Annotated in this window: 155 protein-coding genes, 4 tRNA genes and 1 pseudogene (1 of these 160 cut by a window edge); 53 read left to right on the top strand and 107 right to left on the bottom strand. The window is 71.9% G+C overall.

The window, feature by feature from the left end:
• Positions 1 to 91: 91 nt before the first annotated feature.
• Entirely contained in the window at positions 92 to 538 is a 447-nt protein-coding gene (locus tag ACZ5GP_RS20270; protein ID WP_468752143.1) for a VOC family protein, read from the bottom strand.
• Between the two features lie 78 nt (positions 539 to 616).
• On the opposite strand from ACZ5GP_RS20270, the gene ACZ5GP_RS20265 reads away from it, so the two are divergent.
• Positions 617 to 1,447: a helix-turn-helix domain-containing protein gene (locus ACZ5GP_RS20265; protein WP_468752142.1), complete on the top strand. Its 831-nt coding sequence runs from the start codon at positions 617 to 619 to the stop codon at positions 1,445 to 1,447.
• A 73-nt stretch (positions 1,448 to 1,520) separates the two neighbouring features.
• Here ACZ5GP_RS20265 and ACZ5GP_RS20260 read toward each other — a convergent pair whose 3' ends face one another.
• Positions 1,521 to 2,903: a glycine--tRNA ligase gene (locus tag ACZ5GP_RS20260; protein ID WP_358589038.1), complete on the bottom strand. Its 1,383-nt coding sequence runs from the start codon at positions 2,901 to 2,903 to the stop codon at positions 1,521 to 1,523.
• A 200-nt stretch (positions 2,904 to 3,103) separates the two neighbouring features.
• Between ACZ5GP_RS20260 and ACZ5GP_RS20255 the strand changes: the two genes are divergently transcribed.
• From ACZ5GP_RS20255 to ACZ5GP_RS20240, 4 genes are all read left to right on the top strand, one after another.
• Entirely contained in the window at positions 3,104 to 4,075 is a 972-nt protein-coding gene (locus tag ACZ5GP_RS20255) for a metal ABC transporter substrate-binding protein (protein ID WP_468752141.1), read from the top strand.
• A 32-nt stretch (positions 4,076 to 4,107) separates the two neighbouring features.
• Complete coding sequence (locus tag ACZ5GP_RS20250) at positions 4,108 to 4,896, top strand: metal ABC transporter ATP-binding protein (protein ID WP_468752140.1); 789 nt, start codon at positions 4,108 to 4,110, stop codon at positions 4,894 to 4,896.
• An 11-nt stretch (positions 4,897 to 4,907) separates the two neighbouring features.
• Positions 4,908 to 5,798, top strand: coding sequence for a metal ABC transporter permease (locus ACZ5GP_RS20245; protein ID WP_468752139.1), 891 nt, complete (start codon positions 4,908 to 4,910; stop codon positions 5,796 to 5,798).
• A gap of 71 nt (positions 5,799 to 5,869) precedes the next feature.
• Positions 5,870 to 6,271 carry a Fur family transcriptional regulator gene (locus ACZ5GP_RS20240; protein WP_358589046.1) on the top strand — a complete coding sequence of 134 codons (402 nt, stop codon included), beginning with the start codon at positions 5,870 to 5,872 and terminating at the stop codon, positions 6,269 to 6,271.
• Between the two features lie 69 nt (positions 6,272 to 6,340).
• Here the strand turns inward: ACZ5GP_RS20240 and ACZ5GP_RS20235 are convergent, their stop codons facing one another.
• The 3 genes from ACZ5GP_RS20235 to ACZ5GP_RS20225 are packed head-to-tail and all read right to left on the bottom strand — an operon-like array spanning position 6,341 to position 8,231.
• Complete coding sequence (locus ACZ5GP_RS20235; protein WP_468752138.1) at positions 6,341 to 7,162, bottom strand: isoprenyl transferase; 822 nt, start codon at positions 7,160 to 7,162, stop codon at positions 6,341 to 6,343.
• Positions 7,163 to 7,199: 37 nt separating this feature from the next.
• Complete coding sequence (gene recO / locus ACZ5GP_RS20230; protein ID WP_358586422.1) at positions 7,200 to 7,949, bottom strand: DNA repair protein RecO; 750 nt, start codon at positions 7,947 to 7,949, stop codon at positions 7,200 to 7,202.
• A 54-nt stretch (positions 7,950 to 8,003) separates the two neighbouring features.
• Positions 8,004 to 8,231: a hypothetical protein gene (locus tag ACZ5GP_RS20225; RefSeq protein WP_468752169.1), complete on the bottom strand. Its 228-nt coding sequence runs from the start codon at positions 8,229 to 8,231 to the stop codon at positions 8,004 to 8,006.
• 336 nt (positions 8,232 to 8,567) lie between these two features.
• Here ACZ5GP_RS20225 and ACZ5GP_RS20220 point away from each other — a divergent pair.
• Both ACZ5GP_RS20220 and ACZ5GP_RS20215 read left to right on the top strand, forming a co-directional pair.
• Positions 8,568 to 9,400, top strand: a pseudogene (locus ACZ5GP_RS20220) (helix-turn-helix domain-containing protein).
• Positions 9,382 to 9,666, top strand: a complete 285-nt coding sequence (locus ACZ5GP_RS20215; protein WP_468752137.1) for a DUF397 domain-containing protein — start codon at positions 9,382 to 9,384, stop codon at positions 9,664 to 9,666. The pseudogene ACZ5GP_RS20220 and the gene ACZ5GP_RS20215 overlap by 19 nt, the downstream one beginning before the upstream one ends.
• Here the strand turns inward: ACZ5GP_RS20215 and ACZ5GP_RS20210 are convergent.
• The gene (locus tag ACZ5GP_RS20210) at positions 9,653 to 10,474 is read right to left on the bottom strand and encodes an isocitrate lyase/PEP mutase family protein (RefSeq protein WP_468752136.1); all 822 of its coding nucleotides are present in this window, start codon (positions 10,472 to 10,474) and stop codon (positions 9,653 to 9,655) included. The genes ACZ5GP_RS20215 and ACZ5GP_RS20210 overlap by 14 nt on opposite strands.
• A gap of 162 nt (positions 10,475 to 10,636) precedes the next feature.
• Here ACZ5GP_RS20210 and ACZ5GP_RS20205 point away from each other — a divergent pair, with 162 nt between their 5' ends.
• Entirely contained in the window at positions 10,637 to 11,314 is a 678-nt protein-coding gene (locus tag ACZ5GP_RS20205; protein ID WP_468752135.1) for an AIM24 family protein, read from the top strand.
• A 37-nt stretch (positions 11,315 to 11,351) separates the two neighbouring features.
• Here the strand turns inward: ACZ5GP_RS20205 and ACZ5GP_RS20200 are convergent, their stop codons facing one another.
• Positions 11,352 to 12,635, bottom strand: a complete 1,284-nt coding sequence (locus ACZ5GP_RS20200) for an aspartate aminotransferase type Ic (RefSeq protein ID WP_468752134.1) — start codon at positions 12,633 to 12,635, stop codon at positions 11,352 to 11,354.
• Positions 12,636 to 13,005: 370 nt separating this feature from the next.
• Here ACZ5GP_RS20200 and ACZ5GP_RS20195 point away from each other — a divergent pair, with 370 nt between their 5' ends.
• The 5 genes from ACZ5GP_RS20195 to ACZ5GP_RS20175 are packed head-to-tail and all read left to right on the top strand — an operon-like array spanning position 13,006 to position 19,645.
• A complete protein-coding gene (locus ACZ5GP_RS20195) occupies positions 13,006 to 14,640 on the top strand; it encodes an ABC transporter substrate-binding protein (RefSeq protein WP_468752133.1) in 1,635 nt (544 codons plus the stop codon).
• A 40-nt stretch (positions 14,641 to 14,680) separates the two neighbouring features.
• Positions 14,681 to 15,640, top strand: coding sequence for an ABC transporter permease (locus tag ACZ5GP_RS20190; protein ID WP_468752132.1), 960 nt, complete (start codon positions 14,681 to 14,683; stop codon positions 15,638 to 15,640).
• On the top strand, positions 15,637 to 17,664 hold the full coding sequence (locus ACZ5GP_RS20185; protein ID WP_468752131.1) for a dipeptide/oligopeptide/nickel ABC transporter permease/ATP-binding protein: 2,028 nt from the start codon (positions 15,637 to 15,639) through the stop codon (positions 17,662 to 17,664). Before ACZ5GP_RS20190 ends, ACZ5GP_RS20185 begins: the two co-directional genes overlap by 4 nt.
• Positions 17,661 to 18,719 (top strand): oligopeptide/dipeptide ABC transporter ATP-binding protein, encoded by a 1,059-nt coding sequence (locus ACZ5GP_RS20180; protein ID WP_468752130.1) that lies wholly within the window; start codon positions 17,661 to 17,663, stop codon positions 18,717 to 18,719. Before ACZ5GP_RS20185 ends, ACZ5GP_RS20180 begins: the two co-directional genes overlap by 4 nt.
• Positions 18,716 to 19,645, top strand: coding sequence for a dihydrodipicolinate synthase family protein (locus ACZ5GP_RS20175; RefSeq protein WP_468752129.1), 930 nt, complete (start codon positions 18,716 to 18,718; stop codon positions 19,643 to 19,645). Before ACZ5GP_RS20180 ends, ACZ5GP_RS20175 begins: the two co-directional genes overlap by 4 nt.
• Before the next feature lie 36 nt (positions 19,646 to 19,681).
• On the opposite strand, the gene ACZ5GP_RS20170 is transcribed toward ACZ5GP_RS20175, so the two are convergent.
• From ACZ5GP_RS20170 to leuA, 3 genes are all read right to left on the bottom strand, one after another.
• Complete coding sequence (locus ACZ5GP_RS20170) at positions 19,682 to 20,131, bottom strand: SRPBCC family protein (protein WP_468752128.1); 450 nt, start codon at positions 20,129 to 20,131, stop codon at positions 19,682 to 19,684.
• Between the two features lie 6 nt (positions 20,132 to 20,137).
• Positions 20,138 to 20,869 carry a TerB family tellurite resistance protein gene (locus ACZ5GP_RS20165; RefSeq protein ID WP_468752127.1) on the bottom strand — a complete coding sequence of 244 codons (732 nt, stop codon included), beginning with the start codon at positions 20,867 to 20,869 and terminating at the stop codon, positions 20,138 to 20,140.
• A 170-nt stretch (positions 20,870 to 21,039) separates the two neighbouring features.
• Entirely contained in the window at positions 21,040 to 22,761 is a 1,722-nt protein-coding gene (gene leuA / locus ACZ5GP_RS20160; RefSeq protein WP_468752126.1) for a 2-isopropylmalate synthase, read from the bottom strand.
• A gap of 291 nt (positions 22,762 to 23,052) precedes the next feature.
• On the opposite strand from leuA, the gene ACZ5GP_RS20155 reads away from it, so the two are divergent.
• The 3 genes from ACZ5GP_RS20155 to ACZ5GP_RS20145 all read left to right on the top strand — a co-directional run bounded on the left by ACZ5GP_RS20155 (position 23,053) and on the right by ACZ5GP_RS20145 (position 25,911).
• Positions 23,053 to 24,174 carry a M4 family metallopeptidase gene (locus tag ACZ5GP_RS20155; RefSeq protein ID WP_468752125.1) on the top strand — a complete coding sequence of 374 codons (1,122 nt, stop codon included), beginning with the start codon at positions 23,053 to 23,055 and terminating at the stop codon, positions 24,172 to 24,174.
• A gap of 43 nt (positions 24,175 to 24,217) precedes the next feature.
• Positions 24,218 to 24,484, top strand: a complete 267-nt coding sequence (locus ACZ5GP_RS20150; RefSeq protein ID WP_468752124.1) for a protealysin inhibitor emfourin — start codon at positions 24,218 to 24,220, stop codon at positions 24,482 to 24,484.
• Between the two features lie 74 nt (positions 24,485 to 24,558).
• Positions 24,559 to 25,911, top strand: coding sequence for a GH1 family beta-glucosidase (locus ACZ5GP_RS20145; RefSeq protein ID WP_468752123.1), 1,353 nt, complete (start codon positions 24,559 to 24,561; stop codon positions 25,909 to 25,911).
• A 16-nt stretch (positions 25,912 to 25,927) separates the two neighbouring features.
• On the opposite strand, the gene ACZ5GP_RS20140 is transcribed toward ACZ5GP_RS20145, so the two are convergent.
• The 4 genes from ACZ5GP_RS20140 to ACZ5GP_RS20125 all read right to left on the bottom strand — a co-directional run bounded on the left by ACZ5GP_RS20140 (position 25,928) and on the right by ACZ5GP_RS20125 (position 29,122).
• A complete protein-coding gene (locus ACZ5GP_RS20140) occupies positions 25,928 to 26,608 on the bottom strand; it encodes a TetR/AcrR family transcriptional regulator (protein WP_468752122.1) in 681 nt (226 codons plus the stop codon).
• Positions 26,609 to 26,821: 213 nt separating this feature from the next.
• A complete protein-coding gene (era, locus tag ACZ5GP_RS20135; protein WP_467464725.1) occupies positions 26,822 to 27,784 on the bottom strand; it encodes a GTPase Era in 963 nt (320 codons plus the stop codon).
• A gap of 106 nt (positions 27,785 to 27,890) precedes the next feature.
• The gene (locus ACZ5GP_RS20130; protein WP_468752121.1) at positions 27,891 to 28,247 is read right to left on the bottom strand and encodes a cytidine deaminase; all 357 of its coding nucleotides are present in this window, start codon (positions 28,245 to 28,247) and stop codon (positions 27,891 to 27,893) included.
• A gap of 47 nt (positions 28,248 to 28,294) precedes the next feature.
• Positions 28,295 to 29,122 (bottom strand): helix-turn-helix transcriptional regulator, encoded by an 828-nt coding sequence (locus tag ACZ5GP_RS20125; protein WP_468752166.1) that lies wholly within the window; start codon positions 29,120 to 29,122, stop codon positions 28,295 to 28,297.
• 202 nt (positions 29,123 to 29,324) lie between these two features.
• Here ACZ5GP_RS20125 and ACZ5GP_RS20120 point away from each other — a divergent pair, with 202 nt between their 5' ends.
• Entirely contained in the window at positions 29,325 to 30,755 is a 1,431-nt protein-coding gene (locus tag ACZ5GP_RS20120) for an MFS transporter (RefSeq protein ID WP_468752120.1), read from the top strand.
• Between the two features lie 23 nt (positions 30,756 to 30,778).
• Here the strand turns inward: ACZ5GP_RS20120 and ACZ5GP_RS20115 are convergent, their stop codons facing one another.
• Complete coding sequence (locus ACZ5GP_RS20115; protein WP_468752119.1) at positions 30,779 to 31,012, bottom strand: DUF397 domain-containing protein; 234 nt, start codon at positions 31,010 to 31,012, stop codon at positions 30,779 to 30,781.
• Positions 31,013 to 31,128: 116 nt separating this feature from the next.
• Positions 31,129 to 32,043 (bottom strand): helix-turn-helix domain-containing protein, encoded by a 915-nt coding sequence (locus ACZ5GP_RS20110; protein WP_468752118.1) that lies wholly within the window; start codon positions 32,041 to 32,043, stop codon positions 31,129 to 31,131.
• Between the two features lie 443 nt (positions 32,044 to 32,486).
• On the opposite strand from ACZ5GP_RS20110, the gene ACZ5GP_RS20105 reads away from it, so the two are divergent.
• Entirely contained in the window at positions 32,487 to 32,618 is a 132-nt protein-coding gene (locus ACZ5GP_RS20105; RefSeq protein ID WP_468752117.1) for a hypothetical protein, read from the top strand.
• 204 nt (positions 32,619 to 32,822) lie between these two features.
• On the opposite strand, the gene ACZ5GP_RS20100 is transcribed toward ACZ5GP_RS20105, so the two are convergent.
• From ACZ5GP_RS20100 to hrcA, 15 genes are all read right to left on the bottom strand, one after another.
• Entirely contained in the window at positions 32,823 to 33,179 is a 357-nt protein-coding gene (locus ACZ5GP_RS20100; protein ID WP_468752116.1) for an MmcQ/YjbR family DNA-binding protein, read from the bottom strand.
• Positions 33,176 to 34,480 carry a hemolysin family protein gene (locus tag ACZ5GP_RS20095; RefSeq protein ID WP_468752115.1) on the bottom strand — a complete coding sequence of 435 codons (1,305 nt, stop codon included), beginning with the start codon at positions 34,478 to 34,480 and terminating at the stop codon, positions 33,176 to 33,178. Before ACZ5GP_RS20095 ends, ACZ5GP_RS20100 begins: the two co-directional genes overlap by 4 nt.
• A 4-nt stretch (positions 34,481 to 34,484) precedes the next feature.
• Positions 34,485 to 34,982, bottom strand: a complete 498-nt coding sequence (gene ybeY, locus ACZ5GP_RS20090) for an rRNA maturation RNase YbeY (RefSeq protein WP_468752114.1) — start codon at positions 34,980 to 34,982, stop codon at positions 34,485 to 34,487.
• Positions 34,983 to 34,994: 12 nt separating this feature from the next.
• A complete protein-coding gene (locus tag ACZ5GP_RS20085) occupies positions 34,995 to 36,011 on the bottom strand; it encodes a PhoH family protein (protein ID WP_468752113.1) in 1,017 nt (338 codons plus the stop codon).
• Between the two features lie 183 nt (positions 36,012 to 36,194).
• On the bottom strand, positions 36,195 to 37,298 hold the full coding sequence (locus ACZ5GP_RS20080; RefSeq protein WP_468752112.1) for a carbohydrate kinase family protein: 1,104 nt from the start codon (positions 37,296 to 37,298) through the stop codon (positions 36,195 to 36,197).
• A 64-nt stretch (positions 37,299 to 37,362) separates the two neighbouring features.
• The gene (locus tag ACZ5GP_RS20075; RefSeq protein WP_468752111.1) at positions 37,363 to 38,667 is read right to left on the bottom strand and encodes a glucarate dehydratase family protein; all 1,305 of its coding nucleotides are present in this window, start codon (positions 38,665 to 38,667) and stop codon (positions 37,363 to 37,365) included.
• A gap of 11 nt (positions 38,668 to 38,678) precedes the next feature.
• Complete coding sequence (locus tag ACZ5GP_RS20070; RefSeq protein WP_468752110.1) at positions 38,679 to 38,912, bottom strand: hypothetical protein; 234 nt, start codon at positions 38,910 to 38,912, stop codon at positions 38,679 to 38,681.
• A gap of 305 nt (positions 38,913 to 39,217) precedes the next feature.
• Positions 39,218 to 40,219 (bottom strand): adenosine deaminase, encoded by a 1,002-nt coding sequence (locus ACZ5GP_RS20065; RefSeq protein ID WP_468752109.1) that lies wholly within the window; start codon positions 40,217 to 40,219, stop codon positions 39,218 to 39,220.
• A gap of 42 nt (positions 40,220 to 40,261) precedes the next feature.
• Positions 40,262 to 41,167, bottom strand: a complete 906-nt coding sequence (locus ACZ5GP_RS20060) for a ribonuclease Z (RefSeq protein WP_468752108.1) — start codon at positions 41,165 to 41,167, stop codon at positions 40,262 to 40,264.
• A 15-nt stretch (positions 41,168 to 41,182) separates the two neighbouring features.
• Positions 41,183 to 41,536 (bottom strand): histidine triad nucleotide-binding protein, encoded by a 354-nt coding sequence (locus ACZ5GP_RS20055; protein ID WP_468752107.1) that lies wholly within the window; start codon positions 41,534 to 41,536, stop codon positions 41,183 to 41,185.
• 269 nt (positions 41,537 to 41,805) lie between these two features.
• Positions 41,806 to 42,357: a hypothetical protein gene (locus ACZ5GP_RS20050; RefSeq protein WP_468752106.1), complete on the bottom strand. Its 552-nt coding sequence runs from the start codon at positions 42,355 to 42,357 to the stop codon at positions 41,806 to 41,808.
• A 115-nt stretch (positions 42,358 to 42,472) separates the two neighbouring features.
• Positions 42,473 to 43,213, bottom strand: coding sequence for a 16S rRNA (uracil(1498)-N(3))-methyltransferase (locus tag ACZ5GP_RS20045; RefSeq protein ID WP_468752105.1), 741 nt, complete (start codon positions 43,211 to 43,213; stop codon positions 42,473 to 42,475).
• A complete protein-coding gene (locus ACZ5GP_RS20040) occupies positions 43,210 to 44,292 on the bottom strand; it encodes a nitronate monooxygenase (RefSeq protein ID WP_468752104.1) in 1,083 nt (360 codons plus the stop codon). The genes ACZ5GP_RS20045 and ACZ5GP_RS20040 overlap by 4 nt, the downstream gene beginning before the upstream one ends.
• A 278-nt stretch (positions 44,293 to 44,570) precedes the next feature.
• A complete protein-coding gene (dnaJ, locus tag ACZ5GP_RS20035; RefSeq protein WP_468752103.1) occupies positions 44,571 to 45,707 on the bottom strand; it encodes a molecular chaperone DnaJ in 1,137 nt (378 codons plus the stop codon).
• Positions 45,708 to 46,724: a heat-inducible transcriptional repressor HrcA gene (hrcA, locus tag ACZ5GP_RS20030; protein ID WP_468752102.1), complete on the bottom strand. Its 1,017-nt coding sequence runs from the start codon at positions 46,722 to 46,724 to the stop codon at positions 45,708 to 45,710.
• 190 nt (positions 46,725 to 46,914) lie between these two features.
• Between hrcA and ACZ5GP_RS20025 the strand changes: the two genes are divergently transcribed.
• Both ACZ5GP_RS20025 and ACZ5GP_RS20020 read left to right on the top strand, forming a co-directional pair.
• Positions 46,915 to 47,658 (top strand): MBL fold metallo-hydrolase, encoded by a 744-nt coding sequence (locus tag ACZ5GP_RS20025; protein ID WP_468752101.1) that lies wholly within the window; start codon positions 46,915 to 46,917, stop codon positions 47,656 to 47,658.
• 35 nt (positions 47,659 to 47,693) lie between these two features.
• Entirely contained in the window at positions 47,694 to 48,572 is an 879-nt protein-coding gene (locus ACZ5GP_RS20020; protein WP_468752100.1) for a DUF3097 domain-containing protein, read from the top strand.
• A gap of 71 nt (positions 48,573 to 48,643) precedes the next feature.
• Here ACZ5GP_RS20020 and hemW read toward each other — a convergent pair whose 3' ends face one another.
• Together hemW and ACZ5GP_RS20010 are read right to left on the bottom strand one after the other, a co-directional pair.
• Entirely contained in the window at positions 48,644 to 49,876 is a 1,233-nt protein-coding gene (hemW, locus tag ACZ5GP_RS20015) for a radical SAM family heme chaperone HemW (protein WP_468752099.1), read from the bottom strand.
• Between the two features lie 287 nt (positions 49,877 to 50,163).
• Positions 50,164 to 52,119 carry a SpoIIE family protein phosphatase gene (locus ACZ5GP_RS20010; RefSeq protein ID WP_468752098.1) on the bottom strand — a complete coding sequence of 652 codons (1,956 nt, stop codon included), beginning with the start codon at positions 52,117 to 52,119 and terminating at the stop codon, positions 50,164 to 50,166.
• A gap of 348 nt (positions 52,120 to 52,467) precedes the next feature.
• Between ACZ5GP_RS20010 and ACZ5GP_RS20005 the strand changes: the two genes are divergently transcribed.
• Complete coding sequence (locus ACZ5GP_RS20005; RefSeq protein ID WP_468752165.1) at positions 52,468 to 56,589, top strand: HAMP domain-containing protein; 4,122 nt, start codon at positions 52,468 to 52,470, stop codon at positions 56,587 to 56,589.
• 61 nt (positions 56,590 to 56,650) lie between these two features.
• Here the strand turns inward: ACZ5GP_RS20005 and ACZ5GP_RS20000 are convergent, their stop codons facing one another.
• The gene (locus ACZ5GP_RS20000; RefSeq protein WP_468752097.1) at positions 56,651 to 58,540 is read right to left on the bottom strand and encodes an AMP-dependent synthetase/ligase; all 1,890 of its coding nucleotides are present in this window, start codon (positions 58,538 to 58,540) and stop codon (positions 56,651 to 56,653) included.
• 322 nt (positions 58,541 to 58,862) lie between these two features.
• A complete protein-coding gene (lepA, locus tag ACZ5GP_RS19995) occupies positions 58,863 to 60,734 on the bottom strand; it encodes a translation elongation factor 4 (protein WP_468752096.1) in 1,872 nt (623 codons plus the stop codon).
• A gap of 217 nt (positions 60,735 to 60,951) precedes the next feature.
• On the opposite strand from lepA, the gene rpsT reads away from it, so the two are divergent.
• Positions 60,952 to 61,218 carry a 30S ribosomal protein S20 gene (rpsT, locus tag ACZ5GP_RS19990; RefSeq protein WP_055564969.1) on the top strand — a complete coding sequence of 89 codons (267 nt, stop codon included), beginning with the start codon at positions 60,952 to 60,954 and terminating at the stop codon, positions 61,216 to 61,218.
• A 502-nt stretch (positions 61,219 to 61,720) separates the two neighbouring features.
• On the opposite strand, the gene holA is transcribed toward rpsT, so the two are convergent.
• Positions 61,721 to 62,707, bottom strand: a complete 987-nt coding sequence (gene holA / locus ACZ5GP_RS19985) for a DNA polymerase III subunit delta (RefSeq protein WP_468752095.1) — start codon at positions 62,705 to 62,707, stop codon at positions 61,721 to 61,723.
• 193 nt (positions 62,708 to 62,900) lie between these two features.
• Here holA and ACZ5GP_RS19980 point away from each other — a divergent pair, with 193 nt between their 5' ends.
• On the top strand, positions 62,901 to 63,146 hold the full coding sequence (locus ACZ5GP_RS19980; RefSeq protein WP_358590142.1) for a hypothetical protein: 246 nt from the start codon (positions 62,901 to 62,903) through the stop codon (positions 63,144 to 63,146).
• A 34-nt stretch (positions 63,147 to 63,180) separates the two neighbouring features.
• Here the strand turns inward: ACZ5GP_RS19980 and ACZ5GP_RS19975 are convergent, their stop codons facing one another.
• From ACZ5GP_RS19975 to leuS, 6 genes are all read right to left on the bottom strand, one after another.
• Positions 63,181 to 64,065, bottom strand: a complete 885-nt coding sequence (locus ACZ5GP_RS19975; protein WP_468752164.1) for a YceI family protein — start codon at positions 64,063 to 64,065, stop codon at positions 63,181 to 63,183.
• Positions 64,066 to 64,259: 194 nt separating this feature from the next.
• Positions 64,260 to 66,893, bottom strand: a complete 2,634-nt coding sequence (locus tag ACZ5GP_RS19970) for a ComEC/Rec2 family competence protein (protein ID WP_468752094.1) — start codon at positions 66,891 to 66,893, stop codon at positions 64,260 to 64,262.
• A complete protein-coding gene (locus tag ACZ5GP_RS19965; protein ID WP_468752093.1) occupies positions 66,890 to 67,645 on the bottom strand; it encodes a ComEA family DNA-binding protein in 756 nt (251 codons plus the stop codon). Before ACZ5GP_RS19965 ends, ACZ5GP_RS19970 begins: the two co-directional genes overlap by 4 nt.
• Before the next feature lie 587 nt (positions 67,646 to 68,232).
• A complete protein-coding gene (locus ACZ5GP_RS19960) occupies positions 68,233 to 69,078 on the bottom strand; it encodes a DegV family protein (protein ID WP_468752092.1) in 846 nt (281 codons plus the stop codon).
• 108 nt (positions 69,079 to 69,186) lie between these two features.
• Positions 69,187 to 69,915 (bottom strand): hypothetical protein, encoded by a 729-nt coding sequence (locus ACZ5GP_RS19955; protein WP_468752091.1) that lies wholly within the window; start codon positions 69,913 to 69,915, stop codon positions 69,187 to 69,189.
• Positions 69,916 to 70,040: 125 nt separating this feature from the next.
• Positions 70,041 to 72,941, bottom strand: a complete 2,901-nt coding sequence (gene leuS / locus ACZ5GP_RS19950; RefSeq protein ID WP_468752090.1) for a leucine--tRNA ligase — start codon at positions 72,939 to 72,941, stop codon at positions 70,041 to 70,043.
• A gap of 418 nt (positions 72,942 to 73,359) precedes the next feature.
• Between leuS and ACZ5GP_RS19945 the strand changes: the two genes are divergently transcribed.
• Both ACZ5GP_RS19945 and ACZ5GP_RS19940 read left to right on the top strand, forming a co-directional pair.
• Positions 73,360 to 74,406 carry a hypothetical protein gene (locus tag ACZ5GP_RS19945; RefSeq protein ID WP_468752089.1) on the top strand — a complete coding sequence of 349 codons (1,047 nt, stop codon included), beginning with the start codon at positions 73,360 to 73,362 and terminating at the stop codon, positions 74,404 to 74,406.
• A complete protein-coding gene (locus ACZ5GP_RS19940; RefSeq protein WP_468752088.1) occupies positions 74,403 to 75,992 on the top strand; it encodes an NADH-ubiquinone oxidoreductase-F iron-sulfur binding region domain-containing protein in 1,590 nt (529 codons plus the stop codon). Before ACZ5GP_RS19945 ends, ACZ5GP_RS19940 begins: the two co-directional genes overlap by 4 nt.
• Before the next feature lie 67 nt (positions 75,993 to 76,059).
• Here ACZ5GP_RS19940 and ACZ5GP_RS19935 read toward each other — a convergent pair.
• Positions 76,060 to 76,132 (bottom strand) — tRNA-Ala (locus ACZ5GP_RS19935).
• 122 nt (positions 76,133 to 76,254) lie between these two features.
• Between ACZ5GP_RS19935 and ACZ5GP_RS19930 the strand changes: the two genes are divergently transcribed.
• Positions 76,255 to 77,484: a glycosyltransferase 87 family protein gene (locus ACZ5GP_RS19930; RefSeq protein ID WP_468752087.1), complete on the top strand. Its 1,230-nt coding sequence runs from the start codon at positions 76,255 to 76,257 to the stop codon at positions 77,482 to 77,484.
• On the opposite strand, the gene ACZ5GP_RS19925 is transcribed toward ACZ5GP_RS19930, so the two are convergent.
• From ACZ5GP_RS19925 to ACZ5GP_RS19885, 9 genes are all read right to left on the bottom strand, one after another.
• A complete protein-coding gene (locus ACZ5GP_RS19925; RefSeq protein WP_358586772.1) occupies positions 77,453 to 77,686 on the bottom strand; it encodes a hypothetical protein in 234 nt (77 codons plus the stop codon). The two genes, ACZ5GP_RS19930 and ACZ5GP_RS19925, sit on opposite strands and share 32 nt — an antisense overlap.
• Positions 77,687 to 77,689: 3 nt before the next feature.
• On the bottom strand, positions 77,690 to 77,872 hold the full coding sequence (locus tag ACZ5GP_RS19920; RefSeq protein ID WP_358586770.1) for a hypothetical protein: 183 nt from the start codon (positions 77,870 to 77,872) through the stop codon (positions 77,690 to 77,692).
• A gap of 182 nt (positions 77,873 to 78,054) precedes the next feature.
• Positions 78,055 to 78,127 (bottom strand) — tRNA-Ala (locus ACZ5GP_RS19915).
• Between the two features lie 141 nt (positions 78,128 to 78,268).
• The gene (locus ACZ5GP_RS19910) at positions 78,269 to 78,910 is read right to left on the bottom strand and encodes a histidine phosphatase family protein (protein WP_468752086.1); all 642 of its coding nucleotides are present in this window, start codon (positions 78,908 to 78,910) and stop codon (positions 78,269 to 78,271) included.
• On the bottom strand, positions 78,907 to 79,350 hold the full coding sequence (gene rsfS, locus ACZ5GP_RS19905; RefSeq protein ID WP_468752085.1) for a ribosome silencing factor: 444 nt from the start codon (positions 79,348 to 79,350) through the stop codon (positions 78,907 to 78,909). Before rsfS ends, ACZ5GP_RS19910 begins: the two co-directional genes overlap by 4 nt.
• Before the next feature lie 99 nt (positions 79,351 to 79,449).
• Positions 79,450 to 81,183 (bottom strand): LCP family protein, encoded by a 1,734-nt coding sequence (locus ACZ5GP_RS19900; protein WP_468752084.1) that lies wholly within the window; start codon positions 81,181 to 81,183, stop codon positions 79,450 to 79,452.
• Positions 81,184 to 81,202: 19 nt separating this feature from the next.
• Positions 81,203 to 81,853: a nicotinate-nucleotide adenylyltransferase gene (gene nadD / locus ACZ5GP_RS19895; RefSeq protein ID WP_468752083.1), complete on the bottom strand. Its 651-nt coding sequence runs from the start codon at positions 81,851 to 81,853 to the stop codon at positions 81,203 to 81,205.
• Positions 81,854 to 81,926: 73 nt separating this feature from the next.
• Positions 81,927 to 82,091, bottom strand: a complete 165-nt coding sequence (locus ACZ5GP_RS19890; protein ID WP_358586761.1) for a hypothetical protein — start codon at positions 82,089 to 82,091, stop codon at positions 81,927 to 81,929.
• Between the two features lie 86 nt (positions 82,092 to 82,177).
• Positions 82,178 to 82,405 carry a hypothetical protein gene (locus tag ACZ5GP_RS19885; protein WP_468752168.1) on the bottom strand — a complete coding sequence of 76 codons (228 nt, stop codon included), beginning with the start codon at positions 82,403 to 82,405 and terminating at the stop codon, positions 82,178 to 82,180.
• 100 nt (positions 82,406 to 82,505) lie between these two features.
• Between ACZ5GP_RS19885 and ACZ5GP_RS19880 the strand changes: the two genes are divergently transcribed.
• A complete protein-coding gene (locus tag ACZ5GP_RS19880; RefSeq protein ID WP_468752082.1) occupies positions 82,506 to 83,594 on the top strand; it encodes a M48 family metallopeptidase in 1,089 nt (362 codons plus the stop codon).
• A gap of 20 nt (positions 83,595 to 83,614) precedes the next feature.
• Here the strand turns inward: ACZ5GP_RS19880 and ACZ5GP_RS19875 are convergent, their stop codons facing one another.
• The 5 genes from ACZ5GP_RS19875 to proB all read right to left on the bottom strand — a co-directional run bounded on the left by ACZ5GP_RS19875 (position 83,615) and on the right by proB (position 88,630).
• Positions 83,615 to 84,679, bottom strand: coding sequence for an SCO2583 family membrane protein (locus ACZ5GP_RS19875; RefSeq protein ID WP_468752081.1), 1,065 nt, complete (start codon positions 84,677 to 84,679; stop codon positions 83,615 to 83,617).
• A 66-nt stretch (positions 84,680 to 84,745) separates the two neighbouring features.
• Complete coding sequence (locus tag ACZ5GP_RS19870) at positions 84,746 to 85,357, bottom strand: SCO2584 family spore wall biosynthesis protein (RefSeq protein WP_468752080.1); 612 nt, start codon at positions 85,355 to 85,357, stop codon at positions 84,746 to 84,748.
• Between the two features lie 66 nt (positions 85,358 to 85,423).
• Positions 85,424 to 86,716, bottom strand: coding sequence for a glutamate-5-semialdehyde dehydrogenase (locus ACZ5GP_RS19865; protein ID WP_358910427.1), 1,293 nt, complete (start codon positions 86,714 to 86,716; stop codon positions 85,424 to 85,426).
• Positions 86,717 to 86,798: 82 nt separating this feature from the next.
• Positions 86,799 to 87,287, bottom strand: a complete 489-nt coding sequence (locus tag ACZ5GP_RS19860; RefSeq protein ID WP_468752079.1) for a hypothetical protein — start codon at positions 87,285 to 87,287, stop codon at positions 86,799 to 86,801.
• A gap of 215 nt (positions 87,288 to 87,502) precedes the next feature.
• On the bottom strand, positions 87,503 to 88,630 hold the full coding sequence (gene proB / locus ACZ5GP_RS19855; protein ID WP_468752078.1) for a glutamate 5-kinase: 1,128 nt from the start codon (positions 88,628 to 88,630) through the stop codon (positions 87,503 to 87,505).
• Between the two features lie 312 nt (positions 88,631 to 88,942).
• Between proB and ACZ5GP_RS19850 the strand changes: the two genes are divergently transcribed.
• The gene (locus ACZ5GP_RS19850) at positions 88,943 to 91,033 is read left to right on the top strand and encodes a hypothetical protein (protein ID WP_468752077.1); all 2,091 of its coding nucleotides are present in this window, start codon (positions 88,943 to 88,945) and stop codon (positions 91,031 to 91,033) included.
• A gap of 95 nt (positions 91,034 to 91,128) precedes the next feature.
• Here ACZ5GP_RS19850 and obgE read toward each other — a convergent pair whose 3' ends face one another.
• From obgE to folC, 18 genes are all read right to left on the bottom strand, one after another.
• Complete coding sequence (gene obgE / locus ACZ5GP_RS19845; protein ID WP_468752076.1) at positions 91,129 to 92,568, bottom strand: GTPase ObgE; 1,440 nt, start codon at positions 92,566 to 92,568, stop codon at positions 91,129 to 91,131.
• Positions 92,569 to 92,679: 111 nt separating this feature from the next.
• Positions 92,680 to 92,934 carry a 50S ribosomal protein L27 gene (gene rpmA, locus ACZ5GP_RS19840; protein WP_010986870.1) on the bottom strand — a complete coding sequence of 85 codons (255 nt, stop codon included), beginning with the start codon at positions 92,932 to 92,934 and terminating at the stop codon, positions 92,680 to 92,682.
• A 14-nt stretch (positions 92,935 to 92,948) separates the two neighbouring features.
• Positions 92,949 to 93,269 carry a 50S ribosomal protein L21 gene (gene rplU / locus ACZ5GP_RS19835; RefSeq protein WP_055566950.1) on the bottom strand — a complete coding sequence of 107 codons (321 nt, stop codon included), beginning with the start codon at positions 93,267 to 93,269 and terminating at the stop codon, positions 92,949 to 92,951.
• 196 nt (positions 93,270 to 93,465) lie between these two features.
• Entirely contained in the window at positions 93,466 to 94,818 is a 1,353-nt protein-coding gene (locus ACZ5GP_RS19830; protein WP_468752075.1) for a phospholipase D-like domain-containing protein, read from the bottom strand.
• A gap of 223 nt (positions 94,819 to 95,041) precedes the next feature.
• Entirely contained in the window at positions 95,042 to 99,361 is a 4,320-nt protein-coding gene (locus ACZ5GP_RS19825; protein ID WP_468752074.1) for an Rne/Rng family ribonuclease, read from the bottom strand.
• A gap of 236 nt (positions 99,362 to 99,597) precedes the next feature.
• On the bottom strand, positions 99,598 to 100,398 hold the full coding sequence (locus ACZ5GP_RS19820; protein ID WP_468752073.1) for a TIGR03936 family radical SAM-associated protein: 801 nt from the start codon (positions 100,396 to 100,398) through the stop codon (positions 99,598 to 99,600).
• Between the two features lie 131 nt (positions 100,399 to 100,529).
• Positions 100,530 to 101,837 (bottom strand): hypothetical protein, encoded by a 1,308-nt coding sequence (locus ACZ5GP_RS19815; RefSeq protein ID WP_468752072.1) that lies wholly within the window; start codon positions 101,835 to 101,837, stop codon positions 100,530 to 100,532.
• A 6-nt stretch (positions 101,838 to 101,843) separates the two neighbouring features.
• Positions 101,844 to 102,389: a GNAT family N-acetyltransferase gene (locus ACZ5GP_RS19810; RefSeq protein ID WP_468752071.1), complete on the bottom strand. Its 546-nt coding sequence runs from the start codon at positions 102,387 to 102,389 to the stop codon at positions 101,844 to 101,846.
• A 6-nt stretch (positions 102,390 to 102,395) separates the two neighbouring features.
• The gene (locus ACZ5GP_RS19805; RefSeq protein ID WP_468752070.1) at positions 102,396 to 104,321 is read right to left on the bottom strand and encodes a TIGR03960 family B12-binding radical SAM protein; all 1,926 of its coding nucleotides are present in this window, start codon (positions 104,319 to 104,321) and stop codon (positions 102,396 to 102,398) included.
• Between the two features lie 50 nt (positions 104,322 to 104,371).
• Positions 104,372 to 106,030 carry a CYTH and CHAD domain-containing protein gene (locus tag ACZ5GP_RS19800; RefSeq protein WP_468752069.1) on the bottom strand — a complete coding sequence of 553 codons (1,659 nt, stop codon included), beginning with the start codon at positions 106,028 to 106,030 and terminating at the stop codon, positions 104,372 to 104,374.
• A gap of 48 nt (positions 106,031 to 106,078) precedes the next feature.
• Positions 106,079 to 107,275 (bottom strand): rod shape-determining protein RodA, encoded by a 1,197-nt coding sequence (gene rodA / locus ACZ5GP_RS19795; RefSeq protein ID WP_358582217.1) that lies wholly within the window; start codon positions 107,273 to 107,275, stop codon positions 106,079 to 106,081.
• Complete coding sequence (gene mrdA / locus ACZ5GP_RS19790; RefSeq protein ID WP_468752068.1) at positions 107,275 to 109,503, bottom strand: penicillin-binding protein 2; 2,229 nt, start codon at positions 109,501 to 109,503, stop codon at positions 107,275 to 107,277. The genes rodA and mrdA overlap by 1 nt, the downstream gene beginning before the upstream one ends.
• A 112-nt stretch (positions 109,504 to 109,615) precedes the next feature.
• On the bottom strand, positions 109,616 to 110,287 hold the full coding sequence (gene mreD, locus ACZ5GP_RS19785; protein ID WP_468752067.1) for a rod shape-determining protein MreD: 672 nt from the start codon (positions 110,285 to 110,287) through the stop codon (positions 109,616 to 109,618).
• 12 nt (positions 110,288 to 110,299) lie between these two features.
• Entirely contained in the window at positions 110,300 to 111,280 is a 981-nt protein-coding gene (mreC, locus tag ACZ5GP_RS19780) for a rod shape-determining protein MreC (protein WP_468752066.1), read from the bottom strand.
• Positions 111,281 to 111,441: 161 nt separating this feature from the next.
• A complete protein-coding gene (locus tag ACZ5GP_RS19775; protein ID WP_030564059.1) occupies positions 111,442 to 112,461 on the bottom strand; it encodes a rod shape-determining protein in 1,020 nt (339 codons plus the stop codon).
• A 342-nt stretch (positions 112,462 to 112,803) separates the two neighbouring features.
• Positions 112,804 to 113,217, bottom strand: a complete 414-nt coding sequence (ndk, locus tag ACZ5GP_RS19770) for a nucleoside-diphosphate kinase (RefSeq protein ID WP_468752065.1) — start codon at positions 113,215 to 113,217, stop codon at positions 112,804 to 112,806.
• A 79-nt stretch (positions 113,218 to 113,296) separates the two neighbouring features.
• Positions 113,297 to 113,662: a DUF4233 domain-containing protein gene (locus ACZ5GP_RS19765; RefSeq protein ID WP_468752064.1), complete on the bottom strand. Its 366-nt coding sequence runs from the start codon at positions 113,660 to 113,662 to the stop codon at positions 113,297 to 113,299.
• Positions 113,663 to 113,668: 6 nt separating this feature from the next.
• Positions 113,669 to 115,195 (bottom strand): bifunctional tetrahydrofolate synthase/dihydrofolate synthase, encoded by a 1,527-nt coding sequence (gene folC / locus ACZ5GP_RS19760; RefSeq protein ID WP_468752063.1) that lies wholly within the window; start codon positions 115,193 to 115,195, stop codon positions 113,669 to 113,671.
• Between the two features lie 144 nt (positions 115,196 to 115,339).
• On the opposite strand from folC, the gene ACZ5GP_RS19755 reads away from it, so the two are divergent.
• Positions 115,340 to 116,356 carry a rod shape-determining protein gene (locus ACZ5GP_RS19755; protein WP_468752062.1) on the top strand — a complete coding sequence of 339 codons (1,017 nt, stop codon included), beginning with the start codon at positions 115,340 to 115,342 and terminating at the stop codon, positions 116,354 to 116,356.
• A gap of 279 nt (positions 116,357 to 116,635) precedes the next feature.
• Here ACZ5GP_RS19755 and ACZ5GP_RS19750 read toward each other — a convergent pair whose 3' ends face one another.
• Positions 116,636 to 117,796: a sensor histidine kinase gene (locus tag ACZ5GP_RS19750; protein WP_468752061.1), complete on the bottom strand. Its 1,161-nt coding sequence runs from the start codon at positions 117,794 to 117,796 to the stop codon at positions 116,636 to 116,638.
• Positions 117,797 to 117,931: 135 nt separating this feature from the next.
• Here ACZ5GP_RS19750 and ACZ5GP_RS19745 point away from each other — a divergent pair, with 135 nt between their 5' ends.
• Positions 117,932 to 118,612, top strand: coding sequence for a hypothetical protein (locus tag ACZ5GP_RS19745; protein WP_468752060.1), 681 nt, complete (start codon positions 117,932 to 117,934; stop codon positions 118,610 to 118,612).
• Between the two features lie 65 nt (positions 118,613 to 118,677).
• Here ACZ5GP_RS19745 and ACZ5GP_RS19740 read toward each other — a convergent pair whose 3' ends face one another.
• Positions 118,678 to 121,302, bottom strand: coding sequence for a valine--tRNA ligase (locus ACZ5GP_RS19740; RefSeq protein WP_468752059.1), 2,625 nt, complete (start codon positions 121,300 to 121,302; stop codon positions 118,678 to 118,680).
• 136 nt (positions 121,303 to 121,438) lie between these two features.
• On the opposite strand from ACZ5GP_RS19740, the gene ACZ5GP_RS19735 reads away from it, so the two are divergent.
• The 4 genes from ACZ5GP_RS19735 to ACZ5GP_RS19720 all read left to right on the top strand — a co-directional run bounded on the left by ACZ5GP_RS19735 (position 121,439) and on the right by ACZ5GP_RS19720 (position 125,417).
• Positions 121,439 to 122,242, top strand: a complete 804-nt coding sequence (locus ACZ5GP_RS19735) for a hypothetical protein (RefSeq protein ID WP_468752058.1) — start codon at positions 121,439 to 121,441, stop codon at positions 122,240 to 122,242.
• A gap of 138 nt (positions 122,243 to 122,380) precedes the next feature.
• Positions 122,381 to 123,421 (top strand): hypothetical protein, encoded by a 1,041-nt coding sequence (locus tag ACZ5GP_RS19730; RefSeq protein WP_468752057.1) that lies wholly within the window; start codon positions 122,381 to 122,383, stop codon positions 123,419 to 123,421.
• 120 nt (positions 123,422 to 123,541) lie between these two features.
• Entirely contained in the window at positions 123,542 to 124,573 is a 1,032-nt protein-coding gene (locus ACZ5GP_RS19725) for a hypothetical protein (protein WP_468752056.1), read from the top strand.
• Positions 124,574 to 124,610: 37 nt separating this feature from the next.
• A complete protein-coding gene (locus ACZ5GP_RS19720; protein ID WP_468752055.1) occupies positions 124,611 to 125,417 on the top strand; it encodes a hypothetical protein in 807 nt (268 codons plus the stop codon).
• Between the two features lie 76 nt (positions 125,418 to 125,493).
• Here the strand turns inward: ACZ5GP_RS19720 and clpX are convergent, their stop codons facing one another.
• From clpX to ACZ5GP_RS19695, 5 genes are all read right to left on the bottom strand, one after another.
• Positions 125,494 to 126,780, bottom strand: a complete 1,287-nt coding sequence (gene clpX, locus ACZ5GP_RS19715) for an ATP-dependent Clp protease ATP-binding subunit ClpX (RefSeq protein ID WP_361075679.1) — start codon at positions 126,778 to 126,780, stop codon at positions 125,494 to 125,496.
• Positions 126,781 to 126,946: 166 nt separating this feature from the next.
• A complete protein-coding gene (locus ACZ5GP_RS19710; protein ID WP_468752054.1) occupies positions 126,947 to 127,648 on the bottom strand; it encodes an ATP-dependent Clp protease proteolytic subunit in 702 nt (233 codons plus the stop codon).
• 62 nt (positions 127,649 to 127,710) lie between these two features.
• Positions 127,711 to 128,316, bottom strand: a complete 606-nt coding sequence (locus ACZ5GP_RS19705) for an ATP-dependent Clp protease proteolytic subunit (RefSeq protein ID WP_358582228.1) — start codon at positions 128,314 to 128,316, stop codon at positions 127,711 to 127,713.
• Positions 128,317 to 128,709: 393 nt separating this feature from the next.
• Positions 128,710 to 130,113, bottom strand: a complete 1,404-nt coding sequence (gene tig / locus ACZ5GP_RS19700) for a trigger factor (RefSeq protein WP_468752053.1) — start codon at positions 130,111 to 130,113, stop codon at positions 128,710 to 128,712.
• Positions 130,114 to 130,239: 126 nt separating this feature from the next.
• Positions 130,240 to 130,316: transfer RNA gene (locus ACZ5GP_RS19695), tRNA-Pro, on the bottom strand.
• A 168-nt stretch (positions 130,317 to 130,484) separates the two neighbouring features.
• Here ACZ5GP_RS19695 and ACZ5GP_RS19690 point away from each other — a divergent pair.
• Positions 130,485 to 130,555, top strand: a tRNA-Gly gene (locus tag ACZ5GP_RS19690).
• Positions 130,556 to 130,670: 115 nt separating this feature from the next.
• Here the strand turns inward: ACZ5GP_RS19690 and ACZ5GP_RS19685 are convergent.
• Complete coding sequence (locus tag ACZ5GP_RS19685; protein ID WP_358582176.1) at positions 130,671 to 130,865, bottom strand: hypothetical protein; 195 nt, start codon at positions 130,863 to 130,865, stop codon at positions 130,671 to 130,673.
• Between the two features lie 621 nt (positions 130,866 to 131,486).
• Here ACZ5GP_RS19685 and ACZ5GP_RS19680 point away from each other — a divergent pair.
• Positions 131,487 to 132,689, top strand: coding sequence for an acyltransferase family protein (locus tag ACZ5GP_RS19680; RefSeq protein WP_468752052.1), 1,203 nt, complete (start codon positions 131,487 to 131,489; stop codon positions 132,687 to 132,689).
• A 316-nt stretch (positions 132,690 to 133,005) separates the two neighbouring features.
• On the opposite strand, the gene ACZ5GP_RS19675 is transcribed toward ACZ5GP_RS19680, so the two are convergent.
• The 3 genes from ACZ5GP_RS19675 to ACZ5GP_RS19665 form a co-directional block, all read right to left on the bottom strand.
• Positions 133,006 to 135,462: an ABC transporter permease gene (locus ACZ5GP_RS19675; RefSeq protein ID WP_468752051.1), complete on the bottom strand. Its 2,457-nt coding sequence runs from the start codon at positions 135,460 to 135,462 to the stop codon at positions 133,006 to 133,008.
• Positions 135,462 to 136,289: an ABC transporter ATP-binding protein gene (locus tag ACZ5GP_RS19670; protein WP_468752050.1), complete on the bottom strand. Its 828-nt coding sequence runs from the start codon at positions 136,287 to 136,289 to the stop codon at positions 135,462 to 135,464. Before ACZ5GP_RS19670 ends, ACZ5GP_RS19675 begins: the two co-directional genes overlap by 1 nt.
• A 143-nt stretch (positions 136,290 to 136,432) precedes the next feature.
• On the bottom strand, positions 136,433 to 137,401 hold the full coding sequence (locus ACZ5GP_RS19665) for a hypothetical protein (RefSeq protein ID WP_468752049.1): 969 nt from the start codon (positions 137,399 to 137,401) through the stop codon (positions 136,433 to 136,435).
• Between the two features lie 347 nt (positions 137,402 to 137,748).
• Between ACZ5GP_RS19665 and ACZ5GP_RS19660 the strand changes: the two genes are divergently transcribed.
• The gene (locus ACZ5GP_RS19660) at positions 137,749 to 138,597 is read left to right on the top strand and encodes a helix-turn-helix domain-containing protein (protein ID WP_468752163.1); all 849 of its coding nucleotides are present in this window, start codon (positions 137,749 to 137,751) and stop codon (positions 138,595 to 138,597) included.
• A complete protein-coding gene (locus ACZ5GP_RS19655; protein WP_468752048.1) occupies positions 138,557 to 138,904 on the top strand; it encodes a DUF397 domain-containing protein in 348 nt (115 codons plus the stop codon). Before ACZ5GP_RS19660 ends, ACZ5GP_RS19655 begins: the two co-directional genes overlap by 41 nt.
• A 122-nt stretch (positions 138,905 to 139,026) precedes the next feature.
• Here ACZ5GP_RS19655 and ACZ5GP_RS19650 read toward each other — a convergent pair whose 3' ends face one another.
• Positions 139,027 to 139,773: an SDR family oxidoreductase gene (locus tag ACZ5GP_RS19650; RefSeq protein WP_468752047.1), complete on the bottom strand. Its 747-nt coding sequence runs from the start codon at positions 139,771 to 139,773 to the stop codon at positions 139,027 to 139,029.
• A gap of 74 nt (positions 139,774 to 139,847) precedes the next feature.
• Entirely contained in the window at positions 139,848 to 140,918 is a 1,071-nt protein-coding gene (locus ACZ5GP_RS19645) for an aldo/keto reductase (RefSeq protein WP_468752046.1), read from the bottom strand.
• 189 nt (positions 140,919 to 141,107) lie between these two features.
• On the opposite strand from ACZ5GP_RS19645, the gene ACZ5GP_RS19640 reads away from it, so the two are divergent.
• Positions 141,108 to 141,698 (top strand): TetR/AcrR family transcriptional regulator, encoded by a 591-nt coding sequence (locus ACZ5GP_RS19640; RefSeq protein ID WP_468752045.1) that lies wholly within the window; start codon positions 141,108 to 141,110, stop codon positions 141,696 to 141,698.
• Between the two features lie 83 nt (positions 141,699 to 141,781).
• On the opposite strand, the gene ACZ5GP_RS19635 is transcribed toward ACZ5GP_RS19640, so the two are convergent.
• Complete coding sequence (locus tag ACZ5GP_RS19635; RefSeq protein WP_468752162.1) at positions 141,782 to 142,519, bottom strand: response regulator; 738 nt, start codon at positions 142,517 to 142,519, stop codon at positions 141,782 to 141,784.
• A gap of 2 nt (positions 142,520 to 142,521) precedes the next feature.
• Complete coding sequence (locus ACZ5GP_RS19630; protein ID WP_468752161.1) at positions 142,522 to 143,340, bottom strand: sensor histidine kinase; 819 nt, start codon at positions 143,338 to 143,340, stop codon at positions 142,522 to 142,524.
• Between the two features lie 160 nt (positions 143,341 to 143,500).
• Between ACZ5GP_RS19630 and ACZ5GP_RS19625 the strand changes: the two genes are divergently transcribed.
• Both ACZ5GP_RS19625 and ACZ5GP_RS19620 read left to right on the top strand, forming a co-directional pair.
• Positions 143,501 to 144,211: an ABC transporter ATP-binding protein gene (locus tag ACZ5GP_RS19625; RefSeq protein WP_467680153.1), complete on the top strand. Its 711-nt coding sequence runs from the start codon at positions 143,501 to 143,503 to the stop codon at positions 144,209 to 144,211.
• On the top strand, positions 144,208 to 146,517 hold the full coding sequence (locus ACZ5GP_RS19620) for an FtsX-like permease family protein (RefSeq protein ID WP_468752044.1): 2,310 nt from the start codon (positions 144,208 to 144,210) through the stop codon (positions 146,515 to 146,517). The genes ACZ5GP_RS19625 and ACZ5GP_RS19620 overlap by 4 nt, the downstream gene beginning before the upstream one ends.
• A gap of 56 nt (positions 146,518 to 146,573) precedes the next feature.
• Here ACZ5GP_RS19620 and ACZ5GP_RS19615 read toward each other — a convergent pair whose 3' ends face one another.
• Together ACZ5GP_RS19615 and ACZ5GP_RS19610 are read right to left on the bottom strand one after the other, a co-directional pair.
• Complete coding sequence (locus tag ACZ5GP_RS19615; protein ID WP_468752043.1) at positions 146,574 to 146,795, bottom strand: hypothetical protein; 222 nt, start codon at positions 146,793 to 146,795, stop codon at positions 146,574 to 146,576.
• A gap of 238 nt (positions 146,796 to 147,033) precedes the next feature.
• Positions 147,034 to 148,209 (bottom strand): SpoIIE family protein phosphatase, encoded by a 1,176-nt coding sequence (locus tag ACZ5GP_RS19610; RefSeq protein WP_468752042.1) that lies wholly within the window; start codon positions 148,207 to 148,209, stop codon positions 147,034 to 147,036.
• Between the two features lie 152 nt (positions 148,210 to 148,361).
• Here ACZ5GP_RS19610 and ACZ5GP_RS19605 point away from each other — a divergent pair, with 152 nt between their 5' ends.
• Positions 148,362 to 149,591: a GNAT family N-acetyltransferase gene (locus tag ACZ5GP_RS19605; protein WP_468752041.1), complete on the top strand. Its 1,230-nt coding sequence runs from the start codon at positions 148,362 to 148,364 to the stop codon at positions 149,589 to 149,591.
• A gap of 42 nt (positions 149,592 to 149,633) precedes the next feature.
• On the opposite strand, the gene ACZ5GP_RS19600 is transcribed toward ACZ5GP_RS19605, so the two are convergent.
• The 3 genes from ACZ5GP_RS19600 to ACZ5GP_RS19590 all read right to left on the bottom strand — a co-directional run bounded on the left by ACZ5GP_RS19600 (position 149,634) and on the right by ACZ5GP_RS19590 (position 151,454).
• Positions 149,634 to 149,882: a superinfection immunity protein gene (locus ACZ5GP_RS19600; RefSeq protein WP_468752040.1), complete on the bottom strand. Its 249-nt coding sequence runs from the start codon at positions 149,880 to 149,882 to the stop codon at positions 149,634 to 149,636.
• A gap of 90 nt (positions 149,883 to 149,972) precedes the next feature.
• The gene (locus ACZ5GP_RS19595; protein ID WP_468752039.1) at positions 149,973 to 150,794 is read right to left on the bottom strand and encodes an Fpg/Nei family DNA glycosylase; all 822 of its coding nucleotides are present in this window, start codon (positions 150,792 to 150,794) and stop codon (positions 149,973 to 149,975) included.
• A gap of 174 nt (positions 150,795 to 150,968) precedes the next feature.
• Positions 150,969 to 151,454, bottom strand: coding sequence for a ribose-5-phosphate isomerase (locus ACZ5GP_RS19590; RefSeq protein ID WP_468752038.1), 486 nt, complete (start codon positions 151,452 to 151,454; stop codon positions 150,969 to 150,971).
• 205 nt (positions 151,455 to 151,659) lie between these two features.
• On the opposite strand from ACZ5GP_RS19590, the gene ACZ5GP_RS19585 reads away from it, so the two are divergent.
• Together ACZ5GP_RS19585 and ACZ5GP_RS19580 are read left to right on the top strand one after the other, a co-directional pair.
• Positions 151,660 to 153,117 (top strand): amino acid permease, encoded by a 1,458-nt coding sequence (locus ACZ5GP_RS19585; RefSeq protein ID WP_468752037.1) that lies wholly within the window; start codon positions 151,660 to 151,662, stop codon positions 153,115 to 153,117.
• A 172-nt stretch (positions 153,118 to 153,289) separates the two neighbouring features.
• Positions 153,290 to 154,633, top strand: a complete 1,344-nt coding sequence (locus tag ACZ5GP_RS19580) for an FAD-binding oxidoreductase (protein ID WP_468752036.1) — start codon at positions 153,290 to 153,292, stop codon at positions 154,631 to 154,633.
• Positions 154,634 to 154,694: 61 nt separating this feature from the next.
• On the opposite strand, the gene ACZ5GP_RS19575 is transcribed toward ACZ5GP_RS19580, so the two are convergent.
• Positions 154,695 to 155,273 carry a biotin transporter BioY gene (locus ACZ5GP_RS19575; RefSeq protein WP_358582148.1) on the bottom strand — a complete coding sequence of 193 codons (579 nt, stop codon included), beginning with the start codon at positions 155,271 to 155,273 and terminating at the stop codon, positions 154,695 to 154,697.
• A 352-nt stretch (positions 155,274 to 155,625) separates the two neighbouring features.
• Between ACZ5GP_RS19575 and ACZ5GP_RS19570 the strand changes: the two genes are divergently transcribed.
• The 3 genes from ACZ5GP_RS19570 to ACZ5GP_RS19560 all read left to right on the top strand — a co-directional run bounded on the left by ACZ5GP_RS19570 (position 155,626) and on the right by ACZ5GP_RS19560 (position 159,590).
• Entirely contained in the window at positions 155,626 to 157,011 is a 1,386-nt protein-coding gene (locus ACZ5GP_RS19570) for an amino acid permease (protein WP_468752035.1), read from the top strand.
• Between the two features lie 277 nt (positions 157,012 to 157,288).
• On the top strand, positions 157,289 to 158,740 hold the full coding sequence (locus ACZ5GP_RS19565) for an amino acid permease (RefSeq protein ID WP_468752034.1): 1,452 nt from the start codon (positions 157,289 to 157,291) through the stop codon (positions 158,738 to 158,740).
• A 199-nt stretch (positions 158,741 to 158,939) separates the two neighbouring features.
• Positions 158,940 to 159,590, top strand: coding sequence for a superoxide dismutase (locus tag ACZ5GP_RS19560; protein WP_468752033.1), 651 nt, complete (start codon positions 158,940 to 158,942; stop codon positions 159,588 to 159,590).
• A gap of 237 nt (positions 159,591 to 159,827) precedes the next feature.
• Here the strand turns inward: ACZ5GP_RS19560 and ACZ5GP_RS19555 are convergent, their stop codons facing one another.
• Positions 159,828 to 160,469 carry a mycothiol-dependent nitroreductase Rv2466c family protein gene (locus ACZ5GP_RS19555; protein ID WP_358582144.1) on the bottom strand — a complete coding sequence of 214 codons (642 nt, stop codon included), beginning with the start codon at positions 160,467 to 160,469 and terminating at the stop codon, positions 159,828 to 159,830.
• 145 nt (positions 160,470 to 160,614) lie between these two features.
• Between ACZ5GP_RS19555 and pepN (ACZ5GP_RS19550) the strand changes: the two genes are divergently transcribed.
• Both pepN (ACZ5GP_RS19550) and ACZ5GP_RS19545 read left to right on the top strand, forming a co-directional pair.
• Positions 160,615 to 163,182, top strand: coding sequence for an aminopeptidase N (pepN, locus tag ACZ5GP_RS19550; protein WP_468752032.1), 2,568 nt, complete (start codon positions 160,615 to 160,617; stop codon positions 163,180 to 163,182).
• Between the two features lie 358 nt (positions 163,183 to 163,540).
• Positions 163,541 to 164,602, top strand: coding sequence for a hypothetical protein (locus ACZ5GP_RS19545; protein WP_468752031.1), 1,062 nt, complete (start codon positions 163,541 to 163,543; stop codon positions 164,600 to 164,602).
• Between the two features lie 37 nt (positions 164,603 to 164,639).
• On the opposite strand, the gene ACZ5GP_RS19540 is transcribed toward ACZ5GP_RS19545, so the two are convergent.
• Both ACZ5GP_RS19540 and ACZ5GP_RS19535 read right to left on the bottom strand, forming a co-directional pair.
• Positions 164,640 to 166,448 carry a TIGR03767 family metallophosphoesterase gene (locus ACZ5GP_RS19540; protein WP_468752030.1) on the bottom strand — a complete coding sequence of 603 codons (1,809 nt, stop codon included), beginning with the start codon at positions 166,446 to 166,448 and terminating at the stop codon, positions 164,640 to 164,642.
• Between the two features lie 246 nt (positions 166,449 to 166,694).
• Entirely contained in the window at positions 166,695 to 167,171 is a 477-nt protein-coding gene (locus ACZ5GP_RS19535; protein ID WP_468752029.1) for an NUDIX hydrolase, read from the bottom strand.
• Between the two features lie 353 nt (positions 167,172 to 167,524).
• Between ACZ5GP_RS19535 and ACZ5GP_RS19530 the strand changes: the two genes are divergently transcribed.
• Together ACZ5GP_RS19530 and ACZ5GP_RS19525 are read left to right on the top strand one after the other, a co-directional pair.
• Entirely contained in the window at positions 167,525 to 170,833 is a 3,309-nt protein-coding gene (locus ACZ5GP_RS19530) for a S8 family serine peptidase (protein ID WP_468752028.1), read from the top strand.
• Positions 170,834 to 171,117: 284 nt separating this feature from the next.
• Positions 171,118 to 172,134, top strand: a complete 1,017-nt coding sequence (locus ACZ5GP_RS19525) for an aspartate-semialdehyde dehydrogenase (protein WP_468752027.1) — start codon at positions 171,118 to 171,120, stop codon at positions 172,132 to 172,134.
• Between the two features lie 26 nt (positions 172,135 to 172,160).
• Here the strand turns inward: ACZ5GP_RS19525 and ACZ5GP_RS19520 are convergent, their stop codons facing one another.
• A complete protein-coding gene (locus tag ACZ5GP_RS19520; protein WP_468752026.1) occupies positions 172,161 to 173,363 on the bottom strand; it encodes an MFS transporter in 1,203 nt (400 codons plus the stop codon).
• A gap of 112 nt (positions 173,364 to 173,475) precedes the next feature.
• Here ACZ5GP_RS19520 and ACZ5GP_RS19515 point away from each other — a divergent pair, with 112 nt between their 5' ends.
• Positions 173,476 to 174,354, top strand: coding sequence for a LysR family transcriptional regulator (locus ACZ5GP_RS19515; protein WP_468752025.1), 879 nt, complete (start codon positions 173,476 to 173,478; stop codon positions 174,352 to 174,354).
• 26 nt (positions 174,355 to 174,380) lie between these two features.
• Here the strand turns inward: ACZ5GP_RS19515 and ACZ5GP_RS19510 are convergent, their stop codons facing one another.
• Together ACZ5GP_RS19510 and ACZ5GP_RS19505 are read right to left on the bottom strand one after the other, a co-directional pair.
• On the bottom strand, positions 174,381 to 174,923 hold the full coding sequence (locus tag ACZ5GP_RS19510; RefSeq protein ID WP_468752024.1) for a DUF1203 domain-containing protein: 543 nt from the start codon (positions 174,921 to 174,923) through the stop codon (positions 174,381 to 174,383).
• A 169-nt stretch (positions 174,924 to 175,092) separates the two neighbouring features.
• Complete coding sequence (locus ACZ5GP_RS19505; RefSeq protein ID WP_468752023.1) at positions 175,093 to 176,340, bottom strand: flavin-dependent oxidoreductase; 1,248 nt, start codon at positions 176,338 to 176,340, stop codon at positions 175,093 to 175,095.
• A gap of 283 nt (positions 176,341 to 176,623) precedes the next feature.
• On the opposite strand from ACZ5GP_RS19505, the gene pepN (ACZ5GP_RS19500) reads away from it, so the two are divergent.
• On the top strand, positions 176,624 to 179,197 hold the full coding sequence (gene pepN / locus ACZ5GP_RS19500) for an aminopeptidase N (protein ID WP_468752022.1): 2,574 nt from the start codon (positions 176,624 to 176,626) through the stop codon (positions 179,195 to 179,197).
• Positions 179,198 to 179,815: 618 nt separating this feature from the next.
• Here the strand turns inward: pepN (ACZ5GP_RS19500) and ACZ5GP_RS19495 are convergent.
• The 5 genes from ACZ5GP_RS19495 to ACZ5GP_RS19475 form a co-directional block, all read right to left on the bottom strand.
• Positions 179,816 to 180,733, bottom strand: a complete 918-nt coding sequence (locus tag ACZ5GP_RS19495) for a LysR family transcriptional regulator (protein ID WP_468752021.1) — start codon at positions 180,731 to 180,733, stop codon at positions 179,816 to 179,818.
• A 50-nt stretch (positions 180,734 to 180,783) separates the two neighbouring features.
• A complete protein-coding gene (locus tag ACZ5GP_RS19490) occupies positions 180,784 to 181,755 on the bottom strand; it encodes a DMT family transporter (protein ID WP_468752020.1) in 972 nt (323 codons plus the stop codon).
• A 273-nt stretch (positions 181,756 to 182,028) separates the two neighbouring features.
• Positions 182,029 to 182,268, bottom strand: coding sequence for a hypothetical protein (locus tag ACZ5GP_RS19485; RefSeq protein ID WP_468752019.1), 240 nt, complete (start codon positions 182,266 to 182,268; stop codon positions 182,029 to 182,031).
• A gap of 20 nt (positions 182,269 to 182,288) precedes the next feature.
• Positions 182,289 to 184,472 (bottom strand): 4-alpha-glucanotransferase, encoded by a 2,184-nt coding sequence (gene malQ / locus ACZ5GP_RS19480; protein ID WP_468752018.1) that lies wholly within the window; start codon positions 184,470 to 184,472, stop codon positions 182,289 to 182,291.
• Positions 184,472 to 184,660: the 3' portion of a hypothetical protein gene (locus ACZ5GP_RS19475; protein ID WP_468752017.1), read on the bottom strand. The gene runs 111 nt beyond the window's last position; the window shows 189 of its 300 coding nt (coding positions 112-300); its start codon lies beyond the right edge, outside the window; it ends in the stop codon at positions 184,472 to 184,474. Before ACZ5GP_RS19475 ends, malQ begins: the two co-directional genes overlap by 1 nt.

Genomic DNA, 184,660 nt, shown 5'->3' with positions numbered 1-184,660 from the left:
ACAAACGCGACTACATCTTCAACGGCACCCTCACCGTCGCAGCGATCGCCATCTGGCTCCGCGACACCGTCCAAGAGCCATCAGAAACGACCTAGCGCCCGTCCCGGTCGGGCCGGTGCTCCACGTACTCGATCACCGTGCCGTCGGCATGGCGTGCCGTGAAGCCGGAGCCCGTGGGGACGGCGATCAGCGGCTCCGTGATCTCGGCGCCCTCGGCCTCCAGGCGCTCCAGGTAGGCCCGCGCCGAGTCGACGAGCAGGGTGCCGTCCGTCGCCCGGAAGGGCGCCAGTATCTCCTCGGTGCCCTCGATCAGGAGGAACGGGCCGACGGCGGCCAGGGCGAGTCGCTTCTCCGGGTACGTGAACCACATGTCCCGTTCCGTGCCGAGCAGGCGCTCGTACGAGGCGGCCAGGGCGTCCAGGGTGCCGGGGCCGGTGTAGACGCGGATGAAGGGGCGGGGCTGCGCCAGGTCGGAGGAGTCGTTGCGGCGGCGCCACATGGTGGGCGTGGCGGGTGCGTGTTCGGTCGTGTCGGTCATGGAGGCAGCCTCCGCCGTGCCGGGCGCCGCGGCCAGACAGGTGTTCATGGGGGTGGGTCCAGGTCATAGGCTGGGCGCATGGGGACAGTGGCTGCGGCGCACGAGGCGGCTCTACGGCGGGAGTTGGGCGGCTTCCTGCGGGCCCACCGCGAACGGTTGGCGCCCGCCGACGTGGGGTTGCCGGCCACGCGGCGCAGGCGTACGTCGGGGCTGCGCCGGGAGGAGGTCGCCGCGCTGTCGGGGGTCTCCGTGGCGTGGTACACGTGGCTGGAGCAGGGGCGGGTGGACGCCTCGCGGCAGGTCCTCGACGCCGTGGCCCGCGCCCTGCGGCTCGGTCGGGAGGCGCACCGGCACGCCCTGGCCCTCGCCGGCTTCACCGCCCGGCAGCAGGACGGCGACGACGCCGGCGACCCCGGTCTGCGGGCGGTGCTCGACAGTTGGCCGGACAGCCCGGCCCTGCTGCTCGGCCTCGCGCTGGACATCCTCGCCTGGAACCGCGCGTACGCGGCGCTGTGGCCCGACCCCGCAGGCTTCCCCGAGGAGCGGCGCAATCTGCTGCTCCTGCTGGTCCGCGACCCGGACCACCAGCGGTTGCTGCCCGCCTGGGAGCCCGTCGCGATGGACCTGTACCGGCACGTGCGCACCCGCGCCGACCGGCGCCCGCACTCCCCCGCCCTCCAGGGCGTCACCGCCCGACTGCGCGCCGAGCGGCCGGACTTGGACCACTGGTGGGCCTGCCGCTCGGTGGGCGACTTCGCCTCGCGGACGGTGGAGATCACCCCGCCGGACGGCTCGGGTGCGCCGCCCCGCGCGTACGGCATGACGCTGCTCCGCGCGCCCCGGCCGAGCGGCGCCGTTCTCCTCGTACAGACCCCGGAAACACAGACCCCGGAGACAGCGGCCCCATAGACAGAGGCCCCGGAACGCGCCGGACCCCCGGCTCCATGAGCGGAACCGGGGGCCCGACGTCACGCGGCGTGGGTCAGCAGCCCACGAGGCGCGTCGCGAGGTAGCCCTCGATCTGGTCGAGGGAGACCCGCTCCTGCTTCATCGAGTCACGCTCGCGCACCGTCACGGCGTTGTCGTCGAGGGTGTCGAAGTCGACGGTCACGCAGTACGGGGTGCCGATCTCGTCCTGGCGGCGGTAGCGGCGGCCGATGGCGCCCGCGTCGTCGAACTCGATGTTCCAGTTCTGGCGCAGCGCGGTGGCCAGGCCCTTGGCCTTGGGCGACAGCTCCGGGTTCCGGGACAGGGGGAGCACCGCGACCTTCACCGGGGCGATGCGGTGGTCGAAGCGCATGACCGTGCGCTTCTCCAGCTTGCCCTTGGCGTTGGGCGCCTCGTCCTCGAAGTAGGAGTCGAGCAGGAAGGCGAGCATGGTGCGGCCGACACCGGCGGCGGGCTCGATGACGTACGGCGTGTAGCGCTCGCCCGCCTCCTGGTCGAAGTAGGAGAGGTCCTGGCCGGACGCCTTGGAGTGCGCGGTCAGGTCGTAGTCGGTGCGGTTGGCGACGCCCTCCAGCTCGCCCCACTCGTTGCCGCCGAACTGGAAGCGGTACTCGATGTCAGCGGTGCGCTTGGAGTAGTGGGAGAGCTTCTCCTTCGGGTGCTCGAACCACCGCATGTTCTCCTCGCGCAGGCCCAGGCCGGTGTACCAGTTCCAGCGCTGCTCCATCCAGTACTCCTGCCACTGCTCGTCCTCGCCCGGCTTGACGAAGAACTCCATCTCCATCTGCTCGAACTCGCGGGTGCGGAAGATGAAGTTGCCGGGCGTGATCTCGTTGCGGAAGGACTTGCCCATCTGCGCGATGCCGAACGGCGGCTTGCGGCGGGAGGTCTGCTGGACCTGGGCGAAGTTGGTGAAGATGCCCTGGGCGGTCTCGGGGCGCAGGTAGGCGACGGAGCCGGTGTCCTGCGTCGGGCCCAGGTGCGTGGCGAGCATGCCGGAGAACTGCTTGGGCTCGGTGAACTGGCCCTTGGTACCGCAGTTGGGGCAGTTGACGTCCGCGAGGCCGTTGGCCGGCGGGCGGTTGTGCTTGGCCTCGTAGGCCTCTTCCAGGTGGTCGGCGCGGTGGCGCTTGTGACAGGAGAGGCACTCGGTGAGCGGGTCGGAGAAGGTCGCGACATGGCCGGAGGCCTGCCAGACCTCGCTCGCCAGGATCACCGACGAGTCGATGCCCACGACATCCTCGCGCGAGGTGACCATGTAGCGCCACCACTGGCGCTTGAGGTTCTCCTTCAGCTCGACGCCCAGCGGTCCGTAGTCCCAGGCGGCGCGCTGGCCGCCGTAGATCTCGCTACAGGGGAAAACGAAGCCACGGCGCTTGCTCAGGCTGACGATGGTGTCGATCTTGTCGGCGGCCACGGTGCTCTCTTCATAAGACGGTGGGCGAGGCGAATGCCTCAGGTTACCGGCGGCCCGGCCCCCCTAATCAAATCGGTTCCCCACGAGCCGCTTCGGGGCCCTGCCGCCGAGCCTCCGCCGGGCCCCCGCCGGGAGCGTTGCCGGGCCCCCGCCGGGAGCATTATTGACAATCGTTTCCACATTTGTTGAAAATGAGTGTCATGAACGTACGACGACGCCTCATACCCACCGCCGCCCTCGCCTCCGCGACGGTCCTCGGCCTCACGGCGCTGACCGCCTGCTCCTCCACCGCGGACGACAAGGACGGCAAGCTCGACGTGGTGGCGTCGTTCTACCCCATGCAGTACCTCGCCGAGCGCATCGGCGGCGACCACGTCTCGGTCACCACCCTCACCGAGCCCGGCCAGGAGCCGCACGACCTCGACGTCTCCGCCAAGCAGCGCGGACAGCTGGAGGAATCCGACGTCGCGCTGTACCTCAAGGGCCTGCAGCCCGCCGTGGACAAGGCGATCGACCAGTCCGGGATCGACACCAAGGTCGACGCCGGCTCCCTGACCGGCATGGAGAAGCACGGCACCGAGGTCGGCGGGCACGCCGAGGGGCACGAGGAAGAGGGCCACGAGGGCCACGGCCACGACCACTCCCACGAGGGCGCCGACCCCCACATCTGGCTCGACCCGGTGAAGTACGCCGAGGTCGCCGAGGGCGTCGGCAAGGCCCTGGCGAAGGCCGATCCCGACCACGCGGCGACGTACAAGAAGAACACCGCGAAGCTGGTGAAGGACCTCGACGGCCTGAACAAGAGCTACCAGGACGGCCTGAAGAACACCAGGAACAAGGTCTTCATCACGACCCACGCCGCCTTCGGCTACCTCGCCGAGCGCTACGGCCTCACCGAGGAGGCCATCAGCGGCCTGGACCCCGAGGCCGAGCCGAGCGCCAAGCGCGTCAAGGACCTCCAGAAGATGGCCGAGGAGGACGGCGTCACCACCGTCTTCTACGAGACGCTCGTCAGCGACGAGACCGCCAGGACCCTGGCGAAGGACGCGGGCCTGCGGACTGATGTACTCGACCCGGTCGAGGGCATCACCGGCAAGTCCAAGGGCGAGGACTACATCCAGGTCATGGAGTCCAACCTGAAGGCGCTGCGCAAGGCCCTGGGCGCCAAATGACCCCACCCCCTGTGGCTACGGAGGCACGAGCCATGAGCAAGCACGCCACATCCGCGGACGGGGACGCCGTCATATCCCTGCGCAAGGTGACGGCCGAGCTGGGCTCGCGCCCCGTGCTGCGCGGCATCGATCTCACCGTGGGGCGCGGCGAGGTCGTCGCCCTGCTCGGCGCCAACGGCTCGGGCAAGTCCACCGCCGTGCGTTCGATCATCGGCCAGGTGCCGGTGACCGGCGGCGACGTAGAGATCTTCGGCACCCCGCGCCGCCGCTTCCGCGACTGGGCCCGCGTCGGGTACGTCCCGCAGCGCACCACCGCCGCCGGCGGCGTCCCGGCCACGATCAGCGAGGTCGTCGCCTCCGGGCGGCTGTCCCGCGCCCGCTTCGGCGTGCTCCGCAAGGCCGACCGCGAGGCCGTCGCCCGCGCCATCGACCTGGTGGGCCTCGGCGAGCGCGCCAAGGACTCCGTGAACGCCCTCTCCGGCGGCCAGCACCAGCGGGTCCTGATCGCCCGCGCGCTGGCCTCCGAGCCCGAGCTGCTGATCATGGACGAGCCGATGGCGGGCGTCGACCTGGCCAGTCAGGAGGTGCTCGCGGCCACCTTGCGCGAGCAGGTCGCCAAGGGCACCTCGCTCCTGCTCGTCCTGCACGAACTGGGCCCCCTGGAGCCGCTGATCGACCGCGCCGTGGTCCTGCGCGACGGCTGCGTCCTGCACGACGGGCCGCCCCCGCACGCGGTCGGCCAGCACGCCCTGCCGGGCCACGACCACGTCCACCCGCACGCCGCCGACGCCGAGCCGGTCCGCACCGGCCTGCTCACCTGAGGACCCTGGCGATGGAAATCCTTGAGTACGCCTTCATGCAGCGGGCCCTGCTCGCCGCCGTCCTGGTCGGCATCACCGCGCCCGCTGTCGGCATCTACCTCGTCCAGCGCCGCCAGGCCCTGATGGGCGACGGCATCGGGCACGTCGCGATGACCGGCGTCGGCCTCGGCTTCCTGCTCTCCGCGTCCCCGGTGTGGATGGCGACGGCCGTCGCGATCGTCGGCGCCGTGGTGATGGAGCTGATCCGCTGGTACGGCAAGACGCGCGGCGACATCGCCCTCGCCATGCTGTTCTACGGCGGCATGGCGGGCGGCGTGATGTTCATCAACCTCGCCCCCGGCGGATCGAACGCGAACCTCCAGTCGTACCTCTTCGGCTCGCTCTCGACGGTCTCCGAGGAGGACGTCAGCGCGATCTGCCTGCTCGCCGCCTTCGTGGTGCTGGTCACGGTCGGTCTGCGCCGCCAGCTCTTCGCGGTCAGCCAGGACGAGGAGTTCGCGCGCGTGACCGGGCTCCCGGTGCGCGCCCTGAACCTGCTCACCGCCGTCACCGCCGCGGTCACGGTGACCGTCGCCATGCGCGTGGTGGGCCTGCTCCTGGTCTCCGCGCTGATGGTGGTGCCGGTGGCGGCCGCCCAGCAGCTCACCCGGAGCTTCGCGGCGACCTTCGCGATCTCGGTGGCGATCGGCGTCGCGGTGACGATCGGCGGCACGGCCACCTCGTACTACCAGGACGTGCCGCCGGGCGCGACGATCGTGCTGCTGACCATCGGGGTGTTCATCGCCCTCACGGTCCTCGCGACGCCGCTGGCCAGGCGCAGGGCGCGGGCCTCGGCCGCCGCGCGGGCGGCCGGGGATCCGGCGGAGTGCTCGGTGCCGGCCCAGCCGATGGCCAGGACCTGACCCCGGTCCGGGCCGACCTGGCACAATGGCCCGGCAGGCCCAGACCAGAGCGCAGACGCGAGGAGACAACCGTGGGAGCCCCGGTTCGAGGCAGATCCACCCGCCAGCGCGCGGCGGTGGCCGCGGCACTCGACGACGTGGACGAGTTCCGCAGTGCGCAGGAGCTGCACGACATGCTCAAGCACAAGGGCGACTCGGTCGGTCTGACCACGGTCTACCGCACGCTCCAGTCGCTGGCCGACGCCGGCGAGGTGGACGCGCTGCGCACCAGCGAGGGTGAGACGGTCTACCGCCGCTGCTCGACCGGTGAGCACCACCACCACCTGGTGTGCCGCCTCTGCGGCAAGGCCGTCGAGGTGGAGGGTCCCGCCGTCGAGAAGTGGGCGGAGGCCATCGCCGCCGAGCACGGCTTCGTGAACGTGGCGCACACGGTCGAGATCTTCGGCACCTGCGCGGAGTGCGCGAGCAAGTAGCCATACCTACGAAGGGGCCCGCACCGTCACTGTGACGGTGCGGGCCCCTTCGTACGCGCACGGGCGCGGTCAGCTCTCGGCGATCTGCTGCTCGTTCGGGACGGCCCCGCCGAAGCGGCGGTCGCGCGAAGCGTATTCGAGGCAGGCGCGCCACAGGTCGCGGCGGTCGAAGTCCGGCCACAGCACGTCCTGGAAGACCATCTCGGCGTACGCGCTCTGCCACAGCAGGTAGTTGGAGGTCCGCTGCTCGCCGCTGGGCCGCAGGAACAGGTCCACGTCCGGCATGTCCGGGTAGTACAGGTACTTCGCGAAGGTCTTCTCGCTGACCTTGGACGGGTCCAGCCGGCCCGCCCGCACGTCTTCCGCGAGGGCCTGGGCGGCGTCGGCGATCTCGGCGCGGCCGCCGTAGTTCATGCAGAAGTACAGGGTCAGCTTGTCGTTGCCCTTGGTCTGCTCCTGGGAGATCTCCAGCTCCTTGGCGACCGACTTCCACAGCTTCGGCATCCGGCCGACCCAGCGCACGCGGATGCCGAGATCGTCGAGCTGGTCGCGGGTCTTGCGGATGAAGTCACGGTTGAAGTTCATCAGGAACTTCACCTCGTCCGGGGAACGCTTCCAGTTCTCCGTGGAGAAGGCGTACAGCGAGATCGCGCCGACGCCCATCTCGATGCCGCCCTGGAGGACGTCCAGGACGCGCTCGGCGCCCACCTTGTGCCCCTCGGTGCGCGGCAGCCCGCGCTCCTTGGCCCACCGGCCGTTGCCGTCCATGACGATGGCGACGTGCTTGGGCACCAGCTCGGCGGGGATCTTCGGCGGCCGCACGCCCGTGGGGTGCGGCTCCGGGGTGGTGTACTCACGGCGGGACCGTCCGAGGATTCCGCGTCGTGCCATGGGGCTCTCTCTCCTACGTGACTTCAAGGGGTGCTGCTCAGCTTTTCTCTACGTACCGCAGCGAGCGCAGGCCGCGCTCCAGGTGCCAGTGCAGATAGGCCGAGACCAGCCCGCTGCCCTCGCGCGCGTGCCGCGCCTCGCACGCGTCCGCCGTCGCCCAGTCGCCGGTGAGCAGCGCGCCGAGCAGGGTGAGGGCCTCCTGCGACGGTACGACGCTGCCGGGCACCCGGCAGTCGACGCAGACGGAGCCGCCCGCCGCGACCGAGAAGAAGCGGTTCGGTCCCGGCAGGCCGCACTTGGCGCAGTCGCCGAAGCTCGGCGCGTAGCCGTTCACCGCCAGGGAGCGCAGGAGGAACGCGTCGAGGACGAGGTGCGGCGCGTGCTCCCCGCGCGCGAGGACGCGCAGCCCGCCCACCAGCAGCAGGTACTGCTGCACGGCGGGCTCGCCCTCGTGGTCGGTGAACCGTTCCGCCGTCTCCAGCATGGCCGTGCCGGCGGTGTAGCGGGCGTAGTCGGCCGCGATCCCGCTGCCGTACGGCGCGATGGTCTCACTCTGCGTGCACAAGGGCAGCCCGCGTCCGACCAGCTCACTCCCGCGCGCGAAGAACTGCACGTCGACGTGGGAGAAGGGTTCGAGCCGGGCCCCGAACTTGGACTTGGTGCGCCGCACCCCCCGCGCCACGGCGCGTACCCGCCCGTGACCGCGCGTGAGCAACGTGATGATCCGGTCCGCCTCGCCCAGCTTCTGGGTGCGCAGCACGATGCCGTCGTCGCGGAACAGACTCATGGGGCCATTCTCGCGTACGGCGGGGGGTGCGAGGTACGCCGTACGGCTGAGCGGTCACACCACCTCGCCCCTGCTGCGGGCGTTCGCGTACGCCGTCGCCGCGCGCAGCCGCTCCGCCATGGTCGCGGTGCGGACCTCCTCCGGGGCGCAGTCCCACTCGCGGCCGCCGCCGTAGGGGCGCAGCTGGACGTAGGGGCCCTCGTGTCCCATCACCCGGCCGACGCGTCCACTGCTGGTGTCCACGACGTACGAGCCGACGGGGAGGTGCGCGGGAAGGCTCACGGCGCACTCCTCAGGGCGGCGGCCAGGCGTTGCGCCACGGCGACGGAACACCCGCCCAATTCGATGCGCGGGCAGGGTGCCTCCCTGGCCACCGTCGCGGGGTCGATCCGCAAGGACGGCAGGGCAATTTCCGCTCGCGCGAGTGCGGCGCGCAATTCCCTCAATGTTTCCTCCGCCTGTTCGACGCATACCACTGCGTGGCGCTTGGATTCCGCCTCCACGTGACTCCCCTTCGCCTTCGGATTTCACTCTTCGCACCCCTACGGTGACGTATCGCGCCTACACTCGGCAGGGGTCTGCCCTCTACAACTGCGGGGCAGTGGAAGGCGGTTGGCCATGGCCAATGGTTCACGTCAGGCGGCGTGGGAGTTCTTCGGCACGGAGCTGAAGCGGCGCCGCGAGGACGCGGGGATCACCCAGTCGGCACTGGGGGCCCGGGTTTTCGTCTCCGGCGGCTACATTGGGCAATTCGAACAGGCTATTCGTAAACCGCAGTTGGACGTGGCCGAGCGGATCGACGAGGTCCTGCAAACCGACGGTATTTTCGGACGCATGTGCCGGAAGCTGATCGATGACAACCGTATGCCGATTACTTCGCCCCGGTGGTCGAGCTCGAAGCGCAGGCGACGCGGATCTGCGAGTTCGCTCCCACGCTGATTCCGGGACTGTTGCAGACCGCCGAGTACGCGCGTGTCGTCACCCTCGCGGCCAATCCGTTCGTCACGGACGAGTACGTGGAGGACATTGTTGCGGCCCGCCTTGAGCGGTCGGGCATCCTCAAGGACGCGACACGGCCCGAGTATTGGGTGGTGCTGCACGAGAACGTGCTGTACATCCCGGTGGGCGGCCCGGCGGCCATGGCGCAGCAGCTGGACCATGTCGCGGCGCTGATGCGTGAGCGGCAGGTGTTGGTGATGCTGCTTCCGTACGAGGCGGGGGCGCACGCCGCCATGCTCGGGACGCTGAAGCTCATGGACTTCGAGGACGCGCCGCCAACCGCCTATACAGAGACGTCGTTTTCGGGAACCCTGCTGGACGACCCGGCAGTGGTGAAGCGCGCACAGCGCGCATACGATCTGCTCAGGGGCGCCGCGCTGTCGCCGGAGGCGTCCCTCGCCCTGATCGAGTCGGCGGCTGAGGACTACAGACGATGCGCGAGTACGACCTGAGCAACGCCCGCTGGCGCAAAAGCAGCCACAGCAACGGCAGCGGCGGCGACTGCGTCGAGGTCGCCCACGACTTCATCGGCGCCGCCCGCTGGCGCAAGAGCAGCTACAGCAACGGCGAGGGCGGCGACTGCGTGGAGGTCGCCGACGGAGTCCCCGGTGTCGTGCCCGTGCGGGACAGCAAGGTCCCGCAGGGCCCCACCCTGATCATCGGCGCCCCTGCCTGGCAGGCGTTCGTCAGCGGCGCCGCCGCCCCTACCCGCGAGTGACCGCCGACGAGGCGAACGCGTCGGACAGCGCCTGCGTGTCGGCGTAGGACGGAATGCCCGGCGGGAGGGACGCCCCGTCCCTCACCGCCTCGGCCGCCGCGACAGCGCCCCGCAGTGCCGCGCGGAACAGCAGTGATCCGCAGCTGACGCGCGCCACGCCTGCCTCGGCCAGTTCGGGGAGGGTGGGACCGCCGGGCGCGTGGAGGATGTTGAGAGGGGCGTCGAACACCGAGGTCAGCTCGGTGATGGCCCGCACATCCCGCAGGCCGGGCACGAACAGTCCGTCGGCGCCCGCCTGTCGATACGCGGTGAGGCGGTCCGCGGTCTGCGTCACGTGAGCGCCGGGCAGCCAGTACGTGTCCGTGCGGGCGTTGACGAAGAGGCGGCCGCCCGTGGCCTCCTTCACGGCCCGGATCACGTCACACTGCCGGGCGGGGTCGGTGAGCGTGCCGTCCGCGCGGCCGTCCTCGATGTTCACGCCCACGATCCCCGCCTCCGCCAGCTCCACGGCGAGCGCGGCGACTTCCTCGGGCCGGTCGCTGAAGCCGCCCTCGATGTCGACACTGACCAGAACGTCGAGGCGGGCGAGACCGCGGGCGAGCCGGACGGTCTCCTCGCGCGCCGCGCCCGACCCGTTCCCGTCGGGCAGCCCCGCCGCCGCGGCCACCCCGAGACTGGTCGTCCCGACCGCCCGGAAACCGGCGGCGGCCAGGGCGGCCGCCGATGCGTGGTCCCAGGCGTTGGGGAGCAGGAGGGGCGCGCCGGGCGAACGGTGCAGGTCGCGGAAGTGCTCGTGGCGAAGGGTCATGGTCCGACCGTACGGGCGCGAGGCGTCGGCGAGGACCGAAACCTCACCGCCCAGGCGAGGTCCGTGGCCACCTGCGCGGCCAGACCGTCGGCCCGGAAAGGTTGTTCCGCGCGGAACCGGCCGCGCTTCCGCTCCCCGGGGCTCCTGGCCCAAGATGCCCTCATGAAGAGTGACTTGTTCTCCAGTGACCACATGGCGCAGCCGGCCCTCGCCCCCGGGATGACCCTCCAGAACGCCAAGTCGATCAAGTACGCGGTGAACGGCGAGATGTTCGCCCGGCAGGGCGCGATGATCGCCTACCGGGGCGATCTGCAGTTCGAGCGCAAGGGGCAGGGCGTGGGCGGCATGCTCAAGCGGGCCATGACCGGGGAGGGGCTGCCGCTGATGGCCGTGCGCGGCCAGGGCGAGGCGTGGTTCGCGCACGAGGCGCAGAACTGCTTCATCGTGGACGTCGAGCCGGGCGACGTCCTCACGGTCAACGGCCGCAACGTCCTGTGCTTCGACGCGACCCTCTCGTACGAGATCAAGACGGTGAAGGGCGCGGGCGTGACCGGGGGCGGCCTGTTCAACAGCGTCTTCACGGGCTCGGGCCGCCTCGGCCTGGTGTGTGACGGCAACCCGCTGGTGATCCCCGTCTCCCCGCAGCAGCCCGTGTACGTCGACACGGACGCGGTGGTCGGCTGGACCGCCGACCTGGCCACCTCGCTGCACCGCTCGCAGTCCATCGGGTCGATGATCCGCGGCGGCTCGGGCGAGGCGGTCCAGCTGATGCTGCGGGGCGAGGGCTACGTCATCGTCCGCCCCAGCGAGGTGACGCCGCAGAAGGCGCAGCAGCACTGAGCGTGCCGCCGCGCCGAGCGGTCGGCGCGGCGGCAGGTCAGGCGGCCCGGCCGGCCCGCTGCTCGTAGCCGGCGAGGCGGACGCAGACGGTCAGGCCGCGCATGGCCTGCTCCAGGTCGGCGAGGCCCGGGTAGCTGGGCGCGATCCGGATGACGGCGTCGCGCGGGTCCTGGCCGTAGGGGTGCGTGGCGCCGGCCGGGGTCAGCACGATGCCGGCCTCGGCGGCGCGGCGCACGACCTCCTTGGCGCAGCCGTCGGGGACCTGGAGGGTGACGAAGTAGCCGCCCTTGGGCGAGGTCCAGGTCGCGAGGCCGGTGCCGCCCAGCTCGGCCTCCAGGATCCGGGCGACCGTCTCGAACTTGGGCCCGAGCAGGGCGCGCTGGCGCTCCATGTGGGCGCGTACGCCGTCGGCGTCCCGCAGGAACAGCACGTGCCGCAGCTGGTTGATCTTGTCGGGGCCGATGGAGCGCTTCTGGTTGTTGGCCAGGAGCCACTGCACGTTGGCGGGCGAGGAGCCGAAGAAGGCGACGCCCGCGCCGGCGGCGGTGATCTTGGAGGTGGAGCCGAAGACGAACACCCGGTCGGGGTTGCCGGCCTCGGCGCAGGCGCCGAGGAGGTCGGCGATCCCGGTGGGCTCGTCGGTCAGGTGGTGGACGGCGTAGGCGTTGTCCCAGAAGATCCGGAAGTCGGGGGCGGCGGTCTCCATGCGGGCGAGGCGGGCCACGGTCTCGTCGCTGTAGGAGACGCCGTCGGGGTTGCTGTACTTGGGCACGCACCAGATGCCCTTGACCGCCGGGTTCTCGGCGGCGAGCCGCTCCACGGCGTCCATGTCCGGGCCCTGGTCGGTCATCGGTACGGGGATCATGTCGATGCCGAACCGCTCGCAGAGCGCGAAGTGCCGGTCGTAGCCGGGCACGGGGCACAGGAACGCGATGCGCTCCTGGTCCACCCAGCAGGACTCGGCGCCGGGCAGCTTCCCGAGGAGGGCGTGCACCAGGCAGTCGTGCATCAGCTCCAGGCTGGAGTTGCCGAGCGCGAGCAGCTGGCCCGCGGGCACCTGGAGCAGGTCGGCGAAGATCTCGCGCAGCTCGGGCAGACCCTGGAGGCCGCCGTAGTTGCGTACGTCCGTGCCGTCGGCGGCGGTGTGGCGTCCGCCGGGCAGGCCGAGCAGGTCCTCGCTGAGGTCGAGCTGTTCCGGCGCGGGCTTGCCCCGGGTGAGGTCGAGGGAGAGCCCGCGCGCGGCAAGCTCCGCGTAGTCCTTCCGGGCCCGCTCCAGGAGCCCGTCCAGGGCCGGGGCGTCGGGGCTCAGCTCGGTGGTCATGGTGTTGCCTCTCGCAGGGTGCGGCTTCGGTGGGTCGCGCGCGGTGGGGTCGCGCACGGTCGGGCGGCGGTCGGTCGGGGCGCGCCCGGTGGGGCACGCGGGGCCACGCCCCCGGTGGGGTACGCGGGGGTCGCGTTCGGTGGGTCGCGCCTGCCGAGAATACAAACCGGCTCCGCCCCGTGCGCCGGGCGCCCGGTCCACGAGACCGGCGGTGCCCCCGGGCCGCCGGGGGCCACCCGCCGGGCCCCGCTCGCCAATGGGGGTGAAAGGCCGTGTGCGGGGCCTTGACCGGCCCCCGCACCCCTCTTATGGTCGCCACGCCACCCACGACGTAGGACGTGGGATCTCTCCAGGGAACAAGGGAGACACCGTGAGCGACCCGATCCCTCGAACCGCGACGCGGCCCGACCGCCGGTCCTTCCTGCGGTACACCGGCGCCCTGGGCGCGGCCGCCACCGTCACCACCACGCTCTCCGCCTGCTCCTCGGGGCCGGAGTCCACCAACGACACGGGGGGCGGCGGCCAGGGCGGCGACGCCACGCTCACCGCCGTCATCGGCTACGGCAACGACGGCAGCTGGGACCCGACGCAGACCGCCTCCGCCTTCGCCATGGCGGGCAACGAACACATCTACGAGGGTCTGCTCGGCACCGACCCGATCAGCCGCGAGCCCTACCCGGCGCTCGCCACCGAGATCCCCGGCGACCTCCGGGCGACCACATGGAAGTTCACCCTGCGCCCGGGTGCCAAGTGGCACGACGGCAGGCCCGTCACCGCCGACGACGTGGTCTTCGTGTTCGACCGCATCCTCGACCCGAGGACCCAGACGCTCGCCAAGGGGTTCTTCGCGAGCTGGCTCAAGGAGGTCAGGAAGGTCGACGCCACCTCCGTCGAGCTGATCTTGAAGTTCCCCTTCCCCGACGGCGCCGCCCGCCTCTCCCTCGCGAAGATCATGCCGAAGCACGTCTTCTCCGAGCCCGGCGCCTGGGAGGACGCGACCAAGGGCAAGGCGGTGGGGTCGGGACCGTACCGGCAGACCGCGCACCACCCGAAGTCGAACACCACCTTCGAGGCCTTCGCGGACTACAACGGCCCCCGCAAGGCCGCGTTCAAGAAGATGAACTGGCTGACGATCGTGGACGCCGCGCCGCGCGTCGCGAAGATCTCCGGCGCGAGCGCGGACGCGGAGATCGCCGACAACATCCCGTACGCCAACATCGCGCAGCTGGAGAAGAGCGGCATGAGCGTCGAGGGCGGCGCCGGGATGAACAACCTCTTCCTGCTCTTCAACACCGCGCACAAGCCGTTCGACGACGTACGGGTGCGCCAGGCGCTGCACTACGCCATCGACCGCGACAAGATGATCGAGGCCGCCCTGCGCGGACACGGCAAGGCGTCGACGTCCTTCCTGAACGAGGCCAACCCCTCCTACCGGCCCGCGCGGACCGTCTACGCGTACGACCTGGCGAAGGCGCGGAAGCTCCTGAAGGCGGCGGGCGTCGGCAAGCTGCGGGTCAATCTGATGGCGGTGAACGTCAGCTGGATCGTGGACTGCCTGCCGACCATCCAGGACGGCTGGGAGAAACTCGGCGTCGAGGTGACGCTCGACCCGCAGGAGACCACCGCCGTCTTCACCAAACTGGACCAGAAGAAGGACTTCCAGGTCGTCGCCGCCGCCTCGAACCCCAACCAGTTCGGGCTCGACGCCGACCTGATCATGCACTACAACTACGGCCCCGAGAACCTGTGGATGGGCTACGCCCGCTGGGCCGGCGACCCGGTCGCCAGGAAACTCTTCAAGGACATGGCGGCGGCCACCCGCGAGCCCGAGGCGAGCCGCAAGAAGACCATGATCCAGGAGTACATCGACGTCGTCGCCGAGCAGGCGGTGCTCTATCCGGTCGTGCACAACGAACTCATGACGGCCTGGGACCCGAGGAAGATCGGCGGCGTCCGGGCCCAGCCGTATCCGGGGATCAACCTCCTCCAGGCCAAGTGGGCCTGACCACCGCCCAGTCCACCGGCCAGTTCGGGGGTCGTGCTCCGTGACCGCAGTCCTCAGAATCCTCGCCCGCCGCATCGCCCTGCTCGTCCCGCTGCTGCTCGGCATCGTGCTGTTCGTCTTCCTCGTGATGCGGTTCTCCGACGTCGACCCGGCCTCCGCCTTCTTCCAGGGCGCGAACCCGACCCCCGAGCAGCTGCACCGGTTCCGCGAGGAGAACGGCCTCCTCGACCCGCTGCCGGCGCGCTACATCGCCTTTGTCGGGGACCTCCTCCACGGCGACATGGGCATCAGCGTCCTCAACCGCTCCCCCGTCCTGGACCAGGTCACCACCGCCCTGCCGCTCACCATGCAGCTGACGTTCCTCGGCCTCGGCATCGCCGTCGTGCTCTCGCTGACCCTCGGCGTGACCGCCGCGATCCACCGCGACCGGCTGCCGGACCAGCTCATCCGCGTCACCTCCCTGACCGGTGTCGCGGCGCCCGGCTTCTGGCTGGCGCTCCTGATGATCCAGTACCTGGCCGTCGACCTCGGCTGGTTCCCGACCGGCGGCTACATCAACCCCGCCGACTCCCTCACCGGCTGGCTGCGGACCATGACCCTGCCCGCCCTCGCCCTCTCCCTGCCGGTGGCAGCGGGCCTCACCCGCGTCATCCGCACCGCCGTGGTCGAGGAGCTGGACAAGGACTACGTGCGTACGGCCATCGGCAGCGGCCTGCCCCCGGTGGTCGTCGTCGGCTGCAACGTCCTGCGCAACGCCCTCATCAACCCGCTCACCGTGCTCGGACTGCGCGTCGGCTACCTGCTGGGCGGCGCCGTCGTCATCGAGACGATCTTCTCGCTGCCCGGCATGGGCAAGCTGATGATCGACGCCGTGAAGAACGGCGACCCGGCCGTCGTCCAGGGCGTCGTCATCACCACCGCCGTCGGCTTCGTGATCGTCAACCTCGTCATCGACATCCTGCACCTGCTGGTCAACCCCCGCCTGAGGGGGACGAGTTGACGTTCACCTCGCGCAAGGCGCTGACCGAGCGCCTGTCCGTGCCCGGCCTGCGGCTCCGCCCGCTGCGCCGGCTGCCCGTCCTGTCCCGGGTCGCGGTGGGCGTCCTCGCCCTGGTCGTCCTGGTGGCGGCCCTCGCCCCGCTCGTCGCCCCGCACGACCCCCTCGACCAGCAACGCCAGACCGACGGCACCGGGCACCCCTCCGCCGGCCACTGGATGGGCCAGGACAGCCTCGGCCGCGACATCCTCAGCCGGCTGATGTACGGGGCGCGCTGGTCGCTGGCCATCGGGCTCGGCGCGACGCTGCTGGCCCTCGCCGTCGGCGCGCTCGTCGGCGCGGTCGCCGCGACCTCCCGCAAGGCCGTCGACGAGACGCTGATGCGCTGTCTCGACGTCGTCATGGCCTTTCCCGGCATCGCGCTCGCCGCGGTCCTCGTCGCGGTCTTCGGCGGCGGCATCACCGTACTGATCTGCGCGATCGCGTTCCTGTTCACCCCGCCGATCGCCCGCGTCGTCCGGGCCAACGTCCTGGACCAGTACGGCGAGGACTACGTCGTGGCCGAACGCGTCGTCGGCGCGCGCACCCCGCACATCCTGATCCGGCACGTCGCCGTGAACTGCGCGGCGCCCATCCTGGTCTTCTGCACCGTGCAGGTCGCCGAGGCCATCGTCTTCGAGGCCTCGCTCTCCTTCATCGGCGCGGGCGTCCGGCCGCCCGACCCCTCCTGGGGCAGCGTCATCGCCGACGGCAAGAACATGGTCCTGATCGGCGGCTGGTGGGCGACGGTCTTCCCCGGCCTGCTCATGCTGATCACGGTCCTCGCCCTGAACATCCTCTCCGAGGGCGTCTCCGACGCGTGGGCCGCGCCCTCCGGCCGGGACGTGCCCGACGCGGCCCGCGCCGAGGACCGCCTCGAAGCGCCCGAGCCCGGCACCGGCGAGGTCCTGGACCTGCCGGGCCTGACCGAGGCCGCCCAGCGGCTGCGCGCCCGCGCCCGGCCGCTGCCCGAGGGGCCGCCCGTCCTGACCGTCACCGGCCTCGCCGTCGGTTTCGCCCAGCGGCACGCCGGGACGGACATCGTCGACGCCATCGGCTTCCACGTACGCCCCGGCGAAGTCCTCGGCCTGGTCGGCGAGTCGGGCTGCGGCAAGTCGCTGACGGCGCTGACGGTGATGGGCCTGGAGCCCCGGGGCGCCCGGGTGCGGGGCAGCGTCGTCTTCGACGGGCGGGAGCTGGTCGGCCTGCCCGCGCGGGCCCGGCGCCGGCTCCTCGGCCACCACATGGCGATGATCTACCAGGACGCCCTGTCCTCGCTGAACCCGGCCATGACGGTCCGCTCCCAGCTGGGGCAGGTCGTCCGCAGGGGTGGCCGCCGCACGGCCGCCGACCTGCTCGAACTGGTGGGCCTGGACCCCGAGCGGACCCTGTGCAGCTATCCGCACGAGCTGTCCGGCGGCCAGCGCCAGCGCGTCCTGATCGCCATGGCCCTCTCCCGCGACCCGAAGCTGATCATCGCCGACGAGCCGACGACGGCGCTCGACGTCACCGTGCAGGCCCAGATCATCGAACTGCTGCTGCGGTTGCGCGCGGAGCTGGGGTTCGCGCTGATCCTCGTCTCGCACGACCTGGCGCTCGTCGCGGACGTCACCGACCGGGTGGTGGTGATGTACGGCGGCCAGATCGTCGAGACGGGCGTCACCGCCGACCTGGTGGGCGCCCCGGCGCACCACTACACGCGCGGGCTGCTCGGCTCCGTGCTCTCCCTGGAGTCGGCGGCGCGGCGGCTCACGCAGATCAAGGGCGTGGTGCCGTCCCCGGCGGACTTCCCGGCGGGCTGCCGGTTCGCGGACCGCTGCCCGCTGGCCTCGACGGTCTGCCGGGATGTGACCCCGGCGCTGGTGGGCCCGGCGCCCCATGAAACGGCGTGCCACCATCCGGCAGTGCCCCGTCGGGAGGCGCCCCGCAGGGGCGCGGGGAACTGTGCGACAAGCCACGACGAGCCCGCGCCCGGGGAGCACACATGACCACTCCCCTGCTCAGGTTGACCGACGTGCACGTCACCCACCGGGCCCGCTCCGGAGGGCTGTTCTCCCGGGACCAGGTCCACGCCCTCACAGAGGCGAACCTGGAAATCGCCCCCGGCGAGACCCTCGGCGTCGTGGGCGAATCGGGCTGCGGCAAGTCCACCCTGGCCAAGGTCCTGGTCGGCGTACAGCGCCCCACCGGCGGAACGGTGACGTTCAGGGGCAGGGACCTCTGGACGATGGCCCCCGCGAGAAGGCGGACGGAGATCGGCACCCGCACCGGCATGATCTTCCAGGACCCGTCGACCGCCCTGAACCGCAGGCTGTCGGTGCGGCAGATCCTCCGGGACCCCCTCGACGTGCACCGGCGCGGCACCCCGAGGGAACGGGAGGACCGGGTACGGGAGTTGATGTCCCTGGTCGGCCTGCCCAAGGCCCTCGCGGACGGACTGCCCGGCCGGCTCTCCGGCGGACAACGCCAACGCGTGGCCATCGCCCGCGCCCTGGCCCTCGAACCGGACCTGGTCGTCGCCGACGAACCGACCAGCGCGCTCGACGTGTCCGTGCGCGCCCAGATCCTCAACCTCCTCCTGGACCTGAAGGAACGCCTCGGCCTCGCCCTGGTCTTCGTCTCGCACGACATCCAGACCGTGCGCAGGATGAGCGACCGCGTCATCACCATGTACCTGGGCCGGATCGTGGAGGAGGCACCCGCCGCCGAGATCCTGGACCGCGCCCGCCACCCGTACACCCGCGCCCTGTTCTCCGCCACACCGGGCCTGCTGGCCCCCATCGACCCGATTCCGCTGGTGGGACCGGTGCCGTCGGCGACCCGGCCGCCGAGCGGCTGCCCGTTCCGCACGCGCTGCTGGAAGGCGGACGCCGTGTGCGCCGAGATGATGCCGGACGCCGAACGGGCGGGCCCGGGGCACCGGTTCCGCTGCCACCACCCGGTCGGCGCGGGCCAGTCGACCCACGAACTCGCCACCCAGGCCGCCGCCACGGCCCGAACCCCGGCCGCCGCCACCGCCGCACACCCCAGGGAGCGCCCATGACCCTGCCCACCCCGCTGACCGGTGTCGTCCCGCCCGTCTGCACCCCGCTGACACCGGACCGCGAGGTGGACACCGCCTCCCTCGTCCGGCTCGTGGACCACTTGATCGGGGGCGGCGTCGACGGCCTCTTCGTGCTCGGCTCCACCTCGGAGGCCGCGTACCTGACGGACCGCCAGCGGGCGCTGGTCGTCGACACGGTGGTCCGGCACGTCGGCGGCCGACTGCCGGTGCTCGCCGGAGCGATCGACATGACCACGCCCCGCGTCCTGGACCATGTGCGCACGCTCGCGGAGGCGGGCGCGGACGCGGCCGTCGTCACCGCGCCCTTCTACACGCGCACCCATCCGGCCGAGATCGCCCACCACTTCCGGCTGGTCGCGGACCGCTCACCGGTGCCGGTCATCGCGTACGACATGCCGATGTCGGTGCACTCCAAGCTGAGCGCGGAGCTGGTGCTCGAACTGGCCGCGGAGGGCGTGCTGGCGGGCCTGAAGGACTCCAGCGGCGCCGAGGGAGCCTTCCGGAGCGTGCTCCTCGGCAGGCGGTCGCTACCGACGCCCTTCAGCGTGCTGACCGGTTCGGAGGTGACGGCCGACGCGGCGCTCGCGATGGGCGCGGACGGAGTGGTGCCGGGCCTCGGCAACGTCGACCCCGCCGGATACGTACGCCTGTACGCCGCTTGCCGCGAGGGCGACTGGGAGCGGGCGCGGGCCGAACAGGAGCGGCTGTGCGCCCTGTTCGGGATGGTCACGGCGGGCGACCCGACCCGGATGGGCGGCAGCTCGTCGGCGCTGGGCGCCTTCAAGGCGGCGCTGCACCTGCGCGGCGTGATCACCTGCCCGACGACGGCGGAACCGCAGATCCCGCTGTCCCCCGGGGAGACGGAAACGGTGGGCAGGCACCTGGCGGCGGCGGGGCTGCTCTGAGGGGCTGCCTCTCGGAGCAACCACCGCAATCCTGGCTCAGCGCAAGGCGTCGGCGAGATAGGCGTTGCGGGTTCTGATGAGGCGGGGCATGTACCAGCTCAGAACGGTGCGGTCAGCGATGCGGCCGAGAAGTCCGAACGGCGAGGCGAATTCGATGACGTCCCTCATAACGGTGCCGCCGGTGCCGTCCGGCTCGAAGCGATGGCTGTGATGCCATCGCTTGAAGGGGCCGGACTCCTGCTCGTCCACGAAGCACCGGGGCGGGTCGTACGACGTGATGCGGGCGGTGAGCCGCCAGGTCAGGCCGAAGTGGCGCGCTTCGAAGGTCACCGTGTCGCCGAGCGAGAGGGCGCCTCGGGTCCTGCCGCCGACCGCCCGCTCCGCCGAACCGGCCATCGACCGGGTGTGCGCCTCCACGTCAAGGCACGCCTCGCACACCCGGTCCGGGGGCGCGGCGACGGCTGTCACGATTTCGAAGCGCGGCACCGGGACTCAGGACGGCGTGCGTGCCGTCACCAGCAGACGGGTCACGTCCTCCGCGCGGAGGGTGAGCGCGCAGCCCGCCGTGGTGAGCACATCGCGTTCGGCGGGGGTGTAGGGGCCGTCGGCCAGCGCGATCCGGGCGCCCTGGAGGAGCAGCGCCTCGCGGCCCGCGGGGGCGAGGTGGGGGGCCAGCGGGCCGAGCGCCTCGTGCAGTTCTATGGCGAGGCCCGGCGTGCAGTCGGCCTCGGTGGCGCGGCCGGTGTCCGCGGCGAGCGCGCCGACGAGGGCGACGAGCTGCTCCTCGGAGCAGTCGTCGTAACCCGCGGCGCGCAGCGTGCCGACGGCCGTGTCGAGGGTGGTGCGCGAGAGGGAGCCCGCGGTCGACAGGACGGCGAGGACGACGGTGTGCACGGCGTCGCGCAGCATGGCGGAGAGCCGTGTGGTGGTGGGGTGGTCCAGGACGTCGGGGTCGAACAGGTCCTGGCAGGCGGCGCATTGGACGACGGGCCCCGCGTCGCCGCGCGGCACTACGGGCAGGCCCAGCAGCATGAAGCGGCGTCGGCCGGTGAGCCGCTGGTAGTTGCGGTCGCCCCCGCAGGCGGGACAGAAGAACTCGCCGTCGCCGACGGCGTCCCAGGCGGTGTGCACGCCGACCACCCGCTTGCACAGCGCCCGACCGCGCGAGACGGGCCTTGCGGAGATACGGGCCTTCTTGCCGTTCGCTCCCCGTTCTGGCAGCACCACGCACCTCCGTGACTCCCCGGCTGCATTGCCGCGTTGGCGTGATGTTAGCCACATCGATGATGCGGCGTCAGCATCTCGTACAGGAGAGCGGTCCCGACATGGCCGGGAGATGACGCGACCCCGCCCGCCGGGGAGGCGGACGGGGCCGGTGGAACGCGGGGGGAGGGTCAGCGTGCCGCGCGGTTGACGGCCGACACGACGGCCTTCAGCGAGGCGCGCGTGGTGTTGGCGTCGATGCCGATGCCCCACAGCACCTTGTCGCCGATGGCGCACTCGATGTACGAGGCGGCCTGCGCGGACGCGCCCTCGCTCATCGTGTGCTCCTGGTAGTCCAGCAGGCGCACGTCGATGCCGACGCCCTGCAGCGCGTCGAAGAACGCGGAGATCGGGCCGTTGCCGGAACCGGTCAGGACGGTGTCCGCGCCGTCCAGCGTCGCCTCGACGGTGAGGGTGTCGACGCCGTCCGTGTCGGTCGTGGTCTGACCGTTCTTGACCTGAATCCGACCCCACGGGTTGTCGGGGTTGGGCAGGTACTCGTCCTGGAAGACGCTCCAGATCGCAGCCGGGGTGACCTCGCCGCCCTCGGCGTCGGTCTTCACCTGGATGATCTTGGAGAACTCGATCTGCATGCGGCGCGGCAGGTCCAGCTTGTGGTCGTTCTTCAGGACGTACGCGACACCGCCCTTGCCGGACTGCGAGTTGACGCGGATGACGGCCTCGTAGGAGCGGCCGACGTCCTTGGGGTCGATGGGCAGGTACGGCACGGCCCACTCGATGTCGTCCACGGTCTTGCCCGCCGCGGCCGCCCGCGCCTGCAGCGCGTCGAAGCCCTTCTTGATGGCGTCCTGGTGGGAGCCGGAGAAGGCGGTGTAGACCAGGTCGCCCGCGTAGGGGTGCCGGGGGTGGACCTCCATCTGGGTGCAGTACTCGTACACCCGCCGGACCTCGTCGATGTCCGAGAAGTCGATCTGCGGGTCGACGCCCTGGCTGAAGAGGTTCATGCCCAGGGTGACCAGGTCGACGTTGCCGGTGCGCTCGCCCTGACCGAACAGGCAGCCCTCGACGCGGTCGCCGCCGGCCATGACGGCCAGCTCGGCGGCGGCGACGGCGGTGCCGCGGTCGTTGTGCGGGTGGATGGACAGGCAGACGAACTCGCGCCGGGAGAGGTTGCGGGACATCCACTCGAAGCGGTCCGCGTGGGTGGAGGGCGTGGAGCGCTCGACCGTGGCGGGCAGGTTCAGGATGATCTCCCGCTCGGCGTCGGGCTGCCAGACGTCCATGACGCCCTCGCAGACCTCCAGGGCGAAGTCCAGCTCGGTGTCGGTGAAGATCTCGGGGCTGTACTGGTATCCGAACGTCGTACGGTCGTCCAGCAGCTTGTCGGCGTACTCCATGACCAGCCGGGTGCCGTCGACGGCGATCTGCTTGACCGCCTCGCGCGAGCCCCGGAAGACCACGTCGCGCCAGACGGGCGCGGTCGCGTTGTACAGGTGGACCGTCGCGCGGCGGGCGCCCTTCAGGGACTCCACGGTGCGCTCGATCAGCTCTTCGCGGGCCTGGGTCAGGACGGAGATCGTCACGTCCTCGGGGATCGCGTCCTCGTCCTCAACGATCGAGCGCACGAAGTCGAAGTCGGTCTGGCCCGAGGAGGGGAAGCCGACCTCGATCTCCTTGTAGCCCATGCGTACCAGCAGGTCGAACATGGCGCGCTTGCGGGCCGGTGACATGGGGTCGATCAGCGCTTGGTTGCCGTCGCGCAGGTCGGTGGAGAGCCAGCGGGGAGCGACCGTGATCCGCTTGTCCGGCCAGGTGCGGTCCGGGATGTCGACCTGCTCGTACCGGCCGTACTTGTGGATCGGCAGGGACGTGGGGCGCTGGAAGTTCGGCATGTGCGGGGCTCCTCGGAAGTGTCCTGAAGGACGGCCGACGGTCTTAGCGCAACGCCGAACTCCGCGGGGAGGGGGTCGGCCTCGACTACAGGCCCTCGCCGCGGCAGCTAAGGAGAAGCAGCCCGAATCGCATGATGTGCCGCAGCCTAGCCGAGTCGCGCCCGGCGCGCGGGCCCGTATCAGTATGCGGGACCGCGGCGGGTTAAACGTCGAGCGGTGATCAATCCCTCTATTTCAGCAATCATGGTGGCAGGTAGTGACAGCGGCATGACCCAGTGCCACATTGCCGCCATGACCGCCAAACCGACGGGCTTCGAACCCGTCTTCTGCACCATCGTGCCGCCGCACGTCCTGGACACCCTGGCCCGCAACCAGGACACGGCGCTCGCCGGACCGGCCCGCCGCACCCTGGAACGGGACGCCGTGGAGCGCACCCGCCGTCGGCTGACCACCGTGATCGGCGCGCCCGCCGTCGCCCTGCCCGAGGAAGCCGCGGCGGACAAGCCGCACCGCACCGTGTACGACGCCAGGAACCGCACGCAGCTGCCGGGCCGCAAGGTCCGCGGCGAGGGCGACAAGCCCGGCAAGGACGCCACCGTCAACCGCGCGTACGCCGGTCTCGGCGCGACCTTCGAGCTGTTCCAGAAGGCGTACGAGCGCAACTCCATCGACGGCAACGGCCTGCCACTGGACGCGACCGTCCACTACGGCGAGGACTACGGAAACGCCTTCTGGAACGGCGAGCAGATGGTCTTCGGCGACGGTGACGGCGAGATCTTCCTGGACTTCACCATCCCCGTGGACGTCATCGGCCACGAGCTGACCCACGGCGTCGTGCAGTACACGGCGAACCTCACGTACTTCGGCCAGCCCGGCGCCCTGAACGAGTCGATGGCGGACGTCTTCGGCTCGATCATCAAGCAGTACACGCTCGGCCAGACCGCACAGGAGGCCGACTGGCTGATCGGCGCCGGCCTGCTCGCCCCGCGCGTCACGGGCAAGGCGCTGCGCTCCATGAAGGAGCCCGGCACGGCGTACGACGACGACGTGCTCGGCAAGGACCCGCAGCCCGCCGACATGGACCACTACGTCAGCACGGGCCGCGACAACGGCGGCGTGCACATCAACTCCGGCATCCCCAACCGCGCGTTCTACCTGGTGGCCGACGCCCTCGGCGGCCACTCGTGGGAGCGGGCGGGACAGATCTGGTACGCCGTGCTGACCGGCGGCGAGCTGGCGCAGGACGCCTCCTTCGAGGACTTCGCGAAGCTGACGGTGGCCGCCGCGCGCCAGAAGTATGGCGACGGCGACGAGCTGAAGGCCGTCACCGACGCCTGGACCACGGTCAAGGTGCCGGTCTCCGGTGCCGCCTCCAAGACCGCCAAGACCGCCAAGAAGGCCTCCAACGGCTGACGGCGCGCTACCGGCCGCCCGCGCGGTGGAGTAGACAGGAGCCATGCGTATCCAGGTGAAGCGCACGGGCGGTTTCGCGGGCATCGACCGGCACGCCGAGGTGGACACCTCGGAGCTGGTCGATGCCCCCGAATGGCACGCCCTGGCGGAACAGGCCCTGGCCGACGGCCGGGACACGCCCCCCATCGGGGTGCCGGACGGCTTCGGCTACCAGCTGACGGTGGAGGGGCGCACGGTGTACTGCTCGGACCCGAGGCTGACCGAGCCCCAGCGGAAGCTGATCTCCCGGGTCCTCAAGGAGGGCGCGTAAGAACCTGAGCGTTGTTCACCTTTTTCCGGCCCGCCCATTGACTTCCCTGCCCGGCGCTACGCAGGATCCCGCCCATGGCAGCGACCGCGGCGAGCCCGATATCCCCCTTCCCCCGCGACTTCCTGTGGGGCGTGGCCACCTCGGCCCACCAGATCGAGGGCGCCGCCGACGAGCGCGGGCCCTCGGTGTGGGACGCGTTCACGGCCGTGCCGGGGAACGTGCAGGACGGCACGACGGCCGCCGTGGCCTGCGACCACTACCACCGCTACCGCGAGGACGTGGCGCTGCTGCGCGACCTCGGCGTGGACGCCTACCGCTTCTCCGTCTCCTGGCCCCGCGTGCTGCCCACCGGCACCGGCCGGGCGCATCCGGCGGGCCTGGACTTCTACGACCGCCTCGTGGACGAGCTGTGCGCGGCGGGCGTGCGGCCGGTCCCCACCCTCTTCCACTGGGACACCCCGCTCGCGGTGCAGGAGGCGGGCGGCTGGCTGAGCCGCGACACGGCCGAACACTTCGCCGCGTACACCGCCGTCGTCGCGGCCCGCATCGGTGACCGCGTCGAGAAGTGGATCACCCTCAACGAGCCCGCCGAACACACCCTGCTCGGTCACGCGCTCGGCCGGCACGCGCCCGGCGAGCGGCTCCTGTTCGACGCGCTGCCGGCCGCCCACCACCAGCTCCTCGCCCACGGACTCGCCGTGCGGGCGCTGCGCGCGGCGGGCGCGCGGGACATCGGCATCGCCAACTCGCACGGCCCGACCTGGCCCGCATCGGCCGCCGAGGAGGACACGGCCGCCGCCGACCTCTACGACGTACTCCTCAACCGCCTCTTCGCCGACCCGCTGCTGCTGGGCCGGTACCCGGACGGCTTCGGCGAGTCGATGCCCACCGACGATCTCGACGCCGACCTGGCGGTCATCTCCGAGCCGCTCGACTGGTACGGGATCAACTTCTACCAGCCGACGAAGGTGGGCGCCCCGCTCCCGCACGCCACCGACTTCGCGGGCCTCAGCTTGCCGCCCGAACTGCCCTTCGCGCCCCGGGAGATCGAGGGCCACCCGGTCACGGACTTCGGCTGGCCCGTCGTACCCGAGGCCCTCACCGAACTCCTCACCGCCTTCCGCGACCGCTACGGCGACCGCCTCCCGCCGCTCGTCGTCACCGAGAACGGCTGCTCGTACCAGGGGCTGGACGACCAGGAGCGGATCGCCTACCTGGACGGACACCTGCGGGCCCTGCACCGGGCCCTGGCGGCGGGCGTGGACGTGCGCGGCTACTTCGTCTGGTCGCTGATGGACAACTTCGAGTGGGCGGAGGGCTACCGGCAGCGCTTCGGCCTCGTCCACGTCGACCACACCACGCTGGAGCGCACCCCGAAGGCGTCCTACCACTGGCTGCGCGCGGCCCTGCGGGCGCGGCGCGCGTGACGCGCCGCACGCCGGATCAGGGGCGCGGCCTGAGGCCGGCGGCCACGGAGTGCTCGGCGGCCGAGGGTGTGTCCCCGGCCGCCACGGCGAAGTCCCGCAGTGTTCCGGCGAGTACGTCGTCGGGGGCGTACTCACCCAGGAGGTAGCCCGCGCCGCCCAGTTGGGCGAGGCCGTGCATGGAGCCGAAGAGCTGACGCACCAGCAGGTCGGGGTCGGCGTCCGCCCGGAAGCGGCCCGCCTCGACGCAGCGGCGGATCGCGTCACGCGGGAAGCGCAGCATGAACGTACCCATCCGCCGGTCCTCGTCGGACAGTTCGAACCCGACGAGGACCGAGCCGCCGAACATCACGGCGTACACGTCGGACTCGGCGCGGGCGAACTCCTGGTAGACGCGGCAGAGTCCGGCGAGCCCGGCGACGGGGTCGGCGGGGTCGGCGCCGCGGCACTCCTCGTTCACCCGTGCGCCGAACCGGGCGAAGCCCTCCCGCATCACCTCGCGCACCAGAGCGGGCATCGAGCCGAAGTGGGTGTAGACGGCCATCGTCGACGCGCCGACCGCCTTGACCAGGCGCCGGGCGCTCAGCGCCGCCGGGCCCTGCTCGGCCAGGACGCGCGCGGCCTCGTCGAGGAGACGCCGGCGGACCTCGGCCGGCTCTCGTCCGCCGGTTGCTCGCCCGCTCGGGTTGCCGGTTGACATCCGCGCAGCATAACGCTGTGATAGCCATAACAGCGTTATGCCGCCCTGCCGAAAAGACCGCGCGCCGCCCGTATCCGGGAATGCCGGTCCGCCCCGCGTGGTTGCCGAAAGCGGCGGGGCGCAGCGGCGGGACGGGGGTCCACCGCTGCGCCCCGCCGCTTTCGGATGCCGTGGACTTCCGGGCCCCATGGCGCGTCCCGGAGCGGGTCCGGCCTAGAAGCCGAGCTTGCGCAGCTGGCGCGGGTCGCGCTGCCAGTCCTTGGCGACCTTGACGTGCAGGTCGAGGAAGACGGGCGTGCCGAGCAGCGCCTCGATCTGCTTGCGGGACTTGATGCCGACGTCCTTGAGCCGCTTGCCCTTGGGGCCGATGATGATGCCCTTCTGGCTGGGCCGCTCGATGTAGACGAACGCGTGGATGTCCAGCAGCGGCTTGTCGGCGGGCCGGTCCTCGCGGGGCAGCATCTCCTCGACCACGACGGCGATGGAGTGCGGCAGCTCGTCGCGGACGCCCTCCAGCGCGGCCTCGCGGATCAGCTCGGCGACCATCACCTGCTCGGGCTCGTCCGTCAGGTCGCCCTCGGGGTAGAGCGCGGGCCCCTCGGGCAGCAGCGGCACGATGAGGTCGGCGAGCAGGCCGACCTGCTGGTCGCCGACGGCGGAGACGGGCACGATCTCGGCCCACTCGAAGCCCAGCTCCTTGCCGAGCTGGTCGATGGCGATGAGCTGCTCGGCCAGCGTCTTGCTGTCGACGAGGTCCGTCTTGGTGACGATCGCGATCTTCGGCGTCTTCTTGATGGAGGCCAGTTCCTTGGCGATGAACCGGTCGCCGGGGCCGAGCTTCTCGTTCGCCGGCAGACAGAAGCCGATGACGTCCACCTCGGCCCAGGTGGTGCGTACGACGTCGTTCAGCCGCTCGCCGAGCAGCGTGCGCGGCTTGTGCAGGCCGGGGGTGTCGACCAGGATCAGCTGGGCGTCCGGCCGGTGCACGATGCCGCGCACCGTGTGCCGGGTGGTCTGCGGCTGGTCGGCGGTGATCGCCACCTTCTTGCCGACCAGAGCGTTCGTGAGGGTGGACTTGCCCGCGTTGGGGCGGCCGACGAAGCAGGCGAAGCCGGCGCGGTGGACGGCCTCGGACGGCTCGGCTGATGACGGGGTACGAACGCTCATGGCGCCCATTGTCCCTGATCCCGGGAGCGCCGCCGTACCGTGCGGCCCCCGCCGCGGGCCGGGGCCGGGAAATCACCGGCTTCGCGGCGTTCGTCCCCCGTCGTCGGGACCGGCTCTACTCGCCCGCGGCCACCCGGGCCCTGACCTCGCCGTCGGGCCCCGCCAGGAACACCGGCACACCGGCCCCGCCGAGGTCCCGCACCGCGGCGAGGTCCTCCGCGGGCAGCTCCTGCGCACCGGAGACGACCGCCGCGGCCTCCAGGGACTCGGCGCCCGAGGCGACCGCCATCGCCACGGCCGTCCGCAGCGCGGACAGCCGGAGCGAGTCGAGCGCGACGGTCCCCGCCACGTACGTACGTCCCGTCTCGTCCCGCACGGCCGCGCCCTCGGGCACACCGTTGCGGGCCCGGGCCGAACGGGCGAGGGTGACGATCTTGCGGTCCTCGGGACCGAGGTCGGTGCTCTGCGTCATGGCACGAGCATAAGGAGGCGCGGACCGGTCCCCGGGCCCCGGGTGGATCAGCCCGCCACCGAGCGGATCGTCTCGCGGCGTCCCTCGGCCGAGGCCAGCCACGCCAGCTTGCCCGCCGTGTCGGTCTCGGCGTGGGGCAGCGGTGTGTGCAGCACGATGGTGAGGTCGGGCCTCGCGGGCACCTTCAGCTGCGTCGACTCCAGGAACAGCGTGCCCGCGACCGGATGCTCGATCTCCTTGGCGACCTGCCCGCCGGGCATGATGTCCCGCCGCTCCCACAGCTCGGCGAACTCGGGGCTCACCGCCTTCGCCTCGGCGATCACCGCGGCGAAGCCGTCGTCCCCGGGCTGGTCCGAGCACGCGGCCCGGTACATCGCCACCACCTGCGGCGCGTTGCGCTCCCAACTGCTCGCGCGAGCGCGGTAGATGGGGTCGGCGAAGAAGGTGAGCAGGCAGTTCTCGGAGGTCTCCGAGCGCATGCCGAGCACGGAGGCGGCCGCGTCGTTGTACATGACGCAGTTCCAGTACGCGTCCATGATGTGCGCGGGGTAGGGCATCCAGGTGTCGATGATCCGGCGCAGCCCGGCGCACATGTTCATGTCGTCCCGCGCGACCTCGGGCGGCGGCGGATTGAGTCCGGCCAGCACGTACAGATGGCGCCGCTCGGCGCCGCTGAGCCTGAGGACACGCGCCACGGCGTCCAGGACCTGCGGGGACACGGAGATGTCCCGGCCCTGCTCCAACCACTGGTACCAGGACGCCCCGACGCCGGCGAGCACGGCGACCTCCTCGCGGCGCAGCCCCGGCGTGCGCCGCCGTCCGCCACCGCCCGGCAGGCCCGCCTCCTCCGGGGTGATCCGCGCGCGGCGGCTCATCAGGAACTCCCGCAGCTCCCCCAGCCTGCGCGCCTTGGAGCTTTCCGCGGCGTACCGTGTCTCCGAGGTATCCGAGATGTCCGAGGTGTCCGCGACCGACGCTGACGACATGTGGCGCTCCCCCAAGCCCTGACTGGTGTTCCGACCACCAGCATAAGTTCCCGCTCCCCAGCGTTGTTCCGGCTGCCGCAGGCTCATGGCCATGGCGATCGACACCTCACCCGCTCCCTCTCCCCAAGCCGCACCGCCGGCGCCGCACCCCCACGGCCCCGCGCTCTCCTCCCGTGACCGGCTCGTCCTGTTCGTCCTGTGCGCCGCGCAGTTCATGGTCTCGCTGGACTTCTCCGTGCTGAACGTGGCGCTGCCGGTGCTCGGCGCCGATCTGGGCATGAGCCACTCCGCGCTCCAGTGGGCGGTCACCGCCTTCGCGCTGCCCTCGGGCGGCTTCCTCCTCCTCTTCGGCAGGATGGGCGACCTGTTCGGGCGGCGCAGGCTCTTCCTCGCCGGGCTCGCGCTGTTCGGCCTGGCCTCGCTGCTCGCCACGTTCGCGTGGGACCCGGCGTCGTTCCTGGCCGGGCGGGCGCTGCAGGGCGTGGGCGCGGCGGCCATCGTGCCCACCGGCATGTCCCTGCTGACCACGACCTTCCCCGAGGGCCCGCAGCGCGACCGGGCGCTCGGCATCTCCGGCACGCTGCTCTCGCTCGGCTTCACGGTCGGCATGGTGCTCGGCGGCGTACTGACCGACACCCTCGGCTGGCGCTCCACGATGGGCCTGCTGACCCTCTTCGCGCTGATCGTGCTGCCGCTGGCACCCCTGCTGCTGCAAGAGTCCCGCACCCCGGACCGCCCGCGCCTCGACCTGCCCGGGGCCGCCACGGTCACCGGCGGACTCCTCGCCCTGATCTACGCCCTGTCCACGGCCGCCGAACGCGGCTTCGGCGGCACCGACGTGATCGTCACGCTGGTGGCGGGCGTCCTGCTGTTCGCGGCGTTCGGCTACGTCGAGTCACGGGCAGCGGCGCCGCTGGTCTCCCTGCCCATGCTGCGGCGCCGCACGGTGGCGTGGGGCAACGTGGCCGGCCTGGTCACCTTCTCGATGATGACGACGGTGGTCTTCGTGCTCTCCCTCTACCTCCAGGAGGTGCTGCGCCTGTCGGCCTTCGAGACGGGCGTGGTCTTCGGTGTGCAGGGCGCCCTGTCGGTGGTGGCCGGGGTGTACGCGCCGAAGGTCATCGGCCGCTTCGGGGCGCACCGCACGCTGGTCGGGGGGCTGCTGGGCCAGGGCGTGTTCGTGGCGGCACTGGTCGGCGTCGGCGAGGCCCGCTGGTCGGTGTACCTGGCCACGGCGGCGGTGTCGGTGGCGAGCATGTTCCACCTGGGCGCCATCGTCGCGTACGGCGTGACGGTCACCTCGGGGGTCCCCGACGAGGAGCAGGGTCTGGCGACGGGCCTGGTCACCTCGACGCAGCAGGTGGGCATCACGATCGGCATCCCGCTGCTCGGCGTCCTCGCGACGACCACGCCGGACCTGCTCACGGGCGCCCGGACGGTCCTGCTCATCGACGCGGTGGCGGTGCTCGCGGCGGCGGCAGTGGTCTTCGCGGGCCTGCGCCGCACCACCGCCCGCGCCTGACGGTGGCGACGACGGCCCGCCGCTCAACGGCGGGCCGTCGCTGTGTGCGGCGGGCGGCGGGGCACGACGGCGGGAGCCGGCCCCGACACCAGGACGAGGAAGGCGGTCCAGGCCTCGGGGCGGAAGGTGAGCACAGGGCCGCGGCGCTGCTTGGAATCGCGCACGAGGACCGTCTCACCGGTCCAGGCGGTCTCCACGCAGCTGGTGTCCGGGCCGTCGCTGGCGCTGCTCTTGCGCCACGTCCATGAGCTGCCCACGCTTCTCCTCCACCCCGGGTGCGGAAGGCGACACGCAGCACCTCTTCCAGAATAACGGGGCGTCATACGAATATGAACGGCCCTGTTCTCGCCAAGGTTGCGCGGTCCGGGGCGAGTTACTCCTGCGCCACGGCGCCCACGGGGGCGCTGTCCACCAGCGTCTCCAGATCGTCCCGCCCTTCCTCGGTCCGCTCGGCCAGGGCCCGCAGCAGCGTGCCGACGTCGTCCTTGATGGCGAGGTCCTCCAGCTCCCAGAACCGCTCCAGGTAACGCCCGGTCTCCTCCGCGGCGTTGGTGGTGTAGGTGTCGCCGCGCGGGTTCTCCAGATAGAGCGTGTCCGGCATCTCCTCGGCGTCGAACTCGAAGAGGCTGAAGGGCCCCTGGATCCCGGCGTGGGCGCCGATGCTGAACGGCAGGATCTGGATGGTGATACCGGGTTTGGCCGACAGTTCGGCGAGCCGCTCCAGCTGGGCGCGCATCACACCGCGTCCGCCCACGTGGCGGCGGACGACCGCCTCGTCGAGGATGTAGAACAGCTCACGACCGCCCGAGGTGAGCAACTCCTGGCGGGCCAGGCGGACTTCGACGCCCCGCTCCAGGCGCTCCTCGGGGATGTGCTTGTTGTAGGAGAGCATGATCGCGCGGGCGTACTCCTCGGTCTGCAGCGGACCGGGCATCAGCAGCGCGCCGTAGTGCCTGATGATCGACGCCGAGGACTCCAGGGCGAGGAACTCCAGGAACTCCTTGCTGTACAGGTCGCGGTACTCGCTGTAGGGCATGCGGCGGCTGCCGCGGGCCAGGTCGAGGAGTTCGTCGATCTTGCGCCGGTCCCTGATCCCGTACGCCTCCAGGAGCGGGCGCAGGTCGTTGACCGAGACGCCGACCTCGCCGGCCTCGATCCGGATCAGCTTGGAGGGACTCCACTCCATCTTGGTCGCGACCTGGCGCTGCGTGAGGCGCGCGGCGGTCCGCGCCCTGCGGAGCTCGGTGCGCAGCCGCAGCCGCTGGAGTGCCGCATTCGGCACGCTCATGATGGCTCCACCCCCAACTGGACGGTGCGAGGTGCAACATAGCAGACTAGCAGCTTACTCATCGAGACCTTCCCGGGCGACAGTTCACGGCACCACCAGGAGAACCCGAGTGCGTGCAACTGGCAACAGCGGGGTCCCGGCTGGTCCGGTCAGCTATATCGCACTTTGGGAGCTGCGCATCGGAGGCTCCGAAGTAGATGCTTACTTCGGCGACCTGTCCTACAGCACTCTACCCAGGTGCGCACCCACAGGCTACGCTGGTCCGACGCACATGCACGTCCAACTGTCGGACAGGGCAAGGAGGTTGGCACAGCAGCAGCAACCCGCCCTCGGCTCACTCCTTCGAGTGTCACCACCCGCTGATTCCCTCTTCCTGGCGCCACCCGTTCGTGGTTCGCCGCGGTATCCACGACTCCCGTGGGACCAGGAAGGAGAACAGCCCGATGGCCGAGAAGCCGGACGGGCGCCGCACCATCCGCACGTGGACCGACTGGGCCGCGCTGTCGGCTCCCTGGATCAGCCTCGTCGTCGTGATCCAGGAGATCGTCGACAAGTGGGTCCTGCCCCACGTGTAAACGGAACTGGCCCCGACCTGGGGGCCGGGGCCAGATATGGCGGACGCCATCGCACGGACGTTTCCACTCCGAGTTCCTTTTGCCGGGCGGCCCGGAGTGGGAGCGTTTCGGATCCGCCTCGCACCCCATTCTGCCGCCCCTCCACGCCGATGGCGAGGGGCAGTCGGGACACTCTGCCGGGTGCGCCCGCGTACCAGGGGTCACTCAGAGGCGGTCGAGACGCAGCCGTTCCGCCCGGGGCAGGCCCGCGACCACCAGGTCGTACGAGTCCTCGATCAGCTCCCTGAGCTGCCGGTCCGGGAGGCCGCCGTCGACCGTGACGGTGTTCCAGTGGCGCTTGTTCATGTGCCAGCCGGGCACGATCTCGGGGTGCGCGGCCCGCAGCTGCGCCGCCATGTCCGGATCGCACTTGAGATTGACGGTCAGCGGGCTCCCGGCGAGGGCCGAGAGCGCGAACATCTTCCCCGCCACCTTGAAGACCGAGGTCTCCGGCGTGAACGGGAAGTCCTCCACCGCGTCGTTGAAGGAGAGGCAGAACGAGCGCAGCTCCTCGGGCGTCATCCGGCTTCCTCCTCCTCGGTCGCGCCCGCGGGCGCGACCGGCTCCACGAGCACCGTGACGATCTTGTTGCGGCGGCCGGCCGCCGACTCCGCGGTGAGGGTCAGCTCCCGGCCGTCCGGCAGCGGCACGACCGCCGACGCGCCGGCGATCGGCACGCGGCCCAGCTGCTTGGCGAGCAGCCCGCCGACCGTCTCCACGTCCTCGTCGTCGAACGCGTCGAGGCCGAACAGCTCCCCGAGGTCGCCGATGTCGAGGCGGGCCGTGACCCGGTAGCAGCCGTCGGCCAGCTCCTCCACGGGCGGCAGCTCGCGGTCGTACTCGTCGGTGATCTCACCGACGATCTCCTCCAGGATGTCCTCGATGGTCACGATGCCGGCCGTGCCGCCGTACTCGTCGATGACCACGGCCACGTGATTGCGCTCCTGCTGCATCTCGCGCAGCAGATCGCCCGCGTTCTTCGTGTCCGGCACGAAGGTCGCCGGGCGCATCGCGGTCGACACCAGCTCGGACTCGCTGTCGCGGTTGATGTGCGTCTTGCGGGCCAGGTCCTTCAGATACACCATGCCGACGATGTCGTCCTCGCTCTCCCCCGTCACGGGTATGCGCGAGAAACCGGAGCGCAGCGCGAGGGTGAGGGCCTGGCGGATCGTCTTGAAGCGCTCGATGGCGACCAGGTCGGTGCGGGGCACCATCACCTCGCGCACCAGGGTGTCGCCCAGCTCGAAGACCGAGTGCACCATGCGGCGCTCCTCGTCCTCGATCAGGGACTCCTTCTCGGCGAGATCGACCATCGCGCGCAGCTCGGCCTCGGAGGCGAACGGGCCGCGCCGGAAGCCCTTGCCGGGGGTCAGGGCGTTGCCGATGAGGATGAGCAGGGGCGGGATCGGGCCCATGATCCGGGCCAGCGGCAGCAGGACGTACGCCGCCGCGGTCGCGGTGTTCATCGGGTGCTGGCGGCCGATGGTGCGCGGCGAGACGCCGACGGCCACATAGCTGACGAGGACCATCACCCCGATGGCGACCGCCAGGGCCTCCCAGGTCGCGGTGAACTCCTGGAGGCAGGCGTACGTCACGAGGGCGGAGGCGGCCATCTCGCACGCCACCCGCACGAGCAGCGCCACGTTGAGGTAGCGGGTGGGGTCGGCGGCGACCTGCGCGAGTTTCGCGCTGCCGCGGCGCCCGGAGCGCACCGCCTCGTCGGCGCGGAAGCTGGAGACGCGGGCGATGCCCGCCTCGGCGCAGGCCGCGAGCCATGCCACGACGACCAGGGCGACGGCCCCGGCGATCAGCTGGAAGCTCATGGCGCTACGAGACGGTGGGCGCCGGGGAGGGGCCGGTGAGGCCCTTCTCGGCACGCCAGCCGTCGACGATGGCGGCCTGGAGGCCGAACATCTCGGCCTTCTCGTCGGCCTCCTCGTGGTCGTACCCGAGCAGGTGCAGCACGCCGTGGACGGTCAGGAGCTGGAGCTCCTCGTCCATGGAGTGCTGCGTGGGCGCGTCCTTGCCCTGCCGCACGGCGACCTCGGGGCAGAGCACGATGTCGCCGAGGAGGCCCTGCGGGGGCTCGTCGTCGTCCTTCATGGGCGGCCGCAGCTCGTCCATGGGGAAGGACATGACGTCCGTGGGCCCCGGCAGGTCCATCCACTGGATGTGCAGCTGCTCCATGGCGTCGGTGTCCACGACGATCACCGACAGCTCGGAGAGCGGGTGGATGCGCATCCGCGCGAGGGCGTAGCGGGCGATGTCGAGGATCGCCTGCTCGTCGACCTCGGTTCCGGATTCGTTGTTGACGTCGATCGACATGGTGGTGCTGGTCTACTTCCCGTCGCGGCTGTCGTGCTGCTCGTACGCGTCGACGATACGGCCGACCAGCTTGTGCCGGACGACATCGTGGGACGTGAGCCGGGAGAAGTGGATGTCCTCCACGCCCTCCAGGATCTGCTGGACCTCGCGCAGACCGCTCTTGGTGCCGCCGGGCAGGTCGACCTGGGTGACGTCACCGGTGATGACGATCTTCGAGTCGAAGCCGAGCCGGGTCAGGAACATCTTCATCTGTTCGGCGCTGGTGTTCTGCGCCTCGTCGAGGATGATGAAGGCGTCATTGAGCGTGCGGCCCCTCATGTAGGCGAGGGGGGCCACCTCGATCGTGCCCGCCGCCATCAGGCGCGGGATCGAGTCGGGGTCGAGCATGTCGTGCAGCGCGTCGTAGAGCGGGCGCAGGTACGGGTCGATCTTCTCGTACAGGGTGCCGGGCAGGAAGCCCAGGCGCTCGCCGGCCTCGACCGCGGGGCGGGTCAGGATGATGCGGTTGACCTGCTTGGACTGCAATGCCTGCACGGCCTTGGCCATGGCGAGGTAGGTCTTGCCCGTGCCGGCGGGGCCGATGCCGAAGACGATGGTGTGCTTGTCGATCGCGTCGACGTACCGCTTCTGGTTCAGCGTCTTGGGGCGGATGGTGCGGCCGCGGGAGGAGAGGATGTTCTGCGTGAGGACCTCGGCGGGGGTCTCCTGGTCGCCGCTGCCGTTCTCGTCCGCCCTCAGCATGGCGATCGAGCGTTCCACTGCGTCCTCCGTCATCGGCTGACCGGTGCGGAGCACCAGCATCATCTGGTCGAACAAGCGCTGGATGAGGGCGACTTCGCGGGCCGTGCCCACGGCGCTGATCTCATTGCCCCGGACATGGATGTCGGCCGCCGGGAAGGCCTTCTCGATCACCCGCAGGAGAGCGTCGCCGGAACCGAGGACGGTCACCATGGGATGCTTCGCCGGGACCGTGAAGTGGGCTCGCGCCTCGTCCTGGCCTGCGGTGGGAGTGATGGGTGTCTGCGTCATGGGCCGGCTCTGAAGGCCTGCTCATCCTCCTCGTGCGGGGCGGGGGCCGCGTGGCCTTGCGCTTCCAGGGTACGACGGCGCCGGCGCTGTGCCGTAGGAGTTTTCGTGCCGCCGCTGCACGACGGATGTTTCCCACCCACCCGTTTGCCCCGGGTCTCGTCCTTGCCGAAACCGCCTTCCCCTTTATGCGGGCTTGAAGCCGATCGTCGGGACCGCTCGGCGTAGGGGCCAGGGGCGGCTCTGGGCCGGGAGCAGGGCTTCCAGGAAGCTGTAGCGGCGCAGCGCCACCGGGTCCTGCTCGTCGAACTCGCTCACCCGCCGCCACCAGGCGCCGACCTCCGCCCAGCCGGGCGCGGACAGGGACCCGCCGAACTCCTGCACGGAGAGCGCCGCCGTGAGGCCCGCGAAGGCCAGCCGGTCGGCCAGCGGCCAGCCGGCGAGGGTCCCGGTGACGAAGCCCGCCACGAAGACGTCACCCGCCCCCGTGGGGTCCAGCGCCTCCACCTCGATCGCGGGCACCTCCGCCGTCTCCCCGGTCCGCCGGTCCACCGCGTAGGCGCCCTCCGCGCCGAGGGTCACCACGGCCAGCGGCACGTGCTCGGTCAGCGCCCGTGCGGCGGCCCGGGGGCACGAGGTGCGCGTGTACCGCATCGCCTCTTCCGCGTTCGGCAGGAACGCCTCGCAGTGCCGCAGGTCGGGGAGGGCGGCGAGGTCCCAGCGCCCGGTGTCGTCCCAGCCGACGTCGGCGAAGATGCGGGTGCCGGTGCGGGCGGCGCGGGCGATCCAGGGGGCGGGGGTGCCGGGGGTCAGCGAGGCGACGGCGGCCCTCGCCCGGGGCGGGCAGGAGGGGGCGCCGCCGTCCGGGGCGTCGGCGTCCGGCGGCGGCTCGTGGCCGTGGCTGACCATGGTCCGCTCGCCCTCGTACGCCATGGAGACGGTCACCGGGGTGTGCCAGCCGGCGATGGTTCGCGACGAGGTGAGGTCGATGCCCTCGCCCCCTTCGAGCGCGTCCCAGCAGTACTCCCCGTAGTGGTCGTCGCCGAAGGCGGCGGCCAGGGAGGTGTGCAGACCGAGCCGGGCGAGCGCGGTCGCCATGTTGGCGACGCCGCCGGGGCTCGACCCCATGCCGCGCGCCCAGGACTCGGTGCCGCGCACCGGCGCGGAGTCGAGGCCGGTGAAGATGATGTCGAGGAAGACCGTGCCGGTGAGGTAGACGTCGCAGGCCGGATCGCCGGCTCTGCGGGACGCCTTCAGCGGGTCGACGGTGGGCTCTATGGATACGACCATGCAGGCAACGTAACGGACGAGGCGCGTAAGGTCCCGGGTTCTTTGATCGTCGCGTCGCCCGGCGCTACCAGCGCGGCACGGAAGGGGTCGTCCAGGCGGGGTCCGCGACCCGCATCGCGGCGGCGTCGTCCCGCTCCCGCAGGACGCGGAAGTCCTCGTCCAGCCAGCGCGCGTGCAGGGCGGCGAGCTTGTCCCGGTCGAGTTCGACGCCGAGTCCGGGGCTGTCGGTGACGACGATCCGGCCGGCCACGAACGGCAGTCGCTCGCTCAGCACGTCCTCGGCCTGCCAGGGGTAGTGCGAGTCGCAGGCGTGATGCAGGTCGGGCACGGTCGCCGCCACGTGCGTCATCGCGGCGAGGCTGATGCCCAGGTGCGTGTTGGAGTGCATGGAGACGGCGACCCCGAACGTCCGGCAGACCGCGGCCAGTTCGCGGGTGCGCCGTAGACCGCCCCAGTAGTGGTGGTCGCAGAGCACCACCTGCACGGCGTCCTCGGTGAAGGCCTCCGGTATCTCCTCGAAGGTCGTCACGCACATGTTCGTGGCGAGCGGCACCGAGGTGCCCGCCGCGACCCGGGCCATGGCGGGGGTGCCGAGCGCGGGGTCCTCCAGGTATTCGAGTACGTCGGCGAGTTCGGCGGCGACCCGCAGCGAAGTCTCCACCGACCAGGCGCCGTTGGGGTCCAGGCGCAGCGGCCTGCCCGGGAAGGCCTCGGCGAGGGCGCGGATCGCGGCGATCTCCTCGTCCGGCGGGAAGACGCCGCCCTTGAGCTTGAAGGAGCTGAAGCCGTGGCGCTCGGCGAAGAGGCGGGCCTGGGCGACGATGCCGGCCGGGTCGAGGGCGGCGCCCCAGCCGTCGTCGGGCTCGCTCGCGCGGCCCGGGGGATGCTCGGCCCACTTGTAGAACAGGTACGCGCTGTACTCCACGGCGTCCCGCACCTTGCCGCCGAGCAGGGCGTGCACCGGCAGCCCGAGCGCCTTGCCGAGCGCGTCCAGGCAGGCCACCTCGAAGCCGGAGACGACGGACAGGCGCAGCTTGTCGGCGCTCTGCACGCCGCGCAGGCCGCCGACGTCCACCGCGTCCACGACCCGTGCGGCGTCCACGGCCGTGTCGTCCGCGAGTGTGAACAGCCGGTTCACGTCCGAGACGTCCGTGCCGACCAGCCGCGCGGCGAGCGGCCGGGCGATCTCCAGATACTTCGCGTCGCCGTACGTCTCCCCGACCCCGGTCACCCCGCCCGCCGTGACCACCTCGACGACGAGGCGGGGGGTGTAGGGCTGATGGACGCCCTGGGTGTTGAGCAGCGGCGGATCGGCGACGAGGACCGGCGTGAGGCGGACGTCCGTGATGACCAGGCTCTGTCCATACATGAGAACGGAGACTAGGTATGCGAACGGTTGGCCGTCAATGGTGCGGTGCCCGGGGAGGCGGCCGTCCGGCGCCGGTAGTAGTGCACGGTGACCGTGCCCAGCAGGGGGCCCCAGAGGAGCAGCGGCGCGTAGACGATGTCGAGCAGCCAGATGCCCCAGGTACCGGCGGCCATGTCCGCGTGGAGCGAGGTGTGGACGAACAGCGCGCCGAAGACGGTCGTGGCCAGCGCGCCGAGCGCCGCCACCCCGGTCGCCGGACCGACCGGGACACGGCGTCCGCGCAGCCCCGACAGCCACCGAGGGCGCGAGCCCCACGGGGACGCCCACGGCGATGGCCGACCGGCAGAGCGCCGAGGGCACATTGGTCCATGCGGCACCCACGGCGGCGCGCCGGGCCCAGCGGGGCACACCGGGCCATACCTTCGCTGTCGGCATGCGAGCCATGCTCGTCGCGGGGGCGCACGCCCACATCGCCCCGCGGGGCCGTCCCCTCTCCCCCGCGAGGCGGAACCACATGTACGCCGATCCCGGGCGGGCCCGGGGTTCGCGGTCAGTCGAACGAGTAGGCCTCGACCTCGGCGAGGTAGCGCGCCCGCAGGGCCTCGTCCGCCGCGTCGCGGTCCAGGAAGGCCGCCTCGAAGGAGTTCCGCGCCAGGGTGCGCAGCCGCTCCTGGTCGATGCCGAGGGCCTCGCGCACGGCGTGGAAGGTGTCGTCGACGTATCCGCCGAAGTAGGCCGGGTCGTCGGAGTTGACCGTGCACATCAGCCCGGCGTCCAGCATCCGCGCCAGCGGGTGCTCCTCCAGCATGTCGATGGCGCGCAGCCGGACGTTGGAGAGCGGGCAGAGCGTGAGCGGCACGCGCTCGCGGACCAGGCGCTCGACCAGCTCCGGGTCCTCCATGCAGCGCAGCCCGTGGTCGACGCGCTCGACGCGCAGCACGTCCAGGGCCTCGGTGATGTACGCGGGCGGACCCTCCTCGCCGGCGTGGGCGACGAGCCGCAGGCCGAGGGCGGCGGCGGCCTCGTACACCTCCTTGAACTTGACCGGCGGGTGGCCGACCTCGGCCGAGTCGAGGCCGACGCCGATGATCCGGCCGAGGTGGGGCCTGGCCGCCTCCAGCGTCTCCCTCGCGGACTCGGCGGACTCGTCGCGCAGGAAGCACATGATGAGCCGCGTGGAGACCCCGTGCCGCTCCTCGCTGCGCTCCAGCGCGCGGCTCAGGCCCTCGATGACGGTGGCGATGGGCACGCCGCGCTTCATGTGGGCCTGCGGGTCGAAGAAGATCTCCGCGTGGCGTACGCCCTGGGCGGCGGCGCGGGTGAGGTAGGCGTCCGCGAGCTGCTCGAAGTCGGCCTCGGTGCGCAGCACGGCCATCAGGCCGTAGTAGAGGTCGAGGAAGGACTGGAGGTCGTCGAAGAGGTAGGCCTTGCGCAGTTCCTCGGTGTCGGCGTAGGGCAGCTCGACGTCGTTGCGCGCGGCGAGTTCGAAGGCCAGCTCGGGTTCGAGGGTGCCTTCGATGTGGAGGTGGAGTTCGGCCTTGGGGATCGGCATGGTGCGGTCTCGCTCAGTTCTGTGCTGTGGGGGGGGGTGGGCTCAGGTGCGTTTGGGCAGGGGGACGCGGGACAGGTCGCGGGCGATGGTGAGTTCGCCGTCGAAACCGGCGGCGCGGGCCTGTTGTGCGTAGACGTCCGGGTCGGGGTAGCGCTGGCTGAAATGGGTCAGCACGAGATGGCGCACGCCCGCGTCGACGGCCACCCGGGCGGCCTGACCCGCGGTCAGGTGGCCGTGGTCGGTGGCGAGTCGTACGTCCTCGTCCAGGAACGTCGACTCGATGACCAGCATGTCGCAGCCCTCGGCGAGCGTGTGGACGCCGTCGCAGAGCCGGGTGTCCATCACGAAGGCGAAGCGCTGCCCGCGCCGCACCTCGCTGACCTCCTCCAGCGTGACACCGCCGAGGCTGCCCTGCCTCTGGAGCCGCCCGACGTCGGGCCCCTGGATGCCGCGCTCGGCGAGCAGGCGCGGCAGCATGCGGCGCCCGTCCGGCTCGACGAGGCGGTAGCCGTACGACTCGACGGGATGGGAGAGCCGCACCGCGTCGAGGGTGTACGAGGGGCCGGTGGCCAGCGGCCCGTCGGCGGCGACCGGGGCCTCGGTGAGCGAGACGGTCTCGCGGTAGGCGGTCGCGTACCGCAGCCGGTCGAAGAAGCGCTGCCCGGAGGCCGGGTAGTGGGCGGTGACGGGGTGCGGTACCCGGTCGAGGTTGATGCGCTGGATCACTCCCGCGAGACCGAGGGAGTGGTCGCCGTGGAAGTGCGTCACGCAGATCCGGTGCAGGTCATGGGCGGCGACCCCGGCGCGCAGCAACTGCCGCTGCGTGCCCTCGCCGGGGTCGAAGAGAATGCCCTGGCCGTCCCAGAGCAGGACGTAGCCGTTGTGGTTGCGGTGCCGGGTCGGGACCTGGCTGGCGGTGCCGAGCACCACCAGTTCACGTGACGACAAGAGGAGCCGGCCCCGCTATCCGGGGGGCCACTGGAGGCCGCGGCCGCCCATGATGTGGGCGTGCGCGTGGAAGACCGTCTGCCCGGCGCCCGTACCGGTGTTGAAGACGGTGCGGTAGCTGTCCAGGCCCTCCGCCGCGGCGATCGCCTCGGCCTCCCGCAGCACGTCCGCGGCGATCTGCGGCTCGGCGGCGGCCAGCGACGCGGCGTCGGGGTGGTGCGCCTTGGGGATGACCAGGACGTGCGTCGGCGCCTGCGGGTTGATGTCGCGGAAGGCGACGGTCGTCTCGGTCTCGCGCACCACGCTCGCCGGCACCTCCCCCGCGGCGATCTTGCAGAACAGGCAGTCGCTTCGCGCTTCACCCGCCATGGGTCCGGCCTCCTCGTCAGCAGTGATCGGTACGCACGGAATGCTATCCCTCCGTGTCGCGAGGGGGCGCGGCGCCAGGGGTCGTGCCCCTCCCGGGCAGGCGCGGGCGGGCCCACGGCGTCCCGGGGAGGTCCGGCGCCGCCTCGGCCGGGTTCTCCTGCGGCGCGGCGAGCGCGCCCCGTACCGTCTCGGCCAACCGCGGGTCGCGGCCCGGCGCGTGGTCCTCGGGGGTGGTCACCACCGTCCGGGGGCCGGCCGGGTCACCCGGGTCACTTTCCCGGGGCGCAGTCGCAGGTGGGGGTCGGCCGCGGGTGCGGGGTGACGGTCACCGTGACGGTGGTGGTGGGGCCGGGCTCCGGCTCGTCGTGGGAGGGCGGCGGCTGCGAGCCGGGCGGCGGGGAGGACGCGCCTGTGCCGGCCCCGCAGTTGCCGAGGACGTCGACGCGGAACCACTGCTTGCCGTCGACCTTCGCGGTGAGGTCCCCCCGTACGCATCTGCCGTTGACGACGGCGCGCACGGTGCCCTCGACGGTGATGTCCTTGCCGTCGTCGGACTCGCCCCGGCAGTCCACCTCGACCACGGCCTCGGGCGTCGGGGCGCCGCTCTTGGGGGTCACCCGGTCCCGGTAGCGGGCGGTGCAGCTCAGCCACGCCACGTCGAGATGCCGGCGCTCCAGCTGCTTCGTGCCCAGCTGGTCGACGGTGAGCGAGACCGCCGAGGTGTTCAGGCCGCCGGCCACGGGGTCGCACGCCGTGACGCCGAGCGCGGCGGCGCCCGCGAGCCCGACGGCGTACAGGATCGGGGTACGCCGTTTCCACACGTTCCGTTGCCGTAACCGCCTCAATGCCCCCATGGGCGGCAGAGTGCCACTTCGGGCGGCGGTGCGGTAGACCGCATGCGGCCATGTGCCGGCGGCCCGGCGAGGGGCGGGCCCGTCAGGACCAGCGGCCGGTGCGGCCCAGGAGCAGCGCCGTCGCCGCCGTTCCCGCGGTCGAGGTGCGCAGCACGCTGCGGCCGAGACGGTACGGCTTCGCGCCGGCCTCGGCGAAGGCCGCCAACTCCTCGGGGGAGACGCCCCCTTCGGGCCCGACGACGAGCACGATCCGGCCGCTCGCCGGGAGTTCGGCGGTGGCCAGCGGCTCGCTGCCCTCCTCGTGCAGGACGGCCGCGAAGTCGGCGTCCGCGAGGAGGGCGGCGACCTGCTTGGTGGAGGCGGCGTCGGCCACCTCGGGGAAGCGGGCCCGGCGCGACTGCTTGCCCGCCTCGCGGGCGGTGGCCCGCCACTTGGCCAGCGCCTTGAGGCCGCGCTCGCCCTTCCACTGCGTGATGCAGCGCGAGGCGGCCCACGGCACGACGGCGTCGACGCCGGTCTCCGTCATGGTCTCGACGGCCAGTTCACCGCGGTCACCCTTGGGCAGCGCCTGGACGACGGTGATGCGGGGCGACTCCTCGGGCTCCTCGGCGACCGGGTCCATCCGTACGACGAGCCGGTCCTTGCCCTCGGTGTCCAGGACCACGCAGTGCGCCCAGCGGCCCGCGCCGTCGGTCAGCACGACGTCCTCCCCGGCGCGCAGCCGCTTCACGGAGACCGCGTGCCGCCCCTCGGGTCCTTCGAGCACGTAGTGTCCGTCGGCGCGCGCGTCGAAGTGCTCGACGACGAAGACGGGGGCGGTCACGCCGTGCCGTCCCGGTCCTCGCCGGCCGCCGCGTCCCTCGCCTCGGCCAGCTCGGCCGCGAGGACCTCCACGAGCTGTCCGGCGGGCAGCTCCCGGGCGAGCCGGTGGCCCTGCCCGGCCCACAGCGCCATGCCCTGCGCGTCCCCGGCCTTCGCGGCGGCCTTGCGCAGGCCGCTGGTCAGGTGGTGCACCTCGGGGTAGGCGGCGGGCGCGTACGGGCCGTGCTCGCGCATGAAGCGGTTGACGAGGCCGCGGGCGGGCCGCCCGGAGAACGCCCGGGTCAGCTCGGTCCGCAGGAAGAGCGGGTTGGTCATGGCCTGCTTGTGCAGCATGTTGGCGCCCGACTCCGGGGTGACCAGGAACGCCGTGCCGAGCTGCGCCGCGTCGGCGCCCGCCGCGAGCACCGCGGCGATCTGCGCGCCGCGCATCAGGCCGCCGGTCGCGACGAGGGGGATCTGCACGGTCTCGCGGACCTGCGTGACGAGGGAGAGCAGCCCGATCCCGGCGCCGTCGGCCTCGGGGTTGTCGCGGTGGGTGCCCTGGTGGCCGCCCGCCTCGACGCCCTGGACGCACACCGCGTCGGCGCCGGCCCACTGGGCGGCCTGCGCCTCCTCGGGCGTGGTGACGGTGACGACGGTGAGGGTGCCGACGCGCGCGAAGGAGTCCAGGACGTCGCGGGTGGGGCAGCCGAAGGTGAAGGAGACGAGCGGCACGGGGTCGTCGAGGAGGATGGCGAGCTTGGCGTCGTAGCCGTCGTCGCGCCCGCTGTCGGGGTCGCCGAGCTGCGTGTCGTACCAGGTGGCCTCGCCGGCGAGCTGGCTGCGGTAGACGTCGACCGCGGCGGCGTCGGCGGTGTCGGGCTGCGGCATGAAGAGATTGACGCCGAAGGGCCGCGAGGTCAGCCCCCGGACCTGCTTGATCTCCTCATACATCCCGTCGGCGGTCTTGTACCCGGCGGCGAGGAATCCCAGGCCCCCGGCCTCGGAGACGGCCGCGGCCAGCCGCGGACAGGACGCACCGCCCGCCATGGGGGCCTGCACGATCGGATGGCGGCAGAGCTCGGTCAGCACGGAGGACATACACGCATCGTGCCATGCCCCACTCACCCCACCGAACGCCACCCCACAGCCCCCCGCAAGGGGCGCGAGCCCGTGACACGCGCGGCTCCGCCGCAGGGCGCGAGCATCCCAACGGCCCCGCACAGAAAGCCCCGCAAGGGGCGCGGGGAACGGCGCGAGCAACCCCGTAAGGGGCGCGGGGAACGGCGCGAGCAACCAAAAGCCGACCCGCGCGGGATAACAAGGCGCCCCCGGGCACGGAACGACCACCCGGGGGCACAGTGCACCAGCTCCAGGCGCTACCGCCCGTTGAACGCGTCCTTCAACCGGGAGAAGAGCCCCTGCTGCCCCGGCTGGAACTGCCCGGTGGGCCGCTCCTCACCGCGCAGCTGGGAGAGTTCCCGCAGCACCCGCTCCTGCTCGGCGTCGAGCTTCGTCGGCGTGAGGACCTCGACGTGCACGATGAGGTCACCGCGCCCGCCGCCCCGCAGATGCGTGACGCCGCGCCCGTGCAGCGGCACCGACTGGCCGGACTGCGTGCCCGGCCGGATGTCGATCTCCTCCACGCCGTCCAGCGTCTCCAGCGGCACCTTCGTGCCGAGGGCCGCCGCGGTCATCGGGATGGTGACCGTGCAGTGCAGGTCGTCGCCGCGCCGCTGGAAGACGGCGTGCGGCAGCTCGTGGATCTCGACGTAGAGGTCGCCGGCGGGGCCGCCGCCGGGGCCGACCTCGCCCTCGCCCGCGAGCTGGATCCGCGTGCCGTTGTCGACACCGGCGGGGATCTTGACGGTCAGCGTCCGCCGCGACCGGATGCGGCCGTCACCGGCGCACTCCGGGCAGGGCGTCGGCACGACGGTGCCGAAGCCCTGGCACTGCGGACACGGGCGCGAGGTCATGACCTGCCCGAGGAAGGACCGCGTGACCTGCGACACCTCGCCGCGACCGCGGCACATGTCACAGGTCTGGGCGGACGTGCCCGGCGCTGCGCCCTCACCGCTGCAGCTCGTACAGACGACCGCCGTGTCGACCTGGATGTCCTTGGTGGTGCCGAAGGCGGCCTCGTTCAGGTCGATCTCCAGCCGGATCATGGCGTCCTGGCCACGGCGCGTGCGCGAGCGCGGTCCGCGCTGCGACGCCGTCCCGAAGAACGCGTCCATGATGTCGGAGAAGTTGCCGAAGCCACCGGCGCCGAAGCCGCCCGCGCCCCCGCCGCCCGCCTGGGACAGCGGGTCGCCGCCGAGGTCGTAGACCTGCTTCTTCTGCGGGTCCGACAACACCTCGTAGGCGGCGTTGATCTCCTTGAAGCGCTCCTGAGTCTTCGGGTCCGGATTCACATCCGGGTGAAGCTCACGCGCCAGCCTCCGGAAGGCCTTCTTGATCTCGTCCTGGGAAGCGTCGCGGCGCACGCCGAGTACGGCGTAGTAGTCCGTGGCCACTTACGACTCCGCCAGGATCTGTCCGACGTAACGTGCCACTGCGCGTACTGCTCCCATCGTTCCCGGATAGTCCATGCGGGTCGGTCCGACCACGCCTAGTTTCGCGACTGCCTCGCTGCCCGAACCGTAGCCGACCGAGACCACGGAGGTGGAGCTGAGGCCCTCATGGGCGTTCTCATGACCGATCCGTACGGTCATGCCCGAATCCGTGGCCTCGCCGAGCAGCTTGAGGAGCACGACCTGCTCCTCAAGGGCTTCGAGCACCGGCCGGATCGTGAGGGGGAAGTCGTGTCCGAAACGGGTGAGATTGGCGGTTCCGCCGATCATCAGCCGTTCCTCGGTCTCCTCGACCAGCGTTTCGAGGAGGGTGGAGAGGACCGTCGCGACCGTGCCGCGGTCCTCGGTCTCGAATGCCTCGGGCAGGTCCTGCACCAGCTGCGGCACGTCCGCGAAGCGGCGCCCCGCGATCCGGCTGTTGAGCCGGGCCCGCAGATCGGCCACCGACGTCTCCCCGAAGGGCGCCGGGCAGTCGATCATGCGCTGCTCGACCCGGCCGGTGTCGGTGATCAGTACGAGCATCAGGCGCGCGGGCGCGAGCGAGAGCAGCTCCACGTGACGCACCGTCGAGCGCGTCAGCGAGGGGTACTGCACCACGGCGACCTGCCGGGTCAGCTGCGCGAGCAGCCGCACCGTGCGCCCCACGACGTCGTCGAGGTCGACGGCGCCGTCGAGGAAGTTCTGGATGGCGCGGCGCTCGGGGGCGGTCATCGGCTTGACGCCGGCGAGCTTGTCGACGAAGAGCCGGTAGCCCTTGTCGGTCGGGATGCGCCCCGCGCTGGTGTGGGGCTGGGCGATGAACCCTTCCTCCTCCAGCGCCGCCATGTCGTTGCGCACCGTGGCCGGGGAGACGCCGAGACTGTGCCGCTCGGTGAGCGCCTTGGAGCCGACGGGCTCCTCCGTCCCGACATAGTCGTGGACGATGGCGCGCAGCACTTCGAGCCTGCGTTCACTGAGCATCGCGCACACCTCCAGCCGTCATCCGTCGCGGTGTTCCCCCGCTCTGGCACTCAACGCGGGTGAGTGCCAGCTTGTCAAAGGCTCAGTGTACGGCCGTGGGGTACGGGCCCGGCAAGGCCGGACCCCAGGTCGGTCCGCCGAGGGTTCGCCGGAGGCTGCCGAGGGGCCGCGCAACGGCTAGCGTCACCGTATGGATGTGGAGCCGGCATGGGAAGCGGCGGGCTGGGAGCGGCTCGCACCTGGTGTGGGGCGGTGCCGCCTGCCCGTGTGGGACTGCACGGCGGGGCTCGTCGTCGGTGACGACGCGGCCCTGATGATCGAGGCCGGGTCGAGCCTGGCGGAGGGCGCGGCGCTGCGGACGCGGGCGCGGGAGCTCCTCGGCGGCGGGCGGCGCGTGACGCATCTCGCGTTGACGCACCCCCATTTCGACCACGTCCTCGGGGCGGCGGCGTTCGCGGGGGTGGAGGTGTACGGCGCGGTCGGCATCGAGACGGTCCTCGCCGAGGGCCGCGACGAGCTGCGCGCGGACGCGGTGCGGCACGGCGTGGACCCCGAGGCCGCGGCGGAGGCCGCCGACCTCCTGGTCCGTCCGCACCACCTGGTGTGCGGCGAGTGGACGCTGGACCTCGGCGGCGGGCGTCAGGTCCTGCTCGCCGACGTCGGGCCCGGGCACTCGGGGCACGACCTGGCGGTCCTGGTGCCCGCGACGGACGGCGGGCGGGAGATCGTTTTCTGCGGCGACCTCGTCGAGGAGTCGGGCGAACCGCAGGCGGGACCGGACGCGGTGCCGGGGCGGTGGCCGGCGGCGCTCGACCGGCTGCTCGCGCTGGGCGGCGAGGACGCGCGCTACGTGCCGGGGCACGGCGCGGTGGTGGATGCCGCTTTTGTCCGTGCGCAGCGCGCCACACTGGCGGCGCGATTCGGCGTGTCGTAGCGGTCCGCCCGCGCTCTCTTCCTATCGTCGGGAAAATGCGCCCACCCGTCTCCCGCCGTCACCCCGCCGAGGGCCCCACGGGCCCGCAGCGCCGCCTGTACTCACCCGATCTGACGCCCCCCTGGAAGAAGCCGAAGGCCGTTCCCGAGGTGGCGGCGGACGCCGGCCTCGTGGTCGAGGAGGTGGGCACCGGGTTCTGCGGGGCGGTGATCCGCTGCGAGAAGACGGCGCAGGGGCCGACGGTGACGCTGGAGGACCGCTTCGGCAAGCACCGCGTCTTCCCGATGGAGCCGCGGGGCTTCCTCCTGGAGGGCAGGACGGTCACGCTGGTCCGCCCCGCCTCGGGTGCGGCCGCCGCTCCCGTACGCCCCGCGCGCACCGCGTCCGGCTCGGTGGCCGTCCCCGGGGCGCGGGCCAGGGTCGCCCGCGCCGGGCGCATCTACGTCGAGGGCCGGCACGACGCGGAACTGGTCGAGCGGGTCTGGGGCGACGACCTGCGCGTGGAGGGCGTCGTCGTGGAATACCTGGAGGGCATCGACGACCTCCCCGCGATCGTCGCCGGTTTCTCCCCCGGCCCCGACGCGCGGCTGGGCGTCCTGGTGGACCACCTCGTCCCCGGTTCCAAGGAGTCCCGCATCGCGGCGCGGGTGACCGGCGAGCACGCGCTGGTGGTGGGCCACCCCTACATCGACGTGTGGGAGGCGGTGAAACCGGCCTCGGTGGGCATCGAGGCGTGGCCGCGGGTGCCGCGGGGGCGGGACTGGAAGACGGGCGTGTGCGAGGCGCTGGGGTGGCCGCCGAACACGGGAGCGGCCTGGCAGCGGATCCTCGGCTCGGTGCGCAGCTACAAGGACCTGGAGCCGGCGCTCCTCGGCCGGGTGGAGGAACTGATCGACTTCGTCACGCTGCCCTGAGCATCGACTTCGGCACGCCGCCCGGTGCGTCACGCTGCCCCGAGCGCGGGCCCGCCGCCGGGCCGGTCCCCTCAGTCGACCAGGTCCCGCACCACCGCGTCCGCCAGCAGCCGGCCCCGGAGCGTGAGGACGGCCCGCCCGTCCGCGTAGGGGCGGGCCTCCAGCAGGCCCTCGGCCAGCGCCTTGCGCGATGCCGCCAGACCGGCCTCCCGCAGCAGCGAGAGCGGGCAGCCCTCGCGCAGCCGCAGCTCCAGGAGGATCCGCTCGACCCGCCGGTCCTCGGCGGAGAGCACCTCCCGCCCCGCCCCGGGCGACCTGCCCGCGGCGAGCGCGGCGGCGTACGCACCCGGGTGCTTCACGTTCCACCACCGCACGCCCCCGGCGTGGCTGTGCGCCCCGGGCCCGGCCCCCCACCAGTCGGCGCCCCGCCAGTACAGCTCGTTGTGCAGGCACCGCCCCGCCTCGGAGGTGGCCCAGTTGGACACCTCGTACCACACGAAGCCGGCGCCGCTCAGCGCCTCGTCGGCGATCAGGTACCGGTCGGCGTGGACGTCGTCGTCCGTCATCGGCACCTCCCCGCGCCGGATGCGCCGGGCCAGCTGCGTGCCCTCCTCCACGATCAGGGCGTAGGCGCTGATGTGGTCGGGTCCGGCGCCCAGCGCCGCGTCCAGCGTGGCCCGCCAGTCGTCGTCGCTCTCCCCCGGCGTGCCGTAGATCAGGTCGAGGTTGACGTGCTCGAAGCCGGCCGCCCGCGCCTCGGCGACGCACGCCTCGGGCCGCCCGGGCGTATGCGTGCGGTCGAGCACCTTCAGCACGTGCTGCCGCGCGCTCTGCATGCCGAACGAGACCCGGTTGAAGCCGCCCTCCCGCAGCTCCGCCAGGTAGGCCGCGTCGACCGACTCCGGGTTCGCCTCGGTGGTGATCTCCGCGTCGTCCGCGAGCCCGAACTCGTCCCGTACGGCGGCGAGCATCCGTACGAGGTCACGCGCGGCGAGCAGCGTCGGCGTACCGCCGCCGACGAAGACGGTGCGCACCGGGCGGGGATCGTCGCCGAGGACCTTCCGCGCGAGGCGCACCTCGTCGGTCAGGGTGTCGGCGTAGTTGTCGCGCGAGGCGAGCACACCACCGGAGCCGCGCAGCTCGGTCGCGGTGTAGGTGTTGAAGTCGCAGTAGCCGCAGCGCGTGGCGCAGTACGGAACGTGCAGGTAGAAGCCGAGAGGGCGGGAGGCCGCGCCGTCCAGGGCGGACGCGGGCAGCGCCCCGTCCTCGGGCATGGGCTCACCATCGGGCAGTGCGGAAGGCATACGTCGATTGTCCCGCACCGCCGGAGCGCACCCGGCGGCCCTTCTCACCGGCCCGCCTCGCCGGCCCGTCCGCCTGCTCCGTCCGCCCGGCCCGTCCACTCGGCCCGCCTCACCGGCCCGTCCGCCTGCTCCGTCCACCCGGCCCGTCCACTCGGCCCATCCACCCGGCCCGTCCACTCGGCCCATCCACCCGGCCCATCCACCCGGCCCGTCCGCTCGGCCCATCCGCTCGGCCCATCCGCTCGGCCCATCCGCTCGGCCCGTCCACCCGGCCCGTCCACCCGGCCCTAATCCGCCTGGAGCACCAGCAGCGCCACGTCGTCGTCCGGGGGGCGCTCCGAGAACTCGTGCACGAGCTGTCGGATCCGCTCCGCGACCAGCCCCGCGTCGAGTCCCGCGCAGCCCGCGAGGACCTGGGCGAGGCCGTCGCCGTCGTCGAGCTGGGACCGTCCGGAGCGCCGCTCGGTCACCCCGTCGGTGACGCACAGGAGGGTGTCGCCGGTGCGCAGGTCGAAGCTCTCGCTGGTGTACGTCTCGTCGTCGATGACGCCGAGCAGCATCTGCGGGGAGGCCGCCGCCCGCACCTGCCCCGAGGGGGAGAGCAGCAGCGGCAGCGGGTGCCCGGCACACGCGATGGTGCAGCGCACGCCGCCCTCGTAGGGGACCAGCTCGCCGTAGAGGAGGGAGAGGAAGCGCGAGGTGGGGCCGTCGGGCGACACGCCCTGGCCGCCCGCGACGGCGACGACGGCGGCCGCCGCGTCCGCCGCCTCGGTCGCGTCGTCGAGGAGCAGCTGGTTGAGGCGGTCGAGGACCTCGGCGACCTGGTAGCCCTCGCGGGCGAGCAGCCGCAGCCAGGGCCGGGCGAGGCCGATGACGACGGCGGCCTCGGGCCCCTTGCCCTGGACGTCGCCGAGGGCGAAGCACCAGCGTCCCTCGCCCGCCTGGAACACGTCGTAGAAGTCGCCGCCAGGCCCGCCCTTGTCCCGCGGCTCGTACACCAGGCCGCTCTGCACGCCGGGGATCTGCGCGACCTTGCTGGGCAGCAGGCCCCGCTGGAGGATCTGGCTGATGTTGGCCTGCCGCTGGTAGCGGCGGGCCGTGCTGACGGCGAGCGCGACGCGCCGGCTGAAGTCCTCGATGAGGCCGGTGACCTCGTCGGGGAAGGGGACGTCCCCGGCCCGTGCGCGGTGGACGGCCGCGGCCGGGGCGAATCCCGCCCGACCGATCACCAGCGTGCCGAGCGCCCGGCCGCCCGCGATCAGGCGGTACCCGAGCGCCGTGCCGAACGGCTCGCCGCCCAGCGCCTCGCCCGGCCAGCGCACCGGGAAGGCACCCGAGCCGGTCGCCTCGGGCAGTTGGGGCGGGTCCTTCTCCAGGACGCGGCGCAGTTCCTCTATGCGGTGCTCGCTGGTATGCCAGACGCGGGCGAGCCGTGCGCCCGGCGCCCCGGTGGCCGCGCGGCCCGGGCCCTCCGAGGCGTCCTCCAGCCAGATCGCGCACCAGTCGGCGAGGCGCGGGACGAGCAGTTGTCCCGCGAGGGCGGCCACCAGGTCCTCGTCGAACTGGCCGGCGAGCAGGTCGGACGCCTCGGCGAGGAAACTGAGCGCGCCGCGCCCCACCCACTCCGTGTCGTGCGTGACCCGCTTGGGCAGGGGCGCGAGGATCTCGTCGGTGCGCAGGCCGCCCACCGCCGCCTGATCACCGGCGTACGGCTCGCTCCCGTGCCCCGCGCCGGCCCCCTGGACGGGCAGCCGCGCCCAGACGGTCTTGGTGCCCGTGCGGTAGGTGATGCCCCAGGACTCCGAGAGCGTGGCGACCAGTTGCAGGCCTCGGCCGTACTCGGGGGTGCCGGGCGGCGGCGGTCCCTGTTCGCTGCGCAGCGCGCGGGAGGGGTGGTGGTCGGAGACCTCGATGACGAGGGTCTCGGGGTCCTCGCCGGGCACGGCGTCGTCGAGGCGGCACAGCAGTTCGACGGCGGTGCCCGCGTGCACGACGGCGTTCGTCACCAGCTCGCTGACCAGCAGCACCGCGTCGTCGGTGAGACGTACGGTGATCCCGGCGGCCGCGGGCACCCCCAGCTCGGTCCAGCCGGCGAGCGCCGCGCGCACGAACCTGCGGGCGGCAGCGGGTGCCAGGGGGTTTCCGGGCAGGGAGGTGCGCACCACCGCCGGTGGCCCGGGGCGGGCCGGATTCTCGGGGGAAGCACCGAATTCGGTCTCCCGTTGCATCGGAATGGACCCCACGGTTGCGCTCCTGAGCAGTTCGGGTGATTACGCCTCAGGCGACACCGCCAGGGTGACAGACTGGCCGCGCCCATAAGCACCGAGTTACCGAAGTGGGCCGCCATGAGTGACAACCGTGCTATGCCCGGGCCCGCCTCCGGCCGGATCGCGGCGTCGGCACCCGCTGCCACCTTCCCCGCGCCCTCGACGGCCGAGCCCGCCCTGGAGACCGCCACCGTGACCGCCACCACCGCCGGGGGCTCCGGGGCCGCCGACACCGCCGACTCCGCCGGGGACTCCGGGGCCGCTGTGGCCGCTGTGCCTGCCGGGGCCGACGGCGCCGCCGAGCTGCGCCCGCTCCTCGCCGCCCTGCGTGCCGCGCGGGACGGGGCCTTCACCAAGGTCGCCCCCATCGGCGAGGGCATCACCGCCGAGCTGTACGCGGTCTTCAACGAACTGCTCGACCGCTCGCTCCACTTCGACGCCGAACTGGTCCGCGTACGCCGGGAGATCATCCGGCACGGCCGCCTGGACGAGCGGTTCGACCCGAGCCCCGGGCAGGGCAGGTGGGCGGGCCGGGTCCAGGAGGTCAACTCCCTGCTCGACGCGCTGGTCGCCCCGGCCGCCAACGCCACCCGGGTGCTGAACGCCGTGGCGGGCGGCGACCTGACCCAGCGCGTCGATCTGCACGACGGCAGCCGGGAGCTGCGGGGCGACCTGCGCCGGCTCGGCCGCGCCGTCAACACGATGGTCGACCAGCTCTCCCTGTTCACGGGCGAGGTGACGCGGGTCGCCCGCGAGGTCGGCACCGAGGGGCGGCTCGGCGGGCGCGCCAAGGTGCATGGCTTGTCGGGCAGTTGGCGGGATGTCACCGAGGCCGTGAACACGATGGCGGCGCGGCTCACCGCGCAGGTGCGGGACATCGCCCTGGTGACCACGGCGGTGGCGCAGGGCGACCTGACGCGTACGGTGACGGTGGAGGCGACCGGCGAGCTGCTGGAGCTGAAGCTGACCGTGAACACCATGGTCGAGCAGCTGTCCGCCTTCGCCGCCGAGGTGACGCGGGTGGCCCGCGAGGTGGGCACGGAGGGCCAGTTGGGCGGCCGGGCCCAGGCGCGCGGTGTGTCGGGCGTGTGGAAGGACCTGACCGACAACGTCAACTTCATGGCGTCGAACCTCACTTCGCAGGTCCGCAACATCGCCCAGGTCACCACCGCCGTCGCCAACGGCGACCTGAGCCAGAAGATCACCGTCGACGCCCGGGGCGAGATCCTGGAGCTGAAGTCGACGGTGAACACGATGGTGGACCAGCTGTCCGCCTTCGCCGACGAGGTCACCCGCGTCGCCCGCGAGGTCGGCACCGAGGGCAACCTGGGCGGCCGGGCCCAGGTGCGGGGCGTGTCCGGCGTGTGGAAGGACCTCACCGACAACGTCAACTTCATGGCCGACAACCTCACTTCGCAGGTGCGCAACATCGCGCTGGTGTCGACGGCCGTCGCCCAGGGCGACCTCGGCAAGAAGATCACGGTGGAGGCGAAGGGGGAGATCCTGGAGCTGAAGTCGACGATCAACACGATGGTCGACCAGCTCTCCGCCTTCGCCGACGAGGTCACCCGCGTCGCCCGCGAGGTCGGCACCGAGGGCAACCTGGGCGGTCAGGCCCAGGTGCGGGGCGTGTCCGGCGTATGGAAGGACCTCACCGACAACGTCAACTTCATGGCGTCGAACCTCACCTCGCAGGTCCGCAACATCGCCCAGGTCACCACCGCCGTCGCCAACGGCGACCTGTCGAAGAAGATCACGGTGTCGGCGCGCGGGGAGATCCTGGAGCTGAAGGACACCGTCAACACCATGGTGGAGCAGTTGCGCGCCTTCGCCGACGAGGTGACGCGGGTGGCCCGCGAGGTCGGCACGGACGGCAGGCTCGGCGGCCGCGCGCAGGTGCTCGGGGTGTCGGGGGTCTGGAAGGACCTCACCGACAACGTCAACTACATGGCGGACAACCTCACCGGCCAGGTCCGCAACATCGCGCAGGTCGCGACCGCCGTGGCGCAGGGCGACCTGTCCAAGAAGATCGACGTGGACGCGCGCGGCGAGATCCTGGAGCTGAAGACCACCATCAACACCATGGTGGACACGCTCTCCTCCTTCTCCTCGGAGGTCACCCGGGTGGCCCGCGAGGTCGGGTCCGAGGGCCAGCTGGGCGGCCAGGCGCGCGTCGAGGGCGTGTACGGCACCTGGAAGCGCCTGACGACGAACGTGAACGAGCTGGCGCTGAACCTCACCACCCAGGTCCGCGCCATCGCCGAGGTCGCCTCCGCCGTCGCCCAGGGCGACATGACCCGTGCCATCACCGTCGAGACGCGCGGCGAGGTCTCCGAGCTGAAGGACAACATCAACCTCATGGTCTCCAACCTCAGGGAGACCACCCGCGCCAAGGACTGGCTGGAGTCCAACCTCGCCCGCCTCGCGGGCCTGATGCAGGGCCACCGCGACCTGATGGAGGTCGCCGATCTGATCCTGCGCGAGCTGACCCCGCTGGTGAACGCGCAGTACGGCGCCTTCTTCCTGGCCGACCCGGACGCCGCCGAGTCGCCGGCGCCCACGCAGGTCACCGCCAAGGGCCTCGCCTTCATCGCGGGGTACGGCGCGGCGCAGGACGCGGTGGTGGACACCGGCGGGATGCCCGCGCAGGGGCTGGTGCGCCAGGCGGCCCAGGAGAAGAAGCGCATCCTGGTCGAGGAGGTGCCGCCGGACTACATCAAGATCCACTCGGGGCTCGGGGACGCCGCTCCCGCGACCGTCGTGATCATCCCGATCCTCTTCGAGGACAAGCTGCTCGGCGTGATCGAGCTGGCGACGTTCTCCCGCTTCTCCGACGTCCACCTGGCCTTCTTCGACCAGTTCGTGAACACCATCGGCGTCGCGATCAACACCATCATCGCCAACTCCCGTACGGAGTCACTGCTCGGCCAGTCGCAGCGCCTGGCCACCCAGCTCCAGGAGCGCTCGGACGAACTCCAGCGCCAACAGGCGGAGTTGCGCCGCTCGAACGCCGAGCTGGAGGAGAAGGCGGCGCTGCTCGCCACCAGCTCCCAGTACAAGTCGGAGTTCCTCGCGAACATGTCGCACGAGCTGCGCACCCCGCTCAACTCCCTGCTGATCCTGGCCCGGCTGCTCTCCGACAACCCCGACGACCACCTCTCCGACCAGGAGGTGCAGTTCGCGGCGACGATCCACCGCTCGGGCTCGGACCTCCTCCAGCTCATCAACGACATCCTCGATTTGTCGAAGATCGAGGCGGGCCGGATGGACGTACGCCCGAAGCGGCTGCCGTTGATCAAGGTCCTCGACTACGTCCACGCCACGTTCCGCCCGCTCACCCTCGACCGGGGTCTGGCCTTCGAGGTGGTGGTCGGCGAGGACGTGCCGCACGAGATGTTCTCCGACGAGCAGCGCCTCCAGCAGATCCTGCGCAACCTCCTGTCGAACGCGGTCAAGTTCACCGCGGGCGGCCGCGTCGAACTGCGGGTCAGCCGCGTCCGGGACGACCGTGCCGGAGCCGGGGGCGGCGGGGACAGCGTGGACGAGGGGGCGTCCCACGCCGACGACGACGTGCTCTGCTTCGCCGTCAGCGACACCGGCATCGGCATCCCGGCCGAGCAGCTGCCGGCGATCTTCGAGGCGTTCCAGCAGGCCGACGGCACCACCAACCGCAAGTACGGCGGCACCGGTCTCGGCCTGTCCATCAGCCGCGAGATCGCGGGCCTGCTCGGCGGCCGCATCACCGCCGAGAGCCGCCCCGGCAAAGGCTCCACCTTCTCGCTGTACGTGCCGGTGGTGCACCCGGGCCACGGCGCGGCCGCCGTCGCCTACGCCGCCGCGTGCGCCCAGCAGCCGCCCGAGCAACGAGAACCCGCCGCGCCGCACACCGCTCCCGACCTCGAACCCGACAGCTGGCCCACCCCGACCAAGCTGGAGGAGTGGAAGGCGGGGAGCGCGGGCCGCCTGCTGCCGGGCCGCAAGGTGCTCATCGTCGACGACGACATCCGCAACGTCTTCGCGCTGACCCACGTGCTCAGCCGCGTCGGCATGCCCGTCCTGTACGCGGAGAACGGCCGCGAGGGCATCGAGACCCTGGAACGCAACCCGGACGTCGACCTCGTCCTGATGGACATCATGATGCCGGAGCTCGACGGCTACGAGACCATGGCCGCCATCCGCCGCAGCCCCCGCTGGCAGGGCCTGCCCATCGTCGCCCTCACCGCCAAGGCCATGCCGGGCGACCGAGAGAAGGCCATCTCCCGGGGCGCCACCGAATATGTGCCCAAGCCCGTGGACGTGGACCAGCTCCTCGGCGTCGTCTGCGCCCTGCTCGACCCGCAGAGCACGGCGGCCGTCGGCCGGCCCACGCCGGCCGACGCGGCGCCCGTCCTGCCGGAGCAGGCCGGCGCCCGAGGAGAGCGAGCCGTGCCGCCGGCCGCCGATTGAGGCCCCTCGACCGGTGCGCGGCGCCTGCTTCCGCGGCCACGCGAGGGGCGGGGCAGGCGGCTCAGGCCTCGCGCGAACCCGCGTACATCTCGTCGATCAGGTGCTTGTACTCCCGTTCGACGACCGGGCGCTTCAGCTTGAGGCTGGGGGTCAGCTCGCCGTGCTCGACGTCCAGGTCGCGCGGCAGGAGGCGGAACTTCTTGATGGTCTGCCAGCGCTGGAGGCCTTCGTTGAGCTGCCGCACATAGCCCTCGATCAGCTCGACCGTGGCGGGGGCGGCGCAGACCTCGGCGTAGGACTTGCCGCTCAGGCCGTTCTCCTCGGCCCAGCCGAGGATCGCGGGTTCGTCGAGGGAGATGAGCGCCGTGCAGTAGTTCTTGTCGGCGCCGTGCACCAGGATGTTGGAGACGTACGGGCACACGGCCTTGAACTGGCCCTCGACCTCGGCGGGCGCGATGTACTTGCCGCCGGACGTCTTGATGAGGTCCTTCTTGCGGTCAGTGATCCGCAGGTAGCCGTCGACGGACAGCTCGCCGATGTCGCCGGTGTGGAACCACCCGTCGGACTCCAGGACCTCGGCCGTCTTGTCCGGCAGCCCGTGGTAGCCCTCCATGATGCCGGGGCCGCGCAGCAGGATCTCGCCGTCGTCCGCGATGCGCACCTCGGTGCCGGGCAGCGGCTTGCCGACCGTGCCGGTGCGGTAGGCCTCGCCCGGGTTGACGAAGGAGGCGGCGGAGGACTCCGTCAGGCCGTACCCCTCCAGGACGTGGATGCCGGCGCCCGCGAAGAAGTACCCGATGTCGGGGGCGAGGGCGGCCGACCCGGAGACGGCGGCGCGCAGCCGTCCGCCGAAGGCCTCGCGCAGCTTGGAGTAGACGAGCGCGTCGGCGGCCCGGTGCTTGGCGCGCAGTCCGAAGGGCACCGAGGCCGTGCCGGTCCTGCGGAAGTTGTCCTGGCCGACCTTCGCGTACTCGCGGGCCACCTCGGCGGCCCACTGGAAGATCTTGTACTTGGCTCCGCCGCCGGCCCGGGCCTTGGCGGCGACACCGTTGTAGACCTTCTCGAAGATGCGGGGCACGGAGGCCATGTACGTCGGCTGCACCACCGGCAGATTCTCGATGATCTTGTCGACGCGGCCGTCGACGGCGGTGACGTGCCCCAGCTCGATCTGCCCGGAGGTCAGCACCTTGCCGAAGACGTGCGCGAGCGGCAGCCACAGGTACTGCACGTCGTCCGGGCCGAGCAGGCCGGTCGCCGCGATGGCCTTCGCCATGTACGACCAGTTGTCCTGCGGCAGGCGCACGCCCTTGGGGCGGCCCGTGGTGCCGGAGGTGTAGATGATCGTGGCGAGCTGGTCCCGGGAGATCGCCGCGACCCGCTCCTCGACGGCCGCCGGGTTCTTCTCCAGGTGGGCGGCGCCCCGGGCCTCCAGCTCGGCGAGCGTGAGCAGCCAGCCCTCGGGGTCGCCCTCGGCGGGGCCCGCGCCCTCGGCGTCGATCACCACGACGTGGCGCAGCTCGGGCAGCTCGGTCCGCTTCTCGCGTGCCTTGGCCAGCTGCGCGGCGTTCTCCGCGATCAGCACCCGGCTGCCGGAGTCGGCGACGATGAACGCGGACTCCTCGGCGTTGGTCTGCGGATAGACGGTCGTGGTGGCCGCGCCGGCGCACATGATGCCGAGGTCGGCAAGGATCCACTCGACGCGCGTCGAGGAGGCGAGGGCGACCCGGTCCTCGGGGCTCAGTCCCAGCTCGATCAGGCCCGCGGCGATGGCGTAGACGCGCTCGGCGGCCTGCCCCCAGCTGAGCGACTTCCACTCGTCGGGGCCCTCGCCGGAGGGGGCCGGCACGGGGTAGCGGTAGGCCTCGGCGTCCGGCGTGGCCGCCACGCGCTCCAGGAAGAGGTGCGCCACGGAGGGCGGACGGTTCTCGATCAAGGTCTGTGTGTCGCTCACGACATCCTCCGGGCCCACGACGGTGCGGCGAACTGGCTGGCGGCGGCTTCTGCTTCTTACGTCTGCTTCGTATGTCTACGTCGTACGCCTGCTACGTACGTTTTCGTCGTACGCCTGCTACGTACGTCTACTTGCCCTGTCGGCCACTTGTTTAACTAGTGAGTAACCTACGAGTGGAGATCAGAGTAGAGCGCCGACGCCCGGTGCGTAAGGGGCATCTGCCTGTCACTTCCCGCGGACACCGCCTTCCCCGGACATGCCGCGGGCCCGGCGCGGTGAAGCGCCGGGCCCGCGGGGCAGCGGCCGGACCGGGGGCGGCCGGTTACTTCTTCGCCTTGCCCGGCCCACTGTCGTCGCTGGAGAGCACCGCGATGAAGGCCTCCTGGGGCACTTCCACGGAGCCGACCATCTTCATCCGCTTCTTGCCTTCCTTCTGCTTCTCCAGGAGCTTGCGCTTGCGGGAGATGTCACCGCCGTAGCACTTGGCGAGGACGTCCTTGCGGATGGCGCGGATGGTCTCGCGGGCGATGACCCGGGAGCCGATGGCCGCCTGCACGGGCACCTCGAAGGCCTGGCGCGGGATCAGCTCGCGCAGCTTGGCGACGAGCCGCACGCCGTACGCGTACGCCTGGTCCTTGTGGGTGACCGCCGAGAAGGCGTCGACCTTGTCGCCGTGCAGCAGGATGTCGACCTTGACGAGCTGCGCGGACTGCTCGCCCGTGGGCTCGTAGTCCAGCGAGGCGTACCCGCGCGTCTTGGACTTGAGCTGGTCGAAGAAGTCGAAGACGATCTCCGCGAGCGGCAGCGTGTAGCGGATCTCGACGCGGTCCTCGGAGAGGTAGTCCATGCCGAGCAGGACACCGCGCCGGTTCTGGCACAGCTCCATGATCGAGCCGATGAACTCGCTGGGCGCGAGGATCGTGGCGCGCACGACCGGCTCGAAGACCTGGTCGATCTTGCCCTCGGGGAACTCACTCGGGTTGGTGACGACGTGCTCGGTGCCGTCCTCCATGATCACGCGGTACACCACGTTGGGAGCGGTGGCGATCAGGTCGAGACCGAACTCACGCTCCAGGCGCTCGCGGATCACGTCGAGGTGCAGCAGCCCGAGGAAGCCGACGCGGAAGCCGAAGCCGAGCGCGGCCGAGGTCTCCGGCTCGTACACCAGCGCGGCGTCGTTGAGCTGGAGCTTGTCGAGAGCCTCGCGCAGGTCCGGGTACTCCGAGCCGTCCAGCGGATACAGGCCCGAGAACACCATCGGCTTCGGGTCCTTGTAGCCGCCGAGGGCCTCGGTCGCGCCCTTGTGCAGGGAGGTGATCGTGTCACCGACCTTGGACTGGCGGACGTCCTTCACGCCGGTGATGATGTACCCCACCTCGCCGACGCCGATGCCGTCGGCGGAGGTCATCTCGGGGGACGACACACCGATCTCCAGCAGCTCGTGCGTGGCTCCGGTGGACATCATCCGGATCCGCTCGCGCTTGTTGAGCTGGCCGTCGACGACTCGTACGTACGTCACGACGCCGCGGTAGGAGTCGTAGACCGAGTCGAAGATCATCGCGCGGGCGGGGGCGTCGGCGACGCCGACCGGCGGCGGGATCTCGGCGACGACCTTGTCCAGCAGCGCCTCGACGCCCATGCCGGTCTTCGCGGAGACCTTCAGCACGTCGGCGGGGTCGCAGCCGATGAGGTTGGCCAGCTCCTCGGAGAACTTCTCCGGCTGGGCGGCCGGCAGGTCGATCTTGTTGAGCACCGGGATGATCTTGAGGTCGTTCTCCATCGCCAGGTAGAGGTTGGCGAGAGTCTGCGCCTCGATGCCCTGGGCCGCGTCGACCAGGAGGACCGTGCCCTCACAGGCCGCGAGCGAACGCGAGACTTCGTAGGTGAAGTCGACGTGGCCCGGAGTGTCGATCATGTTGAGGATGTGCGTGCTGCCCTGGTCGGGGCCCTCGTTCGGGGCCCAGGGCAGACGCACCGCCTGGGACTTGATCGTGATGCCGCGCTCGCGCTCGATGTCCATGCGGTCGAGGTACTGAGCACGCATCTGCCGCTGCTCCACCACCCCGGTGAGCTGGAGCATGCGGTCGGCGAGCGTGGACTTGCCGTGGTCGATGTGCGCGATGATGCAGAAATTGCGGATCAGAGCCGGGTCGGTACGGCTCGGCTCGGGCACATTGTTAGGGGTCGCGGGCACGCAGGGTCCTGTCTCTTGAGGCGCCTGTAGCCTCGGGTCGGATCTATACGTAGCTTCCATGGTCCCACGGGTGGGGCACTGCGCTCGGTTTGGGCCGGTCCGAGAGCGGCTGGTACCGTGGGCAGCTGTGTCTCGTAGCCCTCTCAAGCGTCGAGGCGCGTGTCATCACACCCATCTGCAGTACCTCTGCAGTACCTGAACCTGAGAAGGCTCTTTCGTGGCGAACATCAAGTCCCAGATCAAGCGGATCAAGACCAACGAGAAGGCGCGTCAGCGCAACAAGGCGGTCAAGTCTTCCCTGAAGACCGCGATCCGCAAGGCCCGCGAGGCCGTTGCCGCCGGTGACACCCAGAAGGCCGCCGAGCTCACGCGTGAGGCCACGCGCCAGCTCGACAAGGCCGTCTCCAAGGGCGTCATCCACAAGAACCAGGCCGCCAACAAGAAGTCGGCGCTTGCGACGAAGGCCGCGTCCCTCAAGGGCTGAACCCTTTGCCCCGGCTAGTTTCCCAACGTCGCCGGGGTAGCTGATCAATCCTCCCGCGAGGGTAATTCGAGCCCTCTACCTCGAATCGCGGACAGACCACGCAGTACGCCACGCTGCGCCAATGCCCCCGGCCCACTCCGGGGGCATTGCTGTGTCCGGGGGCGGGCTGTATCCGGGGGCGCTGCTGTGCCCGGGGCGGGTTGCTGAGCCTGGGGCGGGCCGTGAGGGGCGTACCCCCTAGGGGCGGGGCGCTGTGCTGCGGGCTGGGGTGAGGGGCCGGGGGGATTTTGCGGCTGGCCACGGCGTACCCCCTAAGGGGCGCGGGGAACTGCGCGACCAGCCCCGACGTGGCCGTCACGAGCGCGACGGGCTCCGGGCCCAGCCCCGTCAGGGGCGCGGCAATGACGGCCCGAGCTGCCCGTAAGGGGCGCGGGGAACTGCGCGACCAACCCGGGGGCGACCCGCAGGGGACGCCGATCGGCCGGCCCGGCAGGGGCAGACGCTAACGGCGCCCTGACCGCGCCGCCCGCGCGATCGCGACGACGGCCTTCTCCAAGGCGTACTCCGGATCGTCCCCGCCGCCCTTGACCCCCGCGTCGGCCGCCGCGACCGCGATGAGCGCCTCGGCCACGCCGTCCGGCGTCCAGCCACGCATCTGCTGGCGCACGCGGTCGATCTTCCAGGGCGGCATCCCCAGCTCGCGGGCGAGATCCGCGGGGCGGCCACCCCGCGCGGAGGAGAGCTTGCCGATGGCACGGACCCCCTGCGCGAGCGCGCTGGTGATCATGACGGGGGCGACACCGGTCGACAAGGACCAGCGCAACGCTTCGAGCGCCTCGGCCGCCCGGCCCTCCACGGCCCGGTCGGCGACGGTGAAACTGGAGGCCTCGGCCCGGCCCGTGTAGTACCGCCCGACGACCTCCTCGTCGATCGTGCCCTCGACGTCCGCCGCCAGCTGCGACACCGCCGAGGCCAGCTCCCGGAGATCACTGCCGATCGAGTCGACCAGGGCCTGACACGCCTCCGGGCTCGCCGAACGGCCGATGGTGCGGAACTCGCCCCGCACGAACGACAGCCGGTCCGCCGGCTTCGTCATCTTCGGGCAGGCGACCTCGCGCGCGCCGGCCTTGCGGGCCGCGTCGAGCAGGGCCTTGCCCTTGGCACCGCCGGCGTGCAGCAGGACGAGGGTGATCTCCTCCGCCGGCGCCCCGAGGTACGCCTTCACGTCCTTGATCGTGTCCGCCGAGAGGTCCTGCGCGTTCCGCACCACCACGACCTTGCGCTCGGCGAAGAGCGAGGGGCTGGTCAGCTCGGCGAGCGTGCCGGGCTGGAGCTGATCGGAGGTGAGGTCGCGCACGTCCGTGTCCGCGTCGGCGGCGCGGGCGGCTGCCACCACCTGCTGCACGGCGCGGTCGAGGAGCAGGTCCTCCTGCCCCACGGCGAGCGTGAGGGGAGCGAGCGGATCGTCGTGAGCTGTCTTCCTGGCCATCGCGCCCAAGCATCCCACGCCCCACCGACAGCCGACCCCGGACACCGCGCCCCACCGACAGCAGACCCCGAACACCGCACCACACCACACCGTGCCGTTCCCGGACGGGCGACCCGGGGTGGGCGGTCGCCGGACAGGCGGTCCGGGGTGGGCGGTCGTCGGACGGGCGGTCCCCGTGTCGCAGAATGGGCCGGTGACCGACGTACGACATGTCCTGGTGCTGCCCGACCGCGATGCCGCGGAGGACGTCGCCGAAGAGCTTCCCGATCGTTTCGGCGTCGCCGAGGAACCCCAGCTCGTCCGGGACGCGCTGGCCGGTGAGGACGACGCCGAGGACGCCCAGTGGCTGGTCGTGGTCGAGGACCCCGACGCCCGCCTCGACCCCGCGGCCCTCGACGCCCTGGCCGCCGAGCACGAGGGCTGGCTGGAGGTCCCGTAGGGGCCTGGCGCCGCCGGGCCCCGGCGCGGGGGGGTCAGCCGCTCTTGGGGACGACCTGGATGTCGAGGTCGATGGTGATGCTGTGCCCGACGGCCGCGATGCCGCGCGCCAGCATCGTCTGCCAGGTGATCGTGAAGTCGTCGCGGTGCAGCTCGGTGGTGGCGCGGCAGGCCACCCGGGTCTCGCCCTCCAGCCCCTGGCCGACCCCGAGGTACTCGGTGTCCAGGGTGACGGTGCGGGTCACGCCGTGCAGCGTCAGGCCGCCCGAGACGGCCCAGCGGCTGCCGCCCTTGTGCACGAAGCGGTCGCTGTAGAACTCCATCGTCGGAAAGCGCCCCACGTCGAGGAAGTCGCCGGAACGCAGGTGGTCGTCGCGCATCCGCACCCCGGTGTCGATGGAGGCCGCGTCGATGACGACGTGCATCGCGGAGTCCTCCATCCGCTCGCCCATCCGTATCGCGCCCGCGAAAGTGTTGAACCGCCCGTGGATGCGGGCCAGCCCGATGTGCCGCGCGGAGAACGCGACCGAGGAGTGCAGGGGGTCGATCTCCCAGTCCCCGGGCTCGGGAAGCGCCGGCGGCGGGGCCACTTGGAGCATGACGTCACCGAGCGAGGCGTGCGCGTCCTGGCCGACCGTGGCGCCTCCCCGGTACGGGGTGAACCCTTCCGCCGAGACCACCAGCCGGTACTCCCCCGCCGGGACGGTCGTCACGAACGACCCGTAGGGGTCCGTCCCGCCACCGACCACCTTGCGGCCCATGGCGTCCGACACGGCGAACTCCGCGTTGCGCACGGGTTCGTTGACGGGGTCCAGCACCCGGCAACTGAGCACCCCCGCGTTCGGCGGAACCGTGAACGCCGACATGAGTCCCGTCCGCCCCACCCGATTCGTACGGTTCCCCACCCAACGGCCGAACACGTGCGACACACCCCCGCGATCCTTGACAACACCTGCAAACTGCGACGAATAGGCATTCGATCACCGTTGTGGCTTTCGATGCAACACGGCCCTACATCACGGCAATGCTGCCGTTGCGCTGGAACTGTCGCGACTGGCCCGAAATAGCCTCCGTGCGGGGTATGAGTGAGAGTGGGTCCCGGGCGAGCGGTGCGCTACGGCGGCCGGGTGGCGGCTTCGAGGCGAGGGGCCGACCTCGGCCCGGCGCTCACCACCGCGACCGCCCCGTCCACATCCGTGCGCAGCACCCGCGTCCCCCCGGCCCGCAGCGCCGCGACGGTGACGGGCGCGGGATGGCCGTACGAGTTGTCCGCCCCGCAGGAGATCAACGCGAGCCTGGGTGCCACCCTGCGCAACAGCTCCGGGTCCTGGTGGGCCGAACCGTGATGAGCCACCTTGAGCACGTCCACGGACGCCAGTGCCGCCCCGGCCGGGGTGCGCAACAGCGCTCGCTGCGCGGGCGGTTCGAGATCGCCGAGGAGCAGCAGCGTCAGCCCTCCGGTCCGCACGAGCAGCGTGACGCTCGCGTCGTTCGGCCCTTCGGGCGCCGTCATCGGCCCGGCCGGGGGCCAGAGCACCTGCCAGTCCAGCGGCCCCGCCCGGCGCCGCTCCCCCGCGACCGCCCGCGTCACCGGAACGCGCTCGGCGGCCGCCTGCTCCCGCACGAACCGAGCCTGTTCCGGCGGCTCCTGGAACCCCGTCGTCTGGATCACGCCCACCTCACGTCCCCGCAGCACTCCCGGCAGACCCGCGACGTGATCGGCGTGGAAGTGCGTGAGGAGCACCAGGGGCACCCGGGTGATCCCGAGCGAGCGCAGGCAGCGGTCGACCGCCACCGGGTCCGGGCCCGCGTCGACGACCACCCCGGCGCCGTCCCCCGCCGCCAGCACCGCGGCGTCGCCCTGTCCCACGTCGCACATCACCATGCGCCATCGCGGCGGCGGCCACCCCGCGATCACCCGCGTGAGGGGCGGCGGTTGAACGACCGTCAGCAGGAGCAGCAGCGCACAGGCCGCGGCGAGCCACGGATGCCGGGCCAGGCGGCGGCCCACCAGGACAAGCCCTACCGTGGCCAGTGCGAGCAGCAGTCCGCCACGCCATCCGCCCGGCCAGTCGATCCCGCTGCCCGGCTGTGCCGCGCCGGTGCGGGCGATCTCCGCGATCCATTCGACCGGCCAACTCGCGCACCACGCCACTGCCTCGGCGACGGGCATCGCCACCGGCGCCAGGGCCAGCGCGGCGAACCCGAGCACCGTGGCGGGCGCGACAGCGAACTCCGCGAGCAGATTGCACGGCACCGCGACCACGCTCACCCGGGCGGCGATGACCGCGACGACCGGCGCGCACACCGCCTGCGCCGCCGCCGCCGCGGCCAGCGCGTCGGCGCACCGCGGCGGCATCCCCCGACCTCGCAGCGCCGCGCTCCAGCGGGGCGCCAGGGTGAGCAGGGCGCCGGTGGCGAGCACGGAGAGCAGGAAGCCGTGGCTACGGGCCAGCCATGGGTCGTACAGGACCAGCAGCAGGACGGCGGCGGCGAGCGCCGGGATGAGCGATCTGCGCCGTCCGGTGGCGATGGCGAGGAGCGCGATGAGCCCACAGGCCGCGGCCCGCAGCACGCTCGGGTCCGGTCGGCAGACGATGACGAAGCCGAGGGTGAGCAGCCCGCCCAGCAGCGCGGTCGCGCGCAGCGGGACCCCCAGCTTCGGGGCGAGCCCCCGGCGTTCGACCCGTTGGGCGGTGCCCGGCGGCCCGATGAGCAGGACCAGGATGACAGTGAGGTTTCCCCCGCTTACGGCAAGCAAATGTGTCAGGTCAGTCGCCCGGAACGCCTCTTCCAGTTCGGCCGGTACCCGGGAGGTGTCCCCGACGACCAGCCCGGGGAGCAGCGCTCGGGCATCGGCCGGCAGCCCGTCCGTGGCCTCCCGCAGTCCGCCCCGCAGCTCCCCCGCGAGCCGCTGTGCCCCGGACGGACCCTCCACCACCTGGGGCGCCCGCTCCCCGGTCACCCGCAGCACGGCCGCGACCTTGTCCCCCTGCGGCAACGGCGGCGCCAGCCGCGCCCGTACCCGGAGCCGGGTGGAGGGCAGCAGGGCCAGCCAGGCGTCACCGGGGTGGGATGCGGCGGGACCCTGCCGAGCCCCTCCCCCGGGCGGCGGGCCTTGGCCCCGGCTGCGGGGAGGGTCCGGTGCGCTCCCGGCGCCCGCGCTCTCGCCCCGCACGACGACCAGCACCGGAGTACGCGTCACGGTTTCCGTGCCGTCCGTCTGCTTGACGCGGACGACATCGGCGTGGAGCACCACCGAGGGCGGCATCGCGTGTGCGCTCGCCACCCGGGGCCTGGTCCGCCGGGGGTCCGACGTCACCACCACCTCCGCCTCCACCCGCGCGTATGCGTCGGCGAGGGCGGGGACGGGGCCCCGGTGGAGGTCCGCCCCGTGCAACGCCGCCGAGGCCGCGGAGGCGGCGGCGCAGAGCAAGGTCGCCGCCAGGGAGAACCGCCCCCACGGGGACCCGCGCCCACGCCGCTGCCGCCGGTCTCGGCGCCACCCCCGAGCCGTCCACGCCACCAGCACCGCGCCGGCGACCGCCACGCAGGCCGCCACCGTGGTGACCGCCCACCGCGGCGGGGCGTCCAGCATCAGAGCGGCCGCCGCCCACGCCGCCAGGGCGGGCGGCACCAGGCGGAGGTCCGCCGGCCCCTCCTGCCGGGGGTGTGCGGCACCGAGACGGTGCCCCGAGGAGACGTGGACCTCCGCACGTGTCGCCCTGGACCGGGACCCCGGCGTCATGGCCGCACGAGATCCTGGAGATCGGCGAACCGCCGGTCCCCGATGCCGTTGACCTCACGCAGCTCTTCGACGGTGCGGAAACCGCCGTGTTCGGTGCGGTAGTCGATGATGTGCTGGGCCAACACCGGGCCCACGCCGGGGAGTTCGTCCAGCTGCTCCGCGGTCGCCGTGTTCAGACCGACCGGCCCCGCAGCCCCGGCCGATCCCGCGCCCGCGGCCGCGCCGGTGCCCCCGGCACCGGAGGGCGGTTGCGGTGCTCCGACCACCACCTGCTCGCCGTCCGTCAGGAACCGCGCGCGGTTCAGCCCCGCCAGGTCGGCGCCCGGCCGGGCCCCGCCCGCCGCCCGCAGCGCGTCCGCCACCCGGGAGCCCGCGGGGAGCCGGCGGACACCGGGATGGCGGACCTTCCCGCTGACGTCCACGACGATCCCGCCGCCACGCTGCCCGGCCGCCGCCCCCGCCGCACCGCCCGTGTCGGCCGTCGCCCGCCCCGCCGGCGCCGGAGGTCCGGCCGAGGGAGCCGGCCGGGCACCTCCTTCGGCGGATGCGCCCGCCGCGCGCACCACATCCGGTGCTCGCACCGGTCGCGCCCGTCCTGTCCAGAAGTGCTGTGCCGCGAAGAGGGCGGCGACGACCAGGACCACGGCGAGTGCGATGACACCGCGCCGCTCCATGCCGCACCGCGACTGGACCCACACCGGCAGCCGCTCCCGTACCGCGAGCCCCATCCGCTCCCGGCGCGAGGGCCCCACCTGCGGATCCAGCCCCGAAACGGGCTGCGCCTCCAGCCCGACGGACCCCACTTCCGGGGCAATCGGCCTCCCGTCCGCCGCGACGGACTCGACGTCCGCCCTGCTCCCTCCCCCGTGCTCCGCGCGCCGCGCCCACGCCGGCACAGTCGCGGCCGAACGCGTCACGCCCAGCGGCCTCGCGCCCAACCTGGGCGCGACAGGCGGCGGTTGCGGCTCGGCGAAGAGGCTCTCCGCCCGCAGCCGCACCGCCTCCGCCGAGGCCTGTCCGCCCCGGACCCGGCCCTGGCCGCGGCCTCTGACGTGAGGGGGCTGTGCGCGGGTCCGGCGGTGGCGTGTGCGGACCTGTCGGTGCTGTGCGCGGCCGTCGGAGGCGGGGTCCCGGCCGGGGCCACTCGTCACGGAAGCCGCACGGGAGGATGATCGAAGTGAGGTCATGCCGACGACGGTAGGCACCGGGGCGACATTATGTTGATCTTGGTCAATTCCGGGGGATTACCCGGCAGTTGTGGATAACTCCGTCACCCGCACGAGGGAATTCACCCTGTCACCGCCGGGAGACCATCGCCTCGTCGCGGGAGACCAGCCCCTCACCGCGGAGAGACCACTGCCCCCAGCAGCCCGGGCCCGGTGTGCGCGCCGATCACCGCGCCCACCTCGCTGACGTGCAGCTCCCCCAGGCCGGGCAACCGCTCCCGAAGGCGGTCCGCGAGGGCCGCCGCCCGGTCCGGCGCCGCCAGGTGGTGCACCGCGATGTCGACCCGGCCCGACCCGGCGCGTTCGACGACGATCTCCTCCAGGCGGGCGATCGCCTTCGACGCCGTACGCACCTTCTCCAGCATGTCGATGCGGCCGCCGTCCAGCTTCAGGATGGGCTTCACGGCGAGCGCGGAACCCAGCAGCGCCTGCGCGGCGCCGATACGGCCGCCCCTGCGCAGATAGTCGAGGGTGTCGACGTAGAAGTACGCGGACGTGGCCGCGGCGCGCTTCTCGGCCGCCGCCACGGTCTCCTCCACCGAGTCGCCCGCCTCCGCGGCCTGCGCCGCCGCGAGCGCGCAGAAGCCGAGGGCCATCGCGACCATGCCGGTGTCCACCACCCGCACCGGCACCGGCGCGTCCTTCGCCGCGAGGACCGCGGCGTCGTACGTACCGGAGAACTCGGCGGACAGGTGCAGCGAGACGATGGCCGTGGCGCCGCCCTCGGCGACCTTGCGGTACGTCTCGGCGAAGACCTGGGGGCTCGGCCGGGAGGTGGTCACCGACTTCCGCTTCTGCAGGGCGAGGGCGAGGGAGCGGGCGGAGATCTCGGTGCCCTCCTCCAGCGCCTGGTCACCCAGGACCACGGTCAGGGGCACCGCGGTGATGCCGTGCCGCTCCATCGTCCGCTGCGGCAGGTAGGCCGTGGAATCCGTGACGATCGCGACATGGCGGGACATGAGCTGGAGATTACCCGCCTGGACCACCGGGCGGCAGCCCGGCCCCCGATCCCCCTCGCCCGCCCCCGTCCACCCGGTTTCCCGGGTGCACCCCGCGTCGTGAATGGTTCAGGTCGTGCTCTCGGGCTTGGCCTTCTTCTCCCACGGATAGGTGGGCCTCGCAGCGGGCGGCGTGATCGCGGGCCGCGCCGCTTCCCCGGGCTCCGGCGCGGCGGGCTCGGACCAGGACTGCTCGGTGTCCTTGGCGGGCTGCGCCGGGGGCTCGGGCCAGGCGGCCGGGGCCTGCGCCGGACCGGTGGTCCAGTGCCGCAGGGCGCCCGCCTCCATGTCGATCTGTGTGCTCAGCGAGTCCAGGTCGTCGTCGGCGAACCGGTGGGCGCGGTCGCGCGCCGACCACCGCAGCGAGTCGGCCGCCTTGACGATCCGCTCCGTGCGCTCCCGCAGGCCCGGGAGCCGCTCGGCCGTGGCGGCCTTGTCCGGGTCGCGCTCCAGGCGGCGCAGCTCACCGTCCAGCTCGTGCCCATGGGCGCTGAGCCGGTCGAAGAGCCCGAGGGACTCCTTCAGGGAGGCGTCCTCGACCGCGCCAGCCCGCAGGACGTCCTGCGTGGCCCGCATCGACGAGCGCAAGGACAGGCGCAGCTGGGCCAGTTCGCCCGCGGTGCCCAGCTGGGCGAAGCTCTTCGCGCGCAGGGTGGTGTCCTCCACCGTGCGGCGGGCCTCGGAGATGGTGCGGTCCACGCCGCGCTTGGCCGCCTTGACGACCTTCACCGTGGCATACACGCCCAGCAGCAGGAACAGCACGACGAGCAGCGCCACGATCACGCCCACGGCTTCCACATGACGCCCCTCTCCGAGTCCGGTCCCGCCCGCTCCGGCGGCGGTCCCTCCACCGTAAACGGAGAAGGCAGGTCGGAGGTTCCATCGGAACCCCCAACCTGCCCGTAAGGGAAGACCCCCATGCGTTACGCGGGAACGATGTTCACCAGCTTCGGCGCCCGCACGATCACCTTGCGGATGCCCGCGCCGTCCAGCGCGGCGACGACCTTCTCGTCGGCCAGGGCCACCTTCTCCAGCTCCTCGTCGGAGATCGACGGGGAGACCTCCAGGCGCGCCTTGACCTTGCCCTTGATCTGCACGACGCAGGTCACGGACTCGTCCACGACGTACGCCGGGTCGGCGACCGGGAAGTCCTGGTGGACGACGGAGTCGGTGTGGCCCAGCTTGCGCCACAGTTCCTCGGCGATGTGCGGGGCCAGCGGCGCGATCAGCAGCACCAGGCGCTCGGCGACGGACCTCGGTACCGCGCCGCCCGCCTTCGTCAGGTGGTTGTTCAGCTCGGTGATCTTGGCGATGGCGGTGTTGAACCGCATGCCGTCCAGGTCCTGGCGCACTCCGTCGATCGCCTTGTGCAGGGCGCGCAGGGTGGCCTCGTCGATGTCCGTCTCGGCGACGTCCGCGACGGTGACCTCACCGGTCGCCTCGTCGACGATCAGGCGCCACAGGCGCTGCAGCAGGCGGTACTGGCCGACGACCGCGCGGGTGTCCCAGGGGCGCGACACGTCCAGGGGGCCCATCGCCATCTCGTACAGCCGCAGGGTGTCCGCGCCGTACTCGGCGCAGATCTCGTCCGGCGTGACGGCGTTCTTCAGGGACTTGCCCATCTTGCCCAGCTCGCGCTTGACCTGCTCGCCCGCGAAGAAGAACTGTCCGTCGCGCTCCTCGACCTCGGCGGCCGGCACCGGGAAGCCGCGGCTGTCCCGGTAGACGTAGGCCTGGATCATGCCCTGGTTGTACAGCTTGTGGAAGGGCTCGGCGGAGGAGATGTGCCCCAGGTCGAACAGCACCTTGGACCAGAAACGCGCGTACAGCAGGTGCAGCACGGCGTGTTCGGCGCCGCCCACGTACAGGTCGACGCCACCGGTGGGCTGACCCTCGCGCGGACCCATCCAGTACTGCTCGACGGCGGGGTCGACCAGCTGCCGGTCGTTGCCCGGGTCCAGGTAGCGCAGCTCGTACCAGCACGAACCGGCCCAGTTGGGCATGGTGTTGGTCTCGCGGCGGTACTTCTTGGGGCCGTCGCCCAGGTCCAGGGTGACGTTGACCCAGTCCTCGTTGCGGGACAGCGGGGTCTCCGGGGAGGTGTCCGCGTCGTCCGGGTCGAAGGTGCGCGGCGAGTAGTCGTCGACCTCCGGCAGCTCCAGGGGCAGCATCGACTCGGGCAGCGAGTGGGCGATGCCGTCCTCGTCGTAGACGATCGGGAAGGGCTCGCCCCAGTAGCGCTGGCGACTGAACAGCCAGTCGCGCAGCCGGAAGTTGACGGTGCCCTCACCGATGCCGCGGGTGGCCAGCCAGCCGGTGATGCGGGCCTTGGCGCCCGTGACGTCCAGGCCGTCCAGGGAGACCTCCTCGTTCGAGGAGTTGATCAGCTTCGCCTCGTACGAGGAGAAGGCGTCGTCCCAGGCGGTGGTGTCGGTGCCGCGGCCGTCCGAGGGCTCCACCACGCAGCGCATGGGCAGGTGGAAGGCGCGCGCGAAGGCGAAGTCACGGCTGTCGTGCGCCGGGACGGCCATGATCGCGCCGGTGCCGTAGCCCATCAGGACGTAGTCGGCGATGAAGACCGGGACCTGCTCGCCGCTGACCGGGTTGGTGGCGTAGACGCCGGTGAAGACGCCGGTCTTCTCCTTGGCGTCGGCCTGGCGCTCCACGTCGGACTTGGACGCCGCGAAGGCGCGGTACTTGGCGACGGCCTCGGCCGGTGTGGCGTGGCCGCCGGTCCACACCTCGTGGGTGCCCTCGGGCCAGGCCGCGGGGACGACCTTGTCGACCAGCTCGTGCTCGGGCGCCAGGACCATGTAGGTCGCGCCGAACAGGGTGTCCTGGCGGGTGGTGAAGACGGTGATGGCGTCACCCTCGGTGCCCACGGGGAAGTTCACGCGGGCGCCTTCGGAGCGGCCGATCCAGTTGCGCTGCTGCAGCTTGATGGCCTCGGGCCAGTCCAGCGCGTCCAGGTCGTCCAGCAGGCGGTCGGCGTACGCGGTGATACGCATGTTCCACTGGCGCAGCTTGGCCTTGAAGACGGGGAAGTTGCCGCGCTCGGAGCGGCCGTCGGCGGTGACCTCCTCGTTGGCCAGGACGGTGCCCAGGCCCGGGCACCAGTTGACGGGCGCGTCGGAGGCGTAGGCCAGGCGGTACTGGCTCAGTACGTCGGCGCGCTCGGCGGCGTTCAGCTCGCTCCACGCGCGCGTGGTGCCCGGAACTGCGCGGTCACCGCTGTCGAACTGCGCGACCAGGTCGGCGATCGGACGGGCCTTCCCGGCGTCGGCGTCGTACCAGGAGTTGAAGATCTGGACGAAGATCCACTGGGTCCACTTGTAGTAGTCCGGGTCGATCGTCGCGAACGAACGCCGCTTGTCGTGGCCCAGACCCAGGGCACGCAGCTGGGCCTTCATGTTCTCGATGTTGGCCTCGGTGGAGACCCGGGGGTGGGTGCCCGTCTGCACGGCGTACTGCTCGGCGGGCAGGCCGAAGGCGTCGAAGCCGAGGGTGTGCAGGACGTTGTGCCCGGTCATGCGCTGGAAGCGGGCGAAGACGTCCGTGGCGATGTACCCCAGGGGGTGGCCGACGTGCAGGCCCGCTCCGGACGGGTACGGGAACATGTCCATGACGAACTTCTTGGGCTTGGCCGCCAGAGCGGCCTCGGCCTCGTCGCGCGCGGCCAGCTCACCGCTCGGGTTCGGCGCCTCGTAGGTGCCCTCGGCGTCCCAGAAGTCCTGCCAGCGTGCCTCGATGTCAGCGGCCAGAGCGGCCGTGTAGCGGTGCGGCGCGGCCACCTCGGAGGCGGCGGCAGAATTCGTTTCGCTCATGATCCTCAAAGCTCCATCGATCGTCTCTGCCTGCGGAATTGACCGTGTGGGTCAAACAAAAATGCCCCTCGCACAGGAGGGGACGCCGCGCCGATGCCGACCGCGATTCACCGGCGGTCGGGACTGATCAGCGCGGCCCGCCAAGCAGAAGGCGTACAGCACGCATGGCGTCAGGGTACCGCAGCCCTCCTGCGGCCCGCGACGAGCTCGTGGGCGGGGGCGCCGCGGGCTCGCGGGCGGGGTGCCGGACCTCTGCTCCCGCGACCTTTGGCCAATGGTTACTCCGCGTACCGCCCAGTATCGGGGCAACACCACGAGCACATGACCCTTTGATAACAACGCAATAACTCAAACCTCGTACCCACCGGTATGGAGCGACTTAGCATGCGGCGGGACCGAACCTTTCGGAGCCGCCCCCATGAACTCATCGCACCCTCATCGCCGCAGCCGTCTGCTCGGCGCCGGAGCACTGCTGCTGATACCCCTGCTCGTCCTCGCGGGCAGTGACGGCTTCCGGGCCGCCCTGGACTTCACCACCGGCGTCCTCAGCCTGGTCTCCCTCACCGCGGCCGTGGTGTGGGGCCTGGTCGCCACCGACCGCCTCTTCCTGCGCTCGCGCCAGCGGCTGCTCGCCCAGGCCGTGCACCGGGCCACGGCGGTCGCCTCCGTCGGCTTCCTGCTGCTCCACGGCACCGTCAAGGTCGCCCTGGACCATGTGCCGCTCCTCGGCGCCCTGGTGCCCTTCGGACTGGGCGTCACCGGCGGCGCCGGGCTCATCGGCCTCGGCTCCCTCGCGGGGCTGCTCATGGTGGCCACGGGGGTCACCGGTGCCCTGCGCAGCGCCTTCGCCTCGCCCGCGCGGGTCGCCTCGCGCTGGCGTGCGCTGCACACGCTGGCCTACCCCGCCTGGTGCGCGGCGCTCGTCCACGGCCTGTACGCGGGCCGGCCGCCGAAGCCATGGGTGATCACCATGTACTGCTTGTGCCTGGTCGCCGTCGCCGGGGCCGTGGCCCTGCGCGCGGCACCACCGCCCGTCAAGCGGGAGGTCGCCGCCCGCCTCCTGGCCCTGCTCGAACCGGAGCGCGGCACCCCGCCGCCCCCGGACCGTCCTCCCGTACGGGGCCCCCTGTTCCCGCCGCTCCCCGACACGAGCCCCGAGCGCGCCGCCCCCACCCCCGGCCCTGTCGCCGGCATCTGGGCGGCCTACCGGGCGCTGACCGAGCCTTCGCGCCCCGCCGGCCCCCCACCACCGCGCGCGGAACCCGCGGAGCGCTGGCCCACCCCGTGCCCGCCGCCGCCCGCGCAAGCCCCGTACATCGCCCCGCAGCCCGCGTACGACACGGCGCGGCGGCCCCTCCACGACCCCGTTCACGACAGCGGCCCCGCCACCGAGCCGCTGCCCCGGCCCTATCAGGCCCCCAGCACCGGCGAGCCCTGGAACGCCGCCACCGGAGGCCACCCGTGAACGCGCTGCCCGACGTCCCCGAGGTCCGTGTCGTCGGCCTCCCCCTGCTCACCTCGGGCTTCGACCTGGTCGAACGCCTGGACCTGACCATGCACCTGAAGGTGCACGGCCCCCTGGAGCCGATGGCGGGCGAACCGCTCGCCCGCCTCGCCGAGCACATCGCGCTGCGCGGCCGCGGCGGCGCCGGGTTCCCGTTCGCCCGGAAACTGCGGGCCGTCGCCGAGGCGGCGATACGTCGCGGAGTGCGCCCCGTGGTGGTCGTCAACGGCAGCGAGGACGAACCCGCCTGCCGCAAGGACACCGTCCTGATCAACCGCGCCCCGCACCTCATCCTGGACGGCGCCCTGCTCGCCGCGGAGGCCCTCGGCGCCCGCACCCTCGTCATCGGCGTGACCCGCGACTCCACCGAGGCCTCGATGCACGCCGCCCTGGCCGAGCGCGGCCTCGGCAACCGGCGCGGCTCGGCCCTGCGCGCGCGGGTGCAGCGCAATCCGGTGCGCATGGTCACCGGAGAGTCCTCCGCCCTCGTCCGCTCGGCCGACGGCGGCCCCCCGCTGCCGCCCGGCCGCAAGGTACGTACGTCCGACTCCGGGGTCGGCGGCGCGCCCACGCTGCTCTCCAACGCGGAGACCTTCGCGCAGCTCGCGGTGGCCGCGCGGATCGGCGCCGACCGCTACTGCCGCACCGGGCTGCGCGAGGAGCCCGGCACGGTCCTGCTGACCCTCTCCGGAGCGGTCGCCCGGCCGATGGTCGTGGAGGTCCCCACGGGAGTGCCCCTGCGGTACGTCCTCCAGCTCGCCGGCGCCCCGCCGCTCCCCCAGGGAGTGCTGACGGGCGGCTATCACGGCAAGTGGCTCGACAGTGTCGCCGCGCACGACGCGGTCGTCTCGCGCGCCGGCCTGGAGGCCTGCGGCGGGACGCTGGGGGCGGGCGCGATCCTGCCGATCGGTGAGGGCACCTGCCCGCTCGGCGAGTCCCTGCGGGTCGCCCACTGGCTGGCCGGGGAGAGCGCCGGGCAGTGCGGTCCCTGCTACCTCGGCCTGCCCGCGGCGGCCCGCGGCCTCGCGGACGTGCTCCAGGGGGGCGGGCCGACCGCCCTGGAGGCGCTGCGCGAGGTGACCCGGGCCGTGAAGCGGCGCGGCGCGTGCAAGCACCCCGACGGCTCCGCGGCCTTCCTGGAGTCCACGATCGCGGCCTTCACGGACGACCTCGCGGCACATGTCCTGGGGGACGGCTGCGGCCGCCCCGTCGAGGGCGTCCTGCCGCTCCAGGCCGAGGCTCCGCCGGTCAAGGCGCCCAGCGGGCGCAAGCTGGCCGTCGACTGGACCCTGTGCGAGGGGCACGGGCTGTGCGCGGACATCGTCCCGGAGCTGATCCAGCTGGGCCCGGACGGCTTCCCCTCCGTGGCGGAGGCCTCCGTACCGCGCTACTCCGAAGCACGTGCCTCGCGCGCGGTGCGCCGCTGCCCGGCGCTCGCCCTGCGCATCGAGGAGGACCCGAAGGCGGCGCCCCCCGCCCGGCCCTCCCCGCCCGCCGCGCTTCCGCCCGGCCGGGGCCGCCGGGCGCTCGGCAGCGGACGGCAGTGAGCGGCGGAGAAACCGCCGGAAACGAGAAGTGGGCCACCCGATCCGGGTGGCCCACTCTCATCTGCTGTGGAGCTAAGGAGAATTGAACTCCTGACCTCCTGCATGCCATGCAGGCGCTCTACCAACTGAGCTATAGCCCCTTGCTGTGTCCGCCCGGTTTCCCCGGCGGCTCCGCCAACATTACACGGTCATCCCCGTGCTCCACCAAATCGCTTCCGGTCTGGACCGATACCGCCCGATAAGGCCGGTACTGTCAGCCTGCGTGACCGTGATCGCGTTCGCCGCCACCCGCCGCCGCGTACCCCTGGCCGCCGGGGCCTGCCTGTTCTCCTTCACGGCCTTCTGGCTCGCGCAGCGCGCCGCCGACGTCTCGATGATCGACCTCATGGTCTACCGCGCCGAGGGCGAGACGGCGCGCGCGGGCGGCGACCTCTACGCGCTGCGCACCACCGAAGCCCATCTGCCGACCACCTACCCGCCGTTCGCGGCGCTCCTGTTCACGCCGCTGACCCTCCTGGAGATCCCGGACATGCGCGCCCTGGCGACCCTGGGCAACCTGTTCCTCCTGTGGGCGTTCGTCGTCCTGTCCCTGCGGCTCGTCGAGGAGGGCGGCCACGCGCGCGTGGAGCACGTACGCGCGGAGAGCGCCCTGTGGGTGTCGGCGGCCGCCGTCTGGTGCGAGCCCGTGTGGACGACGCTGCGCTACGGACAGGTCAATCTGCTGCTCGCCGTCCTCGTCCTGTGGGACCTGTCCCGGCGGCCCGGGCACCGCTGGGCGGGGGCGGGCATCGGCATCGCCACGGCGGTCAAGCTCACCCCCGGCCTCTTCGCGGTGTTCCTGCTGCTGACCGGTGCCGCCCAGGCGCTGCGGCACGGCGGATGGCGGTCCCCGGTACGGCACGCGGGCGTGGCGGCCGTCTCGTTCGCCGGTGCGACACTCCTCGCGGGGGTCGTCCTGCCCCACGACTCGTGGCGGTTCTGGACCCGGATGGTCTTCGAGGCGGGCCGGGTCGGCCTCGTGGAGGACACCGCCAACCAGTCGCTGCGGGGTGTCCTCGCGCGGCTCCTGCACACCACCGAGCCCGGCGCCTGGTGGCTGGTGTCGGCGGCGGCGTGCGGTGCGCTCGGCCTCGGCGTCGCGGTGGCCGCCGCGCTGCGCGGGGAGCGGGCCCGGGCCACGCTGTCCTGCGCGGCGACGGCGCTCCTGGTGAGCCCGGTGTCGTGGTCGCACCACTGGGTGTGGTGCGTGCCGATGGTGCTGCTCCTGGGGACCGAGGCGGCCCGCCGGGGCGGCCGGGTCCGCTGGACGGCCGCCGGAGCCGTCTTACTGGTCTTCTGCTCGTACGCCCTGTGGTGGGTGCCGCACGGAGCCGGGCGCCTCGAACTCGGCCAGAATTATGGCCAGATGACGCTGTCCGCCCTCTACGGAGTGACCGCTTTGGGGTTTCTGCTGGCCGAGGTCACGCGGTGGCGAACGAGTAGAACCGCTTGAGGGTGCAGTGCTCGTCGAGCAACCGGCCGTAGATCGGCTCCCCTTCGAGCTCCCGGTAGGTCTCGATGGGGTCGCCTTTTATGATCAGCGCGCGGGCGCATTCCTCGCACCAGTACTGGTACTCGGCGTTGACCGGCTCCATGTCGCGGACGATCGGTGTGCCACTGCCGCACCAGTCGCATTTCCGCCTGTGTGCACCCATCGATCAGCTCCAGCTGTGGCCGCAGGCGGTACAGACGTAACTGACCCCGCCGTTGTCACCGAGTACTTGGGCGACGTGGGCCGAGCCGCAGGAAGGACACTTGAGGAGCGTTCGGAGCGCGGCACGGCCTCGTGTCGCCGCCGCGTCGAAGAGGCGGTCGACCTCTTCGAGGATGCTCGCAGGCATCGCGCTCTCCCTCCCTCGGGCTGCGTCCCCTTCCGGCCGTTTGATTCTGCCACGCTCCGAGCGGGCCGGTCAGCGACGCCTTCGTACCAGTCCGGACACGGCGCCACTGCCGAGAGGTCGGCGAGCGCGTGGCGGCACAACAGAAAATCCCGCCCCCTGACGGGGACGGGATTTCAAAACTGTGGAGCTAAGGAGAATTGAACTCCTGACCTCCTGCATGCCATGCAGGCGCTCTACCAACTGAGCTATAGCCCCTTGCCCCACGCGGATCGAGCCGCGTGGTGTCCCGGCCCGCTCTGCGGGCCGAACAAGAAGAACTTTAGCCTGCGACCAGCCGGAATGTGAAATCCGGGTCCGGTGCCCGCCCGACCGGGCGGCCGAGCGGTCCGCGGGCGCTCAGTCGTCGTCGCCGAGCACCGGCTCCGGCAGCGTGCCGGCGTTGTGCTCGAGCAGGCGCCAACCGCGCGCACCTTGGCCGAGGACCGACCAGCAGCAGTTGGAGAGCCCCCCGAGCCCTTCCCAGTGGAGGGACTCCAGACCGAGGAGGCGACCGATCGTGGTGCGGATGGTGCCGCCGTGGCTGACCACGACCAGCGTGCCGTTGTCGGGCAGCTTGTCCGCGTGGCCCAGCACGACGGGCGCGGCACGGTCGGCGACCTCGGTCTCCAGCTCGCCGCCGCCCCGGCGCACCGACTCGCCGCGCTTCCACGCGGCGTACTGCTCGCCGAAGCGGGCGATGATCTCGTCGTGCGTCAGGCCCTGCCACGCACCGGCGTACGTCTCCCGCAGGCCCTCCTCGTACGTGACGGGGAGGCCGGTGACGGCGGCCAGCTCGCTCGCGGTGGCCGCCGCCCGCTTGAGGTCGGACGCGATGATCGCGTCCGGCTTCAAGGAGGCGAGCAGCCGGGCGGCGCGCCTGGCCTGGTGGACACCCGTGTCGGTCAGCTCGATGTCCGTGGTGCCCTGGAAGCGGCGCTCAAGGTTCCAGGCCGTCTGGCCGTGCCGCCACAGGATGATCCGGCAGCCGCGGTTGTTCACCGAAGCTCACCGTCCAGGTCAGCCTCCTCGGCCCGCTGCTGCTCGGCGTGCTCGGCGCCCTTGCCGCGGGTCGCCTTCGCCTCCTCGGGCAGATCGATCTCGGGGCAGTCCTTCCACAGGCGCTCGAGCGCGTAGAAGACGCGCTCCTCGCTGTGCTGGACGTGCACGACGATGTCGACGTAGTCCAGGAGGATCCAGCGGGCGTCGCGGTCGCCCTCACGGCGGACCGGCTTGGTGCCGAGCTGCTTGTTCAGCTGCTCCTCGATCTCGTCGACGATCGACTTGACCTGGCGGTCGTTGGGCGCGGAGGCGAGCAGGAAGGCGTCCGTGATGGAGAGCACGTCGCTGACGTCGTACGCGATGATGTCGTGCGCGAGCTTGTCGGCAGCCGCCTGGGCGGCGACGTTGATGAGCTCGATGGAGCGGTCCGTGGCGGTCACTGGTGAGCTTTCCTTCAGATGGTCAAGACACCCCCAGGGTCTCACGGACCGCCGCCCGCGCCCCAGACGATTGCGTCACCGCCTCCGCGACCCGCGCTCTCACCTCGTCGCGTAGTCCTGTCCGAGGATCACGGAGACGTCGGCGTTCGCCGTGGTGCGGCCCTTGCGGACGGCGCCGGTGGGCAGGCCGAGGGTCTTGGCGACCTCGGTGGCCTGCGCCTTCCTCGCCTCGTCGGCGTAGGTGACCTGGGACGCGGACCGGGCGGAGCCCGCGCCGCCGTCGACGAAGGTGTAGCCGCCGTTGACCAGGGAGATCCGGGCCTCCTGCGCCGCGCCCTTGGCGCCGGAGGCGTTCGTGACGGCGACGCGGAGGGCGGCGCCCTGCTCCGGGCTCTTCACCGCGCCGCCGAGGATGTCCTTGACCACCCGGTCGCCGGCCTGGTCGGCGAGGGTGCCGTCCGCCCGTACGGGGAGCAGCGTCGTCTTGTAGTCGCCGCCCTTCGCTCGGTCGGCGAGCTTGGCGAGGAAGGCGCCGAGGTCCTTCTCCTTCAGCGAGGGGTCGAGGATCTGGGTGAGCGACTCCACGGTGGTCGTGGCCGCCTGCGGGTCGGAGGAGAGCTTGCGCAGGACGCCCTGCATGACCTGGCCGAAGCGGGCGAGCTGCGCGCTCTCGCTCTCGCCGGACGCGCGGTAGGTGGCGTACGCGACGGCCATCGGCCCGCTCAGGGTCTGCCGCTCGCCCTTCTTCACCAGGGGCGCCTCGCCCTTCCCGGCCTTCGGGTCGGGCACGTCGGTGTCCGTGTCGACGTCGATGTTGCCGACGAGCTCCACGAGGTTGTCCAGATACGGGGTGTCCAGGCGCCAGGTGCCCTCGACCTCGGTGCCGAGGACCGTGTCGATGGCCTCCCTGGTGCCCGTCGAGCCGTCGTCCTCGACGGACTTGCCGAGCGTCGTGGCGCTGCCGTTGTCGTCCGAGACGGACAGGGAGTTCGGGAGCAGGACGGTGGCGCCCCGGCCGGTGGTGGCGTTGTCCACCAGGAGCGCGGTGGAGGTGCCGCCCGCCTTGGTGTTGTGCAGATGGAGGACGATCACGTCGCGCTTCTGCGGTCCGCCCGCGCCCGCGGCGCCGTCCTCGCCGCCCGACTGGCCCGGCAGCATGCCCGCGAACCAGAGGTAGCCGACGCCGCCGGCGACGACCAGGGCGAGGACCACGGCGAGCGTGACGACGCGGGAGCGTCCGCGCCGCTTGGCCTCCTCGCGCCGCTCGGTGCGGCTCTCGGTGAACTTCAGCCAGTCGATGACGTCTTCGGAGTCCTCGTCGGGCTCCTCGATGAACGAGAACTGCTCGGTCTTGTAGTCCGGTCGCGACGCCGCCCGCGGCTCCGGCTCCGGTGCCGCCACCGGTTCGGGCTGAAGGTCCTGCGGGGCCTGCGGTTGCTGCTGCTGAGGGACCCAGGCGGTGTTGTCGTACGAGGTCGCGGCGGGGGCCTGCGCGTCGTACGCCTGCTGCTGCTCACCGGCGTACGGGTCGTACCCGTACCCCGGGTACTGCTGGGGCACCTGCGGCTGCTGAGGCGCCTGGTACTGCTTGGGCGCTTGAGACTGCTGAGGCACCTGGGGCTGCTGCCCCTGCGGCTGACGCACCAGCTGATACACCGGCTGCCCGTACTCGTCGTACCCGACGACCTCGTACTGGTCAGCCCCGTACTGGTCGACCCCGTACTGGTCGACCCCGTACTGATCGACCCCCGACTGGTCGGCCGTGTACGCACCCACGTACTCGCCCGCATACGGGTCGCCGCCCGCATAAGGGTCGTACTGTCGGTCGTTCACCGGTGGTGCCCCTCTCGGCTCATTCGCCGCGGTACAGCTCGCGCTTGTCGATGTAACGCACCACACCGTCCGGCACCAGGTACCAGACAGGATCGCCCTTGGCGACCCGCGCGCGGCAGTCCGTGGACGAGATGGCCAGGGCCGGCACCTCCACCAGGGAGACACCGCCCTTGGGGAGGCCGGGGTCGGCCAGGGTGTGGCCGGGCCGGGTCACACCGATGAAGTGCGCGAGGGAGAACAGCTCTTCCGTGTCCCGCCAGGTGAGGATCTGGCCGAGGGCGTCGGCGCCCGTGATGAAGAACAGGTCCGTCTGGGGGTTGAGGGCCCGCAGGTCCCGCAGGGTGTCCGTGGTGTACGTCGCCCCGCCGCGGTCGATGTCGATGCGGCTCACCGAGAACTGCGGGTTCTCCGCGGTCGCGATGACCGTCATCAGGTAACGGTCCTCGGCCGGGGACACCAGCTTGTCGCTCTTCTGCCACGGCTGCCCGGTCGGCACGAACACCACCTCGTCCAGGTGGAACTGCGCGGCGACCTCACTGGCCGCCACGAGGTGTCCGTGGTGGATCGGGTCGAACGTGCCGCCCATGACGCCGAGGCGACGCTTGCCGTTGCTCACCGGACCGGTCCCCGGAAAGTTCTCCGGACCGGTAGGCATGTCCTGCTCTCCCATGCGTGCAGACCCTACCGGCCCGGCCGAGGGGCCCCGCTCCGGTCCCGCCGGTTCCCGGCGGTCCCGGCGGTCTCTAGCGGTCCCGGTTGAAGCGCGTGGTGATCCACAGGAGCAGCAGGAGGGCGGCGAACGCGCCGCCACCGGTCAGGAGGGGGCTGAGGCTTTCGTGGTTGCCACCGTGCTCGCCGCCCTCGGAGGCGAGAGTGACCAGCTGGGCGGCGGTGCTGTGGAGGCTCATCTCAGGCAGGACCTATCCGGGGGTGGGATGGACATAAGGACTTCCGGGCCATCGTATGCGGGGGCCCGGCTCCGGCTCACGCCGACTCAGCTCTCGCGGCCGTCGCCGCCGTCTCGCGGGCCCCGCCCGTCGCCCCGATGGCCCTGCTCGCCCTCGTCCCCGCCCCGGCGGTACCCGCGCAGCAGGAACCACCCCACGAGGACGCACCCGACGACCATGACGATCAGCACGATCCGCAGCAGATTGCCGGCTCCCTGCTGCTCCGCGGCCTTGGCCGCCTCCGTGAACCAGGCTGCCCCGGCGTTGTGCTCCATGACGGAAGACTCCTTCTGTGCGCTGCCCTGTCACGGTATCTCCGCCTAGGCTGGGCCCCACCTCGGGGGCATGAGGAGGACCAGACATGGGGGAATCGGCATGACCGACGGCAACCACCGCGACACCGACGCGCACGGCGAGGGCCACGAACGCGTGCCGAGCCGGCAGCGCAGGCGTTTCCCCGGCATCTCCTCGCGGGCCTACGAGCATCCGGCGGACCGCTCGGCCCTGGTGGCCCTGCGCAGGCTCAGCGGTTTCGACACGGTCTTCAAGACGCTCAGCGCTCTGCTGCCCGAGCGGAGCCTGCGGCTGCTGTTCCTCTCGGACTCCGTGCGGGTCTCGGACGCGCAGTTCGCGCACCTCAACACCATGCTGCGGGACGCCTGTTACATCCTGGACCTGGAGAAGGTCCCGCCGATGTACGTCAACCAGGACCCCAACCCCAACGCGATGTGCATCGGCCTGGACGAGCCGATCATCGTCGTGACCACCGGCCTCGTGGAGCTGCTGGACGAGGAGGAGATGCGGGCGGTCGTCGGCCACGAGGTGGGGCACGCCCTCTCCGGCCATTCGGTGTACCGCACGGTCCTGCTGTTCCTGACCAACCTCGCGCTGAAGGTCGCGTGGATCCCGCTGGGCAATGTCGCGGTCATGGCGATCGTGACGGCGCTGCGGGAGTGGTTCCGCAAGTCGGAGCTGTCCGCCGACCGCGCCGGGCTGCTGGTCGGCCAGGACATCAAGGCCTCCATGCGCGGTCTGATGAAGCTCGCGGGCGGCAACCACCTGCACGAGATGAACGTGGACGCGTTCCTGGAGCAGGCCGAGGAGTACGAGGCCGGGGGCGACCTGCGCGATTCGGTCCTGAAGATCCTGAACGTCCTGCCGCGCACGCACCCGTTCGCCACGGTGCGCGCCGCCGAGCTGAAGAAGTGGGCCGAGTCCCGCGACTTCCAGCGGATCATGGACGGGCACTACCCGCGCCGCGACGAGGACAAGGACACCTCGGTCTCCGACTCCTTCCGGCAGTCGGCATCCGCGTACGCGGACGACGTGCGCACCAGCAAGGACCCGCTGATGAAGCTGGTCAGCGACCTCGCGGGCGGCGCGGGCGACCTGGGCGGCAAGCTGCGCGGGAAGTTCACGGGGCAGGGCGGCCAGGACACCGACCGCCCCTCGCCGGACAAGTAAGGCGCCGGCCCACGGGCCCGTCAGAGCGAGGGCTGGGCGGCGGCCGCCAGTGAGCCGCACAGCGCCGTCGCCCGCCCAGTGGCGTACGGGTCGGTGCCGGCCGGGCCGCCCGCCTTCGCCCGCTCCCCGGCGAGCAGCGGCCGCAGATGGTTCGCCGAGTCGGCCGCGCAGGTGAGCGGCCCGGCCTGGGTGGTGGAGGCGACCAGCTCGGCCCGGTGCGCCCGCAGGTCGTCGCGGTCGAAGCGGAAGCGCAGCTCACGGCGGACGGTGAACAGGGACGCCTTGGCCCCACCCGTGCCGAGGGGCCGCAGCGCGTAGACGAAGGTGTGGTCCGCGCTCACCTCCAGGGTGTCGCGGTCCGTCTCGGCGAGCCGCAGCGTGCCCCGGACCCTGACCTGCTGGTCGGCGAGCGCGGTCCTCGTCGGGTCGAACCGCACCAGCCAGCCGGTCGGGGCGTGCCGCCCGTCGGCGGCCGGCCGGGTGAAGCTCTGGTCGAATTGCCCGAACTGCTGTGGGTCGAGGAGCATCCGCACGGAGCGCGGTGAGCCGCCGGTGAGCGTGGCGGGGTCGAGCGAGGATGCGACCAGGTAGTCCTTGGTGATGGTCAGGGCGGCCGTCACCTGGCTGTCCGAGAAGTGCGCGGTGCGGTGCGCGTCGGGCAGCTCGATGCCGCCCGCGCCCGCCCGCAGGCGCCCGGCGGGGCTGTGCGCGTACAGCTCGGCGACCTTCGTGGAGCCGGGCACGCGGCCCTGCGGGGCGAGCGGGATCACGGTCATCCGCAGCGACTCGGAGCGCTTGGGCGCGGGGCTCTGGTAGGGGTGACGGATGCCCATGAAGATTGCGGTGCCGAAGGCCAGGGCGATCAGGACGACGAGGAGGGCGGCCTGCCGGGACAGGCCGCGGTGGAGCACCGGGGTGCGGCGCACGGCGCGCGTGTGGTCGCCCATGCGCTCCTGCGCGGAGAACTCCCGCAGGCGCGCAGCCCGTACGAACGACTCGTCGAAGACGACCGAGCCGTACTCGTCCTCACCGCCGCCGGGAGCGCCCTCGGGGGCTCCGGCTGGTGGGTCTCCTGGCCCGCCCATACCTTCAGAGTAGGTCGGCGGACGGCCGGGTAAACGCCCCACCGCACGTCGGGTTCCGCCCCGGCCTCACGGGGTGCGGGGCTCCGCCGGAACGGCCGGACGGCCGAATTCCGCCGGGGTCGAGGAGGTCGGGGCCAGCTGCTTGTCGGCGGTGTCGGTGCTGTCGGTGGTCCGCCCCCTTTCGGTGGAGGCGGGGGCGGGCACGTGCTCCTGGCGGTCCGAGGAGGCTCCCCGGTAGACCGCGGCGAAGGCCAGGGCGACCATGCCGACGCCCAGCAGGAGGGCGAGCACCCAGGCGACGGGGCGGTGCCAGCGGGCCGGGTGGCGGCCGGGGCGGCCGTAACCGTCGGGGTCGTGGGCTTCGTCGAAGTCGTCGAGGCCGTACTCGGTGCCGTCGTGGGGGCCGAGGACGTCGTCGTAGAAGTCGTCGTCCGCCGTGTCGTGGCCCGGGCCGCGGGGGCGGCCCCGGCGCGCTTCGGCCTCGGAGGCCTCGGCGCGCGCCTGGGCGGCGGACAACAGCCGCTCCACCGCCGACGGTTCATGGATCGCGGCGGCCCGGACGAAGTCCTCGTCGAAGACCACGGAGGCGAACTCTTCGTCCGCGCCCCCGCGGTCGCGGTCGTCGTCGGGCTCCCGGCCGTCAGGGAACGACGGCGTGCCCCCCACGTCCTCCGGCACCCTTCCAGCCTAGACCTGGAAGGGGCAATTTGGGCAGGGCACAAGGGAATTCGGCGTGCGCGGATCTCACCGCACGTGGCCGTCGCCCGTCACGATGTACTTGGTGGAGGTCAGCTCGGGCAGTCCCATGGGGCCGCGCGCGTGCAGCTTCTGCGTGGAGATGCCGATCTCGGCGCCGAAGCCGAACTGCCCGCCGTCGGTGAAGCGCGTCGAGGCGTTGACGGCGACCGTCGTGGAGTCCACGAGCTGCGTGAAGCGGCGCGCCGCCTGCTGGGAGGTGGTGACGATGGCCTCGGTGTGTCCCGAGGTCCACAGCCGGATGTGCTCGACGGCCTGCTCCAGGGTGTCCACGACGGCGGCCGCGATGTCGTACGAGAGGTACTCGGTCTCCCAGTCCTCGGTGGTCGCGGGCACGACGGTGGCCTTCGTCGCGTCGCCGTACGCGAGGACGCGCTCGTCGGCGTGGACGGTGACGCCGGCCTCCGCGAGGGCGTCCAGGGCGCGCGGCAGGAACGCGTCGGCGATGTCCTTGTGCACCAGCAGCGTCTCGGCGGCGTTGCAGACGCTGGGGCGCTGCGCCTTGGAGTTGATCAGGATGTCGACGGCCATGTCGATGTCGGCCGCCGCGTCCACGTAGACGTGGCAGTTGCCGGTGCCGGTCTCGATGACCGGGACGGTGGACTCCTCGACGACGGTCTTGATGAGCGAGGCGCCGCCGCGCGGGATGAGCACGTCCACGAGGCCGCGGGCGCGCATCAACTCCCGTACGGAGTCGCGGCTTTCGCCGGGCACCAGCTGGACGGCGTCGGCGGGCAGGCCGGCGCCGTGCACCGCGTCGCGCAGGACGCGCACCAGCGCGGTGTTCGACTCGTACGCCGATGACGAGCCCCGCAGGAGCACGGCGTTGCCGGACTTCAGGCACAGGACGGCGGCGTCCACGGTGACGTTCGGGCGGGCCTCGTAGATGATCCCGACGACACCGAGGGGGACGCGGACCTGGCGCAGGTCGATGCCGTTGGGGAGCGTGGAGCCGCGGACGACCTCGCCGACCGGGTCGGGCAGGGCGGCCACGTCCCGCACGTCGGCGGCGATGGCGCGGACCCGCTCGGGGGTGAGGGTGAGCCGGTCGACGATCGCCTCGTCGGTCCCGGCCTCGCGGGCGCGCGCGACGTCCTTGGCGTTGGCCTCGACGATCTCGGCGGTCCGCACCTCCACGGCGTCGGCGATGGCGAGCAGCGCGTCGTCCTTGGTGGCGCGCGGGAGCGGCGCCAGCGTGGCGGCGGCGCCGCGGGCGCGGTAGGCGGCCCGCGCGACCGGGGAGAGGTTGTCGTAGGGCGAGACGGGAGAGAGCGACGTCATGCCCGCAGGGTAAACCCCGCGCGGGGAGCGTCCACCCGGTGTTCCAGTGACCGAGACCGGCGGTCCGGGGGCCGGTGGCGGCTCAGAAGGGGTGCACGCCCACCGGAGTGGCCGGAATCGGCCCGTACCCCTCGGCGATCCGTTGGTGATAGGTGTCCCGGTCGATCACCTCGAGCCCCACGATCTCCCAGGCCGGCAACCGCGCGCTCTGCCGGTGCTCGCCCCACAGCCGCAGCGCGACCGCGGCGGCGTCGTGCAGATCGCGGGCCTCTTCCCAGTAGCGGATCTCGGCGTGGTCCGGCGCGTAGCGGCTCGTGAGGAGGAAAGGGTGGTCGTGGGCGAGCTGCTCCAGGCCCCGGCGCAGCTCGTCGAGCGGCGTCTCGGCGCCGGAGACGCTCAGGGTGACGTGCCACAGCCGGGGCAGTTGCGCCGGCTCGGCCTCGCCGCTCTCGCGCGTCTGCCCCTCGGGTCCGGCGGCCGCCTCGCCGTCGTACGCCTCGCCCGCGGCGACGCTCGTCAGCGCCCGCCCGGCCGACCCGCGGGACGCCGCCCCAGGGCGCACTCGTCTCACGACGGCCTCCTTTACGCAGTGTCGGTGCGGCCACGCAACGGTCGTACGGAACCGTCTTCAACAGAGTTGAGCAGGCCAAGGCGCCCCGCGGGGCGGTTTTGGGGAGTTTCACCTCGCGCGGGCCGCCCGGCGGGGGCCGCGCCCGATCGTTTTCAGCCGGGGCGGGTGCGCTCCGTGGGGCGCGTGGTCGGACGCGACCTGGGTCTTTCCCGGCGCTATCCGTGGAGCAGGACGAGGTCGTCCCGGTGCACGACCTCGCGCTCGTACGCAGGTCCGAGGTCCCGGGCGAGGTCGTGCGTGGAGCGGCCGAGGAGCCGCGGGAGCTCCTTGGCGTCGAAGTTCACCAGGCCGCGCGCGACGGCCCGCCCCCGGGCGTCCCGCAGCTCGACCGGGTCACCGGCCGAGAAGTCGCCCTCGACCGCCGCGATGCCCGCGGGGAGCAGCGATTTGCGCCCCTCGACGACCGCGCGCACCGCCCCGTCGTCGAGCGTGAGCGCGCCGCGCGGCTCGGAGGCGTGCTGGAGCCACAGGAGCCGGTCGGCGGAGCGGCGGCCCGTGCGGTGGAAGTAGGTGCCCGTGGCCCGGCCGGCGAGCGCGTCGCCGGCCTGGCTGGCGGAGGTCAGCACGACCGGGATGCCGGCGGCGGCGGCGATCCGCGCGGCCTCGACCTTGGTGACCATGCCGCCGGTGCCCACGCCCGCCTTGCCCGCGCTGCCGATCTGGACGTGCGCTATGTCGGCGGGGCCCGTGACCTCGGCGATCCGGGAGGTGCCGGGCCTCGCGGGGTCGCCGTCGTACAGGCCGTCGACGTCGGAGAGCAGGACGAGCAGGTCGGCGTGGACGAGGTGGGCGACGAGGGCCGCGAGCCGGTCGTTGTCGCCGAAGCGGATCTCGTCGGTCGCCACGGTGTCGTTCTCGTTGACCACGGGCAGCGCGCCCATGGCGAGCAGTTGGTCCAGGGTGCGGGACGCGTTGCGGTGGTGGGCGCGGCGGGCCATGTCGTCGGAGGTGAGGAGCACCTGGCCGACGCGTACGCCGTAGCGGGCGAAGGAGGCGGTGTAGCGGGCCACGAGGAGGCCCTGTCCGACGCTGGCGGCCGCCTGCTGGCGGGCCAGGTCCTTGGGGCGCCGCCCGAGGCCCAGCGGGGCGAGTCCCGCGGCGATGGCGCCGGAGGAGACCAGGACGATCTCGCGCTCACCGCCCGCGCGGCTCTTGGCCAGTACGTCGACGAGGGCGTCGACGCGGTCGGCGTCCAGCCCTCCCGAGGCGGTGGTCAGGGACGACGACCCGACCTTGACGACGACCCGCTGGGCCTCTGCCACCGACTGCCTTGCCGCTGTCACGCGCTTCCCCACATTGTCCCGATGTCCCGGATCTGCAATCTACGTGAGGACGCGGAGGGCGCGCGCACCCGTTTCGCGGAGCGGACCCGGGTGTCCGGCGAGAGCGCCGGGGTGTCCGCCGAGCGGGCCGGGGCCGCGCGCCCGTGGGGCCGCGAGGGGAAAAACGCCCCCGGGGTTCCGTCTCCTTTGCCCCCATATCCGGTGATTGATATCACGCAAGATTGCTAGGGAGCCACCGCGCGTCATACGGTCAGTGGTCGACTTCGACTTCCCCCTCCATTCCCTCACCATCCCCGCCAGGAGCCCACGCCCGTGCCCTCTGCCGGACTCGTCCCTCGACGCATCGTGCAGCTCTCCGCGCTGTTCACGATGCTCGCGCTCTTCACGGCCCAGCTCGTGACCGCACTGCTCCCCTGTGTCCCGGTGTTCATCGCCGCGGCCGCCGCGAACCTCGCGCTCGACATCTATCTGCAGTACAAGCAGCCGGGCCTCCTGTCGCTCCTCGGCAAGATCCGTTTCGACGTCACGGTCCGCCAGCTCCTGCGCGACATGCTGGTGCTGGTGGGTCTGCTGCGCATAGACGGCATCGAGCCGCTGGCCGAGCAGTCGCCGCTGACGATCGCGCTGCTCGCCTTCTACGCCCTGCACTTCGGCTGCCAGGCCGTCGCCGTGATGGTGCGCCGCGCCCGCGCGCTGCCCATCGTCACGCGCAACATCGACGCCTCGGCGCTGCACCTGACGGCCGCCCCGCCGCGGATCCTCTCCCGTCGCCAGGCGCACCGCCTGCTGACGTTCTCGGTGCCCGCGACCGTGGGCCTGCTGCTCACCGCGGCCACCACCGACGCGCTCTGGGGCGGCATCGGTCTCGGCGTCTCGATCGCGCTGATCGGCGGCGGGGCGCTGTACCTCGCCACATGGCTGCTGCCCAAGAAGCGGGCGAAGAACGACGAGCGGGTCATGGAGTGGCTCGACCAGTGGCTGGCCGAGTACAAGCCGACCGTCGCCATGTACTTCTCGGGCGGCACCACGTCCGCGTACCAGGCGAACATGTGGCTCTCCACGCTCTCCAAGCTCGACGGCAAGCCGCTGATCGTGCTGCGCGAGCGGTTCATGGTGCAGAAGATCGACGCGACGGACGTCCCGATCATCTGCTTCCCGAAGGTCGCGACGATGTTCTCCCTGGAGACCTCGACGCTGAAGATGATGCTGCACCCGGCGAACGCCGCGAAGACCTCGCAGGTCCTGCGCATCCCGACGATCAAGCACGCCTTCATCAACCACGGCGAGAGCGACAAGCTGTCGTCCTGCAACCCGTACGCGAAGGCCTACGACGAGGTCTGGGTGGCCGGTCCCGCGGCCCGCGACCGCTACCAGCTCGCGGACATCGGCGTCGACGACAAGGACGTCGTGGAGGTGGGCCGCCCGCAGCTCTCCCCGATCCTGCCGTTCACCGGCGCGCCCACGGGCCCGTACACGACCGTGCTGTACGCCCCCACCTGGGAGGGCTGGGACGGCAACCCCGGCAACACCTCGGTCGTCCTGGCCGGTGAGAACATCGTCCGCGAACTCCTCGCCGACCCGGGCGTGCGCCTGCTCTACAAGCCGCACCCGATGACCGGCTCCCAGGACCCGCGCGCTGGCGCGGCCAACGAGCGCATCAAGGCGATGATCCTCGCGGCCAACACCAAGCGCTCGGGTGCCCGCCCCGGCCCCGAGGTCGCCACCGAGCTGGAGCGCCGCACGGCCGCCCTGGACGAGCTGACCGCCCGGAAGTTCCGCAAGAGCGCCGACGAGCAGGAGCGGATGATGCTCCAGGGCACTCCGGACGGCGACGCGCAGGCCGCGGTGGCCGAGGCGACGGCCGCGTGGGAGGCCGCCTTCTGGGCGTCCTTCCCCGAGTGGGAGCACCAGATCATCACGGGTGCACGCCCGGCGATCTTCTCCTGCTTCAACCAGGCGGACCTGCTGATCAGCGATGTCTCCTCGGTCGTCTCCGACTGGCTGAGCAGCGAGAAGCCGTACGCCGTCGCCAACACGGCCGGCATGTCGGAGGCCGAGTTCCGCGCGAGCTTCCCCACGGTGTCCGCGGCGACGATCCTCGCCCCCGAGGCGGACGGCGTGGCGGCCCTCCTGAAGTCCGTGCGCGCCCCGGAGCTGGACACCCACGCCGAGGCCCGCGCCGAGCTGAAGGAGCACCTCCTGGGCCCCTCGGACCCGCCGTCGCTGACCCGCTTCAACGCCGCGGCCCTGGCCCTGTGCGCCAAGTCCGACGCCCGCCGCGCCCGCATGGCCTCCCGCATCGACGCGGACATCCCCGGCCAGCGCGTCGCGGAGGAGGCCGCGGAGGAGACGGCGCAGGACCCGACGGAGTCCAACGGCGCGGAGGACGCGCTCACCGCGTGAGCGTCCCGCCTGGCGTAAGGGTCTGACGCACACGAGAAGGGCCCCGGAGCTTTCGCTCCGGGGCCCTTCTCGTGTGCCAGGGGAAGCCCTGTCGCCTAGAACGGCTCGAAGTCGTCGTAGGCGCGCTGCGCGTCGTCCCGCTCCGCCTCGCGGTCCTTGCGGCGCTGCGCGGCCGGGCGGGGCGCCTCGAGGCGGTGGTCCTCGCCACGGCGGCCCAGCATCTCGGCGCCGGCCATCATCGTCGGCTCCCAGTCGAAGACGACCGCGTTCTCCTCCGGGCCGATGGCGACGCCGTCGCCGGCGCGGGCGCCCGCCTTCATCAGCTGGTCCTCGACGCCGAGGCGGCTGAGACGGTCGGCGAGGTAGCCGACGGCCTCGTCGTTGTTGAAGTCGGTCTGGCGGATCCAGCGCTCCGGCTTCTCGCCGCGCACGCGGTAGATGCCGTCGTCCTCGCGGGTGACGGTGAAACCGCTGTCGTCCACGGCCTTGGGCCGGATGACGATGCGGGTCGCCTCCTCCTTCGGCTTCGCGGCGCGCGCGGCGGCGACCAGCTCGGCCAGGCCGAAGGACAGCTCCTTGAGGCCCTTGTGGGCGACGGCCGACACCGCGAAGACGCGGTAGCCGCGCGCCTCCAGGTCGGGGCGCACCATCTCGGCGAGGTCCTGGCCGTCGGGGACGTCGATCTTGTTGAGGACGACGATCCGCGGCCGGTTCTCCAGGCCCGCGCCGTACAGCCGCAGCTCCTCCTCGATGACGTCGAGGTCGGAGACGGGGTCGCGGTCGGACTCCAGGGTCGCCGTGTCGAGTACGTGCACGAGCACGCTGCACCGCTCGACGTGCCGCAGGAATTCGAGGCCGAGGCCCCGGCCCTGGCTGGCGCCCGGGATGAGACCGGGCACGTCGGCGACGGTGTAGACGGTCGAGCCCGCCGTGACGACACCCAGGTTCGGGACGAGCGTCGTGAAGGGGTAGTCGGCGATCTTCGGCTTGGCGGCGCTCAGCACGGAGATCAGCGAGGACTTGCCGGCGCTCGGGTAGCCCACCAGGGCGACGTCGGCGACGGTCTTGAGCTCCAGGACGAGGTCGCGCTCCTCGCCGGGCACACCGAGCAGCGCGAAGCCGGGGGCCTTGCGCCGGGCGGAGGCGAGGGCCGCGTTGCCGAGGCCGCCGCGGCCGCCCTGGCCGGCGACGAAGGTGGTGCCCTGGCCGACCATGTCCGCGAGGACGTTGCCCTCGCGGTCCATGACCACGGTGCCGTCGGGGACGGGCAGGACGAGGTCCTGGCCGTCCTTGCCGGAGCGGTTGTCACCGGCGCCGGGCTGGCCGTTGGTGGCCTTGCGGTGCGGGCTGTGGTGGTAGTCGAGCAGCGTGGTGACGTCCTGGTCGACGACCAGGATCACGTCACCGCCACGGCCGCCGTTGCCGCCGTCCGGGCCGCCGAGCGGCTTGAACTTCTCACGGTGGACGGAGGCACAGCCGTGGCCTCCGCTACCCGCGGCGACGTGCAGCTCGACGCGGTCCACGAAGGTGGTCATGGTGGGGTGCCTCCAGAAGGAACGTGCGGGGGGTGTCTCTTACGTAACACGCGAAAGGCGGACCCGCTTCCCCGCCGGGGAAGTGAGGTCCGCCTCGCGATGTGGAACCGATCAGGCGACCGGAACGATGTTCACGACCTTGCGGCCGCGGTGGGTACCGAACTCCACCGCACCGGCGTCGAGCGCGAACAGCGTGTCGTCCTTGCCACGGCCGACGCCGGAGCCCGGGTGGAAGTGGGTGCCGCGCTGGCGGACCAGGATCTCACCGGCGTTGACGACCTGACCGCCGAAGCGCTTCACGCCGAGCCGCTGAGCATTGGAGTCGCGACCGTTCCGAGTGGACGATGCGCCCTTCTTGTGTGCCATCTTGTCTCAGTCCCTTACTTCGCAGCCGTGGGGATACCGGTGATCTTGATCGCCGTGTACTGCTGACGGTGACCCTGACGACGGCGGTAACCGGTCTTGTTCTTGTAGCGAAGGATGTCGATCTTCGCGCCCTTGTGGTGGTCCACGACCTCGGCCTGGACCTTGATGCCGGCAAGGACCCACGGGTCGCTGGTCACGGCGTCGCCGTCGACAACGAGCAGGGTCGAGAGCTCGACCGTGTCGCCAACCTTGGCAGTGGAAATCTTGTCAACCTCAACGATGTCGTCGACAGCAACCTTGTGCTGGCGACCACCGCTGCGCACGATGGCGTACACGCGGATCTCTCTCTCGCTCGGAACGGAACCCCCGCAGTCCAGCCACCGGATGAGCAGGCGGCCTCTCCCAGTCCCGGGACAGTGCCCGCGGCTCGGGAGGAAAAGGGTTTACAGGGGGTGGGCGTGCATAGGAACACGCCGACGGTCAAGGTTACGGGGCCCCACCTGTGGGGTCAAACCGGGCCCGCTCCCCCGCTCACGTGGTCGGCTTCTCACCGTCCGGCGGCAGCGGCTTGACGCCCTTGCACAGGTCCGTGCCGTCGGCCGCGCCCGGCCAGGCGACGGTCCGCGTGCGGTTGAACTGCGCGCGGTAGGTGTCGTGCACCGAGTCGTCGTCGATCTTGACGATCGCCTCGTCGTTCTCGCGCAGCGCGGGCGCCGTGTAGTTCTGCGAGCCGGTGAAGGAGACCTTGTTCCGCTGCCCGTCGTACATGCCGTCGATGAGCAGGTACTTCGAGTGGATGATGTAGGGCGTCACCAGCTTGGTGCCGGGGTTCAGCGGATCCCGGTCGTCGTTGTAGCAGCGCACGGAGGGGCCGCCGGACGCGTGCAGCTGCTCCCAGGTGCCGGGGGTGCCGCCCTGGCTCTTGGCGCTGTCGGTCTCCGCGTACAGGAGGCTGACGTCGCAGCCGGCCTTCTTCAGGGAGACCAGCTTGTCGGCGATCTGCTCGCGCGTGATCTTGAATATGGCGGCGCGTACCTTGGTGTGCTGCGTGACGCCCGCCGCGTCCTTGTAGGTGCACCGGATGTTGTTCATGACCGAGTACATGGTGTCGGTCTCGTTGACCGTGCCGTTGCGCGGGAAGAAGTAGGCCTTGTAGCGGCCGCTGCTGACCGTGCGGTAGTCCCAGCCCTGCCAGTCCCTGCCGAGCATGTCCGAGAAGTACTCGGCGTACGCGTCGTACATGGCGGGATTGTCCGGCAGCAGCAGCGCGTCGTTGAAGAACTTCGTGTGCGCGGACGGCGTGGAGTTCGACGTGGTCTGCACGACGACGTCCCTGGCGCCCTCGACCTGCGAGAACAGCCAGAACTTGTTGTGCATGATCGACTTGCCGTACCGCGGGTCGCCCAGGCACGACTTCCCGGTCGGGCACAGCCGCACGAACGACGACTTGGCCGTGCTCGTGCCGAGCGAGGCGACGAGCCTGGCGTACGCGCCGTTCGCCGGCCGGTCGGTCTTGCTGGTCTCGTCCAGCAGGATCTGGACGTGCACGCCACGCCGCTTGGCGGCCACGAGCGCGTCGACCACGGGGGCCTCCCACACGTGGTAGACCGCGACCTTGATCGTGGAACCCGGCACCGCCGCGTTCGTCAGCTCGATCAGCCGGGTGCGGATCGCGTGCTGCTGGTCGACGTCGCCCTTCGGGTCGTTGAAGATCGGGCCCTCGGTCCAGGTCGGCGTGCCGTCCGCCGAGGCGGTCCCCGCCGTGCCCGCGGCCTGGATCCCCGCCGCCGACAGGACCGTGGCCAGCGCCACGGCCTGGCGTCCGCCCTTGACCGGTTTCACCGCACGGTGCCGTCCCGTGCCTCGCAGGCGCACGTGCGCCATCTGTCATCCCTCCCTGGCCCGAGCGCGCTGTCTCCCCATAGACGCGCCCACGCCCCTGTTCATCCGTCAGACCGCATGAGTTTTACAGGTGTTGCTTCCGCGCTCAAAGGCGAGGGTGGCCCCTTCACGCTTTCGAGCTGTGGTGCCACCGTTTTCCGGACACGGCGGTGCCCCCCTGCTCAGCCCTCGCGGGAGAACAGGGGGGCACCGGAGCGCGAAGCGGTCAGCCCTCGTCGGAGGCGGTCGCGGAGACGCCCGAGGGCGCCTGCTCCGCCGCGGTGGCCTTCTTCGCGGTCGCCTTCGACGCCTTCTTGGCCGTCGTCTTCTTCGCGGCCGTCTTCTTGGCCGCCGTCTTCTTGGCGGCGGCCTTCTTCGCGGGCGCCTTCTTGGCGGCCTTGCGGGCCGTCTTCTTCGCCGGAGCCGTCTCCTCGGCCGGGGCCTCGGTGGCGGCCGGTGCGGCCTTGTCCGCCGACGGGACGACCACGACGGCCGCCTCCTCGGACGCGGTCGGCGCGGAGGCCTTGCGCACGGCGCGGCGGCGCGGACGGGCCGGGGCGGCGTCGGCGGCGGGCGCCTCGGCCACGGGCCCGGCGGCGGGCTCCGCCACCGGCTCGGCCTTGGGCGCCGGGGTCACGACGACCTCGGCGGCCTCGGGCTCGCTCTGCGCGGCCTTCGGCGAACCGGCGGGCGACGTCGCCTTGCGGACGGCACGGCGGCGCGTACGTCCCTTCGGCGCGGCGTCCTCGGCGGGCTCCGCGGCGGCGGGAGCCTCGTGCGCCGCCTCGACGGCCTCGGGGGTGCCCACCATCGGGTCCTCGGCGGCCGGCGCCACGGTGCGCGCGGTGTCGGACGCGACGACCGGGACCTCGGCCTCGGCGGCCTCCGTCTCGGCCCTGGCGGCCCTCTCCGCGGCCTTCTCGGCGGCCTTGGCCCGCTTGCCCGAGCGCTTGCGCGGCTCGGCCTTGGGGGCCTCGGCCTGCGGGGCCTCCTCGGGCGGAGCCTCCACCGGGGCGGTCTCGGCGCGCGGGGCGCCCGCGGGGGCCGAGGCCCGCCGCGTGGCCCTGCGCCGGGAGCGGCCACCGCGCGAGGCGGCGGCCTCGGCCTCGGCCGGGCTGCTGTACAGCTCCTCGTCCGGGACGAACTCCGGCTCGGGCAGCGCCACCGGAGCGGCGGCCTCCGCCGCGACCTCGGCCTCCGTCTCGTGGATGTCGGCGATGTCCACGACGTCATCGGCGTCGAGCTCGTGGCCCTCGTCCGTGTCGTGGGTGTGCTCGTGACCGTGGTCCTGCTGGTCCGCGCCGCCCCGGCCGCGCTTCTTGCGCTTGCCGCCGCCACCGACGGAGGTCGGCTGCTCCATGTGCACGATGACACCGCGGCCGTTGCAGTGCACGCAGGTCTCGGAGAAGGACTCCAGGAGCCCCTGGCCGACACGCTTGCGGGTCATCTGGACCAGGCCGAGCGAGGTGACCTCGGCGACCTGGTGCTTCGTACGGTCGCGCCCGAGGCATTCGAGCAGGCGGCGCAGGACCAGGTCGCGGTTGGACTCCAGGACCATGTCGATGAAGTCGATGACGACGATGCCGCCGAGGTCGCGCAGCCGCAGCTGGCGCACGATCTCCTCGGCCGCCTCCAGGTTGTTCCTCGTCACGGTCTCTTCGAGGTTGCCGCCCTGGCCGGTGAACTTGCCGGTGTTGACGTCGACGACGATCATCGCCTCGGTCTTGTCGATCACCAGCGAGCCGCCGCTGGGCAGCCAGACCTTGCGGTCCAGGGCCTTGGCGAGCTGCTCGTCGATCCGGTACGTCGCGAAGACGTCGACCTCGGACGTCCACTTCGAGAGGCGGTCGGCCAGGTCGGGCGCGACGTTCGCGACGTAGCCGTGGATGGTCTGCCACGCCTCGTCACCGGAGACGATGACCTTGGAGAAGTCCTCGTTGAAGATGTCGCGCACGACCCGGACGGTCATGTCCGGCTCGCCGTACAGCAGGCCCGGGGCGCTCGTGGAGGCCGCCTTCGCCTTCTTCTGGATCTCTTCCCACTGCCCCTGCAGACGCTCGACGTCGCGGCGCAGCTCGTCCTCGCTCGCGCCCTCGGCGGCGGTGCGCACGATGACGCCCGCGTCCTCGGGGACGATCTTCTTGAGGATGGTCTTCAGGCGCGCGCGCTCGGTGTCGGGCAGCTTGCGGCTGATGCCGGTCATCGACCCCTCGGGGACGTAGACCAGGTAGCGGCCGGGCAGCGAGACCTGGCTGGTCAGGCGGGCGCCCTTGTGGCCGATGGGGTCCTTGGTGACCTGCACGAGGACCGACTGGCCGGACTTGAGGGCCGATTCGATGCGGCGGGGGCCGTTGGCCATGCCGAGCGCCTCGAAGTTGACCTCACCGGCGTAGAGCACGGCGTTGCGGCCCTTGCCGATGTCGATGAAGGCGGCCTCCATCGACGGCAGGACGTTCTGCACCTTGCCGAGGTAGACGTTCCCGACGTACGAGGTCGCCTGTTCCTTGTTGACGTAGTGCTCGACGAGGACGTTGTCCTCAAGGACGCCGATCTGGGTGCGCTCGCCGTTCTGGCGGACGACCATGACGCGCTCGACGGCCTCGCGGCGCGCCAGGAACTCCGCCTCGGTGATGATCGGGACGCGGCGGCGGCCCTGCTCGCGGCCCTCGCGGCGGCGCTGCTTCTTGGCCTCCAGGCGGGTCGAGCCCTTGATGGACTGGACCTCGTCGGCGCCCGTGCCCAGCTCGCGCTCGGGGTCCTTCGCACGCCGCTCCCGCGGCTCGCGGACCTTGACGACCGTGCGCTCCGGGTCGCTGTCGCCCGGCTCGCCCTCGGCGGAGTCACCGGCGCGACGGCGGCGGCGACGGCGGCGACGGCTGCTGCTGGAGCCGGAACCGGCGCCGTCCGAAGCCGCGTCGTCCGCCTCGTCGGCGTCCTCGGCGTCCTGCTCGGCGGTGTCCTCGGCGTCCTGGTCCGCCTGCTCGGCGGCGGTGTCGTCGGACTCGGCGGCGGCGTCGTGCTGCTCGTCCTGGTCGGCCAGGTCACCGCGGCGCCGGCGGCGGCCACCGCGACGGCGGCGGCGGCCCTGGCGTTCGCCGGACTCCTCCGCGTCGTCGTCGAGGTCGGCGGCGTCGGCCTGCTCGGCGATGTCCTCGGCCTCGTCGGCCGGCTGCTCCTCGGCGGCCGCGACGGGCTCGCGCTCCTCGGCGGCGGGCTGCTCGTCGGCGGCGCGACGGCGGCGGCGACGGCGCGGGCCCGTCTCCTCCTCCGCGACAGGCGCGGGGGCGGCGGCCCGGGTGGGGGCCGCGGGCTTCTCGGCGGCTTCCTCCGCGGCCTCGGCGGCGGCCGCGGCGGCGGCGCTCTCCGGGGTCTGGAACATCGGCGCGGAGAACACCGGTGCCTGGAAGACGGCGACGGCGGGGCGGGCGGGCTTGCGGCCGCCCTCGGCCGCGTCGTCGGCGAGCTGCGCCTTGCGGGCCTTGTGGCCGGCGGGCGCGGAGAATCCGGTGGCCGCGGTCTTGCGGGTGGCGCGGCGGCGACGGCCGCGGGGGGCGTCGTCCGCCTCGTCGGCTTCCTCGGCCGGGGCGGCCTGGGCGGCGGGCGCCTCGGGGGCCTTCTCGGCGGCCTGCGGCTCGGCGGCGGGCGCGGCGGTGCCACGGGTGGCGCGGCGGCGCGCACGGCGCGGCGCGGCGTCCTCGGCGGCCGGCTCGGCCTCGGCCTCGGCGGCGGGCGCTTCCTCGGCGACGGCGGGCGTCTCTTCGGCGGCGGCGGTCTGCGGAGCACCGGCGGGCGCGGAGGCGCGACGGCTCGCACGACGACGGGCACGCGGCGCCGGGGCCGCCTCTTCCTCGACCTCGGCGGGCGCGGCGACGTCCTCGGCGACCGACACGGCCTCCGCGACCTCAGCAGCCTGCGGAACACCGGCCGGCTCACCCTGCGGAGCACCAGCCGGTGCGGAAGCGCGACGGCTCGCACGACGACGGGCACGCGGCGCGGGGGCCTGCTCTTCCTCGACCTCGGCGGCGGGCGCGGTGACGTCCTCGGCGACCGAGACGGCCTCCGCGACCTCGGCGGCCTGCGGGACACCAGCGGGCTCACCCTGCGGAGCACCAGCGGGCGCCGACGCGCGACGGCTCGCACGACGACGGGCACGCGGCGCCGGGGCCGCCTCTTCCTCGACCTCGGCGGCAGGCGCGGCAACGTCCTCGGCGACCGACACGGCCTCCGCGACCTCAGCAGCCTGCGGAACACCGGCCGGCTCACCCTGCGGAGCACCAGCCGGCGCCGAAGCACGACGCGTCGCACGGCGGCGCGCACGCGGCGCGGGGGTGGTCTCCTCGGCAGCGGCGGTCGGCTGCGTGGTCTCGTCGCTCTCGTCGGCCTCTTCGGCGGCGGGGGCGGCCGCTATGGCCGGTGCCGCCGACTGGGCGGCGCCCGTCGGCGGGCCCGCGGGGCGCGAGGCCGCGCGGCGCCGACGGCGCGGCGGCAGGGTGTCGCTGGGACTGTCGTTCTGCGGACCCTCAGTGGGTTCGTTCGGCTCAAGCATGCGGGCGGTTCTCCCGTCACGCTCCCGGGCGCCGCGCCTTGTCCGGTGATGTCCGCGGCTCGCGCTAGATGCGCGGGGCCGCCATCCGGGGGCGTGGGCGCCGCACGGGAGCTCTCTATGTCTTGTCTCGCCGGTTCCGTACGCCCAATTGCGGACGGCCTGGCGAAAGTCTCGGTCAGTGCGCTGCCCGACCCAGGTGGCTCCCGAGTACGAGGGCGGCGCTTCGACGTACGTCCTTACCGGGGGCCTTCCGGCGCCGGCGCCTTCGCGGCGGCAGATACGGCGGCCGTGGGTGGGGCGGCCGTGACTGCCTCGCGGTCGGGCGCGAGCGGGTCGGTCACCGTGCCGGTCTCTTCATCGAAAAGCCCCTGCGCCAGCCTGGTCACCGCTGCGGGGACCGGCGGCGCCAGGTCGGCCACGGCTCGGAGACCGGACAGGACGTCGTCAGGTCGCACGGCAGGTGTCACGTGCCGAACAACCAGCCGCAGTATCGCACAGGGCTTGTCGCTCGGCCTATCGGTGTCGCGGGCGATCCCCTCGCCGTCGGTGATCGCCTCAAGGCTCACGACGGCCTCGCGGGCGTCGAAGGTGCGCATGCCGTTCTTCGTGCGGCGCTGCACCTCGACCGACTCCGCGGCGCGGAACAGCTCGGCCGCGCGCTGTGCCCGCTCGGGTTCCACGCCTTCCAGGCGCAGCTCCCAGACGGAGGCGGTGAGCCGGTCGGCGAGGCCCGAGGTGCGGGACTCGACGGCGTCGATGATGTCCAGACCGTCCGGCAGCGACTCGTCGAGCAGCTCGCGCAGCTGGTCCGGGTCGCGCGGTGCGGTGAGCGCGATCTCCAGGTACTCGGCCTCACTGCCCGTGCCGGTGGGCGCGGCATTGGCGTACGACACCTTGGGGTGCGGGGTGAACCCAGCCGAGTACGCCATGGGCACCTCGGCGCGGCGCAGCGCACGCTCGAAGGCGCGCTGGAAGTCACGGTGACTGGTGAACCGGAGGCGGCCGCGCTTGGTGTAACGCAGTCGGATGCGCTGCACCGCGGGTGCGGGCGGCGGGCCTTCGGGCTGTCGCTTGCCCAGTGGAACTTCTCCTTGTGTGCGGTCCGGGAAACCCCGCGTCGGCGGGGAGCAGTCCTGGATGACGCCTACCCGGCATCGGCCGTTCGACATCACCCCCGCGCAGGCGGGGAAACTGCTTTCCCAGAATTCTTCTCCAGATTACGCGGGTCCGGCGCGTCGGTGGTCCGCCGGGGAGCCGGTACCGCCACCGGCACCGCCTGCTTCGGTACCCCGAACAGCGCGCGCCGCACATCGGCCCGTGCCTGGCGCACACTGTGCCGCGCGGCGGCGAGGGCCTGGCGCGTGGCACGCCGGACCTCCCTGGCGGCCCTGGCGGCGGGGCGCCACACGGCGTCGCGGACCAGGTGTCCGACGGGTGTGAGGAGGGCGCGGTACACCCACCGCACCGGCTCGACGAAGACCCACCGAAGGAGTTTGGCGAGGAAGCGGCCGACGACGAGGGAGATGTGCCCGGCGACGCGCCAGGCGTGGCCGAGCGCGTCGCCGATCTCCCGCGCGACGACGGCGACGGCCCGGCCGACGGGCGCGAGCACCCAGCGCCACACGGCGACGACGGGGACGACGAAGATCCAGCGGAAGAGGGTCGCCACGACGGTCCAGACGCCGCCGACCAGCCACGCGACACCGCGGCCGATCCCCAGGGCCAGCCAAGCGAGGCCGTGGCCGACCGGGGTCAGGACGGTGCGATACAGCCATGCGGCGGGCACCACGACCAGCACCCGCCCCAGCCAGGCCAGGGCGATGCCGACCGGCACGACCACGTACCGCCACAAGGCCACCCACGGCCACACGAAGACCGCCTTGAACAGCCACACCAGGACGGCGCCGATGCCGCGCCCGGCGAGCGCCGCGCCGCTGCCGACGGCCCGGGCCAGCCAGACGATGCCGTGGCCGATCGGCGTCAGCACGCGCGCGTAGAACCACGCGGCCGGGATCGCGACGAGGTGGCGCCACAGCCAGGCGCAGCCCGCGCCGATGCCCCGCGCCAACCGGGCGATGCCGTGGCCGACCGGGGTCAGGACGGCCCGGTAGAGCCATGCGGCGGGCGCCACGACCAGCATCCGCCCCAGCCAGGCGAGGGCGGTGCCGACCGGCACGACCACGTACCGCCACAGACCCACCCAGGGCCAGACGAAGACCGCCTTGAGCAGCCAGGTCAGCACGGCGGCGATGCCGCGTCCGACCGGTCGCAGGCCACGGAGGTACACGAAGCGGCCGCAGACGGCGAGCGCGTCCCAGACCAGGCGCACCGGAACGACGAGCACCAGCACCACGATCCGCACCGGCAGCCGGATCGCGACGGCGAGACACCCCTCGGCCTGGGGCGGCCGGGGGTCGGCCTGCCCCGGCGGGGGCTGTCCGGCAGCCGCGTGGGGAGGTCGTTTTTCCAGGTCCATATCGTCCTAGACGCGCGGGAGTCCGGTTCGGATCCAGTAGCGCAGTTTTCCGCCCCGCTCGTCCTCGAAGACGCCGCCCGAGGCCTCGATGACCTTGCGGGAGCCGGTGTTGTCGGTGTCGCAGGTCACCAGCACGGATTCCAGGCCCAGTTCGGCCGCGTACGGCAGACAGGCGCGCAGCATGCCGGTGGCGTGGCCGCGGCGGCGGGCGGTGGGGCGGACGTCGTAGCCGATGTGGCCGCCGTACTCGCGCAGGAAGCGGGTGGCGATGGTGTGCCGGATGGCGAGGCGGCCGAAGTAGTCGGCGCCGTCCACGTACCAGAGGGTGGTGACGGGGACGGAGTGCGGCGCGGCGGGGTGGGCGGCGGCGTCGACCTCGGCGAGGTACCGCGCGAAGACGGCGGGGTCGTGCCACTGGTCGCCGTAGTCGCGCAGGGTGTGGCCGAGCGTGGTGTCGTCGTCCGGCCCGCCCCGCCCCTCGGCCCGGAACTCCCGCATCGCGGCGATGTAGGAGTGGTGCACCAGGGCGGTGGGCGGGGCGAGTCGCGGCACGTGCGGCTACTTGACGACCGTGAGCGGCAGGAGCTTCTTGCCGGTGGGGCCGATTTGAATGTGCGTGTCCATCTGAGGACAGACACCGCAGTCGAAGCACGGCGTCCAGCGGCAGTCCTCGACCTCGGTCTCGTCGAGCGAGTCCTGCCAGTCCTCCCAGAGCCAGTCCTTGTCGAGACCGGAGTCCAGGTGGTCCCAGGGCAGGACCTCTTCGTAGGTGCGCTCACGCGTGGTGTACCAGTCGACGTCGACGCCCATCTCAGGCAGCGTCTTGTCGGCGCAGCGCATCCAGCGCTCGTAGCTGAAGTACTCGCGCCAGCCGTCGAAGCGGCCGCCCTCCTCGTAGACGGCGCGGATGACGGCGCCGATGCGGCGGTCGCCGCGCGAGAGCAGGCCCTCCACGATGCCGGGCTTGCCGTCGTGGTAGCGGAAGCCGATCGAGCGGCCGTACTTCTTGTCGCCGCGGATCTTGTCGCGGAGCTTCTCCAGGCGCGCGTCGGTCTCCTCGGCGGAGAGCTGGGGGGCCCACTGGAACGGCGTGTGCGGCTTGGGCACGAAGCCGCCGATCGACACCGTGCACCGGATGTCGTTCGAGCCGGAGACCTCGCGGCCCTTCTGGATGACCTTCGTCGCCATGTCGGCGATCTGGAGCACGTCGTCGTCGGTCTCGGTGGGCAGGCCGCACATGAAGTACAGCTTCACCTGGCGCCAGCCGTTGCCGTAGGCCGTGGAGACGGTGCGGATGAGGTCTTCCTCCGACACCATCTTGTTGATGACCTTGCGCATGCGCTCGGAGCCGCCCTCGGGGGCGAAGGTCAGGCCCGACCTGCGGCCGTTCCTGGTCAGCTCGTTGGCGAGGTCCACGTTGAAGGCGTCGACACGGGTCGAGGGGAGGGACAGGCCGATCTTGTCCTCCTCGTACCGGTCGGCGAGGCCCTTGGCGACCTCGGCGATCTCGGTGTGGTCCGCCGAGGAGAGCGAGAGCAGGCCGACCTCTTCGAAGCCGGTCGCCTTGAGACCCTTCTCCACCATGTCGCCGATGCCGGTGATGCTTCGCTCCCGCACGGGGCGCGTGATCATGCCGGCCTGGCAGAAACGGCAGCCGCGGGTGCAGCCGCGGAAGATCTCGACGGACATGCGCTCGTGGACGGTCTCCGCGAGCGGGACGAGGGGCTGCTTGGGGTAGGGCCACTCGTCGAGGTCCATGACGGTGTGCTTGGAGACCCGCCACGGCACGCCCGACCTGTTGGGCACGACGCGGGCGATCCGGCCGTCCGGGAGGTACTCGACGTCGTAGAAGGCCGGGACGTAGACGGACCCGGTCTTCGCGAGGCGCAGCAGGACCTCCTCGCGGCCACCGGGGCGGCCCTCCGCCTTCCAGGCGCGGATGATCTCGGTCATGTCGAGCACGGCCTGCTCGCCGTCGCCGATGATCGCCGCGTCGATGAAGTCGGCGATCGGCTCGGGGTTGAAGGCGGCGTGGCCGCCGGCGAGCACGATCGGGTCCTCGACGGTGCGGTCCTTGGACTCCAGCGGGATGCCCGCGAGGTCCAGGGCGGTCAGCATGTTGGTGTACCCCAGCTCGGTGGAGAAGCTGAGCCCGAAGACGTCGAACGCCTTCACGGGGCGGTGGCTGTCCACGGTGAACTGCGGGACCCGGTGCTCGCGCATCAGGGCCTCCAGGTCGGGCCACACGCTGTACGTGCGCTCGGCGAGCACGCCGTCGCGTTCGTTCAGCACCTCGTAGAGGATCATGACGCCCTGGTTGGGCAGTCCGACCTCGTAGGCGTCGGGGTACATCAGCGCCCAGCGGACGTCGCAGCTCTCCCACGGTTTGACGGTGGAGTTGAGCTCACCGCCGACGTACTGGATGGGCTTCTGCACATGCGGGAGCAGAGCTTCGAGCTGTGGGAAGACCGATTCGACAGACATCGCGAACCTTCATGAGCCGGCAGGGGTGACCATCCAGCGTACCCCGGGGTTCACCTGCCCAATGACGCCCGCGTCTTTCCCCGGGCCGCCTCGGCCCACGCGCCGGGCAGCGCGCGTTCGCTGTCCGTCGCCGCCGCCTCCTCCTGGCCGAACAGCAGCCCCCAGGTGAACGCGGACTCCCCCGCCAGGTGCGCCTGGACCGCCAGGGCGCGCAGGGCCTCGCGGGCGACGACGCTGTCCTGGTGGTCGCCGAGCACGGTCTGGACCTCCTTCATCCGCTTCGCGAACCGCTGGGCGGGCCGGCCGAGGGCGGGCACCGCCGCCTCCCCGGCGTACCGGGCGCGCTTGGCGGCCTTGCGGGCGGCGTGCAGGGCACGGTCGCGCTCCTGGCCGGGGGCGAGCGCCAGGGCGTGTTCGACGCGGGTGGCGAGGCGGGCGTAGTCCTTGAGCAGGGCCTTCGGGAGCGCCTTGGCGGGCGGCGCGGAGGCGGCGGGGCGCAGTGGGGGCGCGGCGAGCAGGGCGTCGACGGCGTCGAGCAGGGCGAGGTAGCGCGGGCTCTCCAGGACGGCGAGGGTCCTGCTTCGCGCGTCGGTGCGCCGGGCGACGGACCAGGCGCGCAGCCGCCCGCGCACCGGGCCGAGGGTGAGGGTGCCCGGCAGCGCCTCGACGCGGGCGGTGAGCCGCTCGGTGAGGACTTCCTGGTCGCGGTCGACGCCCAGCTCGCCGGCGAGCCACTTCAGCTCCTCGGCCAGGGGGTCGGTGACGGTGCGGTCGAGGATCTTGCGGTAGGACGTGAAGGCGCTGCGCAGCCGGCGGGTGGCGACCCGCATCTGGTGCACGGAGTCGGGCAGGTCGCGGCGGACGGCGGGGTCGAGCGAGACGATGGCGTCGCGCTGGGCGCGCAGATAGGCGACGAGGTGGTCCCCGGCGCTCCCGGGCCCTTCGCCGACGGCGTCGCGCACGGCCTCGGCGACGGCGGCGCTCTTGCCGGCCTTCTTGCCGCTCGTGACCGCGCCCTCCGGAGGCCGCACACCGCCGGCCCCGTCCTTCTTGGCCTGCTGTCCCTTCTCGGTCTTCTGCTCCTTCGGCGCGGTCCGGGTCAGGGCCCGGCTGAGCTTGGACGACGAGGAGGAGCGGCGTACGCCCGCCTTCTTCAGCTTCTTCTCCACCTTGTCCAGGAAGGCGGGGTCGGCGCCGTCGGCCAGTTCCACCTCGATCTCGGACCAGGCGGTGGTGGCGCCGCCCGGGGTGAGGCGCTCGGCCCGCACCGCGTCGACGCTGACCTCGGCGAGCAGCTCGCCGCGCGCGTCGAGGAGGTGGCGCGGGTTCCGTGCGGTCAGCAGGCGGACGACGGGGGCGAGCCGGGCCTCGCGGACGCGGGAGCGCACGAGGGCGAGCAGGGTTTGCGGCACCTCGTCGGAGAGCGGCGCGTGGATCTCGTCCCGCACGCCTTCGGCGAGGGAGACCGGCAGTTTGAGGTGCCAGCCCTCGTCGGGGCCGCCGGTGCGGCGCCGCAGGGTGATCGCACCGGCGGCCAGGCGCTGGTCGGGGGTGTCCCAGTAGACGGCGTCCAGTTCGAGGACACCCTTGTCGACGACCTTCCCCACCCCGGGCACTCCGGTCAGGTCGGGCGGCTCGGCGTCCGCCCCGACGTCGTACTTCCGCTCGATCTCGCGCTTCGTCTCCGCCTCGTGCTTCATGTCCGCCATGAAGGGAATCTAGACGCGAAACGCGAACCCAAACAGGGTTCGGCGGGACTATGCGGACATCGGGCGCTGCACCTTGATCGACTGGAGCAGTCCGACGGCCACCCAGACCGCGAACATCGAGGAGCCACCGTAGGAGACGAAGGGCAGCGGAAGGCCCGCGACCGGCATGATGCCGAGGGTCATCCCGATGTTCTCGAAGGCCTGGAACGCGAACCAGGCGATGATCCCGGCGGCGACGATCGTGCCGTACAGCTCGGTGGTCTCCCGCGCGATGGCGCAGGCCCGCCACAGGACGACGCCGAGCAGGAGCAGGATGGCGCCGGCGCCGACGAAGCCCAGTTCCTCGCCCGCGACGGTGAAGACGAAGTCGGTCTGCTGCTCGGGCACGAACTGGCCGGTGGTCTGGGAACCCTTGAACAGGCCGGTGCCGGTCAGGCCGCCCGAGCCGATGGCGATGCGTGCCTGGTTGGTGTTGTAGCCGACGCCGGCCGGGTCGAGCGCGGGGTTGGCGAAGGCCGCGAAGCGGGCGATCTGGTAGTCGTCCAGGACGCCGAGCTGCCATATGGCGACGCCGCCGGCGACGCCCGTGCCGAGGAGGCCGAAGACCCAGCGGTTGGAGGCGCCCGAGGCGAGCAGCACGCCGAGCACGATCATCACCATGACCATGACCGAGCCGAGGTCCGGCATCAGCATGACGATCGCGATCGGTACGGCGGCGAGGCCGAGGGCCTGCACCACCGTGCGGTGGTCGGGGTGTTCCCGGTCGCCCGCGTCGACGCGGGCGGCGAGGAGCATCGCCATGCCCAGGATGATCGTGATCTTCACGAACTCGGAGGGCTGGAGCGAGAAGCCGCCGCCGAGGACGATCCACGCGTGCGCGCCGTTGATGGTCGCGCCGAGCGGGGTGAGGACGAGCAGGACGAGGAAGACGGAGATGCCGTAGAGGATCGGCACGGCGGTGCGCAGGGTGCGGTGGCCGAGCCAGACGGTGCCGATCATCAGCGCGAAGCCGATGCCGGTGTTCATCAGGTGCTTGAGCGCGAAGGAGTACGGGTCGTCGCCGACCAGCTCGGTGCGGTTGCGGGTGGCGGAGTACACGAGCGCGGTGCCGATCGCGGAGAGCGCGATGGCCGCGAGGAGCATGGGCCAGTCGAGCCGGCGCACTATCGAGTCGCGGGCGAGGAGCCGGGACATGTTCGAGCGCTCGGGGCCGTACCCGGGGACGGAGAAGCCGTTGCCGGTCATCAGTCACGCCTCCAGTCGGCCGGGGCGCCGGCCAGCTCCTGCTGATCGTCCTGAGGTCCGTCCGGCCGGTCGGCCGGCTGCTGTTCCGCCGGGCGGTCGCCTGGCGGCTCGGCCGTCTCCGGCTTGTAGGGCTTGACCTTGGGGGCGTCGATGGAACCGTCGGGCTGGATCTTCGGCAGGGTCTTCTGCGGCTCGGGCAGGAGCGCCTTCTTGAGGTTCTGCTTGCCGCTGTCGTCCAGGCCGTAGATCGCGTCGTAGATCTTGCGGACGGCGGGTCCCGAGGCGCCGGAGCCAGTGCCGCCCTGGGAGATCGTCATGACGATCGTGAAGTCCTTGGTGTAGGTCGCGAACCACGAGGTGGTCTGCTTGCCGTAGACCTCGGCGGTACCCGTCTTGGCGTGCATCGGGATCTTGTCCTGCGGCCAGCCGCCGAACCGCCACGCGGCCGTACCGCGCGTGGCGACGTCCGCGAGGGCACCGTCTATGTCCTTCTGGAGTGCGGCGTCCATCGGCAGCCTGCCGTGCGACGTGGGCTGGATCTCGCGGATCCGCTTGCCGTCGGCGCTGATGATCGCCTTGCCGACGGTGGGGTCGTGGAGGGTGCCGCCGTTGGCGATGGCGGAGTAGATGGTCGCCATCTGGATCGGCGTGACGAGGGTGTCGCCCTGGCCGATGGAGTAGTTGACGGAGTCACCGGCGCGCATCTTCATGCCTTCGAGGCAGTTCTCGTAGGCGATGCGCGCCGCGTAGTCGCCGCCGCTCTTCTTGCCCTGCTTGCACCAGGCGTCCTTGTTGGCCTTCCAGTAGTCCTTCTTCCACTGGCGGTCGGGGACGCGGCCGGTGACCTCGTTGGGCAGGTCGATGCCGGTCTCCTTGCCGAGGCCGAACTGGTGGGCGGTCTTGTAGAACCAGTCCTTGGCGTCGGGCCTCGGCTTGTTGCCGCCGTCCTTGGCCCACTGGTCGTGCGAGAGCTTGTAGAAGACGGTGTCGCAGGAGACTTCGAGGGCCTGGCCGAGGGTGATGGAGCCGTGGCCCTTGGACTCGAAGTTCTTGAAGGTCTGGCCACCGATGGAGTACGAACTGGGGCAGGGGTAGCGGCCGTTGAAGTCGTAGCCCGCGTTGACGGCGGCGGTCGTCGGGATCACCTTGAAGATCGAGCCGGGGGCCGCCTGCCCCTGGATGGCTCGGTTGAGCAGCGGGTAGTTGGACTTCTTGCCGGTGAGCCGGGCGTAGTCCTTGCCGGAGATGCCGCCGACCCAGGCGTTCGGGTCGTACGCCGGGTTGGAGGCCATGGCGACCACGCGGCCCGTCTTGTTCTCCATGACGACGACGGCGCCCGCGTCGGCCTTGTAGTTCTCGCCGGTGTTCTTGTCGAACTCCTGGCGGGCCTTCTTCATCGCGTCGTTCAGCCAGTACTCGGAGACGGCCTGGACGCGCGCGTCGATGCTGGTGACGACGTTGGCGCCGGGCTCGGCCTTGTCGGCCTTCGCCTTGCCGATGACCCGGCCGAGGTTGTCTACCTCGTAGCGGGTGACGCCGGCCTTGCCGCGCAGCTGCTTGTCGTACGTGCGCTCGAGACCGGAGCGGCCCACCTGGTCGGAGCGCAGGAACGGGGAGTCGGTGTCCTTGGCCTTGTTGATCTCGTCGTCGGTGACGGGCGAGAGGTAGCCGAGAACCTGCGCGGTGTTGGACTTGCCGGGCGCGGGGTAGCGGCGCACGGCGGTGGGCTCGGCGGTGATGCCGGGGAAGTCCTCGGAGCGCTCGCGGATCTGGAGGGCCTGCTTGGGCGTGGCCTCGTCGGTGATCGGGATGGGCTGGTAGGGCGAGCCGTTCCAGCAGGGCTGCGGGGTCTTCGCGTCGCACAGGCGGACCTTGTCGGCGACGTCCTTGGGGTCCATGGCGAGGACGTCGGCGAGCTTGGCGAGGACCGCCTTGCCGTCGTCCTTCATCTTCATCAGGTCCGTGCGGGAGGCGGAGACGACCAGGCGCGTGTGGTTGTCGGCGATCGGCACCCCGCGGGCGTCGAGGATCGAGCCGCGCACGGCGGGCTGGACGACCTGCTGGACGTGGTTGCCGGAGGCCTCCTTGGCGTACTCCTCGCCGTTGCGCACCTGGAGGTACCACAGGCGGCCACCGAGGGTGAGCAGCAGGGAGACGACGAGGATCTGCAGGACGATGAGACGGATCTGGACGCGCGGGGTCCGGCCGGTCTCCGGGATGTTGGTCACTGCTGCCCTCCCCGGGTGCGAGCGGTTTCTCCGGGGCGTGCGGCTCGCCTGATGCGGTCGGCTCCGCCGCTGCGGCCGGCTGTCCTGATGTCGTCGGCGGCGTGCTGCGCCCTCACAGTCGCTTGACCCCCTTGATGCGTCCGGCGCGGGCGACGCGGGCCTTGGCCGTCTTGGCCCGCAGGCCGCCGCGCCGGCCGCCGATGCTCAGTCCGGTGCCGGAGGCGAGCCAGCCGGAGGAGACGTCCGCGGCCTTGTTGGCCGGGGAGCCCTCGCCCAGCGGGTCGTTCTCGGCGCGTCTGGCGAGCGCGATGATCAGCGGCACCGTGAAGGGCGCGAGCAGCAGGTCGTAGAGCGCGGCGGTGAACAGCAGCCCGCCGAGGCCCACATGGCGGGCCGCGGTGTCCCCGACGAGGGCGCCCACGCCCGCGTACAGCAGCGTGGAGCCGAGGGCGGCGCTGACGACCACGGCGAGCGGCCCGGTGGCGGAGCGCAGCCGGCCGGTCTCGGGCTTGGCGAGGCCCGCGAGGTAGCCGACGACGCAGAGCACCAGGGCGTACCGCCCGGCGGCGTGGTCGGCGGGCGGGGCCAGATCGGACAGCAGGCCCGCGCCGAAGCCGACGAGGGCTCCGCCGACGTGGCCGTAGACCAGGGCGAGGCCGAGGACGGTGAGCAGCACCAGGTCGGGTACGGCGCCCGGCAGCTGGAGCCGCGCGAGGACGCTGACCTGGATCACCAGGGCGACGACGACCAGGGTGGCGGAGAGCAGGATTCGGTTGAAGCGCATGGGTCCGGTCTCCTACTGCTCGTCGCCGTCGGGCACCGCGCCGCCGGGCACCGTGCCGTCGGCCGTGCCGTCGGCCGGCTTTCCCGACGGGGTGGCCGTGACGGTGACCGTCGGGGTCGGCTTGGGCTTGGCGGGCTTGGGCGGCAGGACGGTGTCGCGCGGGTCCTCGCGGGGTGCCTCGACGACGATGCCGACGATGTCGAGCTTGGTGAAGCCGACGTAGGGCTTCACGTAGACGGTACGGGTGAGGTCGCCGCCCGAGGGGTCGACGCGGACGACCTCGCCGACGGGGACGCCGGGCACGAACGGCCTGTCCTTCTGCGAGCCGAAGGTGACCAGGCGGTCGCCCTTCTTGACCTTGGCCTTGCCGTTGAGCAGCTGGACGGAGAGCGGACGGTCGCCCTGGCCGGTGGCGAAGCCCAGCTCGTCGGTCCGCTCCATGCGGGTGCCGACGGTGAAGTCCGGGTCGTTGGCGAGCAGCACGGTGGCGGTGTCCGGGCCGACCGTGGTGACGCGGCCGACCAGGCCGTCGCTGTTCAGGACGGTCATGTCGCGCCGGATGCCGTCGTGCGCGCCGGCGTCGATGGTGACGGTCCAGGAGAAGCCCTGGGCCGCTCCTATGCCGATGACCTCGGCGCCCTTGATCCCGTACTGTCCGGCGCCGGCCTTCTTGAGCATGCCGTCGAGCTGGCGCACGCGGCTGCGGTTGCGGTCGTCGCTGCCGAGCTTGGCCTTCAACGCGGCGTTCTGGCGCTCCAGTTCGGCGATGCGGTCGTGGCGGTCACCGGAGTCGCGGACCGCGCCGATGGCGTTGCCGATCGGGTCGACGGCGGAGGACATCCCCTCCTCGACCGGGCCGAAGACGGTGGCGGCGGCCTGGCGGGCACCGTCGACCGGCGAGTCCTCACCGCCGCGGATGTCCACCGTGATCAAAGCGAACGCGATGGCGATCAGCAGCACCAGGAGCAGCCGACTCTCTCGTGTGTCCCTCACGTGCGGCGGCGTGCCTTCCTCGATCGGATTCCGCGGAAGCTGCGCGTTCCACGGGGTTCTGGGGAATTGTTCTGCCTTGCCTGAATTCTTCTTGTGCCTCTATGTCAACGATCCGCCGCACGAGGTGGCGGCACTCGTACGGCGGATCTTTTCACGTCACGTCATCTGCGGGGCTGGGCGTCCAGCACCTGCTGCAACGCCTCGAACTCCTCCACGCACTTGCCGGAGCCGAGCGCCACGCTGTCCAGCGGGTTCTCGGCGATGTGGATCGGCATGCCGGTCTCGCGGCGCAGCCGCTCGTCCAGGCCGCGCAGCAGGGCGCCGCCGCCGGTCAGGACGATGCCGCGGTCCATCACGTCGCCCGACAGCTCGGGCGGGCACTTGTCGAGGGTGGTCTTGACCGCGTCCACGATCGCGTTGACCGGCTCCTCGATGGCCTTGCGGACCTCGGCGGCGGAGATGACGACCGTCTTGGGCAGCCCGGAGACCAGGTCGCGGCCACGGATCTCGGTGTGCTCGTCGGCGTCCATGTCGTACGCCGAACCGATGGTGATCTTGATCTGCTCGGCCGTGCGCTCACCGAGGAGGAGGGAGTACTCCTTCTTGATGTGCTGGATGATCGCGTTGTCCAGCTCGTCGCCCGCGACGCGGATGGACTGTGCCGTGACGATTCCTCCGAGTGAGATGACGGCGACCTCGGTGGTGCCGCCGCCGATGTCGACCACCATGTTGCCCGTGGCCTCGTGGACCGGCAGGCCGGAGCCGATGGCCGCCGCCATGGGCTCCTCGATGATGTGCACCTGGCGGGCGCCCGCCTGCGAGGAGGCCTCGATGACGGCGCGGCGCTCCACGCCGGTGATGCCGGAGGGCACGCAGACGACCACGCGCGGCCGCGCGAGGTAGCGCCGCTTGTGGATCTTCAGGATGAAGTAGCGGAGCATCCGCTCGGTGATCTCGAAGTCGGCGATCACGCCGTCCTTCAAGGGACGTACCGCGACGATGTTGCCGGGCGTGCGCCCGATCATCTTCTTCGCTTCCGCGCCGACCGCGAGGATGCCACCGGTGTTGGTGTTGATCGCGACGACGGACGGCTCGTTGAGTACGATCCCCCGACCCCTGACGTACACCAGCGTGTTGGCGGTCCCGAGGTCGACAGCCATGTCACGGCCGATGAACGACATGTTGTTCCCCATGAGGATGCGTCTGGCCTTCCCTATTGGAGCGTGTGATGGCTTTTTAGGTAGGCGAGGTGGGTGCTGAGTGGCAGTGGAGGCTTCCATCGTAGTCTCGGCCGCGCGAAGACGGCGCGAGGGTCTTCGCCATTGTCAGCAGATGATGCGCCGCCCCGCTTGTGGAGACGTGCCATAGGGGGCACGGGTTCCCCCGATCGGGGCGGTGCGCCGGGGACGGCCGGATCGCTCCGGCCGTCCGGGTCGCGCGGCGTGTCGCTGACACCTCGTCAGCGAGCGGTCCGGCGGACGCGCGGACGGCCCGCGAGGGGCTCGCGCGGGTGTCGCGGGAGGTTACGCCACGCCCGGGAAGAAGATCTTCAGCTCGCGCTCGGCGGACTCCTCGGAGTCCGAGGCGTGGATCAGGTTCTCCCTGACGATGGTGCCGAAGTCGCCGCGGATGGAGCCGGGCGCGGCGGCGATCGGGTCGGTCGGGCCGGCCAGGGCGCGCACGCCCTCGATGACCCGCTCGCCCTCGACGACCAGCGCGACGACCGGACCGGACGACATGAAGGCGACCAGCGGCTCGTAGAACGGCTTGCCCTTGTGCTCGCCGTAGTGCTGCTCCAGGGTGTCCTGGTCCAGCGAGCGCAGCTCCAGCGCGGTGATCGTCCAGCCCGCCTTGCGCTCGATGCGGCCGATGATCTCCCCGATCAGGCCACGACGGACGGCGTCGGGCTTCAGCAGGACGAGGGTGCGCTGGCTCATGTGCGGCTCCAAGAGGTGTGCTTACGATCGGTCGATCTCTGCGATCGCGTGGGATTGGGCCGCACGATACCGGGGGTGGCTACGCGGTGTTACCTCCGGCCCGTGCCTGCTCCTCGGCCATCGCCGCGAACCGGGCCTTCGCCTCGTCGATCTGCCGCCCGAAGTGGACCGACGCCCACCACAGGGCGGCGAACACGGCGCCCATGAAGAACATCGTGGGCACCACGAAACCGCTCGCGATCAGCGCGATCTGCAGGGCCCAGCCCAGCTGCACGCCGCCGGGCCGGGTGATCACGCCGCACAGCAGTACGCACAGCAGCATCGCGACGCCGCTGACCGTCCAGACCGTGCCCATGGTGAGGTCGGGGTCCTTCATGGCGACCAGTCCGGCGAAGCCGATGACGAAGAACTCGCCGATCAGCGTCGAGGCGCAGAGCGTACGCACGCGGGGTCAGCCCCTTCCCAGGAGCAGCCGGGCCTCGCCGACCGTGATGACGGAACCGGTGACGAGGACGCCGCCGCCGGCGAACTCGCCCTCTTCCTCGGCGAGGGTGATCGCCGCCTCCAGGGCGTCCGGCAGGCGCGGCTCGACCTGGACGCGGTCGTCGCCGAAGACCTCGACGGCGATGGCGGCGAGCGTGTCGGCGTCCATCGCGCGGTCGCTGGTGTTCTGCGTGATGACGACCTCGGCGAAGAGCGGCTCGAAGGCCTCCAGGAGGCCCCGCATGTCCTTGCCGTCGCTCGCACCGACCACGCCGATGAGGTTGCTGAAGTCGAAGGCCTCGCTGATCGCGGCGGCGGCGGCGCGGGCGCCCGCGGGGTTGTGCGCAGCGTCCAGGACGATGGTGGGCGAGCGCCGCACGACCTCCATGCGGCCCGGCGAGGAGACCGAGGCGAAGGCCTTGCGGATGGCCTCGATGTCCAGCGGGCGCGCGTGCTGGGAGCCGATGCCGAAGAACGCCTCCACGGCGGCGAGCGCCACCGAGGCGTTGTGCGCCTGGTGCTCGCCGTGCAGGGGCAGGAAGACCTCCTCGTACTCCCCGCCGAGACCGCGCAGGGTCAGCAGCTGGCCGCCGACGGCGACCTGGCGGGCGACGACGCCGAACTCCAGGCCCTCGCGGGCCACCGTCGCGTCGACCTCGACGGCCTTCTTCAGGAGCACCTGGGCGGCGTCCACCGGCTGCTGGGCCATGATCACCGTCGCGCCCTGCTTGATGATGCCGGACTTCTCCGTGGCGATCTCGCCGGGCGTGGAGCCCAGGCGGTCGGTGTGGTCCAGGTCGATGGGCGTGATGACGGCGACCGAGCCGTCGATCACGTTCGTCGCGTCCCAGCTGCCGCCCATGCCGACCTCGACGACCGCCACGTCCACCGGGGCGTCCGCGAAGGCCGCGTACGCCATGCCGGTGAGGATTTCGAAGAAGGAGAGGCGGTACTCCTGGGCGGCGTCGACCATCTCCACGTACGGCTTGATGTCCTGGTAGGTCTCCACGAAGCGCTCGGCCTCGATGGGGGCGCCGTCCAGGCTGATCCGCTCGGTGATCGACTGGACGTGGGGCGAGGTGTAGCGCCCGGTGCGCAGCTCGAAGGCGGAGAGCAGGGCCTCGATCATGCGGGCCGTGGACGTCTTGCCGTTCGTCCCCGTGATGTGGATCGAGGGGTACGCGCGCTGGGGCTCGCCCAGGACGTCCATCAGGGCGGCGATGCGGCTGACGGAGGGCTCCAGCTTCGTCTCGCCCCAGCGGCCCGCCAGCTCCGTCTCGACCTCGCGCAGCGCCCTGTCCACCTCCGGGTCGGCGGGGCGGGCGGGGACGTCGCCCTGCGGCGGGCCCGCCAGGGTGCGCAAGGTGCGGCTGCCCGCCTCGATCACCGCGAGGTCGGGGTCCCGGTCGGTCTCGGCGCCCACGATGGTCTCGAAGGCGTCGGCGTCGTCGGCGGGGTGGTCTGCGTGCTCGTCGCGCGGGGGGAGGTCACTCACGTACGCCAGTCTACGGAGCGCCACCGACACTCGGCGTCCGGACCTGGCGGACGGGGCCGGGCGGGAGCGTCGGGACTTTCGGCCCGTCCGATTCGGGACCTTGGTCCCTCCGCTTCGGCGGGCCGCCCGGCAAACTTGGCGATCATGGACATAGGTATCGACCTCGGCACTGCGAACACCCTGCTCTACGTGCGCGGCAAGGGGATCGTGCTCAACGAGCCGTCCGTCGTCGCCGTGCGGTCGGACAGGGGAGGCAGGGGCGGCGTACTGGCCGTGGGGACGGAGGCCAAGGAGACGATCGGGCGCACGCCCGGGTCCATCACCGCGATCCGTCCGCTGCGGGACGGCGTGATCAGCGACTACGAAGCCGCCGAGGTGATGATCCGGCACTTCGTGCGCAAGGCGGTGCCCGGCCGGCGGCCCCGTATCCGCATGGTGGTGTGCGTGCCGAGCGGGGTCACGCCCGTCGAGCGGCGGGCCATCGTGCACGCCTCGCAGCGGGCCGGCGCGCGCGCCGTCCACCTGGTGGAGGAGCCGATGGCCGCCGCGATCGGGGCGGGGCTGCCGGTCGCCGAGCCGCGCGGGTCGATGGTCGTCGACATCGGCGGCGGCACGACCGAGGTCGCCGTCATCTCGCTGGGCGGGATCGTCACCGCGCAGTCGCTGCGCGTCGGCGGCGACCGGCTGGACACGGCGATCACCGACTTCGTCCGCAAGGAGCACTCCCTGCTCATCGGTGAGCGCACCGCCGAGGACATCAAGGTCGCGATCGGCTCGGCGTGGCCCGTGCCGGGCGAGGACGCCCTGGAGATGCGGACGTTCACCGTGCGGGGCCGGGAGAAGGTCGCGGGTCTGCCCAAGACGGTGGACCTGACGGCGCGCGAGGTGCGGGCCGCGCTGGACGAGCCCGTGGAGCAGATCATCGCGGCGGTGAAGACCACGCTGGAGGAGTGCCCGCCGGAACTGTCCGGCGACATCATGGAGCACGGCATCGTGCTGACCGGCGGTGGAGCACTCCTGCCGGGCCTCGACCTGCGGATCGCCTCCAACACGGGCATCCCGGTCTTCGTGGCCGAGACCCCGCTGGACAGCGTGGCGCTGGGCTGCGGCAAGTGCGTGGAGGACTTCGACGGCCTGGAACGGGTGATGTCGGCGGCGTGAGGGCCCTCCGGGACGAGTGAACGCCGGGTGCCGGCGAGGCCCTTCGGGACGAGTGAACGCCGGGTGCCGGCGAGGCCCTTCGGGACGAGTGAACGCCGGGTGCCGGCGAGGCCCTTCGGGACGGGTGAACGCCGGGTGCCGGGCGAGGCCCTTCGGGACGGGTGAACGCCGGGTGCCGGCGAGGCCCTTCGGGACGGGTGAACGCCGGGTGCCGGGCGAGGCCCTTCGGGACGGGTCAGTGCCGGGTGACGGGTGGGTGGGTGGGAAAGGTCCCTGCGGTCAGGACAGCTCCCCCGCGGGCAGGCAGGCGACGACCTCATACGCCCCGTCCACCGGCCCCGCCGAGAACTCTCCGCCCACCGCCCGGACCCGCTCCGCCATCCCCGTCGTACCGCTCCCCGAGGAAACCGGCGCCGACGCGGGCGCCGCCACCGGCAGCGCGTTGCGGACGGCGATCCCAAGGCGCCCGTCGGCCACGTCCACCCGCACGGTGACCCGCTCCCCCGGCGCGTGCTTCGCCGCGTTCGTCAGGCACTCCTGCACCACCCGGTGGACCGCGGCCTGCCGCAGCGGCGAGAGCCGGTGGGCCGCGGGAGCCACCAGCAGCTCCACGGGGCTGCCCGCGCGCCCGCTGCGCTCCGCCAGCTCGGGCAGCGCGTCGAGGCCGGGCGTGGGCGCCCCGTCCACACCACGTTGGACGATGATCTCGTTGAGCATGCGGTGCGCGCTGCGCGCCGTCTCGGACAGCTCCTCGAAGCCGTCCGCGAAGGGGCTGCCCTCGGCCCGGCGGGCGAGCACCTGGGAGCGCACGCTCAGCAGCGTCAGCTCGCGCCCGACGAAGTCGTGCACGTCGCGCGCGATGCGGGCCCGCTCCTGCTGGACGGCGTGGAGCATGTCCGTCTCCGCGCGCTGCGTCTCCAGCGCGCGGACGAGGTCCTGCCGGTTCGCGGCGACGCCGACCCCCGCCGCGAGCACGCCGATCGGCACGACGAGGCTCAGGAACTCGCTGAGCGTCTCGCCCCGGTGCGGCGGCCAGCCGGGGAGCAGGAACATGGCGTAGGCGAACGCGACGTAGCCGAGGACGCCGAGCGTGCCGGCCCGGCGGCCGCGGTAGCGCGCGAGCGAGTACAGCGCGAACTGCACCAGCGTCAGCTCGTGCAGCCAGCCGAGCAGCAGCAGCGCGACGGCGTACGGCAGCCAGGGCGCCGCCCGCCGCAGCAGCAGGGAGGCGGCGCCCGCCGTCAGGACGAGCGCGGCCGTGGGGCCGGTGAGGGAGTTGTCCGCCGCCGCGAGGCCCGGCACGTCCAGGCTCATCAGCGCCAGCGCGCTCAGCGCGGTGACCAGGTCGAGGGCGCCGGCCGTGCGCGCCCAGCGGCCGGCGAGGCGACGGCCGGTGGCCGTCGCCCGGCGGATCGCCTGGGCGGCGGGGCGGTCGTGCATGCTCTCCATCATCCAGGGCCCTTCGACCCGATTCATCAGACTTATGGCACTGATTTGGTGATTTGCGGCACGGGCTTGTCCGGGCGCCCGGCGCGGCTGACCGGCCCTCGTCCGTGCCGGGGGTCAGATCTGACCATGTGGTATGCCCAGAATTCCGCCCGGCGGACCCATCAGCTCGCCGGTGACGCCGGGGTCCTGCTGTGGGCCGCGCTGTGGGCCGCCGTCGCCGTGACCGCGTACCGGCTGGCCTGTCTGCTCGCCCTGCCCCGCGCTCTCCAGGAGCGCAGGGCGCCGCTGCCGCTGGTCGGCGGGCGCTTCGACACGGCGCTGCGGCGCGTGGCGGACGCCGTCGACGCGATGGATCCGGTGACCGTGCGCACGGCGGTGGCCGTCGGCGCCCTCGCCCTGTTCGTCGTCCCCGTGGGCCTGGTCCTGGTGGTGTGGCTGCCGCGCAGGCTGCGCTGGATCCGTCAGGCGGGCGCGGCCCGGGACCTGGCCGCCTCCGACGACGGCCGCGACCTGCTGGCCCTGCGTTCGCTGCTCCGGCCGCTGGACGAGGTGGCCGCCACCGCCTCGGAGATCCCCGACGCCACGCCGGGCAGTCTCGCCTGGGGCTGGCGGCACGGCGATCCGGAGATCCTGGAGGCGCTGGCGGGCGCGGAGCTGGAGCGGCTGGGTCTGGAGATCGCGCCGCGCGAGGACGGCCGCGGCGTGCCGCGCGAGTGCCGCCCGGCCGGGTTCTTCGAGCCGGTCGACCTCATCGGCCCCGCGGGCCCCGCCGACGAGCGGGCCCCGGACCGCCGCCCCATCGGCTGACGGCGTACGACGAAGGCTCCCGGGACCGCTCGTCATCGGTCCCGGGAGCCTTCGGTGTCGCATGCCTACGCGGCCGGCAGCGCCGCCAACTGGGCCGTCAGGCGGGCGATGTCGCCCTCCGCCTTCGTCAGGCGGCCACGGATCTTGTCCACGACCTGGTCCGGCGCCTTGGCGAGGAACGCTTCGTTGCCCAGCTTGGCCTCGGCCTGCGCCTTCTCCTTCTCGGCGGCGGCGAGGTCCTTGGCCAGGCGCTTGCGCTCGGCGGCCACGTCGATCGTGCCGGACAGGTCGAGCGCGACGGTGGCGCCCGAGACCGGCAGCGTCGCCGTCGCCGTGAAGGCGTCGCCCTCCGGCAGCAGGCGCAGGAGCTGGCGGATGGCGGCCTCGTGCGGGGCGAGTGCCGTGCCGTCCAGGGCGAGGCGGGCCGGGACCTTCTGGCCGGGCTGGAGGCCCTGGTCGGCGCGGAAGCGGCGCACCTCGGTGATGACCTGCTGGAGGGTCTCGATCTCCCGCTCCGCGGCCGGGTCGCGGAAGCCGCTGTCGGCGGGCCAGTCGGCGATCACGAGGGACTCGCCGCCGGTCAGCGCCGTCCAGAGCGTCTCCGTGACGAACGGGACGATCGGGTGGAGCAGGCGCAGCGTGACGTCCAGGACCTCGCCGAGGACGCGGGCCGAGACCTTGGCGCCCTCGCCGCCGGCCATGAACGTCGTCTTGGACAGCTCGACGTACCAGTCGAAGACCTCGTCCCACGCGAAGTGGAAGAGGGCGTCGGAGAGCTTGGCGAACTGGAAGTCGTCGTAGAGCGCGTCGACTTCGGCGACCGTCGCGTTCAGGCGGGAGAGCACCCAGCGGTCGGTGGCGGACAGCTGCTCGGCCGGGGGCAGGTCGCCCTCGATCGTGGCGCCGTTCATCATCGCGAAGCGGGTGGCGTTCCAGATCTTGTTGGCGAAGTTGCGCGAGCCCTGGACCCAGTCCTCGCCGATCGGCACGTCCGTGCCGGGGTTGGCGCCGCGGGCCAGGGTGAAGCGCAGGGCGTCCGAGCCGTACTTGTCCATCCAGTCCAGCGGGTTGACCGCGTTGCCGAAGGACTTCGACATCTTCTTGCCGAACTGGTCGCGGACCATGCCGTGCAGCACGATCGTGTGGAACGGCGGGGTGCCGTCCATCGCGTACAGGCCGAACATCATCATCCGGGCGACCCAGAAGAAGAGGATGTCGTAGCCGGTGACCAGCACGGAGTTCGGGTAGAACTTCGCGAGCGACTCGGTCTGTTCGGGCCAGCCGAGCGTGGAGAAGGGCCACAGGCCGGAGGAGAACCACGTGTCGAGCACGTCGTTGTCCTGGCGCCAGCCCTCGCCGGTGGGGGCCTCGTCGTCGGGGCCGACGCAGACGATCTCGCCGTTCGGGCCGTACCAGACCGGGATGCGGTGGCCCCACCAGAGCTGGCGCGAGATGCACCAGTCGTGGAGGTTGTCGACCCAGTCGAAGTAGCGCTTCTCCATCTCCTGCGGGTGGATCTTGACCTTGCCGTCGCGGACCGCGTCGCCTGCGGCCTTCGCGAGCGGGCCGACCTTGACCCACCACTGCATCGACAGGCGCGGCTCGACGGTGGTCTTGCAGCGCGAGCAGTGGCCCACGGAGTGGGTGTAGGGGCGCTTCTCGGCGACGACGCGGCCTTCGGCGCGCAGCGCCGCGACGATGGCGGAGCGGGCCTCCAGGCGGTCCAGGCCCTGGAAGGGGCCGTGCGCGGTGATGACCGCGTGCTCGTCCATGACCGCGATGTTCGGCAGCGAGTGGCGCCGGCCGATCTCGAAGTCGTTCGGGTCGTGGGCCGGGGTCACCTTGACGGCGCCGGTGCCGAACTCGGGGTCGACGTGCTCGTCGGCGACGACCGGGATGGTGCGGTCGGTCAGCGGCAGCTTGATCTGCTTGCCGACGAGGTGCTGGTAGCGCTCGTCGTCGGGGTGGACCGCGACGGCGGTGTCACCGAGCATCGTCTCGGCGCGGGTGGTGGCGACGACGAGCGTCTCCTGTCCCTCGCCGTACTTGATCGACACCAGCTCGCCGTCGTCGTCCTGGTACTCGACCTCGATGTCGGAGATCGCCGTCAGACAGCGGGGGCACCAGTTGATGATGCGCTCGGCGCGGTAGATCAGCTCGTCGTCGTAGAGCTTCTTGAAGATGGTCTGGACGGCCTGCGAGAGGCCCTCGTCCATGGTGAAGCGCTCGCGCTGCCAGTCGACGCCGTCGCCGAGGCGGCGCATCTGGCCGGAGATCTGGCCGCCGGACTCGCCCTTCCACTTCCAGACGCGCTCGATGAACGCCTCGCGCCCGAGGTCGTGGCGGGACTTGCCCTCCTTGGCCAGCTCGCGCTCGACCACGTTCTGCGTGGCGATGCCCGCGTGGTCCATGCCGGGCTGCCACAGCGTCTCGTGGCCCTGCATGCGCTTGCGGCGGGTCAGGGCGTCGATCAGCGTGTGCTCGAAGGCGTGGCCGAGGTGGAGCGCGCCCGTCACGTTCGGCGGGGGGATGACGACGGCGTACGGCGGCTTCTCGCTCTTCTCGTCGGCGGAGAAGTAGCCCCGTTCCACCCAGCGCTCGTACAGCGGCCCCTCTACCTCGGCCGGCGCGTACTGGGTCGGCAGTTCGGGAGTGGTCGCTGGGGGCTGCTGCTGAGCGTTCTCGGTCACCCGGTCAGTTTAGGGGGGTCGCCGGGCGGTCCCGAAACCGGAATGTTCGATAACGCTTGCCATCCGGGGCGCCACGGGGGCCCCGCGTCCTCCAGGATGTCCGGGACACATCAGAGTCCGGAGGGGGACCCCCACGATGAGCGACCACCAGCCAGGCCCGTACGACGGTCAGCAGCCGGGCCCGTACGGTCAGCAGCCGCCGCAGCCGGGGTACGGCTTTCCGCCGCCCCCGCAGCAGGCGCCGCAGCAGCCGCCGCGACAGGGCGGCGGCAAGAAGACCGGCCTGATCATCGGCGCCGTCGCGGTGGTCGTCGCGCTCGGCGTCGGCGCGTACTTCCTCTTCGGCGCGGGCGGCGGCTCGGCCTCGGTCGAGGACGACGGGGCGCACCGGCTGGTGCCGCCGTCCTCGGTGGGCGAGTTCAGGAAGAACACCAAGGACAACGTCGACGACGGTCCGCTCGGCCCCGGCGACAAGAAGAACGCCGAGAAGGTCGGCATCAAGAACCCCCACAACGTGTCGTCCGCCTACATCTCGGGTTCGGCCGGCAAGGGGACGCAGATGAGCTTCCAGGGGATCTACGGCGAGATAGCCGACCCGGCGGAGGCCCTCGACGCGGGCTTCGCCAAGGTCGCCGCGAACACCGAGAAGAAGGCGCACGCCGGCAACGGGGGCGACGAGCAGATCAAGCTGGCCGGCAGCCCCGAGAGCGTCGAGCCGGACGCGCTCGACAACGCCCTCATGAAGTGCCAGACGGCCGAGCTGACGGACGGCGGCGACACGGTCGAACTGCCGATCTGCATCTGGGCCGACCACAGCACGTACGGCGTCGTCGTCGGCGTCGACACGGCGGCGTTGGCAAAGGGAAGCGGCGGCATGGCCACCACCGACGTCGCCCGCTTCGCGGCCACCCTGCGCAAGGCGGCCCGCGTCGAGGAGTGACCGCGGATGGAGGGGTGCGTTCGTAGTGTGGAACAGCTCTTCAACAACTGCGCATCGATCCGCTCCGGTGGCGTCGTCCTCCCGTGTTCGTCCGACAGGATGTTCGGAACGCGTAAGCATCGGGAGGGAACCCAAGCAATGAGTCACAACCAGCCGGGACCGTACGGCGGCGGTCAGCCCCAGCAGCCCGGCCCCTACGGGCAGCAGCCGCAGGCCCCGCAGCCCGGCTACGGGTATCCCCCGCAGGCACCCCAGGGCGGCTACGGGTACCCCCCGCAGGCCCCGCAGCAGGCGCCCCAGCAGGGTGGCTACAGCTCGCCCGAGCAGCCGGGGTACTACGGGCAGCAGCCGCAGGCCCCCTACGGGCAGGTGCCGCCGCCTCCGCCGCCCGGGAGCGGGAAGAAGAAGACCGGCCTCGTCATAGCGGCGGTCGCCGTGGTCGCCGCCGCGGCGGTCGGCGGGTACTTCGTCCTCGCGGGCGGTGACGACGACAAGGGCGGCGGCAAGAACGGCGGCTCCTCGAACGTGGCGGGCGGCGGGAAGGACGACTCCGGCGTCAAGGACGACGGCCCGCACAAGCTGACGACGCCGGAGACGGTCCTCACCGACTACAAGAAGGACCCGGGCCGCTCCAGCGGACTCAACGGCGTCGACCTCGACAAGGCCGAGGCGGCCGGGGTGAAGAACCCCAAGGACGTGCAGGCGCAGTACCAGTCGGGCAGCAAGGACAACCCGATGGCGCAGAAGGTGCTGACCTTCGGCGGCGTCTACGGCGACATCAAGGACCCCGAGGGTGTCGTGGACCACATGTTCACCAACGCCGAGAAGGAGGCCGGGGAGGGCGGCACGAGCGGCGGCAAGGTCACGCTGGTCGGCAGCCCCAAGGAGTACAAGCCCGCCGAGCTGGACGGCGCGGTCCTCAAGTGCCAGGAGATGAAGGTCGACCTCGGTGCCGCCCTCGGCGGCGGCTCCACGAGCGGCTCCACGAGCGGTTCCACGGCCGGCGCCTCCGGTCCCAGCGAGATGTCCGCCTCGACCTGCATCTGGGGTGACCACAGCACCATCGGCTACGTCGTCACCACGGACGTGGCGAGCGCGCTGTCCGGCGGGGCCGCGGATCTGGACGAGGCCGCGACGACGACCGCCAGGTTCCGCGGGGAAGTCCGCGTCAAGAGCTGACACCGGCGGGCCGCCACAGGCCCGGCCGCCTCCGGTCCAGGGCATGGGCCCGGTCACCCGGCCGGGCCCCCTTGCGTCAGGATGTCGGGAACACCTAAGCGTTTCGGAGGGTAACACCCCATGAGCTACCACCAGCCGGGCCCGTACGGCGAGCAGCAGCCCCAGCAGCCGGGGCCGTACGGCGGCGGCCAGCCCCCGCAGGGGCCGTACGGCCAGCCGCAGCAGCCCGGCCCTTACGGGCAGCCGCCGCAGGCCCCCCAGCCCGGCTACGGCTACCCCCACCAGGCCCCGCCGCCACAGCCCGGCTACGGCTACCCCCACCAGGCCCCGCCGCAGGCGCCCGAGCAGGGCGGTTACGGCCAGCCCCAGCAGCCCGGCCCCTACGGGCAGGTCCCGCCGCAGGCCCCCTACGGGCAGCAGCAGGCCCCGTACGGGCAGGTGCCGCCCCCGCCGCCCGGTGGCGGCAAGAAGAAGACGGGGCTGATCATCGGCGCCGTCGCGGTGGTCGCCGCCCTCGGTGTCGGCGCGTACTTCGTCCTCGGCGGCAGCGACGGCGGCGGTGACGGCGGCGGTTCCTCCTCCGTGGCGGACGACGGCGCACACAAGCTGGTCACGCCCGAGAGGCTGCTCGGCGAGTACAAGAAGGACGCGAGCCAGACCGGCGGCTTCAACTCCAGCGACATCGCGGCGGCCGAGAAGGCCGGCGTGAAGGACCCCAAGGACGTCGACGCCGGGTACAAGACCGAGTCCGCCGACAACCCCCTGGCGCAGAAGGCCATCCAGTTCATGGGGGTCTACGGCGAGGTCGGTGACCCGGGCAAGGTCGTCGACAGCATGTTCGCCAAGGTCAAGAAGGACTCGCAGGAGCCCGGCGCGCAGACGGGCAAGCTGGTCGGCAGCCCGAAGGACTTCAGCACGGACGACGTCGTCCTCAAGTGCCAGGAGTCCATGATCAAGAACGACAGCGCGGGCGGCACCGGTTCCTCCGGCCCCAAGGAGATCCGCATGCCGGTCTGCATCTGGGGTGACCACAGCACCGTCGCCGTCGTGGTCCCCATCGAGGTCGCCGACGCCATGGCGGGCAAGGTGTCCCTGGACGACGCCTCGGCCACCGCGCTCAAGGTCCGCAAGGAAGTCCGCGTCAAGCTCTGACGCCCCAGCACCGTTCACGAGGGGAACCCCGAACGCAGTGAGCCACAACCAGCCCGGCCCGTACGCCGCTCAGCCGCCCCAGCAGCAGCCCGGCCCGTACGGGCAGCAGCCGCAGGCCCCTTACGGGCAGCCCCCCGCGCCTCCGCGGGGCGGTGGGGGCAGGAAGAAGACCGGGCTCGTCATCGGCGCCGTGGTGGTCGTGGCCGCCGCTGCCGTCGGCGGGTACTTCCTCTTCGCCGGGGACGACTCCTCCTCCGTCGCCGACGACGGAAAGACGTACAAGCTGACGGCTCCCGCGACCGTCCTCGGCGGCTACAAGAAGCTGGACGCCTCGGCCGGCGGTGGCGGCATGTCGTCCGGCGACCTGAAGGACCTGGAGAAGCGGGGTGTCAGCGACCCCAAGGACGTCCACGCCGCGTACCAGCACGGCGAGGGCACGACGATGAAGACCTTCAACTACCTGGGCGTGTACGGCGAGGTGGACGATCCGGAGAAGGTCGTCGACGCGATGTTCGCCGAGATGGAGAAGAACTCCCTGAACGGCTCCGACGGGGGCATGAAGCTCATCGGCAGCCCGAAGGAGTTCACGCCGGACGGCTTCGCCGACGGCGTCATGAAGTGCCAGATGGGCGAGTTCACGATGGGCGGCGAGGGCGGCATGGAGGACTCCGGTGTCCCCGACAGCTTCCAGACGCCGATGTGCGCCTGGGGTGACCACAGCACGGTGGCCTACGCCGTGTTCTCCGACGCCGCCGCGACCGGCAGCGGCAAGGACATCGCGCTGAGCGACGTCGCCTCGCAGGTCGCCGAGCTCCGCGACGACGTACGCGTCGAGGTCAAGTAGCACCCGGACCACGAAAAAGGGGGCGCCCGGCGAGCGAATCGCCGGGCGCCCCCTTTCGCGTACGTACGGCCGGGGCCTACGCGGACTTCTGCTCCCCGGCGCCCGGCCCCCGCACCTCGCGCGGCACCAGCGTCGGGTTCACGTTCGAGCGGACGACGTCCGCGGTGATGACCACGCGGGCGACGTCCTTGCGGGACGGCACCTCGTACATCACCGACTGGAGGACCTCTTCCATGATGGCGCGCAGGCCGCGCGCGCCGGTCTGGCGGAGGATCGCCTGGTCCGCGATGGCCTCCAGGGCCTCGCGCTCGAAGTCCAGCTCCACGCCGTCGAGTTCGAACAGTCGCTGGTACTGCTTCACCAGCGCGTTGCGCGGCTCGATGAGGATCTGGAGCAGCGCCTCGCGGTCGAGGTTGTGGACCGAGGTGATCACGGGGAGGCGGCCGATGAACTCGGGGATCATCCCGAACTTCACCAGGTCCTCCGGCATGATGTCCTCGAACTGGTCCTTCTCCTCCAGCTCGCGCTTGGAGCGGATGGTGGCGCCGAAGCCGATGCCCTTCGCCCCCGCCCGCGATTCGATGATCTTTTCGAGGCCGGAGAAGGCGCCGCCCACGATGAAGAGCACGTTCGTCGTGTCGATCTGGATGAATTCCTGGTGCGGGTGCTTGCGGCCGCCCTGCGGCGGGACCGAGGCGGTGGTGCCCTCCAGGATCTTCAGCAGGGCCTGCTGGACGCCCTCGCCGGACACATCGCGGGTGATCGACGGGTTCTCGCTCTTGCGGGCGACCTTGTCGATCTCGTCGATGTAGATGATGCCCGTCTCGGCCTTCTTGACGTCGTAGTCGGCGGCCTGGATGAGCTTCAGGAGGATGTTCTCGACGTCCTCGCCGACATAGCCCGCCTCCGTCAGCGCCGTCGCGTCGGCGATGGCGAACGGGACGTTGAGCATGCGGGCGAGTGTCTGCGCCAGGAGCGTCTTTCCGGAGCCGGTCGGGCCGAGCAGCAGGATGTTGGACTTGGCGAGTTCGATCGCGTCGTCGCGGCCCTGCGCGCCGCCGTTCTCCCCGGCCTGGACCCGCTTGTAGTGGTTGTACACCGCTACCGAGAGGGCCTTCTTCGCGGGCTCCTGGCCCACGACGTAGCCCTCAAGGAATTCGTAGATCTCACGAGGCTTGGGCAGTTCCTCCCAGCGAACCTCGCTCGTCTCCGCGAGCTCTTCCTCGATGATCTCGTTACAGAGGTCGATGCACTCGTCGCAGATGTACACACCGGGGCCTGCGATGAGCTTTTTGACCTGCTTCTGACTCTTTCCGCAGAACGAGCACTTGAGCAGATCGCCGCCGTCACCGATGCGTGCCACGAGGTGCTTCCCCTTCGCCTGGGAGACGCCACGTTCAGCGGCTCCTGGTGCCTCATATCCGACGGTACCTTGCCGGGCCCCCCGTTCGGGCCCCCCTTGGCACGGTTCGCTTCGACGACGTCGTGTGCGAACCATGCCAAGGAGCGGCAGATGTTACAGCGCCTCGTCAGACAACCGCGGCGTTGTTCATCTTCCGGGTCGAGATGATCTGGTCGATCAGGCCGTACGCGAGGGCGTCCTCGGCCGTGAGGATCTTGTCGCGCTCGATGTCGTCGCGGATCTTCTCGATCGGCGTCGTGGAGTGCTTGGCCAGCATGTCCTCCAGCTGCGCGCGCATCCGGAGGATCTCGTTGGCGGCGATCTCCAGGTCGGAGACCTGACCGCGACCCGTCTCGCTGTAGGGCTGGTGGATCAGGACGCGGGCGTTCGGGAGCGCCATGCGCTTGCCCGGCGTGCCGGCTGCGAGGAGGACCGCGGCGGCCGAGGCGGCCTGGCCCATGCACACCGTCTGCACGTCCGGCTTGACGAACTGGAGCGTGTCGTAGATGGCCGTGAGCGCCGTGAAGGAGCCGCCGGGGCTGTTGATGTAGATGGAGATGTCGCGGTCCGGGTCCATCGACTCCAGGCACAGGAGCTGCGCCATGACGTCGTTGGCCGAGGCGTCGTCGATCTGGACGCCGAGGAAGATCACGCGCTCTTCGAAGAGCTTCGCGTACGGGTCGTACTCGCGCACGCCCTGCGAGGTGCGCTCGACGAAGCGCGGGATGACGTAGCGGGACTCGGCGCGGGCGCCGGTGAACTCCGCCTGCGGGGACTGGTACTCGGCGCGGGTGCGCTCGTAGAGGCCGCTGCCGGGGTAGTTGTTCATCTGTGTGTGTCTCCTAAAGGAGCGTGGGCTGGGTTTCGGCTGCCGGGGCGCTGAGGGGTGCCTCAGGCTCCCGTGCCGCCCCCGCCCGGCATGCCGGCGGCGGTGGGCATGATGTCGTCGATGAGGCCGTACTCCTTGGCCTCCTGCGGGTCGAACCAGCGGTCGCGGTCCGAGTCGCGGGTGATCTGCTCGACGGTCTGGCCCGTGTGGTGGGCGGTCAGCTCCGCCATCCGCTTCTTGGTGTGCAGCAGCCGCTCGGCGTGGATCTTGATGTCCGAGGCGGAGCCGGCCAGGCCCGCGGAGGGCTGGTGGATCAGGATCTCGGCGTTCGGCAGCGCGAAGCGCTTGCCGGGCGTGCCGGCGCTGAGCAGGAACTGGCCCATGGAGGCAGCCATGCCCATCGCGATCGTCACCACGTCGTTCTTGATGTACTGCATGGTGTCGTAGACGGCCATGCCCGCGGTGATCGAGCCGCCGGGGCTGTTGATGTAGAGGAAAATGTCCTTGTCGGGCTCTGCGGCCAGGAGCAGCAGCTGCGCGGTGATCCTGTTGGCGATGTCGTCGTCCACGGCCTGGCCGAGGAAGATGATCCGCTCGCCGAGCAGCCGGTTGTAGACCTGGTCGCCGAGGCCACCACCGATGGAGGGGTCGCCGGCGGCGGAGGGCATCAGATTCATCACGTATCCACCTGCTCGTCTTGCGACGGCGCCGGGCCGTCTCACTCTTCACTGGGGCTGGGACCCCTCGTGCTCGCCGCTCCGGGCGGCTCCGGGGACTCCCCTGCCCTCGTATTCATGGACCCTAACGCGCGGGGTCCTCCGGGGAATCCCGCAGAGCCAACTGTTCGCTGTGAGCGCAGGTAGCGCCCCGCCAGGGGGCGCGGGGAACTGCGCGGCCGGCCGCGTACCGGCCGCAGACGCGTCTGCCCGCTGCGGCTCCACGGCGAGTGCGGCTCGTACCGGGTTGCTCGCGCAGTTCCCCGCGCCCCTGACGGGGCACGACTGCGGGCCCCCGGGATCGTGTCCCGGGGGCCCGCAGTACGTACGTCAGAGCTGGAGGGCTCAGGCCTCGGTCTTCTCCTCGGCGGAGGCGTCGGCGTCGGCGGAGGCGTCGGCGTCGGCGGAGGCGTCGGCGGCGGGCGCCTCGTCCTCGTCCTCGTCGCTGAGGTCGATGACCTCACCCTTCGTGTCCTTGACCGTGGCGGCCTCGACGACGACCGCGAGGGCCTTGCCGCGGGCCACCTCGCCGACCAGCATCGGGACCTGGCCGCCTTCGACGACGGCCTGGGCGAACTGGTCGGGGGACATGCCGGAGGACTGCGCGCGCCGCATGAGGTGCTCGGTGAGCTCCTCCTGGTTGACGTTCAGCTTCTCCTTGTTGACGAGCTCGTCCAGGACGAACTGCGTCTTGATGCCCTTCTCGGCCTGCTCCTTGGTCTCGGCGTCGAACTCTTCCTCGGTCTTGCCCTGGATCTCCAGGTACTTCGCGAGGTCGAGGCCCATCTGGCCGAGCTGGTGGTTCACCAGGTTGTGCTTGCGGGTCTGGATCTCGTCCGCGAGGAGCTTCTCGGGGACGGGGACCTCGACCAGCTCAAGGAGCTTCTCCAGGACGCGCTCCTGGGCCTGCGTGGCCTGGTCGTACTGCTTCATGTTCTCGAGGCGCTTGCGGCTGTCGGCCTTCAGCTCGTCGAGGGTGTCGAACTCCGAGGCCAGCTGCGCGAAGTCGTCGTCCAGCTCCGGCAGTTCGCGCTTGGCGACCTGGGTGACCTTGACGGTCACCTCGGACTCCTTGCCGGCGGCCGAGCCGCCCTTCAGCTCGGAGGTGAAGGTGGCTTCGCCACCGGCCTCCAGGCCCTTGACGGCGTCGTCGATGCCTTCGAGCAGCTCGCCGGAGCCGATCGTGTAGGAGACGCCGGACGCGACGCCGTCCTCCAGGACCTCGCCGTCGACCTTGGCCTGCAGGTCGATCGTCACGACGTCGCCGTCCTCGGCGGCACGCTCGACCGGGGACGTGGAGGCGAAGCGCTCGCGCAGCTCCTCGACGGCCTTGTCGACGTCCTCGTCGCTGACCTCGACCGCGTCGACCTCGACCTCGATGCCGGAGTAGTCCGGGATCTCGATGGTCGGGCGGACGTCGACCTCAGCGGTGAAGTTGAGGGTCTCGTTGTCCTTCAGCTCGGTGATGTCCACCTCGGGCTGACCCAGGACGTTGAGCTCGGCCTCGTTGACCGCCTCGGTGTAGAACTTCGGGAGCGCGTCGTTGACGGCCTCCTCCAGCACGGCGCCGCGGCCGAACCGCTGGTCGATGATGCGGGCCGGGATCTTGCCCTTGCGGAAGCCCTTCACCGTGACCTGCTGGTTGATCTTCTTGTACGCCGCGTCGAGGCTGTCCTTGAGCTCCTCGAAGGGCACCTCAACAGTGAGCCGAACCCGAGTCGGGTTCAGGGTCTCCACGGCGCTCTTCACGGTTCGGTCTCCTTGGTGGGCTGACTGCTGGTTTCTGCCCGGATCAGAGACACACGGGCACACAGCTTGCATAGTAACGGCAAGCGGGAGCCGACCCACAACGCGATCTTGTGAGGAGAGACCTGCTGGTCGGGGTGGCGGGATTTGAACCCACGGCCTTCCGCTCCCAAAGCGGACGCGCTACCAAGCTGCGCCACACCCCGTCGGTGCGACACGTAGGGTACATGCCCGCAGGCCGTGCGGCCCCCGGTCGCGCAGGGGTCGTGCGGCGGGGTCGTGCAGAGGGTGTGCGGCGCGGGGGGTGTGCGGCAGAGGCCGGGGACCCGCTACGATGCCTGTCGTACCGCGGCCCGAGGGCCTTGGTGCGCCGTGCGGGCGTAGCTCAATGGTAGAGCCCTAGTCTTCCAAACTAGCTACGCGGGTTCGATTCCCGTCGCCCGCTCTTGTTGAGACCTCCGGCCCGGCCCGCTGAATCCAGCGGCCGGGCCGGCGGCGTTTCCCGCCGCGCGGCCGATTCAGAAGCCGATCCCCAGAAACCGCTCCTCCGGAGCGGATCTTCAGAAGCTGATCGAGTTGATGGTCTCCGCCAGTTGCTGCATGAACCGCTCTATGGTGGGCGCCATGCCCGTCGAGGCGAGGAAGAAGCCGAAGAGCGCCGCGACGATCGCCGGGCCCGTCTTGATCGACCCCCCGCGGATCATCACTACGAGGATGATCGCCAACAGCAGTACCACTGACAGCGAAATGGCCACACTGATCACACCCTAGGTCGGTCGCTCTCCCGGCCCGGGGGGTACGACCCCGCACGCCCCCGCCACCGACCATGGTGCCACCAACAGGCCTACTCCATGCGGCCCATGACGCATCGTCGACCCGCACCTCACGCCCCGGAGTGCGGCGGCGCCCCGGGGGCGCGTGCCACGGCGCGGTGCCGCACGGGAATTCGCGGACCCGCGTCCATAGGGAATTCACCGCGATGCCCGCGAACACCACACACGATGTTCGCAGGAAATTCGAATTGTCGCGGGCGGCACAGCGCGGGTTCTCGGGCCACCGACCAATCGGACATTCCACCGGAGTCGACTGCGGGAGTTATGCACCATTTAAGGCGTATGAAGGGGGACGTAGGGGACGCAATCGCGGCCGAATCCCTCTGTCTACCGCCGTCATTCCCGGGTATGCGGGCCCGATAAGCGGTAATCGCATCGGGGTCCGACCGAGGGATTGACAGGGATCGTGTTGACGAAAGTGACGAGGGTTTTACGAAGACCGCGCGGCGACGCTAGGGTGCGTCAGATGTTCCACGCTGCCACCACCCCCGTAGGCGCAGTGCGGTCCCGGATCGTCTCACCGAGCTCTTGGTGGGAGGGCCTGTGACCAACTCGGTGCAACCGCACGGCCGCCACCGTGCGCCGCTCCCCCCGGCCCAGGTGCCGGCGGCCGGACCCCCGCCCCCGCGCTCCCCCCATCCGACCCATCGGGCCGCCACCGCTCCCACCCCGGCCGGCCATCGCGCGGCCGCCCGCTCGGCGAAGCCCGCCAAACAGCGCGACGCGTTCTTCGACAACGCCAAGTACCTGGCGATCGTCCTCGTGGCGATGGCCCATGCGTGGGAACCCCTGACGGATCACAGCCGCGCCGCCGAGGCGCTGTACATGACCGTCTACACCTTCCACATGCCGGCGTTCATCCTGATCTCCGGCTACTTCTCGCGCAGTTTCGACATGCGGCCCGACCGGCTCAAGCGCCTGGTGACCGGTGTCGCCGTGCCGTACGTCATCTTCGAGGTCGCCTACACCCTCTTCAAGCGCTGGGCGGACGACGATCCGGGCCAGCCCATCAGTCTGCTCGACCCGTGGTACCTCACCTGGTTCCTCGTCGCGCTCTTCGTGTGGCGGCTCACGGTGCCGCTGTGGAAGATCGTGCGCCGGCCCGTGCCGCTCGCGCTGGCCATCGCCGTGCTCGCCGTCATCTCGCCCGACATCGGCGACGACCTCGACCTCCAGCGCGTCCTGCAGTTCATGCCGTTCTTCGTGCTCGGTCTCTTCCTGAAGCCCGAGCACTTCCAGCTGGTGCGCCGTCGTGAGGTGCGGGTCCTGTCCGTGCCGGTCTTCGCCGCCGCCGTGCTGCTGGCCTACTGGGCGGCGCCCCGCATGACGTCCGTGTGGTTCTACCGCCGGGACAGCGCCCAGGAGCTGGGTGTGCCGTGGTGGGTCGGCATCGTGATGACGCTGGCGCTCTTCGGCTGCTCGGTGGTGCTCACCGCCTGTTTCTTCGCGTGGGTGCCGCGTCGCAAGATGTGGTTCACGGTCCTCGGCGCGGGCACGCTGTACGGCTATTTGCTGCACGGCTTCCTCGCCAAGGGCTCGCGCTTCTGGGGCTGGTTCGAGGACTACGCGTGGCTGCACAAGCCGCTCGGCGAGGTCTTCGTGACGGCGGTCGCCGCGACCGTGGTGACGCTGCTGTGCACGCCTCCCGTGCAGCGCGTGTTTCGTTTCGCCATGGAGCCCAAGATGGAGTGGGCCTTCAAGCGGGACGCGGCGGAACTGGCGCGGCAGCGCACCAGGTCCGCCTAGGTCCGTCCAGGTCCGGGTCCGCCCAGGGACGACTTACGAGGGCGGGGGCGGGGGGGGGGGGGGGGGGGGGAGGGGAGGGAGGGGGGGGGGGGGGGGGGGGAGGGCGGACCGCAGGGCGGCCCGGTCCAAGGGCAAGGTGACCTCCACGGCGTACTGCACGTTGTACGTGGTCCACCCCCCCCCCCCCCCCCCCCCTCCCGCCCCCCCCCCCCCCCCCTCCCCCCCCCCCCCCCCCCCCCCCCCCAAACCCCCCCCCCCCCCCCCCCCCCCCCGCCTCCCCCCCCCCCCCCCCCGCCCTCGTCGGGTACGGGCGGGGTCAGGCGGCCGACTTCAGGGCCGCCCGGGCCGGGATCGTGGTGGCGGCCAGGCCGAGGAGCAGGACGGCGCCGACGAAGGAGCCGTAGACCAGCGGCGGGATGTAGGGGGCCTCGCCGGTCAGGCCGTTCATCATCGGGACGAGGGTGGCCAGGGCGATGGCCGAACCGATGAGGATGCCCGCGACGGCGACGATCAGGGCCTCCCAGCGGATCATCCGCATCACCTGGCGGCGGGTGGAACCGATGAGGCGCAGGGTGCCCAGTTCGCGGCGGCGGTCGAGGACCGTCATGACGAGGGTGTTGACGGCGGCGACAGCCGCGAAGCCGCCGAGGACGGCCGCCATGGTGGTGTTGGCCCAGGCGTTCAGCTCGCGGTCCATGGACTGCGCGGTGGTGTAGCCGGCGCGGTCCTTGAGGGTGCCGAGGCCGGCGAGGTCCCGGGCCGCGCCGCCCTTGGCCCACAGTTCGGTGCTGAAGGCCGAGGTGACGTGCCCCCGCACGTCGGCGGCGGGCAGGGTGAGCTGGGAGAGGCCGAGGCCCCTGCCGTACGTCGCGACGATCTTCGGGGATGCCTTGGTGCCGTCGGGCAGGAGCAGGGCGAGGCGGTCGCCGGTGGTGACGTGGGCGGAGCGGGCGAGCGCGGTGTCCACGGCTATCTGGCCCCGGCCGAGGGTGAGGCCGCCGGTCTCGATCTTCAGGTCCTGGACCTTCCGCAGGTCGGCGGCCGTGCCGGTGATGCCCTGTGTGGAGGCCGATTGCAGCCAGCGGTCGCCGCCCGAGCCGACGGGGACCAGTACGGACGTCTTGAGCAGGGTGACGGCGGAGGTGACCCCGTCGGTGTTCTTGGCCTTGGTGAGGGCGCCCGGGGGGAGTCCGCCGTCGGAGGTGACGATGTGGTCGGCGGTGATGGCCGCGCGCTGCTGGTCGGCGGCGACCCGGTCCTCGCTGGTGTGCATGAAGACCAGGACGGAGGAGAACGCCATGGCGAGCACGATGGGGGTGATCGCGGAGGCCAGCCGGCGGGCGTTCGTACGGGAGTTGGCGGCGGCGAGGAAGCCGGAGGCGTCGGCGCCGCGCAGCGGGAGGCCGAAGAGGGCGGCGCAGCCCCGGGCCACCAGGGGGCCGAGCAGGGCCACGGCCAGCATGAAGAGCATGACGACGCCGAGTGCCGCGTTGGCCGCGTCCTCGCCCGCGGCGCTCGCGGCGACTCCGGAGAGGACCACGCCGCCGACTGCGGCGGCGACCCCGAGCGGCGTACGTATCCAGCCGACGCGCACGCGCTCCACCGAGGCCTCGCTGAGGGCCTGGCCGGGCTTGATGCGCGAGGGGCGGCGGGCGGCCAGGTAGCCGGCGCCGAGGGCGGTCAGTACGGCGGCGCCGACGGCGGCGGTGAGCGGCAGGTAGGAGACGGACAGCTCGACGGCGCGCGGGATGGCGCCCTTGTCCTTCAGCTGCCCGAACCACCAGGTGGCGAGGGCGATGCCGGGCAGCAGACCGGCGGCGCCGGCGAGCGGGGCGACGAGCAGGGTCTCGGTGGCGATGGTGCGGCGGATCTGGCGCGGGGTGGTGCCGATGGCGCGCAGCAGCGCGTATTCGCGGGCGCGCTGGCCGACGGAGAGGGCGACGGTCCCGGCGGCGGTGAACACGGCGGTCAGGGCGGCGATGCCGCCGAAGGACCCGCCGAGGGCGATGAGCATCTCCTTGGCGTAGCCGAGGAGGGAGTCCTCGATGGCCCCTCGGTCGTCGCCGGTGTGGACCTCGGCCTTGGAGCCGAGGGCGTGGGCCACCCGGGACTTGAGGGTGGCGTCGGAGACGCCCGGCTCGGGCAGGACGGCGATGGCGTCGATGCGTCCGGGGTGGCCGGACAGGCGTATGGCGTCGGAGTCGGTGAACCAGGCGGTGGCAGTCTCCTGGCCGCTCTTGACGGTGCCCGAGACGCGGAAGTCGCGCGGGCCGTCCGAGGTGGTGAGCGTGACGTGGTCGCCGACGGTGGCGCCGGGCGCGGCGAGGGCCACCTCTCCGGTGCGGGGGGCGCGGCCCGCGCTCAGTTTTTCGCCGGTGAAGGCGGTGGAGCCCCAGCCGTGGGCGGTGACGTCCTTGTCGCCGGACCGGACGGGGAAGGTGACGTCGGCGACGGCGGCGCGGGCGCCGGGCACGGCCCCCGCCTTGGTGACGAGGGAGGCGTCGAGGCGGGCGCGGTCGGGCAGCGGGGTGGCGGTCTCGGAGCGGGAGTCGCCGCTGCCGGTGACGAAGTGGGCCTCCTGGTCGGCGGCGGCCACGACCGGCGCGTTCGCGTACCGCACCGGGGGTACGGAGGCGCGCAGGCCGGTCTCCAGGAGGATGCCGCAGGCGGCCACGATGAGCGAGGCCATCATCAGGGCGACGAAGGTGCCCGCGAAGGCGGCGGGTTTGAAGCGGACGGCGGCGCGGGCGAGGCCGTTGGGGACGAAGGCCATTACGCGGCCACCCCCGCGTAGGCGGGTGCGGTCAGGGTGGTCATGCGGGCGGCGATCTGCTGGGCCGACGCGCGCTCCAGGCGGTCGACGATGGCGCCGTCGGCGAGGAAGAGGACGCGGTCGGCGTAGGCCGCGGCGGCGGGGTCGTGGGTGACCATGACGACGGTGGCGCCCATGGCGTCGACCGCCGAGCGCAGCAGGCCGAGGATCTCGGTGGCGGTGGTGGTGTCGAGGGCGCCGGTCGGCTCGTCGGCGAAGATCACGTCCGGTTCGGTGATCAGGGCGCGGGCGATGGCGACGCGCTGCTGCTGGCCTCCGGAGAGCTGCCCGGGGCGGCGGCGTCCCTTGTCGCCGAGGCCGACGCGGGCCAGCATCGCGGCGGCTCTGCGCCGGTCGGGGCGGTGGCCCGCGAGGCGCATGGGCAGGACCACGTTCTGCTCCACGGTCAGGGACGGCAGCAAATTGAACGCCTGGAAGACGAAACCGAGTCGGGTGCGGCGCAGGGCGGTCAGCTTGTTCTCACTCATGCCGGTGATCTCGGTGCCGCCGAGGTGCACGGTGCCGGAGCTGGGCCGGTCCAGGCCCGCCGCGCACTGCAGGAACGTCGACTTGCCGGACCCGGAGGGCCCCATGACGGCGGTGAAGCTGCCGCGCGGCAGGGCGAGGTCGATGCCGGCGAGCGCGTGCACGGCGCCCGCGCCGCGCCCGTACTGACGGCGGACCCCGCGCAGTTCGACGGCCCAGTCGCCGGGCCGGGCGCCCGGCACCGGAGGCGTCACGACGGCTCCCGCGCGCTCTTCGGTCTGGTGCTTCCGTCGCAGCCCCATGGCTGTGCCGCCTTCCGTTCGTCCGCCGCCGAGCCGTCTCGGAGACATCCCTGATCGATGTCTCGAACCTACGGATCAAGCAGTGGCCGCCACCATGAGGACGGCTGGCGAACCGGGGGTGGGGTTAACCCCCGTGACCTCCTTCAGCTTCCGCCGCCCAGCGCCGCCTCGAAGCTTCCGCCGCCCAGCGCCGCCTCGAAGCTTCCGCCGCCCAGCGCCGCCTCGAAGCTTCCGCCGCCCAGCGCCGCCTCGAAGCTTCTGCCGCCCAGCGCCTCCTCGCGGTTTCTGCCGCCCAGTGCCGCCCGTAGCCGTTCCACATGGCCCCGGACCCGTTCGGCGGGGAGCGCCGCGCCCGTGCGGCAGCCGCCGCACAGGCCGCCCGGCAACGCGGCGGCGGACTCCCCCGGTTCGCCGCACGCGGTGCACTCCACGATGTAGCGGGGTGCCGGTGTCGGCGGGGGCGGCGGGAGTTTGGCCAGCAGGCGGGCGCGTACGAAGCCGTAGGGGTGGGCCACCTCGGGCGGCAGACCGGCGGCGAGCGCCCGCAGGAGCTGCGCCTCGGTGGCCTCCCGCGCGAACCACTCGGCGGCCAGCGGCGCGAGGGCCTCGCAGTCGGTGGCGGACAGCATCAGGCGCGGGTCGGTCCGGCCGAGCCGGGCCAGCAGGTCGTACGCCTGTCCGGTCGGCGCCTCTGCTACGGGTGCCGGGTCCGCGTCCCGCGCCGGGTCCCCGGCGAAGAAGGCCGCCCACCAGGCGTCGTCCCGTGGCGTGCGGGAGAAGAAGGTGTGCCAGACCCAGCGCGGGCCGCCGTCCGCGCCGGTGACGGGCCGTCGTACGCGCCGCAGGTGCCCCTCGCCGGACAGGACCCGCAGGACGGTCGAGAGCGCGCACTGGCCGTACGGCAGGTGCTTGGCGAGGGTCTTGATGGACATGTCGGCGCCCTCGGGAAGCCGGTCCAGGTAACCGGCGACGGCGGCCTCACGCTTGGGCAGATGTGCGAAGTCCCGCCGGGAGCGGGGCGCTTGCCCCGGGGCGGACTTCTTCCCGTAGCCGGGGTTGGCCAAGGGATGCGCGCTGGGGCGCAGGGCAGGACTAAGCTGGTCCACAGCCATCCGATCGGTCTCTCGATCTTGGTGGTCAGACCCTCGCGTGGTGCTGCTAACACCGCACGGGGGTCGCTTTATGCGACTTGTGCGGCGCACGCTACACGGCGGCAGCCCTGCGTGGCGACTCGGTCACGAAAAGTCATCTACGGCCTGTGGTGCGACCCAGGGAGGGTGGGCGGGTGAGACCGCCCACCCATTCCTTGTAAAAGCGGCTCGAATCCCGCGACCCGAAGCTCAAGCGTCAACGGGCCGGGCGTTGACAGCAGTTGGGGCATTCGCCTGACCGGATAGCTACGGTGTGCTTACGCTTGAACACGATCCGAAATCGACCCTCCGTGACGCTGGAGGCAGGCGTGACACAACCCCGCGCGCTCGACGCGAGCGCCTCACCACTCGACTATTACGGCGCCGAATTGCGCCGCCTGAGGAAAACGGCCGGACTGAGCCAGGCGCAGTTGGGCGACTGCATCTTCTGCACGGGGTCCCTGGTGGGCCAGATCGAGACAACGAAGAGGGTGCCCACGCGGGAGTTCTCCGAACGGGTGGACGCGGCGCTGGGGACGGACGGCCAGTTGTCGCGTCTGGTCGGCCTCGTGCTGCGCAGCCAGCTGCCGAGCTGGTTCCAGGCGTTCGCTGAAATGGAGGCGCGGGCCGCGTACATCTCTACGTATCAAGCACAGTTGGTATACGGGCTTCTCCAGACGGAGGCCTACGCGCGGTCCGTGCTTGGTGTTCTGACGGACGACCACCTCGACGCGCGGGCGGCGGCCCGCATGGAGCGACAGCGCATCCTGAAGCGGGAAAATCCGCCGCTGCTATGGGTAGTGCTCGGTGAGGCTGCCCTGCATCAAGAAATTGGTGGCCGCGCGGTCATGCGGGAGCAGTTGGCGCACCTGCGGGATTTCCGGGACAGCCAGTGGGTGAACCTCCAGATCATGCCGTTCGCGGCAGGTCAACACACGGGACTGATGGGCTCGTTCACCACCCTCCGCTTCGAGGACGACCCCGACCTCATCTACACCGAGGACTTCGTTCAGGGGCACATGACAGCCCATCCCGAGAAGGTCAAGGAAAGCTCTCTTCGCTACGCTCGCTTGCAGGCATCCGCCCTGTCCGTGGAGGACTCGGCGGAACTGATCGCGCGCGTAATGGAGGAACGGTATGGGGACCAACCAGCGGCTGACGGGCGCGACATGGCGTAAGTCGAGCTACAGCGGCGACACGGGTGGCGAGTGCATCGAGTGCGCGCCGCTCGGCGCTGTGGCCTGGCGCAAGTCGTCGCACAGCAGTGACACCGGCGGTGACTGCGTCGAGTGCGCCCCGCTCGGTGGTGCCGCCTGGCACAAGTCGTCGTACAGCGGGGACACCGGGGGCCAGTGCGTCGAGGTCGCCGACCTCAGCGCGCACGTCGCCATACGCGACTCCAAGGACCCGGAGGGCCCCGCCTTCACCGTCGCGCCCGGCGCCTTCGCCGCGTTCGTCTCGGCGGCGGCCAAGGGCAGCGTGTGAACCAGGAGACGGTCAGCTGACGCGCCGGCCCCGCCGTCGCGTCGGATGACGGCAGTCAGCGCTTGCGATCCGGCACGCTCGGCCTCTCCCTCGCGGGCCGGTGCGTGCCGGTTGCGGGTGGGTCAGAGCTGGGTCTCGCCGCCGTCCACGGCCAGTTCGACGCCGGTGGTGTACGTGGCGTCGAAGGCGAGGAACGCGGCCGCCTCGGCGAACTCCTCGACCGTGCCGTAGCGCCCCATGGGATTGCTCGCGGTCCGCTCCGCCCTGAACCGCTCGGCGGCCTCTTCGGACAAGTTCATCGTTTCCAGGACCCCCGAGTCGATGGGGCCCGGGCTGATCGCGTTGACACGAATTCCTCGCGGAAGCAGCTCGCGGGAGAAGGTGCGGGCCATCGAGCGCAGCGCCGCCTTGCCGGCCGCGTAGACGCTGGTGTCCACCAAGCCGATGACGTTCGCGATCGAGGTGGTGAGGACGACGCCGGCGTTCGCGCTCAGCAGCGGGGCGAGCTTCTGCAGAGCGAAGAAGGCGCCCTTGACGTTGATCGCGAACAGTTCGTCGTACGCCTCCTCGGTCGTCGAGTCGAGGGGTGTGAGGGTGGAGACTCCGGCGTTGAGGAACAGCGCCTCGATCGAACCGAACTCGCTCTGCACACGGTCGGCGAGCGCATCCAGGTCGGACAGTGAGGCCACATCGCTCCGGACGGCCACGGCGTTCCCGCCGAGCCGCTCGCGCGCCGCGTCGAGCTTGTCCTGAGACCGGCCGGTGATCACCACGCGGGCGCCGCCGCGCACCAGCAGCTCCGCCAGCGCGAGCCCCATGCCGCTGCTGCCACCGGTGATCACCACATTCTTGTCGCGGTACTTACTCATGCCGGGGTCGCTCCGTTCCCTCGTCGGGGGCGTGGTGAGGTGCCTGGTTGTCGCGGTTCATGACACGAAGTGCATCAGCGGCGGTTTTCGATCTGCATGTCGCCTGTGGTGACCGTGCGGATGTGCTCGCTGGCGAGCAGGCTGTGCGGATTACCGAGGTCGATGGCGCTGACCTCGTCGAGGCGGGCCAGCCGGGAAGGAGCGAGGTCGACGCGCAGAGCGCCCAGGTTGTCCTCCAGTTGCGCGCGGGTGCGGGCGCCGATGATGGGGGCCGTCACGCCCGGGGAGCGCAGGCTCCAGGCCAAGGCGACCTGGGCAGGTGTGTGGCCCAGTTCCGTGGCCACCTCCTTCACCACCTCGGTGATGGCAAGATTGCGGTCCGTGACCCAACCCAGCGCGGCGTTGAGGCTCTTGCGGTTGCCGGCACTCTCGCCGGCGACCGGGCCCGCCGGGTCCTGGTCCTCCCTGCCGTACTTGCCGGTGAGCACCCCGCCGCCCAGCGGGGAGAAGGGGACCACGCCCAGACCCATCTCGCGTGCCATGGGGATCAGGTCACGCTCCCCGGTGCGCTCGATCAGGCTGTACTCCACCTCCAGCGCGACCAGCGGCGACCAGCCACGCAGGTCGGCGATCGCCTGCATCCGCGACACCTGCCAGGCAGGGGCACTGGAGATCCCCACGTACAGGACCTTGCCCTGCCTCACCAGGTCGTCCAGACCGCGCAGGATCTCCTCCACCGGCGTCCTGAAGTCCCACACGTTCAGGTAGAGCAGATCGATGTAGTCCGTGTTCAGCTGCCGCAGACTGGCTTCCACCGACGCCAGCATGCTCTTGCGGTGCGTACCGCCGGAGTTGGGGTCCCCGGGCCGGCGCAGCGTCGAGTACTTCGTGGCCAGCACCATCTCGGGGCGGCTGGTGCGGGTGAACTCGCCCAGTAGTCGCTCGGAGCTGCCGTTGGTGTAGGTGCTGGCGGTGTCGAAGAAGTTCCCGCCGAGTTCGGTGTAGCGGTCGAAGAGCTTGCGCGCCTCCTCGCGTTCGGCGCCCCAGCCCCAGTCGTTGCCGAAGGTCGCCGTGCCCAGCGCCAGCGGTGAGACCCGCAGCCCGGAACGGCCCAGCAGCCGGTAGGTGTCGAGAGTGAGTGGCATCGCGTTCTCCCGTAGTCGTGAGCGTGGCGGTCGACACCGCCCACCCAGTAAGCGGGGATCTCCCCGCTTACCTCACCGTACACTGAACCGGGGACATCCCCAATTCGAATCGGGGACCTCCCCGGTTCCGATACGGGGACATCCCCTATTCGCTCCCTAGCCCACCCGCCCCTCAGGATCGCGAAGGTCATGACACCTCCACGCAGCACCCTGCGCGCCGACGCGCAGCGCAACCGCGAGCAGCTGATCGTCACGGCCGCCGAGGCCTTCGCCTCCGGACGCCCGATCTCGCTGGACGCGATCGCCAAGCGCGCGGGCGTGGGGAACGCCACCCTGTACCGGCACTTCCCCACCCGCGAGGACCTGATCGAAGAGGTCTACCGGGACCAGATCCGCCCCATGCGCGACGACGCGCGCACCCTGCTGGCCACCGAGCCGCCCGCGCAGGCCCTCCACGCGTGGATGCTCCGCTTCGCCGACTGGGCCGGCGAACGACGCGGCATCTGCGAGGCCCTCGTCGCCATGAGCGCTTCCGGCCGCTTCGGCACCGGGCCGGTCTGCGACGAGGTCCAGCAGATCCTGGCGATGGTGCTGGAAGCGGGCGCCGCAACGGGAGAACTGCGCGGCGACATCGACCCGGTCGACGTGGGCGGCATCCTCGCCGGTCTGCTCTCCGTGGCGGGCGCGCCCGAGCAGCGCCCGCAGCTGAACCGCATGCTGGACGTCGTCGTCGACGGACTCGGCCCTGCACTCCCGAAGCTGCGGCGAAGTGACAAGTAGCGCGTCACCGGAGTGGCGTTCAGTCATGCCGTGCGGCTTGGTTGTCCCGGAATTTCCCGGGCCTTGCGTGAAACCTAATTTCCTCAGGTCAGCCTAGGTGGTGGGGCGTTGTCGGGGCCGCCTGCTCTGACGAGTCCGGTTTCGTAGGCGAGGACGACGGCCTGGGCGCGGTCGCGCAGGGTCAGCTTGGAGAAGATTCGGGCGACGTGGGTTTTCACGGTCGCCTCGCTGAGTGTGAGCTGCTGGGCGAGTTCGGTGTTGGACAGGCCCTGGCCCATGAGGGTCAGCACCTCCCGCTCGCGTGGCGTCAGTGTGGTCAGGTCCCGATGGACGGCCGGGGCAGCGGCTGCCCGGCCCGGGCCCGCGCCCGACGTCGGTACGTCAGAGGCGAAGCGCTCCACGAGGCGGCGGGTGATCGCGGGCGCGAGAAGGGCGTCGCCGGTGTCGACCAGGCGTACGGCGGCGGCCAGGTGCGCGGGGGTGACGTCCTTGAGGAGGAAGCCGCTGGCTCCGGCGGCGAGGGCGGCGTACACGTACTTGTCGAGATCGAAGGTGGTCAGCATGATCACCCGGCAGTCCGGGGCCTGGGCGAGGATGCGGCGGGTGGCTTCCAGGCCGTCCATACGCGGCATACGGATGTCCATCAACACCACGTCGGGCCGTAGTTCCCGCACGGCGGCTACGGCCTGGACGCCGTCGGACGCTTCGCCCACGACGTCGATGCCGCGAGCGGTGAGGATCATTCGGAAGCCGGTGCGCAGCAGTTCTTGGTCGTCAGCGATCACGACGCGCGGGGCGGCGGCAGTGGGCTCGATGGGCATGGTCACGGGCGGTCCAGGGGGATGCGGGCGCGTACGCGGTAACCGCCGCCGAGACGGCGACGGGCGTCGAGGTCGCCGCCGTAGACGCAGACGCGTTCGTGCAAGCCGAGCAGTCCGCGGCCGGTGCCGTCCGCCTGTTCTCGGACCCGCCCGGTGGAGACGGGTGCCGTGCCTGACAGGACGCTCGGTCCGCTGTTGAGGACTTCGACGCGCAGGTGGTTGTCGGCGTAGCGCACTGTCACTTCGGCTTTCGTCCCGTCTCCGTGTTTGAGCGCGTTGGTCAGGGCTTCCTGGATGATCCGATAGGCGGTGACGTCGATCCCGGTCGGCAGCGGGCGCGGCTCGCCGGAGATCCGTATCTCGACGGGCAGCCCGGCGAAGGCGATTTTGTCGATGAGTGGGGTGAGCCTGCTCAGGCTGGGCTGCGGCGACAGGTCCACGTCGTAGGGCTCGTCCTCACCGTCCTGGGCGGGGGCGAGCAGGCCGAGCAGGTGCCGCAGTTCGGTCATGGTGTTGCGGCCGGCGGTTTCCACGGCGCCCATCGCGGCAGCGGCTTCCTCGGGAAGCGTGCTCAGCACCTCTCGGGCGGCTCCGGCCTGGACCACCATGACGCTCACGTTGTGGCTGACGATGTCGTGCAACTCCGCGGCGATCCGGGCCCGTTCGGCATCGACCGCGGCCCGTGTCGCGCTCTCGCGCTCGCGTTCCAGCAGCCAGCCGCGCTCCTCGATGGCCTTGCGGTACCGGCGTCGCGCCCCCACTGCGGCCACGGCCAGCCACCCGGCGGCACCGACTGCCGCGGCCAGGGCGATGATCAGCACTGTCGTCAAAGGTTCCCCCACATGATCATCTTCGCAGGTGTGCGCCGCGGCTGACATCGGCCTGCCGGACACGGCTCGTACATCCCCAGGATGACCCGCGCCCGCGGATACATCCGGGGGGCGACGATCAGCGATCGCGTCCCGGCCTAGGTTTCGGGGCATGAGAAACGATCACGATGAAGCCCGGCAGACAGTGGTGCGGCTGGACGGCGTGCACAAGGAGTTCGGCGACGCGAAAGCCCTGGATGGGCTTTCGCTGGAGATCAAGGCGGGTGACGCGGTCGCGGTGATGGGGCCTTCCGGCTGCGGCAAGTCCACCCTGCTCAACATGGTGGCCGGTCTGGACCGGCCGACCTCGGGCACGGTCGAGGTCCAGGGACACGACTTGGGCAAGCTGAACGAAACGGGCCTGGCGCTGTTCCGGCGCCGCCACGTCGGCATGATCTTCCAGTTCTTCAACCTCATCGACGACCTGCCCGTCCTGGACAACGTGGCACTGGCCGCGCAGCTGACCGGCACCCCGGCCAGGCAGGCGCGCCGCCGGGCCCTGGAGCTGCTGGACGAACTGGGTGTCGCCAAGCGGCGCAACAACTACCCGGCGACGCTCAGCGGTGGCGAGCGCCAACGCGTCGCCGTGGCACGGGCGTTGATGAACCGCCCTGCCCTGCTCCTCGCGGACGAGCCGACCGGCGCTCTGGACAGCCGGTCGGGCGAGCAGGTGATGGATCTGCTGATCGACCTCAACCAGATCGGCCAGACCCTGCTGATCGTCACCCACGACCCGCAGCTGGCCACCCGCTGCGCCAGCCGGCTGGTGGAAGTCGCCGACGGTCAGGTCGCCCGTGAGCGCACGCTGGAGGTTTCGGCATGAGGGCCGTGTGGAGAGCCTCGCGCGCCGCAGTGAAGCGCCGCCGGGTCCAGACCTTCGTGATCGGTCTGGTGGTGTTCTGCTCCACCACGACCGTCCTGCTCGCGCTCACCCTGCTGACTGCCGCGTCCAGCCCCTTCGACAAGGCGTACGCCGAGCAGCGCGGCGCGCACGCGGCCGCTACCTTCGACACCACGAAGGCATCCCCGGAACAACTGGCCCGTACCGCGAAGCAGCCCGGCGTGGAAGCCGCCGCGGGCCCGTTCGGACAAGCCGTCGTCGACATCCCCAAGGACTGGCTGTGGATGGCGGGCGGCACCCTCAGCGTCGTGGGCCGGGCCGACCCGGCGGGTCCCGTGGACCGGATCGACCTGCTGGAGGGCCGGTGGGCCACCGGCACCGGTGAGATCGTCGTCAACTGGTCCGCACAGGGCTCTCCCGGCACCGAATTCCTCGGTACGAAGCTGAAGACACCCGGCGGAGCGACGCTGACCGTCGTCGGCTTCGCCACCAGCATGAGCAAGTCGGCGAGCGCCTGGGTCTCACCCGCGCAGATGACCCAACTGCATCCCACCTCCGCCCAGATGCTCTACCGCTTCACCCATTCCTCGACCGAGGCCGAGCTGAGCACCTCGCTGGCGCAGGCCACCGAGGGACTGCCCGAGGAAGCGCTCACAGGTGCGCAGACCTACCTGACCCTCAAGCAGGCGTTCTCCGCACTGGCCGACTCCTACCTCCCCTTCATGACCCTCTTCGGCATCCTCGGCCTGCTCGTCTCGGTCCTGATCGTCGGCAATGTGGTCAGCGGCGCGGTGGTCTCCGGCTTCCGGCACATCGGGGTCCTCAAGGCCCTGGGATTCACCCCCAACCAGGTCGTCGCCGTCTATCTGACGATGCTCTCCGTACCGGCTGTGGTGGGCTGCGTGCTGGGCACCCTGGCCGGCAATGCACTGGCCGGACCGATCATGAAAGTCGCCTTCACCGGCATCGACGTCGGCCGGGCCACGGTCGGTGAGGTCGACCCCTGGGCGACCGTGGCCTGCCTGCTGGGCATGCCCGCCCTCGTCCTGTTCACCGCACTGATCCCCGCCCTGCGGGCCCACCGACTGCCCGCCGCGCAGGCGATCAGCGCCGGCGGCGCCCCCCGCACCGGGCGTGGACTGCGTATCCAGCGGATGCTCGGCGCCACCCGCCTACCACGCCCGGTCAGCCTGGGCCTGGGCCAGCCCTTCGCCCGCCCCGCCCGCACCCTGCTGACCCTGGCCGCCATCGTCCTCGGCGTCACCACCGTCACCCTGTCCACCGGCCTGACCAGCACCCTGGTCGCCTACGGCAACCTCGGCAAGGAGGACGGAGGCGCCCGCATCCAGGTCACCACCGGCGGATCCGGCGGAGGCAAGACCTCGCCCCTCCTCGACGACCAGCAGATCGAGGCACGGCTGAGCGCCCTGCCAGGCGCGCAGGGGGTGCGGGCCCGCGCGCTGTCCCAGGTGAACATGACCGGCCAGAACCAGCCCGTGTTCGCCGACTTCTACCGCGGCGACAACTCCCTCTACGAACACACCATCGTCAAGGGCCGCGCCCCGAAGGCGGCCGGCGAGATCGTGGCAGGACCGGCCTTCCTCACCCAACGCGGCCTGAAGATCGGCGACCAGACCACTCTGGAACTGAACGGCAAGAAAATCACCGCAACTGTCGTGGGCCAGGTCGTCGAGGGCAACGCCCGTGCCCTGGAAACGACTTGGGACACCTTGACCCGGCTCGCACCGGACGCCCACGCCACCGAGTACACCGTCCGTCTAGCCCCCGGCGCGGACGCCCGCGCCTACGCCGAAGCAGCCGGGAGACTCGACCCGGCCGTGCACGCCTCCGTCCTGGACGACGGGAACGCCGGCACCACCACCGTCATCATCTTCTCCGTCGTGTTCACCGTGCTGCTCACCCTGGTCGCCTCGCTCGGCGTCTTCAACACCGTCCTCCTCAACACCCGCGAGCGGCGAAGGGACTTGGGCATGCTCAAGTCCATCGGCATGACACCCCGCCAGGTGATCCTGATGACGGTGACCTCGGTCGCCGGCCTCGGCGCCGTCGGCGCACTCCTCGGCATCCCCCTCGGTATCGCGGCCCACCGCCTCGTCGTGGACCACGTCGGCGTGATCGACTTCCCCCAGGCCATGAAGGACGTCTGGCACGCACCCCAACTGGCCGCGATGCTTCTGGCAGGCGTCACGATCGCCGTACTCGGCGCCCTGATCCCCGCTCGTACGGCGGCCCGCACCACCATCGCGACGGTGCTGCACACCGAGTAGCGCGGTCGAAGCCGGCCTCTCGAAACAGTCACGACGAGGCCCCGGGTTCCAGTGAATCACCACCGACCGCACCTGTGACGCAGTCCTGGGCTGAAGAAGGCGCCCTCCTTCGCGATCGGCTGGTCGTCCAGCCGGGACCGGGTCGCCGCTGACAGGCGGCCCGCGGTGACCGCGCAGAAACGCTCTTCGAAGGTCTTGACCGCCGAGCCCACCAGCCGCACGATCTGCCTGGGCGCCGACGGCTCCAGCCGGTCCCCGCGGCACCGCACCGAACGCACCCCGGATCTCCACCCGGTGCCGCTTGATCGCCCGCCCCGACCAGTCGTACCCCGCACCCCGCACTCCCTCCGGTCGTCGTAACCGGACCAACCTCGCCGACGAACCCCTCAGATGGGGCAGAAGATCGAAAACCCAGACAAACCCACCCCTACTTTGCTACAGAGCGCTACTTGTCACTTCGTCGGAGCTAAGGCACGCGCAGGGCTTGGCGGGCCGCGCCGGTCGACGCGGGACCGCTCACGCCTCCCGGCAGATCAGCAGCAACGCCCTGTCGTCGTTCACGTCCTTCGCGACCGCCTCGATGAGGTGCCAGGCCGCGCCGTGGAAACCGCCGGCCACATAGCGGTCGGCCTCGCCCGTGAGGCGGTCGATGCCTTCGGCGATATCCCGGTCGGAGGTCTCCACCAGGCCGTCGGTGAAGAGCATCAGGACGTCACCGGGGCGCAGCATGCCCTTCACCGGGTCGAACTGCGCGCCGTCGTAGACCCCGAGGAGCGGGCCCTGGCCCGTCTTCTCCTCCCAGCGGCCACTGCCCGCGCTGAGCTGGAGGCCCGGCGGGTGGCCCGCCGAGAAGAGTTCGTAGTCGCCGGTCTCCAGGTCCAGGACCAGATGGATGGAGGTCGCGAAGCCCTCCTCCCAGTCCTGGCGGAGCAGATAGCCGTTGGCGGCGGGCAGGAAGGAGTGCGGGGGCAGCGAGCCGAGAAGGCCGCCGAACGCGCCGGACAGGAGCAGCGCCCGTGAACCGGCGTCCATGCCCTTGCCGGACACGTCGGTGAGGACGACCTCCAGGGTGCGGCCGCCGTTCGTCCGGGCCGCGACGACGAAGTCACCCGAGAAGGACTGCCCGCCCGCCGGGCGCAGCGCCATCTCGCGGTGCCAGCCGCGCGGGAGTTTCGGCAGCTTGCTCTGCACCCGGATGCGCTCGCGCAGGTCGAACAGCATCGTGCCGCCGCCGCGCCAGGGCACGCCGACCCGGCTGCGGAACTGGGCCACGACCAGGCCGAAGAAACCGCAGGCGGCCACCACCAGAACCACGCCCGGCGTGACGCGCGAGGGCCCTTCGGCATACGGGCCGAGCCGGACGGTCTCCACGATCAGCGCCACGGCGGTGGCCGCGTACAGGCCGAGGAGGCTGGCGGGACGCAGCAGCAGTCCGCCCGCCACGATGGGCAGCACCAGGGCGGCGGGCGCGCACCAGACGTTGTTCACCATCGTGCCGACGGCGATCAGCGGCACGGTGACGAGCAGCCCGGCCAGGGCGACCCAGTCCGAGCCGTCGCCCCGGAAGTAGTCGACCCCGGATTTGCGCAGCACTATGCGGACCCGGTGCAGCCGCTTGTTCATCCGGGCCGTGAATGTCTCGGCCTGCGCCCGCCGTTCGCCGCGCTCGCCTCGTGCTCCTCGTACCGCCATTGCTCGTGGACCCTATCCAGCGGGCCGCACCCTTCGCACGGGAGGTCCCGCTTGTCCCTCGTCAGAGGCACGGGCGGACGGGCCGTGACGGCCTGTTCCAGCCGTGGGAAATGCCCTCGCATCAGGTGGTATCGCCCTGGTAGGCATGCGGTATGACGACAGACTTGCGGGTCCTCGCGGAAGCCGAATGGGACGACTGGTTCGCAACGTTCGCCCTCGCCTTCGGCGGGAGGCCCACGCCGGCGGGGAAAGAGGAGCTGTGGCGCGACCTCGTGGAGGTCGACCGGATGCTGGGCGCCTGGGACGGGGACACCTGCGTGGGCACGGCGGGGGCCTTCTCCTTCCGGCTCTCCGTGCCGGGCGGCGCCCTGGTGGACGCGGCGGGCGTCACGACGGTGAGCGTCGCGGCGACGCACCGCAGGCGCGGCATCCTGACGGCGATGATGCGCAGGCAACTGGACGACGTGCGCGCGCTCGGCGAGCCGCTGGCCGTGCTGACCGCCTCCGAGCCGGTCATCTATGGCCGGTTCGGATACGCCCCGGGCACCTCGCAGATGAAGGCGGACATCGACACGACGCGGGTACAGCTGTCCGTCCCGCCCGGCACGGACGACGTACGGCTGCGGTACGCGCGGCCCGCCGACGTCCTCGACGCGTGCGAGGAGCTGTACGCGCGCCGGGTCGTCGCCCGTCCGGGGATGCCGGCCCGGCAGCCCGGCTGGGAGCGGCTCGGACTGTTCGACCCGGAGAGCCAGCGGGACGGCGCGTCGCCGGTGCAGTGCGTGGTCGCCGAACGCGCGGGCGAACTGGTCGGCTATGTACGGTTCGCCGTCCGGCCCGACTTCGACTGGAAGGGCCCCAAGGGCGTGGTGCGGGTGCGGGACCTGGAGGCGGAGGACCCGGCGGCGTACGCGGCGCTGTGGCGGTTCGTCTTCGGCATCGACCTGACGACGTCGGTCCTCGCGTACAGCCGTCCGGTGGACGATCCGCTGCTCCAGCTCGCCTCGGACATCCGGCGGTGCGATCTCGCGGTGCGGGACGCGCTCCACGTACGGCTCGTGGAGGTGGGGGCGGCGCTGGCGGCGCGCACGTACCGTACGCCGCTGGACGTCGTCCTGGAGGTCGAGGACGCCTTCTGCCCCTGGAACGCGGGCCGTTGGCGGCTCACCGGTGACGCGAAGGGCGCCTCCTGCGAACGGACCCGGGACCCGGCCGACCTCGCCCTGTCCGTACGGGAACTGGCCGCCGCCTACCTCGGCGGGACCTCCCTGACGTCACTGGCGGGCGCGGGGCGGGTGCGGGAGCTGCGGCCGGGGGCGCTGGCGGAGGCGTCGGTGGCCTTCGGCTCGGACGTGGCGCCTTGGCTGCCGCACGGCTTCTAGGGCGGTGCGTGTCCTTGTGCGTGCCTTGTGCGCGCCGCGGCCTCAGGCTGACAGGGGCAGCGGGGACTTCGGCTTGCGGGTGGCCAGGTAGAGGGAGACCAGCCAGGCTATCGCCGACTGGCCGACGGCGACGTTGAGGATGAGGATCACCCAGCGGAGTTCGGCTCCCCGGTTGAAGGCGATCAGGGACGGCAGGACGTAGAGCACGACGGTGAGCACCGCCAGGACGAAGCCGCCGAGCGAGTTGAGATCGAAGCCGAGGTGGAAACCGGGCATATTGAACTGGAACATGAAGAGAACCCCCCGTGGAGCTGATCACGCGACCGCTGGTCAGGCGGTCGCTGGTCAGGCGGTCGAACTGGTGAATCGATCTTAGTCGCGCTACCGGCCGGCGTCGGGGCGTTGACAGGTGGGGCACCAGAAGAGGTTGCGGGCGGCGAGGTCGGCGGTGCGGATCTCGCCGCCGCAGAGGTGACAAGGCTGGTTCGCCCTGCGGTAGACGTACACCTCGCCGCCGTGGTCGTCCACGCGCGGCGGACGGCCCATCGCCTCCGGGGTGTGCTCGGGCCGCACCGTGTCGATGCGGTTGAGGCGTACGCCCTCGCGCATCAGCTCCACGAGATCCGCCCAGATCGCCTGCCACCGGGTCTCGGTGAGGTCCTTGCCCTGGGTGTACGGGTCGATGCCGTGCCGGAAGAGGACCTCGGCGCGGTAGACGTTGCCGACGCCCGAGACGACCTTCTGGTCCATGAGCAGCGCGGCGACGGTGGTGCGGCTGCGGGAGATCCGGCGGTACGCCTTGCCGGGGTCGTCGCCCTCCCTGAGGGGGTCCGGGCCGAGGCGCTCGTGTATCGCCCGCTTCTCGTCGTCCGTGATGAGCGCGCAGGTCGTCGGGCCGCGCAGGTCGGAGTAGTACGCGTCGTTCCGCAGGCGGAGGCGGACGGTGTCCGTGGGCGGCGGGGCGGGGTGCTCGCCGAGGGCGTACTTGCCGAAGAGGCCGAGGTGGATGTGGACCCAGTCGCCCTCGCCGAACCCCAGGAAGAGGTGCTTGCCGTGGGCCTCGGCGGTTTCCATCGTCCGGCCGTCGATCAGGGCGGCGCTGTCGGAGAACTTGCCTTGGGGGCTGGTCGCCTTTACGGGGGCGTCCTGGAAGCGGGCGCGGTGGTCTGCCGCGAGGCGGTGAATGGTGTGGCCCTCCGGCATGGTCCCTCCGGGGGTTGTGCGGTCACGAAAATCGCCTTGAGGGCTCGTCCTCAAACGCCGGACGGGCTGGAAGTCTTCCGCGCGGCCGTCAGGAGAAGGTGCGGCCGGGGAGCGGAAAATCAGCCCCTCCGGCGTTTGAGGAGCGGGGTCCGGGGCGGAGCCCCGTGGGGGTGACTACTGCTGGGGGTGCCCGGCCGGGATGGGCGGAAGGTCGCCCGTTTCCTCGTAGGCGGAGAGCATCTCGATGCGGCGAGTGTGGCGCTCCTCACCCGAGTACGGCGTGCTCAGGAAGATCTCGACGAACTTCGTCGCCTCCTCCTGGGAGTGCATCCGACCGCCGATCGAGATGACGTTGGCGTCGTTGTGCTCACGGCCGAGCGCCGCGGTCTGCTCGCTCCAGGCCAGCGCCGCGCGGACGCCCTTGACCTTGTTCGCGGCGATCTGCTCGCCGTTGCCGGAGCCGCCGATGACGATGCCGAGCGCCTCGGGGTCCGCGGCGGTCCGCTCCGCGGCACGCAGGCAGAACGGCGGGTAGTCGTCCTGGGCGTCATAGATGTGGGGCCCGCAGTCGACGGGCTCGTGGCCGTGGCCCTTGAGCCATTCGACCAGGTGGTTCTTGAGTTCATAGCCGGCATGATCCGAGCCGAGGTACACGCGCATGCGTCCGAGTGTGGCACGTCGCGCACCGGGTAGCCGCGATCGGGGCCGGGCCTTCGGGACCAAGGTCCCGGCCAGTCCGGGGCGAGTCCAGGCCAGGTCCAGGCCAAGTGGCTTGAATGCAACGATCCGGATTCAGGACTTCCGTCCCGATCGCTCCTGAGTTTGAATGCGGGGGCTCGTGACCCGAGAACTTAAGGATTCGTCCATGACCTCGCAACCCTCCCTTGCGAAGGCAGACAGCAACCCCCCATCCCCTGGGGATCCGCGGTCTGGCGACACTGGTGACACCGGCGACGGCCTGAAAGCGGGTCTCAAGAACCGCCACCTCTCCATGATCGCGATCGGCGGCGTCATCGGCGCCGGCCTCTTCGTGGGATCCGGCTCCGGCATCGCCGCCGCCGGACCCGCCATCCTCGTCTCGTACGCCCTCGTCGGCGCCATGGTCGTCCTCGTGATGCGGATGCTGGGCGAGATGGCCGCCGCACGGCCGACGTCCGGCTCCTTCTCCACCTACGCCGACCAGGCGCTCGGCCGTTGGGCCGGCTTCTCCATCGGCTGGCTGTACTGGTTCTTCTGGGTCGTCGTCCTCGCGGTGGAGGCCACCGCCGGGGCCGTGATCCTCAACGGCTGGATACCCGCCGTCCCGCAGTGGGGCTGGGCGCTCATCGTGATGCTGGTGCTCACCGCGACCAACCTCGTCTCGGTCGGCTCGTACGGCGAGTTCGAGTTCTGGTTCGCCGGCATCAAGGTCGTCGCGATCGGCGCGTTCGTCGTCATCGGCCTGCTCGCCGTCTTCGGCGTGCTGCCCGGCTCCGACAACCCCGGCGCCGGATTCGCGCACCTCACCGACGCGGGCGGCTTCATGCCCAAGGGCGCGGGCGCCATCCTCACCGGCGTACTGATGGTCGTCTTCTCCTTCATGGGCAGCGAGATCGTCACGCTGGCCGCCGGTGAGTCCGAGGACCCGCAGCGCGCGGTCACCAAGGCGACCAACAGCGTGATCTGGCGCATCGGCGTCTTCTACCTCGGCTCGATCTTCATCGTGATCACGCTCCTCCCGTGGAACGACAAGTCGATCACCGAGGACGGCAGCTACGTCGCCGCGCTCAACTCGATCGGCATCCCGCACGCCGGTCAGGTCATGAACGTCATCGTGCTCACCGCCGTGCTCTCCTGCCTCAACTCCGGGCTCTACACCGCCTCCCGCATGGCGTTCTCGCTCGGGCAGCGCGGCGACGCGCCCAAGGCCTTCGCGCGCACCAACAAGCGGGGCGTGCCGCAGGCCGCGATCCTCGGCTCCGTCGTCTTCGGCTTCCTCGCCGTCTGGTTCAACTACCAGTGGAAGGACACCGTCTTCGACTTCCTGCTGAACTCCTCGGGCGCCGTGGCCCTGTTCGTGTGGCTGATGATCTGCTTCACGCAGCTGCGGATGCGCGGGATCATCCTGCGCGAGGAGCCGGAGAAGCTCGTCGTGAAGATGTGGCTCTTCCCGTACCTGACGTGGGTGACGATCGCGATGATCTCGTTCGTCCTCATCTACATGCTGACCGACGAGGCCGGGCGCAAGCAGGTGCTGCTGTCGCTCCTCGCGGCCGCGTTCGTGGTCGTGTTCTCGGTGGTGCGGGAGAAGATCCGGCCCCGCGAAGAGGCCGAGCAGGTCTGAACGGCTCCCCCAGGGGTGCCATCGAGGACCCCGTCCGGGCTCCCGTCAGGGGTGCCCTCAAGGGTCCCGCGATAAGTTGACGGAGGATGTCAGCTTTTCGCGGGATCCTCTCCGTTGTCCGGCAGATGTACGCGGCTCAGGCGCCACGTACGCGGCACAACGGAGGCTCCTCGTGGATTTCACCGGTTTCAGCGCCCAACGACTCGTGTTCCGGCCCGGCGACCCCGGGTACGACGACGAGATCGCCGGATTCCAGACCGGTTTCGCGACGCGGCCCGACCTCGTCCTCGGCGCCACGAGCGCCCAGGACGTCGTCGCCGCCGTGTCGTACGCCGGTGAGCACGGGCTGCCCGTAGGGGTCCAGGCCACCGGCCACGGACTGCCGGGGGCGTCCCAGGGCGGCGTCCTGATCAGTACGCGGCGGATGGACTCCGTGCGCGTCGACGCCGCCGCCCGCACCGTCACCGTCGGCGCCGGCGCCCGCTGGGGGCAGGTCGTCGAGGCCGCCGCGCCCCACGGGCTCGCCCCGCTGAACGGCTCGTCGCCGGGCGTGGGCGTCGTGTCGTACACCCTCGGCGGCGGGCTCGGCATCCTCGCCCGGCAGTTCGGCTACGCGGCCGACCACGTCCGCTCCCTCGACGTCGTCACGGCGGACGGCACCCTGCGCCATGTCACCGCCGACAGCGACCCCGAACTCTTCCAGGGGCTGCTCGGCGGCGGCGCGACCCTCGGCGTGGTCACCGAGCTGGAGATCGGCCTCGTGCCGGTGGCGCGGCTGTACGGCGGGGCGATCGCGTTCGACGGCCGTACGACGGACCCCGCCGCCCTGCTGCGCGGCTACGAGCAGTGGACGCGGACCCTGCCCGAGGAGCTGACCTCCTCGCTCTCCGCGCTGCTCTACCCCGACATCCCCCAACTCCCGCCGCTCCTGCGGGGCCGCTACCTGATCTCGGTGCGCGTCGCGTTCACGGGGACGCGGGCCGAGGGCGAGCAGCTGGTGGCGCCGTTGCGCGCGCTGGCTCCCGCCGTGTCGGACACGCTGCGGGAGATGCCGTACACCGAGAGCCACACCATCCACAGCGACCCCGACTTCCCGCACGCCTACTACGGGGACAGCGTGCTGCTCAGCGGCCTCGACGTCGACACGGCCGGTGAACTGCTCGCGCTGACCGGCCCCGGCGCCGACTCGATGCACGTCGTCCAGATCAACCACCTGGGCGGGGCGCTGGCGCGGCCCGCGAAGAACACGGTGCCCCACCGCGGGGCGGGCTGGCTCGTCCGCGTCCTCTCCCCGCTGGACGGCACGGACGTGGCGACCGTACGGGAGCTGCACGCGCGGGCGTTCGGGCGCGTGGCGGGACAGCGGCTGGGCCGCTCGCTGAACTTCGCGTTCGGCGGCGCCGACCGGCCCGAGGGGCTGTACGACGCGAAGACGCGGAAGAGGCTCGCCGGGCTGAAGGTCGCGTACGACCCGGCGAACCTCTTCAGGCGGAGTCACGGCGTCGGTGTCCGTTGACGGGTGGTGCAGGGGTGTTGACGTGTGCGTCGGCGGGCGGGTGCGTCAGCGGGCGGGTGCGTCAGCGGTCGAGCAGCTTCCAGGCCGTGGGCAGCGCGCCCATCGCGAGGGCGGCCTTCAGGGCGTCGCCGATCAGGAAGGGCGTGAGCCCGGCGGCGACGGCCTGGGTCAGCGACATGCCGGTCGCGGCGGCGAGGTACGGCACGCCGACCGCGTAGATGATCGCGGAGCCGAGCACCATCGTGCCCGCGGTGCGCAGCACGGAGCGGTCACCGCCCCGGCGGGCGAGGGCGCCGACCACGGTGGCGGCGAGCAGCATGCCGAGGACGTAACCCAGGGAGGGGGCCGCGACGCCCGAGCCGGCCTGCGCGAACCACGGCATGCCGGCCATGCCGACCAGCGCGTACAGCGCAAGGGAGAGGAAGCCGCGGCGGGCGCCCAGCGCGGTGCCGACGAGCAGCGCGGCGAAGGTCTGGCCGGTCACCGGCACGGGGGAGCCCGGGACGGGCACCGCGATCTGGGCCGCGACACCGGTGAGCGCGGCGCCGCCGAGCACGAGGGCGGCGTCCTTCACGCGGGACGCGGGCAGCAGGTCGGCGAGGACCTGGCCGGGACGGGGGGTGGCAGCGGCGATGCTCATCGGGGACTCCGCGGGAGGGCTGGGGCGGGTTGGGACGCGTCGACGCTATCCCAGGCGGGGGCACCCTCACAGGGGCTCCGGGTGACAACCCCGGGGCGGGGGCTTGGTGGGCTCCGGACAAAGGGCCTTCCGTACACCTCGCCGGGCGTGACGCTCGTCACTGAGGTCGGCGGGTGGGTGGCCCGTTTTGCGCGGAGGGGCGCCGCCCGGGGAGACTGTGGAGTCCCGCCAAAGTCTCCGTGACGCCGCAAGCCCGTGATCCCGTACCCGTAACGCCTTGAGCGCGTAATCCCGTAAGCCCGTGACCCCGTACGCCCGTAAGCCCGTGACCCCGAGAGCAGCGCTGAGCACCATGCACGACCCCCAGGCCTCGGCCGCTTCCTCCACCGAGCCGCTCGGCGGCGGGCTCAAGCAGCGGCATCTGACGATGCTCGGGCTCGGCGGCGTCATCGGGGCCGGGCTCTTCGTCGGGTCGGGCGCGGGGATCGCCGTCGCGGGGCCCGGGATCGTCGTCTCGTATCTGATCGCGGGCGCGCTCGCGATGTGCGTGATGCGGATGCTCGGCGAGATGTCGGCCGCGATGCCCGCGTCGGGCTCCTTCTCCGTGCACGCGGAGCGCGCGCTGGGCCGCTGGGCCGGGTTCAGCGTCGGCTGGCTGTACTGGTTCCTGCTGGTCGTCGTGCTCGCCGTGGAGGCGACCGGCGCCGCGCAGATCGCCCACGGCTGGGCGCCCGCGGTGCCGCAGTGGGCCTGGGTCCTGCTCTTCATGCTGGTCTTCACCGGCGCCAACCTCGCCGCCGTGAAGAACTTCGGCGAGTTCGAGTTCTGGTTCGCGACGCTGAAGGTCTGCGCGATCGTCGCGTTCCTGGTGCTGGGACTGCTCGCGATCTTCGGGGTGCTGCCGGACACGGACCCCGTGGGCCTCACCCACCTCAGCGGTGACGGCGGATTCCTGCCCAACGGCTGGGCGGGCGTGGTCTCCGGAGTCCTCGCCGTCGTCTTCGCCTTCGGCGGCCTGGAGGTCGTCACGATCGCGGCCGCCGAGTCCGACGACCCGGTCCGATCGGTCGCCCGCGCGGTGCGCAGCGCCGTCTACCGCATCCTCTTCTTCTACGTCGGCTCGATGCTGGTCATCGTGACGGTGCTGCCGTGGACCGCGCAGAAGGCGGGCGCCAGCCCGTACGTCACCGTCCTCGACTCGATCGGGGTGCCGTCCGCCGGGACCATCATGAACATCGTGGTGTTCGTGGCCCTGCTCTCGGCGCTCAACGCCAACCTCTACGGGTCCTCCCGGATGGTCTTCTCCCTCGCCGAACGCGGCGAGGCCCCGAAGGCCCTCCTGAAGGTGTCCGGCGGCGGGGTCCCGCGCCGCGCGGTCCTCGCCTCGGTCGCCTTCGGCTTCGTATCGGTCGTACTCAATCTGAAGTGGCCCGATTCGGTCTTCCTCTACATGCTCAACTCGGTCGGCGCGGTGCTGCTGTTCGTCTGGGCGCTGATCGCGGTGTCGCAGCTGCGACTGCGGCGACGGATCGAGCGGGAGGCCCCGGAGCGGCTGGTGCTCCGGATGTGGGCGTTCCCGTATCTGACCTGGGCGGCGCTGGTCGCGATGGCCGCCGTACTCGCCCTGATGCTGAACGACGACGGGGCGCGGCCCCAGCTGCTGTGGTCGGCGGGGGCGACGGGCGCGGTGCTGGCGGTCGCCGGGCTGCGGGAGTGGCGGGGCCGGCGGCGACCCTGACCCCGCGTGAACGCGCCGTGAACTTCTTGTGGCGGTTTCTTCACGAGGTGTAAGCGTCGTGTCCGTATACCGGTCGGTGGTTCCCTGTCAGCGGTGCCGGACTTCAGACTGTGGGCCCGCTCAACTCCCTCACGTTCCGGCTCCTCCCCCTCATGTTCCGGTTCCTGACCCGCTCCCCCTCACGTCCCGGTTCTTGATCCGCTTCCTCCCGTCCCGGTTCCCGACCCGCTCTCCCTTCCGCCCCTCCCCCGTCTCGGCTACTGAACAGGGCACGCCCATGTCTCGGACGTCCAGCTCCAAGGACGCCGCATCCGCACCCGATGCGACACCAGCACCTGATGCCGCACCCAAGGCCGACTCCCCGCTCGTCCACGGCCTCAAGCAGCGGCACCTCTCCATGATCGCCCTCGGCGGCGTGATCGGCGCCGGCCTCTTCGTGGGCTCCGGAGCGGGCATCGCCAAGGCCGGGCCCTCGATCGTCCTCGCCTACGCGATATCCGGCGCGCTCGTCATGCTCGTGATGCGCATGCTGGGCGAGATGTCGGCCGCCAACCCGGCCTCGGGCTCCTTCTCCGTGCACGCCGAACGCGCCATCGGCCCCTGGGCGGGCTTCACGGCGGGCTGGGGCTTCTGGTTCCTGCTCTGCGTCGCCGTGGGCCTGGAGGGCATCGGCGCCGCGAACATCATGGTGGGCTGGTTCCCCGGCACCCCGCAGTGGGCCTGGGTCGCCCTGTTCATGCTGGTCTTCTGCGGCGCGAACCTCACGGCCGTGAAGAACTTCGGCGAGTTCGAGTTCTGGTTCGCCGCCCTGAAGGTCGGCGCCATCGCCCTCTTCCTCGGCATCGGTGTCCTCGCGATCCTCGGCATCCTGCCCGGCTCGGACACCCCGGCCCCCGGCCTGGAGAACCTCACCGGCGAGGGCGGCTTCATGCCGAACGGCACGGACGGTCTGATCATCGGCCTCCTCGCCTCGGTGTTCGCGTACGGCGGTCTGGAGACCGTCACCATCGCCGCCGCCGAGTCCGAGAACCCGGTCAGGAGCGTCGCCAAGGCCGTACGTACGGCGATGTGGCGCATCGCCCTCTTCTACGTCGGCTCCATGCTCGTCGTCGTCACGCTGCTGCCGTGGGACAACAAGGACGTCGCCACCAAGGGCCCCTACGTCGCCACCCTCGACCACCTGGGCATCCCCGGCGCCGGGCAGATCATGAACGTCATCGTGCTGATCGCCCTGCTGTCCGCGATGAACGCCAACATCTACGGCGCCTCGCGCATGTCCTACTCCCTGATCGAGCGCGGCCAGGGCCCGAAGACGCTCGGCCGCGTGTACAGCGGCGTGCCGCGCCTCGCCGTGCTGGCCTCGTCGGTCTTCGGCTTCGGCTGCGTGCTGCTCAGCTACTGGAGCCCCGACCAGGTCTTCCCCTGGCTGCTCAACATGATCGGCGCGATGATCCTCGTCGTCTGGATCTTCATCGCCGTCTCGCAGCTCCTCCTGCGCCGCCGGACGGAGCGCGAGGAACCGCAGAAGCTCGTCGTGCGGATGTGGGCGTACCCGTTCCTGACCTGGGTGGCGCTGGCCGCGATGGCGTACATCTTCTACCTGATGACCGAGCAGCCCGACACGCGCAAGCAACTGCTCGCCACGGGGGCGCTGACGCTGTGCCTCGCCGTGATCGGTTTCATACGGCAGAAGCGGGCGGAGCGGGTGGCGGTCACGGCCGCCGAGTAGGACACGTTGTACGCGGAGGGGCCCGGGTCGATGATGACCCCGGGTCCCTTTGTCGTATCGGGGGGGCCTTCGTCGCTTCGGGGGGCCTAGGACGAAGGGCTGATCAACTTCGGGGCCTGCTGCTGTTAGCCTGCACTTGCGCATGACTTGCAATAAGAAGTAAGAAGCAGTGAGAAGCAGCAGTCGGAGGGCTCGGACCATGGCCATTTACACGCTTCCAGAACTTCCGTACGACTACGCGGCGCTCGAACCGGTCATCAACCCGCAGATCATCGAGCTGCACCACGACAAGCACCACGCCGCGTACGTGAAGGGCGCGAACGACACCCTGGAGCAGCTGGCGGAGGCGCGCGACAAGGAGACGTGGGGCGCCATCAACGGCCTGGAGAAGAACCTGGCCTTCCACCTCTCCGGCCACATCCTGCACAGCATCTACTGGCACAACATGAACAGCCCCAAGGACGGTGGCGGCGGCGAGCCGCTGGCCGCCGACGGCGTCGGTGAGCTGGCGGACGCGATCACCGAGTCCTTCGGCTCCTTCGCCAAGTTCAAGGCGCAGCTGACCAAGGCCTCGGCGACGACCCAGGGTTCGGGCTGGGGCGTCCTCGCCTACGAGCCGCTCAGCGGCCGCCTCATCGTCGAGCAGGTCTACGACCACCAGGGCAACGTCGGCCAGGGCTCCACGCCGATCCTGGTCTTCGACGCCTGGGAGCACGCCTTCTACCTCCAGTACAAGAACCAGAAGGTCGACTTCATCGAGGCCATGTGGCAGGTCGTCAACTGGCAGGACGTCGCCAAGCGCTACGAGGCCGCCAAGCAGCGGGTGAACGCCCTGCTGCTCACTCCGTGAGACATCTCCGGCGCGTGAGGCCGTCCGCCTCGTGAAACGTCCTGCCTCGTGATCGTCTTCTCAACTTTCGCCGAGGCGGGCGGATAAAGGAAAGACCCCCGTGAGGACGTGACTCACGGGGGTCTCTCTGTTGTACGGGCCTACCGGCTGTGCGGGCTTACCGGCTGTGCGGGCTTACCGGCTGTGCGGGCTTACCGGCTGTGCGGGCTTACCGGCTGTGCGCGGCGGCTCGCGGGGTCACTCGAAGTTCGGGCCCTCGGTCCGCGTCCGCTTGATCTCGTAGAAGCCCGGCGTCGAGGCGACGAGCAGCGTCCCGTCCCACAGGCGCGCCGCCGCCTCGCCCTTGGGGGCCGGGGTGACGACGGGGCCGAAGAAGGCGATCTGCTCGCCGTCGGCACCGGGGACGGCGATGACGGGCGTGCCGACGTCCTGGCCGACCTTGTCGATGCCCTCCTTGTGCGAGGCCCGCAGCTCGGCGTCGTACACGTCGGAGTCCATGTGGTCGACGAGGTCGGCGGGCAGGCCGACCTCCTCCAGAGCCGCGACGACGGCCTCACGGGTGGCGCCCTCGCCACGGTTGTGGAAGCGGGTGCCGAGCGCGGTGTAGAGCTTTCCGGTGATCTCCTCGCCGTGCTTCTGCTGGGCGGCGATGACGACCCGTACCGGGCCCCAGGCCTGGGTGGCGAGCATCTCCCGGTACTCCTCGGGCAGCTCGTCGAGCCTGTTCTCGTTCAGGACGGCGAGGCTCATCACGTGCCAGCGGACCTCGACGTCGCGGACCTTCTCCACCTCCAGCATCCAGCGCGAGGTCATCCAGGCCCAGGGGCAGAGCGGGTCGAACCAGAAGTCGACCGGGGTCTTGACGGTGTTCTCGGACATGTCTCTCCCTAGGGAATGTGTTCGGCGCCTGGGGAGGGGAACGTCGGGGGTCCGTCGGGGCATTCCCGGATGTCGGCGGCCGACGCCACATGCGAGGATCGTAGACATTCGTACGAGTCATGCGAGTCACAAGGGAGTGCCGCCCGTGCCCGGTGAGAATCTGTCCCGCGACGAGGCCCGCGAGAGGGCCGCGCTGCTGTCCGTCGAGGGCTACGAGGTCTTCCTGGACCTGCGCTCGGCGGTCGGCGACGGCGGAGGGGAGCCGCGCACGTTCCGCTCGGTGACCACGATCCGCTTCCGCGCCGAGGCGGGCACGGCGAGCTTCGCGGACCTGGTCGCGCCCAGCGTCACGGCGGTGTCCCTCAACGGCAAGGACCTGGACCCCGCCGCGGTCTTCGACGGCACCCGGATCGCGCTGGACGACCTGGCCGAGGAGAACGAACTGGTGGTGGACGCCCAGTGCGCCTACAGCCGCACCGGTGAGGGCATGCACCGCTTCGTCGACCCCGAGGACGGCGAGGTCTACCTCTACACCCAGTACGAGCCGGCGGACGCCCGCCGCGTCTTCGCCAACTTCGAGCAGCCGGACCTGAAGGCGCCCTACCGCTTCGAGGTGCGGGCCCCCGAGGGGTGGACGGTATGGTCCAACGGCGTCGGCGAACCGACCGACGGCGTATGGCGGTTCGCCGAGACGAAGCCGATCTCCACCTACATCACGGCGGTCGTGGCCGGCCCCTACCACCACGTCACCGACACCTACGAGCGCGTCCTCGACGACGGCACGCGCCTGGAGATCCCGCTCGGCGCGATGTGCCGCAAGGGCCTCGCCCCGCACTTCGACGCGGACGACGTCTTCCTCGTCACCAAGCAGGGCCTGGACTTCTTCCACGACAACTTCGACTTCCCCTACCCCTTCGGGAAGTACGACCAGGCCTTCGTGCCGGAGTACAACCTGGGCGCGATGGAGAACCCGGGCCTGGTGACGTTCCGCGAGGAGTTCATCTTCCGCGGCAAGGTGACCCAGGCGTCGTACGAGCGCCGGGCCAACGTGATCCTGCACGAAATGGCCCACATGTGGTTCGGCGACCTGGTCACCATGCGGTGGTGGGACGACCTGTGGCTCAAGGAGTCCTTCGCCGACTTCATGGGCTCCTTCTCCATGGTCGAGGCGACCCGCTTCACCAACGGCTGGATCACCTTCGCCAACAACCGCAAGGCCTGGGCCTACCGCGCCGACCAGCTGCCCTCCACGCACCCGGTCACCGCCGACATCCGCGACCTGGAGGACGCGAAGCTCAACTTCGACGGGATCACCTACGCCAAGGGCGCCTCGGTCCTCAAGCAACTCGTCGCCTACGTGGGGCGCGAGGCCTTCCTGGAGGGCGCCCGGCGCTATTTCAAGCGCCACGCGTACGGCAACACCGTGCTCGGCGACCTCCTGTCGGTCCTGGAGGAGACGTCCGGGCGCGACATGGCCTCCTGGTCGCGGGCCTGGCTCCAGACGGCGGGCGTCAACTCCCTGACGCCCCAAGCCATCTTGAACTCGGAGGGCCGGATCACGGAACTGTCCGTGCTCCAGGAAGCCGCCGAGTCCCACCCCGAACTGCGCCCGCACCGCGTGGCGGTGGGCCTGTACCGCAGGACGGCCGGCGGCGACCTGGAGCGGTACGCCCGCGCCGAGGTGGACGTCGACGGGCCGCGCACGGTCGTGGCCGAACTGGCCGGCGAAGCCGCTCCCGAGCTGATCCTCGTCAACGACGACGACCTCACCTACTGCAAGATCCGCTTCGACGAGACCTCCCTCGCCACGCTGCGGGAACACCTCGGCGACCTCACCGACCCCCTCGCCCGCGCCCTGTGCTGGTCCGCGCTGTGGAACCTCACGCGGGACGGCCTCATGCCCGCCCGCGACTTCATCGGGCTCGTGCTGCGCTTCGCCGGGCACGAGAGCGACATCGGCGTCCTGCAGATGCTGCACTCCTGGGCCAACTCCGCCCTCACGCACTACGCCGCCCCCGATTGGCGCGAGGAAGGCGGCCGGGCGCTCGCCGAAGGCGCCCTGCGGGAACTGCGGATCGCGGCGCCGGGCAGTCAGCACCAGCTGACGTGGGCGCGGTTCTTCGCGGCGGTGGCGTCGTCGCCGGCCGACCTGCAACTGCTGGAAGGGCTCCTCGCCGGCACCGCCAAGATCGACGGCCTGGAGGTCGACCAGGAGCTGCGCTGGGCCCTGCTCGGTCCGCTGACCGCGCACGGCGCCGCCGACGAGGACACCCTCGCCGCCGAACTGACCCGCGACGACACCGCTTCCGGCAAGCGGCACCACGTGCGGTGCCTGGCCGCGCGGCCCTCGGCGGCCGTCAAGGCGCAGGCATGGGCCTCCGTCGTGGAGTCGGACGCCCTGTCCAACGCGCTGGTCGAGGCAACGATCGCGGGCTTCGCGCAGCCGTCCCAGCGGGAGCTGGCGGCGCCGTACGTCTCCCAGTACTTCGACGCCATCGAGCGGGTATGGGCCGAGCGGTCCATCCAGATCGGCATGGACGTCGTGCGGGGCCTGTTCCCGCACCTCCAGGCGGACGAGGCGACACTGGCGGCGGCGGACGACTGGCTCACCGCCCACGCCTCCGCCGCGCCTGCCCTGCGCCGCCTGGTCCTGGAGTCCCGCGACGACCTGGCCCGGTCGCTGCGGGCGCAGGCGTGCGACGCGGGGGCCTAGACCGGCCGGGGGAACGGGCCTCCACCTGACCCGGGGACCGTTCCCCCACCCCGACCTGGGCGTCGCCCTGCGCCGCCGCTTCGCGGCGGGTGTCTCCCACCCACCCGCCCGTTTACCCCGGGTCGGACAGTGGAGGTAGGGGCGCGGAGCCTGGCCCCTGCGCCCTGCCCCGCCGCTACGCGGCGGATGTCTCCCGCCCATCCGCCCGTTTGCCCCGGGGCGGGCGGTGGGCGCAGGGGCGCGGAGCGGGAGCTCATCGGCAGTCGAACGCCCGTGCTTTAGGGCGGGCCTGTCCCGCTTTGTCGACGGCCTTGTAACAGCGGTTAGCGCACCGCACGGCCGAGGGAACGACCCCGGCATGAACCAGAACACCCCGCTGTCCCCGCTCCCGCTCCCCCTGCCGCACCTCCCCCACACCCACCCCCGCGTCCTCAGCACCGCCCAGCTCCGCGCACACGGCGTCTCCGCCGCCGACACCGGCGCCCGGTGCCGCCCGGGCGGCCCCTGGCAGCAGCTCCTGCCGGGCGTGTGCCTGCTGCACCCCGGCCCGCCGACCAGCGAGGAGCGGCTGCACGGCGCCCTGCTGTACGCGGGGCGCCCGCCCGCCCGCGAGGCCCCCGCCGTGCCCGCCCAGCCCGGCGCGGGCAATGCGCACGCCCCGTACGCCGACGCGATGATCACGGGCCTTGCGGCGCTCACCCTGCACCGCTTCTCGGCCGTTCCGCCGCTGCCGTCACTGGAGCGCGTCGACGTCCTGGTGCCCCGCACCCGTCGGCTGCGCTCCGTCGGGTTCGTCCGGCTGGTGCGCGGCGCCGCGCTGCCGACGCCGCAGCAGATCACGGGGGTCCCGGTGGCCCCGGTGCCGCGCGCCCTCGCCGACGCGGTGGCGCAGCTCACCGACGCCGGTTCGGTGCGCCGGCTGCTCACCGAAGCGGTGCGCGGCGGCCACTGCGAGCCGGCGGCCGTCGTCGCAGAGCTGCGCGCCGCCCGGCTGCTGGCGCTGCCGCACGTCGTGGACGCCGCGGACTCGCTGCTCGCCGAGGGGCGGGCCATCGCGGAGGACCGGCTGTACCGGATGGTCGCGGAGCACGGCCTGCCCGATCCGCTGTGGAACGTCGAGCTGCGGCTGCCCGGCGGTCCGCACCTCGGCGGCGTCGACGCCTACTGGCCGGAGCAGGCCGTCGCGGTGGAGCTGGACGCCCGGCCGCCCCGGCAGGGCCTGCGTCAGGACGACGAGACCCTGTGGTCCGCATACGCCCGCAAGCGCGAGCATTTGGAGCGGCTCGGCATCACCGTCGTACACCTCACCCCCAAGAAGCTGCGGGACGCGGCGGAGCAGCAGGCGACCGTCGTGCGCACCGCGCTGATGGCGTCGGACGACCGGGAGCCGGCGGCGTATGTCGTGGCGCTGCCCCGCTAGTGGCCGGCCGGCCCCGCCCGCGCGGTTCCGGGCCGGCTCAGCGCTTCTTCAGGACCAGCTCCGTGTTCCGGTCCCCCGCCTCGCCGCCCAGCGCGGGCTTCGCGCCCGGCGCGTTGAAGGACAGTTCGCGGTAGAGCGCGGCGAGGCCGGTCTGGGAGAGGTCGGTGAAGTCGGTGCGGTGCGGGGCGGCGGATTCGATGAGGGTGGTGAACAGGGAGAGGGTGCCGTCGTGGTTGTCGGTGACCTCCACGACCCGCGCGAGCTGCGGGAAGTCGATGTGCGAGGCGGTGGAGACCTCCCAGAACGCGCCGTGCGGGGTGCGGTGCGGGGTGATCGCGTTCTTGTGGCTGTGGCCGTTGACCCAGGCGAGCACCGAACGGTGGCGGCCGAGCAGCGCGCGGATCTCCTCGCCGCCGTGCCGGGCCTCGCCGGGCCGTGCCGGGTCATGGCGGAGGTTGCGCATGGTCCTGCTGGTGTGGTGGCTGAAGACGACGACGTACGAGGGTCCGCCCTGGCGCCGCTCGGCGGCGGCCAGCTCGCGTTCCAGCCAGCGCAGTTGAGCGGTGCCGAGGGAACCTTCGTAGTGGCCGGCGGGGTCGGTGCTGTCGAGGCTGATGCCCAGCACGTCGTCGCTGATGCGGAAGGAGTAGTACTGGGTGCCCGAGGCGAGGTTCTCCCGCGTGTAGCCGTGACCGACGGGGCCCGGGCCCGTGTGGGCGGGGTCGAGGTGCGCGCGGACGTACTCGGCGGGGGTGAAGGGCGCCCGTGACGCGTCCGGCGTGATGGACCGCATGCGCCGCGCCTCGCTCCTCAACAGCTCCTTGAAGTGGACGCCCTTGGGGTCGCGCCCCTTCTTCACGGCCTGCCACAGGGCGGCGCCCCGCGTCTCGTCCAGGGACATCAGTTTCCTGCCGCCGACGGCGAACTCGGTGAGGTAGGGGTCATGAGGCGCCCAGCAGCCGCCGGGCAGCGCGTCGTGGTTGCCGACCGTGGAGTACCAGGGCAGGCCGAGGCCGGGGCTGTTGACCTCGCGGACGGCGGCGTCGAGGAAGCCGGGCAGGCGCGGGAAGCCGAGCGCCTTGTCGGCGTCGCGCAGGGCGCCGTCCGGATGCCAGTACAGCTTGAGGCCGCTGTCCTGCACGCCTTCGTAGCGGCGCGGGTCCCCGGTGTTGGGGGTGATGCGGCCGCCGCTCATCACCTTGAGGTACCAGTCGAGTTCGGCGCGGGAGTTGTTGTCGGTGTTGTCGCCGGTCGTCACCACGCAGTGCAGGGGGGCGCCGGTGGCGGGGGCGCCGCGCAGGGCGTTGACGCGCTCGACCAGGGAGACCGCGCCGGCCACCGAGAGGGACTCGTGGGGCCGCCAGGCACTGGCCGTCCGGGCGCGCAGGTACTCGTAGCGCAGGGGGTGTTGGACGTCCACGAGGTGCAGGTCGGTGAATTGCACGAAGGCGGCGAGCGGGGTGCGCCGGTTCTCGCGCCCCGCCTTCGCCGCCGCGAGGTCGCCGCGCACCACCCGCGGCCAGCCGGGCCCGTCACCGAGCCTGCGGTAGCCGGACGTGCCGCGCGGGGCGGCGGCGGTGAGCAGGGTGGTGCCGGCCTTGTAGGGCGCGAGGGGCGCGGCGGAGGCCTGCCGGGAGCGGGGCACGGTGACCCGCCCGGCGGGTGCGGCGTTGCCGGAGCCCGCGCCGGGGCCCAGCGCGTGGCCGATGCCGGCGGCGAGCGTGACCGCTCCGGTGGCGGCGAGAAGGGCACGGCGGTCGAGGCGCCCGACGGCGCCGGCCGTGGCCGAGGCGAGACCCGCGGCGGCCGTGGCGGTTGCGGTGGCGACAGAGCGTGTGCGCGGCATGGCGCGGTCTCCCCGAGTGCGAACGCGTCGGCAGTGGTCGCGGGCGCCGGGGCCGGGTCGGCCCGCGAACTTCCCGCTCATACCGGATCGTTGGCATCGGCGGTGACCTGTGCGTGAACGCGGGCGCAACGGCCGACGCAGATCACCGTACGTGGATCACCGGGCACCCTGCGCGGTCACCCACCTCTTTCCGGGGAGAGAGGAGGCGCTCACTCCCCGTTCACCTTCCGGGGAAGGCAAGGCCCGTCAAGGGCTCACCGGCCCGGGGTCGGCGGCGCGGGCGATGTGCCCGTCGGCGGGGCGGGTGCGCCACATCTCCAGGCCGATGTCGACGAGTCCGACGCGGTCGAGGTCCGGCACGGCCTCCAGGGGGTGCCAGGCCGCGAGGTCCGTGGAGCCGTCGGTCTCGTGGCGCAGCTCGCCGCCGGTGATCCGCCCCTCGTACAGGAGCCGCAGCCCGTGGAAGTCGGCGACGGCGCCGAGCCTGCGCGGGTAGCGGCGGCGCAGGGAGTCCACGCCGAGGAGCGTGACCGGTTCGACCACGTACCCCGTCTCCTCGTCGGCCTCGCGGATCACCGTGTCGTACGGGTCCTCGCCGTGGTCCATGCCGCCTCCGGGCAGCGTCCAGCGTTTGCTGCCGTCGCCCGCCACCCAGCGGGCGAGCAGCACTTGTCCGTCGCGTACGCATACGGCGTAGGCCGCCACCCTGAGTTCCTTGTGCACAGACCGACGCTAGTGCCCCGGGCCCGGATTGGCAGGGGGGTACTCCGGGCCGGACCAGCTCCAGGGGCTCGCGGCGGGGGTCTCGACGGCCTCCCGCCACTGGGCGCGGTCGCCCGAGGTCCAGGACGCCTGCCGAGAGCCCCGGACGAGAAGCGGCCGGAAAAGTTCCGGCGCAAGTCCGCCTATACGCCGCCTTGTCCTCGATGGCGTATGGCGGAATTACGCCATGCCCTGATCACGGCTCGGACAACTCTCCCCAAACGGCGGCCCTTACGTAAGGCTGAGCGGTCATCCGGTCCCGAATTCCGGACCGAATCGAAAACCCTCCTCCCGACTTACGTACAGGGATGCCGATGCCCAGATCCAGTTCCAGCGCGAGACCCGCGGTCACCGGACGCGCGGCCCGCCTCGCGATAGCCGTCGGCCTGACCGCCGCGCTCTGCGCCACCGGGATACCCGCGGCCCTCGCGGCCACCGGTGACACCCCCGCGGACCCGACCGACGTCCCGAGGTCCGCGGCCGGCAAGCTCGGCGCCGCCGACGCCGACCTGCTCGCCGAGGCCAAGGCGGACGGCGACAAGACCGTCACGATGATGGTCGCCACCGCGCCCGGCGCCACCGAGCAGGTCGCCGACCGGCTCGACGCCGTCAAGGGCGGCTCGGTCGGCCGCACCTACGACAAGCTCGGTTACGTCCGCGCGACCGTGCCGACCGGCAGGGCCGACGCCGCGATCAAGTCCGCCGCCGCCCTGTCGTCCGTGCACGCCATCGACCTGCGGCACGAGATAGAACTGGACGACCCGACGCCCGCCGCCGACCGCGCCAAGGGCGCGAAGTCCGCAGCGCGGGGCACGTACCCGGGTCCGGGCAAGGACACCCCGGCGAAGAACCCGTACAACCCGTCCGCCGAGACGGGCGCCGTCGACTTCGTGAAGAAGCACCCGAAGGCCGACGGCCGCGGCATCACCATCGGCGTCCTCGACTCCGGCATCGACCTCGGCCACCCGGCACTGCGGAAGACCACCACCGGCGAGCGCAAGATCACCGACTGGGTGACCGCGACCGACCCGATCGTGGACGCGGACGGCACCTGGCGCCGCATGACCAACCCCGTCACCGGCCCGGTCTTCACCTGGGACGGCGAGACGTGGAAAGCCCCCGCGGGCTCCTTCCAGGTCAACCGCTTCCGCGAGGCGGCCACCGTCGGCGGCGACGCGAACGGCGACATCAACCGCGACGGCGACACCACCGACAGCTGGGGCGTCCTGTACGACCCGGCGGCCGGCACCGTCCGCGTCGACCTGGACGACGACAACGACTTCACCGACGACGAGACGATGAAGCCGTACAAGGAGGACCACCAGGTCGCCTACTTCGGCAAGGACGACCCGGCGACCGACGTGGCCGAGCGCGTCCCCTTCGTCGTCGAGATCCGCAAGGACGTCCCCACCGACCCCTACGGCGGCGACTGGGTCGGCAAGAAGGCCGACTTCGTCAACATCGGCGTCATCGAGTCCGAGCACGGCACGCACGTCGCAGGCATCACCGCGGCCAACGGCCTGTTCGGCGGCAAGATGAACGGCGCCGCTCCCGGCGCCAAGCTGGTCTCCTCGCGCGCCTGCACCTGGAGCGGCGGCTGCACCAACGTCGCCCTGACCGAGGGCATGATCGACCTCGTCACCGAGCGCGGCGTCGACATCGTCAACATGTCGATCGGCGGCCTGCCCGCCCTCAACGACGGCAACAACGCGCGCGCCGAGCTGTACACGCGCCTCATCGACACCTACGGCGTGCAGCTGGTGATCTCCGCCGGCAACTCCGGCCCCGGCGCCAACACCATCGGCGACCCGGGCCTGGCCGACAAGGTCATCTCGGTCGGCGCCGCCATCTCCAAGGAGACGTGGGCCGCCAACTACGGCTCCGCCGTGGAGAAGAAGTACGCGATGATGAACTTCTCCTCGCGCGGCCCGCGCGAGGACGGCGGCTTCACGCCGGTCATCTCGGCGCCCGGCTCGGCCATCAACACCACGCAGACCTGGCTGCCGGGCTCCCCGGTCGCCGAGGCCGGCTACAAGCTCCCGGCCGGCTACTCCATGCTCCAGGGCACCTCGATGGCCTCCCCGCAGGCCGCCGGCGCCTCGGCGCTGCTGCTCTCCGCCGCCAAGCGCGAGAAGATCGACCTGACCCCGGCCAAGCTGCGCACCGCGCTCACCTCCACCGCCGACCGCATCCGCGGCGAGCAGGCGTACGCCCAGGGCAGCGGCCTGATCAACGTGGTCGACGCCTGGAACGCCGTCGAGGACGGCGCCAAGGCGCACACGTACACGGTGCAGGCCCCGGTCGACACCGCCCTGGAGCAGGAGCTGAAGAAGCCCGGCACCGGCATCTACGACCGTGAGGGCGGCCTGAAGGCCGGCCAGAAGCGCACGTACGACGTCACGATCACCCGCACCTCGGGCCCGGACCGCGCACTGCGCCACGAGCTGGACCTGGTCAACAACCACGAGGGCACCTTCGAGCTGCTCGGCGACGACGACGTGTCGCTGCCGCTGAACAAGCCGGTCACCGTCAAGGTCCGCGCGAAGGCCAAGTCGGCCGGTCTGCACAGCGCCATCCTCACCGTCGACGACGAGCGCACCGAGGGCGTCGACCGGCAGATCATGTCGACGGTCGTCGTCTCGACGCCGCTCGCCGAGCCGTCGTACACGTACAAGGCGGCCGGCACGGTGCAGCGCAACAGCACCACGTCGTACTTCGTCACCGTCCCCAAGGGCGTCAAGACCCTGGAGGTCGCCCTCGGCGGCCTGAAGGGCAAGAGCCAGACGCGGTTCCTCGCCGTGCACCCCTACGGTGTCCCGGTCGACTCGACGTCGTCGCTCGTCTGCTACCCGAACTACGAGAACCCGGCCAACACCTGCCGCCCCGACCTGCGCTCCTACCCGGAGCCGCAGGCCGGTGTCTGGGAGATCGAGGTCGAGTCGCGCCGCACCTCGCCGCTGCTCGACAACCCCTACGAGCTGAAGGTCTCCGCGCTCGGCGTCGACTTCGACCCGGCCGTGCAGACGCTCCCCGAGGCCAAGGTCGGCACCCCGGCGCCGGTCACCTGGAAGGCCACGAACCGCTTCGCGGCCATCGACGGCAAGCTCAAGGGCGGCTCGCTCGGCTCCTCCAAGTCGGCGCGGCCCACGATCGCCCAGGGCGCCACGCAGACCAGCACGGTCGTCGTGCCCGAGGGCGCCGAGCGGCTCGACGTCGTCATCGGCTCGCCCGCGGACATCGCCGCCGACCTGGACCTGAGCGTCAAGAAGGACGGCAAGGTCGTCGGTTCGTCCGCGGAGGGCGACTCCGAGGAGTCCGTGAGCCTCGCGAAGCCCGCCGCCGGCACGTACACGATCGAGGTCGTGGGCTACTCGGTGCCGACCGGCTCGACCGCCTACGACTACCGAGACGTGTTCTTCTCCGACGCGCTCGGCAAGGTCACGGTCGACGAGGCCAAGACCGTGCAGCTCGGCACCGGTGCCTCCGCGCAGGTCGAGGCCAAGGTCGAGGCGAAGGCCCCGGCCGCCGAGGGCCGTGAGCTGTTCGGCGAGGTGTCCCTGCTGAACGCCGGCGGTACGGTCGCCGGCGACGGCAGCGTGAAGATCGAGAAGGTCACGCCGTAACGGTGACCTGAAGTGCCGGGACGGTGTCCCGGTCGGAGGAAACAGCGCCGGGTGGGCTCGTACGAGTCCGCCCGGCGTTTTCCGTCGGCCGGGCCCCGGAGTGCGGCGTCCCGGCGTGCGGCGTCCCGGAGCATGGCCCCCCGGAATGTGGCGTCCCGGAGTGTGGCGTCCCGCACCTCGGACAATGGATTGGACAAGCCGGGCCCGGACAGACGCATGATGGAGCCACCCCCCACAGACCGGCCGAGTTCACGAGGCCGCACGCACATACGGAGGAAGTCCCTGTGAAGGTCGGAATCGTCGGAGCCACCGGTCAGGTCGGCAAGGTCATGCGCAAGATCCTCGTGGAGCGCGGGTTCCCCGTCGACGAGCTGCGCCTGTTCGCCTCGGCCCGCAGCGCCGGCACGGTCGTGGACGGCGTGACCGTCGAGGACGCCTCCACCGCCGACTACACCGGCCTGGACATCGTGCTGTTCTCCGCCGGCGGCGCCACCTCCAAGGCCCTCGCCGAGAAGGTCGCCTCGCAGGGCGCCGTCGTGATCGACAACTCCTCCGCCTGGCGCATGGACCCCGAGGTCCCCCTCGTCGTCTCCGAGGTCAACCCGCACGCGGTGGCGAACCGCCCCAAGGGCATCATCGCCAACCCGAACTGCACGACGATGGCCGCCATGCCCGTCCTCAAGCCGCTGCACGCCGAGGCGGGCCTCGAAGCGCTGGTCGTCGCCACCTACCAGGCGGTGTCCGGCTCCGGTCTCGCCGGGGTGGACGAGCTGTTCGAGCAGATCAAGAAGGTCGGCGAGGACGCCCCGAAGCTCACGCACGACGGCTCGGCGGTCGACTTCCCCGAGCCGGACAAGTACGTCGCGCCCATCGCGTACAACGTCCTGCCGATGGCGGGCTCCATCGTCGACGACGGTCTGAACGAGACCGACGAGGAGCAGAAGCTGCGCAACGAATCCCGCAAGATCCTGGAGATCCCGGAGCTGAAGGTCTCCGGCACGTGCGTGCGCGTGCCCGTCTTCACGGGCCACTCCCTCCAGGTCAACGCCCGCTTCGCCCGTCCGCTGAGCCCCGAGCGCGCCACCGAGCTGCTCTCGCAGGCCGAGGGCGTCGTCGTCACCGACGTGCCGACGCCGCTGGTCGCCGCCGGCAAGGACGACTCGTTCGTGGGCCGCGTCCGCAAGGACGAGACCGTCGAGAACGGCCTCGCGTTCTTCATCTCCGACGACAACCTCCGCAAGGGCGCGGCGCTGAACGCCGTGCAGATCGCGGAGCTGGTCGCGGCCGAGCTCAAGGGCTGATCCGGCCCCCGGCCCGGCAGGGGCGGTCACCCTTCGCGGGTGGCCGCCCCTTTCGCGCACGCCACGGCCACCAGCGCGAGCCCGGCCAGGCCGCCGCCCAGCCACAGCACGTCACCGGCCCCGCGGCTGTCCGCGACCCGGCCGCCGGCGAACGCGCCGAGCGCGATCGCCATGTTGAACACCCCGGCGAAGAGCGCGGAGGCCGCCTCGCGGGCGTGCGGGGCCGCCGCCATCACCCAGTTCTGGGCCGAGACCGACACCCCGCCGTACGCCAGGCCCCACGCCACCAGCAGCGCCGCCGACGCGGCGGGCGAGCCGCCCGCGGGGACGAGCAGGAGCACCACCGCGCCGAGGCCCGCGCAGACGGCGAGCAGCGCCCTGCGCGGGTCGCGGGCCGCGACGGCGCCGGCCGCGAAGGTGCCGACGACGCCGGCCGTCCCGTAGCCGAGGAGCAGCCCGCTGATCGAGCCCGCGCCGATGCCCGGCACCCGCTCCAGGACGGGCCGTACGTAGGTGTACGCGGCGAAGTGGCCGGTGACCAGGAGCGTCACGGCGAGCAGTCCGGCCCGCAGCGGCCCGCGGCGCAGCAGCCGCGCGAAGGCGCCGAGCCGGACGCCCGCGTCGGCGGGCAGCGGCGGCAGGACCGCGGCGAGCAGCGCGGTGACGGCCAGGGCGAGCGCGGCGAGGGCCGCGAAGCCCCAGCGCCAGCCGGCCAGTTCACCGAGGAGCGTGCCCGCGGGGACGCCGAGCACGGACGCCACGGCGATCCCGCTGAAGATCACCGCGGTGGCCCGCCCGGCGGCCGCCTCCTCGCGCACCAGCCTGACGCCGAGCCCCGCCGCGACGGCCCACACGCCGCCGATGCAGACGCCCACCAGGACGCGCGCGGCGAGCAGGACCCCGAAGCCCGGGGCGAGCGCGGAGAGGAGGTTGGCGCCGGCGAGCAGCGCCATCAGCGCGCACAGCACCGCCCGCCGGTCCGCGCGCCGCACGGCGACGGGCAGCAGCAGGGCGGCGAGCGCCGCGACGAGGCCGGGCAGGGTGACGGTGAGGCCGGCGGTGCCGTCCGAGACGCCGAGCCCCGCGCCGACGGAGGTGAGGAGGCCGACGGGGAGCATCTCCGTGGTGACGACGGAGAAGGTGGCGGTGGCGACGGCGAGGACGGCGAGGAACCCGGCCGACCGGGGCGACGCGCCGCCGCGCGCGGGGATTCGAGTGCTCTGGAACATGGCATCCACCCTGTGGCGCGGCGGGGCGGGGAACAACGCCGACGACCTCATCCTTGTATGAGCCAGACTCATCGATCCTGGGCGAGTGCGGGGCACACAGGGGGGCGCGGACGTGAACGGGCTGGAAATCCGGGAGCTCGAATGCTTCCTCGTGCTCGCCGAGGAGCTGCACTTCGGGCGGACCGGCGAGCGGCTGTACGTCTCGCAGAGCCGCGTCAGCCAGCTGCTCGCCGCCCTGGAGCGCAGGATCGGCGCCCGGCTCGTGGAGCGCACGAGCCGCCGGGTCGGTCTGACCCCGCTCGGCGAGCGGTTCCTCGCCGAACTGCGTCCCTCCTACGACGAGTTGACCGCGTCCGTCGAACGGGCGAGGGTGGCGGCGCGGGGCGTCGAGGGCACGCTGCGGATCGGCTTCCAGGGGACGGCGGACGCCCGCCTGACGGGGGCGATCACCGGCTTCCAGGAACGGCACCCCGGCTGCGTGACGGAGATCGTGGAGATCCCCTTCGCCGACCCGTTCGGGGCGGTGCGCCGCGGTGAGGTGGACGCGGCGATCGTCCTGCTGCCGGTCGCCGAACCCGATCTGGTCCTCGGCCCGGTCCTCGCCGGTGAGCGGCAGACCGTCGCCGTCTCGGTGCGGCACGCGTTCGCGGGGCGGGACGTGCTGAGCGCGGCGGAGCTGAAGGACACCCCGCTGATCGTGGCGGCGGCGCCGGCGCCCGCGTACTGGCGCACGGCGCACGCCCCCTCGGACGTCCCCGCGCCCGAGGTCCGCACGCTCCAGGAAGGGTTGACGCTCGTGGCGGCGGACCGGGGCGCGATGCTGCTGTGCCGTCCCACGGCGGAGTACCACGGCCGCAGGGACGTCGCCTTCGTGCCGGTCGAGGGCCTGCCGGACTCGGTGCTCGGGATGGTGTGGCACCGGGACGGGGAGACGGGCCGGGTCAGGGAGTTCGCGCGGACGCTGGCGGAGGCGGCGGGGCCGCCGGCGTGAACCGGCGAGGTCTTGCCGCCCCGGCGTCAGACCTCCGCACGTCCCGTGCCGCCGCCCGCCCCGTGCTCCTCTCTGCGCACCTCGAAGTGGAAGCAGCCGTACTCCACGGCGCGTACGTGCACCAGGGCGACCTCCGGGTCGGCGAAGGCCTCCTCGAACGCGGCGTCGAACCCCCGCGTCCCCTCCTCGGGGATCTCCAGCAGCCGTCCGCCCACGATGTGGCCCCGCGCGCTGTACCGGCGGACCGTCCGCAGGGCCCCGACCCGGGAGAACGGGTACTCCGTACGCTCCCGGGCGGGCCCCTCGCAGGGCTCGGCGTGGAGGAAGACGGGCCCCTGCTCGTCGTAGGCCCCGGGGTCCACCCCACGCCCGGCGGCCCAGCGCCGCAACGGCGCGTACGACACGAGCGCGACGCGCTCGCCGGGGGCGACCGGCCGCAGACAGCACCGCAACGGATCGCCGCCCTCCGGGTCGACGTACGACACGCAGGGCCGCCCGGCGTCGTCGACGACCCGCAGCTCCGCGAGGGCGTCCGGGGGAATGGGCAGCGGGGTGTAGGTGGTGGTCATGGGTCGAGCGTGACGCGGGGGGAGGGTCACCGGCTGGCGGAATCCGGACGTCGCGTTGAGGGCCGATGTATCAGCCCGTCCGGCGTTTGAGGACGAACCCGGCGAAGCCGGTGATCCACCGAGCCGAACAGGGCCGAGCAGGACCGTACAGGCTCAAGCACCGCACCGCTCAAGGCCAGGGGCCGGCCCCCGTCGTGGTGCGGTACGCCGCCCCCAGTGCCGCCAGCTCCTCCGGGGTCAGCACGTCCTCCACCCGCTCGAAGCCGTCCGGCGCCCGCTCCGCGACCGTCTGCAGGACCCGGTCCACCGGCATGTCGCGGTGGGCGAGGACGATCGCGTTGACGGCGTCCGTGCGCACCTCCTCGTAGGCCCGCAGCCCCGCCTCCCGGTCCGGCGAGGCGTACGCGAGGCAGCGGGCGAGGACGCGGGCGTCGAGGATCGCCTGCGAGCCGCCGTTGGAGCCCACCGGGTACATGGGGTGCGCCGCGTCCCCGAGCAGCGTGACGGGCCCGCGGCCCCAGCGGGCCAGCGGATCCCTGTCCACCATGGGGTACTCCAGGATGTGCCGGGTCGCGGCGAGCAGCGCGGGCACGTCGAGGTCGCCGATGCGCCACCCCGCGTAGTGCGGCAGGACGTCCGAGAGCCGCCCCGAGCGGTTCCAGTCGGCGGGCCCCGCCATCGCGTGCCGGTGCGCCCGCGGGAACCGCACCTCCGCCACCCAGTTGAGCAGCGCCGCGCCCCGCTCCTGGGCCGGCCGCGAGATCGGGTAGACGACGAGTTTGGCGGCGGCGTTGCAGCCCGCCACCACGACGGTCCGCCCGCCGAGCACCGGGTGCCACTCGACGACGCCGCGCCACATCCGGATGCCGTTCCACAAGGGTGGCCCCTCGCCCGGGTGCAGCATGGCCCGTACGGTCGAGTGCAGGCCGTCCGCCCCGACGAGAACCCGCGCCCGCACCGCGTGCTCCCGGCCGCGCGCCACGTCCCGCAGGATGACCCGCAGCGCGGGGCCCTCGCGTTCGGCGAGGCGGGCGAAGGCGGTGCCGGTGCGCACCGCCCCTTCGCCGAGCCGTTCGCGCACCGCGGTGAGCAGGAGGTGGTGCAGGGCGCCGCGATGGAGGGAGTACTGCGGCCACGGCCGGCCGTGCGCGGGGCCGCGCGGCTCGCCCCAGATGCGGTTGCCGTGCCGGTCGAAGTGGACCAGGGCCCTGGGCGCCACCGCGGTGGCGGCGAGCGCGTCGCCGAGGCCCAGGTCGGTCAGCTCGCGCACGGCGTGCGGCAGCAGGTTGATGCCCACACCGGCCGGGCGCAGTTCGTCGGCGGCGTCCACCACGCGTACGCCGATGCCCTCCGCGTGCAGGCTGAGCGCGGCGGTGAGCCCGCCGATGCCCGCGCCCGCCACCAGTACGTCGATCATGGCCGACGCGCGGCCGGTCCCGCACGGCCCGGCCCCTCCCTGCCCAGCATGTCCCACATCCCCCTGTGGTCCGGCGATCCCGGCGGCCGCGGGCCGTGGTCGGCGGCCTGTCCGGGCCGGGCCGGTCGCGCGGAGCGTAGCGGCACGGCGGCGGTAGAACAATGGGCCGCGCGGACGTGCGAACGCGCATGGAAGGATGGCCGGAAACACCACAAGTGGCACCCCCCGAATGACCTGACCCATCGTCTGAACGACCACTCGTCGTACCCGAGGAGATGACCGCGTGCCCGGCACCAATCTGACCCGCGAAGAGGCGCAGCAGCGGGCGAAGCTGCTGACCGTTGACTCGTACGAGATCGAGCTGGATCTCTCCGGAGCGCAGGAGGGCGGCACCTTCCGGTCCGTGACCACGGTGCGCTTCGACTCCGCCGAGGCGGGCGCGGAGACCTTCATCGACCTGGTGGCCCCCGCGGTCCACGAGGCCGTCCTGAACGGGCACGCGCTGGACGTGGCCGCGGTGTTCCGCGACTCGCGCATCGCGCTGAAGCACCTGGCGGCGGGCCCCAACGAGCTGCGGGTCGTCGCCGACTGCGACTACACCAACACCGGCGAGGGCCTGCACCGCTTCGTCGACCCCGTCGACCAGCAGGCCTACCTCTACACGCAGTTCGAGGTGCCGGACGCGCGGCGCGTCTTCGCGAGCTTCGAGCAGCCGGACCTGAAGGCGACGTTCCGGTTCACCGTGAAGGCGCCGAGCGGCTGGACGGTCATCTCCAACTCGCCGACGCCCGAGCCCAAGGACGACATCTGGAGCTTCGAGCCGACGCCGCGCATCTCCTCGTACATCACGGCCCTGATCGTCGGCCCGTACCACTCGGTGCACTCCTCCTACGAGGGCCGGGACGGCCAGTCGGTGCCGCTCGGCATCTACTGCCGGCCCTCGCTCGCCGAATTCCTCGACGCGGACGCGATCTTCGAGGTGACGCGGCAGGGCTTCGACTGGTTCCAGGAGAAGTTCGACTTCGCGTACCCGTTCGCCAAGTACGACCAGCTCTTCGTGCCGGAGTTCAACGCGGGCGCGATGGAGAACGCGGGCGCGGTCACCATCCGCGACCAGTACGTGTTCCGTTCGAAGGTGACGGACGCGGCGTACGAGGTGCGCGCCGAGACCATCCTCCACGAGCTGGCCCACATGTGGTTCGGCGACCTGGTGACCATGGAGTGGTGGAACGACCTCTGGCTCAACGAGTCGTTCGCGACCTACACGTCCATCGCCTGCCAGGCGTACGCGGAGGGCTCGCGCTGGCCGCACTCGTGGACGACGTTCGCCAACTCCATGAAGACGTGGGCGTACCGCCAGGACCAGCTGCCGTCCACGCACCCGATCATGGCGGACATCCGCGACCTGGACGACGTGCTGGTCAACTTCGACGGCATCACGTACGCCAAGGGCGCGAGCGTCCTCAAGCAGCTCGTCGCGTACGTCGGCATGGACGAGTTCTTCCAGGGCGTGCAGGCGTACTTCAAGCGGCACGCGTTCGGCAACACGCGCCTGTCCGACCTGCTCGGCGCGTTGGAGGAGACCAGCGGGCGCGACCTGAAGACGTGGTCGAAGAAGTGGCTGGAGACGGCCGGCATCAACGTGCTGCGCCCGGTCGTGGACGTCGACACGCGGGGCGTCATCACGTCCTTCGCCGTCAAGCAGGAGGCGCCGGCGCTGCCCGCCGGGGCGAAGGGCGAGCCGACCCTGCGCCCGCACCGGATCGCGATCGGCCTCTACGACCTGGACGAGGCGTCCGGCAAGCTGGTCCGCACCGACCGCGTGGAACTGGACGTCGACGGTGAACTGACGGCGGTCGACGCGCTGGTGGGCAAGCACCGCCCGGCGGTCATCCTGCTCAACGACGACGACCTCTCCTACGCGAAGGTCCGCCTGGACGCCGAGTCCCTGGCGTTCGTCACCGAGCACATCGGCGACTTCGAGGCGTCGCTGCCGCGCGCCCTGTGCTGGGCCTCCGCCTGGGACATGACGCGCGACGCGGAACTCCCGACGCGGGACTACCTCTCCCTGGTCCTCTCCGGCATCGGCAAGGAGTCCGACATCGGCGTCGTGCAGTCGCTGCACCGCCAGGTGAAGCTGGCGCTCGACCTGTACGCGGCGCCGGCCCGCCGCGAGGAGGCGCTGACCCGCTGGACCGAGGCGACCCTGACGCACCTGCGCGCGGCCGAGCCGGGCAGCGACCACCAGCTGGCGTGGGCGCGGGCCTTCGCGGCGACCGCCCGCACGGACGCCGAACTCTCGCTCCTGGAGCGGCTGCTCGACGGCACGGAGTCCCTGGACGGCCTGGCCGTGGACACGGAACTGCGCTGGGCGTTCGTGGGGCGGCTCGCGGCGACCGGCCGCCTCGACGAGGCGGGGATCGGGGCGGAACTGGAGCGCGACAAGACCGCCGCGGGCGAGCGGCACGCGGCGTCCGCGCGGGCGGCCCTGCCGACGCCCGAGGCCAAGGCCGCGGCGTGGGCCTCCGTCGTGGAGTCCGACTCCCTGCCCAACGCCATCCAGGAAGCGGTGATCGGCGGCTTCGTCCAGACCGACCAGCGCGAACTCCTCGCCCCCTACGCGGAGAAGTTCTTCGGCGCGGTCAAGGAGGCGTGGGACTCCCGCTCCCACGAGATGGCCCAGCAGATCGCCGTCGGCCTCTACCCCTCACTCCAGGTCTCCCGCGCCACCCTGGACGCCACGGACGCCTGGCTCACCACGGCGAACCCCTCGGCGGCCCTGCGCCGCCTGATCACGGAGTCCCGGGCGGGGGTGGAGCGGGCGCTTCGGGCACGGGACGCCGACGGGGCCCTCTGACCGGGCGGGGGACCTGCCGGCCTGCCGCTCGGGCCGGCGGGGGTCCCCCTGACGGGGCGTGGGTGACTGGGGTCTGCCTGGCGGGTGGACGGTGTTCGGGTGTCCGGGGGGGGGGTGCTCATCGGCTTCGGCTGCGGGCCGCTCACCCGGATCCGCCGCTTCGCGGCGGTCCCTCTCCCACCCACCCACCCGTTACCCCGCATCACCGGGCACCGCACCGGCCGACCAGCTGAGGCGCCGCCCCGCACAGGCCACACGCCCACCTCTCGACGCCGAGCCACGGGTGGGCGGGTGGGAAATGTCCGCGCGCAGCGCGGGACAGGGCACAGGCACACCGGCCCGCAGAGGCCACACGCCCACCTTTCGAGGCGGCTCTGCGGGCGGGTGGGTGGCAGACGTCCGCGCGCAGCGCGGGACAGGGCACAGGCACACCGGCCCGCAGAGGCCACACGCCCACCTCTCGACGCCGAGCCACGGGTGGGCGGGTGGGAGACGTCCGCGCGCAGCGCGGGACAGGGGGGCACTGCCGCGAGGGGCTCCCCCTCGGCGCCGAGCCGCGAGGCAGGCGGCGGTACGGCCACCCCGGAAGCGCCGAGCCCCCCGCAGGGGCCGGCTCCCTCACCCCAGGGCAAACCGCCCAGGCACCACCGCACGCAACGCACACAGGACCCGAGAGACGGCCGCCCCACCGGCGGCCCCCCTCCGCACCGCGGCCACCACATGCCGCCGAGGCCGGTCCACCGCGAGCTCCCGCATGACGACCCCGTCCCGCCGCACCGCCGCCATCCGCGGGACCAGCGCCACGCCCATCCCCGCCTCCACCATTGCGAGGATCGCCGTCCAGCCGGACGCCGAATGCGCCTGTTCCGGGGTGAAACCGGCGCCTTCGCACGCCGCTCGGGTGATCTCCGACCAGGGGCCGCTGCCGCCGAAGATCCACGGTTCCGTGGCCAGGTCCGCCAGCCGTAGGCCGGCGGCGGCCGCCAGCGGGTGGTCGCCGGGCAGGGCCAGGTCCAGGGGGTCGGCGACGAGGGACTCGCGGGTGAAGCGGGGGTCCGCGTCGGGTGAGGCCGGTGCCTGTACCGCGAGGGACAGGGCCACGTCGACCTCGCCGGCGGCGAGAAGCTCGTACGCCTCCGCGGCCTCGGTCTCCCGTACCCGTACGGAGATGCCGGGCGCCGCCACCCGCAGCGCCCGCACCGCCGGTACGACGAGCGCGGGCACGGCGGTGGAGAAGGCCCCGACCCGCACCTCCCCCGCCTCGCCCTGCGCGTACGCGGCCAACTCGGCGTCGGCCTGCTCCAGTTGGGCGAAGACCGCCTCGGCGTGCCGCAGTACGAGGTGGGCCGCGTCGGTGAGCCGTACGCGGCGGCCGTGGGCCTCCAGGAGCGGTACGCCGAGCTGTTTGGCGAGGTTGGACAGCTGCTGGGACACCGCCGACGGCGTCATCCGCAGCACCCGCGCCGCCGCCGTGACGGTGCCCCGCTCACTCAACGTCCGCAGGATCTGCAGTTTCTTGATGTCCCACTCGCTCATGGGGCCAACGTACCGACCGGCCGGAACACCCGCTCCCACGGGCCGCTCCCCTACCTCGCGCGGGCCGCGCCGAGCACGACCCCGCCGAGGATCAGCCCCATGCACAGCACCTGGAGCCACCCCATCGCCTCGCCGAGGAGCGCGAAGGAGAGCAGGGCCACGCAGACCGGCTGGAGGTAGTAGACGACGCCCGCGCGGGCCGCCCCGATGAGGGAGATGGCCTTGTTCCAGGCGAAGAAGGCGACCGCCGACGACACCACGCCGACGTACAGCAGCGGGGCGACCGTGCCGGCGGCCGGCTCGAAGCCGCCCTGCACGGCGTAGCTGACGGCGTACGCGGGCAGCAGCATCAGCGCGCCGAGGACGAACGTCGCGAAGAGGAAGGGCAGTTGGCCGATCTCGGCGGGCTTGCGCTTGAGCAGGGCGCTGTAGGAACCGAAGGAGAGCGCGGCCGCGATGATCCACAGGTCGCCGGCCGTGAGGCCCATGGCGAGGGAGCCGCCGCCGACCAGGAGCAGCACGCCGGCGCAGGCGACGAGCATGCCCGTCACGCGGCGCGCGCCGAGCCGGGCGCCGCCGATCCGCTCGTACACGGCCATGAGGACGGGCGAGGCGGCCATGATCATGCCCATGTTGCCGGCGCCGGTCGTCATGGCCGCCTGGTTCACCAGGGTGTTGTAGACGGTGACGCCCAGCAGGGCGGCGAGGAGCAGGAACCGCAGGTGCCGGCGGAGCAGGTTCCGCTGTCGCCAGGTCTGCCCGGCCGCGAAGGGCGCGACGGCGGCGATCGCGATGAGCCAGCGCCAGAAGGCGTGCTGGACGGGTGGGACGAGGTCGTGCAGGGCGCGGGAGGTGACGAAGCTGCCCGACCAGACGACCGTGGCGAGCGCCGCGAGGGCGAGCCCGACCCCGAGGGGGCGCGTGCCGTCCGACCGGGCCTTCGGCCCGCCGTCCGCCGCGGCGGGAGCGATCGCTTCGGGGGTGGGCGCGGATGGTGCGGGGGTCCGGTCGAGGACGGCCACGGGGTATCCCTCTGCCTCTCTCCCCGGCGTCGCGGGGCGTCTCGGTCAGGTTCGGCCCCACCGTCGCACCCGTCGACTCATCACGTCCATCGAAACTTTTCGGGATTTCCTTTAAGGTGAAGTGAACGATTGCGCTTCTGAAGGCATGTCAAAGGCCCGGGTCAGCGCCGCGTCATCCGCACGCGTACGTACGTACGTCCCGCGTACGCAGGTACGCGGGACGGCGCTGAACCGGGCCCTCGGCCTGGCCTGTCTGGTGGAAGGGCGGGGGTGTCAGACCCGCTTCTGCTGCTTGCGGGACTTGTCGCCGACCATCACGAGGCCCGCGATGACCAGGAACAGCACCAGGGGCGCCGCGACGTAGAGGCCGAGCGTTTCGACGACGCTCAGGCGGGGGGCCGGGTCGTCGCCGTCGTCGCGCGTGAGCGCGAGCGCGGGGGACGACATGAGCAGCATCATCAGCGTCGTGCCGGAGGCCAGGGCGCCGGCGCGCAGAGCGTTCTTCTTGTCCACGGTGCAAACGTAGCGAACTCCTAAACGGGGTGCGCGCCCGGGGGTGCCGTACGGAACGTGTCGCTCTCCTGCCCGGGCCCCCGGAAGAGCGCCATCAGGGCGTGCAGGCGCGGGGAGGCGGCGAGGTCCTCCAGGGTGACGGGGCGTCCGGTCGCGTCGGCGATCGGCAGCCGCCAGTTGGGGTACTGGTCCCAGGTGCCCGGCAGGTTCTGCGGCCGGCGGTCGCCGACGGCGTCGGGCAGCCAGACGCCGAGCATGCGGGCCGGCGTGGCGAGCAGGAAACGGTGCAACGCGCGGACCTCGTCCTCCTCGCTGCCCATGCCGCCGGGCAGCATGCCGAGCCGGGAGAGCAGGCCCAGCCACTCGCGCACGTCGGCGGCGGCCTCGGACTCCTCCTCGGCCAGGGGGCGGGTCAGCAGGCCGAGGTCGTGGCGGAGCCGCACGTGCTCGCCGGTGAGGCGGGCGGCGGTCGGCGGCAGGTCATGCGTGGTGACGGTGGCCACGCAGTCGGCGCGCCACTCGGCGGCGGGCAGCGGGCGGCCCGTGCCCGCCCAGTCCCGCTCGAACCACAGCACCGACGTGCCGAGCACGCCGTGTTCGCGCAGCGTCTCGCGCACGCCGGGTTCGACGGTGCCGAGGTCCTCGCCGATGACGAGGGCGTCCGCGCGGTGCGCCTCCAGGGCGAGGACGGCGAGCATCGCCTCGGCGTCGTAATGGACGTAGGTGCCCTCGGTGGGGTCGCGGCCCTCGGGGACCCACCAGAGGCGGAACAGCCCCATGACGTGGTCGATGCGCAGGGCGCCCGCGTGCCGGAGCAGTCCGCGCACGAGGTCGCGGTAGGGGGCGTAACCGGACGCGGCGAGCCGGTCCGGGCGCCAGGGCGGCAGGCCCCAGTCCTGGCCACGGGCGTTGAACGCGTCCGGCGGGGCCCCGACGCTCATGTGCGGCGCGAAGTGGTCCTGCTGGGCCCACGCGTCGGCGCCCGCGGGGTGCACGCCGACGGCGAGATCGTGCACCAGGCCGATGCCCATGCCCGCCTCGCGGGCGGAGCGCTGGGCGGTGGCCAGTTGGTCCTCGGACAGCCAGGCGAGGCGGCAGTGGAAGTCGACGCGGGCCATCAGCTCGCGCCGTGCGCGGGCGCTCTCCGGCGAGGACGGGTCGCGCAGGGGGGCGGGCCACGCGTGCCAGTCGGGGCCGTGGATCTCGGCCAGGGCACACCAGGTCGCGTGGTCCTCCAGGGCGGAGCCCTGTTCGGCGAGGAAGGCGCTGTAGGCGGCGCGGCGGCCGGGGCCGAGGGGTACCTCGTGGAGCAGTTCGAGCGCTTCGCCCTTGAGGGCCCAGACCGCGTCCCGGTCGATCAACTCGCCGTCGCGCAGGACTCCTTCGCGCAGCCGGTCCGCCTCGCGGCGCAGCGCTTCGACGCGGTCGCGGGCGTCGTCCGGCAGATGGGCGAACTCGGGGACGGCCTCGATCCGCAGGTGCACGGGGTCGGGGAAGCGGCGGGAGGAGGGGCGGTACGGGGAGGGGTCGCTGCCGGGGCCGCCGGGAGGGTTCGGCACGGCGGCGTGCAGCGGGTTCACCTGGACGAAGCCGGCGGCCAGGTCGCGGCCGGACCAGGCGGTCAGCTCGGCCAGGTCGCCGAGGTCGCCCATGCCCCAGGAGCGGTGGGACAGCAGGGAGTACAGCTGGACGAGGAGGCCGTGGGCGCGGGCGGCCGGGGTCTTGATCCGGCGGGGGGCGGCGATGAGGTGGGCCCTCGCGGTTCGGCCGTCCGGGGTGCGTACGAGGAGCGTGTGCGCGCCCGGCGGTGGCGTGGGCCCGGGTCCCGGCTCGGTCTTCCCGCCGCTCCCAGGAACGGCAGGGGCAGACGGAGCCTGTGGGGTCTGCGGGGTCTGCCACTCGTAGGTGGCGCCGGATTCCAGTTCCACCCGTACCCGCGTCCCCCGCGGCAGGCCCGCGAGGGGCGGGGCGGTGGGGAGGGGGGCGTCCGTCCAGGCGACGACCGTCGGGGGCAGCAGGCGTTCGGCCAGGTGGGCCTCGCGCGCGGCGAGGGCGGCGCGGATCGCCTCGGGGGTGCTCGCGTCGACGTCCAGCGCGGCGAGGGCCGCGACGACGGCGGCCTCGGAGGCCGGGACGGTGCGCCCCGGGGCCGGGGAGTAGGAGGTGGCGACCCCGTACGCGGCCGCCAGCCGGGAAAGGGTCATCAGACCCCCATGGAGTCCAGGCCGGCGGCCATGCCGGTGGCGGTGGGCTCGCTGGTGAGCGGCGCGGCGTCGGCGAGGGGCGGTTCACTCGTCAGGGGCGCGGCGTCGGCGAGCGGGGGTTCGCTGGTCAGGGGCGGTTCCAGGCAGCCGCAGGAGCAGGAGCCGTCGAGGCCCGAGTCGGGGCCGGA

The sequence above is a fragment of the Streptomyces sp. NPDC031466 genome (genome assembly GCF_055581265.1).
Note: the sequence above shows the minus strand (reverse complement) of the source record. Positions and strands in the feature narration are given on the sequence as shown.

Excerpts from the sequence above, each read along its gene's own strand:
- ACZ5GP_RS20270 (WP_468752143.1), bottom strand. The coding sequence starts at position 538 with ATGACCGACACGACCGAACACGCACCCGCCACGCCCACCATGTGGCGC.
- ACZ5GP_RS20265 (WP_468752142.1), top strand. The coding sequence starts at position 617 with ATGGGGACAGTGGCTGCGGCGCACGAGGCGGCTCTACGGCGGGAGTTG.
- ACZ5GP_RS20255 (WP_468752141.1), top strand. The coding sequence starts at position 3,104 with ATGAACGTACGACGACGCCTCATACCCACCGCCGCCCTCGCCTCCGCG.
- ACZ5GP_RS20250 (WP_468752140.1), top strand. The coding sequence starts at position 4,108 with ATGAGCAAGCACGCCACATCCGCGGACGGGGACGCCGTCATATCCCTG.
- ACZ5GP_RS20245 (WP_468752139.1), top strand. The coding sequence starts at position 4,908 with ATGGAAATCCTTGAGTACGCCTTCATGCAGCGGGCCCTGCTCGCCGCC.
- ACZ5GP_RS20235 (WP_468752138.1), bottom strand. The coding sequence starts at position 7,162 with ATGGCACGACGCGGAATCCTCGGACGGTCCCGCCGTGAGTACACCACC.
- recO (WP_358586422.1), bottom strand. The coding sequence starts at position 7,949 with ATGAGTCTGTTCCGCGACGACGGCATCGTGCTGCGCACCCAGAAGCTG.
- ACZ5GP_RS20215 (WP_468752137.1), top strand. The coding sequence starts at position 9,382 with ATGCGCGAGTACGACCTGAGCAACGCCCGCTGGCGCAAAAGCAGCCAC.
- ACZ5GP_RS20210 (WP_468752136.1), bottom strand. The coding sequence starts at position 10,474 with ATGACCCTTCGCCACGAGCACTTCCGCGACCTGCACCGTTCGCCCGGC.
- ACZ5GP_RS20205 (WP_468752135.1), top strand. The coding sequence starts at position 10,637 with ATGAAGAGTGACTTGTTCTCCAGTGACCACATGGCGCAGCCGGCCCTC.
- ACZ5GP_RS20200 (WP_468752134.1), bottom strand. The coding sequence starts at position 12,635 with ATGACCACCGAGCTGAGCCCCGACGCCCCGGCCCTGGACGGGCTCCTG.
- ACZ5GP_RS20180 (WP_468752130.1), top strand. The coding sequence starts at position 17,661 with ATGACCACTCCCCTGCTCAGGTTGACCGACGTGCACGTCACCCACCGG.
- ACZ5GP_RS20175 (WP_468752129.1), top strand. The coding sequence starts at position 18,716 with ATGACCCTGCCCACCCCGCTGACCGGTGTCGTCCCGCCCGTCTGCACC.
- leuA (WP_468752126.1), bottom strand. The coding sequence starts at position 22,761 with ATGCCGAACTTCCAGCGCCCCACGTCCCTGCCGATCCACAAGTACGGC.
- ACZ5GP_RS20155 (WP_468752125.1), top strand. The coding sequence starts at position 23,053 with ATGACCGCCAAACCGACGGGCTTCGAACCCGTCTTCTGCACCATCGTG.
- ACZ5GP_RS20150 (WP_468752124.1), top strand. The coding sequence starts at position 24,218 with ATGCGTATCCAGGTGAAGCGCACGGGCGGTTTCGCGGGCATCGACCGG.
- ACZ5GP_RS20145 (WP_468752123.1), top strand. The coding sequence starts at position 24,559 with ATGGCAGCGACCGCGGCGAGCCCGATATCCCCCTTCCCCCGCGACTTC.
- ACZ5GP_RS20140 (WP_468752122.1), bottom strand. The coding sequence starts at position 26,608 with ATGTCAACCGGCAACCCGAGCGGGCGAGCAACCGGCGGACGAGAGCCG.
- era (WP_467464725.1), bottom strand. The coding sequence starts at position 27,784 with ATGGGCGCCATGAGCGTTCGTACCCCGTCATCAGCCGAGCCGTCCGAG.
- ACZ5GP_RS20130 (WP_468752121.1), bottom strand. The coding sequence starts at position 28,247 with ATGACGCAGAGCACCGACCTCGGTCCCGAGGACCGCAAGATCGTCACC.
- ACZ5GP_RS20125 (WP_468752166.1), bottom strand. The coding sequence starts at position 29,122 with ATGAGCCGCCGCGCGCGGATCACCCCGGAGGAGGCGGGCCTGCCGGGC.
- ACZ5GP_RS20120 (WP_468752120.1), top strand. The coding sequence starts at position 29,325 with ATGGCGATCGACACCTCACCCGCTCCCTCTCCCCAAGCCGCACCGCCG.
- ACZ5GP_RS20110 (WP_468752118.1), bottom strand. The coding sequence starts at position 32,043 with ATGAGCGTGCCGAATGCGGCACTCCAGCGGCTGCGGCTGCGCACCGAG.
- ACZ5GP_RS20105 (WP_468752117.1), top strand. The coding sequence starts at position 32,487 with ATGGCCGAGAAGCCGGACGGGCGCCGCACCATCCGCACGTGGACCGAC.
- ACZ5GP_RS20100 (WP_468752116.1), bottom strand. The coding sequence starts at position 33,179 with ATGACGCCCGAGGAGCTGCGCTCGTTCTGCCTCTCCTTCAACGACGCG.
- ACZ5GP_RS20095 (WP_468752115.1), bottom strand. The coding sequence starts at position 34,480 with ATGAGCTTCCAGCTGATCGCCGGGGCCGTCGCCCTGGTCGTCGTGGCA.
- ybeY (WP_468752114.1), bottom strand. The coding sequence starts at position 34,982 with ATGTCGATCGACGTCAACAACGAATCCGGAACCGAGGTCGACGAGCAG.
- ACZ5GP_RS20085 (WP_468752113.1), bottom strand. The coding sequence starts at position 36,011 with ATGACGCAGACACCCATCACTCCCACCGCAGGCCAGGACGAGGCGCGA.
- ACZ5GP_RS20080 (WP_468752112.1), bottom strand. The coding sequence starts at position 37,298 with ATGGTCGTATCCATAGAGCCCACCGTCGACCCGCTGAAGGCGTCCCGC.
- ACZ5GP_RS20075 (WP_468752111.1), bottom strand. The coding sequence starts at position 38,667 with ATGTATGGACAGAGCCTGGTCATCACGGACGTCCGCCTCACGCCGGTC.
- ACZ5GP_RS20065 (WP_468752109.1), bottom strand. The coding sequence starts at position 40,219 with ATGCCGATCCCCAAGGCCGAACTCCACCTCCACATCGAAGGCACCCTC.
- ACZ5GP_RS20055 (WP_468752107.1), bottom strand. The coding sequence starts at position 41,536 with ATGGCGGGTGAAGCGCGAAGCGACTGCCTGTTCTGCAAGATCGCCGCG.
- ACZ5GP_RS20040 (WP_468752104.1), bottom strand. The coding sequence starts at position 44,292 with ATGTCCTCCGTGCTGACCGAGCTCTGCCGCCATCCGATCGTGCAGGCC.
- hrcA (WP_468752102.1), bottom strand. The coding sequence starts at position 46,724 with ATGCTCAGTGAACGCAGGCTCGAAGTGCTGCGCGCCATCGTCCACGAC.
- ACZ5GP_RS20025 (WP_468752101.1), top strand. The coding sequence starts at position 46,915 with ATGGATGTGGAGCCGGCATGGGAAGCGGCGGGCTGGGAGCGGCTCGCA.
- ACZ5GP_RS20020 (WP_468752100.1), top strand. The coding sequence starts at position 47,694 with ATGCGCCCACCCGTCTCCCGCCGTCACCCCGCCGAGGGCCCCACGGGC.
- hemW (WP_468752099.1), bottom strand. The coding sequence starts at position 49,876 with ATGCCTTCCGCACTGCCCGATGGTGAGCCCATGCCCGAGGACGGGGCG.
- holA (WP_468752095.1), bottom strand. The coding sequence starts at position 62,707 with ATGGCCAGGAAGACAGCTCACGACGATCCGCTCGCTCCCCTCACGCTC.
- ACZ5GP_RS19970 (WP_468752094.1), bottom strand. The coding sequence starts at position 66,893 with ATGACGCCGGGGTCCCGGTCCAGGGCGACACGTGCGGAGGTCCACGTC.
- ACZ5GP_RS19960 (WP_468752092.1), bottom strand. The coding sequence starts at position 69,078 with ATGTCCCGCCATGTCGCGATCGTCACGGATTCCACGGCCTACCTGCCG.
- leuS (WP_468752090.1), bottom strand. The coding sequence starts at position 72,941 with ATGAGCGAAACGAATTCTGCCGCCGCCTCCGAGGTGGCCGCGCCGCAC.
- ACZ5GP_RS19945 (WP_468752089.1), top strand. The coding sequence starts at position 73,360 with ATGAACTCATCGCACCCTCATCGCCGCAGCCGTCTGCTCGGCGCCGGA.
- ACZ5GP_RS19925 (WP_358586772.1), bottom strand. The coding sequence starts at position 77,686 with ATGGGTGCACACAGGCGGAAATGCGACTGGTGCGGCAGTGGCACACCG.
- ACZ5GP_RS19920 (WP_358586770.1), bottom strand. The coding sequence starts at position 77,872 with ATGCCTGCGAGCATCCTCGAAGAGGTCGACCGCCTCTTCGACGCGGCG.
- nadD (WP_468752083.1), bottom strand. The coding sequence starts at position 81,853 with ATGGGAGAGCAGGACATGCCTACCGGTCCGGAGAACTTTCCGGGGACC.
- ACZ5GP_RS19890 (WP_358586761.1), bottom strand. The coding sequence starts at position 82,091 with ATGAGCCTCCACAGCACCGCCGCCCAGCTGGTCACTCTCGCCTCCGAG.
- ACZ5GP_RS19885 (WP_468752168.1), bottom strand. The coding sequence starts at position 82,405 with ATGGAGCACAACGCCGGGGCAGCCTGGTTCACGGAGGCGGCCAAGGCC.
- ACZ5GP_RS19880 (WP_468752082.1), top strand. The coding sequence starts at position 82,506 with ATGACCGACGGCAACCACCGCGACACCGACGCGCACGGCGAGGGCCAC.
- ACZ5GP_RS19875 (WP_468752081.1), bottom strand. The coding sequence starts at position 84,679 with ATGGGCGGGCCAGGAGACCCACCAGCCGGAGCCCCCGAGGGCGCTCCC.
- ACZ5GP_RS19865 (WP_358910427.1), bottom strand. The coding sequence starts at position 86,716 with ATGACGTCGCTCTCTCCCGTCTCGCCCTACGACAACCTCTCCCCGGTC.
- obgE (WP_468752076.1), bottom strand. The coding sequence starts at position 92,568 with ATGACCACCTTCGTGGACCGCGTCGAGCTGCACGTCGCCGCGGGTAGC.
- rpmA (WP_010986870.1), bottom strand. The coding sequence starts at position 92,934 with ATGGCACACAAGAAGGGCGCATCGTCCACTCGGAACGGTCGCGACTCC.
- ACZ5GP_RS19830 (WP_468752075.1), bottom strand. The coding sequence starts at position 94,818 with ATGGCGCACGTGCGCCTGCGAGGCACGGGACGGCACCGTGCGGTGAAA.
- ACZ5GP_RS19825 (WP_468752074.1), bottom strand. The coding sequence starts at position 99,361 with ATGCTTGAGCCGAACGAACCCACTGAGGGTCCGCAGAACGACAGTCCC.
- ACZ5GP_RS19815 (WP_468752072.1), bottom strand. The coding sequence starts at position 101,837 with ATGGACCTGGAAAAACGACCTCCCCACGCGGCTGCCGGACAGCCCCCG.
- ACZ5GP_RS19805 (WP_468752070.1), bottom strand. The coding sequence starts at position 104,321 with ATGTCTGTCGAATCGGTCTTCCCACAGCTCGAAGCTCTGCTCCCGCAT.
- ACZ5GP_RS19800 (WP_468752069.1), bottom strand. The coding sequence starts at position 106,030 with ATGGCGGACATGAAGCACGAGGCGGAGACGAAGCGCGAGATCGAGCGG.
- rodA (WP_358582217.1), bottom strand. The coding sequence starts at position 107,275 with ATGACCGGCAACGGCTTCTCCGTCCCCGGGTACGGCCCCGAGCGCTCG.
- mreD (WP_468752067.1), bottom strand. The coding sequence starts at position 110,287 with ATGCGCTTCAACCGAATCCTGCTCTCCGCCACCCTGGTCGTCGTCGCC.
- ACZ5GP_RS19775 (WP_030564059.1), bottom strand. The coding sequence starts at position 112,461 with ATGTCGTTCATCGGCCGTGACATGGCTGTCGACCTCGGGACCGCCAAC.
- ndk (WP_468752065.1), bottom strand. The coding sequence starts at position 113,217 with ATGAGCCAGCGCACCCTCGTCCTGCTGAAGCCCGACGCCGTCCGTCGT.
- ACZ5GP_RS19755 (WP_468752062.1), top strand. The coding sequence starts at position 115,340 with ATGGACATAGGTATCGACCTCGGCACTGCGAACACCCTGCTCTACGTG.
- ACZ5GP_RS19750 (WP_468752061.1), bottom strand. The coding sequence starts at position 117,796 with ATGCACGACCGCCCCGCCGCCCAGGCGATCCGCCGGGCGACGGCCACC.
- ACZ5GP_RS19745 (WP_468752060.1), top strand. The coding sequence starts at position 117,932 with ATGTGGTATGCCCAGAATTCCGCCCGGCGGACCCATCAGCTCGCCGGT.
- ACZ5GP_RS19735 (WP_468752058.1), top strand. The coding sequence starts at position 121,439 with ATGAGCGACCACCAGCCAGGCCCGTACGACGGTCAGCAGCCGGGCCCG.
- ACZ5GP_RS19730 (WP_468752057.1), top strand. The coding sequence starts at position 122,381 with ATGAGTCACAACCAGCCGGGACCGTACGGCGGCGGTCAGCCCCAGCAG.
- ACZ5GP_RS19725 (WP_468752056.1), top strand. The coding sequence starts at position 123,542 with ATGAGCTACCACCAGCCGGGCCCGTACGGCGAGCAGCAGCCCCAGCAG.
- ACZ5GP_RS19710 (WP_468752054.1), bottom strand. The coding sequence starts at position 127,648 with ATGAACAACTACCCCGGCAGCGGCCTCTACGAGCGCACCCGCGCCGAG.
- ACZ5GP_RS19705 (WP_358582228.1), bottom strand. The coding sequence starts at position 128,316 with ATGCCCTCCGCCGCCGGCGACCCCTCCATCGGTGGTGGCCTCGGCGAC.
- ACZ5GP_RS19675 (WP_468752051.1), bottom strand. The coding sequence starts at position 135,462 with ATGGCCTTCGTCCCCAACGGCCTCGCCCGCGCCGCCGTCCGCTTCAAA.
- ACZ5GP_RS19670 (WP_468752050.1), bottom strand. The coding sequence starts at position 136,289 with ATGGGGCTGCGACGGAAGCACCAGACCGAAGAGCGCGCGGGAGCCGTC.
- ACZ5GP_RS19665 (WP_468752049.1), bottom strand. The coding sequence starts at position 137,401 with ATGGCTGTGGACCAGCTTAGTCCTGCCCTGCGCCCCAGCGCGCATCCC.
- ACZ5GP_RS19655 (WP_468752048.1), top strand. The coding sequence starts at position 138,557 with ATGGGGACCAACCAGCGGCTGACGGGCGCGACATGGCGTAAGTCGAGC.
- ACZ5GP_RS19650 (WP_468752047.1), bottom strand. The coding sequence starts at position 139,773 with ATGAGTAAGTACCGCGACAAGAATGTGGTGATCACCGGTGGCAGCAGC.
- ACZ5GP_RS19645 (WP_468752046.1), bottom strand. The coding sequence starts at position 140,918 with ATGCCACTCACTCTCGACACCTACCGGCTGCTGGGCCGTTCCGGGCTG.
- ACZ5GP_RS19640 (WP_468752045.1), top strand. The coding sequence starts at position 141,108 with ATGACACCTCCACGCAGCACCCTGCGCGCCGACGCGCAGCGCAACCGC.
- ACZ5GP_RS19635 (WP_468752162.1), bottom strand. The coding sequence starts at position 142,519 with ATGCCCATCGAGCCCACTGCCGCCGCCCCGCGCGTCGTGATCGCTGAC.
- ACZ5GP_RS19625 (WP_467680153.1), top strand. The coding sequence starts at position 143,501 with ATGAGAAACGATCACGATGAAGCCCGGCAGACAGTGGTGCGGCTGGAC.
- ACZ5GP_RS19620 (WP_468752044.1), top strand. The coding sequence starts at position 144,208 with ATGAGGGCCGTGTGGAGAGCCTCGCGCGCCGCAGTGAAGCGCCGCCGG.
- ACZ5GP_RS19610 (WP_468752042.1), bottom strand. The coding sequence starts at position 148,209 with ATGGCGGTACGAGGAGCACGAGGCGAGCGCGGCGAACGGCGGGCGCAG.
- ACZ5GP_RS19605 (WP_468752041.1), top strand. The coding sequence starts at position 148,362 with ATGACGACAGACTTGCGGGTCCTCGCGGAAGCCGAATGGGACGACTGG.
- ACZ5GP_RS19600 (WP_468752040.1), bottom strand. The coding sequence starts at position 149,882 with ATGTTCCAGTTCAATATGCCCGGTTTCCACCTCGGCTTCGATCTCAAC.
- ACZ5GP_RS19595 (WP_468752039.1), bottom strand. The coding sequence starts at position 150,794 with ATGCCGGAGGGCCACACCATTCACCGCCTCGCGGCAGACCACCGCGCC.
- ACZ5GP_RS19590 (WP_468752038.1), bottom strand. The coding sequence starts at position 151,454 with ATGCGCGTGTACCTCGGCTCGGATCATGCCGGCTATGAACTCAAGAAC.
- ACZ5GP_RS19585 (WP_468752037.1), top strand. The coding sequence starts at position 151,660 with ATGACCTCGCAACCCTCCCTTGCGAAGGCAGACAGCAACCCCCCATCC.
- ACZ5GP_RS19575 (WP_358582148.1), bottom strand. The coding sequence starts at position 155,273 with ATGAGCATCGCCGCTGCCACCCCCCGTCCCGGCCAGGTCCTCGCCGAC.
- ACZ5GP_RS19570 (WP_468752035.1), top strand. The coding sequence starts at position 155,626 with ATGCACGACCCCCAGGCCTCGGCCGCTTCCTCCACCGAGCCGCTCGGC.
- ACZ5GP_RS19565 (WP_468752034.1), top strand. The coding sequence starts at position 157,289 with ATGTCTCGGACGTCCAGCTCCAAGGACGCCGCATCCGCACCCGATGCG.
- ACZ5GP_RS19560 (WP_468752033.1), top strand. The coding sequence starts at position 158,940 with ATGGCCATTTACACGCTTCCAGAACTTCCGTACGACTACGCGGCGCTC.
- ACZ5GP_RS19555 (WP_358582144.1), bottom strand. The coding sequence starts at position 160,469 with ATGTCCGAGAACACCGTCAAGACCCCGGTCGACTTCTGGTTCGACCCG.
- ACZ5GP_RS19545 (WP_468752031.1), top strand. The coding sequence starts at position 163,541 with ATGAACCAGAACACCCCGCTGTCCCCGCTCCCGCTCCCCCTGCCGCAC.
- ACZ5GP_RS19540 (WP_468752030.1), bottom strand. The coding sequence starts at position 166,448 with ATGCCGCGCACACGCTCTGTCGCCACCGCAACCGCCACGGCCGCCGCG.
- ACZ5GP_RS19530 (WP_468752028.1), top strand. The coding sequence starts at position 167,525 with ATGCCCAGATCCAGTTCCAGCGCGAGACCCGCGGTCACCGGACGCGCG.
- ACZ5GP_RS19520 (WP_468752026.1), bottom strand. The coding sequence starts at position 173,363 with ATGTTCCAGAGCACTCGAATCCCCGCGCGCGGCGGCGCGTCGCCCCGG.
- ACZ5GP_RS19510 (WP_468752024.1), bottom strand. The coding sequence starts at position 174,923 with ATGACCACCACCTACACCCCGCTGCCCATTCCCCCGGACGCCCTCGCG.
- ACZ5GP_RS19505 (WP_468752023.1), bottom strand. The coding sequence starts at position 176,340 with ATGATCGACGTACTGGTGGCGGGCGCGGGCATCGGCGGGCTCACCGCC.
- ACZ5GP_RS19495 (WP_468752021.1), bottom strand. The coding sequence starts at position 180,733 with ATGAGCGAGTGGGACATCAAGAAACTGCAGATCCTGCGGACGTTGAGT.
- malQ (WP_468752018.1), bottom strand. The coding sequence starts at position 184,472 with ATGACCCTTTCCCGGCTGGCGGCCGCGTACGGGGTCGCCACCTCCTAC.